Below are 223,878 nucleotides of genomic sequence, written 5' to 3' on the forward strand. Positions count from 1 at the left end.
GTGAGCGTAAGCCGTACGCGGCGCGTGATGGTGAGCGTAAGCCGTACGCGGCGCGTGATGGTGAGCGTAAGCCGTACGCGGCGCGTGATGGTGAGCGTAAGCCGTACGTGAAGCGTGATGGTGAGCGTAAGCCGTACGTGAAGCGTGATGGTGAGCGTAAGCCGTACGCGGCGCGTGATGGTGAGCGTAAGCCGTACGCGGCGCGCGATGGTGAGCGTAAGCCGTACGTGAAGCGTGATGGCGACCGGACGTCGCGTGTTCCGGCTCGCACCTCGCGTCCGCCGCAGGGTTCGGACCGTCGCAGCGGCCCCGCGGCACCGCAGCTGCCCGATGATGTCACACCCCAGGACCTGCCGGCGTCCGCGCGTAATGAGCTCAAGACGCTGTCGAAGGAGAACGCCGAACAGGTCGCCCGTCATCTGGCCATGGCGGCGCGCCTCATCGACGATGACCCCGAGCGCGCACACGTGCACGCCCTCGCCGCATCCCGTAGCGCCGGCCGTATCGCCATCGTGCGGGAGACTGTGGCGATCACCGCGTACGCGCTGGGCGACTTCGCTCTCGCCGTGCGCGAACTGCGCACATATCGCCGCATCTCCGGCCGTGACGACCAGATCGCTCTTCTCGTCGACAGTGAGCGCGGGGTCGGCCGGCCCGATCGCGCCCTCGAGGTGGGGCGCGCGGTGGATCGCTCCACGTTGACGACGGACGTCCGGGTCGAGCTGGCGATCGCCATGTCCGGCGCCCGGCTCGATCTCGGCGAGACCGAACGCGCACTCAGCGAATTGGACATTCCGGAGCTGGATCCCGATCGGGCCTTCTCGTGGAGTCCGGGTCTGTTCGCCGCCCGCGCCGCGGTGCTCGAAGAGCTCGGGCGCCTCGACGAGGCCCAGCAGTGGCAGCGACGCGCCGAGGTTGCTGCTGAAGCCCTCGGTGCTGTCGACGCTGATCTCGAGGTGATCGAGGTCGACGAGATCGACGAGATCGAGGAAGCCGCCTCTCCGGTGGAGGAGGCGACCGACTGATGGCGCTGTTCTCGAAGCGCACGGCGCCGACTCCGCTCGACGGTGTCGATGTGGTGCTCGCAGACCTCGACGGGGTCGTCTACGCCGGTCCGGGCGCTCTCCCGTATGCCGTCGACAGTCTGAATGCCGCCGCCGCCTCGCGACGTCTGGGGTACATCACCAACAACGCGTCGCGCCGCGATGCCGTCGTGGCGGAGCACCTCCGCGATCTCGGACTGACATCGACACGTGCCGAAGACGTGGTGACCAGTCCGCAGGCGGCGATGCGGTTGCTACGTGGGCGGGTAGCTCCGGGTTCGACGATCCTCGTCGTCGGGGGAGACGGACTCGTGTTCGAGATCGAGAAGGCGGGCTATGTCGTGACCCGCAGCGCCGACGACGCGCCCGCTGCCGTCGTCCAGGGGTTCGCACCCCAGGTGGGGTGGGAGCAGCTCGCCGAGGCTGCATACGCCCTGGCCACACCGGAGGATTCCGGTGGCATCCCATGGATCGCGACGAACACGGATTGGACGATCCCCCAGGCACGCGGGATCGCGCCGGGCAACGGCACGCTCGTTTCCGCCGTGCACACGGCCGTCGGTCGGCTTGCCGTCGTCGCCGGCAAGCCCGAGCGTCCGATCTTCGATGAGGCGGTCGACCGCTTCGGTGCGCACAAGGCGCTCTTCATCGGCGACCGGCTCGACACCGACATCGCCGGCGCTCAGGCAGCCGGTCTCGCCTCGGTGCTGGTACTGACCGGGATCGACCGGCCGAAACACGTGCTCGCCGCTCCGCCGACGTCGCGGCCCACGTTCATCCTCGGAGACCTGCGTGAGCTGCACGAGGAGTATCCCGAGACCGTCGTGCGGGGAGATGTCACCTCGGTGCGAGATGCGGCCGTGCGCGTCGACAATGCCGACATCCACATCGTGTCGGAGGGATCGCGCCCGATCGATCTCGTTCGTGCCGGCGCCGCAGCAATCTGGTCCACCGGACGCGCCATCTACGGTTTCCGCGTGCCCGAGCGTCTCTACGCCGATCCCTTCCACCGCCCGTGAGGTCGCATCGGCACTGACCGTCCTGAGGTTGTCAACCCCTCCGCACCACGAGGGTCTGCAACGTAGCCTCATCGTACGTTTCGTTCGAGGAGGATGCATGTCCGGAGTGAAGTTCTGGCTCACCGCGGCGATCGCCGGTGGCGTCGGCTATGTGCTGGGCGCCCGCGCGGGTCGTGCACGGTACCGCGAGATCAGTGCAGCGGCGAAGCACTTGTGGGATGACCCGTCGTTGAAGAAGGCCCGCGCGCGTTCCCGGAAGCTCGTGGACAAGGCGGCCAAGCGAGCAGCGAAGAAGCTGGGCGTCTGAGGCGCGTTCGGCGGTCACTGCCACCCGAAGGTGTTGAACCACTCTGCGCGCGCTGCGGACTCGGTGACGTCGTCGGCGCCGCGGAATCGGTCGTGGACAGCGATGCGGCCATCGACGAGAGGCACGAAAGCATCGCACTCGAGGCATCGCGCCCGCCCGTCGGGAAATCCGGCAGCGGAGGAAGTGTCTGAGAGGCGAGGCGCGCTGACAGCCTGAACGCCTGACCCCGGGCACCGTGGGGCGTCGGCCTCGTTATCGGCACATCTGCGACGTGCCGACGCGGTTGTGCAGCCCCGCATGTCCGGACGGTCGCGTACACAGGGCGCTCCCGCGTCGACTGCGGCACCACCGTGCGGTCGGATAGGTCACTGCTTCAGCTTAGGTATCCTGGCCCGACTCGTGGTCGCCTCCGGTCAGTCCACGAGTGGGCCGCCGTGCTTCCAGTAGCCGAGGAACGAGACCCTCTTCGGCGTGATAACGCCGACCGAGGTGAGATGGCGACGGATCCGGGCCACGGCACCGGTCTCGCCGGCGATCCACACATACGATGTGGCGTCGTCGCGAAGCGGTGCGGACGCGGCATCCGCCCAGCCCCGTACGAGCCGTTCAAGCGCAGAGCCGGGCGAGACGTCGGGCGCGACCGCGGTGGTGAGCGTTGCGAGACCCCCCTCGCCGAGGTCGTCCGCGTCGGCGAGTTCGGCGAGGACCTCGATGCGCGTCGCGTTGCGGTGCGTCTGGACGATGTTCCTCATCGCCGGGATCGCGGACGCATCGCCGACGAGCAGAAGCCGCGTCGGCGGTGTGGGCGGAGTGAAGTGGATGCCGTAGCCCGTGTATCCGGCGCGCGCATCGGGCCCCGTCACCATCAACTCGTCGCCGGGCGCGCAGGTCATCGCCCAGTGGGAGGCCGGTCCCGCAGGTTCGTGCAGGAACACATCGACATCGATCTCGGCCTCATCGGGACGGATGGCGGCTGGTGTGTAGGTCCGCAGCGGATTGCGCTGGGAGGCGGGAAGCGACTTCCAACGCGTGTACCACTCGCGCGGGTGCGGCGTCGGGACCTTCCGCAACCCGACGTCAACGATGCCGACTTCCGGCAGGGGGAGGACGAGCTTGATGCGCTGATCGAGTCCCCACGGCGCGAAGTGGCGGAGCATCGGACCGGCCAGAGTGACGCGCTGGAAGTTCGGGGTCACGCGTCGCACGGCGGCGACGGTCACCGGAAACGCACTGTACTCCCACGGCCGCACGTCGCCCGATGCCAGAGCGGGCACGCTGGTCACCGTCCTCCCGCCGCGGCGTGTCGAGCGCCGAGTGGCACGACGAGCGGTCCGCGCGTGACGGGATCGGCGATCACCACGTTGGGCAGGTCGAAGACCTCCTCCACCCGTTCGGCCGTGATGACCTCGGCCGGGGGGCCTTCCGCGGCGATCCGTCCGTCTCTCATCGCAATGATGTAGTCCGCGTAGCGCGCCGCGTGGTTCAGGTCGTGCAGTACCGCGACGATCGTGCGACCGCGACGGTTGAGCGCTGCGAACAGCTCCATCAGCTCGACCTGGTGCGCGACGTCCAGGAACGTGGTGGGTTCATCGAGCAGCAAGAGCTCGGTCTGCTGCGCGAGGACCATCGCGACCCACACGCGCTGGCGTTGGCCGCCCGAGAGCTCGTCGACACGACGGCCCGACAGTGCGCTGATCCCGGTTTCGGCCATCGCCTCACGCACCGCCGCTTCGTCGGCATCCGTCCACTGACGCCAAAGTCCGAGATGGGGATAGCGACCGCGCGCCACGAGGTCGGCGACGGTGATTCCCTCGGGGGCCGACGCGCTTTGGGGCAGCAGACCGAGGCGTCGAGCGACCTCTTTCGGTGAGCGGCGTGAGATGTCGGCACCGTCGAGCACGATGGTCCCGGCCGAAGGGCGCAGCAGTCGAGCCAGCCCTCGAAGAAGCGTCGACTTGCCGCAGGCATTGGGTCCGATGATGACCGTGAACGATCCATCGGGGATGTGCGTCGTCAACTGGGTGATGATCGACCCCTCGTCGTAGCCGAGCGACACCGCGTCAGCCGCGAGGCGGGCATGGCCGCGAGGTCGATCATGGGGGGCGAGGTCGGGGACGGGCTCAGACACGGCGGCGGATCTCCTGGATGAGGGTGAGGACGAGATAGAGACCGCCGACGGACACGGTCACGACCCCGGCCGGCAGCGCCACCGGCAGAAGGTGTTGGGCGATGATGTCGGCGGCGAGCAGCAGCGCCGCGCCCACGAGCGCGGACAGCGGCAGGGAGAGGTAGGGCGTCCGACCCAGCCGACGCGCGATCTGGGGCGCCGCGAGGGCGATGAAGGCGATCGGACCGACCACCGCTGTGGCGATCGAGACCAGCAGCACCCCGATGAACAGCGCGCCGCTGCGGATCATCGACGGGCGCGTGCCGGTCGCGATCGCCAGATCGTCGCCGAGGTCCAGCTGGCGCAGGCCCGGAGCGAGGGGGGCGAGCACGATCAGCAGAGGGATGCCGCAGAGTGCTGCACCGGCCACCGCCGCCCCTGTCACGCCGTTGAGCGAGCCCGTTCCCCATGCGGAGGCGAACATGGCGGTCTCGAGCTCGATCTGCAGCAGCATCCAGGTGTTCGCTGACGCGAGCATGGCGGCGACGCCGATGCCGATCACGATGATGCGAAAGCCGTCGCTGCGAACGCGACCCGCCAGCAGCACGATGATGGCCGCCGTCAGCAGGCCGCCGACGACGGCTCCCGCCGCCAGGACGGTCCATGACGTGGAGATGAACAGCATCGCCCCCAGCATCCCCGTGAACGCCCCGTTCGAGAGCCCCAGGATGTCGGGGCTGGCGAGGGGGTTGCGGGTGACGGTCTGGAACAGCGCTCCCGCGATCGCGAGGTACGCCCCGAGAACGATCGCGGCCAGCGTGCGGGGCAGCCGCCACTCGAAGACGACGGTGCGATCCAGGGGAAGGCCGCCGCCCGCGATGACCTCGACGACCGCTGTCGGAGACAGCGGGTACGAGCCGAGCCCGAGTGCGATGACAGCCGCTGTCAGGGTCGCCGCTGCCAGTGCCGCGCCCGTCAGGGCGCTTCGAAGACGGACGTGCACCATGTGCGGGTGCCGCCCGATCGAGATGCGGCGATATCCCCGGTCGGACGTCGTCGCCGGACGTGTTCGTGTCGCCGGCACGCTCATGCTGCGGTCGCCCTGCGACGACGGGCGAGAGCGATCAGCACGGGTGCACCGACGAACGCCGTCACCACTCCGACGGGGATCTCGGCGGGGGCGATGAGCACACGTCCGAGCACATCCGACAGCAGGACGAGGATGGGGGCGAGGATCATCGAGGCGAGCAGGATACGTCTCTGATCGATGCCGAACATCCACCGCGCCACGTGCGGAACCATGAGCCCGACGAACGAGACCGGTCCGGCGATGGCGGTCGCCGTTCCCGCCAGGATGGTGACCGCGGCGACGACACCGAAACGGATGCCGACGAGCGAGGCGCCTTGCGCACGCGCGACGTCATCGCCGAGAGCGAGGGCATTCAGCCCCCGAGCAAGAAAGAGCGCGCCGACCACGGTGACAGCGACGAAGGGGAGGAGGGGGAGCAGCACGTCGAAGCCGCGACCCAGCAGCGAGCCGGCGTGCCACGCTCTCATGCGATCGAACGCGTCGGGATCGCTCAGCGTCATCCCCGTCGTCGCGCCCGCGAAGACCGCTCCCAGCGCGACACCGGCGAGCGTGAGACGCAGGGGATCCGCGGGGCCCCGACCGGATGATCCGATGATGGTGACGCCGATGGTCACCACCAGAGCGCCGGCGAACGACAACCAGATCAGCGAGGTGATGTCTCGCAGCCCGAAGACGGCGATGCCGATCGCGATCGCGAACGCGGCGCCGGCGTTGACGCCGAGGATGCCGGGGTCGGCGAGGGGATTGCGTGTGAAGCCCTGAATCAGAGCTCCTGCCGTGCCGAGGGCGGCGCCGACGATCAGCCCTGCGGCCGTGCGTGGCACCCGCAACTCTGCGACGATGTACCGGACATCCGGCGAGCCGCCGCCGGCGAGGACATCGAGCACCGTGCCCGCGTTCAGCGGACGGGAGCCGATCATCAACGACAGTGCCACCGACACGGCCAGCAGGATGGGGAGCGCGACCAGCGCGAACGCGTGAACCGTCGCGCGTGGCAGGCGGGGCGAGGCAGGGGGGATCGCCGGTGTGCGAGGCCCCCGTGGCACGACGACGGTCACCGTGTCGACAGGAAACGCTCGACATCGTCGAGCACGCGCATACCGCCCTTGGGGCCGACGCCCGACACCCAATAGCTCGTGTCGACGAGGGTGACGGAACCGAACGCGTCGGCGTTCTGAGTGATGGCCGCCGGGATCAGGCTCCGGTCGTCGACATCGGCGGCGGTGACGAAGAGGTAGTCGGCGGCGGCGTTGCGGATGTTCTCCGGAGAGATGTCCGCCTGCAGGCCGTCCTTCCAGTTCTGGGCGGGAATCGTGAACCCCACGCACTCGAGGGCGCTGCCGGCGAAGGATGTCGGGCCGTACAGACTCAGGGTCGTCTCGTCGCGCGGTCGGATCATGTTCGCGGTCTTGCCGTCCAGGGCGAACTCGTCCTTGATGGAAGAGCATCGCTGGGTGAATTCGGCCAACAGCACGGTGGTCTGGGCCGTCTTTCCGAGCGCCTCGCCCACGAGCATCGCGTTCTGCTGCCAGGGGTCGGACTGGGTGGTCATGAACACCGTCGGCGCAATGGAACTCAACTGGTCGTACAGCTTCGAGTGGCGCGACTCTGTTCCGAGGATCAGGTCGGGTCGTAGTGCCGCGATCGCCTCGAGGTCGGGCTCGGGTACCGTCCCCACCGGAGCGACGCCATCGACGCCGAGGTAGGCGGGGACGCCGGCCACGTTGCTCGCGACGGCGGCGCCGACGGGCGTCACGCCGAGCGCTACCGCGGTGTCCAATTCGACGGGTTCCAGCACCACGACGCGCTGCGGGTCGTCGGGTACCTCGGTGATTCCGCGGGCGTGCGCGACGGCATGGGTGCCGCCCGTCGTCGCCGCCGGTGCAGCATCCGCTGCCGACGAACATCCGCCGAAGGCGATGATGGCGGTCACCATGACGGCGAGGGCGGGCAGGGATCGTCGAGCGGGGGAGCGCATGGGGCTTCGCTTTCGTCGGACCGCACCTTCAGGGTGGGTGCGGATGAGGTATGGCTTACCTAACTATGCTCATGTCCGCGGGGTGCGTGCAAACTCGCCGCCTAGGATGGGGGATCGTGAGTGAGAACCAGCGACAGATCTTGGATGCCGACGTCCGCGACATCAGCTACCTCGACGAAGGCACCGGGCCCGCCATCGTTCTGCTGCCCGAAGCCGGACTGGACTTCGCCTACTTCGGCGCTCTGGCGAGCATCCTCGTCGAAGAGGACTTCCGGGTGGTGCGCATCGCCGCGCGACGCTCCGACGCGCAGACGCTGCACGAGCTCGCCCAGGACGTGGTCGACGTCCTGGAGCACCTGGGCATCTCGGAGGCATGGATCGGCGGGCACGGATTCGGCGGCGCTGTCGCGCGGACCGTCGCGATCGACCATCACGAACGAGTGAGCGGCGTGCTGCTGCTGGGTGTCACGCGTGACGCTCCGTACGGTGAGGATTTCGACGCGGAGGTGCGTGCCGTCTTCGGTGACTCGTTCTCGCCGCAGGCCGATGTGCGCCGGGTGCAGGCGGACGCGCTCGCGGCGACGGCTGCCGAGGCGTGGCAGCCCGTCGCGGACGCCACTCCCGTCCTCATCGTCCAGGGGACCGCGGATCGCGTCACGCCGGTCGAAGCCGGAGAGGCACTACGTGAGACCGCGCCGGGGCTGGTCAGCGTGAAGGCGGTCGATGGCGCCGGCCACTTCTTCCCACTGACCCACCCAGGCGAGACGTCGTGGTTCATCGAGGACTACCTCGACTGGGACTGAAAAGCGTCCCTTTCAGGCCGTCTGGCCGTCGTGCGTGCCTTCGCCGATCTCCTCGACGAGCTTCGCGGTGAAGGCGGGCAGATCGTCGGGCGTGCGGCTGGAGACGAACCCCTCATCGACGACGACGTCCTCGTCGACCCACGACGCGCCCGCGTTGGTCAGGTCAGTGCGAAGGCTCGGGAAACTCGTCATCGTACGACCCTCGACCACCCCGGCTTCGACCAGCAGCCAGCCTGCGTGGCAGATCGCGCCGACGGGCTTGCCCTGCGCGAAGAAGTCGCGAGCCAGCCGCACCGCGGCCTCGTCGAGGCGGAGGTTGTCGGCATTGACGACGCCCCCGGGCAGGACCAGGGCGTCGAAGTCGGCGGCGTCGGCCTGCGCCGTCGTCCTGTCGACAGGCTGGCGGTGACCATTCTTGCCCTCGATGTCTCCAGGGGCGGGCGAGATCATGACGGCCGTGGCTCCGGCATCCGTCACCGCCTGCCAGGGGGCGGTCAGTTCGCTGTCCTCGAAGCCGTTCGTCGCGATGAATGCCACCGTCTTGCCGGCGAGTTCGTCTGTCTGCGTGGGAGTGCTCATGTCATCGACGCTACGGATGCCACCTCGGCCGCGCCCGGGGGTTGACACCGACGTAAGATCGACGCATGACCACTTCGAATCAGCCTGAGGTCTCCGTCGACGCTGACGCTTCGAGCGCGAAGGGCGTCACGACGCTTCTGCCGCTCGTGGACGCGAGCGTCGACGCCTCCGCGTCGTGCTGCGGTGGCGGGGCCTGCAGCATCGGCTGACGGACGGGCCTCCGCCCTCGGCGCCTGCGCCGGTCGGCGTGAGTTTCCTCAGTGCGCGGAGACACCCTCCGGTGCATCATCCGGCTTGCGGATGAGGACGGCGCTGATCAGCAGGGGCGTCCCGATGATCGCCGCGAGCAGGAAGGCCGCTCGGGCACCCGCTGCCCCGGCCGGCGCGTCGGCCGCTCCGCTCTGCGCCGCCGCCGCAGCCACAGACGACATCACAGAGATCAGCAGGGCGATCCCGGCCGCACCGGCGACCTGCTGGATGGTCGAGACCATCGCGCTGCCGTAGGAGTAGAACCGCGGCTCCAGCGAGCCCAAGGATGCCGTGAACAAGGGCGTGAACGACATCGCCAGTCCGATCGACAACAGCGTCTGCGTGACGACGAGGATCCACACGGGGGTCGATTCGGTGAGGAGCGTGAAGCTCCACAGGATCGTCAGCACGACGATGGTGCCCGGAAGCAGAAGCACGCGGGTGCCCCAGCGATCGTAGATGCGCCCGATGACGGGTCCGAGAAGACCCATCGCCAGTGCGCCCGGCAGGACGACGAGACCGGACGCACTCGCCGACAGCCCCAGTGTGTTCTGCAGGTACAGCGGGAGAGCGGTCAGCGTCCCGAAGAATGCCAGCGACATCACCGCGAAATGCGCGACCGAAAGGGAGAAGTTGCCCGAGCGGAAGATCCGCAGATCCAGGAGCGCCTCATCGCGCTTCTGGAGGATCAGCTGACGCCAGGCGAACAGGCCGAGGGCGACGAGGCCGACGCCCAGCGCGATGACGAGAGTCGTCGTCGCCGTCTCGGCGGCGGCGAGATCCGAGCCATGCCCGCCGATCTGGCTGAGCCCGAAGACGACACCGCCGAACCCGACGGCGGACAGCGCCACGGAAAGGATGTCGATCGGCGTGTGGGTGCTCTCACCCAGGTTGTGGATCCAGCGCACGCCCACGACCAGGGCCACCAGTGCGATGGGAAGGACGATCGCGAAGATCCACCGCCAGGTGAGATTGTCGAGGACGATACCCGCCATGGTGGGTCCGATGGCGGGAGCGAGTGAGATCACGACGCTGACACGGCCCATCATCCGTCCCCGCAGGTGCGCAGGAACGACGGTCATGAGTGTCGTCATGAGCAGCGGCATCATGATGGCCGTCCCCGACGCCTGGACGACACGAGCGATGACGAGCACCTCGAAACCCGGAGCGACCAGCGCGATGAGGGTACCCGCCGAGAACAGACTCATCGCCGTCGCGAACATCGCTCGCGTGGTGAAGCGGCGCAGCAGGAAGCCGGTGATGGGGATGACGACCGCCATCGTCAGCATGAACGCCGTCGTGAGCCACTGCGCAGCCACCGCGGTGATGCCGAGGTCGACGATCAGGTGCGGGATCGCGACGCCCATCGTCGTCTCGTTAAGGATCGCCACGAACGCGGCGGCCAGCAGCAGCCAGATGACGCGATTCTCCTTGGCTCCGACCTGAGCGGGTGCGGCCGGCGCGGTGGTCGTGTCGGGAGAAGTCATCGGGCTCCTGGGTGTCGTCGGGACGCTTTCCCGGCGGGCGGGGCAACTCTTCACTGTAACGGGAGGGTCGGACACGGCATTCCCGGTCGCGGTGGGAGCATCGAGGCATGAGTTCTCGCCGTCATCCGTCGCGGGTGGCCGTCCGCGGCCCCCTCTCCCTCGCCGTCGGAGTCGTGGTCGCGGTCGTCGTCTCGATCGCCGCCGGGATCTCGGTCGGTCTTCTCGCCGGCTGGGCCGTCGTGGCAGCGATCAATGTGGTGTGGCTGCTGAGCGTGGTGTGGCCGATGAATGCCGATCAGACGCGCTCGCACACGACGAGCGTCGACCCGGGGCGCCCCGTCGCACGGTTGATCGCACTCGCCGGCAGCGTCGCGAGCCTGGGCGGGGTGGTGGCGGTGCTGGTCGGGGGCGGCGGCGGCGGGCACGCCCGCGCCTTCCTCGTCGCAGGGGTCGCGATCGCGGCGGTGGTCAGCTCATGGGCGCTCATCCAGGTGGACTACATGCTGCGTTACGCCCGCGTCTACTACGCGCGCGTGGCCGCAGGGAAGGCGGGAGGGATCGACTTCAATCAGGACGATGCGCCGATGTACTCCGACTTCGGCTACTTCTCCGTCGGTTTGGGGATGACCTACCAGGTGTCCGACACGGACGTGTCCGCGAACGAGATCCGGCGGATCATCGTCGCGCAGACGCTGCTGGCCTATCTGTTCGGCGCGGTCATTCTGGCGTCGGTGATCAATCTCGTCGCTGGTCTCGGCTGAGCCGCCCCCGTCCGACGCGGGGTTAGAGTGACCCGGTGAGCATGGGGATGGGCGGTATGGGCCCGGGCGGGCGTCCGGCGGCCTTTCGCGGTGTCGACGAGGGGGCCCAACGACGACGGAATGCCGAGGCCCCGGTCATCCCGAACCTCGGCGCTCGGGTCGTCGCCCTGTTCCGCCCCTACCGCGTGCGCATCCTGGTGACGGCGGTGATGGTCGTCGTCGGCGCGGCGATCGGCGTCGTGCCGCCCCTCATCGTGCAGCGGATCTTCGACGACGCGCTCTTTCCCACCGACGGCGCGCCGCCGGATCTCGCGCTTCTGCTGCGCTTGGTGCTCACGATGATCGGACTGTTCCTGTTCTCCGCCGTGCTCGGCGTCACGCAGACCTGGCTCACCTCGACGGTCGGGAATCGTGTCACGGGAGACCTGCGGGTTCGCCTGTTCGATCACCTGCAGGCGATGGAGCTGGGCTTTTTCACCCGCACGAAGACCGGGGTCATCCAGTCGCGACTGCAGAACGACGTCGGCGGCGTCTCGGACGTCCTGACCAATACGGTCACCAGCATCCTCGGAAACACGGTCACGGTGATCTCGGCGCTCGTCGCCATGATCCTCATCGACTGGCGGCTGACCGTCATCGCCGTCATCATGATGCCCGCGCTCGTGCTGGTGCAGAGGCGCGTGGGCCAGGTGCGGGCGCGCATCGCGGGTCAGACGCAGGAGTCGCTCAGCGAGTTGACCAGCATCACCCAGGAGACGCTGTCGGTGAGCGGCATCCTCCTGTCCAAGGCTTTCAACCGCCAGCGAGCGGAGTCGGAGCGCTACCGCGCCGAGAACCTCAACCAGGTGCGTCTCCAGGTGCGACGAGCCATGAGCGGCCAGGGCTTCTTCGCTGTCGTGCAGGTCATCATGGCGTCGGTGCCGGCGGTCATCTATCTGGTGTCGGGCTATCTCATCGCGGGCGGAACCGGCGCGATCACAGCCGGTACGGTCGTGGCGTTCACCACGGTGCAGGCGCGCCTGCTCCAGCCGCTGATGGGGCTGATGCGCGTCGCGCTGGATCTGCAGACCTCGCGGGCCCTGTTCGCGCGCATCTTCGAGTACCTGGACTTGACGCCGGCGATCGTCGACGCTCCCGGCGCGATCGAGGTGGGGCGCGCTCCCGGGCCGATCGGACGGGTCGAGTTCCGCGATGTCGTATTCCGCTACCCGGATGCCGCGGGTGACGCCCGCCCGACGCTCGACGGGGTCTCGTTCGTCGCCGAGCCCGGCCAGCACATCGCCTTCGTGGGGCCGTCCGGCGCGGGCAAGACCACCATCGTCTACCTGGCTCCCCGCCTCTACGAGGCGTCCGAGGGTGCGGTCGTCTTCGCCGGCCGGGACGTGCGCGGGCTCACTCAGGAATCGATCGTGGAGAACGTCGGGATCGTTTCCCAGGAGACGTACTTGTTCCACGCCACCATCGCCGACAACCTCCGCTATGCGAAGCCGGATGCCAGCGACGAGGAGCTCGTGGCGGCGTGCACGGCGGCGAACATCCACCACGCGATCGCGAACTTCGAGCACGGCTATGACACGGTCGTCGGCGAACGCGGCTATCGGCTCTCGGGCGGCGAGAAGCAGCGCATCGCGATCGCCCGCGTTCTGCTGAAGGACCCGCCGGTGCTGCTGCTGGACGAGGCCACGTCGGCTCTGGACACCGTGTCGGAACGGGTCGTGCAGGAAGCGCTGGACAATGTGGCGCGGGGGCGCACGACCATCTCCATCGCACACCGGCTGTCCACCGTCGTCGGTGCCGATGTCATCCATGTCGTCGAAGCGGGGCGCATCGTGGAGTCGGGAACCCATGCCGAACTCCTCGCCCAGGGCGGGCTCTATGCGGAGCTGGCCCTCGAGCAGATGGCGGCTGCGACGATCGAGGGCCTGGAGGCGCAGGCGCGGGAACAGGCCTGAAACAGCTCAGGCCGGTTTGTTCCCGTCTTCGGACCCGATCGCGTCCGTGGGGTACGGGATCGGCTCGTTCTCGGCGATCACCTTCGGCTTCGGGTTGACGAGATCCTCCGTGGAGAGGGCGGCGAGCTCGTCGATCTCGGCACGGATCTCGGCGAGATCGGGACCCGTGGGGCGATCGGGGAGGTGAGCGGCGTCGGAAGCGGTCATCCGCTCAGGATATCTCCGGCCCGTCTCACCACAGTTCTGCCGCGCTGCGCAACCGTGCCGCGGCGTGGTCGAGTTCGATGGACTCGGCATCCGCGCGATCATGGAGCACGCGGATGAACGCGCCGAGCGTGCGGCGGTACGCGTCGTCGGGACTGTCCTGCGCGATGCGGACGAGCGGAGGGACATCCATCTCCAGAATGAGACGGATGCGGGCACGGACGGCGGCGCGCTGGCCGGCGCCGTCGAGCACGGCGATGCCTCCGCTGAGGGCGTCGAGATAGTCCACGAGCACGGGGAGCAGATTCTTGTTCTGCGTGATCGATGAGCCATCGGCACGCTCGCGCCAGTGGACGACGACGTCGGGGATGACGTCGATGGCGCGCGCGGCCGTGTAGAGGCGTTGCGCGACCAGCTGATCTTCGTAGAGCTTGCCCTCGGGAAAGCGCAGGCCTGTCCGCCGCCACAGCTCCACCCGGCTGAGCTTCGACCACGCCACGATGTTGCCGGAAACCTGGGGATGCGCCGCCAGCGTTGTCGCGAGACGTGGCGGATCGGTGGCCGCGCGAACCCACGGCTGCACGGGACCGGGACGGTAGACGCCCGCCTCGTCGGCGCGCAGCCGGACATACGCGCCCACGACGACATCGCTGCCCGATCGTGTCAGCGTGTCGACGAAGCGCTCCAGTGCGCGCGGGGTGAGCACATCGTCGGCATCCAGGAATCCGACGAACGGTGTCTCGACGAGATCCAGTCCGGTGTTGCGGGCGGCTGACAGTCCACGCGCGACGGGATGGGTGACCACGTGGAAGCGATCGTCGGATGCCGCTGCCTCCGCGAAGACCTCTGCGGTCGCGTCGAGGGAACCGTCGTCGACCAAGATGGCGCGCCATCTCGTGAGCGTCTGGGCGCGGAGGGAGTCGACGGCCTCGTGCGCGTAAGCGGCGACATCGCGTCCGGGGACGATGACGGTCACGACGGGTGTGCTCACGGCCCCGATCGTACCGCCGCCACCGATGCGGCGACCGCGTCCGCGGCCACATCGAGTATCGCTGTGGCCCGCTCTTCGTCGCCGACACCGAAGTCATGGCTCAGACTGAAGCGCACCGCGGTCTGGGCGAGTTCGGGACAGACGCCCAGCGCGAGCAGCACATGAGAGGGCTCATCGCTGCCGGCGGCGCACGCGGAGCCGCTGGAGGAGATCACCCCTCGGCGCTCGAGCTCCAGCAGTACCGACTCGCCGCTGGTTCCCGCGAAGGTGAAACTGGCCACGGAGGGCAGTCGCCGCGTGGCGTGGCCCGTGAGCCGGGACGACGCAACGAGGCCGAGCACGCGGGCGATGAACCGATCGCGCAACGCGCCGACGCGAGCCGCTGCGGCCACGCGCTCGCGCTCCGCGATCTCCAGTGCTGTCGCGATCGCGACGGCGCCGGCGACGTTCTCGGTGCCGCTGCGTCGCTCCCGCTCCTGGCCGCCGCCGTGCAGCAGCGGCTCCAGAGGCACGCGGCCTCGGAGCGCAAGCACACCGATGCCCGGGGGAGCACCGATCTTGTGTCCGGCGACCGAGATCGCATCGGCGCCCGTGCCGGCGAGCGGCAGCCAGCCCGCAGCCTGTACCGCATCGACGTGCAGCGCCACACCGGCTGCGCGCGTCACCGTCGCGATCGCGTCGAGATCCTGGACCGTGCCGATCTCGTTGTTCGCATAGCCGATCGACACGAGCGCGGTCTCGGGCCGAAGCGCCGCGGCGACGTCGGCGGCCGCGACGAGACCCGTCGCATCGACCGGCAGGTGGGTGATGCGTGCGCCGTGCACACGCTCGAGGTATTCGCAGGAGGCGAGGACCGCCTCATGCTCGATAGGTGTCGTGATCACGTGCACGGGCGCGTCTCGTCCTGTGCCGCGATGCAACGCCGTGCCGATCGTGATCCCCTTCACCGCCAGGTTGTCGGCCTCGGTGCCGCCCGAGGTGAAGACGATGTCGGCGGGGCGCATGCCGAAGACGGCGGCGACGCGCCGCCGCGCATCGGAGAGCACGGATGCCGCGGCTTCGCCGACCGTGTGGTGGCTGGACGGGTTGCCGAAACGATCGCCGAGGAAGGGCAGCATCGCCTCCCGCACTTCCGGACGCACCGGCGTGGTGGCAGCGTGATCGAGATAGAACACGGCTCCTCCGGTCAGGCTCCGACGTCGGCGCCCGACACGCGCGCGTCCAGGCCGAGGTCGAGCGCGCGTGCGGAGTGCGTCAGGGCGCCCACCGAGATCACATCGACACCGGTGGCGGCGATGTCGGCCACGGTGCGCAGACTCACTCCGCCCGACGCCTCGACGGTGGCGCGTCCGGCGACGAGCGCGACGCCCGCGCGGAGGTCGTCGAGGGTGAAGTTGTCGAGCATGATCGTGCCGACACGCGCGGTGCCGTCGCCGGCGGCGAGGACGGGTTCGATCTGCTCCAGTCGATCGACCTCCACCTCGACATGCGTCGTGTGGGGGAGCGCCGCCAGCGCACGGCGCAGCGCGCCCGTCAGATCACCGCCGTCGGCGGTCAGCACCGCGAGATGGTTGTCCTTGGCCATCACCGCGTCCGACAGCGAATAGCGGTGGTTGTGGCCGCCGCCGCTGCGGACGGCGTGACGTTCCAGTGCCCGCAATCCCGGAGTGGTCTTGCGCGTGTCCGCGATGCGCGCGCCGCTGCCTGCGACCGCGTCGACGTAGCGGGCGGTGAGCGTGGCGATGCCGCTCATGCGCTGCACGAGGTTGAGGCCCACCCGTTCAGCCGTCAGCACGCCTCGTGCCGGCCCGCTGACGGTCGCGAGCACATCACCCGCTCCGAAAGCGGCGCCATCGGAAACGGCCAGATCGACGGTGATGTCCGCGTCGGTGAGGGTGAACGCTGCCGCGAACACGTCGCCGCCGCTGAAGACACCGGGCTCGCGCGCGACCAGGTCGGCCGTGGCGGCGGCATCCGCCGGGATCAGATACTCGCTGGTGACGTCGCCCCACGGCGCGTCCTCCTCGAGGGCGGCGATGACCACGCGCTCGATCTGGCGTGGAGTCAGCATGCCGACGCCTGGAGCTCGGGGAGAGCCGGGACGGACGGTGAGCCCGTGTGCATGTCGTCGCGGCGCGCGTGCGCTCCCACCGACGCTGTCCGCGCGAGCGCGGCATCCACCAGGCAGGCCGCGACGAGCAGCAGGTTGGCGTCCTCGAAATCGGCCTCCCGGTGCGGCGGGTGCTGCGCGGCCCGCCAGTCGTCGATCACGGATGCGGCGTGGCGGAGCCCCGCCGCATCGCGCACGAGTCCGGCGTGCTCCCACATCAGCATCTGCAGCGCCGTTCGGTGCCACGGCGTCGCATCGGCCGCGTTCGGATCGCCGACGACGGCCGTCGTCGCACGGGAACCGCCGACGACCGGCCAGGTTGCGGAGTCGGTGTCGCCCACGATCGCGTCACCGGCACGGGCGCCGAACACGGCGCCCTCCAGCAGCGAGTTGGAGGCGAGTCGGTTCGCGCCGTGCACGCCGGTGCGGGCGACTTCGCCCACCGCATACAGTCGCGGGACGCTCGTGCGTCCGTACAGGTCGGTGGCCACGCCGCCCATGAGGTAGTGAGCGGCCGGCGTCACCGGAATCGCCTCCTGCGACCAGTCCAGCCCGCGTTCGCGCACGGCGGCGTCGATCGTCGGGAAGCGGCGTCGCAGGAAGGCAGCCGCCTTCTTGCGCGCCGAGCCCGTACCGGCGGCTGCGAGGCCCAGGCCGGTCGCGTCGAGAAGCACCGGCTCGCCGCCCTGCTCGTCCATCACCGCGGCGATCGCGCGGGCGACCACATCGCGGGGCGCGAGCTCGGCGTCGGGGTGGATGTCGAGCATGAAGCGCCGCCCCTCCTGGTCGCGCAAGACCGCACCTTCGCCGCGGACGGCCTCCGAGACGAGGAAGGGCTCGGCGCCGTCGACCGACAGGACGGTGGGGTGAAACTGCACGAACTCCAGGTCGCACACATTCGCGCCGGCGCGTACGGCCGCGGCGATGCCGTCGCCGGTGGCGACGGCGGGGTTGGTGGTGTGCGCGTAGAGCTGACCGATTCCGCCGGTCGCCAGCACGACGGCATCCGCCGGAATCTGTTCGCGCCGCGCATCGCCGATGAGGAGATCGACGCCGGCCGCGCGCCCGTCGCCGTCGAGGATGAGATCGACGAGGAACGCGTGCTCGATGACACGGGCCCCGCTCGTGCGCACGCGCGCGACGAGCGCCTTCTCGATCACACTCCCGGTCGCGTCACCCCCGGCGTGCAGCACCCGCGGGTAGGAGTGTGCCGCCTCGAGCCCCTTGACGAGAGCGCCGTCACTGCCGCGGTCGAAGGCGACGCCGAGCGCGATGAGCTCGCGGATGCGCTCGGGCCCCTCGGCCACCAGGACGCGGACGGCGGCGGGGTCGCTGAGCCCCGCGCCCGCGACGAGCGTGTCGTGTTCGTGTGCGGCGACGCTGTCGTCGTCGAACATGACGCCGGCGATACCGCCTTGGGCGTACCGCGTGTTGGCGTGTTCGAGCACGTCTTTCGTGACGAGCGTCACGCGGCATCCGGAGGCGGCGGCGTGCAGCGCCGCAGTGAGGCCCGCGATCCCCGAGCCGACCACGACGACGTCAGGTGCGTCCGCGCTCACGGCTTCGCCGCCAGCATCCGCTCGAGGGCGACGCGCGCCGGGTCCGCGACGTCGGCGGCGACCGTGATGCGGTTGACGACCTCGCCGGCGACGAGGCGCTCGAGCACCCAGGCCAGGTAGCCGGGGTGGATGCGGTACATCGTGGAGCACGGGCACACCACGGGGTCGAGGCAGAAGATCTCGTGCTGGGGGAACTGCGCCGCGAGTCGCTGCACGAGGTTGATCTCGGTGCCGATCGCGAAGGTCGTCGGCTCGGTGGCGGCGGCGATGGCCTTACGGATGTAGTCGGTGGAGCCGGCCTCGTCGGCGGCGTCGACGACGGCCATCGGGCACTCGGGGTGCACGATGACGCGCACGCCCGGGTGATCGGCGCGGGCCTTCTCGATCTGGTCGACGGTGAAACGGCGGTGCACCGAGCAGAACCCGTGCCAGAGGATGACGCGCGCGTCGGCGAGCGCGCTCTCGCTGGATCCGCCGAGCGGCTTGCGGGGATTCCACATCGGCATCTGCGTCAGAGGCACCCCCATCGCCTTCGCGGTGTTGCGTCCGAGGTGCTGATCGGGGAAGAACAGGACGCGACGCCCCCGTGCGAACGCCCATTCGAGCACGGTGCGCGCGTTCGAGGACGTGCAGACGATGCCGCCGTGTCGGCCCACGAACCCCTTGATCGCCGCCGAGGAGTTCATGTACGTGACCGGGATCACCGGGACGAGGCCGTCGGCGTCGGGGGCCGTCAGATCGCCGTAGATGTCTTCGAGCTGCTCCCAGCACTCCTCCACGTCGTCGATGGAGGCCATATCGGCCATCGAACAGCCGGCGGCGAGGTTGGGAAGGATCACGGCCTGCTCCGGGCGGGAGAGGAGATCGGCGGTCTCGGCCATGAAGTGCACGCCGCAGAACACGATGGCCTCGGCATCGGGGTGCTCCAGCGCCGCGTTCGCGAGCTGGAACGAGTCTCCGACGTAGTCGGCGTGCGTGACCACCTCCTCGCGCTGATAGAAGTGGCCGAGCACGACGACGCGCTCGCCGAGGGCAGCCTTGGCCGCGCGGATGCGTGCGTGCAGCTCGTCCTCGGATGCCGCGCGGTACTCCGCGGGAAGTTCGCCCTGACGCGGCGCGCCGGTGGGGATGACGTCGCCCATCGACGAGCCGGGGCCGTATCCAGGCCGCGCATCGAAGTCCCACGGTCCTGCCGCGAGATCGGTGTTGCAGGTCTCGGCCGTCGAGGCACCCGAGACGATGGCCTGGATGCCGTGGTCGACGCTGGGGTCGATCTCGTCGCCGGGACGGGGCTGGAGGGTGAGGAAGGTGGCGCTCATATCGTGACCTCTTCGGGAAGGGCGGATGGTGCGGACGCGGCGCCGCCGTCGCGGTCCGGGTCGGGTGGCAGGGGCCCGCGGTCGGCGAGCTCCACATCGTGGTTGTAGCGATACAGACGTGCGGGTCGGTGGCTGCCGGTGCGAAACGCGTCGGTGGGGATCAGCGTCGCCGAGTTCTCCACCTGACGGCGGAAGTTGGCGGGGTCCAGATCGCGTTCGAGGATCGCCTCGTACACCTCGCGCAGATCCGACAAGGTGAACAGCTCCGGCAGCAGCCCGTGCGCGATCCGGCTGTAGCCGACCTTGTTGCGCAGCCGCCACAGCGCGTAGTCGACGATGTGGTTGTGGTCGAACGCGAGGGCCGGCAGGTGCGCCGCGTCGAACCACCTCACGTTGTGGGCGTCCTCGGGCAGCTGTGCGCCTTCGCGCAGCAGTGCCCAGTAGACGATGGACACGACGCGCCCGGGCGCGCGGCCGACGTCGCCGAACGCGTAGAGCTGTTCGAGGTAGCTCGGAGCCAGTCCGGTCGTCTCGGCGAGGGTCCGCGACGCGGCTGCCTCCAGGTTTTCCGCGGCATCGAGCCAGCCACCCGGAAGCGCCCAGAGACCGTCGTGCGGGTCGCGCGTGCGACGCACCAGCGGCAGGACGACGGCGAGCCGTCCCGACTCGTCGCGGCGCAGGCTGAAGATGACCGTCGAGACGGCGACGCGAATCGTATCGGTCGGGGAACTTGTTCTTGTCATGATGACCATAACCTCGTCGTCGATCTTAGAGTCATCCGGACTCGAAGGGCAAACCGGCAGCGCCGCCGAAAATCCCGTCGACGCTCGACCGGCAGCATTCGTGCAGGAATCGCGGAGCCGCAGCGGCTACGGTGAGCGCGGAGGTCCCCGTGCTGATCGTCGACATCATCGCCGTCGTGGCGCTGCTTCTCGCCCTCGCGTCGGGTCTGGCGCGCGGCTTCTTCGCCAGCCTCGGCAGCGTCATCGGGATGATCGGCGGCGCGGCCGCCGCTCTCTGGCTGCTGCCTCTGGTGACCCCGTGGCTGTCCACCGTCGTCCCCTCCGGAGGTTGGCGCACCGCTGCGCTCGCCGCCGCCGCGATCGGGCTCGTCGTCGTCGGAACCGCGGCCGGCGCCGCCATCGGAATGGCCATTCGTCGCGGCGTCGACCGCGCGCGACTGCGCGGACTCGAGCGTTTCCTCGGTGGCGTGCTCACCACCGTGGCCGCCGCGTTGGCTCTCGTGCTCGTCTCCTCGGGGCTCGCGACCGCGGGCATCCCTTACGTGTCGTCGGCGGTCGCCTCCTCGCGCGTCGTCGGTGCGCTGCAGGCGATCACACCCCCGCCGGTCCAGGACGCGCTGGCCCAGGCGCGTGGTGCGCTGCTCTCGGACGGCCTGCCGCGGCTGGAGGCGGCGATCGGCGCGATCGTCACCCCCACCGATCCGCCGATCAGCCTCGACGACCCCGCGCTGCAGAACGCTGCGGCATCCGTGGCCCGGGTGAGCGGCACCGCCTACGCGTGCGGGGTCTCGATGACGGGATCGGGCTTCGTGGCCGCGCCGGGACTGGTCGTGACGAATGCCCACGTCGTTGCGGGAGTGGACACGCCCGTCGTGGAACTGCCCGGTGGTCGTGCGGGAGAGGGGCGCATCGTCCTCTTCGATCCGGTGAACGACCTCGCCGTGCTCTCGATCGGCGGCCTGCCGGCGACCCCGCTCACCATCGCCGACCCCGCTGCCGCCGGAACGCAGGCCGCCGTGCAGGGATACCCGCACGGCGGCCCGTTCACCAACGTGTCGGCGGGGATTCTGTCCGTGTCGTCGGTGCCCGTGCCCGACATCTACGACTCGTCGGTGAATCCGCGGGAGATCTACGCCTTGCAGGCCGACGTCCAGCCGGGAAACTCCGGCGGCCCGCTGCTGGATGCTGCCGGCGACGTCGTCGGCGTGGTCTTCGCCCGCGGCGCGGACGGCGAAGGGCGTGGCTACGCGACCACGACCACCGTGCTGCGCCCGGAGCTGGATCGGGTCACGGCCGACTCGCCGACCGTCGCATCGGGACGCTGCACGCGCTAGCCGCTGATGTGCGTCGAGCCAGGCGCTATGCTGACAGGGCAACTGAAGACAGGCCGCATGACGTGTGCGGGAGAGCCCCGGCATCCAGCGTTTCTCGAGGATCCGGGCACCGAAGGAGCAAGCCTCCCCGCCAATCTCTCAGGTCCGCGTACCGCTCGCGTCCGGCCGCTCTGGAAAGCGATCCCGCAGTGGGGGATCCGCCGACGGTGAAAGCCGGTTCCGCGCAAGCGGGCCCGGCGAAACTCTCAGGCCGATGACAGAGGGGGAGTTCCCGGCTGCCGGTCCCGGCATCCGCCCGCCCGATGTCCCGGGGAGAACTCATGTCAGACCTCCGCACCACCGCACTCGCCGATCGCCATGCTGCGCTCGGCGCCGCCTTCACCGACTTCGGTGGCTGGAACATGCCCGTGCGCTACACGTCCGATCTCGCCGAGCACCACGCGGTGCGAACGGCTGCCGGACTGTTCGACATCTCGCACATGGCGGAGTTCCTCGTGACGGGTTCGGGGGCCGCGGCCTTCCTCGACTACGCGCTCGCCGGGCGGATCTCGACCATGAAGGTCGGCAAAGCGAAGTACTCGCTTCTGCTCGACGAGAACGGCGGCGTGATCGAGGACGTCATCGTCTACCGCACGGGCGACGACCGGTTCCTCGTCATCTCGAACGCCGGCAACCGCGCGCTCGTCGCGGAGGCGTTCGCGGCGCGGGTCGATCGGGCGGCGCAGATCGTGCGATCCGGCCGGGAGGTGCCGGCGGACGGCGTGTTCGGGTTCGTCGTCGGCACCGAGCCCGCTGTCGTCGAGGACATCTCCGATCAGACCGCGCTGATCGCGGTGCAGGGTCCACGTGCTCGCGAGATCGTGGAAGCGACCGCCGGCATCGCCGACGTGGAGCCCGCGCTCGCCGACCTCGGCTACTACGCCTGGTCGCAGGCGCGCTTCCAGGACCAGCCGCTGTTCATCTCCCGCACCGGATACACCGGTGAGGACGGCTTCGAGCTGATGCTGTCGAACGCGCTCGCCCCCGCGCTCTGGGACTCGCTGGTCGAGGCGGGGGGGCCGTTCGGACTCGTCCCCGCGGGGCTCGCCGCGCGCGACACTCTCCGTCTCGAAGCGGGCATGCCGCTGCACGGCCATGAGCTGTCGACCACGATCCTGCCCGCCCAGGCGGGGCTCGGGCGCGTCGTCGCCGCTGACAAGGACGAGTTCGTCGGCAAGGCCGCCGTCGCGGTGGACGCGACCGACCGGCCCGTGCTGGTCGGTCTCGTCGCCGAGGGCCGTCGCGCCGGCCGCGCCGGCTACGCCGTGGTGGATGCCGACGGCAACGTGGTGGGTGAGATCACGAGCGGGGCGCTGAGCCCGACGCTCGGACACCCCATCGCGATGGCCTTCGTGCCCCCGAGTTTCGCCGACCCGGGCACCTCGCTCTTCATCGACGTGCGGGGCACTCTGATCCCCGCGACCGTGACCGCTCTGCCTTTCTACCGGAGGACCGCATGACCGACCTGACCACCCTCAAGTACACCGAAGAACACGAGTGGGTCGCCCTCGAGGGCGATGTCGCGACGGTCGGCATCACCGACTACGCCGCGGACAAGCTCGGCGACGTCGTCTACGTCGACCTGCCCGCGGTGGGCTCCACCGTCACCGCGAACACGGTGTGCGGCGAAATCGAGTCCACGAAGTCCGTCGGTGAGCTCTACGCGCCGCTGTCCGGCGAGATCGTCGCCGTCAACGACGCCGTCGTGGACGACCCGTCCCTCGTCAACAGCGGGTCATTCGAGGGCGGATGGCTCGTGAAGATCCAGGTCGATCCCGCCGATGTCGACGCCCTGCTCGATCGAGCTGCCTACGTCGCACTCACGGGCGGCGAGGAGTGAACGCGGCGCCCTTCCGCGATCGGCACATCGGCACGGACGCCGCCGCCCAGGCGGAGATGCTGCACGTGCTCGGCTACGAGAGTGTGAACGCCCTCGTCGAGCGGGCGGTCCCGGCATCCATCCATGCCGCACCCGTCGCCGACAGCGCGATCCCTTTCGCTGCCACCGAGGCCGAGGCGCTCGCAGAACTGCGCGAGCTCGCCTCGCAGAACCGGCCCGCGCGCGCCATGATCGGCCTGGGATACTACGACACGCTGACGCCGTCGGTGATCGCGCGGAACGTCTTCGAGAACCCCTCCTGGTACACGGCCTACACCCCGTACCAGCCGGAGATCTCTCAAGGACGGCTCGAGGCCCTCATCAACTTCCAGACGATGGTCACCGATCTCACCGGCCTCGCGACCGCGAACGCCTCGATGCTCGACGAGGCGACCGCTGTCGTCGAGGGGATGCTCGTGGCGCGCCGCGCCTCGAAGGCGACCAGCAACGTGTTCCTCGTGGACGCCGATGCCCTGCCGCAGACCAAAGCGCTGCTTGCCCACCGTGCGGCGGCGCTCGGTATCGAGATCATCGAAGCCGATCTCGCCGCCGAGGGGGTGCCCGCCGGCGCGACGGGTGCGTTCGGAGCCCTTGTTCAGTATCCCGGAGCATCCGGTCGCGTGTGGGATCCGTCCGCCGTCATCGGCGCCGTGCAGGAGCAGGGCGGCCTCGTCGTGGCCGCGGCCGACCTGTTGGCGCTGACGCTGCTGCGCTCGCCGGGCTCTCTCGGCGCCGACATCGCCGTGGGCACCACGCAACGTTTCGGCGTGCCGATGGGCTTCGGCGGTCCGCACGCCGGATACATGGCCGTCAGGTCCGGTCTCGAGCGCCAGCTGCCGGGACGGCTGGTCGGCGTTTCGGTGGATGCCGAGGGGCGCCCGGCGTACCGCCTGTCGCTGCAGACCAGAGAGCAGCACATCCGTCGCGAGAAGGCGACCTCGAACATCTGCACCGCGCAGGTGCTCCTCGCCGTCATGGCGTCGATGTACGCCGTCTATCACGGTCCGCACGGTCTGCGTCGCATCGCCGATGAGGTCGCGGGTAAGGCGCACCTGCTGCGTGACTGGCTGGTCGAAGCCGGCAACGAGATGCTTCACGACGACTTCTTCGACACCATCGTCGTGTCGGTGCCCGGCCGCGCCGGTGAGATCGTGGACGCGGCGCGGGAGCGCGGGTTCCAGCTGTGGTTCCGCGACAGTGACAGCGTCGGCATCTCCGTCGACGAGGCGACGACGGTCAGCGAACTGCATGTGCTCGCCCAGGTCTTCGGTGGCCGCGCGCAGCGGGCCTTCGGGTGGACCGGGGGAGGCGGCGCCCCATCGCTGCCGGAGTCGCTGCGGCGCGCGGACGAGTTCCTGACGCACCCCGTCTTCCACGCTCACCACTCGGAGACGGCGATGATGCGCTATCTCAAGCAGTTGGCCGACCGGGACTACGCTCTCGATCGCGGCATGATCCCGCTCGGATCCTGCACGATGAAGCTGAACGCGGCGACCGAGATGGCGGCGGTGTCGTGGCCCGAGTTCTCCCGCGTTCACCCGTTCGCACCGATCGAGGATGTCGCGGGCTACCTGGTGCTCATCGAGCAGCTCGAGTCGTGGCTGGCGGAGATCACCGGGTACGACGCCGTCTCCTTGCAGCCCAACGCCGGCTCACAGGGCGAGCTGGCGGGGCTGCTCGCGATCCGCGGCTACCACCACTCCCGCGGCGATGAGCAGCGTGACGTCTGCCTCATCCCCTCCTCTGCCCACGGCACCAACGCGACATCCGCCGTCCTCGCCGGCATGCGGGTCGTCGTCGTCGCGTGCGACGAAGCCGGCAACGTCGACCTCGGCGACCTGCGCGCCAAGATCGCCTCACACGCAGAGGCGCTGGCCGCTCTGATGATCACGTACCCCTCGACGCACGGCGTCTACGAACAGGACGTCGTGGACATCACCGCCGCGGTGCACGATGCCGGCGGGCAGGTCTACGTGGACGGCGCCAACATGAATGCGCTCGTCGGATTCGCCCGGTTCGGCGACCTCGGCGGCGACGTCTCGCACCTGAACCTGCACAAGACCTTCGCCATCCCGCACGGCGGCGGCGGACCGGGCGTCGGCCCCGTCGCCGCGAAGGCGCACCTCGCGCCGTTCCTTCCCTCGCACCCGCTGGCCCAGCGCGCCGAGCACGCGGGCGGGTTCGTCTTCGACGGCGGACCGATCTCGGCCGCGCCCTACGGCTCGGCATCCATTCTGCCGATCTCGTGGGCGTACATCCGCATGATGGGTGCGGAGGGGCTGCGGGAGGCGACCGGGGCGGCCGTGCTCGCGGCGAACTACATCGCCGTGCGCCTTCGAGAGCACTACCCGGTGCTGTACGCGGGGGAGGACGGTCTCGTCGCGCACGAGTGCATCCTCGACCTGCGACCCCTGAAAGAAGCGACCGGCGTGAGTGTGGACGACGTCGCGAAGCGCCTGATCGACTACGGCTTCCATGCGCCGACGATGTCGTTCCCGGTGGCGGGGACGCTGATGGTTGAGCCGACCGAGTCGGAGGACCTCGGCGAGATCGAGCGATTCATCGAGGCCATGATCGCGATCCGGGCCGAGGCGGATGCCGTGGCGTCGGGTGCCTGGCCCGCCGATGACAATCCACTGGTGAACGCGCCGCACACCGCCGAGGCGGTGATCGCGGGGGAGTGGACGCATCCGTATCCGCGCGAACTCGCCGTCTACCCCGTGCACAGCCTGGTGCGCACGAAGTACTGGCCCCCGGTCCGTCGGATCGACAACGCCTACGGCGACCGCAACCTCGTCTGCGCCTGCCCGCCCGTGGAGGCCTTCGCCTAGCCCCGAGCGGCCCGCGCGGTCTCGCGGTCCGTGTGGTCCGCGAGACACGCGTTCCGCACCGAGACACCGATGCACACCCGGTGTCTCGGTGCGCGGGCGGTGTCTCGCGGACGCAGCGGACGGAGCGGACGGAGCGGCCGGAGCGGCCGGAGCGGCCGGAGCGGGTGCGGTCACGGCAGGCCGCGGAGGGCGCGGTCGAGCGAACCCAGCAGCCCGAGATCGGGCTGTCGAACGAGAGGCAGCCCCGCCGACAACAGGATCGCGCGGAGTTGGCTCGGGGCAATCACGTCGGCCCACGTCCAGTGATGGACCGTGTGGACTCCGCGTCGCATCAGCCGCGCGTCCCGAGCACGCCGTTCGCGGAGTGCGACACGAGCGTCGCCCAAGGCGCCGCTGTACTTGAGGTCTCCGTCGGCCTCTCCCGCCACGAGATGGCCGTTGCGCAGCCATGCGAAGTCGACGCGGTCGTCCTCTCCCGGCTCCGGACCTCGCACCCATCGCTGCATCTCCGGAACAGGAAAACCGAGCGCCTCGATAACCGTCGCGCTCACGGACTCCAGCGGTGACTCGGCAACCGCCGACGCGCGGTCGAACACGTCGCGTGCGCGACGGCGGCCTCGCGAGGACGGGTGGGTCTCGCTCATCGCCCGCATGCGGCCGGTGGTGAGGTGCGGATCGGCCCGGAGTGCGGCATCGGCCGTCGCGCGGCCGACAGCGGGATGCCGTAGTCGTGCGGCATCCACCGCGACTTCGGCACCTGTCGCGACGAGCACACCGCTCACCTCGTCGAACTGCGGCGGGCGTTCGGCGGCATGCAGCCGGATCTCCCCGACGGCATGCGTCGCTCGCGAGCCGAGGGCGACGGCATGGACGTGCGGCGGTTCGCCGAAGACGGGGAGCCCGCGGAGCGCGGCCGCGGACTCTCGTACGAAGACGACGTCGGGGTAGCAGCGGGCAGCCGCATGGACGCGAACGAGGTAGCGGTCCCATGGCGGCAGGTCCCACCACAGCCGCGCTGGCGCGTAGACCCCGCGCATCACGCGAACGAGCTCCCCGCGCCGCACCGCGCGATCGACGTGCGGCTCGCCGCCTCGCGTGATCAACGGCGCCGGGCACTCTCGGACATCTGGCGTAGCGATCGCGGTTGGCATGTCGCCATTGCACCCGGCGATGAGTCGCCGCCTCCGCTGCTCACCGCTTTCCGTGGGAGCCGCCACCGTCTCTCGATGTGGGGAGGAACCCCCGCTCGCTCCGCGAGACACGGTCCGTGCACCGAAACACCGGTGTGCGGCGCGTGTCTCGGTGCGCCACGCGTGTCTCGCGGACCGGGCGGTGGTCGGTGCGGGCCGGGCGGTGGCCGGCGCGGGAGCGTAGGGGGGGTCAGGCGAAGACGCCGGGCCACCAGGCGGCGGCGAGTGGATAGCCGACGAAGGCGATGACGTCGATGAGGGTGTGCGCGATCACCAGGGGCATCACGCGGCCCCAGCGCTGATAGACCCACCCGAACACGATTCCCATCGCGATGTTGCCGGCGATCGGTCCCCACCCTTGGTAGGCGTGGTACGCGCCGCGCAGCGCCGCTGTGGACAGGATGATCGTCCACGTTCCCCATCCGAGCCGCCGCAGACGATCGAACAGGTAGCCGATGAAGATGACCTCTTCGGTGAGGCCGGCCCGCACGGCTGCCAGCAGGAGCAACGGAATCGTCCACCATGACGAGTCGAGTGGTGCGGCGTCGACCTGCACGGTGATCCCCAGCGCGCGACCGGCGACGTAGAGGCCGAGACCCGGGATGCCGATGACGGCGACGAGCAGCACGCCCGCACCCAGATCCCGCCCGAGAACCCGGAAATCCAAGCCGATGCGACGGAACGCCGAGATCCCGGGCTCCCACAGCAGGTAGATCGCCAGTGCGATGGGGGCGAACGCGAAGAACTGGGCCAGGAACTGGTTGAGGACATCCCAGAACTGGGCGGCGTTCGCGCCCGGGTTCAGCGAGGTCGACTGGTCTCCCAAGGCCTGGTCGCGCGTCAGCGCCTGCACGAGCGCGAGCACCGAGGACAGCGCCGAGCGCCCGACCGACAGAGCGAGCACAATGCTGATCTCCCACCACAACCGGGCGCGCGTGCCCCTCAGTCTTGGCAGTTCGGCGGCCTCGGAATCGATCACCTTGTCAGATTGCCATATCGGCCCTGAACTGAGTTAAGGGTCTGTAACGTTTTCCCTAACGGTTTTGATCAACGCTGATCAGAACTTATGGTTTCGGTATCCGCGCCGTGGGTGTTTCACCCGCCTGCGCATCCATCCCTTACCCAGGAGGAAAATTGAAGAAGTCACGCTGGGGAGCACTTGCCGCGGTCACCGCGGCCGGCGCCCTCGCCCTGACGGGCTGCACGGCCAGCGGCGGCGGCAACGCCACCAACGCTGCGCCGACCGGTGGCACCGTCACGATGGCCATCGTGAACGACCTGACGTCGCTGAACAGCAACACGCCGCAGGGCAACCTGGACACCAACGGTCAGTACGTCTACCTGACCACGGGCGGGTTCTTCTACCCGGACAACAGCTTCAACCTCGTCAAGGACGAGTCGTTCGGCACGTACGAGAAGACCTCGGACGACCCGCTGACCGTGAAGTACACGCTCAAGAAGGACCTGAAGTGGTCCGACGGCGAGCCGATCACGGCCGACGACATGGTGCTCGCGTGGGCGATCGCCTCGGGCCACTACGATGACGCGACCACCGACGCGGACGGCAACGTCACGGGTGGCACGCAGTACTTCCAGATCGCGGGTTCGACGGCGGGCATCAACTCGACCGACTTCCCCGAGGTGGGCGACGACAACACGTCGATCACGCTGAAGTACTCCGAGCCCTACGTGGACTGGGAGATCTTCAACCCCATCGCGCAGCCCGCGCACGTCGTGGCCAAGAAGGCCGGCCTCTCCTCGGCCGCTGACCTGACGAAGCTCCTCCAGGGTCTGCCCAAGGGCGACCCGAAGGCTCCCGTCGCCGCGAACGACACCCTGAAGAAGGCTGCGGACTTCGTCAACACGGGCTACGACATCACGTCGTTCCCGACCGACAAGGACCTCCTGGTCACCTCGGGCCCGTGGGTGCTCTCGGCCTGGACGCCGGGTCAGTCGCTCACGTTCGAGCACAACCCCAACTACAAGGGCAACCTCGCGCCGAAGATCGACAAGCTCGTCATGCGTGTCATCGGCGACGCCGCCGCGCAGGTCACGGCTCTGCAGAACGGCGAGGTCGACCTCGTCTACCCGCAGGCATCCGCCGACACCAAGAAGTCGCTCGAGGCCGTCTCGGGTGCTCAGGTCATGACCGGTGACCAGGTCTCCTACGACCACCTCGACCTGAACTTCGGCTCCGAGGTGTTCAAGGACCCGACCGTCCGCGAGGCCTTCCTCCTGACGGTTCCGCGTCAGCAGATCCTCGACGCGATCGTGACGCCGGTCAACCCCGACGCCAAGGTCCTCGACTCGCAGATCTGGCTGCCCAGCCAGTCGGAGTACGCGACCACGGTCGCTCAGAACGGCTCGGACAAGTACGACCCGTCCAAGCTCGACGACAACATCGCGAAGGCCAAGGAGCTCCTCGCCGGCAAGACGCCGACCGTGAAGATCCTCTACAACACGAAGAACCCGAACCGCGTGGACGAGTTCCAGGCGATCCAGTCCTCCGCGGCCAAGGCCGGCTTCCAGGTCGTCGACGGTGGCGACCCCAAGTGGTCGACCCTGCTGTCGGCGGGCAACTACGACGCGTCGCTGTTCGGCTGGATCTCCCCGGGTATCGGCACGGCGCAGATCCCGCAGCTGTTCTCGACCGACGGTGGTGGAAACTACAACAAGTTCACCGCTGCCAACGACGACGCGATCGCGTCGCAGACCACGGTTGACAAGGACAAGCTGACGCAGCTCCTCCTGAACATCGACAAGACGGCGTTCACCGAGGGCTACGGCCTGCCCCTCTTCCAGGCGCCCGGCATCTACGGCGTCTCCAGCAAGCTGGACGGCGTCAAGTACATGGGCAACCAGACCGGTCCGATCTGGAACAACTGGGAGTGGTCCGTCAAGCAGAGCACCAACACCAAGTAGTACCCACGCCAGGGTGGCGTCTACGGTAGATCCCGAAGGCGCCACCCTGGCCCCTGTCTGTCAACCGATGGGCAAGGCGATCGCAACCCGATGCCGCCCGCCCGTCGCACGTCGAAGTGAGTGACCTTTGGTCGGTTTCATTCTCCGTAGGGTCGGTGTGTCGATCCTCATCCTCCTCGCGGCATCCTTCGTGATGTTCAATCTGGTCGCTCTGTCGACGGATCCGCTCGAGGACCTCCGTTCTTCCAACAACCCGAACAAGCAGCAGCTGATCGAAGCGCGAATTCAGCTCGCCAACCTGGACGTCGCGCCTCCGCTTCGCTGGGCGATGTGGGTCGGCGGCGCGGCCAAGTGCCTCATCCCCTTCGCGAACGCCTGCGACCTGGGCACCACCTTCCAGGGCGCCCCCGTCACCGACGTCCTGCCGATCGCGATGGTGTCCACCATCCAGATGGTCACGGCGGCCCTGCTGCTGGCCATCCTCTTCGGCATCTCGACCGGAATCCTCTCTGCGCTGCGTGAGAACAGCGGCTTCGACGTGTCGTTCACCGTCCTCAGCCTGTTCCTCTACTCCCTGCCGTCCTTCCTGGCCGCCGCGCTTCTCAAGAACTTCGTCGCCATCGGCTTCAACGACTTCCTGCAAGACCCCGTCATCCCCATCGTCGTCGCGGTGATCGTCGGGATCGTGGTGGCCTTGATCGTGCAGGCGGTCGTCGGCGGTGACACCCGCCGTCGCCTCACGTCCGGGGGCACGAGCTTCGTGCTCACCACGGGCCTGCTCATCTACATGAGCGTCACCGGCTGGTTCCTCACGCCCGGGTTCGGCCCGGTCGGCGTCATCGTGCTGAGCGCAGGTGCCGCCCTCGGTGTGACCGTGCTGATCGCCGGCATCCACCAGCGCCGCGCGTTGCTGACGGCCGGCATCGTCGCCGTCGCCGGAATCATCAGCTACTTCGCGTTGCAGGGTCTGTTCGACGTGTCCACGTTCGCCACCATCGGCATCCTCTTCGTCGTGGCGCTGGCGGTCGGCTTCGCGGCCGGCTTCTTCGTCGGCGGAGATGACCGCGCCCAGAACATGCGCATCGGTGTTCTGGTCGCCGTGATCATCAGCGTCATCATCCTCATCGACCGCTTCATGCAGTCCTTCCCCGGCTACATGGAGGACATGAACGGACGCCCGATCGCCACCGTCGGCTCCTCGACGCCGGGATACGCTCCCGACAACATGTGGCGCGTCGGTCTGGACGTCTTCTTCCACCTGCTGCTTCCGACGATCTCGCTGCTGACGATCTCGTTCGCGGGGTACACGCGTTATGCCCGCGCCGGCATGATCGAGGTGCTCAGCCAGGACTACGTGCGCACCGCTCGCGCCAAGGGCATGCCCGAGCGGGTGGTCGTCGTCCGCCACGCATTCCGCAACGTGCTGATCCCGATCACGACGCTCGTGGCGACCGACCTCGGCGGGCTGCTCGGTGGAGCCATCATCACGGAGTTCATCTTCGCGATCCCCGGTATGGGTGCGCTCTTCCAGCGCTCGCTGGGTCCCGGTGACCTGTACCCGGTGATGGGCTACTTCATCGTCATCGCCTTCATGGCCATTCTGTTCAACTTCCTTGCCGATCTCGCGTACGCGGCACTCGACCCGAGAGTGAGGGTGCGCTGATGTCCAGCACCATCTCAGAAACCCCCGGCGACGTCGAAGAGCGCTCGATCAGTCAGAGCCGGATCATCTGGCGCCGTTTCCTCTCCCAGAAGGTCGGCCTCATCGCCGCCATCGTCCTCCTGGCAGTCGTGGCCTTCGCCACGAGCGCCGTCGGGCTCGGCCCGATTCCCGGCTGGTGGAAGTACAACTGGTACGACCTGTCGAACAGCGTCAACGGCGGAGAGCCGACTCTGAGCCTGTTCCCGTTCTCGCTCGGCGACCACCCCTTCGGTCAGGACCGCATCGGGCGCGACTATTTCGCGATGACCATGCGCGGCATCCAGAACTCGTTCGTGGCCATGGTGCTGATCACGGGCATCGCGCTGATCGTGGGTGTCACGGTGGGCGCGATCGCGGGCTACTTCCGCGGCTGGGTCGACGCGGTGCTCATGCGCCTGACCGACGTCTTCATCGTGATCCCCGCCATCGTGATCGCCGCCGTCGTCGGTAACTGGGCCGGCGCGGTCGGCGTATGGGTCTTGGGCTCCATGCTCGGGTTCTTCAGCTGGATGGTGATCGCGCGTCTCGTCCGCGGTGAGTTCCTCTCGCTGCGCGAACGGGAGTTCGTCGAGGCTGCCCGCGTGGCCGGCGCCTCCGATGCCCGCATCATCTTCCGGCACATCCTTCCGAACGCGACCGGTGTGATCATCGTGTCGGGATCGCTCCTGGCAGCCGGTGCCATCCTGCTCGAGGCGGCGATCTCGCTTCTCGGCTACGGCATCCGCTCTCCTGACGTCTCGCTGGGTCTGCTCATCGGTGTCAACCAGTCGGCCTTCACCGTGCGGCCGTGGCTGTTCTGGTGGCCGGCGCTGTTCATCGTCACGCTGGCACTGTCGGCGAACATCTTCGGCGATGCCCTCCGCGAGGCCTTCGACCCGCGCAGCCGTCGGTTCTCCCGTCGTCGCACGAAGGAGCGCGCCGGCGGTGTCGAGCCCGATGTCGCCGCTCCGACGAGCCTGATGGATGCCGCGGCGCAGAACCCGCGCACCGGCACGCCTACCCTGCAGGATCCGGAGTAAGACCGGATGCCGTCAGAGGTTCAGCAGCGCCGGAACGGTCGCCGCGGCCAGCAGCAGGCTCAGCGCGAGGGCGGTGACGTGCACGTGCACGCGGGCGCGGTCGCTTCCCGCGCGGCCCAGAGGGATGGCCTCGCTCTCCACGAGCCGATGCCATGCTCCCCGGATGATATACGCGGCGTCACCGGAATCGGTTCCGAGGGCGTCGGACTTGCGCAGGACGCCGCCCCTCTGGTCGGGTCCGAGGCTGTCACGGCCTCCGCGCGGCATGGTGAGTGCGCCGGCCGCGGGCGCCGCGGACGATCGATATCGACGCGAGGGCGTCACCACGGTCAGCGCGAAGCGGGTGTCGATGTCGACGACCATCGTCCACGGGACGGTCGTGGTCGCGTAGGGGTTCACGAGCGTGATGGACTGCTCGTCCCAGACGATGCGCGGACGCCAGAACAGCTCGCCCACCAGCAGCGCGATCAGCGCCAGCGGCACCAGAGCCCACAGCTGCTGCGTCGACCGGGTCGCGCCGAGCAGAACCACCAGCGCCGCACCGGCGGTCACAGCCACCCATGCGCCGATCGCGATCACGGTGTTCGTGGTCGATCGGTACAGGCGCTCGTCATCTGTCATTACCCCATCGTCGCATTCCGGACCACGAGTCCGTTCGCACGCACAACAGAAGGAAACCGCCGATGAGAACCTCCCGCGGCATGCTGCCCACGACCGAGGCGCACCAGCCGGACAGCGGTCCGGTGCTCGAGGTCACCGACCTCAACGTCGACTTCGGCGTCGACGGGTACTGGGTGCCCGCCGCACGTCACGTCTCCTACTCGATCGCCGCCGGCGAAGTGCTCGCCATCGTGGGTGAGTCCGGGTCGGGAAAGAGCGTCTCGTCGATGTCGCTTCTGGGCCTGCTGCCGAAGAACTCCCGCGTGAGCGGCAGTGCGAAGCTGGCTGGCCGCGAGCTCATCGGCATGAAGCCTCGGGAGATGCAGGAGATCCGCGGCAACCAGATCTCGATGATCTTCCAGGAGCCCATGACGGCGCTGAACCCGGTCCTGACGGTCGGGTTCCAGATCGTGGAGACGTTGCGCCAGCACTTCGGCGTGTCTCCGGCGGAGGCCAAGGCGCGGGCCGTCGAGCTTCTGACGCTGGTCGAGCTTCCCGACCCGCAGAAAGCCTTCGACTCGTACCCGCACCAGCTGTCCGGCGGCCAGCGTCAGCGCGCGATGATCGCGCAGTCGCTGTCGTGCGACCCGCTGCTGCTGGTCGCGGACGAGCCGACGACCGCGCTGGATGTGACCGTTCAGGCGGAGATCCTCGAGCTCATGCGAAAGCTCCAGGACCGTCTCGGCTCGGCCATCCTGCTGATTACGCACGACATGGGCGTCGTCGCCGACATGGCCGACCGCATCGTCGTGATGCGTCAGGGCGACATCGTCGAGACCGGCACGGTCGCGAGCGTCTTCGCCGACCCGCAGCATCCGTATACGAAGGCGCTGCTGTCGGCGGTGCCGCGCATCACCACCGAGGATCTGCAGGCTCCCGATGCTGCCACCCCGTCCACTCCCGTGGTGGTGTCGTTCGACGACGTCGCGATCGAGTATCCGAAGCGCGGTCGGGTGCCGGCTTTCCGTGCGGCCGACCACATCGACCTGAAGATCTACCAGGGCGAGGTGCTGGGCCTGGTCGGCGAGTCCGGCTCGGGCAAGACGACGATCGGTCGCGCCACGATCGGTCTGCTGCCCATCCACTCCGGACGCCTGACCGTGGCCGGAATGGATATCTCGAAAGCGAACCGCGAGCAGCTGCACGCCCTCCACCACGAGGTGGGCATCGTCTTCCAGGATCCGTCGAGCTCGCTGAACCCTCGGATGACCATCGGCGACTCGATCGCCGAGCCGATCAAGCTGTCCGAGAAGATCAAGGGCGCGCCCCTCGACAAGCGCGTGCGAGCGCTGTTGGACTCCGTGCGACTGCCGCGCGATTATGCATCTCGTTACCCGCACGAGCTCTCCGGTGGGCAGAAGCAGCGCGTGGGCATCGCCCGCGCCCTCGCTCTCAACCCGAAGGTCCTGGTTGCCGATGAGCCCACGAGCGCACTCGACGTCTCCGTGCAGGCCACGGTTCTGGAGCTGTTGAAGGATCTGCAGCGCGAGCGCGGGTTCGCCTGCCTGTTCATCAGCCACGACCTCGCCGTCATCGATGAGCTGGCCGACCGGATCGCGGTCATGCGCCACGGCGCTCTCGTCGAGGTCGGCACCCGCGACCAGATCATGCGTCGCCCGCAGCAGGCCTACACCAAGCGTCTTCTGGCAGCCGTGCCGGTGCCCGACCCCGACATCCAGCGTGAGCGCCGTGACAAGCGTCTGGCCGATCTCGCTGCCGGTGTGGACGCCGATGAGACACCGGGGGATGCCGCCGCGCACGCCTGATCGAGCGGCGCGGGGCGCGGCGGAGGACGCCGCGGCATCCGGCTTGTAGAATGGGAGGCGCTCTGCTCGGAGCGTCTCCCTTTCTCGTTAGGTCATTTCATGGCGCACGCCCTCCGTCCGGATCTCCGTAACGTCGCGATCGTCGCGCACGTCGACCACGGCAAGACCACGCTCGTGGACGCGATGCTCCGTCAGACCGGTTCCTTCGGTGAGCATGCGCACGTCGAAGAGCGCGCCATGGACTCGAACGACCTGGAGCGTGAGAAGGGCATCACGATCCTCGCCAAGAACACGGCGATCACCTACAACGGCATCCACACCGAGGTTCCGGTGACGATCAACGTCATCGACACCCCCGGGCACGCCGACTTCGGCGGCGAGGTCGAGCGCGGCCTCTCGATGGTCGACGGTGTCGTGCTGCTGGTCGACGCGTCGGAGGGTCCGTTGCCGCAGACCCGCTTCGTGTTGCGCAAGGCGCTGGAGGCGAAGCTGCCCGTGATCCTGCTGGTCAACAAGACCGACCGTCCCGACGCCCGGATCGCGGAGGTCGAGGAGGAGGCCCACGACCTGCTGCTGGGTCTGGCCGGCGACCTCGTCGACGACGTGCCCGACCTCGACGTCGATGCTCTCCTGGACGTGCCGGTCGTCTACGCGTCCGGTCGCGCCGGCGCCGCGTCTCGCAACCGGCCCGCCAACGGCGAGCTGCCCGACAACGAGGACCTCGAGCCCCTGTTCGAGGCCATCCTCGAGCACGTCCCCGCTCCCGCCTACGACGACGAGGCGCCGCTGCAGGCCTGGGTCACCAACCTCGATTCCTCGCCGTTCCTCGGCCGTCTGGCCCTGCTCCGTGTCTTCAACGGCACGCTGAAGAAGGGGCAGACCGTCGCCTGGGTGCGTCACGACGGCTCGCACACCAACGCGCGCATCACCGAGCTGCTCAAGACCCGTGCTCTCGAGCGCTACCCGGCCGAATCTGCCGGCCCCGGTGACATCGTCGCCATCGCCGGCATCGAGGACATCACGATCGGCGAGACGATCGCCGACCCCGAAGACGTGCGGCCGCTGCCCGCGATCACGGTCGATGACCCGGCCATCTCGATGACGATCGGCACCAACACCTCGCCCCTCATGGGCAAGGTGAAGGGTCACAAGCTCACGGCGCGCATGGTCAAGGACCGTCTCGATCGGGAGCTGATCGGCAACGTCTCGCTGAAGGTCGTCGACATCGGACGCCCCGACGCCTGGGAGGTGCAGGGTCGCGGTGAGCTCGCCCTGGCGATCCTCGTCGAGAACATGCGCCGTGAAGGCTTCGAGCTGACCGTCGGCAAGCCGCAGGTCGTCACCAAGCGCGGCGAGGACGGCAAGGTCAAGGAGCCGTTCGAGCACCTCACGATCGACGCCCCCGAAGAGCACCTCGGTGCCATCACGCAGCTGATGGCCGCTCGCAAGGGCCGCATGGACACCATGACCAACCACGGCACCGGCTGGGTGCGCATGGAGTTCGTCGTCCCCTCGCGCGGTCTGATCGGCTTCCGCAGCGAGTTCCTGACCATCACCCGCGGCACCGGCATCGCGAACGCGATCTCGCACGGCTACGACGACTGGGCGGGGCAGATCACCACCCGCCAGAACGGGTCGATCGTCGCCGACCGTCAGGGTGTCGTGACACCGTTCGCCATGATCGCGCTGCAGGAGCGCATGAGCTTCTTCGTACAGCCGACCGAAGAGGTCTACGAGGGCATGGTCATCGGCGAGAACTCGCGCGCCGACGACATGGACGTCAACATCACGAAGGAGAAGAAGCTGACGAACATGCGCTCGTCGACGTCCGACTCCTTCGAGTCGATGACGCCGCCGCGCGTGCTCACGCTGGAGGAGTCGCTCGAGTTCGCGCGCGACGACGAATGCGTCGAGGTGACCCCCGAGAAGGTGCGCATCCGCAAGGTCGTGCTCGACGCGACCGAGCGCGGCCGCGCCGCCTCGCGCGCGAAGCGTCAGGACGGCTGAGCGCCGCGGGAAGTCTCATGCCCGCAGAATCTTCTCGAGCGGGCGACCTCGCGCGACCTCGTCGACGAGTTTGTCCAGGTAGCGGATCTTCTGCATCAACGGATCTGCGATCTGCTCCACTCGCACACCGCAGATCACACCCGTGATCTGCGCGGCGCCGGGATGCAGACGCGCACCCGCGAAGAAGTCACGGAAGTTCGTCTGCGCGGCGAGGTGATCCGCGAGTTCCTGGGCGCTGTATCCCGTCAGCCATCGTGTGACGGCCTCGACGTGGTCCGCTGAGCGGCCCTTACGCTGCACCTTCTGGACGTAGAGCGGGTAGACGCGGGCGACGGGCATGTCGAAGATCCGCTCCATGACGGGCACCCTACTCGCCCGGAGGCGTTCGCGGGCAGACGAACTGTCAGGATGGTGGGCATGGATGCCGCAGCTGAGGCCCGAGAGGCCGTGCGTCGCGCGCGGCGCGAGGCCGTCGGCGTCGCCGTCGCGACGAGCGCATACGGTGTCTCGTTCGGCGCTCTGGCTGTGGCGTCCGGCCTCGACGTCTGGCAGACGTGCGTGCTGAGCCTGCTCATGTTCACGGGGGGATCGCAGTTCGCGTTCGTCGGTGTCATCGGCGCGGGAGGCATCGCCGCCGCGCCCGCGGCGATCGCCTCCGCCGCGTTGCTCGGCGTCCGCAACGTCGCCTACGGGCTGCGCATGGCTCCGGTGGTCGGGCGCGGCTGGCGCCGTCTCGTGGCGCCCCACGTCACGATCGACGAGTCGACGGCGGTGGCGCTGGCCCACAGCGATCCTGCGGCGCGGCGTGCGGGCTTCTGGATCACGGGCGTCGGCATCTACGTCGGATGGAACCTCTCGACGCTGGGTGGTGCGCTGCTCGGCGACGTCCTCGGCGATCCTCGTGTCTACGGGCTGGACGCGGCCGCGGCTGCGGCCTTCCTTGCGCTGCTGTGGCCGCGTCTGCGTCGCCGTCAGGCGATTGCCGTCGGCGTCGCCGCCGCGGTCGTCGCCACGGTTCTCACGCCCGTCCTCATGCCCGGCGTACCCGTGCTGGTCGCCGCCGTGGTCGCCCTCGCCGTCGGGTGGACCAACGTGTTCGCGGGCCGCGCATCATGACGATGTGGACGGCCGTGCTGGCGGCGTCGCTCGCGTGCCTGGCGCTGAAAGCCCTCGGGTACGCGATTCCCGCGCGATGGTTCGGCTCGGCTCGCGCGGAACGCTCGATCGACCTGCTGACGGTCGCGCTGCTGGCCGCACTGGTCGCCGTGCAGACGCTGGGCGCCGGCCCGCAGATCGTCGCCGACGCGCGCGTGCCGGCGATCTTCGTCGCCGCGGGGCTGCTGACGCTCCGCGCCCCCTTCCTCGTCGTCGTGGTGGCGGCAGCGGTCGTTGCGGCCGCGCTCCGGGCGCTGGGATGGGCGACGTAGAATCACGGCGTGAGAATCGCACGGATCGGGAGCTGGGCCGTCGCCGCGGTGATCGGCCTCCTCTATGGAGCTGCCGGGACCATCGGTCAGTCCGCACAGTGGGGGGTTATCCCACTGGGGCTGATCGTGGCCGTCGCCGGCACCGGTGCCCTGCTGCTCGCGGTACGACTGCTGACCGGCGACCGCTGGGCGGGGTTGGCGACCGGTCTCGGTGTCATGCTGACGACGTTGGTGCTCTCGGGGCGGGGCCCGGGCGGGTCGGTCGTCGTGCCCGCTCCCGCCGATGGTGAGATCTCCACGGGAGTGATCTGGACGCTGGCCGTTCCGGTGATGGTGGCCATCGTCGTGGCCTGGCCGCGCCTGGCGCCTCGGGCGTCGGCCTCCGGAGCGTCGTCGCTCGACGATGACCCGGCGAGCACGAACTAGACTCGACACGTGACATATGTGATCGCGTTGCCCTGCGTGGATGTGAAGGACCGTGCTTGCATCGATGAATGCCCCGTCGACTGCATCTACGAGGGCGAGCGCTCGCTCTACATCCACCCTGACGAGTGCGTGGACTGCGGCGCGTGTGAGCCGGTCTGCCCCGTGGAGGCGATCTACTACGAGGACGACCTGCCGGCCGAATGGCAGGACTACTACACCGCCAACGTCGAGTTCTTCGAGGACATCGGCTCGCCCGGCGGTGCCGCCAAGGTCGGTGTGATCGCCAAGGATCACCCCGTGATTTCCGCGCTTCCTCCGCAGTCGCACTGATGGCCGTCCGCGATCTCGACGACTATCCCTGGGATGCCGTCGCTCCCTTCGCTGCGCGAGCGCGGTCGCACCCGGGGGGCATCGTGGATCTGTCCATCGGGTCTCCCGTCGATCCGACGCCGGATGTCGTCGCCGAGGCGCTGCGTGCCGCGACGGATGCTCACGCCTATCCGCAGACGGTCGGCACCGCGGCGCTGCGCGGCGCCATCACCGCGTGGTACGACCGCCGCCGCGGGGTTCCCGGTCTGAGCGTCGACGAGGTCCTGCCGACGGTCGGTTCGAAGGAACTCGTCGCCCTCCTCCCGTTGCTGCTCGACCTGTCCGCCGGAGACATCGTCGTGCACCCGCGGGCCGCCTATCCCACCTACGAGGTGGGGGCCAAGCTGGTGGGTGCGACCCCGTTCGCCGCCGACGATCCCGCGCAGTGGCCGGTGGGCACGCGCCTGGTCTGGCTGAACACTCCGGGAAACCCCGACGGGCGGGTGCTCGACGTCCACGAACTCCGTGCCGCCGTCGCGCGTGCACGGGAGCTCGGCGCCGTGATCGTCAGCGATGAGTGCTACGCGGAACTCGGCTGGGAGGGGCCCTGGGCCCACGCGCCGATCCCCAGCATCCTCGATCCGCGCGTCGTCGGAGACGACCGGCGCGACGTGCTTTCGGTGTACTCGCTCAGCAAGCAGTCGAACCTCGCGGGGTACCGTGCCGCGTTCCTCGCCGGTGACGGCGATCTGGTGTCGCGCCTGCTGACGACGCGCAAGCACCTCGGTCTCATGCTTCCCGGTCCTGTGCAGAGTGCCATGACGGCGGCGCTGGCAGACGATGCACACGTGGCTGCGCAGCGCGAGCGCTATCGCGCCCGGCGTGAGGTTCTCCGGCCGGCACTCGTGGAAGCGGGATTTCGCATCGACAACTCCGAGGGCGGCCTCTACCTCTGGGCCACCGAAGGCGTCGATGCCTGGAAGACCATGGACCGCCTGGCCGATCTCGGCATCCTGGCCGGGCCGGGACACTTCTATGGGCAGCACTTCCCCGAGCACGTCCGCTTCTCCTTGACGGCGACCGATGAGCGGATCGCTGCAGCAGCGGAGCGCCTGGTGACCGTCTCGTAGGTTTCCTCCTACGAATTGCCCGTTCCTTTGCGCGCGATCTGCGTTGGACCGCGCGCCCAGTAGGCTGTAAAAGACCCCACCCACCGCAAGGAGGCTTCGTGAGCGACGCGGGACACCCCCAGAAGGCCACCGTCACCGTCGGTGACCGCACCGCCGAACTGCCGATTCTCTCCGGCACCGCCGGCGCACCCAGTGTCGACTTCTCGACCTTCACGAAACAGACGGGTTACACGAGCCTGGACTACGGCTTCGTGAACACCGCGGCGACCAAGTCGGCGATCACTTTCATCGACGGCGATCAGGGCATCCTGCGCTATCGCGGTTACCCGATCGAGCAGCTCGCGAAGAACAGCACCTACCTCGAGGTGGCGTGGCTGCTGCTGTACGGCGAGCTTCCCACAGCCGATGAACTGGGGGAGTGGGACGACAAGATCCGGCACCACACGCTGCTGCACGAGGACCTCAAACGCTTCTTCTCGTCGCTTCCGCACACTGCTCACCCGATGTCGGTACTCTCGGCCGCGACGGCGGCGCTGTCCACGTACTACGAGGGTCAGTCCGACCCCAACAATCCGGAGCACGTCGAGCTCAACACCATTCGACTGCTGGCGAAGCTCCCGGTCATCGCGGCGTATGCCCACAAGAAGAGCATCGGGCAGGCGTTCCTCTACCCGGACAACTCGCTGAGCTTCGTCGACAACTTCCTACGGCTGAACTTCGGCAACCTCGCCGAGACGTACCAGGTGAACCCGGTGACGTCGCGCGCACTCGAGCGTCTGCTGATCCTGCATGAGGACCATGAGCAGAACGCGTCGACCTCGACGGTGCGCTTGGTCGGATCGACCGGCGCGAACCAGTTCTCCTCGATCTCCGCCGGCATCAACGCCCTCTACGGGCCGTTGCACGGCGGGGCGAACGAAGCCGTGCTCGACATGCTCGCGCGCATCCAGGACTCCGGGGAGAGTGTGCAGCGCTTCGTCGAGCGGGTGAAGAACAAGGAGGACGGGGTCAAGCTCATGGGCTTCGGCCACCGCGTCTATAAGAACTACGATCCGCGCGCGAAGCTCGTCAAGGAGTCGGCGGACGAGATTCTCGCCGAGCTGGGCGTCCACGATCCGCTGCTGGATCTCGCGCAGGAACTGGAGCAGGTCGCCCTCGAGGACGACTACTTCAAGGAGCGTCGCCTCTACCCCAACGTCGACTTCTACACCGGCGTGATCTACAAGGCCATGGGCTTTCCCACGCGGATGTTCACGCCACTGTTCGCGATCGGTCGCCTGCCCGGCTGGCTGGCGCACTGGCGCGAGATGCAGTACGACCCGCAGACGAAGATCGGACGTCCTCAGCAGCTGTACGTAGGCGCCGGCGAGCGCACCTACCCCGGGTCCGTCTGACCGGCGCAGCACCCGGCATCCCGTGCGAGGCGTGGCGGGCCGATCCGCTAGGGTCGAGCCATGTCGCGTCTGCTCGTTCGTCGTCCGTCTCCGCGCCTCGCCGACGGCGAGGTGACCCACATCGGGAGGACCTCGGTCGATCCCGATCTCGCCCAACGTCAGTGGGAGGCCTACGTCGACGTCTTCCGCACCCGCGGGTGGGAGATCATTCAGATCGATGCGGCCGATGAACAACCCGACGGCGTGTTCGTCGAGGACGCCGTCGTCGTGTTCGGAGATCTTGCGGTCCTCTGCCGCGCGGGAGCCGAGTCACGTCGGGGGGAGGCTCCGACGGTGCGGGAGGCCGTGGCCGCCACCGGCCTCGAGGTGGCCGAGATCGTCGCCCCCGGCACCCTCGACGGGGGCGACGTTCTGAAGATCGGCTCGACCGTGTATGTCGGTGCCTCATCGCGCACGAACGCCGACGGTATCGCTCAACTGACCGCACTGCTTGCTCCGCGCGGATGGCAGGTCGTCGCGGTCCCCGTCGAACGCGTCCTACACCTGAAGAGCGGTGTGACGGCGTTGCCCGACGGGACCGTCGTCGGTTTCGAGCCCCTGGTCGACGACCCGGCCGCGTTCCCGACGTTCGAGAGCGTGCCCGAGGAGCACGGTACGGCGGTCGTCGTCCTTGGCCCCGACGAGGTGCTGATGTCCTCCGACGCCCCCGAGACCGCCGCCCGCTACGAGGCGCGTGGGCTCCGCGTCGTCGCGACCCCGATCACCGAGTTCGAGAAGCTCGAGGGCTGCGTCACCTGTCTGTCGGTGCGCATCCGCGACTGAGTTCTCCGACCGGCGTCCGGCTCGTGCCGCAGCGGACGCGGACCAACGCAACGGATGCGGATCGCGGGGGGCGCGGCATCCGATTCTGTTGCTGATCTCCGCTTCTGCGGCCGTGATCAGTCCGCGAGCGTCGCCGCGTAGTCGGGGACGTAGTTCTGCAGCTCCCGCGGCGGGCGTTCGTAACCACCGGATGCCGGGCGGGCTGGGATCGCGATCGGCGCGCGCTCGACCTCTTCATAGGGAATCTGCGAGAGCAGATGGTGGATCATGTTGATGCGTCCGCGGCGCTTGTCCTCGTTGTCGACCTCGAACCAGGGCGATTCCGGAATATCGGTGTGCACGAACATGGTGTCCTTCGCGCGTGAGTAGTCCTCCCACTTGGTGATCGAGAGGACGTCGTTGGGGGAGAGCTTCCAGCGTCGCATCGGGTCGTCGTTGCGAGAGCGGAACCGCTTCTCCTGTTCGACGTCCGACACACTGAACCAGTACTTCTTCAGCAGGATGCCGTCTTCCACCAGCATGCGTTCGAAGATGGGCACCTGATGCAGAAACCGGTGGTATTCGGCGTTCGTGCAGTAACCCATCACATGCTCGACACCGGCGCGGTTGTACCAGGACCGGTCCATCAGCACGATCTCGCCCGCCGCGGGAAGGTGGGCGATGTAGCGCTGGAAGTACCACTCGCTCTTCTCGCGCTCGGTCGGAGTGGGAAGGGCGACGACGCGTGTGACGCGAGGATTCAGGTACTGCGAGACGCGACTGATCGTCGAGCCCTTTCCGGCTGCGTCTCGCCCTTCGAAGATGACCACGATGCGTGATCCGGTGCTCTGCACCCACGCCTGCATGTCGACCAACTGCGCCTGCAGCCGCTTCAACTCGCGTTCGTACGTCTTCTTCGGCATCCGGTCGCTCATGACCAGATGCTATCCGTCCTCGCCTCCCGGGTCGTTCAGGCGTGCAGCGCCTCGTTCAGCGTCACCCCGACACCTTCGCGACGGACCGCTTCGACGGCTCCCGTGAGCGAGTTCCGACGGAAGAGCAGACTGTTCTGACCCGAAAGCTGAGCGCCCTTGACAACCGGGCGCGATCCATCGTGCAGAGGGGGCTCGTTCGGAAGCACGATCTTGGATCCGGCGGTGACGTAGAGGCCGGCCTCGACGATGCAGTCGTCGCCGAGGGAGATGCCGATGCCGGCGTTCGCGCCGAGGAGCGTGCGGGCTCCGATTGACACGCGATGCGTGCCGCCGCCGGACAGCGTGCCCATGATCGACGCGCCGCCGCCGATGTCGGAGCCGTCGCCGACGACGACGCCCTGAGACACACGACCTTCCACCATCGAGGAGCCCAGCGTGCCGGCGTTGAAGTTCACGAAGCCCTCGTGCATGACCGTCGTGCCGGGGGAGAGGTAGGCGCCCAAGCGCACGCGCGAGGCGTCGGCGATGCGCACTCCCGGAGGGGTGACGAAGTCGAGCAGGCGCGGGAACTTGTCGAGGCTGTGCACCTGGATGCCGGCGCGCTGCAGGGCCGGGCGCAGGCGTTCCGCGTCGTCGGGGTGCATGGCGCCCGCCGTCGTCCACGCGACGATGGGAAGGTGGGCGAAGATGCCGTCGAGGTTGAGCTCGTTGGGGCGGACGATGCGGTGCGACAGTGCGTGCAGGCGGAGGTAGGCGTCGGGGGTGGACTCCGGGGCGGCGTCGAGGTCGATCGTGACCGTGACGATGTCGACGTTCACCGCGCGACGTGCGTCGTGGCCCGCATACTCGGCCCAAGCCGGCGTGGCGGCCGTGTCGGCGTCGTCGGGGGCGCCGGTGTGCACCACCGGAAACCAGCTGTCCAGGATCGTGCCGTTCTCGCTCGTCGTCGCGAGGCCGATGCCCCATACCGTCCGCTGTTCGCTCATGCCCTCCAGGCTATCGAAGGCGGACCCCTCGATAGACTCGCCCCATGCCCGTGCTCGACCTCACCGCATCCTCCGTCGACCTGACCCGAGCACTCTGTGACGTCCCGAGCGTGTCGGGCGACGAGACGACACTCGCCGACGCGATCTTCGCGGCGATCTCGCCGTTGGAGCACCTCGACGTCTACCGCGACGGCGACACGATCGTCGCGCGCACCCACCTCGGGCGCGCGCAGCGCGTGGCGATCGCGGGTCACATCGACACGGTGCCGATCAACGCCAACCTGCCGACCCGCGACATCGAGATCGACGGCGAAGCCTTCCTCTGGGGTCGGGGGACCGTGGACATGAAAGGGGGCACGGCGGTGCAGCTGAAGCTGGCCGCCGAGCTGGTCGAACCTCGAGTCGACATTACATGGCTCTGGTACGACAACGAGGAGGTCGCGTCGGATCTGAACGGCCTCACGCGTCTCGCGCGGTCGCGCCCCGATCTGTTCGCCGCCGACTTCGCGATTCTCGGAGAGCCGTCCAACGGTCAGGTGGAGGGCGGGTGCAACGGCACCCTGCGCGCCGTCGCCCGCACGCGAGGGGTCCGTGCCCACAGCGCCCGCTCGTGGATGGGGGAGAACGCCATCCACGCAGCGGCGCCGATCCTTGCGCGCCTGGCCGAGTATCGACCCCGCGAGATCGACGTCGACGGCCTCGTGTATCGCGAAGGGCTGAACGCGGTGCGCATCTCGGGCGGCGTCGCGGGCAACGTCATCCCCGACCTCTGCGAGGTGGAGGTCAACTTCCGTTTCGCTCCCAGCCGCAGCGTTGCCGACGCCGAAGCCCACGTGCGCCGTGTGCTGGACGGATTCGATGTCGAGGTGGTGGATGCCGCAGCCGGCGCCCGGCCGGGACTGGACGCACCGCTCGCACAGGAGTTCCTCGCCGCGGTGGGTGCCGAGGCCCGCCCGAAATATGGCTGGACGGACGTTGCGCGTTTCTCGGCGCTGGGCGTGCCCGCTGTCAACTACGGACCCGGCGACCCGCTCCTGGCCCACCATGACGAAGAGCGGGTGCCGCTCGTCCAGATCGAGGACGTCGAGCGGAGCCTGAGGGCATGGCTGAACGGGCGCTGACCGCCGCCGCGCCGCTGCGAGGGACAGGTCCGCTCGGGCGGCTGCTCGTCCTGCGCCCCGCCGTCGCGGTCGCCGTCGTCTACCTCGCGGCCCGCGTGGTCACCACCGGCTTCCTGCTCGTCGCGGCCGAGCTGTCCGGCCCGACCTCGCGCTTCGGCGCGGATGCGACGATCGGAACCCTGTCGATGGGATGGGATGCCCAGTGGTACTGGGTCGTCGGCAGCGCCGGCTACCCCACGCACCTTCCCGTCGACGCGACCGGCGCGGTGACGCAGAACGCGTGGGCGTTCATGCCCGTCTATCCGGCGTTGACGCGGGTCTTGTCGGTGGTGTTCGCGGGCAACTACCCTCTCGCCGCTGTGGTCCTCGCCATCGTCGCCGGATACGGAGCGTGCCTCGCGTTCTTCCATCTCCTCCGAGAGAAGCTCGAGGCGGATGCGGCGCTGTGGGCGGTCGCGCTGCTGGCGGCATCGCCCCTCGCGGCGCTGTTCCAGATGGGCTACGCCGAGTCGCTGTTCCTGCTCTGGCTGTTCCTCGCCCTGCGGCTTCTGCTGCGGCGCCGGTTCGTGTGGCTGTACCCGTTGATCGTCGTCATGGGATACACGAGACCCGGCGTGCTGGCGTTCGGGCTCCTGCTCGGTGCCTACGGCGTCATGCGATGGGTGCGCCGGCGCGACGACCCGCTGCCGCCGGCGCAGGTGATGCACATCGTGGCGCTCGGCGTTCTCGCCGTGGCGGTCGGCTTCTCATGGCAGGTGATCGCGGGCATCGTCACGGGGGATCCCGCCGCCTACATGGAGACCGAGCTGTCGTGGCGGCGCGGGTGGATCGGCGAGGGCGGCTTCGTGCCGTTCGACGGGTTCGTGCAGGGGGCGGCGCTGTGGTTCCGCCTGTGGGGCCTCCCCGAGATCGCGGCATACGTCGCCCTCGCGGTGGCCGTGCTGGCCGTCGTGGCCGTGATCGCGTTCGAGCCGCACGTGCGGCGACTCGGCCCCGAAATGCGACTCTGGTCCGCGAGTTACGTGCTGTATCTGCTGGTCGTGTTCTTTCCGCAGTCGAGCATCTTCCGCCTCCTTCTGCCTCTCGCGCCGCTCTACGGGGCCATCGCCGCCCCGCGGCACGCTCTCTGGCGGTGGGGGATGCTCGTCGTCGGGCTCATCGGCCAGTGGTGGTGGATCTACCAGATGCTGGCGTTGGGCAACTCGTACACCCAGATTCCCTGAAGACGACCCTCCGGCACGCCGCGTGCGGCCGGTGTCTCGGCATACCGATAAACTTGACAGGTAGTCCGACGACGAAAAGGAGCCCGCGATGGCAGCCATGAAGCCGCGAACCGGTGACGGACCGATGGAGGCCGTGAAGGAGGGGCGCCTCATCATCGTGCGTGTTCCCCTCGAGGGCGGCGGACGACTCGTCGTCTCTGTCAATGACGAAGAGGCCAAGGAACTTCACGGCGTGCTCGGCGACGTGGTCGGCGCAGCCTGACGATCTCGCACGTGAAAGGGTCGGTCCTCGGACCGGCCCTTTTCCGTACCCTGCGGTGCGCCGCCGACAGCCCTCAGCCAGCGTTCAGCGCAGATCCGGGGCGACGGTGGTCAGCTGCAGAAGCCCTTCGCCCACGATGGAGAGCGCACCGAGAACCGCGGGCGAGGCCTGTGTCTCCTGGATCAGCGTGCGAAACGCGGTCGTCACGGGATCGCGGCGCACCGGGTCTGCGATCGCGCCCCCGGACAGCACCCGCGGAATGAGGACGGTGCCGCCCGCGCGGACCAGCCGCAGGCCGTGCTCGACGTGGTCGATGACGCTCTCGGGATCGGCATCCACGAGCACGATGTCGTAGGACGCCTCGTTCATCCGGGGCAGCACGTCGCTGGCGCGGCCGGTGATGAAGCGGGCGCGAGCCGGCGGTACCTTCGCGTCGGCGAATGCCGTTCGTGCCGCCGCCAGATGCTCGGGCTCCTTGTCGATGGTCGTGAGTGTCGCGCGGGGCGCACCGTGCAGCAGCCACAGGCCCGACACCCCCGCACCCGTGCCGATCTCGACGACGTTCAGCGCCGCGGTCGCTGCGGCGATCACGGCGATCTGGGCGCCCACCGCCGGGCTGATCGGATCCGCACCCAGCTCGAGCGCGTGCGCACGGGCGCGCTCGATCGCTTCGGGTTCGACGGTGACGTCGTCGACGTACCTGCGGATCGCGTCCTGATCGGCCATGTGGTTCCTCCAGTCCCCAGCGTACGGGGCGCTCGGCGTCGTTTCCGGCAGGCGCACGGGTAACCTGGAGGCATGTTCTTCGGCCTCGACTGGGACAAGCTCGTCCTGCTCCTGATCGTGGCCGCCCTCCTGGTCGGACCCGAGCGGCTGCCGCAGTATGCGGAGACCCTCGCGAGGTTCACCGTGCGCGCGCGTGAGTGGCTCAGCGGAGCCAAGACGCGCGTGAAGGAGGAACTCGGCGACGACTTCGACGACGTGGAGTGGCGCCGTCTCGACCCGCGTCAGTACGACCCGCGGCGCATCATCCGCGACGCCCTCCTCGACGACGCGCCCGTTCCCACGGTCCGTGCCGCGGCCGTCGGCACGGCGATCGCGGCCACCGCGCCCGCGCCGCCGCTGTCGACGTTCGATCCGAACGGTGAGGTCCCGTTCGACGACGAAGCGACCTGAGCGGCCGACGTCAGCGCGGCGTGACCGGCAGCGACCTGCGGGCCAGCCCGCGGGGCGTCGTCGCGATCCGCTCCGCCAGCGCGGCGATCGCGCGTGCGGCCGCATCATCGGGTCGCGAGACGACCACGGGGGCTCCCTCGTCGCCGCCGCGCCGCAGATCGACACTGAGCGGAACCGAGGCGAGGAGCGGAACGACGTGGTCTGGCGTCGACAGCGACGCGGCCACGGCCTCGCCCCCGCCGGCTCCGAACAGATCGAGGGTGCTGCCGTCGGGAAGGGTCATCGCCCCCATGTTCTCGACGACGCCGATCACCCGCTGGCCGGTCTGCGCTGCCACCAGTCCGCTGCGGACGGCGACGTCGGATGCCGCGGTCTGCGGCGTCGTGACGACGAGCACGTCGGCGTGCGGCAGCAGTTGCCCGACCGAGATCGCCACGTCGCCCGTCCCCGGAGGCATGTCGATCAGGAGCACGTCGAGGTCGCCGAAGAACACATCGGTCAAGAACTGCTGCACCGTGCGGTGGAGCATCGGCCCGCGCCAGGCGACGGCCGCCGAAACGGGCTGGTCGCGTGGGAGGAACATGCCGATCGAGATCGCCTTCACGCCGAAGGCGACGGGAGGGAGCATGAGGTCGTCGATGCGGGTCGGTGCGGGCGGTCGGCCCTCGGCATCCACGAGGCCGAGCAGTCCCGGGATCGAGAAGCCGTGCACGTCGGCGTCGATCAACCCGACCGCGAGCCCGCGCTGCGCCAGGGCGACGGCGAGGTTCGCGGTGATGCTGGACTTGCCGACGCCACCCTTGCCGCTCGTGACCGCGATGACGCGCGTGAGGGCGTCGGGCCCGAAGGGCATGGTCCGCGTGGCACGATCTCCGCGCAGCCGCGTGGTGAGCGCCTGGCGCTGTGCCGAGGACATCACTCCGACGACGACCTCGACATCGGAGATGTCGGAGGCGGTGGATGCCGCCGCGCGCACATCCCGCTCGATGCGGTCGGCGGCGGGGCAGCCCACGATCGTCAGCGCGATCTCGACGCGCGCGCGGGTGCCGGTGACCGCCACGTCGCGGATCATGTCGAGTTCGGCGAGGGGACGGCGAAGCTCGGGATCGACGACGGCGCCGACGGCTCGCCGCACGTCATCCGCTCGCGCGTCGTCGCCGGTGGCCTGCTCAGAACCGCTGGGAGCAGACGTCACGGCTGGTCGGACCTCTCGCCGCGGCGATCCAGGTCGCGGGAATCCTCCAACGACTCGAGCAGAGCCTTCAGCTCCTGGCGCAGCACGTCGCGGGTGACGACGTGCTCGGAGACGTCCGTCATCGCCATGCGGAGGGCGACGACCTCGCGGGCGAGATACTCGGTGTCGGCGAGGTTGCGCTCTGCGCGCTGACGATCCTGCTCGATCTGCACGCGGTCGCGGTCGTCCTGCCGGTTCTGGGCGAGAAGGATCAGCGGCGCGGCGTACGAAGCCTGCAGCGAGAGGATCAGGGTCAGCAGCGTGAAGTTGTTCTCCGCCGCGTCGAACTGCATCTCGCGCGGCATTGCGGTGTTCCACCAGAGCCACACCGCAACGAACACGGTCATGCCGATGAGGAAGCCGGAGGTCCCCATCGCGCGGGCGAAGGCTTCGGAGAAGCGGCCGAACCGGTCGCGAGAGGGCTGCGGGCTGCGGCTGAGCATGCCCGCGCGGCCGCGCGGCGCATCCAGCGAGAAGGTGCGGCGATCCTTCGCCATCAGGGCCTCCTCGGAAGCATCGCGGTCGTCGCGGGGGCGGTCAGTGCGTCGTCGTCGCCGTCGTGCGAACGCCAGTCCTCGGGCAGCAGGTAGTCCAGCACGTCATCGACACTGACCGCGCCGACGAGCCGGTGTGCGGCATCCACGACGGGGAGGGAAACGAGGTTGTAGCTCGCGAGCAGGCGCGCCACTTCGGCGGCGGATGCGGTGACGGGCACCGGATCGAGCGTGTCGTCGATGATCGCGCCGAGCCGCTCGTGCGGCGGGTACCGCAGCATCCGCTGGAAGTGCACCGTGCCCAGCAGTCGCCCTGTCGGGGTCTCATACGGCGGAAGGGTCACGAACACCGCCGCGGCGAGGGCCGGGTGCAGCTCGTGGCGGCGGATCAGGGCGAGAGCCTCCGCGACCGTCGCGTCGGCCGACAGGACGATCGGTTCGCTCGTCATGAGACCGCCGGCCGTGTCGGGGCCGTACTTGAGGAGGGCGCGGACGTCCTCCGCTTCCTCCGGCTCCATGAGCTCGAGGAGCTCCTCTCGCTGCTCCTCCGGCAGCTGCGCCAGCACGTCGGCGGCGTCGTCCGGCTCCATCTGGTCGAGGATGTCGGCGGCGCGCTCGTCGCCGAGAGCCTCGAGGATGTGCACCTGGTCGTCTTCGGGCATCTCCTCCAGCGCGTCGGCGAGACGGTCGTCGGAGAGCTCCTCGGCGACCTCGAGGAGGCGCTCGTCGGGCAGATCTAGCAGGGTGTTGGCGAGGTCGGCGGGCTTGAGCTCGGAAAAGGTCGCCACGAGCTGTTCGGCCGACTGCGCCTCGCCCGGTACGGCCTGTTCGCGCACATCGCCCCAGCTCGCGAACGTGGTCGGTCCCTTTGCGAAGGGGGACGCGCTGGTCTTGGGCTTGCGGAGGAAGAGCTGGCCGATGTCCCACTCGCCGAGACGGTTGCGCTCGATCGCGGCGTCCTCGATCACCGCGTGTCCGGATCCGTCGGTGAAGTACACCCGACGACCGAGCAGCTCGCTCATGACGCGCACCTCGCCACCGCGCTGCTGGAAGCGTCGGACATTGATGAGGCCCGTCGTGATGACCTGCCCGGACTGGATCGAGGTGACGCGCCCGATCGACAGGAAGACGTGGCGACGCCCCGGAATCTCGACGACGAGGCCCACCACACGCGGCGGGTCGTCTTTTCGATAGATGACGACGACGTCACGGACTTTGCCGAGCCGGTCGCCCGCGGGGTCGAAGACGGTGCAGCCCACCAGGCGTGCCACGAAAACCCTCTGCGTACTCACTCGACCAGCGTAGTCCGCGCCTGCTGTCGCCCGGGGCAGACGTCCGTCGCGCCGCGGCGGATGCACAGCGTGCTCATGCGAAGATGGATGCGTGAGCATGTTGGGCGGAATACCCCAGGAACACGGCGAGAAGATCGCCGACTTCGCGACGTATCCGGCGGCGCAGAAGGCGGTGTCTCAGCTCGTGGAGGCGGACATCCCGGCCCGGGACATCGCGATCGTCGGACACGGCCTGCGCTCCGTCGAGACCGTCACCGGGCGTCTCGGATACGCGGCGGCCGCGCGCTCAGGAGCCGTGAACGGCATCCTGCTCGGCCTCCTCTTCTCGGCCATCTTCGTGCTCGGCACGCCGAATGCGGCGATCCAGCTGTTCATCGGCGTCATGCTGGTCGGCATCGCGCTCGGCATGCTCATGAGCATCATCACGTACTCGATCGTCCGCCGCCGCCGCGACTACACGTCGATCACCCAGGTGCTGGCCGACCGGTACGAGGTGACCGTTCTCCCGCGCAGCATCCACCGTGCCCGGGAAGTCGTCGGCAGAACGGTCACGCCTGCCGCCGCCCATCGCGCGCCCTCGGCGCCGGTGTCCGCACCCGCTCCGGACACGAGCGCACCCCCGCAGTACGGAGAGCGCGTCGATCCGCCACAGTACGGTGAACGTCTGGCGCCGCCCGTGGAAGTGCCGACCCAACCCAGCGCCCCGCCGGCCGGAGACGCCGGTGTCCGCGACGGCGGAGAACAGGGACCGACAACGCCGGAGCGGTGATGGAGGTCGCTCTGCCGACGGGGTCCGTCGTCGTCTCGACCGCTCTTCATCAGGCGGTCGACCCGTGGGCGGTGATGGCGCTCGCGCACGGTGCCGGGGCCGGGATGGATCATCCTTTCCTGCTCGGCCTGGGCGAGGGGTGCGCGCGTCAGGGCGTCAGCGTGGTGCGTTTCGCCTTTCCGTACGCGCAGGCGGGACGCAAGATGCCGGGACCTGCGTCGCACGCGATCGCCGCCTGGGCTGCCGTCGAGGCGGTAGCGCGCCAGACGGCGCCCGGCGTGCCGTTCGTGGCGGCGGGCAAGTCCTACGGGGGACGCATGGCGTCGATGGCGGCCGCGGAGGGGGCGATCACGCCCGCGGCGCTGGTGTACCTCGGCTATCCGCTGCATCCGCCCGGCGCTCCGGAGAAGCTGCGTGCCGCGCACCTTCCGCAGATCGCGGTGCCGCAGCTGTTCGTCGAGGGGACGAACGATCCGTTCATCCATCCCCGTGAGCAGTACGATCAGGCGCTCAGCGGATGCCGAGACGCCACCACGGTCTGGATCGACGGCGCCACCCACTCCTTCGAGATCAAGGGGCGCCGCCGGCCCGCCGATCGGATCGGCGGCGAGCTCAGCGACCACGTCGTCCCGTGGCTGCGCCGGCGGCTGTGAGCGCTGTCAGCGTGTGGCGGTGTGCCCCGCGACCCACGCCTCGACCTCGTCGGCGGTGCGGGGGATGCCCGCAGACAGGTTCACGGGACCGTCGGCGGTCATGAGGATGTCGTCCTCGATGCGCACGCCGATGCCGCGGAACTCCTCCGGCACCGTCAGATCGTCGATCTGGAAGTAGAGCCCGGGCTCGATGGTGAAGACCATTCCCGCCTCCAGGATGCCGTCGTAGTACATCTCACGCCGTGCCTGGGCGCAGTCGTGCACGTCGAGCCCCAGGTGGTGGCTCGTCCCGTGGACCATGTAGCGGCGATGCTGTCCGCCGTTGTCGGCGTCGAGCGCCTCGTCGGCGGTCACGGGGAGCAGCCCCCACTCGGCCACGCGTTCGGCGATGACGCGCATGGCGGCTTCATGGATCGTGCGGAACTTCACGCCGGGCCGGGCCGCCGCGAAGGCGGCGTCGGCGGCCTCGCGGACCGTCTCGTAGATCATGCGCTGGACGGGCGAGAAGGTGCCGCTGACCGGAATCGTGCGGGTGATGTCCGCGGTGTAGAGGCTGTCGACTTCCGCACCGGCGTCGATGAGGATGAGGTCGCCCGGAAGGACGGCGCCGTCGTTGCGGGTCCAGTGCAGATAGCAGGCGTGCGGACCGGATGCCGCGATCGTGTCATACCCCTCGCCGTTTCCCTCGATGCGGGCGCGATGGTGGAAGATGCCCTCGACCGCACGTTCTCCGCGGGGCGTCTCGATGATCCGCGGCAGATCGGCGACGATGTCGTCGAAGCCGCGAGCGGTGACCTCGACGGCGAGGCGCAGCTGCGCGATCTCGTAGTCGTCCTTGACGAGGCGCAGCTCGGAGACGACACGCGTCAGTTCCGGGTCCTCATCGAGAACCAGGTCGCCGTCTTCCGCCGCGAAGTCCTCGATCGGGGCCGTGGTGAGTCCGAGCTCGCCGGCGACGCCCGCCAGGGCGGGGCGCGGACCGATCCAGAACTCCCCGATGGTCGCGTCGCTGTAGAACTCGGCGGTGGTCCGGTCGGCGCGCTCGCGCAGGTAGAGCGTCACGTCGTGGCCGGCGCCGCCCTCACGCGGGTCGAACACGAGGACCGAATCCGGCACGCTGTCGCTCGCCCAGCCGGTGAGGTGCGCGAAAGCCGAGTGGGCGCGGAACGGGTAGTCGGTGTCGTTCGAGCGCTGCTTGTACGTTCCCGCCGGCAGCACGAGACGCTGCCCGGGGAAGGCGGCGGACACGGCAGCGCGGCGCGCCGCCGTGTAGGGCACCTGCGGCCGTGGCGAGGGGGTGAGCTCGGGCCGTTCGGCCCAGCCGGCCGAGATGGTGTCGAGGAAGCCGCGCGGGAACGGCTGCTTGCGGTTCGCGTTCTCAACGGGGGTGACGTCGGTGTCGGTCGTGGCGATCGTGTCGCTCTCGCTCGTGCTCATGGCACCAGTCTCGCACCTCCTTCTGTGCGACGGAGGGCGGGCGTGAGTCGTTGCTCTTACCGTGCGGCCTCGTACTGCACGACGAGCGGACGGTGGTCGCTGCCGCTCCCGTCGAGCGAGCCGAGAACGACCGATCCCGTCGGCGTCCAGTTCGCCGTCGCCATGATGTGATCGATCGGGGTGCCGATCAGCGGCGGCAGCGACGTGGACCACGTGCCCACCGCACCCGATCCGGTGCGGGCCGCGGCATCCGTGCATCGGCCCAGGTCGCCGCCGTCGACGCCCAGACGAGCCATGTTGTCGACGGTGGCGTTGAAGTCCCCGGCCATGATCACGTCGTCGCTCGCGCACTGATTCGCGATCCACGTCAGATCGCTGCGCCAATCGTCCATGCGGTCCTGACGGGGCGCGACTGCGTGGACGGCGACGATCGTGGGGCCGCTTCCGTCCACGGGCATCGCGACGACGCTGGGGACGGCGGAGGTGTTGCTCGCTCCGTCGGAGGTGGACGCCACGACGGCGTAGTCGCCGAGGGCGGGGGAGATGAGCAGGGTCGTGGAGTTCGCGGCCCAGTCCGGGTATCCGGGACGCTCACCGTAGTTCTCGTGATGGGCCCACATCGGCGCACCCATCTCGCGCATGGCGATCGCCACGGCTTCGCCGGTCTCGATCGTCGTCTCGGGCAGAGCGACGACGTCGGCTTTCATCGCCACGGCGGTGCGGGCGATGAGATCGGCGTCGGTGGCCGCACCGGCGGTGTTCCAGGTCATGACGCGGATGCTCGAGTCCGTCGCCGGCGGAAGGCTGCCGGTTCCCACACCGCGCGCGAGCAGGATGCCGCCGTTCGCGAGTGCTCCGAGCAGGGCGATGACCGCGATCGCGCCCGCGAACGCTCGCAGCGGGCGGGCGAGGGCGAGAAGCAGACCGAGCACGAAAAGGGCCCCGAGCACCAGGACGACGACAGGGCGCAGGGACACGATCTGGGCGAACGGGAACGTCTGCTCGAGGCGGAAGAACTGTGGCCACGTGACGACCGCCGTGGCGATCGCGGCGGCCACCGTCACGAGGATTCCGAGCAGGCGCAGCACGTGTGGGACTCTACGGCAGTGCTCCTGGGAGTTCCCGGACCGTGAGCGGTGGACGCCGGTCCTGTGCGCGCCGGCGGTACGCTCGGGGCATGGTTGTCTCGTCGGCTGCGGAGTGGATGCCGCGGTTCCGCGGGCCCAGCGACCTGCACCTGCACTCCGACCATTCCGACGGCACCGAGCCTCCCGCGCGGGTGATGGCCGCCGCTCACGCCGTGGGTCTGCACACCGCGGCGTTGACCGACCACGACACCACATCCGGCTGGTCAGAGGCGGCAGAGGCGGCGGCGTCGCTCGGGATGACGTTGATTCCGGGGATGGAGCTGTCTGCCCGTCACGAGTGGCGCAGCGTCCATGTGCTCGCCTACCTGTTCGACCCGGAGCATGCGGTGCTGCGCGCACTCACCGACCGGATACGCCACTCGCGTCTGACTCGTGCGCAAACGATGGCCGAGCGCATCGGCCGGGATTACGACCTCACCTGGGACGACATTCTCGCCCAGACGACCGTCGGGGCGACCGTGGGGCGGCCGCACCTGGCCGACGCGCTCATCGCACGCGGCTACGTCCGCGATCGGGGTGAGGCGTTCGCCGGCATCCTTCACCCCGGCAGCGACTACTACGTCGACCTGTACGCGCCCGATCCGGTGACCGCGGTGGCGGCGGTGGTGGATGCCGGAGGTGTGCCGATCATCGCTCATCCGGCGGGCAGAGGGGGCTTGCTGCCCGAAGGTCTCCTGGGGCGCATGCTCGATGCCGGGCTCGCGGGCTTCGAACTCGGCCATCGGGAGAACCGGGAGCCGGCACTGGGGGCGCTGCAGACGCTCGTGGCCGAGCGGGACCTCATCGTCACCGGATCCAGCGACTATCACGGACTGGGAAAGCCCAACCAACCGGGAGAGTTCACGACCGCCGACGAGATGGTGCAGCGCATCATCGGGAGGGCGACGGGCAGTTCGCCCGTTTTCGCCTGATCTCGCGATGCAGCAACCCACACCGCTCGAGCGGCGCATCGATGCGGCCGCTCACCGCGTGCTTCGGGGCGCGCCCGACCGCGGCGCGCGCGCGACAGCCGTGGAGTTGGCCGTCTTCGTGGTCAAGCAGGCGTGGGCCTGCGTGTTCGGCTTCTCGTTGCTGGCGGTGATCGTCGCGGCCCGATTGTGGTGGCCCGACGATGCTGCGCTGGCGCGCAACGACGCGTTGACGATCGCGGCCGTACTGATCCAGATCGCGATGCTCGCGGGGCGGCTCGAAACCGGCCGTGAACTGTGGGTGATCGTGCTCTTCCACGTCGCCGGCACGGTGATGGAACTGTTCAAGACGGATGCCGGATCGTGGACCTACGCGGCCGACGGCGTGCTGCGAATCGGCGGCGTACCGCTGTTCAGCGGATTCATGTACGCCGCCGTCGGCTCGTACATGGTGCGCGTCTACCGGCTGTTCGATCTCGCGTTCGTCCGCTACCCGCCGCGGTGGATCACGACGATCGTGGCGGCATCGATCTACGTGAACTTCTTCGCGCATCACTTCGTCTGGGATCTGCGCTGGGTGCTCCTTGTCGCTGTCGCGCTGCTCTGGGCTCGGACGGTCATGCACGCGCGCGCCTGGCGTCGCACATTGAGGCTGCCGCTCCTGGCGGCCTACGCCGGCGTGGCGCTGTTCATCTACCTCGCAGAGAACATCGGCACGTGGGCGGGTGCGTGGGCGTACCCCGACCAGCTGGATGGATGGCATCCCGTCTCGATCACGAAACTGGTGTCGTGGTTCCTGCTGATGATCGTGTCGGTCGTCATGGTGACCTGGGTCTACCCGCCGCAGGCGCCGGCGACCGAGCCTGCGGGGCGGTGAACGGCCTCGGCGCGGTGCCCGAGGCGATGCGATCAGCGCGTAAGGTCAGGCTCCCGCGACAGGGGGAGCGGCGGGTGCGCCGCCGCCCGAGCCGCGGCGACGACGGCGGCGACGCGCGGGCGCGGCGTTGCCGTCGCGGTGCTCCTTGCCGGCGCCGTCGTGGGTTCCTGCGCCCTCGGCGGCAGCGGCAGCATCGCCGGTGTGCGCCGTCTCGGCATCCGCGCCCGTCGACGATCCTTCGGCGAACGTCGAGCCGATCGTCGACGACCCGGAGCGGCGACGGCGGCGACGGCGGGTGCCGGTCTCAGCGGCTCCCTCGGCCGCGGCATCGGCTGCGCGCTCGGGAGCCGGGCGCTGCGTGCGCACCGCCTCCGTCTTGGGCGCCTTCGCGATGCGGCCCTTGGTCCCCGCCGGGATGTCCAGGTCGGTGTACAGGTGCGGGCTCGACGAGTACGTCTCGACCGGCTCCGGCTGCCCGAACTCGAGCGCCCGGTTGATCAGGGCCCACTTGTGCAGGTCGTCCCAGTCGACGAAGGTGATGGCGATACCCGTCTTGCCGGCGCGGCCGGTGCGTCCCGCGCGGTGCAGGTAGGTCTTCTCGTCGTCCGGGATCGTGTGGTTGATGACGTGGGTCACGTCGTCGACATCGATACCGCGGGCGGCGACGTCGGTGGCGATCAGCACGTCCTTCTTGCCGGCCTTGAACGCGGCCATCGACCGCTCACGCGCCTCCTGGCTCATGTCGCCGTGCACGGCACCCGCATTGAACCCTCGGTCGTTCAGCTCGTCCACCAGCTTCTGAGCGGCGCGCTTGGTGCGGGTGAAGACCACCGTCTTACCCCGGCCCTCCGCCTGCAGGATGCGGGCGATCACCTCGTCCTTGTCGAGCGAGTGGGCGCGGTAGACGAGGTGCTTGATGTTGGCCTGCGTCAGTCCCTCATCGGGGTCGGTCGCCCTGATGTGGATCGGGTTGCTCATGAAGCGGCGCGCGAGGGCCACGATGGGGCCGGGCATCGTCGCCGAGAAGAGCTGGGTGTGGCGCACCGGCGCGACCTTCTGGAAGATCTTCTCGATGTCGGCGAGGAAGCCCAGGTCGAGCATCTTGTCGGCCTCGTCGAGCACGACTTCGATCGCACCGCTCAGATCGAGCAGGCGCTGGTTGTTGAGATCGATCAGGCGACCCGGTGTGCCGACGACGATCTGCGCACCGGCTTTCAGCTGGTCGATCTGGCCTTCGTACGCCTTGCCGCCGTAGATGGCGACCACGCTCGTGGAGCGGTTCTGGGTGAGCATGTCCATGTCTTCGTAGACCTGGACGGCCAGCTCGCGGGTCGGAACGACGATGAGCGCCTTCACACCCGGCGCCGGGTCGAGGCCGAGACGCTGGACGACGGGGATGCCGAAGCCGAAGGTCTTGCCCGTTCCGGTCTTGGCCTGGCCGATGATGTCCTGGCCCGGCAGCCCCAGCGGAATCGTCTGCTCCTGAATGGGGAAGGCGTCCACGATGCCCTTGGAGGCGAGGGCCTCGACGATGTCGGGATCGATTCCGAGTTCAGCGAATGTCGTCACAATACGTGCCTGTCTGGCGGTGAGAAGCCGCCGGTGAGGAAGTCCACGCCTTCTACTCATCCGCAGGCGCGGGGGTCTCGATCCATCGCCGAGACCTGACCAGCCTACCGGAGGGTGTCGTGACGACCTCGGAAGCGGCGGGTCGCATCTAGGCTGGGGGCGTGGTGACCTGGCCCTGGCAGCGCGACCGCACCGTCGCACGGACGCTGCGCGTGCGCTCTCGCGGCGACTTCGGCGACGTCCGGCGCGTCGACTTCGAAGAGCTCGCACCCGACATCGACACGTTCCTCGGTCAGGCCGCGTACCTGCAGCTCGGATACTTCGAGACGCTCAGCGAGCTGATCGCACCGACCCCCGAGCTGACGCAGAAGGAATCGATCTCGGTGGCTGCCGGAGCGGCCCTGCACAAGCACCGCGCGATCCTCGCCCTCATCCGTGAACGCGGCGACGATCCCCTCGATCTCATGCTTCCCTTCCGTGAGCCGCTCGACGCATTTCGCCGGTCGACGCACGGTGCCCGCTCCCTCGAGACGATGCTCTCGGTGCACATCACGGCGGGCATGCTGGACGACTTCTATCTGGCGCTGTCCTCCAGCTACGGCGTGACGGGCCGGCGGGTCGCGGAGATCCTGCGCGGCGACGACGACCGGCAAGCCCTCGTCGACATCATCGCGGGCGCGATCGCCGCCGATGAGCAGTGGAAATCGCTGCTCGCTCTGTGGGGACGTCGCCTCGTGGGCGACACCCTGCTCATCGCCCGCGCCGCGCTTCGTCCTCAGACCTTGGATGCCGCGGAGGAGCGCAAGGTCGAGCCGGTGTTCACCGACCTTCTCGGTGCGCACTCGCGTCGCATGTCTGCGATGGGGCTCGACGCCTGACAGAGGGGCCGCGCCGTCGGCCCGGCGAGCTCAGGAGATCTTCAGCCGCAACCGCTCGCGCGCGTCGTGGTTCGCGCGCACTCGCGTGAGGATGGCGAGGACCGCGGGTACGACGACCGCGGGGACGGCGATCGAAAGGATCCACAGCCACGGGTCCAGCGTCGTCAGACCGGCCCAGGTGAGGGCCATCCAGACCACTCCGCCCAGGACGGCACCGAGCACGGGGGCGACGGCGCTGCCACGCGAGGGGCGTCCGGGCATGAGGTAGTGCAGGACGCCGCCGTAGGCGCCGCCGAAGATGAACGCGAGCAGGATGTCCACGGTGGGATGCCGGTGCTCAGGCGACGAAGCCGACGCGCCGGGACTCTTCCGTGCCGACCTCGATGAAGGTGATGCCGGCCGTGGGAACGATGTAGGTGTTGCCCTTGACGTCGGTGAAGGTGACGAAGGACTCCGAGGCCTCGAGGGCCTTCTGGATCGTGCTTGTCACGGCATCCGCCGACTGGGCCGACTCGAAGCTGAGCTCCCGAGCGGTGTTCGCGATGCCGATGCGGATCTCCACGGTGATTGCCTCACTTCTGTTCATGACCCGCCGCCGTCGGCGGCCGGAGCGGACCGGTACCCCGGCCGCACCTCGACTCTACGACACCGGATCGGGCGCGGGATCGCGCGCAGGGCAGTGCGCCGCTCGCTGTGCGCGAACGCTCGTGTCGGTGTGTCCGGCTAGCGTGAGAGGCATGGATCGTGTGACGTGGGATGCCGCTCAGCGTGCCGTCATCGACCTTCCCGCCGACGCGTCCGGCGTCGTGGTGGGCGCCCCGGGATCGGGTAAGACCGCGACCGCGATCGCGCGGGTCGGCGCACTCGTCCGGCCGCCCGCGGGCCACACCCGCGGCGCGTTGCTGCCGGACGAGGTGCTCGTGCTGACTCCGTCTCGGACCTCCGCGACCGCGCTGCGTGATCGCCTCGCTCTCGCCGTGGACGTCGCCACGCCCGGCGCATTGGCGCGCTCGATCGTCGCGTTCGCCTATCAGATCATCCGCGCCGACGCCGTCCATCGCGGCGACCCGGCGCCCCAGTTGCTGACCGGCCCGGACGAGGATCAGGTCATCGCCGACCTCCTGGCCGGGGATTGCGAGGATGAGGCCGAGGGCTTCACCCGGTGGCCGTCCTCGCTGCCGGCCGCGGTGCGCTCCACACGGGCGTTCCGCGCGGAGCTGCGGGCTCTGCTCGCCGAGTGCGCCCAGCTCGGGATCTCGCCGGACGGTCTGTCGGACCTCGCGGCGCAGCACGGCGTCGCCGAGTGGGCGGCGGCGGCGTCCTTTTCCCGGGAGTACCTGTATGCGCGCGACCGCATGCGCGGCGCCCACCGCGACGCCGCGGGTCTCGTGCGCGAGGCACTGGGCCTGGTCCGCACGCTCCCGGCCGGAGCGCCAGGACTTGCCGCGCTGGAGCGGCTGCGGGCGATCGTGGTGGACGACGCCCAGGAGCTGACTCTCGGCGGGGTGGAGCTCCTGGAGGCGTGCCGCTCTCGGGGTGTCGCCGTGCTGGCGTTCGGCGATCCGGATGTCGGCTCGGGGAGCTTCCGCGGCGCCAGCCCGGAGAACTTCTCCCGCCTCGCAGCCGCCGGGCCGGTGCACGTGCTGGAGCGGATGCACCGCGGCACCGACGCCCATCGACGCCTGATCGCCGCCGTCACGGCCCGCATCGGAGCTGCCGGCCTCGTCGCGCACCGCCTGCGCCCTCCCACCGCCTCCGACGCGCCGACGGTCGACGACGAGAGTGTCCGTGCCGTCACCGCCCGTTCCGCGTCGGAAGAGCATGACGTGATCGCACGTCTGCTCCGAGAGCGCCACGTCCACGACGCGGTGCCGTGGTCCTCGTGCGCCGTCATCGCGCACGACAGTCGACAGGTTGCGACTCTCGAAGCCGAACTCGCCGCTCGCGAGGTGCCCACGCGCACCCGCGGGCAGCGACCGCTGGCTGAGGCCCGCGCGGTGGCGGATCTGCTGCGCATCGCACTGCTGGCGGAGCTCGATCCCGCCGGCTGGAGCCTCGAGGACGCCGTCGATGCCCTTCGCGCCGGCGGGATGGATCCGGTCGAGATCCGCCGGCTGCGTACCGCCCTGCGGCTGTCGGCGCTCGCTGCGGAGCCGCCGGCGGAGGCTGCCTCCGACGAGCGGGTCGTCTCCAGCGCCGAGCTGCTGGTCTCCGCGCTCGGTCATCCCGTCGCGTTCGCCCTGCTCGACACCCGAGAGGGTCGCCGCGCCGAGCGGATCGCGCGGACCCTGGCGGATGTCCGCGCTCACTGGGATCTCGTCCACGCGGGCGGGGCCCAGGCGCCCACCGCCCACGAGATCCTGTGGAGTGCGTGGGACGGCCTGGGTGCCGAGCGGTCATGGGTCGCCGCAGCCGAGGGGTCGGGGCCGCTCGCCGCACAGGCCGGCAGAGAGCTCGACGCGCTGGTGGCACTCTTCCAGGCCGCCAAACGTCACGGCGAGAGAGCGGACGGCACCTCACCCGGGGCGTTTCTGCGCGGCATCCTCGATTCGGACGTCGCCGAAGATCGGCTGGTCGACGATTCCCGGGCGGATGCCGTCGACATCCTCACCCCCGCCGGCGCCCTCGGAGCCGAGTACGACACCGTCGTCGTCGCCGGGGTCCAGGAAGGCGTCTGGCCGAACCTGCGGGCGCGAGGAAGTCTGCTGCAGACCTGGCGGCTGGCGCCGCTCGCCCTCGGGGGTTCCGAAACCGCCGACACGCTGGATCGACGACGCGGGGTGCTCCACGACGAGTTGCGTCTGTTCGCGCGCGCGTGCTCCCGCGCCCGCCGACGCCTCATCGTGACCGCCGTCGACGACGACGACACGGGGCCGAGTCCGCTCTTCGAGATGCTCCCGCAGGCGCAGCCCGCCGCACGCTCGGCGGCGCATCCGCTGACCCTGCGTGGGCTGGTTGCCCAGCACAGACGTGCGCTCACGGAGCGTCGAGCAGACCCCTCCACGCGACGCGCCGCCGCCGAGCAGCTGCGGCTGCTCGCTGCGGCGGGCGTTCCGGGCGCCGCGCCCGACGAGTGGTATGGCATCGCCCCCGTGACTTCCACAGCGCCGTTGCGCGATCTCACGCGCGAGGACGTGCGCGTATCGCCGTCGCGGCTCCAGACGGTGGAGGAGTGCGAGCTCAACTGGCTGCTCGCCGACCTGGGGGCGGATGACGGGGGAGCCGTCGCGGGCCTCGGCACGCTGGTGCACGCGGCGATGGAGCGCGCAACGGGCTCCGACGAGGACGCGCTGTGGGCGGTCGTGGACGCGCGGTGGAGTGAACTGGAGTTCGAGTCCGCCTGGCGCGAGCGCTCGGAGCGCGTGCGGGCGCGCGAACTCGTGCGACGACTGTCGCTCTATCTGCGGCGGTTCGAACTCGCGGGCGGAACCGTCATCGGCGCGGAACCGCATTTCGAGGTCCCGGTCGCCCTCGATCCGGCCGGCGGTCACGGTGCCATCGTCAGCGGCTACATCGATCGCGTGGAGCGCACGGCCTCCGGGGAGGTGGTGATCGTCGATCTCAAGACCGGAAAGCGTGAGCCGCAGACCGACGCGAAGGTCATCGACAATCCGCAGCTCGCCGCCTACCAGCTGGCGCTCGATGCGGGCGCCATCCCCGAGGCTGCCGGCCTCACGCCCGGCGGGGCGAAGCTGCTCGTGCTGCGCCCGTCCGCGGCCACGAAGGATTATGTGGAACCCCGCCAGCCGCCGCTGGACGACGTCGCTCGCGACGCCTTCCTCGCCCGAGTGCGGGAGGCGGCGACCGTCATGAGCGGCGCGGAGTTCTCGGCGCCGTATGAGGAGCACTGTCGCGATGATCACTCCTACGGCCTGTGCCGCATCCACACGATCAACGCGGTGAGCGCGTCATGAGCGCCGTCTCTCCGACCGCGCTCGCGGCCGCCCTCGGCCAGTTCCCTCCCACGGACGAACAAGCCCGGGTGATCGCGGCGCCCCTCGCGCCCGCGCTCGTCGTCGCCGGCGCCGGCAGCGGCAAGACCGAGACGATGGCGGGACGCGTGGTGTGGCTCGTGGCGAACGGCCTCGTTCCGCGTGACGCGGTGCTGGGTCTGACGTTCACCCGCAAGGCCGCCGGCGAACTCGCCGAGCGCGTGCACCGCCGACTGCAGCGGCTTGCGGAGTTCGAACGCCGCGGACTCGTTCCCCATCTCGAGGCCCTGCACGCGCGGGGGCAGCTGGGGATCCTCGGCGAGCTCGAGCGCAGCGGTGCACCGTCGTCGTCGCGGTACGCCGTGCTCGATGAACTCGTCGTCGCCACCGGCGCCGTCGCGGTCCCCGATGAGGTGTCGGCCGACGCGCTGCTGGAGCGGCCGACCGTCTCCACGTACAACAGCTTCGCCGACAGCATTGTCCGCGAGCACGCCGTCAGACTCGGCCGCGACGCCGAAGCCGCCGTTCTCAGCGAGTCGGCGGCCTGGCTGCTGATGCGACGTGTCGTGCTCGAGTCGGACGATCCGCGGCTGGAGGTACGCGAAGAGGCGCTGCGTTCGATCATCGATGCCGCCCTGCGCATCGCCCGTGACGCTGCTGACAACCGCGTCGACCTCGAGCAGCTCGCGCGCTTTCCCGCGCGCTTCTCGGACGTTCTGGAACGGCCATCGACGTCGGCGCGCGTCACGGTGTACGCCGACATCGCGAAAGCGCAGGTGGCCGTCGGCGCACTGGACGTCCTCGCGGATCTTGCACGGGAGTACGCCCGGCGAAAGCTCCGTCGAGGGGTGATCGATTTCTCCGACCAGGTCGCGGGCGCCTGCGAGATCGTCGAAGCGCATCCGACCGTCGGAGAGGAGTTGCGCGATCGCTATCGCGTGGTGCTGCTGGACGAGTACCAGGACACCTCCGTCGTGCAGACCCAGCTGCTCGCCTCCGCCTTTCGCGATGCGGCCGTCATGGCCGTCGGAGACCCTCACCAGTCCATCTACGGCTGGCGGGGGGCGAGCGCCGGCAACCTCGGCGACTTCGCGACGGCATTCAGCAGCACCGGTCGGGCCGAGACCTTCGCGTTGATGACGAGCTGGCGCAACAGCGTCGACGTGTTGCGCGCGGCTGACGCCGTGCTTGCGCCTCTTGCCGAGAGCGTCCCGGTCGTCGTCGAAGGCCTGCGACCTCGTCCGGGAGCGGGCTCGGGCGAGGTGGAGATCCACATCGACACCGACACCGATGCGGAGGCCGACGCCGTGGCGGACTGGTTCGCGCGTGTACGGCACGAGCGCGCCCGAGCGGGCGCCGCGACGACAGGAGCCGTGCTCTTTCGCAGCAAGAAGCACATGGTGCATTTCGCGGACGCCCTGGGCCGGCGCGGCATCCCGCACCGCATCCTCGGCCTCGGCGGGCTGCTGTCCACTCCGGAGGTCGTCGACGTGGTCGCGACGCTCCGCGTGATCAGCGACCCGCGCGCGGGTTCGTCGCTGATCAGGTTGCTCGCCGGCCCGCGCTGGGGGATCGGCGTGGCTGATCTGCGGGCATTGAGTGAGCTGTCCCGCAGGATCAGCCGTCACGACGCCGCGCTTCGGCCCTTGGAGCCCGACGTCGTGGCGCGGATGCGTTCGTCGGCGGGGGATGACCAGGGCTCGCTCATCGACGCCCTCGACTTCTTTTTGCGCCACGGCGTCGACCACGGTTGGCTGTCCGACTTCACGGCCGCGGCGCGGGAACGCCTGCGCGAGGCGGCCGCCGTCTTCGCCGGCCTGCGTCGGCAGGCGACGCTGCCGATCCCGGAGCTCGTGCGCATGATCGAACTCGAGCTCCGCCTGGACATCGAGCTCGCCGCGAATGAGGCGCGCGGTCCGGCACGCGTCGCCGGCGATCAGCTGCGCGCTTTCGTCGATGAACTGCACGGCTTTCTGGCGACGGATGACCGTGGTTCGCTGCCGAGCCTTCTCGCCTGGCTCGACCACGCCGAGCGCCTCGATGAGTTCGCACCCCGCACGGAGCCGCCCGAGGACGATGTCGTGCAGCTGCTCACGATCCACGGGTCCAAAGGCCTCGAATGGGACGCCGTGGCGGTCGTCCGCCTGGTCGAGGACGAGCTGCCCTCGCGGCCGAAGGACACGCGTGGGTGGCTCGGGTTCGGCGTTCTCCCGTACGAGTTCCGCGGCGACGCGGATTGGCTGCCCGACTTCCGGTGGGATGCCGACCGGTCCCCGACGCAGCAGGATCTCGTCGGCGCCCTGAACGACTTCGTCGCGGCCGGGCGCGCGCGCCAGCGTGATGAGGAGCGTCGGCTGGCGTACGTCGCCGTCACTCGTGCACGCGACCACCTGCTTCTGAGCGCTTCGCACTGGTCGGGCACCACGTCGCCGCGTCGCCCGAGCGCTTTCCTGGAGGAGATGGCCGCGGCCCTGGGCCGGACGCTCGACCCGGACGTCGACCCGGGCGAGAACCCTTTCGAGGGTCGCCGCCGCCTCCTGACGTGGCCGCTCGATCCCCTCGGAGCGCGGCGCGGCACCGTCGCCGCCGCCGCCGACGGCGTGCGGCGGGCGGCGGACGCCGAGCCCACCGCCGAACTCGCCCTCCTGCTCGCCGAGCGGGCGGAGCGGCAGCGCTCGGCGCGACCGGCGGCGCCCGTGCGCATCCCGGCATCCCGTTTCAAGGACTTTCTCGGCGACGCGCCGGCGCTGCGCCGTGCGCTGCCCGAGCGTCCGTATCGCCAGTCGCGCCTGGGCACCGCGTTTCATTCGTGGGTGGAGCAGCGTTCCGGCATCGTGGGGGCCGGCGTCTCACTCGAGGACGCGCTGTGGGACGACGATGACGCGAACCCCGCTGCCGACGTTCCGTCCGCCTCGACACCCGCCGACCTCGCGCAGCTGCAGGAGCGCTTTCTGGCGTCGGAGTGGGCGTCGTTACGGCCGTTGGAGGTCGAGACGGAGATCGACGTCACGATCGACGACGCTCTCGGCGACGGCCGGGCGCACGTCGTGATCTGCAAGCTCGACGCCGTCTACCGGCGCGGCGATCGCATCGAGATCGTCGACTGGAAGACGGGCCGTGCGCCGCGCACCGCCGCCGAGAGGGAAGAGCGGATGATCCAGCTGCGCCTGTACCGCGAGGCGTACCACGCCCGGCACGGCATACCGCGAGAGCAGATCGACGTGGTGCTCTTCTACGTCGCCGAGGGGCTCATCCTCCGGGACTGATGGTCGCGGTGGCGCGCGCGGCCGGCGTCAGGCCGTTCCCGTCCACCGCCGCAGCGCGTTGCGGGCGGCGGTATCGCGGTCGATGTCGTCGGCCGAGGGCTCACCGGGGGTGTCGTCTGCCACGGCATCGCCTCGACCGTCCTCGGGCGCGGAGCCGTCGTGCACGGGAATGTCGGACGTGTGCACCGGAACGCGCGTGGCTGACGCGTGTGCCGGCTGCGCCCACTCGGACATCTCGATCGCGACGGTGTCGAGGCGGCTGGTCTCGACCATGCCGGTCGCATTCTCGTCGGCGAGGAAGGTGGCGAGGGTCTCGGGGTCGAAGCTGTCGGTCTGCATCGAGGTGTCCGCGGCCTCGCCCGCTCCGGCAGGCACCCGCTGGGTCGCTGCGAGTGCCTGATCGAGCGTGACATCATCACGTGCTCGCACGGGCTCGTCGCGAACGTTGGCGTCGAGCGATTCGAGCAGTGCCACGGCGTCGCGGACGACGTCCTGCTGACCGGCCTCGTGGCCGTGCACCAGCCATATCGCGAACTCCAGCTCCGCGTGCAGCCGAGCCCGCTCGGCGAGAAGGGCATCGGGCGCGCGGTGCGAACGACGCGCGTACTCGTCGAGCACGTCGGCCTGAGCGGCCGGGGCCGAGGCCGTCCAGCGCACATCGATGGCCGGGTCCCCGACGCCGAGCGCACCCCAGGTCAGAAGGCCGGTGACGGCGGGGATGCCGTCGGCATCGTCTTCGAAGACGAAGGATGCCGGGTCCACCCCACCCAGAACGACGGTCGTCTCGAAGCGCCACAGCGGATCGGAGCCGATGGCGGTGCTCCAGCGTCGGAGCAGACCGAAGGGCAGCAGGCCCGTCGACTCCGCCCGATCGAGGAGGCGCTCGGCCTCGTCGCGCACCTGCGCAGACGTCAGCATCGGCAATCCCGCGTCGCGGATCACCGTCACCGGGAGGTCGTGAACCGCCGCGATCGCGGCGGCGAGAGCGGTGGCGACCCCCCGGCCCGCGGGCACGTGGGCGGCATCGACCCGGTAGCCGGGCAGCAGGGTCTGGACGAGGGCGCTGCGGCCATCGACCGTCGTCTGACCGAGCACATCCGGGGCGCCGAACGGCAGCACTCCACGCACCCCCGCGGTCAGCGACGTCAACGCCCGCGCCTCGGAGCGCAGATCCTGCTCGGCCTGGTCGTTGACGGGTACGCGCACCACGACTCGTCGGCCGTCGTCGAGCGTGGCGATCGCGCTGTCGTAGCGGCCGGAGACGCCCTCGGTCAGCGGCGCCACACCGACCACCGCGACGCGGGGAAGGGCCGACGTGACCGACGCGGCTAGAGTGAGTGGTGAGCGTGCCATGCCCCCAGGGTAGGTGTGCCGCGCCCCGTCCCCGTGTGCGCCACGCCCGTCGAGGAAGGTCCCGGATGTCGCCATCGGCTGAGCCGCCCGTTCCCGTTCGTCCGCCCGCTCTTGCGCGCGGCGGCATCGACCGCTGCGCCGAGGAGCGCGACGCACCGGACCTGCTTGCGCGTCTTCGCGCCGAGAGGTCGACGCGGGTGGTCGCCGTGCACGGCGATCGCGCCCCGCTCGACGGCGACGGGACGCTGCGCACCGTGCCGGTCGAGAGCATTCGTGACGGGGTGTCGTGGGCATTCCTCGGACGCGACGGCGCAGGCGCCGCGGTGCTGCTCGCGGCATCCGGCGCCGACCATGACGTTCCCCTGAGCGCGCATCCCGCCGACGGGTGGGCAGCGCTGCGGGCGGTCGGCGGAGAGATGTCGGCCACGGACGCCGGACTCCTCGTCGAGGCGGTCGCTCTGGGGCGATGGCTGGTGGAAGCGCCCTTCTGCTCCCACTGCGGTGCGCGCACCGAGGAACGTGCAGCGGGCTGGGCGCGCCACTGCCCGGTCTGCGGGCGCGAGCATTTTCCCCGCACCGACCCCGCCGTCATCGTCGCCGTGATCTCTCCGGACGGCTCGTCGTTGCTGCTCGGCAAGAACGCGCTGTGGGCGGATCGCAACCTCTACTCGACGTTCGCCGGCTTCGTCGAGGCGGGGGAGTCGCTGGAGTCGGCGATCGTGCGCGAGGTGCAGGAGGAGGCCGGCGTGATCGTCGAGGCGCTGCACTACCGGGGGTCGCAGTCGTGGCCCTACCCGCGCTCGCTGATGCTCGGATTCCATGCGACGGCGGTCAGCATGTCGGCGGCCTGCGCCGACGGCGAGGAGATCGTCGACGTCCGGTGGTTCTCGCGCGGGGAGATCCGTGGAGCGCTGCGCGGCGAGGGCGACGTGCTCCTTCCGGGCACGACATCCATCGCGCACCGGCTGATCGCCGACTGGGCGGGAGATCCCGCGTGAGCGGACGCGCACTGGAGGGCCTGGACGACGAGCAGCGGGTCGCGGCGGCGACGCTGCGCGGACCCGTGTGCGTGCTTGCGGGCGCCGGCACGGGAAAGACGCGGGTGATCACGCACCGCATCGCCCACGGCGTCGACACGGGGGCTTATTCGCCGTCGAGAGTCATGGCGGTGACCTTCACAGCGAAGGCAGCGGGGGAGATGCGCGGGCGGCTCCGCGCGCTCGGTGTCGAAGGGGTCGCCGCACGCACGTTCCATGCGACCGCGCTGGCGCAACTGAACTTCTTCTGGCCGCAGCTCGCCCGCGACACCGCACCCTCGATCATCGACAACAAGGTACGCGTGCTCGGGCAGGCCGCCGACAGCCTGGGCCTCCGCCTGGACGGCACCACCCTGCGCGACGTCGCCAGCCGCATCGAATGGCGCAAGGTCGCGATGCGCACGATCGATCAGGATGCCGCAGCGCACCCCGAGGGGCTTGGTGCCGCCCTGGATGCACCGGCGCTCACAGACCTGCAGCGCCGATACGAGAAGCTGAAGGACGAACGCCGTCAGCTGGACTTCGAGGATGTCCTGCTCGCGTGCGCCGGGATGCTGGAATCGGAGCCGCGCGTCGCGGCGGCCGTGCATGAGCAGTACCGCCACCTGACGGTCGACGAGTTCCAAGACGTCTCGCCTGTGCAGCACCGCCTCCTGGAGCTCTGGCTCGGAGACCGACGAGACCTCTGCGTCGTCGGCGACGCGAGCCAGACCATCTACTCGTTCGCCGGCGCCGACCCGCGCTACCTGCTCGAGTTCCCCGACCGCTACGAGGATGCCACCGTCGTGCGGCTGGAACGCAACTACCGCTCCGACCCGGCGATTCTCGGTGTCGCGAATGCGCTCATGCGCGGACGCCCCGGAGCCCTGGTCCTGCGTTCGGACCGATCGACGGGCCCCGTCCCGTCGGTCACCGCGTACGACGACGATCAAGCGGAAGCCGACGGCGTGGCTGCGGCGGTGGCGGCCCAGCTCGCGTCGGGCATCGAGCCGAACGAGATCGCCGTGCTGTATCGAGCCAACGCGCAATCAGCGCCCGTGCTCTCGGCCCTCGCCTCGCGCGGCATCGCTGCGACCGTCCTCGGCGGCAAGCGATTCTTCGACCTGCCCGAAGTCCGCCAGGCGGTTTCGCTCCTGCGCGGCGCCTCTGTCGCACCGACCGCGGACGGTCTGGTGCGGGCGGTGCGGGACGTGCTGCGGTCGGTCGGCTTGACCGACGACCCGCCTCCGGCCGGTGGGGCACTTCGCGACGCGTGGGAGGCGCGAGCCGCCGTGCTGCGTCTGGCCGAGCAGGCACCGGAAGACACCACCCTGCGGGCGTTCACCGACGAGCTCATCCTTCGTGGGCGCAGTCAGCACGAGCCCACTCTGCGGACGGTGACGCTCGCTACGCTCCACGCGGCGAAAGGCCTGGAGTGGGATCACGTCCACCTCCTCGGGCTCGCGGAGGGACTGCTGCCGATCTCTTACGCCACGGGCTTCGACGAGATCGACGAGGAACGAAGACTCGCCTACGTGGGGGTCACGCGGGCTGCGCGTACCCTTTCGATGAGCTGGTCGGAACGGTCGGGATCGCGCCCGCGTCAGCGTTCTCGCTTCCTTCAGGAGATCGGCACAGGCACCGTGCGTGCGGGCGATGCGCATGCCACGTCCGCCGGACGCGCGCGGCGCTGAGCCCCACCGAGAGGCTCGACGGCGGCTCATCGGGGCGTGACCCAGAGGAATCGAGGGCGTCGCGCAGAAGCCTGCCGGTGAGGATGCCGGCTTCGATCAGCAGGCCGGGATCCGTGCGTACCGGATCGCGACCGAGCAGCTGCGCAGCAAGGAGCGGCCACTGCGGGTCTTCGGCGGTGCGACGCGCGTGCTCGCACGCGGTGCACGCCGTCACGCCGGGGACGACGACGGGTCCGACGTGCACGCGGTCGCCGGCGAGTTCGATCGGGATATGGGTGACGTCGGCACGCATGAGCCGCGCGGCACGGCGCGGCTCGATGAGCCGGTCGGCGACGACGATCACCGGCACCCCCTGCTGCGGCGCGTCCACGGCCCAGGTGTCGACCGACACGCGCGCCAGGCCCGCGGCATCCCACCCCGCCATCAGCGCTTCACGCTCGATGCTCGTCAGCGATTCGGGCACCTCCACCCTGACCGCGCGCGGCGTCGGTGACTCACGGGTGAGCGCTTGCTCGATTCGTCCCGCGAACTCTGCGGCTTCCGCCGCGGTGGCGCCGAAGCTGCGTGCCAGAGGGACCAGCCCCGCGTCGGCGACGCCGTCGGCGAGGGCATCGAGGAGGCGCTCCTGCCACGGGAGCACGCCGTCGACGCGGATCGCCGGATCCGTGCCGAGTTGGAGGCTGGAAGGCGTGCGCCACAGCGGCGGGGACGAAGCGGCCAAGCGGAGCATGCCCCGATTCTGAGGCCCGACGCGCCCGCCTGCCGCGACTGTCCACAGACGCGGCACGGGACCCCGGAGAGATTCCGGCGGGGGAGGAGGCGCCGGCTCACACCGGCCGGGGATCCTCCGGACCGTCGTCATCGGTGGTGCGCGCCTCGGGTGCGCCTCCGCCCTGCTCCGCCTCTCCAGCCGCCTCCTCGGCCGCTTCGGCCAGCAGCGCGTCCAGCGCCTCGTCGAGAGCATCCCGTTCGGGGTCCTCGCCGCGTTCGTGGGCGACCAGACGTGCGACGAGCGCCTGCGGGTCGTCGATGTCACTCGCTCCCGGCATGAGGTCGGGGTAGTCCCAGAGGCGATCGCGCGCCTCGATGCCCACGGCATCCGTGACGGCCCGCCACATCGCCGCCGCTTCGCGCAGTCGTCGGGGGCGCAGTTCCAAGCCGACGAGGGAGGCCATCGCCTGTTCGGCGGGACCGCCCACCGCTCGGCGGCGACGCACCGCCTCGGCGATCTTCGCCGAGGCGGGAAGACGCGAGGTCGCATCGGCGGTCACGACCTCCACCCAGCCTTCGATGGTCGCCAGGAGGTTCTCGAGCCGGCCCAGCGCGGCCTCCTGCGCGGGCGTGCGTTGGGGAAGCAGCGCTCCGGACTCGAGAGCCGAGCGCAGTTCCTCCGGCGAGGACGGGTCGAAGCGTGATGCGAGGTCTTCGAGGGCCGTGGTGTCGACGTGGATGCCGCGGGCGAACTCGGTCACCTGGGTGATCACGTGCAGCCGCAGCCACCGGGCGTGGCGGAACAGGCGAGCGTGCGCCAGTTCGCGGGTGCCCAGATACAGGGCGAGCTGGTCATCGGTCACATCGAGATCGCGGGCGAAGTCGGCGAAGTTCTGCGGCAGGATCGCCGCGATGCCGTCGGGCATGACGGGAATGCCGACGTCACCGCCGGAAACCACCTCCTGCGACAGACGTCCGATGACGCCGCCGAGCTGAGCGGCGAACAGAGAGCCGCCCACGCGCCGCATGAACGTGCCCGCTCCGGCGACCAGCTGTCGCATCTCTTCCGGGGTCTGCTCGTCGATCGCGGCGGTGAGTGCCCCCGCGATCGAATCGGCGACGGGCTCGGCCAGCTCCTGCCAGACCGGAAGTGTCGCCTCGACCCACTGTCCGCGGGTCATGGCCTGCGCCGGGGCCGCGAGGTCGGAGATCGTCGTGGCTTCGCTCAGCCAGAGGGTCGCGAGGCTGAAAGCCTGGTCGAAGTCCTGACGATCGCCCGACGTGATGCCGAGCCCGTCCTTGTTCGCCAGGTGCAGCGCTTGTGTCTTCGCGGCGCTCCAGTCGATGCCGTCGTCGCTGCCGGTGGCGAAAGCGTGCTGCATCTGCGCCATCATCTGCTGCAGCATGGCGGGATCCACGCCCATGCGGGAGAGGCTCTCGAGCTGTTCGGGGTCGAGGCCTGCACCACCACCGCCGAGCAGGTTCCGCAGCAGTTCTTGGAATTCGTCCTCGGGGCGGTCGGGAGTCTCGTCAGCCATATCAGGCGCCTTTCAGCAGGCGGATATCGTCGCGTTCTACGCTAATGGCTGGACTTCCCCGCACGGCCGCCTCGGCCCGCCACGGAGGATGTCCCGTGTACGCCGATCGCGAACGATCGGCCGGGAGGATCTGCTGTGGCACTGTTCGACGAGGGCACGACGGTCGTGCCCGCTCGCCGCCGTCCGGTGTCTCGCCCCCTGCGCGTGGGCGTGTGGGCTCTTGCGGTCGCCTTGGTGGCGCTGCTCGCCCTCACGCTGCTGCCCACCAACTACGTCATTCAGCGTCCGGGGCCGGTCTTCAACACGCTGGGGTCGGCCCCCGACTCGTCGGGCGCCGACGTGCCGCTGATCACCGTGAAGGGCGCCCCGACCTACCCGACCTCCGGTGCACTGGACCTGCTGACGGTGCAGGTCGTCGGCAATCGCGAACGGACGCCGTCGTGGTTCGAGCTCGCTCTCGCCTGGTTCGACCCGGCGAAGGCGGTGCTCCCGTTGGACGACGTGTTCCCGCAGGGTCAGACGACCGAGCAACGCAACCAGGAGAGCGCGGTGATGATGGTCGACTCGCAGAAGGAGGCGACGGCTGCCGCTCTCACGCAGCTCGGCTACGACGTCAAGCCGATGGTCGAGGTCTACGCGCTCACCGACGACTCGGCGGCGCAGGGCATCCTCCAGAAGGGCGACATCATCCGCAGCGCGAACGGTCAGGCGATCACCGAGACCGATCAGCTGCGCACCATCATCAACGCCGGCGCGGGCGCTCCCGTTCGGCTCACGATCGACCGCTCCGGGGCCAGCGAGAACGTCGAGGTGACCCCGAAGCAGGCCACCGTGGACGGCAAGAGCACGTGGCTCGTGGGAATCTCGACCATGCACGACTACGACTTCCCGGTCGACGTCACCCTGCAGCTGAACAACGTCGGCGGGCCCAGCGCCGGCATGATGTTCGCCCTGGGCATCATCGACACGCTCAGCGACGGGAACCTCAACGGCGGCGAGCAGGTCGCCGGAACCGGCACGATCGATGCCGCCGGCACCGTCGGGCCCATCGGTGGGATCCGCCAGAAGATGTACGGGGCGGTGGGTGCCGGAGCGACCTACTTCCTCGCCCCCAAGGACAACTGCGACGAGGTGGTCGGACACGTCCCATCCGGTCTCCGGGTGTTCTCCGTCGCGACCCTGAAGGACTCGTTGCAGGTGCTGTCGACGATCCGCGACAAGGGTGACCTCGACGCGCTTCCGACCTGCCGCTGACCTCACGGCATCCTGGAAGGTTGCTCGGCATCCCTCCAGAATCACCCCACCTAGGATGGTGGTGTGACCACGACCTCAGCGCCGAACCAGGCCACGCCGAACCCCGTCCGTCGCGCGATCGCCATCACGCTCGCGGTCATCGCGGTCGTCGTCGTCGGCTTCTTCATCTTCGCGAGCCTCTACGCCGACTGGCTTTGGTACGACCAACTCGGGTTCTCGAGCGTGCTGTGGACGCAGTGGACGGCGCGCGTGATCATGTTCGTCGTCGGCTTCCTGGCGATGGCCGTGCCCGTGTTCATCGCGATCCAGCTCGCCTACCGACTGCGTCCGGTCTATGCCCGGCTGACGTCTCAGCTCGATCACTACCAGGAGGTCGTGGAGCCGCTTCGTCGGTTGGCGATGTGGGGGATCCCGGTGTTCTTCGGGTTCTTCGCGGGCTTCGCCGCCTCGGCGCAGTGGGAGACGGTCTGGCTGTGGTTCAATCGCGTCGATACCGGCGACCTGGACCCGCAGTTCCAGATGGACACCGGCTTCTACATGTTCTCGCTGCCGTTCTTCAGTTCGGTCCTCGGGTTCGCCTCGGCTGTGCTGCTCGTCTCGCTGCTGCTGTCGGCGCTCGTGGCGTATCTGTACGGGTCGGTGCGCATCGGGCAGCGCGAGCTGCGCATCTCGAAGGCCGCGCGCATCCAGCTCGCCGTCCTCGCCGGCCTCTACCTGCTCGTGCAGGGCGTGAGCATCTGGCTCGACCGCTACAAGACGCTGACGCAGCAGAGCGATCGCATCACCGGCGCCAGCTACGTCGACGACCACGCGGTCATCCCCGGCCTCACGATCATCGCCATCGCGGCCGCGATCGTCGCCGTTCTCTTCTTCGTGACGGCGATCATCGGCCGGTGGCGGTTCCCGCTGATCGGTGTGGGCCTTCTCGTCGTTTCGGCGCTGGTCGTCGGCGTCGCGTATCCGTGGGTCGTGACCAACCTGCAGGTGCGTCCCAACCAGGAGACCCTGGAGAGCCCGTACTACCAGCGCAACATCGACGCCACGAAGAAGGCGTACGGCATCGACGGCCTGACCAAGAGCGACTTCCAGGCGGTCACGAACGTCGCCCCCGGCCAGCTGCGCTCCGACGCCCAGACGACGGCGTCGATCCGCATCATGGACCCCGCCATCATCTCGCCCACGGTGCGCCAGATCGAGCAGTACCGCGCGTACTACCAGTTCACCAACCCGCTCGACGTCGATCGCTATCAGATCGACGGCAAGTCGCAGGACACCGTCGTCTCGGTGCGCGAGTTGAACATGGCCCAGCTCGGACAGGCCGCCTCCTGGTACAACTCGACGCTCGTCTACACCCACGGTTACGGCATGGTCGCGGCCAAGGGCAACGAGCGCACGGCCGACGGCAACCCCGTCTTCATCGAGCGCGGCATCCCGACCACGGGCGCGCTCACCACGAGCGAGAAGTACGAGCCGCGCATCTACTTCGGCGAGAACTCGCCGCCGTACTCGATCGTGGGTGCCCCGGAGGGGACACCCGACATCGAGCTGGACTACCCGCGGGGCACCGGTGACGCCGCCCAGACGAAGACGACGTTCCAGGGCAACGGCGGGCCGAACGTGGGCAACCCGTTCAACCGCCTGATCTACTCGTTGAAGTTCCAGTCGACCGACATCCTGCTCTCCGACGGCATCAACGCGGACTCGCAGATCCTCTACGATCGCGATCCGATCGACCGCGTGAACAAGGTCGCGCCGTACCTGGAGCTCGACAACGACCCGTACCCGTCGGTCGTCGACGGACGCATCGTCTGGATCGTCGACGGCTACACGCTGAGTGCCAACTACCCGTACTCGTCTATCGTGAGCCTTCGCGATGCGATCAGCGATACGACGAACACCACGCCGCGGGTGGCCCTCGACGACGTCAACTACATTCGCAACTCCGTCAAGGCCACCGTCGATGCGTATGACGGCAAGGTGACCCTGTACGCGTGGGACGACACCGATCCGCTGCTGAAGGCGTGGCAGAAGATCTACCCCTCGACGGTCAAGCCGCTGTCGGACATGAGCGCCGACCTCATGAGCCACGTGCGCTACCCGACGGACCTGTTCAAGGTGCAGCGCGCGATGCTGGGCACCTACCACGTCGACGACGCGGGCTCGTTCTACCAGCGCGACAACGCCTGGAAGACCCCGAACGATCCCACGCAGAAGAACCCGGTGCTCCAGCCGCCGTACTACCTGACGATGAAGATGCCGGGGCAGGATGCCGCGAGCTACTCCATGTTCACGACGTTCATCCCGGGCGGTGACGACACGCGCAACGTGTTGATGGGATACCTGTCGGTGGACTCGGATGCCGGAGCCACGGCGGGTGTCAAGGACCCGAACTACGGCAAGCTGCGCATGCTGGAGATCAACGCCGAGACACCCGTCCCCGGACCCGGACAGGTGCAGAACACGTTCGATGCCGATCCCAGCGTGTCGGCGTTCATCAACATCCTGAAACAGGGGCAGTCGGAGGTCATCAACGGCAACCTCCTCACGCTGCCGGTCGGTGGAGGACTGCTGTACGTCCAGCCGGTGTTCGTGCAGTCCTCCGGGTCGACGAAGCTCCCGACCCTGCAGAAGGTGCTGGTCGCCTTCGGCAACCAGGTGGCCTTCGAGAGCACGCTTCAGGATGCGCTCGACAAGCTGTTCGGCGGCGACTCGGGCGCGAGTGCCGGCGACGGCGACGTCACCCCGTCCGCGACACCGAGCCCGGCTCCGACCGACGGCTCGAGCTCCGGCTCGGGTGCGACCGGCGGCGGCACCGGGACGAGCGTCGAGTTCCAGGCGGCGCTCAAGGACGCCCAGCAGGCGATGATGGACCGGCAGAGCGCCCTGACGCAGGGCGATTGGGCCAAGTACGGCGAAGCCGACGCGCGGCTGACGGCGGCGCTGCAGAAGCTCATCCAGCTGGAGGGTCAGGGCTGAGACCCGGACGCGCATGATCCACGGCCCGGAGGCGGTGACGCCTCCGGGCCGTGTGCATGGGCGCGAGGATGCGCGCGGAGGGGTCAGCGGCTGAGCGCGTACCAGATGAGAAGCAGCGTGACCGCGAATCCGGTGAACTGGTTGAGCCACAGGAAGCGATCCCACCCGCGGGTGGCACGCTCGGCATCCTGGTCCGCGACGTTGCGGTACGGCCAGACGGTGACGATGTAGGGCAGCGCGAGGAGAGCCGCGAGCGGTCCCGGCCACGCGGTGCCGAACATCGCGACGCCGGCCGTCGCATACCCGGCGATGGCGAGGCGGACGGTGGTGCGGGCACCGAAGACCGTCGCGATGGACGAGATGTCGGCCTCTCGATCCGCCACGACGTCCTGCACGGCCCCGAAAGCGTGCGAGGCGATGCCCCAGAGGGCGAAGGCGACGATCACGGCGCTCAGCTGCCACGTCCACGTCGCGCCGGCCAGCACCAACCCGTACACGGCGGGGGAGAAGAAGTGGATGCTGCTGGTCACCGAGTCCGCGACGGGACGTTCTTTCAGACGAAGCGGCGGCGCGGAGTAGAAGACGACGAAGAAGAGGCTGATCGCGAGCACCAGCCAGGAGATGGGTGTGCCGACCAGCACGAGGTAGACGACGAACGGCAGGCACGACAGAGTGGCCGCCCAGAGCGTGATGGCGTGCAGGCGACGCTCGAGCACGGCGCCGTGGGCGCCACCCTTGCGGGGGTTGCGCAGATCGGACTCGTAGTCGAAGACATCGTTGATCCCGTACATCGCCAGGTTGTAGGGGATCAGGAAGAAGACGGTGCCGACGATGAGGGTCGCATCGATCCTTCCGGTCGTGAGGACGGTGGCCGCCGCGAAGGGGTAGGCCGTGTTGATCCAGCTGACGGGTCGAGACGAGAGGAGGAGCTGGCGGGCGGTGGCGGTCGCGGTCATCGTGCGGAATCCGTCTCGGTGTCGGTGGGGGAGGAGGGGTCGCGTCGAGGCGGGCGGAGGAGCTCGGCGACCGCGGGGACGGCGAAGGCGGCCACGATCGGATAGGACAGATCCTCGATGGGAGCCAGGCCCACACGGATGCCGCTGATGAGCGCGTCGGGATAGGTGAACAGGCCGGCGGCGATCATCGCGTTGTCGAAGATCACGGTGAGCACGACCAGAACCACAGCGGTGATCACGCTCGCCGTCAGTCGCATGCCGAGCCCTGGACGGCGAGCCGTCGCGGCGAAGGCGATCGCCCCGACGAGGGCGAACGGCGCGACGATCAGGGGATACGTCACGGCATCCTCCGCACTCGCCGTGCCCGTGCCGTCAGCGCGCGGATCGCTGCAGCATGCACCACGAGCGCCAGATAGCACAGGAAGGCGAGGAAGACGGGCTCTTCGACCGGAAGGTGCGGGGCCAGATCGATCCCCAGGAGATAGGGGCTCTCACCCTTGACGAACACGCCGGTGGCGATGCCGACGGCATCCCAGAGCAGGAAGAACGCCGTCGCGACGAGGACCGTGGCGATCGCGCGCCCGCGGCGGCGCTCGGCCGTTCGGGATGCCGGCCACAGGACGAGGCGAAAGCGTGCATCCAGCGCGATGATCCCGCCCAGCGACACCAGGAGGACGAGCAGATAGGCGCCGGGCATGTCAGTCGTCGCCGGCGCCGCGGCGGATGCTCCGTCCTGCTCCCACGCCGCTCGGCTCCGGGAGGCGGGCCGCTCCGTCGTCTCCACGAAGTCTCTTGACGACCAGCTCGGCCGAGATCAGGCACATCGGAAGGCCGATGCCGGGCAGCACGGAGGTGCCGGCATAGAGGAGCCCGTCGACCTTTCGTGACGCGTTCCGAGGTCGGAAGACGGCACTCTGGCCGAGCGTGTGCGCGAGTCCGAGGGCGCCGCCCCGCCACGCTCCCAGATCGGCTTCGAAGTCGGCCGGTGCGATGGTGCGCCGCACCCGGATGCGTGCGGCGAGGTCCGGGATGCCGGTCCATGCCGCGATCTGCGCGATGACGCGATCTGCGGCTGCCTCGATCAACGGCGCGCCTGCCCCGTCGACGCCGCCGTGCCCGAGTGACGGATCGGCGGGCATCGGAACGAGCACGAAGAGGTTCTCGCTGCCCGCCGGGGCGACCGATGGGTCCGTCGCCGAGGGGCGGCACACGTACAGGGAGGCAGGATCGGGAATCCGCGTGTCGCGGCCGAACACATCGCCGAAGTTCTTCTGCCAGTCCCGGGCGAACAGCAGGGTGTGGTGGGCCAGCTGCGGAAGCTCGCCCTCGACGCCGAGCAGCAGCAGAAGGGCGCCGGGTCCGGGGTTGCGCCGTCGCCACCACCGTTCCGGGTAGGTCTGCAGCGACTCCGGCAGCATCGTCGTCTCCGTCGCGTGCAGGTCTGCGGACGACACGACGATGTCGGCTTCGTGCACCGTGCCGTCGGCCAACCGGATGCCGATCGCGCGCGCATCGTGGGTGAGGATCTCCGCCACGGGCGACGCCGTGTGCACGGTGGCGCCCTGGGCCTCGGCCACGCGGGAGACGGCCGCGATCACCTCGGTGAAGCCGCCCTGTGGGTAGAGGACGCCCTCGTCCAGGTCGAGGTGGCTCATGAGGTGGTACAGGCTCGGCGCATCGTAGGGGGATGATCCGAGGAAGACCGCGGGGTAGCCCAGGATCTGGCGCAGGACGGGATCGGCGAAGCGCCGCGCGACGTGGTCGTTGAGCGATCGCGTGAGCAGGGGAGCGAGGCGAGGCAGCTGACCGGCCACGGCCGGGGCCCGCAGACCCTTCGTGGAGGCGTAGGTGTCGTAGAGGAACCGCGACACGGCGAGGTCGTACGCATCGTGGGCCGAATCGAGGTACTCGTCGAGACGTGCTCCGGCGCCCGGCTCGCGGCTCTCGAAGAGCTCCCGCGCCTGCGCGCGACCGGACACCACGTCGATCGGATCGCTGGGTGCGGCGCCGTTTGGCTCGGGATAGACGCGATAGGCGGGGGTCAACGGCACGAGATCGAGCTGCTCGGCCGCTGTGGTGCCGCACAGGCGGAAGAAGTGATCGAAGACCTCGGGCATGAGATACCAGCTCGGTCCCGTATCGAAGCGGAAGCCGTCGCGCTCCCACGAGCCCGCTCGACCGCCCAGCTCGGGGGAGGCCTCGTGGAGGTCGACTCTCCAGCCGTCGCGCGCGAGCAGGGCGGCGGTGGCGAGCCCTGAGATGCCTCCGCCGATGACGAGGGCCGTGCGGCTCATGCGGTGCTCCGTTTCGGGGGGCGGCCGGCGAGGGCACGGGCCGCGATGGTTGCTTTGACGGGGGTGGGCACGGAGACCCGCGCGGTCTCGTCGTCATCGCGCAGGCGGCGGGAGAGCTCCGCGAACAGGCCGTGTGCGGTGGTCACAGCGCGCCGGCAGTCGGCGGGCAGGTCGGCGATCGCCCGCGCGGCGGCATCCAAGTCGGCGTCGATGCGGTCGAGGACGGCGATGCGGTCTCGGTGTCCGTCCTGGAGGCCGAGGTAGTCGCGACCGAGGCGGTTCTCGTCGTCCGCGCGGTCGCGGAGGAAGTTCACGTCCTGGAAAGCGGCACCGAGGCGGCGGGCGCCGTCGACGAGAGCCGGATCGGCGATCAGCGGCGTGCTGCGACCGGCGTTGACGAAGATCTGCAGGCACATCAGACCGACGACCTCCGCCGACCCGTAGACGTAGGCGTCGTGCGATGCGTCGTCGTGCTGCGTGCGTGTGAGGTCGGTTCGCATGGAGGCGAAGAACGGCCGGATGAGATCATGACCGATCCCGCACTCGCGTGCCGCCAACGCGAACGCGTGGACGATGAGGTTGGTGCTGAAGCCCCGAGCCACCGCAGCGAGCGTCTCGGCCTCCAGCTCGTCCAGCAGCAGACGCTGGGTGGATGAGGGCAGACCCGTCGCCTCGGCGGCGCCGTCGACGACCTCGTCCGCCACTCGGACGAGCGCGTAGACGCTGCGCACATGCGTGCGCACGCGCGGACCGAGAAGGCGGCACGCCAGGGCGAAGGACGTCGAATAGGCCGTGATCACGGTCGCTGCCGCGTCTTGTGCGCAGCGGTCGTACGACGATCCGCCGCTCACGGGATGCGCTCCTCGATCGTGTTCGCGACCTCGGCCAGCAGTGCGACGACGGCAGGGGGCAGGGACGGCGATGCGGCGCGGGAACGTGCGCGGCGGAGGCGATCGTGAATGAGAGCGACCAGGTCGTCGCGGGCGCCGCTGGCTTCGAGTTCCCGCTGCGCGCGGCGCACGGCGATCGGGCCCGTGTGCGCGACGGCGAGGGCCGAGCTCACCCGCGGCCAGGCGGCGGTGTCGCGCGCGAGCGCGATCAGGGGAGTGCGCTTGGCCTCGCGAAGATCGGCGCCGGGGTCGCGGCCGGCTTGACGACGTGAGCCGAACGTTCCGATGAGGTCGTCGACCAGCTGGAAGGTGAGCCCGAGGTCGGCGGCGGCGAGGGAGAGCTGCGCCCGGGCGGCATCCGATGCCCCGGCCAGGACCGCTCCGGCCAGCAGCGGCGCTTCGAAGGAATAGGCGGCCGTCTTGTCGTGGGCGGCGCCCAGCAGCGCATCGGTCTCGGGATAGTCCGCACGCGCGGCGTGCTCGACATCGGCGAGTTCGCCGGATGCCGAGACGAGGATCGCGTCGTCCATGATCTGCAGAAGCGCGGCGCGTGCCGGTGCGTCGATGGCGACGGAGGCGACCAGCCGCGTGGCCTCGAACAGGAGGAGATCGCCGGCGAGCACGGCCGCGGCGTCGCCGACCGTTGCCGCCTGGTCCGCCGACGCTCCGAAGGAGTGGGCGCGCGTGCGGAATCGACCCGCGACGTTGGGAATGCCGCGTCGCTCCAGATCGCGATCGATGAGGTCGTCGTGCACGACGAAGGCGGTGTGCAGCAGTTCGAGGGCGGCGGCGACGTCCCAGACGGCCGCACCCGCCGTGTGGAGCGCGTCGGTCGATCCGCCGAATGCGCGATAGGCCGCGACGACCAGTGCCGGCCTCAGGCGTTTCCCGTCGGCGGCTGCCGCGGTCGTCGCGGCTGCAAGCGCACGGGCGCCATCGCCGAGGGGCGCGGCCCGCCGTTCGAGCCGCTCGAGGGCGCCATCGATCGCCGCGTCGATCCTTTGCCGCGCGTCGTCGTCGAGCAGCGTGATCACGAGGCTCTCCGAACGGTCGCTTCCTCGAAGACGCCGAGCTGTTCGGCCTGAAGCACCAGCCATGGGCTGAAGGCCCAGGGGGTCGCTCTCAACGAGACGGCCAGATCGGCCGGATCGACCCAGCGGGCCTCGGCGACCTCGAGGGGATTCAGCCGCGGCTCGTCGTCGACGATGGCGGTGTAGACCGGGCAGATCTCGTGCTCGACGATGCCGCTCGCGTCGACGGCGCGATAGCGGAAGAGCGGCAGCGCGAGCTGCACGTCGCGCAGTGTGAGACCGAGTTCTTGTTCCGCCCGGCGATGGACGGCGTCGATCACCGCCTCCGCGGGCCGGGGGTGGCCGCAGAACGAGTTGCTCCACACTCCCGGCCAGGTCTTCTTGTCGAGCGCTCGCCGGGTGACGAGGGTTTCGCCGCGCGAGTTGTACACGTGGCAGGAAAATGCCAGATGAAGGGCGGTATCGGTGCCGTGGACGCTCGCCTTCGGCGCCGTCCCGATCTCGTCCCCGTCGTCATCGAGCAGGACCACGTATTCTGTCGGGGACACGATCTTCTCCTTATTGCTAGTTTAGCTAGCGATTTTAAGGGATACTACCTTTCGAGTGAGGGGGGTGTCCAGCGTGACAGACCGGTGGATCCCAACGACGGAGCGCGACCAGCTCGTGCGCGAGGCGCTCGTCGCCGTGCGCTCCTTCAGCGATTCTATGGACCGCATGCACGGCGTGCTCCGCAGCGACATGGATATGAACGGCTCGGATTTGGCGGCCCTGCGCATGCTGATCGTCCGCGAGCAGCGAGGTGAGTGGGTGTCTCCGCACGAGATCGCACGACACCTCGCCATCTCCACCGCCTCGACGACGAAGCTTCTCGATCGCCTCGCCGAGCGGGGACACATCGAACGCCGTCCTCACCCGGCCGATCGGCGCGCCCGCATCGTCGTGCTCACCGACCGCGCCCGGAGCGAGTTCTATCGCCATCTCGGCGCGCGCATGGCGAAGATGCGCGATGTCATGGATGCCTACAGCGATGACGAGCTGCGTGCGATCGCCCGTTTCCTCGATGACATGGACGAGGCGATGGTCGACTGAATTCCGCCGCAGACGTAGAAACGAAGAAGGCGTCCCGATCGGGACGCCTTCTTCGTTGACCGGATGACACATCCGACCGATTGGTTGCGGGGACAGGATTTGAACCTGCGACCTCTGGGTTATGAGCCCAGCGAGCTACCGAGCTGCTCCACCCCGCGGCACAAGGAATAGCCTAACACGGGTTTTGCCCACCGGTGCACACCCGCCCGACGAGCCGGCGGTCGTTGCTCCGGGCACGGTGGTTCGGGAGGATGGGACGACCGCGTCACGCACACGCCCATCGCGACGGGATCGATATCGGGGCGCCCCAGTGATCACTCCCGAGAGGACACAACCGATGAGAACGGATGCCGTCGGCATCGCCGTCGCACAGTTCGCGCCCACGGCGGACAAGGCCGACAATCTGCGCGTCATCGACGAGCTGGCCGGTGTGGCCGCGGATCGCGGGGCCGAGGTCGTGCTCTTCCCCGAATACTCGAGCTACTTCGTCGACCCGTTCGATGCGACGCTCGCCGCCAACGCGGAGCACCTGGACGGGGCATTCGTCGCGGGACTGACGGCGATCGCTTCGCGTCGCGGTGTCGTGGTTGTCGCGGGGATGGTCGAACACGGTGCGACCCCGCGCGTGCGCAACACCGTTGTCGCCGTGGACGCGACCGGACTTCAGGCGGTGTCACGCAAGCTTCATCTCTACGACGCGTTCGGGCAGCGAGAGTCCGACTGGGTCGAGCCGGCGCCTGTCAACGCTCCGGAAACCTTCGAGGTGGGAGGGCTGACCATGGCGCTGATGACCTGCTACGACCTTCGCTTTCCGGAGGTGGGGCGCGTGCTCGCCGACGCGGGCGCTCACGTGATCCTGGTAGCGGCGGAGTGGGTCAGAGGGCCGCTCAAGGAACAGCACTGGCGAACGCTTCTGCATGCGCGTGCCATCGAGAACACCCTCTACGTGGCAGGCGCCGATCATCCGCCCCCGCTCGGCGTCGGCGCCTCGATCGTCGTCGATCCTCAGGGCGTGGAGATCGCCGGGGTGGGAACCGCGACCGACGTGGCCGTCGGTTTTGCGTATGCCGGGGCCATCGACCGTGTCCGACGCGTCAACCCGGCGCTGCAGTTGCGGCGGTTCAGGGTCGAGCCGCGCTGATCAGCGCCAGTCGGCGGCTTGCCTCGGCGATGACGTCCGTCCGTTTGCAGGCAGCGAAGCGCACCAGCGTGGCATAGTCGGAGCGGTGTTCGGGAGCGACGAATGCCGTGAGCGGAATTGCCACGACACCGGCGCGTGCCGGCAGTTCGCGGCAGAAGTGTGCCGCGTCAGTTCCGGGTTCCATCAGTGCCGCGGCATCCGCCACCGTGAAGTAGGAGCCGGCCGGCGTCGACACCGTGAACCCCGCGGCACGCAGTCCCTCGGCGAGTCGGTCGCGTTTCCGCCCCAGTGTGGCCGCGATCTCGGTGAAGACGGCGTCGGGAAGTCCGAGACCGACGGCGACGGCGTCCTGGAACGGCGTCGTCCTGACGTAGGTGAGGAACTGCTTGACCGCCAGGACGGCGTCGATCAGGTCGGCGGGACCGGTGATCCACCCGATCTTCCATCCCGTGGTGGAGAACGTCTTGCCCGCTGAGGAGATCGACAGGGTGCGCTCTGCGGCTGCGGGATCTGCCGCGATCGGAACATGGGCGCCGTCGAAGACGAGGTGTTCGTAGACCTCGTCCGTGACGATGAGAGCGTCGTGATGCTCTGCCAGCCGGACGATCTCGGCGCGCACGTCCGCGGAGAAGACGGCGCCGGTCGGATTGTGTGGATCGTTCACCAGAATGATCCGCGTGCGGTCGGTCACGGCGGCCGCAAGGAGGTCGAGGTCGGGCTGGAAGTCGGGCCATCGCAGCGGCACGGTGACCAGTCGCGCGCCGGTCAGCGCCACGATGGCCGCGTATGCGTCGTAGTACGGCTCGAAGACGACGACCTCGTCCGCAGGGGAATCGATCAGCGCCAGCAATGTGGCGGCCAGCGCCTCGGTCGCTCCCGCGGTCGTCACGACCTCGCGGTCGGGATCAACGGTGAGCCCGTAGAAGCGCGCCTGATGCGCGGCGATCGCTTGGAGCAGGGCCGGGACGCCGCGACCAGGCGCGTACTGATTGCGTCCGTTCGCGATGGCCGCGCGGGCCGCCTCCAGAACCACGGCGGGGCCGTCCTCGTCGGGGAAACCCTGGCCGAGGTTGATCGCCCCCGATTGTGCGGCCAGCGCACTCATCTCCGCGAAGATCGTCGGGGCGGCGACTCCCGATGCGGACAGTAGTCCCGCGCCCTGTGCCGTGCGGCGCCACGTGCCCGGAATCTCTCGCATCGCGCTCAGGCTACATGCATAGGCTGGGCGAGGGGCGGGCATAAGCAACACACAGAATCGCGCGACATCCTGGTCAGGTCTTGGGAAGAAGGAAGCACACATGAGCGAGAACACCCCCACCAACAGCGAACCGCAGGATGGCGCCGCGCAGGGCATCGATGCCGCGCAGCAGCGTGAGACCGCGCCGGAGCGTCCGCCGCTGCCCGAGCAGTCGGCCACGCACGCGGCTCAGAATTCGCCGGCAGGCGCCGCGACCTCCGCGCCCGCCGGTACGCCGGAGCCGGGCACCGGCTACGCCGCGCAGGCGCCGTACACGGCCCCGACCCCGCCGACGGCTCACACGCCGAGCCCGCAGGCGCCCCACGCGTCCTACCCGGCCCCGTCGTACGGCAGCCCGGCCTTCGGTACCTCGGCGTTCGGCACTCAGGCCACGGCCGTCTACCCGGCTGCGACGACCGCAACGGAGCACGCGCCGTCGGCGAAGCTCGGTGCGGGCAAGATCGTCGGCATCATGGTCGCGGCGGCGCTCGTCGGCGGTGCGGCCGGAATCGGGGTAGCCGCGGCGGGGGCGTCGTTCTTCCCGCAGTCGCAGACCGTGGTCAGCGGAGCACCCTCGACGGTGACGGTGAACAACACGGCCTCGGTCAATCAGACGACGGCGATCGCCGCGAAGGTCGTCCCGAGCGTGGTCACGATCTCGGCGACCGCGGGCTCGTCGGGCGGCACCGGGTCCGGGGTGGTTCTCACCTCCGACGGCTACGTCGTGACGAACACACATGTCGTGACGCTCGACGGTCAGACCGCCGACGCGAAGCTGTCGGTCACCGCATCGGACGGCAAGGTGTACGCGGCGACCATCGTCGGCACCGATCCGACCTACGACCTCGCGGTGATCAAGCTCACTGATGCATCGGGGCTGACTCCGATCGAGTTCGGCGACTCGTCCAAGCTCAACGTCGGCGACGCGACGGTCGCCGTCGGAGCTCCGTTGGGCCTGTCGAACACGGTGACCACGGGGATCGTCAGCGCTCTCAACCGCTCGATCCAGATCGCCTCGTCGGCCGCGCCGAAGGGTGACTCGCAGGATCAGACCCCCCAGCAGGGCGACGGCAACGGCTCGCCGTTCCAGTTCGACTTCGGCCAGGGGCAACAGCAGTCGACCGCGCAGAGCTCCATCTCCATCGCCGTGATCCAGACGGATGCCGCGATCAACCCCGGCAACTCCGGTGGTGCGCTCGTCGACGGCGAGGGCAAGCTGATCGGCATCAACGTCGCCATCGCCTCTGCTGGCGGCTCGAGCTCCAGCGGTCAGTCCGGATCGATCGGTGTGGGCTTCTCGATCGAGTCCGACATCGTCAAGCGCATCACCGACGATCTGATCAAGAACGGCACCGCCACGCATGGTCTGCTGGGTGCAGGTGTCCGTGACGCCGCCACCCAGGAGGGCGCCACGACCGCCGGAGCCTACATCGCGGACGTGACTTCGGGCGGTGCCGCCGCTGCGGCGGGTCTGAAGAAGGGCGACGTCGTGACGTCGTTCAACGGAGTGCCGATCACCAATGCCACCGACCTGACGGCACAGGTGCGGGCGCTCGCTGCGGGATCGAAGGCGACGATCGTCTACGACCGCGGAGGAAAGACGAGTTCCGCCGAGGTCACGCTCGGCCAGCTCCAGCAGTAGGGTCGCTCCCCGCCCGCGGCAGCCGGGCGCCACCGAAGGCCACCGTGCGAGTTCCTCTCACGGTGGCCTTCGTCGTCGCGCGAGAGGGGAGCGGAGTCAGTCTGCGAGCAGACGCTCGATCGCCGAGAGCGGGATCGCGAGCCAGGCGGGCCGATGCCTGGCCTCGTAGATGGCCTCGTAGACCGCTTTGTCGAGTTCGAGCGCGTTGAGCAGGATCTGGGCGGTCGCGCCTCCGGTGTCGGAGTATCCGTCGAGAAAGGCGGTACGTGCCGAGCGGGCCCAGGCGTCGGCGGCCTCGTCGACAGCGGCGTCGTGCTGCTGGGGCGCGCGCTGCAGTCGCAGCGATCCCGCGACGTAGTCGAACGAGCGCAGCATGCCGGCGATGTCGCGCAAGGCGAGATCCGGTGCGCGTCGCTCGGCGATCGGTCGCATCGGTTCCCCCTCGAAGTCGAGCAGCATCCAGCCCCGCGTCGGCGAATGCAGAACCTGGCCGAGGTGGTAGTCGCCATGCACTCGCTGCAGGGCGGGCCAGGAGGAGGCCTCGGCGGCGGCGTAGATCCGGTCGATTGCCGCCGCGTGGGCGGCGAGCGCAGGCACTTCCACCGCCGCGATGGCACGTCGTCGCCGCCACGCCGCGCTGATGGCGCGCCGGGCGACGTCGTCGGCGCGCGGGGTGGGGAACAGGCGGGCGAGATCTCGATGGACCGCGGCGGTGACCTGACCGAGGGAGGCGGCTTCGGCGGTGAAGTCGGTGTTGACGGCCGCCGCGGCCAGCGCCACCCGCCAGGCATCATCGACGTCGGGCAGGAACTCCTGCGCGAATGCCAGCGATCCCCGCTCTGAACCGCCGCCCGGCGCCATCGACCAGCGGCCGTCGAGGTGGCCCACGACGGGGGGAACGTGGCGGCTGCCGGCGGCTGCGAGGGCGGACTGGAGTTCGATGTCCGGGTTGATGCCCGGATGCAGGCGGCGGAACACCTTGCAGATCGTCGGCGCGGCGTCGCGTGGACGGTAGATGATCGAGGTGTTCGACTGCTCGCCGACCAGCACCTGCGACGGACCGTCCAGATCGCTGCGACCCAGTTCGGCGAGCAACGCCGAGGCGAAGGCGTGATCGTGCGGTCCGTCGATCAACGCACGACCCTCGTGGACCGCGATCGTCCACGGCTCCGTGACATCGGCGGGACGGGTCACGAGCGGAACCTGATAGACGATGGCGTCCTCGTCGTCGCCGTCGGCGACGATCAGGACCTGAACGGCCGCATCCGGGTCGCCGGTCGTCAGCTCGCGTTCGTCGAGAATCCGCAGGCGGGGTGAGCGTCCGGTCGGCGAGTACCACCGCTGCTGCGGCATCCACACAGCCAGGTGCCCCAGCGTCGTCTGCATGCGTCGAGGCTAGTCAGGGGGTCACGGGCTGTCGAGGTCGCCGGTCTGATCGTTGCCGTCGCGGTCGGCCTCGGTCGAGGACGATGACGTCGTGAGAAAGGTCTCGAGCGGAACCGAGATCGCGACGCCAGCAGCGCCGAACACACCGAGATCGTCGATCGGCGGCGGCAGCACTTCTGCCGGCTGCGGCTGTTCCCGCGGGTCTGCGGGCAGCCCGCCCCACTCGGACGGATCCTCGGGCCGACTCTGGAAGATACCCATGCGCCCATTGTGCGCGATGCGGCTGCGACGAGCGCTCGCCGCGCGGGATCACCCGGGTTCGCGGTCCCCGTCATCCGGTGTGAGGGGCCGACCGGACTTGCGCGCGCCGCGGCGCGGAACGAGACCGGCGACGGCCGTCACGGCCGATCGCCCGCGGTCGCCGATGGTGCTGCCGGTGCGCCGGACGAAGCCGAACGCGGTGCTCTCGAGACGTGTCGCGCCCGGCCGTGGCTCGAGCTCGGCGGGGTACTGCAGCGGCGCTCCTCCGAAAGCGCGCCGGGATCCGACCACGACGCGTCGCCCGAGCAGGTGATTGCCGGTGCCGCCCACGGCGGCACCGATACCGAAGGGGAGAGCCTTGCCGATGACGGATGCGCCGCCCTTGGCGGCGAACTGGCGGATGAAGGCCGACTTCAGCCTGTCCACGAGAGGACCCACGGCGGCGCGAGGCAGCGACTTCGTGATCAGTTCGCCCCAATACGTGGGGCGGGGCGTCCCCGTCCCGGCGAGCTGTCGACCGAGCTGCGCGACGAGATCGACACCCTCCTTGCCGAGCATGAGCGTCAGCACAAGGGCGCGCGCCCGGTCGGGGTTCTCGACACGGATGCCATGCAGCTCCGCCAACGACTGCGCGAACAGCGCGGTCGCTTCGAGGAAGCCCACCGTCTCGACACCGGACAGGGCCAGGGTCATGCCGGTGCCGATGCCGGGGACCACCGCGGTGGCTCCCACGGCCGCGCCGCCGGTGGTCACGGCCGCCAGGTAGCGGCGTTCGAGCATCCGCACGATGTCGCTGGTCGCTGCCTCGGGGTGGCGCAGGCGGATGCTGCGCAGGTGCGCGATGACGGCGGGGCGCTGCACCTGAAGAACCCGGTCCAGGGCACGGATGGTCCGAGGGTGCTCGGAGGACCCTTCCGGCGGCAGGCCTCCGGCCCACGGCGCGTCATCGGGGAGCGAATGGATGCGGGGGATCTGGACCATGTCGGCACGATCCTATGGACGGCCCCTGGAGAGCGGCTGAGCGTTGACGCGCGGGTGTGGACGATCGGGGCGATCGTCGGACCGGCTTGCTAGGTTTGACGGGTGAGCGCCCCCCATCCGACCCCCGCGGAAGACGACGGCGTGCACGATCTGCCGCCGCTGCCGTCGGTGCCCGCTGCCGAGGCGGCAGCTCAGCTCGATCGCCGCGAGGACGAACCGGCGGCGGCGCCCGCGGTGCCCCGACCGCGTCGTCCCGCGGCACAGCGCGGCGCCCCGCGCGTACCGCGGCCACGCAAGCCCAAGGCCACGCTCCCGCCGCCCCCCGACGTGCCGCCGGAGGTGGCTGCCGCACGATTCGAGGCGGCCCCGCCGCCACCGCCGTCGTCCATCGACGCGGGAGCCGAGATCTCGGAGAGTCCCGACCTCGAACCGGCGCTGCCGGAGGCCACCGCTGAGGGTGAGCGAGAGCCTGAGGTCGAGGTCGAGGTCGAGGTCGAGGTCGAGCCGGAGGCCGTGATCGAGGTCGAGCCCGAGGTCGTGATCGAGGTTGAGCCCGAGGCAGAGGCCGAGCCCGTGATCGAGCCCGATCAGACCGTTGCGGACGACGCCCAGGTCGCGCCCAAGGGTGCCCTCGAGGTCGAATCCGTCGCGGACGACGTTCCCGACCCGGACGCGGCGGCATCCGCGCTCGCGGAGATGCTGGCGGCGACGGGACCCGCCTCGACGGCCGATACCGATGAGTCCGTCGACGACGCCGGCGCGAACGTGCAGATCGAAGCGGTGCGTCTGAGCGGGGTCACGAAGACATTCGGCGCGACCGTCGCGGTCGACGCGATCGATCTGCGAATCCCGGCCGGCACTTTCTACGGGATCGTGGGCCCCAACGGTGCGGGCAAGACGACGACGCTCTCGATGATCGCGGGTCTGCTCCGCCCCGACAGCGGTGAGATCCGCATCGCGGGTGTCGACCTGGCATCCGCGCCTCGTCAGGCGAAACAGAAGATGGGCATCCTGCCCGACCGCCTGCGCACTTTCGACCGGCTGACCGGCAGGCAGCTGCTGCACTACTACGGAGTACTGCGCGGACTGCGCTCGGCCGTCGTGGAGAGTCGTACGGCGGAACTCGCGCGGGCGTTCGATCTCACCGACGCCCTGTCGCGGCCCGTGTCGGATTACTCGGCCGGTATGACGAAGAAGATCATGCTCGCCGGAGCCATGATCCATTCACCCCGCGTGCTCGTCCTGGATGAGCCGTTCGAGTCGGTCGACCCGGTCTCGTCGGCGGTCGTCCTCGACATCCTGTCCGCCTACGTCGCGCACGGCGGCACGGTCGTGCTGTCCAGTCACGGAATGGAGCTCGTCGAGCGTGTCTGCTCCGGACTCGCGGTGATCGTCGGGGGTCGTGTGCTCGCCGAGGGGACCGTCGACGAGGTGAGGGGAGAACTCACTCTCGAGCAGCGCTTCATCGAGCTGTCCGGCGGCATCAGCGACGCGGAGGGGCTCGAGTGGTTGCACACGTTCTCCGACTGAGGCTCGACCTCCTCGTCGGCGCCCTGCGCGCGGACCGACGCCAGATCGCGCGCACACTCGTGGGTGTCGCCGTGGTCGCGCTCGTCGTGGGCGCCGTGTGTGTCGCCGCATGGCGGCTGCGCTCGTCATCGGAGGACGCGGCATTCGCGGTGACGATGGTCGCGGCATCCGCTCTCACCCTCGGATTCTTCGTCACGGCCCTGGTGGGGGGCGTGGACGATCAGCTCGACCCGCGGCGATTCTCCGTCGTCGGAGCGTCGCCTCGCGCGACGGCCGGAGCGACGCTGCTGGCGAGCATGATCAGCGTGCCGGCGATCGCCCTGATTGTCGTCGCGGTGGCGTTGAGCGCGCTGTGGGCTGATCGTGGCGCTGCGGCGTGGGTGTGCATCGTCTCCGCCGTCCTCGGCGTGCTCACGTGCCTGCTGCTCGCGAAGATCGGCCTGGCCCTCGCGGGCATGGTGCGCGATCATCGCTCCAGAGAGCTGACGGGGGTGTTCCTCATCGCCCTGATCGTGGTCGTCGTTCCTGTCGTGGTCTTCCTCGCATCCCTGCAGTGGACCGACGGCGTACCGTCCGCTCTGGTCGCGGCCGTCGACCTTCTGGCGCTCACTCCTCTGGGCGCGCCATGGGCGCTGCCCGAACGCGCACTCAGCGGTGGCGCAGCGGGCCCGGCCGTCGTCGCGGCGCTGTCGGTCGCGGTGCTCGCGGCACTGTGGTTCTGGCTCGTCGACCGGTTGATGACGACCACCGAGCGCCCGGGGGTCGCGCGTCAGAAGCGCGGGCTGGGGTGGTTCGATCTGACGGGCGGCACAGCGGCCGGTGGCATTGCGGCACGCAGCATCGTCTATTGGTTCCGTGATCCGCGTTATCTGGTCAACATCATCATCGTGCCGATCGCGGCGGCCCTGACGATCATCCCGCTCGTGCTGGTCGGCGTGCCGATCGAGCTCGCGGTGCTGCTTCCGGCCCCACTGATCGCGCTCTTCTTGGGCTGGTTGCCGCACAACGACCTCGCCTACGACTCGACGGCTCTCTGGATGCACATCGCGGGCGCTGTGCGCGGCGCGGCGGATCGGGCCGGACGTCTCGTGCCGATCACGGTCGTCGGCGCGGTCCTGCTGGCGGTGGCCGTGCCGGTGACGATCTCCCTGCACGGACGTTGGGCGATGCTCCCGGCGATGGCGGGCGTATGCGCCAGCCTGTTCCTGGGCGGGCTGGGGTTGTCCTCCCTCACCTCTGTCATCGCTCCCTACGCCGTCTCCCGACCCGGCGACAGCCCGTTCCAGCAGCCGCAGCGCACCGGCGGTGGACTCTCGCAGGCGGTGGTGATGTTCGGGGCGATGCTCCTGAGCCTTCCGACGCTGTGGTGCGCCTGGCTTGCGTTGACGGCGGACGAGAGCTGGGCGTGGATCGCGCTGTGGGCAGGTGCGGGGTCGGGCGCGGTGGTGCTGCTGATCGGGATCTTCGCCGGCGGAGCCGTGTTCGATCGCACCGGCGAGCGTCTCATGGAGTTCGCCGAGTCGACGTGACCCTGGGGACGAACCCGTCCACGGGTGCCTCGCCGCCGATAGAATCGGTCACCATGAGCCCCCTCGACAGTCCCGATGCACCCGGTGACGGCGGCGTCGCCACCCTTGATCGTGAGCTCGAAGAGCTTCTGCGCGAGGAGAACATCGAGCCCGGCGACCACGAGCGGTTCTCGCACTACGTCAAGAAGGACAAGATCCTCGAGTCCGCCCTCACGGGCAAACCGGTGCGTGCGCTGTGCGGCAAGAAGTGGACTCCCGGCCGTGACCCGGAGAAGTTCCCGGTGTGCCCCACGTGCAAGGAGATCTACGAGTCGCTCATGAGCTGAGCGGTCCCGCTCACGCGTCGATGTAGACGGTGGGCAGCGCCGGGTCGGACCTGCTCAGGGCGAGCCCCGTCACAGGGAGTTCCTCGCGAACGATCCCGTGATGCTCCCGCGCGCGCGCAACACCGCCCGCCCCCTCGAAGGCGGGGTCGGGCTCGCCCGCCTCGACCAGCGAGACCTGCAGGGCGCGGGCGTCGGGATGGTCCGCCGCCGTCTGGATCTCGTCGAATCCGTCGGAGACGGCGATGAGCTCGCTGGTTGCCGTGCCCCGGGAGAGGGTGCGGAACGCGGCCTTGCGACCGCCCTTGGACCCCTTGTCGGTGGAGGTCTTGGCCACCGCGACCCAACCACCCGCGGCATCCTGCCGAGCGACGAGTTTGTAGACCATCCCTGCCGTCGGCGCGCCGGAACCGGTCACCACGGATGTCCCGACGCCGTACGCATCGACAGGGGATGCCGCGAGCGCTGCGAGGGCGAACTCGTCGAGGTCGCTCGTCACGGTGATGCGCGTTCCGGTCGCGCCGAGCTCGTCCAGCTGCGCGCGCACCTCCGCGGCGACGGTGGGCAGGTCGCCGGAGTCGATGCGCACCCCGCCGAGGCCGGTGCCGGCGACGCGAATCGCGGTCTCGACGCCGCGGCGGATGTCGTAGGTGTCGATGAGCAGCGTCGTGTCGGTGCCGTGTGCCGCGATCTGGCTGCGGAAGGCGTCCTCTTCGCTGTCGTGCAGCAGAGTCCACGCGTGGGCGGCGGTTCCCATCGTCGGGATGCCCCACTCCCGCCCTGCCTGCAGGTTGCTCGTCGCACCGAACCCGGCGATGTAGGCGGCGCGCGCGGCCGCGACGGCGGAACGCTCTCCGGCGCGGCGGGAGCCCATCTCGGCGAGGGGACGGTCCCCGGCGGCGATGCTCATACGTGCGGCGGCGTTGGCCACCGCGGAGTCGTGGTTGAGGATGCTGAGGGCCAGCGTCTCGAGCACGACCGCTTCGGCGAAGGAGCCCTCGACGGTGAGTACCGGCGATCCCGGAAAGTACAGCTCGCCTTCGCGGTAGCCGCGGATGCTCCCGGTGAAACGGTAGTTCTCGAGGTAGCGCAGGGTCTCGGCTCCGACGACGCGGTTGTCGCGGAGGTAGCGCAGCTCGTCGTCGCCGAAGCGGAACGCCCGCAGCTCCTGCAACAGCCGTCCGGTGCCGGCGACGACGCCGAAGCGGCGCGCTCCCGGGAGGCGCCGTCCGAACAGCTCGAACACGCAGCGGCGGGCCGCTGTCCCGTCCCGCAGGGCCGCATCGATCATGGTCAGCTCGTAGCGATCGGTGAGGAGGGCGGACGACGGGGCCTCGGCGCGGGTCATGCCGTCACTCTAGCGATGGCGCTGGTGACGTCGCCGTCAGCGCAGCGGCGGGTAGGGTGGAGAACCGTGAATGACGCACCGATCGGGATCTTCGACTCCGGTGTGGGTGGACTCACGGTGGCGCGCGCGGTCTCGCAGTTGCTGCCGCGCGAGTCGGTGCTGTACATCGGCGACACCGCGCATTCGCCCTACGGCCCCAAGCCGATCGCGGATGTCCGCCGCTACAGCCTCGAGGTGCTCGACACCCTCGTGGATCAGGGCGTGAAGATGCTGGTGATCGCCTGCAACACGGCATCCGCGGCGGTGCTGCGCGACGCGCGGGAGCGCTACGACGTGCCTGTCGTCGAAGTGATCGGGCCGGCCGTTCGCACAGCGATCTCCACCACGCGCAACCGCCGTGTGGGCGTCATCGGCACGGTCGGCACGATCGGCTCGGGCGTCTACCAGGACATGCTCGGCGTCAACGAGGATCTGTCGGTGTTCACGCAGGCGTGCCCGCGGTTCGTCGAGTTCGTCGAGGCGGGTGTGACCGGGTCGGCGGAAGTGCTCACCGTCGCCGAGGAGTACCTCGCGCCGCTGCGCCATGCCGGTGTGGACACCCTCGTGCTGGGCTGCACGCACTACCCGTTCCTGGAGGGTGCGATCAGCTATGTCATGGGCTCGGACGTCTCGCTCGTCTCGAGCGACTCCGAGACGGCCAAGGACGTCTACCGCCAACTCGTCTCACGTGATCTTCTGGCGGGGCCGGATGCCGTCGCCACCCATGTCTACGAAGCGACCGGCGACTCCGCCGACGACTTCCTCCGTCTCGCCGATCGGCTGATGGGCCGTGGCGTGTCCAGCGTGCGCCTGGTGCAGACCGGCGCCATCGACCTCCCGCACCCCTGGAAGGGGACCCCATGACCGTTTCCACCACCCGGGCCGACGGCCGCACTCCCGACCAGCTGCGCCCCGTCACGATCGAACGCGGCTGGTCCGCGCACGCTGAAGGCTCGGCGCTGATCTCCTTCGGCGGCACGAAGGTGCTGTGCACGGCATCCTTCACCGGCGGCGTGCCGCGCTGGCTCACCGGCAAGGGCAAGGGGTGGGTGACCGCGGAGTACGCGATGCTGCCGCGTGCGACGAACTCACGCAACGACCGGGAAGCCGTCAAGGGCAAGATCGGCGGACGCACCCACGAGATCTCCCGCTTGATCGGGCGCGCGCTGCGCGCCGTCGTCGACACCAAGGCGCTGGGCGAGAACACGATCGTCATCGACTGCGACGTGCTGCAGGCCGATGGCGGCACCCGCACCGCCGCCATCACGGGCGCCTACGTCGCCCTCGCCGACGCGATCGAGTGGGGGCGTGCCAAGGGGCTGGTCGGCAAGAACGCCAAGGTGCTGCTCGACTCGGTCGCGGCGGTGTCGGTGGGCATCATCGACGGCGAGCCGATGCTCGACCTCGCCTACGTCGAAGACGTGCGCGCCGAGACGGACATGAACGTCGTGGTCACCGGGCGCGGCCTGTTCGTCGAGGTGCAGGGGACGGCGGAAGGTGCGCCCTTCGACAAGCGCGAACTCGATGCTCTGCTCGAACTGGGCGTGGCGGGTTGCGCCGACCTGCGCGACGCGCAGATCGAGGTGCTCGCGTCGTGACCGGTGTTGCGAGCTCCTCCGCGGCGGGCGACGGCGTCCGCCGCATCGTGCTGGCGACCCACAATCCGCACAAGGTGGAGGAGTTCGGCGCGATCGTCGCGCGCGTGCGCCCCGACCTCGAGGTGATCGGTTATGACGGCCCCGAGCCCGTCGAGGACGGCGTGACCTTCGCGGCGAACGCCCTCATCAAGGCGCGCGCCGCCGCGGCGCACACCGGGTTGCCGGCGCTCGCGGACGACTCCGGCGTGTGCGTGGACGTGCTCGGCGGTGCCCCCGGTGTGTTCTCCGCGTACTGGGCCGGGCACCGCAAGGACGCGCGGGCCAACCTGGAGCTGTTGCTCGATCAGCTCTCCGACATCGCCGACCCGCATCGCACCGCTCAGTTCGTCTCGACCATCGCTCTGGTCGTTCCGGGGCCAGGCGGTGTCGTCCGTGAGGAGACGGTGGAAGGCGTCTGGCCGGGAAGACTCGCGACCGCGCCGTCGGGTACGGGCGGGTTCGGCTACGACCCGATCTTCCTGCCCGACGACCAGGGCGGGCGATCGGCCGCTGATCTGTCGCCGGCGGAGAAGAACGCCGCATCGCACCGGGCTCGCGCCTTCGTCGCGCTGGCTCCGCTGCTGAGCACGCTGGAGCGATAACCGCTTTCATTCCCGACTAGGCGAAAGCTGCCGCGTGAAGGCTGAGCGCGGCCTAGCCTCGTTCCTATGCACGATCACGCACCGACCGGCATCCGTGGCGCGAGCAATCGCCGCCTGCTCACGATCTCGCTCTGTCTCACCGCAACCGTCATGCTGGTGCAGGTCGTCGGCGCCCTCCTGACCGGGTCGCTCGCGTTGCTGGCCGACGCGGCGCACATGTTCACGGACTCGTCCGCACTCGTGGTCGCACTGATCGCCTCGACCGTGGCCGCGCGTCCTGCGAACGACCGCAACACCTACGGCTACCAGCGCGCGGAGGTGTTCGGCGCGCTGGTCAACGCGGTGATCCTGATCGCGCTGATGGTGTGGATCGCCGTCGAGGCGGTGCAGCGACTGCTCGCTCCGTCGGAGGTCGAGGTGGCCGGAGCGCTGATGCTGCTCGTCGCCGCCGTCGGCCTCGTCGCCAACGCCGTGTCGATGTACCTTCTCAGCGCCGCGCAGCGCCGCAGCATCAACGTGCGCGGCGCGTACATCGAGGTGCTCGGAGATCTCATCGGCTCGGCGCTGGTGATCGTCGCCGCCGTCGTCATCTGGACGACGGGATGGATGCCGGCCGACGCGCTGGCGTCGCTGCTCATTGCGGTGATGATCCTGCCACGCGCGATCGGACTGCTGCGCGAGGTGTTCTCGGTGCTGGGCGAGCGCGCGCCGCGGGGGACCGAGGTCGCGGAGATCCGCGATCACATCCTCGGCGAGGACGGCGTCGTCGACGTGCACGACGTGCACGTGTGGCAGCTCACCCGCGGCGCTCCGGTCTTCACCGCGCACGTCGTCGTCAGCGACGATCTGCTTGCCGGGGGATCGGCGGGAACAGGCGCGCTGCTGTCCCGTCTGCAGGGGTGCCTGTCCCGACACTTCGACGTGGAGCACTCGACCTTCCAGTTCGAGCCCGCCGGTCATCGGGAGCACGAGGCGCACGTCTGACACGCGCAACGGCTGCCAGCGACGCATCGCGTCGACGATGTGTCACGATGCAGAGCATGGATGCCGCCACACGCGAGGAGTTCGCGACGCTGCGCCGACGCGCGTACGGGCCGGATGCCGACATCGACGACGACCCGACGGCGCTCGCGCGGCTTCGCGAACTCGAGCAGCGTCAGGACCGCGGTTTCGCCGCCGAGCAGTCGGCACGGATGGCGGAGGCCGAGCGCCTGTTCGGACCGCCGGTGCCGCGACCGGAGAGCGCCGCGCCGGAGACGGCTGCGCCCGCCGGGGACGCGGCCGCTGTCGGCGTCGCTGAGCCGCACGGGGCGGGGCAGCACTATCGCTCGTCGCCGACCCCTCCGCCGATCGGCCGTGCGCTGCTCATCGGGTGGGCTGCATCGATCGTGGTCGTCGCGATCGTCGTGGGAGCGCTCGTGTTCGCACTGGCGTCCCTGCGACCGGTGTCGGCGGTCACCGGTGCCCGTCAGGTCGCGAGCCTGGACCAGCCGACGGCGGACGTGCCGATGGTGCTGCCGTGGGCGCGCAACGGCGACCGGGGCACCACCTACAGCTTCGCTGGTCTGCTCATCGTCGTGTCCTCCGGCGAGAACAGCGGTTTCGAGGGGGAGTGCGTCACCGTGCTCCAAGACGTGCCGGACGTCGCGGGCTCCCAGACCGGCAACAGCGCGTGCAGCGCGAGCCCCTTTCACCCGGCGGTGTCCATCCACGTCGACCGCGGCAGCTCGGAAGAACTGACGGCAGCCTTCCCCGTCGGCACGGTGCTTCAGTTTGAGTGGGACGGCTCGGCCGTCGCTGTCTTCGCCGCGGACCCGCCTGCGCCGACCAGTGCGCCGGCGTGAGCGCTACTGGTCGCGGCGAACGTCCATCGGCTGCTTGTCGGTGCGGAGCCCTCGCCACCGGGCGTGACGGAGTGTGCCGTTCGGAGTGAACTCCGCGAACTCGACCTCGCCGACCAGCTCCGGGCGTAGCCAGAGGGCGTCCGCGGCGTCGGCCGCAGGGACACCCACGAAGGGGTTGGCGTCGGTGCGCAGCGGCTGCAGCCGGCTCTCCAGGCGGGCGAGCTCGCGGTCGGCGAACCCCGATCCCACGCGCCCGACGTATCGCAGGCCCTCGGCATCCGGAATGCCGAGCAGCAGCGACCCGATGCCGCCGCGTCGTTCGCCCTTTCCGGGGCGGATGCCGCCGATCACGACCTCCTGCGTCGCCGTCAGCTTGACCTTGAGCCATTGTTCGGAGCGGATGCCGCGTCGATATGGCGACTGCGGATCCTTCACGACGACACCTTCCAACCGCAGGTCGGCGGCAGCCGTCAACGCGTCGGCGATGTCATCGGTGACGGGCGGCACCACGAGCGGCGATGCGGCGTCTGCCGTCACCGACTCGAGCAGTTCTCGTCTTTCGCGGAGGGGTCGCTCTGCGATGTCGTCGTCGCCGATGCGCAGCAGGTCGAAGACGAAGTAGTGCACGGGTGTGGCGGTGGCTTCGCGGGCGATGTCGCGGGCGCCGGTGAGATGCATCCGCGACTGCAGTCGCGTGAAGCTCGGGTGCCCGGCGGCATCGAGCGCGACGATCTCGCCGTCGAACACGGCGGGCAGCGCGCCGAGCCCGAGGTCTGCGGCGGCGAGCTCGGGATAGCGCTCCGTGATGTCGACGCCGCTGCGTGCACGCAGCCGCATCCGCTCGCCATCCCATGTTGCGACGGCCCGGATGCCGTCCCACTTGAACTCGACCCACGGGAGGCCGCCCCAGCGTCGGGCCGCGGAGGTGGCCAGCGCGGGTGTCGACGACACGGCGAGCATCGGCGCCGCGCTGTCGCTAGACGAGCGAGACGTCATGCGGTGACCGGCGCGGGCAGCGGCCACGGCGCCCGTCGCCGCATCCTTCCCCGCCGGCTTCGTGCGGTGCAGCAGCCACTGCGACTTCTCGCCGGCGCCCGACGTGCGGATCAGGGCGAGGCGCACGCGTCCGAGTGGTCCGCCGGGACGGCCGGTGAGGGTCGCGATGACCTCGTCATCCCGCCACTTCTCCACGGTGAAGGTGCCGGAATCCCACACGGTCATGGCACCCGCCCCGTACTCGCCTGCGGGAATCTCGCCGGCGAACGTCAGGTACTCGATCGGGTGCGGTTCGGTCATCACCGCCAGGTGGTTGCGGTCGGGAGAATCGGGGATGCCGCGAGGCACCGCCCAGCTCACGAGCACCCCGTCGCGCTCGAGCCTGAGGTCCCAATGCAGCCGCGACGCGTGGTGCTCCTGAATCACGAACCGCCATGTTTGCACCGAGCCGCCATGATTCGGCGCGTCAGAACGTGGCGGCTCGGCGCAAGAATGGCGGCTCGGCGGGAAGGGCTCGGGCGTGGCGGAGGGGGTGCGCTTGGCCACGTACGCGGCGAGCGGATCGGGGGCGGCGGGGGTGAGGGGGGCGAGCAGGTCGCCGTCGGCGGCGGCGCGGGTGAGCACCTCGTCGAACAGCAGGTGCCGCAGGTCGGGGTCGTCGAGCTCCGCCCAGGTGCGCGGAGCCGCGACGGTCGGTCGGGCGCGCCCGCGGAGCGAATACGGGGCGACGGTAGTCTTCGCCCCGTTGTTCTGCGACCAGTCGACGAACACCTTGCCGGGACGGGCGGCCTTGCTCATCGCGCTCACGACGAGATCGGGATCATCCGCTTCCAGCGCGCGTGCCAGTTCGCGGGCGAACGCCGAGATCTCGTCGCTGGATCGAGTCGTGTCCAGCGAGGCATACAGGTGAATACCCTTGGATCCGCTCGTCACCGGCAACGGCTCCATGCCCATGTCCGACAGGATGCCGCGGGCCCGTCGTGCCACCTCCGCACACTCGGCGAGCCCGACGCCGGGGCCCGGGTCGAGGTCGAGCACGAGGCGGTCGGGGTATCCGCGCCCGCCGTGGTCGAAGCGCCACTGCGGCGTGTGGAGTTCGAGGCTCGCGACCTGCGCGAGGTAGACGAGTCCGGCGACGTCGGCGACCAGCGGGTAGTCCTTCGCTCCGCCGGAATGGTCGATCGGGTGTCGCGGCATCCAATCGGGCGCGCCGGCTTCGAGGTCTTTCGCGAAGAAGGGCGCCTCGCCGGTGCCTTCCGGCCAGCGCAGCCTCGTGACCGGCCTGCCGGCAAGGTGCGGCAGCATCACGGGAGCGATGCGCGAGTAGTAGTCGATCACCTCGGCCTTCGTGGTGCCCGTGTCGGGATAGAGCACTTTGTCGAGGTTGCTCAGACGCAGGCGACGCCCACCGACGTCGACCACCTGCGCTGACTGTGCCATGGCGCCAGGCTAGCGTCCAGCCCCTGGCGTCGGCCGCCGCGAGCCGGTTGGATGGCCCCATGAGAGCGATCTGGAAGGGCGCGTTGACGTTCGGCCTCGTCAACGTCCCGGTGAAGGTGTACTCGGCGATCGAGGACCACGACGTGCCGCTGCACCAGGTGCACGCGGCCGACGGCGGGCGCATCCGGTATCAGCGCATCTGCGAGCTCGACGGCGAGGTCGTGCCTTACGCCGACATCGACAAGGCATACGACGACGGCGAGCGCACCGTGGTGCTCACGGCGGAGGACCTCGCCGCACTGCCGTCAGAGCGCAGCCGCGAGATCGAGGTGGTCGAGTTCGTCCCCAGCGACCAGATCGATCTGCTGACGCTCGACCGGCCGTACTATCTCGAGCCCGACTCGTCGTCGCCCAAGGCCTATGTGCTGCTGCGCAAGACCCTGGAACGCACCGATCGGACGGCCGTCGTGCGTTTCTCACTGCGGCAGAAGACGAGACTGGCCGCCCTGCGCGTGCGCGGCGATGTGCTCGTCCTCCAGACGCTGCTGTGGGCCGACGAAGTACGCGAGGCGACCTTTGCCGCTCTCGACGAGCCGGTGAAGATCTCCGACAAGGAACTGGAGCTGTCGGCATCCCTCGTGGAGAGCTTCTCGGCCGACTTCGATCCCGACCAGTTCGTCGACGAGTACCAGCAGGAGCTGCGCACCCTCATCGACGCCAAGCTGGAGAAGGGCGATGCGCTCGACACGTCCGAGACCTTCGGTGAGAAGGGCGAGAAGGATGCCGGCGGTGAGGTCATCGATCTGATGGCGGCTCTCAAGGCCAGCGTGGAGCGCAGCCGCGCGGCGCGGGCGGAGAAAGAGAAGGTGGCCTCGCCCAAGAAGGGCAAGGCCACCAAAGCGTCCTGAGTCAGACGGCGGGCGCGTCGTCCTCGAGCGGCTCGACGGTCTCGGGGGTGAGCCCGGCCGCCTTCTCCTTCTTCACGCTGCGGCGCTCGGAGAAGTAGTGCCAGATCGTGACGAGGGCCGTGCCGCCGACGGCGGCGAGCAGGATGAGGTCGATGTAGTTCTCGACGAACGTGGCCACCGGCGGGATGAACCCGATGAGGTAACCGAACATCGTGAGACCGAAGCCCCAGAGGACCGCGCCGATCAGGTTGTAGAGCGAGTATTTGCGCCACGGCATGTGGCCGACGCCCGCCGCGACGGGCGCGAAGGTGCGCACGATCGGAACGAAGCGGGCCAGGATGACCGTGAGGCCGCCGTAGCGCTCGAAGAACGCGTTGGTGCGCTCGACGTTCTTGCGGCTGAACAAGCCGGATTCCTTGCGCTCGAAGACGGCGGGTCCGCCCTTGTGCCCGATGAAATACCCGACCTCGCCGCCGATGAACGCGGAGAGTCCGATCAGCAGCGCCACCCACCAGACGCTGATGCCGAAGATCCCGTGCGGCGTCGTCGCGGTGGCGTGCGACAGCAGGCCGGAGATGACGAGCAGGGTGTCGCCCGGAAGAAGGAACCCGATGAGCAGACCGGTCTCGGCGAAGACGATGAAGCACACCACCAGCAGAGCCCACGGGCCCGCGTTCTGGATGATGGCTGCGGGGTCGAGCCAGGGGATGAGGGCGAGAGCGTGCACAGGCTTCCCGTCGGTAGATCGGCGGTGGAGGGGCCCGCTCCGAGAGGTGAGCGGTCGCGGTCAGTCTACCGGGGCGGTTCCCGAGTGATTGCGGTGAATCGGCTGATCAATCCAGGCGCGGGTCGTTGAGCGGTCCCGGCTAGATTGCTAGCATGCTGTCATGCCCCTCGACCCCATAGCCGGTCGCGCCGACAAGGCGCAGTTCAACGTCTATCTGCCGCGTGCGCTCATCACGCAGGTCAAACACCGGGCAATCGATGAAGGGCTGAGCCTCAGCAGCTTCGTCGAGCGGGTGCTACAGGCCTCTCTCGACACTCCATCCTCGACCCGTCAGAAGGAGGATCTCTCATGATCGTCACTCGTCCCGTGCAGTACACGTCCGACGTTGCCGGATACCGGCGCCTGTTCGCGGCGCTGGGGCTGGTCGCTCTCGTGGAGGAGGCGGACTGGTCGGTCTACGCAGCGGGAGACGGGCGCGTCGCGCTGCACCGCGTGGAGCCGGGTGACCCGCTGGACGGCCTCGCCGCGTTGGGTTTCGAGTCCGACGACCTGGATGCCGCGGCCAACGCCTTCGGTGATGCGGCCCGGCGCTTCGTCGCGGACAACGGCGCATCGGGCGTCGCGATCGCCGGCGAGCTCGAGCTCGTGGTGCTCGAGCTTGCCCCGGGGGAGCGGCACGGAACGCAGGGCTTGCGCGCGCTCGGCCTGTGGGTGAGTGCGCATGTGGATGCCGCGGCATCCGTGCTGGAGCGTCTGGGACTGCGCGCCGAGGTGCGCAGCGACAGCGGCCGGTGGGTGCAGCTCGTGGCGGATGCCGGGCTTGCGGCCGTGCACGACGGCGATGTACCTGCGGCGCAGGTGTCGTTCGAGTACGAGGGTGATGTGGACGAGCTGGCCGCGCGGGTGCGCGCGGAGGGAGTGGACGCGCACGTCGTGGACGAGTCGTATGGGCGGACGCTTCTGATCCCGCGACCGGACGGCGGCGAGCCGATCTGGATCAATGAACGCCAGAGCGACCTTTACGGCTACACCGCGCTCTGATCGGGCGTCGGTGCGCCCCTCCGTCCATGCTTCTGTGCGGAAGGTGGGACTTGAACCCACACGCCCGAAGGCACAGGAACCTAAATCCTGCGTGTCTGCCGATTTCACCACTCCCGCGCAGGAGTCAGTCTATCCGGCGGCGTCGGCCGTCTCGGGGGCGTGGGTGTCGGTGAGGGCCGCAACGCGGGGGCGACCGCCGACGATCCAGTAGCCGAGTCCGACGACGATGCCGCCGCCGACGAGGTTGCCGAGCCCCACCCAGAGCATGTTGTTCGCGAACAGGGCCCAGGTGAAGTGGGGGTCGCCACTGAACAGGCCGATGCCGTAGGTGGTCATGTTCGCGACGACGTGCTCGAAGCCGGAACTGATGAAGGCGAGGATCGCGGCGAAGATCAGCAGGATCTTGGCGACGTCGGAGCGCACGCGCGCGCACATCCAGATCGCGAGGCACACGAGCACGTTGCAGAGGATGCCGCGGACGAACAGCTGCAGCGGACCCTCCTCGGCCTTGGCGGCGAGCATGTCGGCGATCATCTTGCCGGCGGGTGCGTTGGAATGCAGGACACCGGACGCGACGATGAGGGCGGCGAAGACGAGGGCGCCGACGAGGTTGGCGACGAAGGTGGCCGCCATGGTGCCGATCGCGCGCCACCACCCGACTGCGCCCATCAGGGCGCCCTGGGGGAGGATCATCATCGCGCTGGTGAGAAGGTCGGCGCCGGCGAAGACGACGAGGGTCAGGGCGACGCCGAACACGAGGCCGGCGACAAGTTTTGCGAGGCCGTCGCCCGCGGCGATGAGTGGTCCGGCGGTGGCGACCATCAGCACGACGCCGATGCCGATGTAGGCGCCGGCGAGCATGCCGGACACGGCGAAGCGGCCGGGTGAGCGCAGTCCCTCGGCCTTGTGGACCGCGGCATCCGCCTGCACCTGCAGGGTCTCGGGAATCGTGAGCACGACGGCAGTCTACGAAGAGTGGTCGGACCACAATGGGCGGTTGGGCTGTGGAAAATCGAGCACTGAGATGTGAACGGGTAGGTTCGCAACGGAGCATGCAGCGCCTCTCGCGCCGACAGCAGTGCACCTTCCTCGTGTGTCGACCAGCCAGCCCAGGGAGATGAGTATCGATGATGATGCAGGACAAGCATGAGGGCCGGCCTGGCTGGTTCGCCACCATCGCGCGGCCCGGCCCGCACCTCTTCGCCACAGCCCTCACGTTCGGAATGATCGTGATGGGCGTGGGGCTGAGCATCGCGGTTCCGGATGCCGCTCCCGCCGTCACCGTCGGCATCGCTATGCCTGCGTTGGCGTGGTGGTCCTGGATGATGCGCGCTTCCCGGTCGAGCTAGGGCGTGTTGCTAAAGGCCTCGATTGGATCGATAGCTTGGCTGTATGCCTCGTGATTCGGTGACGGTGGCGGCGGACCTTGATGCGTCCGTCGAGGTTGTCTGGCGACTCCTGACGGCTGGACGAGGTGCATGGTGGCCTGAGATGCGCTTCGAGGCGGCCGTTGGCTCGCCGCTCGTCGAGACCTGGGTCGAGGAAGGCCGTCAGGTATGCGCGACGGGGAGCGTCACGCGCTGTGACGAGCCGCATGTGCTCGGATTCAGTTGGACCGAACAGGGCTGGGAGCACCCTCTCGACGTCGTGATCGAGCTGGTAGCGCACGGGCAGGCAACCTCGGTCACCCTCACCGAGTCAGGATTCTGCCGTGCTCGAACTCCGCACTCGTTGCCTGCGGAACACGAAGAGGGGTGGCGATACCACTTGGCGCGATTGAAGCGGATGAGCGAGGGTGAAGCAGTCGACTTCGATGCTTAGAGAACGCCGGTGGTGAGCCAGTGGAGTGTCGCGGCGAGGCAGAGGCCGGCGTGGTAGTCGCGGGCGGTCTTGTCTGAGCGCATCGCGATCCCGCGCCACTGCTTGAGCTCGTTGAAGCACCGCTCAACGACGTTGCTGCCGCGGCAGAGAGCTGTCGCCGGACAGGCGTCGGGCTGTGGATATCTCTCACCGGCGGTGCGCCGACGATGCCACGATGCCGAGGTGAGCCCCTCCACGTACACGCCCGACGCGCCGCTCGTGTCGGCGGGGGCCTCGGCGAGTGTTGTGCAGGCGATCGCGGAACGTGTGCGCGACCGGCTTCGTGAGGAACAGGCCGATCCGCTCCGCCACCCCGATCGCGCCCACCAGGCGGCCGTGGCGGAGGTGCGCCGTCACAACGACTTCGCCCTCGCTCGGGGTCTCGAGTTCGTCGACGACGAGGCCGCCGCCGTCCGCGACGTGCTCGCCCGGGTGACGGGCTACGGCCCGTTGCAGGCGCTGCTGGACGACCCCGAGGTCGAGGAGATCTGGATCAACGGTCCTGGCGCGGTCTTCGCGGCGCGCGCGGGGCGCAGCGAACGCGTTCTGATGAGCATCAGCGATGAAGCGGTACGCGATCTCGTCGAGAAGATGCTGCACGCCACCGGGCGGCGAGTCGATCTCAGCCAACCGTTCGTGGACGCGTCGCTTCCGGACGGAAGCCGACTTCACGTCGTCATCCCCGACATCACGCGCTCACACCTCGCCGTCAACATCCGCAAGTTCCTGCCTGCGCGGCGGACGCTGGACGACCTCGTCGGTGCCGGGGCGCTGCCCGCGCAGGTCGCCGACATGCTGCGCGACGCCATGGTGGAGGGGCGAAACGTCGTGGTGTCCGGAGCCACGCACGCGGGCAAGACGACGATGCTGGCGGCCCTCATCGGCGCCTGCCGACCAGAGCAGAGGATCATCACGGTCGAGGAGACCTTCGAACTCGCCGTCACCGCCCCCGACGTCGTCGCTCTGCAGGGGCGCCAGCCGAGTCTGGAGGGGACGGGCGCGGTGAGTCTGCGTCGCCTCGTGAAGGAGGCGCTGCGCATGCGGCCCGATCGCCTGATCGTCGGGGAGGTCCGTGACGCGGAGGCGCTCGATCTCCTCCTCGCCCTGCACACCGGCGTTCCCGGCGCGGCGACGATCCATGCCAACAGCGCCGACGATGCGCTGTCGCGGCTCGCCACTCTGCCGTTGCTGGCCGGACGGAACATCGACGCCGCCTTCGTCCAGCCTGCGATTGCGACCGGCGTCCACCTTGTCGTGCACTGCCGTCGCGGGCCGAGCGGCGAACGGTTCATCGAGGAAGTGATCGAGACGACCGGACGCACTCATGAGGGCGTCATCGACACCCGCGTGGTCTACCGACGGGGCCGCTCATGACGGTCGTCTGGGGTGCGGCGCTTGCGGCCGGCATTCTTCTCGTCCTGTCACCCTGGCTGTGGCCGGTGCGCGAGCGGGACGAGGCACCGCGCCGAGACGGACGTGTGTCGCGGATGCTCGATGAGGCCGGCTTCGCACACGCCTCCACCATGCGTCCGGTGTTGATCGCCGTCGTCCTCTGCGCACTGTTCTGCGCCATCAGCTGGCTGGTGACCGGACTCGGCGCGGTGGCGGTGGTCGCGGCGCTGGCTGGGGCGGCAGCGCCGTTCGCCTGGCTCCGCGGGCGTGCGCGGCGGCTTCGGAGGTCGCGCCGCGCGTTGTGGTCCGACGTGTGCGACCTCTTGATCTCTTCCGCCCGTGCGGGTGTGTCGCTTCCGGATGCCGTGGCGGCTCTCGCGACGAGTGGTCCGCCTCCGCTGCGAGCTGCGTTCGAGCGCTTCCGCTTCGACATGGCGGCGTCTGGGCACTTCGACTCCAGCGCGCTGCGTCTCAAGGCAGCCCTCGCCGATCCGGTGGCCGACCGCATCATCGAGACTCTCCGGATGGCGCGACAGGTCGGCGGAACCGAGCTGACCGCCGTGCTCCGCGCGCTCTCGGCATCCGTGCGTGCCGACGCCACCCTTCGCGCCGAGGTGGAGGCGAGACAGTCCTGGGTGCGCGGAGCGGCGATCGTCGGGGTCGTGGCGCCGTGGATCGTTCTCGGCCTGCTGGCACTTCGCCCCGAGGGTGCCAGCGCCTACGCGAGCCCTGCCGGCGTCGCGGTGATTCTCGTCGGCGCGGTCGTCTCCGTCGGCGCGTACCGACTCACGATTCGCATCGGCCGCTTGCCGGAACCGCGGCGGTGGTTCGCATGAGCGTTCTGAGCCTCGCTGCATCCGCCGTCGTCCTCGGTGTCGCGCTCGGCACGGGATTGCTGTTGGTCGTCGGACGACTCCCGCGGTGGGCGGCGCCCTCGCTCTCGCGTCGCGTCGCGCCGTATCTGCGCGACATCGCCGATCCGCTCGGCATCACTCCGCTCCCGCCCGCGGCGGTGACGTCGTCGTGGCGGCTTCTGCGAGACCGCATGGCCTCCTCCTGGGTGGCACTCGGAGGAGGAGGAAGTGTCGCGCGTCGCCTGCGTCAGGCGGGGTGGCGTCGGGATGTCGTGGCCTTTCGTGCCAGGCAGCTCGGATGGGCTGTGGGTGGGCTCGGAGCAGGTGGACTTCTCGTCGTCGCACTGACCCTTCTCGGGCGTGGCGGGCCGACGCTCGCCGTGCTGCCTCCGCTGTTCGCCGCGGCCGGAGTTCTCGGCTGCGACTACCGCCTGACGAGAGCGGCGCGCCAGCGGATCGCGCGCGTCGAGGAGGAGCTTCCGACCGTGCTGGAGTTCCTTTCGCTGTGCCTGGCTGCCGGGGAAGGTTTGCGTGACGCGCTGCGTCGCGTGGGCGAGGTCGGCTCCGGCGTTCTGACCGGTGAACTCCGTGCGGCAGTGCTGGCGAGCGGCACCGGCTCGAGCCTGCCGGATGCGCTGCTCTCGGTGTCGAAGAGCCTCGACGTTCCGGCACTCGCGCGAGCAATTGAGCATCTGGTGGCGGCGATGGACCGTGGAGCGCCCCTCGCGCACGTTCTGCAAGAGCAGGCCGTCGATGCGCGAGAGGACGCTAAGCGGGGGCTGTTGGAACTGGCGGGGCGCAAGGAGATCTTGATGCTTCTGCCGCTCGTGTTCTTGATCCTGCCGCTTTCGGTTCTCTTCGCGATCTTCCCCGGCATCGTCATGCTGCGGCTCGGCGTCGGTTGATGTCGGCGGAACTCGTCGGACATCCTCGACCACAGATCCGACGGATGTCGTGCAGCGCCGCCGAAAGTCATAGGCGGTGCCGGAGCGGCCTCTGCGGCACCTATCGGCCCGTGCAACATTCCGGAGGGGATATACGCGGTCAGCGGCGAGGACTACGCCGTGCAGAACTGCCGATCGACGACGGCACGGCTGCAGCTGATCATCATCGATCACGGTGCCGTTCACGCACCGCGACGCGTGCACGTCCGTAGCTCCGGGCGGCACGCTCAGCATTCTGAACGGCGTTCCCACCCTGACGGCGCGGTGGAGCTGGACGTACTGCTGAGCCGTATCGGCCGTCGCCGCGAGGAGCGATGGGTCATTCCTCGTTCCCACTGCTGTGGATAACTCCCGCGCGAGAGGACTCATCCGAGCACACTCGACGCATGGACAGTTCACAGCGATCCGCTCTCCGCGAGTTCGTCGACGACGAAACGGGTGACGTTCCGGGCTGGGTGCTCGTCACATTGATGACCGCCGGACTCGTCGTCGCGATCTGGACTCTCGCCGGCCCCGCGTTGGCTGCGCTGTTCGAGCAGGCGCTGAGCCGCGTCTCCGGTCTCTGATCCCGGGAGCCGGCGTGGAGAGCCTCCGCCACGATCAGCGCGGCTCGAGCACCGTTGAGTTCGTGCTCGTCGGAACGCTTCTGACTCTCTTGACCCTCGGTGTGCTGCAGCTGGCGCTCGCCGTGTACATCCGCAACGTCGTCCACGATGCGGCGGTGGAGGGCGCCTACTTCGGCGCGCTCGCCGACACGGATGCCGACGCTGGCGCCGCCCGCACGGCCCAACTGATCGCGACGGCGGTGGGTGAGGGCATCGGCGCGCGGGTGAGCGCGTCGGACACCGACACGGCGCGCGGACCCGAGGTGGAGGTCCGCGTGGTGGCGACGCTCCCGCTGGTGGGACTGCTCGGAGTGCCCTCCGGGATGGAGGTGAGCGCCCGTGCCCCGCGTGAGAGTTTCGACTGACCCACCGCGGGCGATTCAGGGTGTGACGCTCAGAGACGACAGCGGCTCGGCATCCCTGGAGTTCATCACCGTCGGGCTCATCCTGCTCGTGCCCCTCGTCTACCTCATCGTCGCGCTCGGCAGCATCCAATCCCAGGCGCTGGGGGCCGAAACAGCTGCGCGGCAGCTCGCTCGCACGATCGCCTCGTCGTCCGACCTCGCGACGGCCGACGCCCGCACCCAGCGCGTCGTCGATGCCATCGTCGCCGAATACGGCATCGACCGCTCGACCCTCGACATTCACGTGCAGTGCGACACGTCCGGTCCGTGCCCCGCGGCCGGCGCGATGCTCTCGGTCACCGTGACGGCAGAGGTGCCGTTGCCGCTCGTCCCGCCGGTGCTCGGTCTCGACCAGGCGGCGCGCGTGCCGGTCACCGCGACCGGGGTGCAGAAGGTCTCCCGTTATTGGGTCGAGCTGTGAGGGCGTTCGCGTCGCGACGTCACGATGACGAAGACGGCAGCGTGCTGATCCTGGCACTCGGCTACTTCGTCATCGCGGTCGTGCTGGTACTCGTCTGTGTCGACGCGACGAGTCTCTACCTCACGCAGAAGCGCCTGGATGCTGCCGCCGACGCGGCCGCGCTCGCCGGGGCGGACGGCTTCACTCTCACGGTCGACGCTTCGGGCCCGGCCGCACGGTTGACGGATGCCGGTGTCTACGATCAGGCCGAGGAGCTGCTCGCGGCCACCCAGACGGCCGAGCTGGTCGCGGCATCCACCCCCGACGGCGTCTCGGCACGCGTCACGGTCGCGACGACCTGGCGCCCGCCCGTGCTGACGCTGTTCGTCCCGGACGGCTGGCCGCTGGAGTCCACCGCGACCAGCCGTACCGCGTTGCGATGAGAGCTACTCTGCCCCTGCGCGCCGTGGCCATGCCCGCCACCCGGACGGCAGACTCCGCAGAATGGGCTCCGCCGCCGCACGGCGTTCCGCAGGCACGGGGACCGCGTTCGAGAAGCCTCCCGACGAGCCGGTCGGGTATCGCACCTGATACCACGCCGCCGCTTCTGCGTCGCGCCGCCCGACGCTTTCGCTGTAGTTGCCGCTGACGACGGCGAAGACATGCTCCTCGAGCTCGTCGGCCTCGCGCTGCCACGGGGTGTCGCACGCGTCGCACCCGCACAGCGGGAAGGGGAAGTCGTGCAGCAGGCCCGCGTGCAGGAGCAGACCCGGGAAAGCCGTGAACACGAACGTCAGCCCAGCGCAGTCCGGCTCGCGCGGGCGCACCCTGACGGCCCGCGGCACCTCCCAGCTCGGTGGCGCGAGAAGGTCGGCGACGACATGTGGGCCGTCGTCGATCTCCACGTCGTACGTGAGCCGCAGGTGATCGATGAGCGCCGCCGCGACCGTGTGCAGTGGCGCGTAGCGTTCCGGATGCACGGTGACCGAGTACGCCTCGGTCGGCGGAGAGCCCTCCCACCGGTTTCCGTAATCGATGACCTCTCCGTCGGCATCGACGAACACCTGGGGTGCGATCGACGGGCGGGTGTACCGGCTCATCCCGTCATCCTGCCGCAGCCGTGATCGGCGCGCACTCACCGCGTGCGCGGCACGAACCTCGGCACCCAGCGGATGAACCCGGCCGCCCCCGCGAGGCCGATCACGCCGATGACGCCGGTGGCGACCGAGAGGGAGACGACCGCGGCGACGGCTGAGACGAGCAGGGGAGCGATCGCGCCCCCGGCATCCGTCAGCGTCCGCCACGACCCGAGGAAGGCCGCCGGGTCGTCCTGCGGCGCGACGTCGGCGCCGAGCGTGAGCAGGATGCCGCTGGAAAGACCATTGCCCACGCCCAGAACCGCCGCGAACAGGGCGAACCACATCGCCGCCTGCGAGAGGTCGTGCGTGAACGCGAGCGCGAGGAAACCCGACCCCATCAGCACCATCGCGGGAAGCGCGGCCCAGAGGCGGCCGAAGCGGTCCATCACCTGGCCGCTCGCGTAGAAAAGGGCGAAGTCGATCGCGCCGGAGATGCCGACGACGAGCGCGATCGTCTGCGCGTCGAGCCCGATCGACACGCCCCACAGCGGAAGTACAACCTGACGCGCCGACCGCACCGCCGAGAGGGATGCCGCCGCGAGCCCCAACCGCGACAGCACCCCGCGGAAGCGCCACATCGTGCGGAAGACACCCACCCGGTCGGGGACGGGGATCGACCCGGTGACAGGCTCACCGGTGTCTTCGGCGAGCCTCGAGTCGCCGGACGAGCGCGTGACGCGGGGGACCGGCACGGCATCCTCCGGGTCGGGACCGAACACGAGCAGTGCGATCGTGGCGAGCAGGCACGCGCCGAAGAACCAGACCGTCGAGTGCTCATCGCCGAAGATCGCGATGAGGGCGGCGGCGAGGAAGGGCCCGACGAACATGCCGAGGCGGAACGTGCCGCCCAGCAGCGACAGCGCCCGCGCCCGGTAAGCGATCGGCACCCGCGTCGTCATGAACGAGTGCCGTGCCAGACCGAACGCGGCCGCGCAGAATCCGATGAGGAACACCGCGGCCGCCAGCACCGGCAGGCTCGGTGCGAACAGCATCCCGGCGACGCCGCCGAGTGCGAGGACCCCGCCGACGATCATCGTCATCCGCTCGCCGATGCGGCTCACGGCCCAGCCCGCCGGGATGTTGCCGCAGAGCTGTCCGACGACGAGTGCCGAGGCGACGAGTGCTGCGGTCGGAACGTCGGCGCCCAGCTGCGCCGCGATCACCGGGAAGAGCGGAACGACGGCCCCCTCGCCGAGAGCGAAGAGCACGGTCGGACCGTAGATCATGGGTGCCAGGCGCCAGAGCATCGGTCCCATGCCGGGCGCGGACGCGGGATCTGGCATGCGGGAGCTCACCCGATCCACGTTAGTCTGGAGTGTCATGCTTGATTTCGATCCTTCCGCCGACATCCAGGCCCTGCGTTCCACCTTCTCCGACATCCAGGCGGTGGTCGACGTCGAGGGGCTGCGTGCGGAGATCGCGCGCCTGTCCGACGAAGCCGGTGCCCCCGACCTCTGGGACGACGTCGAGAAGGCGCAGAAGGTCACGAGCGCACTCAGCCATCGTCAGGCCGACCTCAAGCGCGTCACCGACGTCGAGCAGCGCCTCGACGACCTCGATGTGCTCGTCGAGCTGGCGCACGAGATGGACGACGAAGACACCGCGGCCGAGGCGCGCCGCGAGATCGCCGCCCTGCAGGACGTCATCGGCCAGCTCGAGGTGCAGACGCTGCTGGACGGCGAGTACGACGACCGCCCCGCGGTCGTCACGATCCGCTCCGGCGCGGGCGGCGACGACGCCACCGACTTCGCCGAGATGCTCCTGCGCATGTACCTGCGTTGGGCGGAACGTCACAAGTACTCCGTGAAGGTCATGGACACCTCCTACGCGGAGGGAGCGGGCATCAAGTCCGCCACGTTCGAGGTCGACGCCCCCTACGCGTACGGCACCCTGTCGGTCGAGGCCGGCACGCACCGACTGGCGCGCATCAGCCCGTTCGGCGGCGCGGACAAGCGCCAGACGTCGTTCGCCGCGGTCGAGGTCATCCCCGCGCTCGAAGAGGCCGTCGAGGTCGAGGTTCCCGAAAGTGACATCCGCGTCGACGTGTTCCGCTCGTCGGGCCCGGGCGGTCAGTCGGTCAACACGACCGACTCCGCGGTGCGCATCACCCACCTGCCGACAGGCCTCGTCGTCTCGATGCAGAACGAGAAGAGCCAGATCCAGAACCGCGCTGCGGCCATGCGCGTGCTCCAGACGCGTCTGCTGCTGCTCAAGCGCGAAGAGGAGGCCGCGAAGAAGAAGGAGCTCGCCGGTACCATCACGGCCAGCTGGGGCGACCAGATGCGTTCCTACTTCCTCTACGGACAGCAGCTCGTCAAGGATCTCCGCACCGGCTACGAGGTCGGCAACCCCGCCGTCGTCTTCGATGGCGACCTCGACGGCCTCATCGCCGCCGGCATCCGGTGGCGCAAGCGCAAGGACGACGACGACTGATCAGTCGCGGCCCAGCCATCCCGTGATGGCGTCGCGGAACGCGGTGGGCTGTTCGACCCAGGGGTAGTGCCCGCAGGCGGCGAGCCAGACGAGGTCGGCTCCGAGTGCTGCGGCGTCGTCGGCAACCGGTCGAACGCCGGTGAGCAGGTCGGCGTCGCCGGCGACGATCGTCGTGGGTGGAAGAGACGCCGAGCGGATGCGCTCGGCCGCATCGGCCGGAATGTCGTGGAACCACGCGCATGCCGCCGGAACTGCTCGACGACGTCGGCGTCGGTGGTCGCGGTGTCCTCGCCCAGCGCGACGATTGCGGAAACCACGTCGGGCTCGGTGCGGGCGGCGCCGATGGCCGCGGCGTCGGATGGCGATCCGCACAGCCAGGTCGCCGGCGGAGTGATCAGCGCCGGGGACGCGATGCGGTCCGGGTATCGCCGCGCGGTCGCGCTCTCGCCGATGCCGGCGATCGAGCATGCGCACCCGGCCACGCTATCGGGAGTGCAGTCGACACGCGGCGAGTGTCGCACCCGGCATCCGCAGAGGGGCGACGTAGGCTCATCGAGTCATGATCCGGTTCGAGCACGTCACCAAGAAGTACCGAGGGACCAGCAAGCCGGCGCTGAGCGACGTCGACTTCGAGGTGCAGCGCGGGGAGTTCGTCTTCCTCGTGGGCGCCTCCGGCTCGGGAAAGTCCTCCTGTCTGCGCCTGATCCTGCGGGAGGACGGTCCCAGCGAGGGGCGCGTCGTCGTGCTCGGTCGCGACCTCAAGACCCTCTCGACACGCAAGGTTCCGTACTTCCGTCGGCACATCGGGTCGGTCTTCCAGGACTTCCGTCTGCTGCCCAACAAGACGGTGTTCCAGAACGTCGCCTTCACGCTGCAGGTCATCGGCGCATCCCGCGCCTTCATCCAGCAGGCCGTGCCCGAAGCGCTCGCTCTCGTCGGCTTGGACGGAAAGCAGAAGCGCCTGCCGCACGAGCTGTCGGGTGGCGAGCAGCAGCGCGTCGCGATCGCGCGGGCGATCGTCAACCGGCCGCAGATCCTGCTCGCCGACGAGCCCACCGGAAACCTCGACCCGGCGACCTCCATCGACATCATGCAGCTGCTCGCCCGCATCAACGCCGGTGGCACGACGGTGGTCATGGCCACCCACGAGGCCGGCTTCGTCGATCAGATGAAGCGCCGCGTCATCGAGCTGCGCGGCGGTGTGATGGTGCGCGACGACCGCCACGGCGGCTACGGCGACACGTCATCGCTGCCCTCGCTGCAACCGCAGATGGAACGCGGCGCGGCAGCAACGGCCGCACTGACCGCGGTGCTCGAACTGCAGCGCGAGATCGCGGAAGCTCCCGTCGAGCCCGTCCCCGCCCCGCCGACCGCTTCGACGGCGCCGGATGCCGCGGCATCCCCGCCCCTCACACGCCCGGCCGCTCCCGCGCCTGCAGCCACGACGCCTGCCGACCGGGCGGCGGACGCGTCGCCGAGACCGGCCATGCAGCGCCCCGCGCCGCTGCCGGCGACGACGGAGCCGGTGCCGCTCACGCGTCCGATCACCATCGCCGCCCCCGAGGTCGACCTCGGCGAGCTGGGCGTGGGTGACATCGACCTCGGCAAACTCGGGGTCGCCGACCGCCGCGGCCGCGAAGCCGACGAGAACGACGAAGTGGGACCCACCTCATGAGGATGCAGCTGATTCTCGGCGAGGCGCTCACCGGGCTGCGTCGCAACGCGTCGATGGTGATCTCCGTCGTGCTCGTGACGTTCGTCTCGCTGACGTTCGTCGGTGCCGCGATGCTGATGCAGATGCAGATCGGCAAGATGCGCGACTACTGGTCCGAGCGTGCGCAGGTCTCGGTGATCATGTGCCGCGAGGATTCCACGGCCACGACGTGTGCCGACGGCGCCGCGACGCAGGAGCAGATCGATCAGGTCTCGCAGCGGCTGTCGAGCTCCGCGCTGGGCGGAGTCGTTCGGGATGTGCGGTTCGAGTCGTCCGATGAGGCGTACCAGAACCTGCTGAAGCTCTACGGCGACGAGTACAAGGACTATGTGACGCCAGCGCAGCTCGGTGACACCTACTTCGTCGGGCTCATCGATCCCGAGAAGGCCGACGTCATCACTGAGGCGTTCAACGGGATGGCCGGTGTGGAGGAGGTGAAGAACCAGCTGCAGTATCTCGAGCCGCTGTTCTCCGCCCTCACGATCGCCACCTACATCGCCGTCGGAATCGCCGCGCTGATGCTGATCGCGGCCGTGCTCTTGATCGCGACCACCATCCGGCTGTCCGCGTACGCGCGACGGCGGGAGGTGGGCATCATGCGACTGGTCGGCGCCTCGAACCGCTTCATCCAGACGCCGTTCGTGCTCGAAGGCGTCTTCGCGGCGTTCATCGGATCGCTCATGGCGGGCGCCGCGATCGTCGTGGGTGTGCACTTCGGCGTGGGGGAGTACCTGAAGGGCCGCGTGAGCTTCATCACCGATTGGATCGACATGGGTGATGCCGCCATCGTCATCCCGGTCATCATCGTCATCGGCCTGGTGCTAGCGGCGTTGTCGGCGAGCTTCGCGATCCGCCGGTGGCTGCGGGCGTGAGATAGACTGACGGGCTGCCGTGTCCGCGGCATCCCGTCGTTCGTCGGCGGAACAACGCCATCCACCACAGAGGATCAACCATGCCCAGGGAACGCGGGGAGAAGGTCGTCGCGACCAACCGTCGCGCGCACCACGACTACACCATCGAGAAGACGTACGAAGCGGGCCTCGTGCTCACGGGTACCGAGGTGAAGTCTTTGCGTCAGGGCCGGGCCAACCTGTCGGACGGATACGCCTACATCGACGGGGGCCAGGCCTACCTCGATGCCGTGCACATCCCGGAGTACTCGCAGGGGCACTGGACCAATCACGCCTCCAAGCGCACACGCAAGCTGCTGCTGCACAAGGACGAGATCGTCAAGCTGTCGCACGCCGTCAGCGCCGGCGGGTACACGTTGGTTCCGTTGAAGCTCTACTTCTCCGACGGGCGAGCGAAGGTCGAGATCGCGATCGCCAAGGGCAAGCGCGAGTACGAGAAGCGGCAGACGATCCGCGAGCGCGAAGACAAGCGCGAGGCCGAGCGGGCGATGCGCAGCCGCAACCTCCGCGGCGAGTAGAACGCACGATCTCCGCAGAATGTGACGAACTCCGCAGCCGACAGCGTGACGGGATGCGGAGGAGGGGTGATTCTGCGGACTCGAAGGGATGCCGTGCGCCGCAGGCGGCGCGAACTGACGAGACCTAGCGTGCGATGAAGCGGGCCTCGACTCCTGCCGACACGACGATCTCGTCGGGCCGGAACTCGACGGCGGCGGCCCGATCGAACTCGGCCATGCCGGCGGCCTTCGCCATCACCCGCGGCGCGGGACCGGGGGAGGATGCCGCGCCCAGCAGCCCCAGGTCGGCGATCTCGACCGGGACGACCTCGCGTCGTCCGATCGCCGCGGCATAGGCCGAGGCCCGCTCGACCGCGACGGCGACGGCGTCCGTGGCGACGTCGCGCTCGACACGCGCGCGCGTCTCGGGCGTGAGCTGCCACTCCACAGCTCCCACCTGTAGCCCGTCGGTTCCGGCGATCTCATTGACCCAGTCCGACAGAGCAACCGTGTCGGTGAAGGTCGCGGTCAGCTCCACCGACGCGTGATGGACGAGGTCCAGCTGGCGGCCCTCGTTGTTCCACGGCCGGTCGGCCCACACCGACATGCGTTGACTCGACCAGTCCGAGATCGTGCCCGCCGTTGCGAGCGTGGCGAGGTGGCTGCGGACCGGCTCCGAGAGGCCGGCGACCCGCGAGACGACGGCGGCGCGCTCGGGTCCGTCGGCGGATGCCGTCACGTGCGCAACGGCGCGCTCGGGCAGCACTCGGGTGTGGCTCTCGCCGCGGACGGTGATCGTGACCTCGCTCATGGGGTAAACTGTAATGCTCGGGTGCCGACGGCAACCGAGAGACAACTCCACAGCGTGACAGTGGCTCATTCGCCGCACGGCACGTCGCCGTGACGCACACGGGGCTGATCGGTTTCGACAGCGTCTGTGAATCTGCGAGAAGCGGGCCGAGGATGCAGGGTTATCTCGTTAACGATCTCTGCGAACCTATAAGTGCCGAATCCAAGCGCACTGACTTCGCCCTCGCTGCCTAAGCGAGCCCGATAGTCCGTCAGACCGTGTGTGACCCCGCCACGGACCCTGGCGTCATCTAGGGGTCTTGCTGCGTGACGGCGCCTGGACGTCACGCGGGACTCTTCCCAGGCTGGGCTCGTCGACTTAGGTGTCTGTGACAAAGGTCGGAGCCGAGCAGAACGTCTTCACAGACTGCGCCCGGAGAAGACGCAGTATCCCAGCGTTGGACGGGGGTTCGATTCCCCCCAGCTCCACGACGCCACTGTCACCGGCGAAGGCCCCGGCATCCGATCATGGATGCCGGGGCCTTCGCCGTCTGCGGGTGTCAGTCCGCCGTGCGCTTCGTGCGACGGCGCGCGAGCAGGATGCCTCCGGCCAGCACCAGTGCCGCGCCGATGCCGCCGACGAGCAGCGCGGCGGTGTCGTCGCCACCGGTCTCCGGCAGTGTCGCCCTGGTCGTCGCGGCCGCCGCGGCCGCGACGGGCGTCGAGGTGCCGCTCGCCGCCGCGGGCAGGGCCGCGTTCACGACGTAACGCTCGACGGTGGTGCCGTCCTGAGCGGTGACCGTGACCGTGACGGTGCGGCCCGAGACGCTGACGGCCGCTGCGGCATTCGGGTTCGTGGTGGTCACCGTCACGTCCCCGGCAGCGATCGCAGTCTGCGGGTCGGTGATGGTCGTGCCGGCCGTGCTGGTCGCGGCATCCAGGGGGACGGAGACGCCGTCGACGGTGATCGACGAGGCGGACGCGTCGTTCGAGACGAGCAGGTTCGTGCGCAGCGCGGCGACGTCCTGCTCGGTGAGGCCGATGGTCTTGCGCAGGTACGCGTCGACACCGCCGTACTTCGAGGTCACATCTGCCTCGAACGTCCCCTGTAGTAGTTGGGGGGTCGCCCAGGTCACGCCCAGCTGCGTGTTCGACAGCAGGTAGTCGTGCAGGATGTCGGACGCGCTCACGCCGAGGATGTTGTACAGGAGGTCCATCACGGTCCCGGTGCGGTCCATGCCGTGCGAGCAGTGGATGAGGACGGTGCCGGTCGTGTCCTGGGCGATGAGGCGGAGGATCTGCGCGTAGGCCGTGATCATGGGGCCGCGATCATTCGGGCCGTTGTAGCCCTTGTCGACCAGGTCGTGGTACATCACGGTGTCGTCGGGGTAGTTGCCGTCGGCGCCGAACATGGAGATGTTCACCGACTTTGCGCCGGGGACCGGCACGTCGGGCTTCGCAGCGATCTGCGTGGCCGTGCGCAGGTCGATGACGAGGTTCACATGGTACTTCGTCGCCAGGGTCGTGGCGCCGTCGCTGGTGATCTTGTCGAGCGACTCGGTGCGCAGTACGCGCGGCGCGTTGACCACCTGGCCGCCCAGCCCGGTGAACGATCCGAGTTCGCGGCCGTTGACGAGGCCGGGGACGTCGGTGATGGCGTGGTCCTTCGCCGTCAGCGGGGGCTGGCTGGCGGCGTCGGCGGCGCTGGCGCTGGTGGCGCCGAAGCCGATGGAGCAGACGACGGCGGCGGCGACGAGGGTGGTTGCGCCGAGTCGGTCGATGAATCCGCGTCGGGTGCGGTGCGAGATCACGATTTTCCTTACAGTCGAGAGGGAGATGTCATCCGCCTTCGCCCGCACCGATCAGGTAGCGGGGAAGGGGCGGCGATCACCCAGACTGCGGGCCGTGCGCGGCGCGCACGGCAACGGGGCGTGAATCGCGACTGACGTCGGCTGATGGATCTCGTGAGCGTCGGTTGTGGACGCGCTGAGAGGGGTGCTCCCGAGGAGCGGTCGGCGCGTCAGCCGGCGGTGACCGGCATGAGCAGCAAGTTCTGCTTCGTGTCCGATACAGCGACCCAGCCGTCGCCGAACTGGTACGTCATGCCGTATCCCTTGTCATCCACGGTGATCACGCGCGACGGGTCCTGCGTGATGTAGAAGCCCGAATCGGCCGGCTCGCGGCGCCAGCCCTCCTTCTCGAGCTGTGCGGCCACCGTCTCGGCGTCGGCGGTGCTGATGGGTGCCCAGCCGAACTCGATGAGGTTGCCCGATGCGACCGAGTAGTTCGCCCAGGTGCAGATCAGTCCACCGTCGATCGGTTCGCTCGGCGGCTGGGTTTCGAACGTGAAGGGCGTCTGCTTGGCTGTCCATCCCTTGCTCTTGAACTCGGCGAGGGTGTCGGAGACGATCATGCTGTCGCAGGTCACGGCGCCGCCCGTCGTCGGCGAGGCGTCCGGCGTCGGCCCGGGCAGCGCCTCGGTCGGCGTGGGTGATACGGCGTTGCCGGTAGGGGTCGGATCGGCCGAGGGTGCGGCTGACGTGCAACCGCTCAGCAGAAGAGCCGTTGCGAGGGCGACGGTGGACAGCGCGAGGGGTGCGAAGCGTGCACGTGTCATCGGCGGGGGTCCGATCGGTCAGGAGATGGCGGGCGAAGCGCCGAGGAGGGAGAGGAAGTCGCGATGAAGACGTCCGTTGGTCGCGAGCGACGAGCGCGACGACAGCGAGTCGGCTCCGTCGATGTCGGTGAACCTGCCGCCGGCTTCGTGGACGATCGGCACGAGGGCGGCGATGTCGTACTCCTTGACGCCGAACTCCGCCACGAACTCGAGTCGCCCCTCAGCGAGGAGCATGTACGGCCAGGTGTCGCCGTAGCCGCGGTCGCGCCAGACTGCGCGGCTGAGGCGCAGCAGATCGTCGGCGCGGCCGACGTCGTCCCATTGCGCGAGCGACTGGAAGCTCACGCTGGCCTCGGCGATCGCGTCGACGTTCGACACACCGAGGCGACGCGCGCCGCCGTCCGGAGTGTTGGTCCAGGCGCCGTGACCGGATGCCGCCCACCAGCGCCGCCCGAGGGCCGGCTGGCTGGCCACCCCGACGCGGGGTACGCCGTCGATGGCGAGGGCGATGAGGGTCGTCCACATCGGGATGCCCTTGAGGTAGTTGGCCGTGCCGTCGATCGGATCGATGATCCACTGCCGGGCCGCGTCACCCGACGTGCCGTACTCCTCGCCCAGGATGCCGTCGCCGGCGCGTTCGGCGGACAACAGCTCCCGCAGCACACGCTCGGTGGCGAGATCGGCCTCCGTGACGTGGGAGGCATCGGCCTTCACCTGGACGTCGAGATCGGCGGCATCGAAGCGTGCCATCGTCACGGCATCCGCCGCATCGGCGAGGCGCAGCGCGAGCCGGAGATCGTCGGTCAGGTCGCCGTCGAAGGGCGCGCTCCAGGCGGACGCGGGGGCGGGGGAGGTCACACCCTCAAGGATAGGGGTCGCGCGGGGCCTCGATTCGCGGTGTGACGTTCGGGATGGTAACGTTGTCCCTCGGTTCGCCAGTGATCTTCTCGAGAGATTCGGCGGCCAACGGAACGCACCTCTAGCTCAATCGGCAGAGCAACTGACTCTTAATCAGTGGGTTCTGGGTTCGAGTCCCAGGGGGTGCACCACCAAGCGAAGGCCCGGACCGTGAGTGATCACGGTCCGGGCCTTCTTCGTTGCTGCCGGCCTCGCCGCACGCAGCTCGGAGGACGGCCTACGCCGCGTCGCCCACGAGTACCGCGGCGGCCTCCTCCGCGGCATCCGCATCGTGTGCGTCGATGCGCGCGAGCGCCCGTCGCCCGATCAGGATCGTCGCGGCCGACACCAATACGGAGATACCGGCGAACACGAACGGTACGGAGGCGTTGAACGCGTGCCACAGAGCGGCGGCGATCGGGGGAGCGGCCGCCCCGCCGAGGAAGCGGACGGCGGAGTACGCCGACGATGCCACCGATCGAGGCAGGTCGGTCGCCTCCATCACCGACTCCGTGAGGATCGTGTTCATGAGCCCCAGCAGCAGACCGCCGACGATGATGCAGATCACCAGTCCCGCGGCGGATCCCACCACGACCGCGGCCGCGAAGAGGTCGATCGCGAGCAGGGGAAGCACGATGAGCATCGCCGTACTGCGCGACAGTCGGCGCAGCAGGATCGGGGCGATCCACACGCTCGTGATCGCGAGGGCCACGCCCCAGCCGAAGAAGGTCAGGCCGATGCCCATCGCACCGAAGCCGAGCGGAAACGGCGAGAAGGCCAACAGGACGAAGAAGCCGATGTTGTAGAAGAGGGCCGCGATCGCGAGCACCGCCAACGCGGGCTGGCGAAGCGCCTGGAAGGGGGCGGACAGCTTCACCGGCGTCCGCTTCTCCTCGCCGCCACGCAGCAGAACGAGCACCGCCACGAAGGCGATCGCCATCAGCGCCACGACGCCGAAGAACGGCCCGCGCCAGCTGAGCTCGCCCAGGATGCCGCCCAGCAGCGGGCCGATCGCGATGCCCAGTCCGAGGGCCGCCTCGTAGAGGATGATCGCCGCCGCGCTGCCGCCGGATGCTGCACCCACGATCGTGGCCAGTGCGGTGGAGATGAACAGGGCATTGCCGAGGCCCCACCCGGCGCGGAAGCCGATGACCGCATCGACGCTTCCCGACACGGCGCACAGCAGTGCGAACACGACGATGAGGCCGAGGCCGATGAGGAGGGTCGCCTTCGTGCCGATGCGGGAGGAGATCCAGCTCGTGACGAGCATCGCGAGTCCGGTGACGACGAGATAGCTCGTGAAGAGCAGCTCGGTCTCCACGGGGCTCGCCTGCAGCGACTCCGCGATGGCGGGCAGGATCGGATCGACCAGGCCGATTCCCATGAAGGCGATGACGCACGCGAAGGCGACCGCCCAGACCTGCGCCGGCTGGCGCCAGATGCTGACCTTGTGGGACGTGGAGGCGTTGTTCATCGAGCCATCTCCGCGACGCGAGTGCGCGCGTTGACGATGTCTGCGGCGCGGCGGATGGTGCGCCACTCATCCTCGTCCAGGTCGGCGAAGCGCGGCGCGAGCGCGGAGCTCAGAACGCCCAGCCACTCCTCGAGGGCCGTCATCCCAGCATCCGTCGCCGAGACGAGGGTCGCGCGCGAGTCGTCGGGATCGACGGTTCGCTCGAGGAGCCCGGCGTCGGCCATCTGTGCGACCAGCCGTGTCATACCGGGCTGCGTGACGCGCGAAAGCGTCGCCAGGTCGCCGATGCGCAGCGGGCCGTGGTCGCGCAGGAGCACGAGCGTGCGCCATTGGGCGGAGGGGGCTTCGGTGCGGGTGTCCAGCGCGGCCACCCGTGTCAGGGCGTGCGCGCCGAGCAGCAGTCGCAGAATGTCGTCGGAATGATGCATACCAAGAGTATATACCGGCAGTATGTAAAAGGGGTTATGGGATCGTGACCGTCCCGTCGGGGGTGAGGTTTGACAACGCGCCGTCGCCTGAAGATGATTGCAGTACCTGAATCAGTTCTCAGGTATTCCTTCCAATGGTGAAAGGTACGCACATGCGGGTTACGAAGAAGTTGCTCCACGCGAGTTTTGTGGCCGTCGTCGCGACGACGGCTCTCGCACTGTCGGCGTGCGCGCCGCAGGACGCGACGACCGGTGGAGCGGCGACCGCCGGTGGCGGGCCCGCGGACGTCACTGTCGGGGTGGTGACGAGCGAGACGGGCCCGCTCGCCAGCTACGGCAAGCAGTATCTCGACGGCTTCAAAGCAGGTCTCGACTACGCCACTGACGGCTCCAATGAGGTGAACGGCACCAAGATCACCGTCGACTACCGCGACGACGCGGGCGACCCCGACACGGCCGTCGGCGTGGCGAAGGAGCTCATCGGACAAGGGGTGAACATCCTGGCCGGCAGCGCCTCTTCGGGTGTCGCCGCCGCGGTCGCCGAGCAGGCGGGGCAGAACAAGGTCCTCTTCATCTCGGGACCGGCCGCTGCGGATGCACTCACCGGTGTCAACCCCTACACGTTCCGCAGCGGTCGTCAGTCCGCGCAGGACGTCGCCACGGCGGGCACCTTCCTCGGAGACCTCCAGGGCAAGACCGTCACGGTGTTCGCCCAGAACAACGCCTTCGGCAAGGGCAACGAGGCCGCCGTGACGGCGATCCTCGGGGCGAAGGGAGCCACGGTGAACAGCGTGCTGGTCGCCGAGGACGTCACCGAGTTCACGCCGTTCGCCCAGCAGGTGCTGGCGGCCAAGCCTGACCTCGTCTTCGTCGCCTGGGCAGGTGCCACATCGGGCGCCATGTGGCAGTCCATGAGCCAGCAGGGCGTGTTGGACGCCGTGCCGGTGGTCACGGGGCTCGGCGACTCGGCGACGTTCGGGGCGTATGGAGCCGCTTCCGAGAAGATCAAGTTCCTGAACTACTACTTCCCCGGGGCGCCGGACAACGAGGTGAACACCAAGATGATCGACGCCGTCACCAAGGCGGGTGGAACGCCCGACCTCTTCACTCCCGACGGCTTCAACGCGGCGCTGATGGTCGTGCAGGCCGTCAAGGCAGGAAAGGGCGACGTCGAGGCCATGGCCAAGAGCCTCGAGAACTACACTTTCCAGGGCCCGAAGGGCTCGCTCACCGTACGCGCCGGCGACCACGCCCTGATCCAGGACATGTATCAGGTCAAGCTCGTCGCGAACGGCGGCAGCTTCACGCCCGAGCTCGTCGACACCGTGCCGGCAGACCAGGTCGCCCCGGCGAAGAAGTAGTCGGCGAGACGGCATCCGAAAGCGAGGCGAAGCCGCATGAGCACCCCCGTCCCGTCCGCACTCCTGATCGACGGCCTCGGCCTGCAGATCGGCGGAGCGACCATCCTGAAAGACGTCGACCTGGATGTCGCGCCCGGCAGCATCGTCGGCGTGATCGGGCCGAACGGCGCCGGCAAGACCACGCTGTTCAATGTGATCTCCGGCGTCGCACGGCCGACCGCAGGTCGCATCGTGATGGACGGTGTCGACATCACCCGCGCGTCGATCGCACAGCGAGCGCGGACGGGGCTGGGGCGCACCTTTCAGACCTCCAGCCTCTTTCCGCGACTCAGCGTCCTCGAGAACGTGCGTCTTGCCGCCCAGGTCGGTCTCGGTGGCAGCTTCTCTCTGCTGCGCTTTCCCCGCAGGACGGATGCCGCGACCGAGCTCGCCCTGGATCAGCTCGTCAAGGTCGGGCTGACCCACAAACTCGACACGGCGGCCGGCGACATCTCCCACGGCGACAAGCGCAAGCTGGAGATCGCCGTGCTGCTCGCCACCGAGGCGAAGATCGTGCTGCTCGACGAGCCGATGGCGGGGGTCGCCTCCGGCGACGTCGCGGGACTCGTGGACACGATCCGCGAGATGCAGGAAGCGACCGGGTGCACGGTGTTGATGGTCGAACACCACATCGACGTGCTCATGGGCTTCGTCCAGAAGGTCGCCGTCATGTACTCCGGGTCGATCATCGCCTTCGACTCGCCCGCGCAGATCATGGAGAACCCTCTCGTGCAGAGCGCCTACCTCGGCCGAGGTCTGCATCCGGCGGGAGAGTCGGCCGCATGAGCGCACCGATCCTCACCGTGACGCACCTGTCGGCATCCATCGCGGGTCAGCAGGTCGTCGAAGACGTCTCGTTCGAGGTGCCGGCAACGGGCATCACGGCCGTCCTCGGCCGTAACGGGGTCGGCAAGACCTCGACCATGCGCGGGGTCCTCGGTCTCATCTCTCGTCGGGGTCGGGTCGTGCTCGCGGGTGAGCGGATCGACGCCCTTCCCACCCATCGCATCGTCCAGCGCGGCGTCGGCTATGTCCCCGAAGACCGCGAGGTGTTCGCCGGCCTGACCGTCGCCGAGAATCTGGCCCTCGCGGAGCGCGACCGAAAGCCGCGCCGTGATTTCGTCGCCGAGCTCTTTCCCGACCTCATGGCCCGGCGATCACAGCTCGCCGGCACGCTCTCCGGCGGACAGCAGCAGATGGTGTCGGTTGCGCGAGCGCTGCTCAATGAGAACCGCATCCTCTTGGTCGACGAGCCCACCAAGGGACTCGCTCCGAAGATCGTCGACGACGTCGCGCGAGCCCTGCAGGAGGCTGCCAAGATCGTGCCCATCCTGCTCGTAGAACAGAATCTCGACGTCGTACGGACCCTGGCCGACGATGCGATCGTGATCGCCGGAGGACGCGTGGTCCACACCGGCAGCGCGCGCCAGATCCTCGACGATGACGCGCTGACCACGCGACTGCTGGGCGTCAGCGCGGAGGTGCACTCATGAGCAGCATCGTCCTCATCCTTCTCACCGGTGTCGGCCTCGGAGCACTTTACTTCCTCGTCGCATCGGGGCTGAGCCTGATCTACGGGCTCATGCACGTGCTCAACTTCGCGCACGGCGCCTTCCTCACCCTCAGTGCATTCATCGGGTGGCAGGTGGCGCAGGCGCTGGGAACGGCATCGTGGGGATCGTTCCTCGTCTCGATCCTCGTCGGCGCCATCGTCGGTGCGGTGTTCGCGACGCTCACCGAGCTGGTGCTCATCCGACCGCTCTACGAACGCCACATCGAGCAGGTTCTCGTGACCGTCGGACTCTCCTTCGCGGCCGTCGCCCTGTTCGAGGGCATCTGGGGAACGGATGCCGTCAACATCGCCGGTCCCGCCTGGCTGAAGGAGACCACGGACGTCCTCGGAGCGCGCATCCCCAACACCTATTGGGTGCTGATGATCGCCGCTGCGCTCGTGCTCGTCGCACTCGTGCTGTTCTTGAAGAAGACGCGGTACGGAATGATCATCCGCGCCGGTGTCGAGAACCGCGCCATGGTGACCGCGCTCGGCATCGACGTGCGCCGCAGCTTCACACTCGTGTTCGCGATCGGCGGTGCGGCGGCCGGCATCGGCGGGGTGCTCGCCATGCACTACACGACGTTCGTGTCGGCTCACCTCGGCGCGACGCTGCTCATCTTCGCCTTCATCGTGACCGTCATCGGCGGCCTCGGCTCGCTCACGGGGGCCGCGATCGCGTCGGTGCTCGTCGCGGTGCTGCAGCAGTTCGCCAACGTCTACCTCAGCGGCACGGGCGACTTCATCGTGGTCGTGCTGCTGGCCGTCGTGCTCCTGGTGCGACCCACCGGGCTCATGGGGAGGAAAGCATGACCGTCACTACCGGAGTTCCCACCCTCGTGCCGGGCCGCACCGGGGCCTTCATCCCCTTCGTCGTCGGTGCCGTCCTCGTCGTCGTCATGGCCGTGTTGCCGCTGCTGAACATCTCGATCCCCGGCATCCTGCCGGGGGCGACGTACACACCGGGCTCGCTCGCTCTGCTTTCGCTCTGCATGGTCTTCGCCGCGCTCGCCCTCTCGTACAACCTGCTGCTGGGCACCTCCGGGATGCTGTCCTTCGGCCACGCTTTGTACTTCGGTGTCGGCGCGTACGGACTCGGGCTCGCGCTGAAGTTCTTCGGGGTGCCGCTGTGGCCCGGTGCTCTCATCGCTCTCGTCGGTGGGCTCGTCATCCCCGCATTCACGGGCGCCATTTCGATGCGCGTCTCCGGCATCCCCTTCGCGATGGTGACGCTGGCATTCGCGCAGGCCGGGTCGGTGCTGGTGCGTCGCAATCAGGACATCACCGGTGGTGAGGAGGGACTGCGGCTGCCCGTCGACCAGGTGCCCTCGTGGCTGGTGGGTGTGTCGAACACCCGCAATCTGTACTGGCTGACTCTCGTCGTGCTGGTGGTGGTGTACCTGGTGGTGCTCTGGGTGGACCGCTCGCGGCTCGGACATCTCGCACAAGCGGCACGCGAGAACGAACTGCGCGTCCAGGTGCTGGGGTTGCGGCCGTACACCGCGAAGCTTCTCGTCTTCGTCCTCGCCGCTCTCTGCGCCTCGCTCGCCGGCATCGCCTACATGCTGCTGCAATCGGGAACCCAGCCCAGCACCGTCGGCGCCGATCTCACGATCACCGTGCTCGTGATGGTGGTTCTCGGTGGCGTCGGGTTCCGGTGGGGTGCCATCGTGGGTGGTGTGCTCTACACGATCCTCGATCAGCGGTTGACGGTTCTCGCACGCTCGCCGTGGATCCAGGATCTCCCCGACGCGCTGCGCATCCCGCTGTCGGAGCCGCTGTTCCTGCTCGGGGTGCTGTTCATCCTGGTGGTCATGTTCCTGCCGGGCGGCATCGCGGGCACGATCGACACCGCGGTCCGCCGACGTCGTGGTGAGCGCACCCGTTCGCAGTTGCGTCAGATCGACGATGCGGACGAGACCACGGGCGGCGCGCGGGGCGTGGATGCCGAGGTGCGGGCATGAGGTCACGGGTGGAGGGGCTCGCGTGAGGGGCGAGTCGGACGGAGCGCACACGATCGGTCGCTGGCTGCGTGACCGGGCCGTCTCTGCCGCCGGCCGGACGGCGATCGACGACCGCGGTGTCCGGATCGGCTACGGCGACCTGGAGGCCCGCGCACACGAGCTCGCGCTGTCGCTGCGGCGTGCGGGATACGGACCCGGAGATCGTCTGGCGACCATCACCGGCAACTCGATCGATCACGTCGTGGTGTTCTTCGCATGCGCGAAGGCGGGAGTGGCGATGGTTCCCCTGTCGTGGCGCCTGTCATCGCGCGAACTCGCCGAGATGCTGCGCCATGCGGAACCGGCACTCGTGGCCATCGAGGACGAGTATCTCGCCATCGCCACCGATGCCTTCGCACGTCTGTCCTCATCGCCACCGATCACCCTGCTGGGCACCACCGGCATCGAATCGGCGGTGCCGGCCCGAGCGGGCGCCGGACGATCATCGGCGCCAGCCACGGCCGGCCGCGCTGTGCGCGACGACGACCCTCTCCTCGTCATCTACACCTCCGGCAGCGAGGCGGCGCCCAAAGGCGTCGTGCTCACGCATGCGAACTGCTTCTGGAACAACCTCGCTCTCGCCGGAGTGGCCCAGCTCACCGCCGATGACGTCGTGCTCGCCGTGCTGCCGCAGTTCCACGTCGCCGCGTGGAACTGTCAGCCGCTCCTCGCCTGGTGGGTCGGCGCCACCGTCGTCCTGGAGCGTTCCTTCCAGCCTCGACGGGCGCTGCAGCTGATCCGAGAACGCGGCGTGACGGCGATGATGGGAGTTCCCACGCAGTACCGGATGCTGGCCGATGATCCCGATTTCACGGCGCGTGGTGTCGGGAGCGTTCGGCAGGCCCTGGTGGGCGGTGCGACGATCCCGCCGACTCTGGCCCAGCGGTGGGCGGATGCCGGGGTACCGCTGAGCCAGGGGTACGGCTTGACCGAGGCGGCGCCGAACGTGCTGTGCCTGCCGGCATCCGAAGCGCGTGAGAACCCCGGAGCGGTGGGGCGCCCGTATCCGCACGTCGACGTACGGATCGTCGATCCCGAGAGCGAGCTCGTTCTCGACGGGGAGGCGACAGGTGAGTTGTGGGTGCGGGGACCGAGCGTGTTCGCGGGATACCTCCACGACGAGGAGGCGACCTCCCGAGTCCGATCGGGGGCGTGGTTGCGCACCGGTGACATCGTGCACCGCGACGCCGAAGGCATCTTCCGCATCGTCGACAGGATGAAGGACATCTTCATCTCCGGCGGCGAGAACGTCGCGCCCGCGGAGGTCGAGCGCGCGCTCCTGCTGCATCCCGGCGTCGCCGATGCGGCCGTGGTCGGTGTTCCCGATGATGTGTGGGGCGAGCGCGGTGTCGCTTTCATCGTGAGAGAAGACGGCGCCGCGCTGGGTGCCGACGAGGTGCTCGCCCACGCGCGGTCGGAGCTCGCGGGTTTCAAGGTCCCCGTGCGCGTCGTCTTCGTCGATGACCTGCCACGGTCCACGATCGAGAAACTGGCTCGTGCGCGATTGCGCGCGTGGGCCGCCGACCTGGTGAGAGGAAGTGCTCATGAGCACAGTTGAGCAGTTCGAGCCCGAAGCGGCTTTCTCCGCAGCCGGCAAACCCTTGACCAAGCGCGGCGAAGCCACACGTCGCAAACTCCTCGAGGCCGCAGAGGAGGTCTTCGCCGACCTCGGCTATCACGAGGCGTCGATCGTGAAGATCACCGAGCGCGCGGGAGTCGGACTGGGGACGTTCTATCTCTACTTCGACAGCAAGCAGCAGATCTTCGAGGAGCTCGTCGTCGACCTCAACCGTCGCGTGCGTCACGCGATGGCGCAGGCGATGGCCGACACCGACAACCGCATCGACGCGGAGCGTGCCGGCTTCGAAGGCTTCTTCCGGTTCACGGCGGCCCATCCCGCCCTGTACCGCGTGGTGCGTGAGGCCGAGTTCGTCTCTCCCGAGATGCTGCGTCTGCACTACACCCGCATCGTGGAGGGCTACGAAGCCGGTCTGCGCGCCGCCCAGGCGTCGGGCGATGTCGACACCGCCCTGGATCCCGAGGTCACGGCGTGGGCCCTCATGGGGGCCGGGGAACTCATCGGCATGCGCTTCCTGCTGTGGGAGCGCGATGAGGAAGGCCGTCCGCCGGCCGCGATCGGCGACGAGATCATCGACGGCATGATGCGCTTCATCCGCAACGCGCTCGCGGTGCGCACCGAGAAGGGATCAAGGCATGAGTGAACAGGAACTCTCGGGTCGTCGCGCGGTGATCACTGGCGGTGCCAGTGGTATCGGGCTTGCCTGCGCGGAAGAGTTCGCGCGCCGTGGCGCACACGTCGTGATCGCGGACTTCAACGGTGAAGCCGCCCAGCGCGCTGCCGACCGCGTGGGGGGAGAGGCCTGGGTCGTGGACCTGTCCGACACGGTCGCGCTCGACGAGCTGTCGCTGCACGCCGACATCCTCCTCAACAACGCGGGCGTGCAGACGGTCGCGCCCCTGGAGACGTTCTCGCCGGAGCGGTTCCGTTTCATGCAGCGACTCATGGTCGAATCGCCCTTCCTCCTCATCCGCGCCGTTCTGCCCGGGATGTACGAGCGGGGCTGGGGGCGGATCATCAACATCTCCAGCGCCCACGGTCTGCGCGCGAGCGCCTACAAGTCGGCGTACGTGACGGCGAAGCACGCGCTGGAAGGGCTGTCGAAGGTCACGGCGCTGGAGGGCGGCGCTCATGGGGTGACCAGCAACTGCATCAACCCGGCCTACGTGCGCACGCCACTGGTCGAGAAGCAGATCGCCGACCAGGCGCGCGTCCACGGCATCGGCGAGGACGAGGTGGTCGAGAAGGTCATGCTCACCGAGTCGGTGATCAAACGCCTGATCGAGCCGCACGAGGTCGCCTCACTGGCCGCGTGGCTCGCCGGCGACGACGCCGGCATGGTCACGGGCGCCAGCTACACGATGGACGGCGGGTGGACGGCACGATGAGCACCCGTACCGCGCGCGCCGTCGACGTGGACGTTCCCGGGGGGCGGCTGAGGGTGGGGGTGTGGGATGCCGAGTCTGGTGCCCCCACGATCCTCGCCGTCCACGGAGTGACGTCGTCGCACCTCGCGTGGGAGCTGCTGGCCGCGGCGCTGCCGGGAGTGCGGATCGTCGCGCCCGACCTGCGCGGACGCGGACGGAGCAACCGGCTGACGGGACCCGCCGGCATGGCTGTTCACGCCGATGACCTCGCCCTCGTCTGTCGCGCACTCGAGGTCGTGCCCGATCTGGTGGTCGCGCACTCGATGGGCGCGTTCGTCTCGGTGGTCTTCGCAGATCGGCATCCGGAGCTCGCTCGACGACTCCTCCTCGTCGACGGAGGCCTCCCGCTGGCCGCGCCAGAGGGGCTCTCGCCGGACGAGCTCGTCGCTGCCATCCTGGGCCCGACGGCCGAGCGGCTGTCGAAGAGGTTCGCCACCGTCGACGCGTACCTCTCGTTCTGGCGAGGACACCCCGCATTCGCTGACGACTGGTCGAGCGAGCTGGAACACTACCTGGCCTACGATCTCGAGCCCGAGCCGGACGGTTCGTATCGACCGGCGACGAGCTATGCGACGACGCTCGAGGACACCGTCGACATGAACACGCGCTCGACGGTTGCGGATGCGCTCGGCGCTCTCACGACGCCCTCGACACTGGTGACGGTGCCGCGCGGCCTACAGGACGAGACCCCCGGACTCTATCCACCGGCGCACCTGGCGGCGCAACTGCGGGCGTACCCTTCGGTGGCGCACGTCGCGTGGCCCGAGTTCAATCACTACACGGTGGTGCTCTCGCGCGCCGGAGCAGACAGGTTGGCGGCGCTCGTGGAGGAGCAGCTCGGGGCTTCCGTTCCGCGGCTTCCGGCCGCCTAGCTTCTGTTGCGCTCAGCGGGCACCCGCGGCCACGCGGGTCGTCAGTTGGTGTGCGTGGGCGAGCAGTGTCCGGCCGAGCTCCGGGATGCGCTCCGGCGTGAAGCGGAACTCCACGCCCGTCAGGCTCAGTGCCCATTGCGGATGGCCGGAGCGCGTGAACACGGCGGCTCCCAGACCGAAGCTGCCTTCGACGATGAGGCCCGGATTGAGGGCGTAGCCGCGCGCCTGCGTCTCGCGCAGCCGCGCCCGCAGACGTGGTTCGGCGTGCGGGGCGCCGTGGCGCTCGCTGAGGTCGGGATGGCGATCGAAGTAGGCGTCCACATCGTGAGGAGGAAGAAAGGCCAGGATGGCCAGCCCGGCCGAGGCGACGCCGAGGGGGAAGCGCACGCCCTCCGACAGCACGAACGAGCGGATGGGGAAGGCGCCGTCCTCGCGGATGAGACAGACCGTCTCGTCGCCGCGGCGCACGGACAGGAACGCGCTCTCCTCCGTGCGGACCGCCAGCGACCGCACGATGTCGCGCGCGATCGCCGTGATGTCGTACCGGGATGCCGCGACCGTTCCCATGAGATAGAGCTCGGGCCCGGGCACCCAGGCCCCCGACTTCTCGTCCTGATCGACGAGACCTTCGTGACGCAGCGCGGACAGCAAACGGTGCACCGTGGGTCGGGTGAGATCCGCCCGGCGCGCGATCTCGGCGACCGACACGCCGTCTGCGCCCGCGGACGTCACCAATCGCAACAGAGCTGCTGCGCGGGCGACGGACTGGGCGCCGGGCACGGTGCGTCGCGAGGTGTCCATGATGTGGACAGTAGGCGACGCGGCATCCACATGGCAAGCCGCGAGGTGCGGACCGCGCCGACGGGGCGGAGGATGGGAGGGCACACGCGATGACAAAGGAGTGATTCGTGATCGACAAGACCTATCCGTCCGCGGCCGCAGCCGTGGCCGACATCCCGGACGGCGCGTCGCTCGCCGTCGGCGGGTTCGGCCTGTCCGGCAACCCCATCGCACTCATCCAGGCACTGCTCGCTCAGGGCACGAGCGAACTGTCGGTGGTGTCCAACAACTGCGGTGTCGACGACTGGGGGCTCGGTGTACTGCTGAATGCCAAGCGCATCCGCAAGATGACCTCGTCGTACGTCGGCGAGAACAAGGAGTTCGAGCGCCAGTTCCTCTCCGGCGAGCTCGAGCTCGAGCTCACCCCGCAGGGGACTCTCGCGGAGAAGCTGCGTGCCGGCGGCGCCGGGATCGCGGCGTTCTATACGCAGACGGGGGTCGGTACGCAGGTGGCCGAAGGGGGACTGCCTCGCGCCTACGACGGCGCGGGGGGTGTGGCTGTCGCGTCGCCGCAGAAAGACGTCCGCGCCTTCGAGGTGACGGGTGAGAAGCGCGACTACGTGCTCGAAGAGGCGATCGTGACCGACTTCGCGCTCGTCCACGCCGCCCAGGGCGACACGCACGGCAATCTCGTCTTCCACCGCGCGGCACGCAACTTCAATCCGCTCGCCGCGATGGCGGGCCGCGTCTGCATCGCGCAAGTCGAAGAGCTCGTCGCGCCGGGCGACCTCGACCCGGACAGCATCCACCTGCCGGGCATCTACGTGCATCGCATCGTCGAGGTGGGCAGCGACATCGAGAAGCGGATCGAACGGCGCACCGTCACCGTGTCGGACGCGGCCGCACGGACATTTCCCGAAGGAGCCTGACATGGCATTGACCCGCAACGAGATGGCCGCCCGCGCGGCCGCCGAACTCACGGACGGCTCGTACGTGAACCTCGGTATCGGCCTGCCGACCCTGGTGCCGAACTTCGTGCCCGACGGCGTCACCGTCGTGCTGCAGTCCGAGAACGGCATCCTGGGCGTCGGCCCGTACCCCACCGAGGAGCAGGTCGATCCCGACCTGATCAACGCGGGCAAGGAGACCGTGACCGTGCTTCCGGGCGCCTCGTTCTTCGACTCCGCGCTGAGCTTCGGAATGATCCGCGGTGGCAAGATCGACGCCGCGATCCTCGGAGCGATGCAGGTCTCGGCGTCGGGCGACCTTGCGAACTGGATGATCCCGGGAAAGATGGTGAAGGGTCCCGGCGGCGCCATGGACCTGGTGCACGGTGCCGCCCGTGTGATCGTGCTGATGGAACACGTCGCCCGTGACGGCTCGGCCAAGATCGTCCATCAGTGCACGTTGCCGCTGACCGGGCGCGGAGTGGTGGACCGCATCATCACCGACCTGGCCGTCATCGACGTCACCGACCGAGGACTCGTTCTCGTCGAGACCGCTCCGGGCGTCAGCGTCGACGAGGTCCTCGCCGCCTCGGAACCCCCTCTGATCATCGCCGAGAAGCTCAAGGAGATCGCATGAGCACCGCCGACATCGTCATCGTCGCTGCCGCCCGCACCCCGCAGGGGCGACTCAAAGGCCAGCTGGCCGCTTTCACCGCCCCGCAGCTGGGTGGCCTCGCGATCGCGGGGGCACTGGCGGCGGGCGCGATCCCCGCGGATGCCGTCGACGCGGTCATCATGGGGCAGGTGCTGCCCGCGGGATCGGGACAGAACCCCGCGCGCCAGGCCGCGCTGGCCGGCGGGCTCGGATGGGACGTCCCGGCATCCGGTGTCAACAAGGTGTGCCTGTCGGGGCTCACGGCCATCATCGACGCGAAGCGGATGATCGCGTCGGGCGATGCGACCGTGGTCGTGGCCGGCGGTATGGAGTCGATGACGCGCGCCCCGCACCTGCTCATGGGCTCGCGCGACGGATGGAGCTACGGCTCGGTGGAGGTGCTGGACCACATGGCCTACGACGGCCTCACCGACGCCTACGACCGCGAGAGCATGGGCGCATCGACGGAGCGCCTCAACCCGCGATACGAGGTGACGCGTGAGCAGCAGGACCATGTCGCTGCCCTCTCGCACCAGCGCGCGGCAGCGGCACGGGATGCCGGCGTCTTCGACGCGGAGATCGTGCCCGTGGAGGTCCCGCAGCGCCGCGGAGCGGCGGTCACCGTGACGAGCGACGAGGGCATCCGTGCGGACACGACCGAACTGACCCTGGCGGGGCTTCGCCCCGCGTTCTCCGCCGACGGCTCCATCACCGCCGGCAACGCCTCGCAGATCTCCGACGGTGCTGCTGCCGTCGTCCTGACGACGCGCGCGCACGCAGATGAGAACGGGTGGCCGGTGCTGGCCGTCGTCGGAGCCGCGGGTCAGGTCGCGGGTCCGGACAACTCCCTGCACGCGCAGCCGGCGCGAGCGATCGCTCAGGCTCTGCAGCGGCAGCACCTTGCGGCATCCGATCTCGATCTCGTCGAGATCAACGAAGCGTTCGGGGCTGTCGTCGCCCACTCGCAGCGCGAGCTGGGAATCGGCGAGGACGTCGTGAATGTGCACGGGGGAGGCATCGCCCTGGGTCATCCGATCGGAGCGTCCGGCGCACGTCTGGTCGTGCACGCCGTGCACGAGCTCGTACGCCGCGGTTCGGGAACGGCGGCCGTCGGCCTCTGTGGCGGCGGCGGTCAAGGGGAGGCACTGATCCTGACGCGCTGAGCCGCCCCGGTCGGGTAGCGGGCTGCAGGTCAGCCCGCGCGCAGACCGAGCGCGGGCAGGAGCACGTCGTCGACGAGGGAGATGACGAAGTCGCGGTCGACGGGTCTGCCGAGCATGAGAGTGCGGTAGGCGGTCATCGACGGGATCACCTGCGAGAGCAGCGCGAGGTCGACGTCGCGGGCGACCTCGCCGCGATCGATGGCGCGTTGGATCAGCACACGCAGCGCGGCCGCCCTCGGCTCGACGATGGCGGCGCGCGCGGCATCCGCGAACTCGGGGGACTCCGACATCAGCGAGACCATTCCCGCCATGATGCGCAGTTTCCGCTCCCCGTCCTTCATGACGGGAGCCTTGATGTTCGCGACCAGGTCACCGCGCAGCGATCCCGTGTCCGGAAGATCGGCGTGGGAAGAGCTCTTCATGCAGGCGACGGCGTCGATGACCAGCTCCGCCTTGGAGGGCCACCGTCGGTAGAGCGTGGCCTTGCCCGCACGCGCACGTGCGGCGACCATATCGACGGTCATGCGCTCGTATCCCTTCTCGGCGAGGATGTCGAGAGCAGCGGCGAGGATCTCGGGGTCGCGGGAGTGATCGCGCTTGCGACCCAGCTTGGGGGTGGGATCGACGTCCTCATCGGCGAGGGTGGTATCCGTCATGGGAAACAGTCTAGTTCAGGAACCGGCATGTTCAGGAACTGGTTGGTTTCGGAACTCGCGAGTGTCGTATAAAATCTCCCGCATGACCTCACCCTCACCCGAAGCCGCTGCGGCGGCGCCCTCCGGCCGGCGCTGGCTGACACTCGGTGTCGTCGCGCTGGCACAGCTGATGGTCGTCCTGGACGCGACCGTCGTGAACATCGCGCTGCCGGCGGCGCAGGCCGATCTGCAGTTCTCGGTCGGCGACCGGCAGTGGATCATCACCGCGTACTCGTTGGCCTTCGGCTCACTCCTGCTGCTCGGCGGCCGTCTGTCGGATCTCATCGGACGCAAGCGCGCCTTCATCATCGGACTCGTCGGGTTCGCGCTCGCATCGGCGCTCGGCGGGATGGCGGGGTCCTTCGGGCTGCTCGTCGTCGCTCGCGCACTGCAGGGCGCGTTCGGTGCACTGCTGGCTCCCACCGCACTCGCCGTGCTGACGACGACCTTCACCGCCCCCAAGGAGCGGGGTCGTGCCTTCGGCGTCTTCGGCGCGATCGCGGGCGCCGGCGGCGCCATCGGCCTCCTGCTCGGCGGCATCCTGACCGAGGACCTCAGCTGGCGCTGGAACCTCTACATCAACGACGTCATCGCGGTCGTCGCCGTCATCGGGGCGATCTTCTTCGTGCACACGGTCGCCCGCACCGGTCCCCGTCCGAAGCTCGACGTGCCGGGCACGATCCTCGTCTCCGCAGCCCTGTTCTCTCTCGTGTTCGGCTTCTCACGAGCCGAGACCGACGGCTGGGGCGCGCCCATCACCTGGGGGACGCTCACTGCCGCGGGCGTTCTGCTCATCGCCTTCGTGCTGTGGCAGCAGCGCGCCGAACATCCTCTGCTGCCGCTGCGGATCGTCCGCGATCGCAACCGGGCGTCGGCGTACAGCTCGATCCTCATCGCCGGTGCGGGGATGTTCGGGATCTTCCTGTTCGTCACCTACTACCTGCAGACCACGCTGGGGTACTCGCCGATCCAGACCGGTCTGTCGTTCCTGCCGATGATCGCCATGCTCGTGCTCAGCGCGCAGCTGTCGACCAACATCTTCCTGCCGCGCTTCGGCCCGAAGGTCATGGTGCCGATCGGTATGACACTCGCGGCCGTCGGCATGGTGCTGCTGACGCGGCTCGACGCGTCCAGCCAGTACCTCGTCGACCTCCTGCCTGCGCTGATGCTGCTCGGGCTCGGCATGGGATCGATCATGCCCCCGTCGATCCAGACCGCGACGCTCGGTGTCGATCGCGAATTCGCCGGTGTCGCGTCGGCGATGGTCAACACCTCGCAGCAGGTCGGCGGCTCGATCGGCACGGCATTGCTGAACACCCTCGCAGCGACGGCGGCCGCCGACTTCGTCGCGGCGCACGCTCCGGCCACGCCGCAGGTTCTGGCCGATGCCGCTCTGCACAGCTACGCGACGGCGTACTGGTGGGGGGCCGGGGCATTCGCACTCGGCGCGGTGGTGGCCGCCCTCGGATTCCGGCGCAAAGCGTCCGTTCGTCGGGCCGCGGATGTCGCGACCACCTCGGTCGACACCACGGGCGAGCCCGTGCTCGCCCACTGAGCGAGGTCCTCGCCGCGCGACCGCATCAGCCGGTCGGGCGGCGAGGCCGTGCGCGGTAGCCTCGGTGCATGGTGACGATCACTGCGCTGAGCGCGACCGACCGCGAGGAATGGGCTGACCTGTGGTCCGGCTACCTGACGTTCTACGAAAGCGATCTCGCCGAAGAGGTGACCGACGACGTCTACCGTCGTCTCGTCGCCGGGGTCGAGCTGCACGGGGCCATTGCGCGCGATGACGAGGGCCGCGCGGTCGGCATCGTCCACTGGCTGTTCCACCCGTCCACGTGGGCGAGCGGTCCGTACTGCTACCTCGAGGATCTCTTCGTGTCACCGGACGCGCGCGGCGGCGGTATCGGCGGCGCACTCATCGCTCACGTGCGCGCGCAGGCCGGCGCCGCCGGCGCGGTCAAGGTCTACTGGCTGACGCAGAAGGACAATGCGACAGCGCGCGCTCTCTACGACCGGGTCGCAACCGACACCGGCTTCGTGCATTACGAGATCGGGCTCTGAACGCGCGTCTCAGCTCTCGATGCTCACCGTTGCAGGCGCTTCGCCAGCAGCTTCTCCTCGCTCCCGCGCACGGGGGAGTCGGTGGAGATGATCCGTCCGCGGGAGGCGCGATAGGTGTCCACGATCGTGCCGATCGACAGGGCCAGAGTGATTCCCCAGCTCAGCCACGCGAGCGCCTGACGCCACGTGAACGGCACGTCGCCACGGAGGCCGCGCAGCAGCGCGACGCCGCTGGTCATGGCGGAGATGATCCCGGTCCCGAACAGGTACTTGCGCATGCGACCACGTTAGCCTGGAAGAACGCCTGCCGAGAGGAGCCGCGTGAGCGACCCGAAGTCCGAGGCCGACATGATCGTCGTGTCCAACCGCCTGCCCGTCGACCATGATCCGAGCGTCGAGGGTGGGTGGCGTCGTTCGCCGGGCGGCTTGGTCGCCGCTCTCGAACCGGTGCTGCAGCGCACCGGCGGGGCGTGGGTGGGCTGGCCCGGCACCGCCGACCTCGAGATCGATCCCTTCGAGCTGGAGGGGATGTCGCTCGTGCCCGTGGCATTGTCCGCCGAGGACGTGGCGCTGTATTACGAGGGGTTCTCCAACGACACGATCTGGCCGCTCTACCACGACGTGATCTCGCCGCCGGCCTACCACCGTGAGTGGTGGGAAGCCTACGTCCGCGTCAACCGCCGTTTCGCCGAGGCGGTGGCGTCGACTGCCGCGGACGGCGCGGTCGTCTGGGTGCAGGACTATCAACTGCAGTTGGTGCCGCGGATGCTGCGCGAGCTGCGGCCCGATCTGGTGATCGGCTACTTCCACCACATTCCGTTCCCGGCATACGGCATCTACGCTCAGCTTCCCTGGCGCAAGCAGGTGCTGGAGGGACTTCTGGGGGCCGATGTCATCGGGTTCCAGCGGGTGCAGGATGCCGGCAACTTCGCCACGGCCGTGCGCCGCCAGCTGGGGTTCGAGACGAAGGCGGGTGCGATCCGGGTCCCCGAGCCCGACGGCGCGGTTCGCACCGCCGTCGCCAAGGCATACCCCATCTCGATCGACGCCGACCTGTACGACGAGCTGGCTCGCCGCCCGGAGGTGCAGGCCCGGGCCGCCGAGATTCGGGAGAGCCTCGGCAACCCGAAGACGATCCTCTTCGGCGTCGACCGTCTCGATTACACCAAAGGCATCGGTCACCGCCTGAAGGCGTATGGAGAGCTTCTCGAGGACCACCGCCTCGATGTCGAGGACGTCACGCTCGTGCAGGTGGCGAGCCCGAGCAGGGAGCGCGTCGCGGCCTACATGCAGCTGCGTGACGAGATCGAGCTCACGGTCGGCCGCATCAACGGCGACCACGACACCGTCGGGCACACGGCCATCCGCTACCTGCATCACTCGTATCCTCGGGAGGAGATGGTCGCGCTGTACCTCGCGGCGGACGTGATGCTCGTGACCGCCCTTCGCGACGGGATGAACCTGGTGGCGAAGGAGTATGTCGCCAGCCGCGTCGACGGACGCGGCGTGCTCGTACTCAGCGAGTTCACCGGCGCCGCCGACGAGATGTCGCAGGCGGTGAAAGTCAATCCGCACGACATCGAGGGACTGAAGGACGCCATCATGACGGCGATCGAGATGTCACCCTCCGAACAGGGGCGCCGCATGCGCGCCCTCCGCCGCCGCGTGCGCGACCACGACGTCGCCGACTGGTCGCGGCGTTTCCTCAGCGATCTCGATGCGGTGAGGGCGACGTCGTGAGCGTCGACGACACTCTGGCACGCCTGGCGGTCACGGATCGTCTTCTGGTGGCCCTGGATTTCGATGGCACCCTGGCGCCGTTGATCGACGAGCCGATGGCGGCACGCATGAGTGCCCCCGCACGGGCCGCCGTCGACGCGCTCGCTCGCGTTCCCGCGACGACCGTCGCCCTCGTGTCCGGGCGCACGCTGCGCGATCTGCGGATCATCGCCGAGCACGACGATGACTCGCCTCTGCTGCTGGCGGGTTCGCACGGCGCGGAGCAATGGCCGCCGTCCGGCTCCGACGACGCGTCGACGGTCGACGTTGCGCTCCTGGCGCTGCGCGACCGGCTGCGCGCTCGAGCCGAGGCGATCGCGGCCGGCGTCCCGGGCGCCTGGATCGAGCCGAAGGAGTTCGGGTTCGCGCTGCACACGCGTCTCGCGACGGATTCTGCGGGCGCACGCTCGGCGCACGATGGTATCGCTCGCCTCATGGAGGCCGAGGCGCCCACGTGGCGCCGTCGCGACGGGCACGACATCCTCGAGTACGCCTTCCGGGCGGAGGGCAAAGACGGCGCGGTGGCGCGCCTGCGGGCGCAGACGGAAGCGACCGCGGTCCTGTTCGCGGGCGACGACGTCACCGATGAGGACGCCCTGCGCAGTCTCGAGCCGGGCGACGTCGGCGTGCGCGTCGGGCCGGGGGAGACGGCGGCGCGTGTCCGTGTGGCCGGCATCCCCGAACTGGCGTCGTTGTTGACGCGTCTCGCGCACGATCGAGACACCCTGCGGGAATAGACTTCGAGGATGCCGGACAGCGATCCCACCATCGACATCAAGCCGCGCAGTCGTGTCGTCACGGACGGCATCGAGGCGACGACCTCCCGCGGCATGCTGCGTGCCGTCGGCATGGGCGATGAGGACTGGGACAAGCCCCAGATCGGCATCGCCTCCAGCTGGAACGAGATCACGCCGTGCAATCTGAGCCTGGACCGGCTCGCGCAGGGCGCCAAGGAGGGCGTCCACGCCGGCGGCGGGTACCCGCTGCAGTTCGGCACCATCTCCGTGTCCGACGGCATCTCCATGGGTCACGAGGGGATGCATTTCTCGCTGGTGTCCCGTGAGGTCATCGCCGACTCCGTGGAGACCGTGGTCATGGCCGAGCGGCTCGACGGCACCGTCCTGCTCGCCGGCTGCGACAAGTCGATCCCCGGCATGCTCATGGCCTCGGCGCGTCTCGATCTCTCCAGTGTGTTCCTCTACGCGGGTTCCATCGCGCCCGGCTGGGTGAAGCTCTCGGACGGCACGGAGAAGGACGTCACGATCATCGACTCCTTCGAGGCGGTGGGCGCGTGCCTCGCGGGGAAGATGAGCGAAGCGGACCTCAAGCGCATCGAGTGCGCGATCGCGCCCGGCGAGGGCGCGTGCGGCGGCATGTACACCGCGAACACGATGGCCTCCGTCGCCGAGGCGCTGGGGTTGAGCCTTCCCGGATCCGCCGCACCGCCGTCGGCGGACCGTCGCCGCGACTACTACGCCCACCGCTCCGGCGAAGCGGTCGTGAACCTGCTGCGTCAGGGCATCACGACGCGCGACATCCTCACCAAAGAGGCGTTCGAGAACGCCATCGCACTGGCCATGGCCCTCGGCGGCTCGACCAACGTCGTGCTGCACCTGCTCGCCATCGCCCGCGAAGCCGAGGTGGAGCTCAGCCTGCACGACTTCAACCGCATCGGCGACAAGGTCCCGCATGTGGCGGACATGAAGCCGTTCGGGAAGTTCGTCATGAACGACGTCGACCGCCACGGCGGCATTCCCGTCATCATGAAAGCGATGCTCGACGAGGGGCTGCTGCACGGCGACGCCCTCACGGTCACCGGCAAGACCCTCGCGGAGAACCTCGCCGAGCTCGATCCCGACCCGATCGACGGCACCGTCATCCACACCTTTGACGACCCCATTCATGCCACGGGCGGCATCACGATCCTCCACGGCTCGCTGGCCCCGGAAGGGGCGGTCGTGAAGACCGCGGGCTTCGACGCGTCGGTGTTCGAGGGCCCTGCACGGGTGTTCGAGCGGGAGCGCGCCGCGATGGACGCCCTGGAGGCGGGCGAGATCGCCGCCGGCAGCGTCATCGTCATCCGCTACGAGGGCCCGAAGGGCGGCCCCGGCATGCGCGAGATGCTCGCCATCACGGCGGCGATCAAGGGCGCAGGGCTCGGAAAAGATGTACTACTCTTGACGGACGGCAGATTCTCAGGCGGCACAACCGGCCTGTGCATCGGCCACATAGCACCCGAAGCGGTGGACGCAGGTCCTATCGCCTTCGTGCGCGATGGTGATCTGATACGGGTCGATATCGCGGCTCGCACTCTCGACCTACTCGTCGACGACGCAGAGCTGAACTCCCGCCGTGACGGCTGGGAGCCGCTTCCCCCGCGCTACACCCGTGGCGTTCTGGCCAAGTACTCGAAACTCGTGCGCTCCGCAGCGGAGGGCGCGACGACCGGCTGAGGCCGTGACACCAGGGCGGGAAGCCGCCCTCACACGCATCTGACACCCGAGGTACCACTATGTCTCTCGACACCGCGGCCGTGCCGCGACCACCTGCCCGCGGAGCTGCCGCTCCTGTGATGACCGGCGCCCAGGCCGTCGTCCGATCCCTGGACATGCTCGGGGTCACGGACGTCTTCGGTCTGCCCGGCGGCGCCATCATGCCCGTGTACGACCCCCTGATGGACGATGAGGCGGTGCGCCACATCCTCGTCCGTCACGAGCAGGGCGCCGGCCACGCGGCGGAGGGATATGCCGCTGCATCCGGACGCACGGGCGTGGCGATCGCGACGTCCGGTCCGGGCGCGACCAACCTCGTCACCGCCATCGCCGACGCCTACATGGATTCGGTCCCGCTGGTCTGCATCACCGGCCAGGTGTTCAGCCACCTCATGGGCACCGACGCCTTTCAGGAGGCGGACATCGTCGGCATCACCATGCCGATCACGAAGCACTCGTTCCTGGTCAAGACCGCCGAGGAGATTCCCGCCGCGATCGCGGCGGCGTTCGAGATCGCCTCGACGGGCCGGCCCGGACCCGTCCTCGTCGACATCACGAAGGATGCGCAGCAGGCCTCGGCACCGTTCGTGTGGCCCCCGAAGATCGAGCTGCCCGGATATCGCCCCGTGACGAAGGCCCACGGCAAGCAGATCCAGGCGGCGGCGCAGCTGATCGCGCATGCGAAGAAGCCCGTGCTGTACGTCGGCGGCGGCGTCATCCGCGCCCGTGCCGCGGCGGAGCTGCGCGTGTTCGCCGAAGCGACCGGCGCCCCCGTCGTCACGACTCTGATGGCGCGCGGAGCGTTCCCCGACTCTCACCCGCAGAACCTCGGCATGCCCGGGATGCACGGCACGGTGCCCGCGGTGCTCGCCCTGCAGGAGTCCGATCTGATCGTCGCCCTGGGCGCGCGCTTCGACGACCGCGTCACCGGAAAGGCCGACGAGTTCGCGCCGAACGCGCAGGTCGTCCACGTCGACATCGACCCGGCGGAGATCTCGAAGATCCGCACGGCCGACGTGCCGATCGTGGGGGATCTGAAGGAGGTGCTCGTCGACCTGGATGCCGCCTTCCAGAGCGCCCGCGCCGATCACACGCCCGACATTGCGGAGTGGTGGTCGTACCTGGATGGTCTGGTCACCGAGTTCCCGCTGGGCTACGCCGAGCCGGAGGACGGCCTCCTTGCTCCGCAGTACGTCATCAAGCGCATCGGCGAGCTCACCGGGCCCGAGGCCGTCTACGCCGCCGGCGTCGGACAGCATCAGATGTGGGCGGCGCAGTTCATCGGCTACGAGCGCCCCAACGCGTGGCTCAACTCCGGCGGTGCCGGAACGATGGGCTACTCGGTACCGGCCGCGATGGGCGCCAAGGTCGCCGAGCCCGACCGCGTCGTGTGGGCGATCGACGGCGACGGCTGCTTCCAGATGACGAATCAGGAACTGGCCACGTGCGTGCTGAACGACATCCCGATCAAGGTCGCGATCATCAACAACTCGAGCCTCGGCATGGTGCGCCAGTGGCAGACGCTGTTCTTCTCGGGACGTCACTCCAACACCGATCTCAACACGGGTCACGGGACGGTGCGCGTGCCCGATTTCGTGAAGCTCGCGGAGGCCTATGGCTGCCTCGGCATCCGTGTGGAGAAGCTCGAAGAGGTGGATGCCGCCATCACGCTGGCACTCGAGACGAACGATCGACCGGTCGTGATCGACTTCGTCGTGTCGGCCGACGCGATGGTGTGGCCGATGGTCCCGCAGGGCGTCAGCAACAGCTTCGTCCAGTACGCCCGCGATCATGCGCCCAGCTTCGACGGGGAGGACTGAGATGAGCCGTCATGTCCTGAGTCTTCTGGTCGAGAACAAGCCGGGTCTGCTGACCCGGGTGGCCGGCCTGTTCGCCCGCCGCGGCTTCAACATCGAGTCGCTCGCGGTGGGCGTCACCGAGGTGCCCGGCCTGTCGCGCATCACGGTCGTCGTCGACGTCGAGGAGCTCCCGCTGGAGCAGGTGACCAAGCAGCTGAACAAGCTGATCAACGTCATCAAGATCGTCGAACTGGAGCCGGCGGCGTCCGTACAGCGCGAACATATGCTGATCAAGGTGCGCGCCGACAACCAGACGCGCTCCAACGTGATCGAGGTCGTGAACCTCTTCCGTGCGTCCGTGGTCGACTATGCGACGGACGCCCTCGTCGTCGAGGTCACGGGTGATCGCGGCAAGATCGACGCCATCCTTCGCGCCCTCGAGCCGTTCGGCATCAAGGAGCTCGCCCAGTCGGGCCTGTTGGCCATCGGCCGCGGCGGCAAGTCCATCACCGAACGCGTCCTGCGCGGCTGATTCCCTCACGGGCGCCTCGACTCGCTGCGCCCGCTCAATGACCGGAAAGAAATCAAGGAGAAACACACACCATGGCTGAGATCTTCTACGACTCCGACGCCGACCTGTCCGTCATCCAGAACAAGAAGGTCGCGATCGTCGGCTACGGCTCGCAGGGTCACGCGCACGCGCAGAACCTCCGCGACTCGGGCGTCGAGGTCTTCATCGCGCTCAAGGACGGCTCGAAGTCGATCGCGAAGGCCCAGGAGGACGGCTTCGAGGTGAAGAACGTCGCCGATGCCACCGCATGGGCCGACCTGATCATGATCCTCGCGCCCGACCAGCACCAGCGCGGCATCTACAGCGAGAGCATCCTGCCGAACCTGTCGGCCGGCAAGACCCTGGCCTTCGCCCACGGCTTCAACATCCGCTTCGGCTACATCGACGCCCCCGAGGGTGTCGACGTGATCCTCGTCGCCCCGAAGGCGCCGGGGCACACCGTGCGTCGCGAGTTCGTCGCCGGCCGCGGCATCCCGGACATCATCGCCGTCGAGCGCGACGCGTCTGGCCACGCCTGGGAGACCGCGCTGTCGTACGCGAAGGCGATCGGCGGCACGCGCGCCGGCGTCATCAAGACCACGTTCACCGAAGAGACCGAGACCGACCTGTTCGGTGAGCAGGCCGTGCTCTGCGGTGGCGTGTCCCAGCTCGTCCAGTACGGCTTCGAGACGCTGACCGAGGCCGGCTACCAGCCGCAGATCGCGTACTTCGAGGTGCTGCACGAGCTCAAGCTCATCGTCGACCTCATGTGGGAGGGCGGAATCGCCAAGCAGCGCTGGTCGGTTTCCGACACCGCCGAGTACGGCGACTACGTCTCGGGCCCGCGTGTCATCGACCCGCGCGTCAAGGAGAACATGCAGGGCGTTCTGGCCGACATCCAGTCCGGCGCTTTCGCCGAGCGCTTCATCGGTGACCAGGACGCCGGTGCGCCCGAGTTCCAGGAGCTGCGTGCGAAGGCCGCCGCCCACCCGATCGAGGCCGTGGGCAAGGACCTGCGCGCCCTGTTCGCGTGGAAGCAGCAGGACGCCGACTACACCGAGGGCTCCGCCGCGCGCTGACCTCGTCCAGACCTCGGCACACCCGCCGAGAAGGCTTGCGAAAGCCACACCGGCCCGGCCCCCACACAAGGGGGCCGGGCCTTTCGCTTGCTAGCGTGACAGGATGACCGTCGCGTTGGAGATCGCCGTTCAGGATGTCGCGGGCGCCCGCGCCGCCATCGACGCAGGAGCGGACCGGCTCGAGCTCTGCCAGGCGCTGGCTGTCGGTGGGCTCACGCCGTCGATCGCGCTGGTGGAGATGACGGTCGCCGCTGTCGGCGGGGAACGCGTGAACGTCCTCGTGCGTCCCCGCGCGGGAGGATTCGTCTACGACGACGACGAGATCGCCCTCGTCGCCGCCGACATCCACGCGGTGAGGGCCGCCGGGGCGGCGGGTGTCGTCGTCGGCGCGTTGACTCGCGACGGGCACCTCGACGCGGCGGCGCTGCGCAGGTGGAGAGACGCCGCCGGCGACGGCACGCTCGTCTTCCACCGGGCGATCGACGCGGCAGATTCGCCGCTCGCCATTCTCGATGGGCTCGCCGCGGCCGGTGTCGACCGTGTGCTGAGCTCGGGCGGGGCCGCGCGATCGGTTGACGGCACGGAGGTGCTGCGACGTCTGGTCTCGGCGGGCACCGGTGTCGAGATCATGGCCGGCGGCGGCATCCGCGTGGGCGACATCGCGCGTATCGCGGACGCGGGCGTCGACGCCGTGCATCTGTCCGCCCGGGCCGTCACCGGTCTCGACGTCCCGTCCGGGCCCGGGGGAGGAGCGGGCGGCCACGACGCCACCGACCCGCTCGTGGTGGCGGCAGCTGCGGCCGCGGTGCGCAGTACGCTTTCGGAGTGAGCACGCCACGTGATGACGACGCCCTGACCTGGGACGGCGACGACGATCCCACTCTCGACGTGGGACACCGTCCCACCGTCGAGTCGACGCCCGAGCCGGCGCCCGAGCCGGAACCGGCCGTGCTTCCCGACGGATTCACCGCCGTCGGCAAGGGCAGCGCCACCGTCGGCCACATCGACGCGGACGGCACCGTCACGATGCCCGATGAGCCGACGCAGATGTCGAACGCGATGCTCGTGACGCTCGGCATCCTGGCCGGTGCCTACCTGCTCTTCACGATCGGCTGGATCATCGGCGGCCTGCGCCTGCAGGGCACGGCGGAGTTCCTGGTGAGCCCGGTGGGATACGCGGCGGCCCTGTGGCTGGCCGTCGCAGCGGCGCCGGTCTGGTTCCTCACGGTGTTCGTCCTGACGCGCGCCGCGAAGGCGTGGGTACGCGTGCTGCTGTTGGTCGGCGGGCTCGCGCTGCTCGTGCCGTGGCCGTTCATCCTCGTCGGGGCGGTGGGACGATGACCACGAGTGCTCCCACCCCGCCGCGGACGCGTGTGCTGCCCACCTGGCTGATCGTCGCCATCTCGGTCGTGTTCGGCCTGTTCTACGCCTATTTCGTGTGGAACGCCGTCGGCTTCCTCTCGCAGGCGGCCTCCGGCGCGCAGCCGCTGAACGCCTACGGCTGGTTCGTGCTGCTGCTGTCGGTTCTGTTCCCGCTGATCGCGTTCGGCGTCGCCTTCGCCGTCGGCTGGCGGCGGACGTGGTGGGAGTTCGCGCTCGTCCTCATCGCCGGTCTCTGCGTCGTCGCGGTGTTCTGGCTGAACATCCTGACGTACACGGTCGGACCGTCCGGCTCCTCGATGCTCGGCTGAGGGATCGCTTTTCCCCGGTCGTCACACGGTCGGGGGCGGTGCGGTGCGACCGGTAGGCTGGCATCCTTCCACCCGCTCCGATCCTGCGCAAAGGTCCTGCCGCTGTGTCCAAGCCTGTCGTCCTCATCGCCGAAGAACTCTCACCCGCCACGATCGACGCCCTGGGGCCGGACTTCGATGTCCGTCAGGTCGACGGCACCGACCGTCCCGCGCTCCTGTCGGCGCTGGCCGACGCCCACGCCATCCTGATCCGGTCGGCGACGAAGGTGGATGCCGAGGCGATCGCCGCGGCTCCCGTGCTCAAGGTCGTCGCGCGCGCCGGCGTCGGACTGGACAACGTCGACATCAAGGCCGCCACGGCGGCCGGCGTCATGGTCGTCAACGCGCCGACCTCCAACATCATCTCGGCGGCCGAGTTGACGATCGGGCACATCCTCAGCCTTGCCCGGCACATCCCGGCCGCACATGCCTCGCTCGCCGCCGGTGCGTGGAAGCGCAGCTCCTTCACGGGCACGGAACTCTTCGAGAAGACGGTCGGCATCATCGGCCTCGGCCGCATCGGCGCCCTCATCGCCGCGCGTCTGCAGGCATTCGGCGTGAGTGTCGTGGCGTACGACCCGTACGTCACGCCGACGCGCGCACAGCAGCTCGGTGTGACGCTGCTGAGCTTGGACGACCTGCTCGCGCAGAGCGACTTCGTCACGATCCACATGCCGAAGACGCCCGAGACGACGGGCATGATCGGCGCGGCGCAGTTCGCGCTGATGAAGCCGACCGCGTACGTGGTGAATGTCGCGCGTGGCGGGCTCATCGACGAGGAGGCGCTGCACACAGCGCTGACCACGGGCGAGATCGCCGGCGCCGGCCTCGACGTGTTCACGAGCGAGCCGCCGAAGGCCGACGGCACCGCGTTCCCGCTGCTGTCGCTGCCGAACGTCGTCGTCACCCCGCATCTGGGTGCCTCGACCGATGAAGCGCAGGAGAAGGCCGGCATCTCGGTGGCCCGTTCGGTCAAGCTCGCCCTCGAAGGCGACCTCGTGCCCGACGCCGTCAACGTCGCCGGCGGCGTCATCGACCCGTTCGTGCGTCCCGGCATCGCCCTCGTCGAGCAGCTCGGACAGGTCTTCTCGGGCCTTGCGACCAGCGCCCTCACGAGCCTCGACATCGAGGTGCGCGGCGAGCTCGCTGCGTACGACGTGAGCGTGTACCGCCTCGCGGCGCTGAAGGGCATCTTCACGAAGATCGTCAGCGAGAACGTGTCGTACGTGAATGCGCCGCTGTTCGCCGAGCAGCGCGGCATCGAGACGCGCCTGATCGTCGAGGCGGACAGCCCGCTGTACCGCAACATCACGATCCTGCGCGGCACCCTTTCGGACGGCACCGTGCTCGAGGTGGCCGGAACGCTTGCCGGCACGCGGATGGTCCCGAAGATCGTCGGCATCAACGGCTACGAGATCGAGGTGCCGATCGACAAGCACCACATCCTCATGCGCTATGCGGACCGCCCGGGCATCGTCGCGATCTACGGGCAGAAGCTCGGTGAGGCGGGGATCAACATCGCCGGTCTGTTCGTCGCTCAGCCCGACGCCTCGGGTCGCGCTCTCTCGGTGCTCACGGTCGATCAGCCCGTGCCGGACGCGATCCTCGACGACACCCGCGAGGCCATCGGCGCCGACCTCTTCCGTCAGCTGGAGATCGTCGAAGCCTGATCCCGCGCCCGCGGGGCGCCGGGGCGCCACGGCATCCCGTCGTCGAGCCGCCATGACCTCTCCGAGCCGCTATGGTTTGGCGCGCGGCACCATAGCGGCTCGGTGAGAACGTGGCGGCTCGGCAGGATGCGTGCGGGGTCAGCGGACCGCGCGCTCCACGAGAGCGACCAGCGCGTCCAGCGCGTCGCCGCGGGGGACCGGCCCCGGGATCGATCCGCCCGACAGCGCGTTGTTGAAGTACAGGCCGTCGCCCACGAGCATCACGAGATCGAGGGCGGCGCCGTCGGGAGCGTACGGACGCAGGGCGTCCGCCCACTTCTCCCTGACCTCGCGCAGTGCTTCCGCGGCTTGGCCGTTGCCGCCCTGAGCCAGGCGGGAGGTGGCGAGGATGACGCGGTCGATCGGGTCGTTCGACATGACCGATGAATGCAGATAGTGGGCGATGGGGCCGCCCGGGTAGGTCGACATCGCCGCGACGTCCTCGTCGACGAGGGTCTGGAGGCGTTCGATGAGACCTGCCTCGAGCATCTCCTTCGAGGCGAAGTGGTAGAGCAGGCCGCCTTTGGAGACACCCGCGGCCCGCGCCGTCGCATCGATCGTCGCCGCTCGCTCGCCCTCGTCGACGAGGATCGCCTCGAAGGCGTCGAGCACCTTCTCGCGGGCCAGGGGAGGGCGACTCATGGTCTCGATCGTATCCAGCGAGCGGCATCCATGTCTGTTACTATACCGGCTGGACGGTTTACAAATGATGACACTGACTGAAGAGATCACCCTGGCCGAGTCGAACGGGAAGCGCGTGGGATGGCGCGGCTGGCTCGCACTGATCGTGCTGATGCTGCCGGTTCTGCTCGTCTCTGTGGACAACACGGTGCTGAGCTTCGCCCTGCCCGACATCGCCCTGAGCCTGAACCCCTCCAGCGCCCAGCAGCTGTGGATCATCGACGCCTATCCGCTGGTGCTCGCGGGGCTCCTGGTGACGATGGGCACGGTCGGCGACCGCTTCGGGCGTCGACGGATGCTGCTGATCGGCGCGACCGGCTTTGCCGCGGTGTCGGTGCTGGCCGCCTTCGCGCCCAGCGCCGCCTGGCTCATCGCCGCACGTGCCGGTATGGGCGTGTTCGGCGCGATGCTGATGCCGTCGACCCTGTCGCTGCTGCGCAGCATCTTCACCGACCGCGACCAGCGCCGCATGGCGATCGCGGTATGGGCGTCGATGTTCTCCGCGGGGGCGGCCCTGGGGCCGATCGTCGGCGGGATCCTGCTCGAGCACTTCGCGTGGGGCTCGGTCTTCCTCATGTCGGTGCCGGTTCTCGTGCCGCTGCTGATCCTGGCGCCGCTGCTGGTGCCCGAGAGCCGTGATCCGCGCCCTGGACGCATCGACCCGATCAGCATCGCTCTGTCGATGTTGACGATGGTGCCGATCGTCTACGCGATCAAGGAGGTCGCGGTGCACGGCTTCGGCGTGCTCCCGGTGGTGCTGACGATCGCCGGGCTCGGCTTCGGTGTCGTGTTCGTTCGCCGTCAGCTCGCTTCCGCGCAGCCGATGCTCGACATGCGGCTGTTCGCCCGTGGCACCTTCAGCGGCGCGCTGCTGGTGAACCTGCTCAGCGTCGTCTCTCTCGTGGGCTTCCTGTACTTCGTCGCGCAGCATCTGCAGCTCATCGTCGGTCTGTCGCCGATGGAGGCGGGATTCGCGCTCGTTCCCGGCATGGCGGCGATGATCGTCGCCGGACTGCTCGTCGTGCCGATCGCCCGCCGCGTCTCGGCGCGCGTGATCGTTCCGATCGCACTGTCGTTCTCGGTCATCGCCTACCTGCTCGTTCCCGGCGCGGTCGGAGACGGCGCCCTGGCGCTGCTGATCGCCGCCTTCGTGCTGCTGGGCATCGGCATCGGTGCCGCCGAGACGGTGTCGAACGAGCTCATTCTCGCCAGTGCGCCGCCGGCGAAGGCCGGCGCGGCCAGCGCCGTGTCGGAGACGGCCTACGAGCTGGGCGCCGTCTTGGGCACGGCGGTGCTCGGCGGCATCCTGACAGCCGCGTATCGCACGGGCATCGTGCTCCCTGCGGGTGTCGAGGGTGCCACGGCGGATGCCGCGCGCGAGACCCTGGCGGGCGCGATGACCGTCGCGGGCGCCCTGGACGGTGCCACGGCCGATGCGCTGCGCACGGCGGCGGCTCACGCTTTCGACGCGGGTGTCGGCATCACCGCGGTGATCGGAGCCGTGCTCGTCGCCATCGCAGCGGTCATCGCGGCCACTACGCTGAAGGGGTCGCGCAGCGCCCACGTCGAGCACTGATCCGTCCTCACGGACGTCCGCACCGACGGCGCCGCGCATGCCCGAGTACGAGCTGTGTCGAGGAGTTCCATGTCGCGTGTGATCAAGCTGGCCGTCATCCCCGGTGACGGCATCGGTCCGGAGGTCGTCGCAGAGGCGGAGAAGGTGCTCGACGCCGTGACCGCGGCATCCGAGGTCACCTTCGACAAGACGCGCTTCTCCCTCGGGGCGGCGCGCTACCTCGAGACGGGAGACACGCTCACGGACCATGATCTGGCCGCCATCGCCGCACACGACGCGATCCTGCTCGGTGCCGTCGGGGGCGTACCGGGCGATCCGCGTCTGAAGGACGCGAACATCGAGCGTGGGCTGCTGTTGAAGCTGCGGTTCTCGCTGGATCACTACGTCAATCTGCGTCCTTCGAAGCTGTATGCGGGAGCGCCGGGGCCGCTTGCCGATCCCGGTGAGATCGACTTCGTCGTGGTCCGGGAGGGCACGGAGGGACCCTACGTCGGTAACGGCGGTTCCATCCGCACCGGGACACCGCACGAGGTGGCCAACGAGACGTCGGTCAACACGGCCTTCGGCATCGAGCGCGTCGTCCGGTACGCGTTCGCTCATGCCGAGCGCCGCCGCAAGAAGGTGACCCTCGTGCACAAGACGAACGTCCTGGTGCACGCCGGCGGGATGTGGAAGCGGATCGTGGATGCCGTGGCATCGGAGCACCCCGAGGTGACCGTAGACTATGTGCACATCGACGCGGCCACCATCTATCTGGTCACGAACCCGGGCCGCTTCGACGTGATCGTCACCGACAACCTCTTCGGCGACATCCTCACCGACTTGGCCGGCGCCGTCACCGGAGGCATCGGCCTCGCCGCTTCGGGAAACATCAACCCCGACGGCGCGTTCCCCTCGATGTTCGAGCCCGTGCACGGCTCGGCGCCGGACATCGCGGGACAGCAGAAGGCCGACCCCACGGCCGCGATCCTCTCCGTCGCCCTCATGCTCGATCATCTCGGGCTCGCCGACGAAGCCGCGCGCGTCACCCGCGCCGTCGAGGAGGACATCGCCCACAGGGGCTCCGCACCCCGCGCCACCGCTCAGGTCGGCGACGCCATCGCCGCCGCGGTGCAGGCGTAGCCTGGAACCGCCGCACGTACGCCGACCGCTCACACCCTCAGGACACGACATGAGCCTCATCTACGAACCCGACGCCGGACTCGCCCCTCTGGAGTTCGCGGTCACCCGCAACCTCGCTGCGAAGTCCGCTGCGGAGCGCGAGCAGCTGCTCGCCGATCCTGCCTTCGGAACGACCTTCACGGACCACATGGTCGACATCTGCTGGTCGGTGCGCGGCGGGTGGCACCGTCCCCGCGTGCAGCCCTACGGCCCGCTGTCGCTCGACCCCGCTGCCGCCGTGCTGCATTACGGGCAGGAGATCTTCGAGGGCATCAAGGCCTACCGGCATGCCGACGGTTCCGTGTGGACCTTCCGTCCCGATCAGAACGGTCGTCGCCTGCAGCGCAGCGCACGACGCCTGGCGCTTCCCGAGCTGCCGGTGGAGTACTTCATCGAGTCCTTGAAGGCGCTCATCGCCGTCGACGGCGCCTGGGTGCCCTCCGGCGCCGACCAGAGCCTCTACCTGCGCCCGTTCATGTTCGCCAAGGAGGCGTTCTTGGGTGTGCGTCCGGCGAACAAGGTCGGTTACTACGTGATCGCCTCACCGGTCGGCGCGTACTTCAAGGGCGGCGCCAAGCCGGTGTCGATCTGGCTCAGCGAGGACTATGCGCGCGCGGGCAAGGGCGGCACGGGCGCGGCGAAGACGGGCGGCAACTACGCCGCCAGCCTGCTGCCGCAGGCGGAGGCGTACGAGCAGGGCTGCGACCAGGTCGTCTTCCTCGACCAGGATCGCAACGTGGAAGAGCTGGGCGGGATGAACGTCGTGTTCGTCTACAAGGACGGCACGATCGTGACGCCGCAGTCGGACTCGATCCTCGAAGGCATCACACGCGACTCGATCCTGCAGCTCGCTGCCGACCGCGGCCACAAGATCGAGGGCCGCGCGGTCTCGATCGACGAGTGGCGTTCGGGTGTCGCCTCCGGCGAGATCGTCGAGGTGTTCGCATGTGGCACCGCCGCCGTCGTCGCTCCGATCGGTGTGCTGAAGGGGCGCGACTTCGTCGACGAGCAGCCCCTCGGCCCGCTCGCCCAGTCGCTGCGCGACGAGCTCACCGACATCCAGTACGGGCGTCGCGACGACACGCACGGCTGGCTCGTGCGTCTCGACGAGCCGGTGACCGATGCGGAGCCGGCCGCGTGAGGATCGTCCGTTTCAGCCACAACGAGGCGATCCGCTTCGGCATCGTCGACGAGACCGAGCTGGTCGTCTTGGCGGGTGATCCGTTGTTCGCGGGTTTCGAGACGACGGGGGAGCGGGTTCCGCTCGGTGAGGTCGCGCTGCTCGCTCCTGTCATCCCGCGCTCGAAGATCGTCTGCGTCGGCAAGAACTACCGCGACCACGCCGCCGAGATGGGCGGCGAGGCTCCGGCCGCGCCGCTGCTGTTCCTGAAGCCGAACACCGCGGTGATCGGACCGGGAGATGCGATCGTGCGGCCTTCGCAGTCCGAGCGCACCGATTTCGAGGGCGAGCTCGCGATCGTGATCGGCCGTGTGGCCAAGAATGTCCCGGCATCCGCTGCGCTCGATTACGTGTTCGGGTACACGATCGGCAACGACGTGACCGCGCGTGATCTGCAGAAGTCGGATGGGCAGTGGGCGCGCGCCAAGGGGTTCGACACGTTCTGCCCGCTCGGTCCGGCGATCGAGACGGAGTTCGACCTCGAGGGCGGCGCGCGCATCGTGACGCGGGTGGACGGCGACGTGCGCCAGGATGGCCCGATCTCCGACATGGTGCACTCGGTGCCGGAGATCATCGCCTACGCCTCGGCCGCGTTCACGCTGCTGCCGGGGGATGTGATCCTCACCGGTACGCCGGCTGGCATCGGGCCATTCGACGCGGGCCAGACCATCGAGATCGAGATCACGGGCCTGGGCACGCTGCGCAACACCGCGCGAAACGCGTGAGCGCCCTGGCGCCGGCGATGGACCCCGTCGCCGTCGCGCGTATCCAGCGGCGCACCGTCACCGTCCTCGCCGCCGGACAGGTGCTGGGCGGCATCGCCTTCGGCGCAACGGTCTCGCTCGGCGCGCTGCTCGCGGCCGATCTGTCGGGCCAGGAGGCGCTGTCGGGGCTGGCGACGGCATCCGTGACGCTCGGAGCATCGTTGTGCGCCATCCCGCTCGCGCGGATGGCGGCACGGCGCGGGCGACGGGTGGCGCTGACGCTCGGCAACCTCTTCGCGCTGATCGGCATCGGGATCGTCATCACGGCGGCCGCCGTGCGCAGCTTCCCGCTGCTGATCGTGGGCGTGGTGCTCATCGGTGCCGGCAACGCGGGCAATCTGCAGTCGCGCTTCGCCGCGACCGACCTCGCTCCGGCCCCGCGGCGCGGACGCGACCTCGGCACCGTCGTCTGGGCGACGACCGTCGGGGGTGTGGTGGGCCCGCTGCTTCTGACACCGGGAGAGGTCGTCGGCGCCGCGCTGCGGATGCCACCGCTCACGGGCTCGTACGCGTTCTCGATCGTGGCGCAGCTGATCGCTTTTGCGCTCTACGTGGCGGCGCTGCGACCCGACCCGCTCCTGCTCGCACAGCGCCTGGCGCGCAGCGGCGAGGCGCAGCGTGAGCGCATCGACGATGTCGACCGGCCGGTCGCCGCGCGTTATGCGGTCTTCGCGGTGGCCGGGTCGCACGTGGTGATGGCGTCGGTGATGGCGATGACGCCGATCCATCTGGCGCACCTGGCACCCGAGCACGTCACGCTCGTGGTCGGAACCACGATCGCGCTGCACGTGTTCGGCATGTATGGCTTGTCGCCGGTGTTCGGGGTGCTGGCCGACCGATGGGGACGCATCGCGACGATCCTCCTGGGTCAGGCGCTCCTGGCGGTGTCGCTGATCGTGGCGGCGACCATGCCCGATTCGCAATGGGCGGTGCTGGTCGCGCTGTTCCTGCTGGGAGCGGGGTGGAGCGCTGCGACCGTGTCGGGCGCAGCTCTGCTCACCGAGAGCTCTCCGACGAGCCTGCGGCCGCGACGGCAGGGGCTCAGCGACACGATCATGACCTTCAGCGCCGCTGTCGGCGCCGTGCTCGCGGGCGTCGTCCTCAGTCAGATCGGCTATGGCGGACTCGCGCTGGTCGCACTCGCGCTCGTCGTCGCGGTCACGGTGCTCTCGCCCTACGCGCGTCGCGGGTGAGGAGCGCCGCGAGGAGGTGTCAGCCGCGGAGGGCTGCGACGGCCCGGTCCACGTCGGTCTCGTCGTTGAACACGTGGAAGGCGACGCGCGCGCGCCCGTTGCGGCCGGATGCCGTGATGCCGGCGGCCTGCAGACGCGCGAGGTCGTCTCCGCCCGGGTCGACCCAGGTGACGATCGCCGTCGGGATGTCCGGTTGCTCCAGCTCCAGCGCCCGACGAAGGCGGGACGCGAGACCCGTGGCGTGAGCGTGGACGGCCGCGATGTCGGCCTGCGCGAATGTCCGCAGCGCGGGCTCGGCGCCGACGAATGCCTGCCAGGCGGGGGAGACGTCGAAGCGTCGCGCGCAGGCGGCGAGATCCGCGTCACCGCCGTAGCACGACGTCCAGGGATCGTCGCCGGCATACCACCCGGCCTGTACGGGCGCGAGCGTGCGCGCGTAGTCCGCGCTCACCGACATGAAGGCGACGCCGCGCGGGCAGCACAGCCACTTGTAGGCGTGACAGAGCAGCGCATCGAATCGCCCGGCGTCGACCGGCATCCAGCCCACGGCCTGCGTGGCATCGCATACCGTGCGTGCACCGACCGCGGCTGCCGCGGTGCTGATGGCGTCGACGTCGGCGACGTGACCGCACGCGGACTGCACCAGGGAGAACGCGACGAGCGTCGTACTGGACGTGACCGCGTCGGCCAGGCGCGACAGCGGAGCGGTGCGGACGCGGATGCCGCGACCGGCGTGCACGAAGGGCAGGACGAGCGAGGAGAACTCGTGTTCCGGTACCAGGACCGTCGAACCCGCGGGGAGCGCCGCCGCGAGAAGTGCCACCTGAACCGACGTCTGGGAGCCGATCGCGACGCGCTCGGGGGCGACACCCACGAGCGACGCGAAGTGTGCTCGCGACTGCTCCACCGCGCGACTGTAGCTCGCGATGTCGGGGCGTCCGGCGAGGTCCGCGGCGACCGCGTGCCGCGTCGCGTCCATCGGCAGCCCCACCGTGCACGCGGCCAGGTAGCCGTCGGCGGAGCCGAACTCGGCGCGCACCGAGGCGAGGGGGTCGTGGACAGCGGTGATCATGGTTTCAGCTTCGCGCGTCGCGACGTATGCGTCTACGGCAGGTATTGCATGAGAAACATGCCATGCGATGATGTGTACGTGAAGGAGATCGCCCCGGAACTGGACGTCCAGAGCCTGCGTACCGTGCGCGCGATCGCCGACACCGGCTCGATCACAGCGGCCGCCGCCGCTCTGGGATACAGTCAGCCCGCCATCAGCCAGCAGCTGCGGCGTGTGGAGAACCGGCTGGGGGTTGCGCTGATCGAGCGCGTCGGTCGCGGCGTGCGGCTGACGGAGGCCGGCCGCGTGCTCGCCCGTCATGCGCCGGCCGTGACGCACGCCTTCGACGCCGCCGCCGAAGAACTGGCACAGCTGAGGGGGCTGCGCACCGGTGTCGTCCGCCTTGTCGCCTTCCCCTCGGCGTCGCCCGTGCTCGTTCCCCGTCTGCTGGCGTCCCTCTCGGCATCCCACCCCGGACTCACGCTCACCTATGTGGAGGCGGAGCCACCGGAGGCGGTGGAAGCGATTCGCGAAGACCGCGCCGACATCGCGCTGACGTTCAGCTACCCGGGCGACCGCGACGACCCGCACGGATCGAGCGCCCGGGGGCTCACCGTACGCAGCGCGGGTCGCGACGACCTGCTGCTCGTGTTGCCCGGAGGTCATGCGGGTGTGGCGGACGTCGCGGCACTCGCCGACGCGACGTGGATCGCCGGTTGCCCACGCTGTCGCGGCCATCTGCTGGAGCTCTGCGGTCGCGCGGGGTTCGAACCGCGCATCGGGTTCGAGACCGACAATGCCGTCGCGGTCGAAGGACTCGTGGCGCAGGGGTTGGGCGTGGCGACGTTGCCGCGGATGGCGGTCGAGTCGTTCCCGCTGCTGCCCGGCGTGCAGACCGCTCCGCTGCCGCCGGCCGAGTCGCGCGGACTCCACGTCGTCACGGCACGCGACGCCGAGCGGGTCCCGTCGGTGAGCACCGTGCTCGAGGTGCTCGGGCGGGAACTCGCTGCGGTGCAATCCGCATCATCCTGACCCGCGGCGTGATCGCCGGACCGCGCCGCGCGCTCGTCGTCGCGACGCGGGGCTGACGATTCGCTGCGCCCGCCCGCCGCCTAGACTGGAGGCGATGTCTGCCGCGATCCATCCCCGTACCACCACCGCCTCCGGAGCCGACGTCCGCGTACGGTTCTGCCCGTCGCCGACCGGCCTTCCGCACGTCGGCATGGTGCGCACGGCGCTCTACAACTGGGCGTACGCGCGACACACCGGCGGCAAGCTCATCTTCCGCGTCGAAGACACCGACGCCGCTCGCGACAGCGAGGAGAGCTACCGTCAGCTCGTCGACGCGCTCACCTGGCTGAAGATCGACTGGGACGAGGGCGTCGAGAAGGGCGGCCCGCACGAGCCGTACCGCCAGTCGCAGCGCCGCGACATCTACGCGGGCGTCCTCGAGACCCTGATCGCCTCGGGTGCCGTCTACGAGTCGTACTCGACGGCGGAGGAGATCGATGCGCGCAACGAGGCCGCAGGGCGAGCGAAGCAGCTGGGCTACGACAACTTCGACCGTGACCTCACCGAAGACCAGAAGGCCGCTTTCCGCGCCGAGGGCCGCGAGCCCGCGTGGCGCCTGCGCGTGCCCGATGAGGACCTGACGTACGTCGACCTCATCCGCGGCGAGGTGACGTTCCCTGCCGGCTCCTTCCCCGACTTCGTCGTCGTGCGCGCCGGTGGCCAGGCGCTTTACACCTTCACCAATCCGGTGGACGACGCGCTCATGGGCATCACCCACGTGATCCGCGGCGAGGACCTCATGCCCTCGACGGCGCGTCAGCTCGCCCTCTACGGTGCGCTCATCGAGGCCGGTGTGACCGACTTCATGCCCCGATTCGGTCATATGCCGCTCGTCCTCGGCGAGACCGGCAACAAGAAGCTCTCCAAGCGCGACCCGCAGGCCGACCTGTTCCTGCATCGTGAGCGGGGCTTCATCCACGAGGGGCTGCTGAACTACCTCGCGCTGCTCGGCTGGTCGATCGCCGCCGATCGCGACGTCTTCTCGCTCGAGGAGTTCATCGCGGCGTTCGACATCGTCGACGTGAACCCCAATCCCGCCCGTTTCGACCAGAAGAAGGCCGAGTCGATCAACGGTGACCACATCCGAATGCTCGCCGCCGAGGACTTTGCCGCCCGGCTCGTTCCGTATCTGCATGCCGCGGGTCTGATCGAGAATCCGCCCACCGCCGTGCAGCAGGCGACACTGGATGCCGCCGCGCCTCTCGTGCAGGAGCGCATGCAGCTGCTCGGTGAGGCGCCCGGGCTGCTGGGCTTCCTGTTCCGCGACGATGTCGTGTACGAAGACGATGCGCTGAAGGGTCTGCCCGCCAATGCGGGAGAGGTACTCGTGGCATCCGTGGGAGCACTCGAGCTGGTACCCGAGCACGGATTCACCGCTGCGGCGGTGCAGGATGCGCTGTCGGCGGCGCTGATCGACGGTCTGGGGCTGAAGCCGCGAGTCGCCTACGGCCCACTCCGGGTTGCCGTCAGCGGACGACGCGTATCGCCGCCGCTGTTCGAATCGATGGAGCTGCTCGGCAAGTCCGCATCGGTGCGCCGCCTCGGCGCACTCGTTCAGCACCTCGGCTGAGACAACTGTCGCAGCCCATCAGGCGCCGCAGGAGTAGAGGCCTGACATCGGGGCGTCCATGACTTCGGTGCAGTTCGCCACGACCCACGTGCGTATCTGACCGGCCGCGGTGCTCGCGGTGTCGGTGCCGCCGAGCCCGCCCGATGGGCCTCCGCCACCGCCAAAGCCCCCGTTGCCGGCGATCACGTACCGCAGCTTCCCGTCGGCGACGAGCGTCTGGAATGCCGCGAGCGTCGGTGCCGGATCACGCTCGTCGAAGCCGCCGATGGGCAGGAACGACCCGCCGTCCGAGGCCAGGATGAGCGAGGCTGCGCTCTGCGCCCCGAAGGTCGCGGCGAGGTACGCGGTGCCCTGTTGGTGCTCCGTCAGCCAGGCCACGGTAGCGGCGGCGCCTGTGCCCGCCTCGCCGGACGAAGCGGCGAAACCGCCGGAGTTGCGAGTGCCCGTGCCCTGCCCGCTGGAACGTTCGCGTGCTCCGTCGGTTGAGGCTCCGGTCTGTCCGCCGGACCGCGAGAACCCGTCCCCGCGGTGCCCCGCCCCGAGCGGCCCCGAGGCACCGCTCCCGGATCCGGAGGCCCCCGAACCGGGTCCGACGAGGCCTGTTGCTCCCGGCGCGCCGCCGCGGGTACCGGGTCCGAACCCTCCGAAGCCGCCGACACCGCCGATGCCGGACACACTGGCGACGCCGGCCGCGGTCGGGTTGGTCGAGTTGGGCGACCACATCGTCACGACGGCCCAGCTCGCCGGCGTCAGCAGCATGGCGATCGCAGCGACGACGGCAGTGAGCAGCCGCGGGTGTGCCCGACGGTGGTCCACCACGACGGCTGCCACCGCGGCGACGGCGACGAGAACCTGTGCCACCGCGATCGGCAGTGAGAATGCGGCTCCGCGGTCGGAGGCGACACTCAGGCTGATGATCAGCGCCGTCGTGGCCGCGACAGCCGGGAGTGCGATCTGCGCCCACAGGATGCGGCGTCGCCGCGCCCAGGCGAACGCGGCGCCGGTCAGCAGCGCCATCGGGATGGCCATCGAGGCGGTGTAGAACTGGTGCATTCCGGCCACGAGCGAGAACATTCCGGCGAACGTGACGAACCACACGGCCCCGAACAGCAGCAACGGCAGGCGGAAACGAAGGACCGCGAGGATCACGATGGCGAGGATTGCGGTCGGGATCAACCACCCGATCTGATCGGCCAGCGAACCGTTCAGCAGCCGCACGGCAGAGGGCGTTCCCGAGAACGGCGGAGTGAATGAGCGGTAGGCCGCGCTGTCGGCGGTCGTGGAGCCGAACCTGCCGAGTCCGTTGTAGCCGAACACCATCTCCCACGGATTGTTCGTCAACGTGCTGCCGATATAGGGGCGGTCGGATGCCGGAACGAGCGAGACCGCGATGATCCAGCCCAGCGACAGCACGAGGCTGAGCGCTGCGGACACGGCGACGTGCCAGACCCGGCGCCACCACGGCTGTCGGGTGCAGAGATAGGCGACGGCGAGTGCAGGCCAGACCGCCCACGCCTCGAGCATGTAGGTCTGGAAGCCGGCGGCGATGAACACGCCCGCAAGTACCAGCCATCCGAAGCTGGCCCGGCGCAACGCGTGCGTCGCTGCCCACGCCGTCAAGGCGAGGGCGAGCACGAAGAACGTCTCTGGCTGGTTGGAGCGCGCGACCGCGACCAGGATGGGCGTCGTGGCGACGACCGCCCCGGCGACGAGGCCCGAGGTGATGCCCGCCCATCGCCGTGCGGTGATCGCGGTCACCACGGCCGCGACCGCCGCGGCCAGAGCGTTCGGAATGATGACCGCGGCGGGGGAGAAGCCGAAGATGCGTACGGTGAGGGCGGGGATCCAGAACGAACCGGGGATCTTGTCCAGGGTGATCGTTCCGGCCGGGTCGAACGAGCCGAAGAAGAAGTTCGGCCAGCTGCGGCTCATCGACAGCGCGATCGACGCGTAGTAGTCGGACATCGAACCCCCGACGCCCCAGGCTGTGAGGATCGCGGCCGCGACTGCCATGACGAGGAGGGACCAGTGCCACGGCGTGCCCATCCGCCGCCGGGTCGTCGCGGCGGTGTGGACGGGCGAGAAGGCGGCGGCGGGGGAGGCGGGGAGCGCGGTCACAACGGTCACCGTAGGACCGCTTCACCAGCGGCGTCGTTGTGCGGCCTATGAAATCGCCCGGATCGCGCCCGTCAGTCCGACGCCCACGTCGCCCAGATGACGTTCTGGCCGTCGATCTGTTGGGGACCGGCCCCCACCGCGTACCGGGCTGAGCTGGCGTCCTCACCGTCGAGCCACCAGATGTAGGCGCCGTAGCCGGAACTCTGCTGGTACCCCGCGGCCGTCAGCGTGGCGCCGATCTGCGCGATGGCGGCGTCCGCGTCGCCGACGAAGATCGCTCCCTTGCGCTTTGTTCCGCCGTAGTCGTCCTCGACGTAGCAGGCCGGCGAGGCGCCGGGCTTTCCCGCTTCCGGAAAGACGAACCGGGTGGGGTCGGCGGGAGAGGGATTCAGGTAGCCGTTGGCGTCCATGAACGAGATCATCGCGTCGGTGCAGCCGAACAGCTGACCGCCGCCGACGGCCGCCGGTGTGCCGGCCTCGGCGGTGGGACCGGCGTCGTTCTCGGTGACGGACGGCGTCGATGCGGGCGAGGCCGCGCAACCGGCGAGCACGAGGACGGCGATGGCCGTCGCGGGCAGGAGCAACGGGGATTTCACACGGCTCAGTGTCCGGCCTGCCCGGCGTCGGGGCAATGCGTGGTCCGGCTGGTTTGGACTCGGTCCGCGCGTGGGCTAAGCTAGACCCTCGGTACGACTTCGGTCGTCACCCCCTGGGGTATGGTGTAATTGGCAACACGGCTGATTCTGGTTCAGTTGTTCTTGGTTCGAGTCCAGGTACCCCAGCAAGACAGATAGCCCCGGAGATCCGCGTCACAGCGGTAACCGGGGCTCTTGCTTTTTCGGTCGGAGCGCGCTCGGCGTCCGTGTTATCGTGCGATAACACCCGTGCCCGAGAGGAAACCTGCATGGCGACCGGCCGACGTCCGCCCGCGCGCAACGAGGAACTCCTCGACGCGTCGGTGCGGGCATTCGCGCCGCGCGGCTACTTCGGTACGTCGACCGCCGATGTCGCGAAGGCGATGGGTGTCTCGCAGCCCTACGTCATCCGCACCTTCGGGTCGAAACGAGAGCTCTTCCTGCGCACGCACGCACACGCCGCGGCGGCCATCCTCACGGCGTTCCGATCCGCATCGCGTGGTCGCGTCGCCGGCGACGGATTCGACGCCGAGCGCGTCGGCGCCGCGTATCGAGATCTCGTGCGCGCCCGTCCTGAAGCCGTCCTGGTGTGGGCTCACGCCTTCTCTGCGGCGACGGCGGAGCCCGCCATCGGCGACGAGTCCCGCCGGATGTTCCAGGAGGTCTATCGCGCGCTGCGCGAGCTGGGTGCCTCCGACATGCAGATGTGGGCGTTCATGGCCCGCGGCATGCTCATCAACACGCTCCTGCTCATGCAGGCCCCCCGTTTCGCCGCCGACTACGACTTCGCCCCCCTCATCGATCTGGTCTTCAGCTCGGCATCCGCTCCCGTCCCCTCCGATGCCCAGCGCATCCGACACGAACAGGAAACGTCACGTGAGTGATCTCGTCCCCTTCACCGACAACTTCAACGATCTGTCGAACGCCGACGGCTATCAGTTCGAGTTCCGTTGCGAGCGCTGCGGAAACGGCTACCGCTCGGCCTTCCGTCGCGACCCGCGTGCGGCCGGTCAGAAGCTGGCCCGGGGACTGGGCAACCTCTTCGGCGGATCGCTGTACGAGATCAGCTCCATGGCCGATCGCCTCCTGGACCGCGGCACGAACTCGCCCGCGAAAGACGAGGCGCTGCGCGCCGCAACGGCAGAGATCGCCCCGAGGTTTCATCAGTGCCGGGCGTGCAGCGACTGGGTGTGCGGTGACGTGTGCTGGAACGACGCCGTCGGACAGTGTGTACGGTGCTCCCCGATCGCGACGGAGGAACTGGCCCAGCTGCAGGCCGAGGCGCGCCGCCGGCAGATGCAGGAGCGACTCGAGACGGTCGACCTCCTGGGCGGAATGGATCTGAAGACGCAGGCGCAGCCGCGCTGCGCAGCGTGCGGTGCGCAGTCCCACGGAGGCAAGTTCTGCGGCGAGTGCGGGTCACCGCTCGCCGTCGTCGCGGCGTGCCGCGGCTGCGGTACCGACAACCCCGCCGGTGCCAAGTTCTGCGCGGAATGCGGCACGTCTCTGGCGGGCTGACCCCTCGCGCGCGGCAGTGACGCTCTCTATGCTCTGGGCATGACTGAACCCACGCAGAGCCAGCTCGAAGCCTCCGACAAGGTCGACAAGCGCACGATCGGCGGCGAGATCCGGTACTACCTCAAAGACATCAAGGCGCATTGGCCGGCCGTCGTCGAGCAACACCCGGATGCCGCGGGCCACGAGGCCTGGTGGACGGCGGACGGCACGTTCCACGCGACGCACGAGCAGCTGCGCCGCGACGCGATGATCGGCGGGATCGTCTGAATCGACCTCGTCCCCGCAGCGTGCGCCGATAGGCTCGAGGCATGGCTCCCGCACGCTCCGCCCTCCCACATCGCGCACTCGGCCGCACCGGCCGTGAGGTCTCGGTCATCGGTGTGGGTACGTGGCAGTTGGGCGCGGACTGGGGCGATGTCTCGGAGGAGGACGCGGCCGCCGTGCTCGCGGCATCCGTCGACGCCGGCGTCACCCTCTTCGACACCGCTGACGTCTACGGAGACGGTCGTTCAGAGCAGATCATCGGCCGCTTCCTCGCCGCACGGCCCGGGCACGGCGTCGTCGTCGCGACGAAGATGGGACGACGCGACGAGCAGCCTGCCGAGAACTACACGGCGGAGAACTTCAGGACGTGGATCGACCGCTCTCGCCGCAACCTCGGCGTCGACACCCTCGACCTCGTTCAGCTGCATTGCCCGCCGACCGCCGTGCTCGAGGACCAGCGCACCTTCGATGCTCTCGACCGCCTCGTCGACGCGGGCGCGATCGCTGCGTACGGCGCCTCGGTCGAGACGGTCGACCAGGGGCTGTCCGTCCTCCGCCGCCCCGGATTGACGAATGTGCAGATCATCATCAATCCGTTCCGGCTGAAGCCACTGGATGAGTTCTTGCCCGCCGCGGTCGACGCAGGCGTGGCCGTCTTCGCCCGCGTACCGCTGGCAAGCGGGCTGCTGTCGGGCCGCTACACCACTGCCACGACCTTCTCCGCCGCCGATCACCGTTCGTACAATCGCGAGGGTCAGGCGTTCGATCGGGGAGAGACGTTCTCGGGCGTCGACTTCGAGACCGGGGTGGCAGCAGCAGCGGAGCTCGCGGGCGCGCTGCCCGAGGGCGTGAGTCTGCCCGCTGCCTCGCTCGCGTGGATCGTGGCGCAGCCCGGCGTCACGGCCGTGATCCCCGGCGCGCGGACGCCGTCGCAGGCCGCAGCGAACGCCGCCGCAGCCTCGTCTTTGGACGCACCCGAGGCGTACGCCGCGTTCGACGCGGCGGTGCACGATGTCTACGACCGTCGTCTGCGCCACGCCATCCACGCCCAGTGGTGAAATCCGCTCATAGGCTTCGCTCAGCCGTCGCCGAGCCGATGCCGAAGCTCCGCGCCTAGCGTCGGCCCGTGCCGATGACACCCGCCCTCTCGCGGTGGTGGCGAGAGCCCTGGTGGGCGCGCGTCACGCTTGCCGCGATTCTCTTGGCTTTCGCCGTGCTCACGACATGGAACCTGGCGCGCGGGGGTGACTTCTCGTTCTACGAGGCGTCGGCGCGGTCGATGTCGCAGTCGTGGCAGGCGCTGCTGTTCGGCGCGTTCGATCCGGCTGCCACCGTCACTCTCGACAAGCTGAGCGGTTTCGCCGTGCCGCAGGCGCTGAGCGTGCGACTGTTCGGGATGTCGACGTCGGCGCTGGCGCTTCCGCAAGTGATCGAGGGGCTCGTCACGATCTTCGTCTGCGCGGTGATCGGTCTGCGCTGGCGCGGTCGCGTCGTCGGGTTGATCGCTGCGGGAGCCGCGGCATCCACGCCGATCTTCGTGTCGATGTTCGGCCATCCCATGGAAGACGGCCTGCTGACGATGTCGCTGGCCGTTGCGCTGCTCTGGTGGCAGCGTGCGGCGCTGACGAGCCGCCTCTGGCCGCTGGTGTGGGCCGGCGTGTTCATCGGCATCGGCTTCCAGGCCAAGATGATGCAGGCATGGTTCATCGTGCCCGCGTTGGTGATCGGTACGGCCATCGTCGGCGAGGGGCGATGGCTCCGCCGTCTCGCCCGCGTCAGCGTGCTTCTCGCGAGCACGGTGGTGACGTCGCTGTCGTGGATGATCGCCATGGAATTGGTTCCGGCGGGGTCGCGACCCTTCGTGGACGGCTCCACCGACGACGACGTCTTCGCCATGGTGTTCGGATACAACGGCATCGATCGGCTGTTTCCCAACGCCATCGCCGGCGCTGTGCGGAGCGGATCGGGTACCGGCGCTGCCGGCGCCGCAGCGTCGGCGACGAAGCTCATCGATCCCGCGTATGTCGGTGAGATCGGCTGGCTCTACCCTGCGGCGATGTTCGGCATCGTTCTGGGTGTCGCTGTCGCGGTACGCGCCTGGCGGCGACGGGGAGCCACCGCTCCTCCCTCCGTCAGATGGGGCGCGGGGCCGGCGACATTCGTGGTGCTCGTCGTGTGGCTCGCGACCGGCGCCGCGATCCTCTCCGCGGCGCGCATGCCTCACACGGCATATCTGTCGGCGATCGGCATCCAGCTCGCCCTCCTGGCCGCGCTCGGAATCAGCGAGGCGGTTCGGCTCCGCGCCGACGCCAGCGGGTGGGCGCGCGCGGCGCTGCCCATTCTGGTCACGCTGCAGCTTGCGTGGTTCATCGCGCTGTCCGCGCTGTCACGGATGCCGCGATCTCTGACGCTCGCCATGATGATCGTGGCTGGCGTGACGTGCGCACTGGTGGTCGCCGCGGCGCTGTCGCCGAGCGTGCGCCGACGTCTCGGTCGCGGCATCGTGGTGGCCTCGGCGGTCGCCGTTCTGGCGGGACCCGCGATCTTTTCTGCGCAAGTCGTCGATGCCTCACGCGACGGGAGCGGGGGAGACGCCTACGTGGGGGTGAAGCCGTCGGCCACGACGGGGTCGGCGTCTCAGGCGTTCGTGCCGTCACCGCCGCAGCTCTGGGGAGGCTCCCCGGGAATCACGCCCCCGTTGGTCGAACTGGTCACGGCGGCGCGGGCTGCCGGCGGCGGTGTGGACGGCGCCCCGCTGTTCCTGACGGACTCTTGGAGCATCGCCGCTCCCGTCATCGACGCGACCGGGACCGAAGTACTCACCGACGGTGGATACTCCGGTCAAGCCGTGGTGTTCACGGCGGCAGAGGTCCGCGCGCGTATCGCGTCCGGCGTGCACCTGATCGTCGTGAAGGATCACGCCCCGAAGACCGATCCGGTGGCGGTCGCCGTGCACGCGGCGTCGTGTCACGCGCTGCGCTCCTGGCCGTCGACGGCGGGCGGCGGGCAGGGGAAGACCTCGACGTCGAAGGAGAGCGTGCTCGGATTCACCCTCTACGCGTGCTCGTGAGGCGGCGACGGGGTCAGCAGAACGGCGAGGCGCTTCTTGGCGCGGTTCTCCCGCACGATCCACGCGACGTCGGGATCGTCGAGCGCGAGGGCGTGGAACGCGGCCAACCCCGGGGCGGGGTCGGAGGCGACCGCGACACTCCAGCCGTACCCGAGCGTCTGGCGCAGGGTACGAACGTCCGGATCACGTCGCCTGTCGGCGGACAGCGAGCGGAGGCTCTCGGTGGCTGTCGCGCAGACGGCGACGGCCCGAGCGGCCTCGCGCGGCGACGTCAACAGCCGTGGCTCGCAGATCGCCGCGACGGCGGCGCGCTGAACGAGCGGATGGGCGTCGCGCGCCCACATCGTGGCCACCTCGGCCATCGCGTTCGGCTCCACCTCGCCCCACAGCTGAAGTCCGATGGCGACGCCTTCACGAACACGCCACCGTCCGTCGCACGCCAGGTCGCGTGCACGTGCCTGCTCCTGGGGATCCGCGGCGCGGCGGGCGATTGCCGCGGCGGCGCACATCGTTGCGAACTCGCTTCCGGATCGCAGCAGGGCATCGATCTCCCGAGCCCCCGCGATCGCGGCCGCAGCCGCGACGAGGCGGAGGTTGGCGCGGGGACCGGGGAGCCCGGATGCCGCCTCGACCACCGGCGCCCACTCCTCGGCATCGAGCTTCCGCAGTCGTGCCGGCCAGTCGACAGGCGCTTCCATGACGCGAGCGTAGCGCCGCGCCGGCGGCTGCGAGCCCCCGTGAGCCGTGTCAATGGTGACGATCGCGCCGTCAGCGGGCGGAGGCTGCCGGAGCGATCACGGTGAGGGCGCGGGGGAGCACACGAGCACGGAGGCGATCGACCTCTTCGCCGAGCTCGCCGTCGCGGGCGATGCGATACGGGCCACCCAGCAGCTCGAGGTCGAACTCGGCATCCGAGAACTCCTGGTAGCGACGGTTGCGGGAGATCCGTCCGGTGAACAGATCGACGAAGATCCGCGCGCGGGAGCCGAGACGCGAGACGCCGAGCACGCGGAGATCCAGTCGCGCATCGTCGAGCGTGGCCCGGTGCACCGGAGCGAACCCCCGCGGCTCGTACCTTCCGTTGCCCAGGAAGAGAAGACTGAAGCGGGCGTCGACTGTTTCACCGTCGAGGTCACGTACCCGGACCCGGACGGCCCGAGCGGCCCCCAGTGTCGTGACGGCGGCGACGACCGCGGCCAGCGGCTTGCCGATGCGGTGTTCGTAGCGTTCACGGATCGTCACGAAATCGGTGTACGCGCCGACGCTGGCCGTGTTCACGAAAATCTTGCCGTTCACCTCCCCGAGGTCGACTTTCGCGACCGTGCCCGCCCGGATCGCCGCGATCGCCGTCGACAGCGGGTACATGCCGAGGTCTTTGGCGAAGTGATTGAACGTGCCTGCCGGCAGCACGGCGAGCGGGATGCCGCGTTCGCGGGCGGCGTCCGCGGCTTGTTGCACCGTGCCGTCCCCGCCGGCGACGGCGAGGACCTCGCAGTCGGCTGCCGTCGCGCGGATGACTTCTGCATAGTCGTCGCCGGCGCCGAGCTCGACGACCCGCAGGCGGGGGAGGGCGCGGCGCACGGCGGGAAGTATGCGCCCCGCACGCCCGGAACCCGAGCGCGGGTTGATCACCAGCGCGATCCCGGCACCGTCCGGGCGCGGAGTGCCGGCGTGCACAGCGAGCGCGTCCTGCAGGGGGTTGACGCGCTCGACCGGCACGGCGCGAGTGGTCAGCCAGGCGATCGCCTCGCCGAGGGCGAAGCCTGCCGCCACATCCGACGGGTAGTGAGCTCCGGTGGCGACACGGGAAAACCCGACCAGCCCCGCGAGCGCACGCAAGGGAACGGTCAACGCGGGCATCTCGGCAGACGCGGCCGCGGCGAAGGCCATGGCGCTGGCCGAGTGACCGCTGGGAAACGAGGTGGAGTCGGGAATGCGCCGGGCCAGCCGCCTCGTCGGCACCTGCGTGATGGACGGTCGAGGGCGGCGGTGCAGGCGCTTGGAGACCTGGTTCGCGAGAAGACTCGTCACCCCGATGGCCGCCAGTCCCCGCGCCGCGGCGCGCCGGCCGCGCCCACGAGCGAGGAGAGTGAGCAGACCTGCGACGGCCATCCACAGCACCGAGCGGTCGGCGGCACGTGTGAGCGCCGGCATCGTCGTGTCCAGGAGCGGGCTGCGCGTGCGCGCCACCGCCGCGAAGGTCGCGACGTCGAGGGCGTCGACCTGTCGCCGGACGTCGCGCCAGCGGCGTGCCGTGCCCCGCGCAGTGCGGGAGCGGCGAGGCGTCGTCGATCGGCGAGGCATGAGGGCTCCGATCACTTCATCGCATTGCCGATGTAGGAGTACTTGACGAACACCTCCGAGGCCCATCCGGCCTCGTCGAGCACGCCCTGCACCGCGGTGAGCATGTACTTCGAGTCCCACCCCATGTAGAGGTAGCGACCCTCGCCCAGCTCGTCCCACTGGCCGTTCCACGCCATTGCCGGATAGACGGGACCGCCCCGTCGCGCGCTGAAATCGATGACGCTCTGGCGCGAGTCGGCCCACAGCCGTTTGAAGATGCGGTTGAAGAGGTAGCGGATGTCCGGCACCTCCCAGTGCTCGCCGCGGAACTCGACGTAGTCGAACTCGCGTTGCCATCCCCGCGGCCAACCGCGCCGCTTCACGGCGTCGAGGATGGGCGTGAGATTGTCGTCGTCGATGCTGACGACGGCGGGGCGGCGCCATACCTGCAGGAACAGCTCGGTCAACGCCTGCGTGCGGGCGGCGATGGCAGCCGTACTCCACGAGCCGGTCTCGGCGATCGCCCGGGTGATGTCGACGGCGCTCTCGTCGTACACCGCGCGTTTCTGCGGGAACGAGGCGTCGAACGCCCGCTCGAAGAGCGAATCCTCCAGCAGTGTGAGGTTGCCGAGCGTGGGCGCCAGCGCACGGAAGCTGTTCTGCTCGTCGTCGGAGAGGTCGGCCCAGCGGCGGATGCCGTCGGGCGTCCAGTCGTCGGAAGGCGCGGCAGGGGCGATGTGCTCGAGGCCGATGCCGGGAACGTCGATGTCGCCCGCCAGTCGCTTCAGCACATAGGCGGGGTACGGCAGCGCCGTGTACTTCAGGCCCACCCGGGTGCGTTCGTCCGACGGCGTGATGCGGGCGATCGCGTGCACCAGGGCGTCGCGGGACAGCGTGGCGGCCCGACACAGGCGCGCGACCAGGCGGTCGGTGGTCACACCGACGACGGTGCGACGGAGCAGAAGCGACTGCACGTGCTCCAGCGAGACGAGCAGGTCGGCGGCGCTGAGGTCTCCCTCGCCGTGCTCGTGGAGCAGACGCAGCGCCAGGGGGTACATCCCCCGGCCGAAGGTATTGAGGTAGGTCAGCTGACGTGCGATGACGGGATCGTCGGCCCGGGACGGGTCGAGGAGGATCCGGTAGATGCCCGCATACCGGCGCCACTGTCCGGCGCGCTCCCGCAGCGTCGCGAGGTCCAAGCGGGGGAACTGGGCACGGAACGTGTCGTAGACGCCCCGCTCGCCGGCGACGGTGACCTCCCGCCCGGTGAGCATGACCAGGTAGTGTCGCCAGAAATCGCCGATCTGCTCGCCGGTGTCGTGCTCGATCGGCATCCAGTACTCGTCTTCGATCTCACCTTGCTCGGCGTGCGAGAGCCCCATCAGGACGTAGTTGTGGATGAGTTCGTGATCGCGCAGCGGCTCGCCGGTCGAGTTGAGACTCTCGAAGGTCTGCTGGGCGTTCGCGTCGGCGCCCAGCGTGATCGAGACGTGCTCGAGGCGCTGCAGACCGCGCCAGATGTCAGCAGCCTCGTCGGGTCGGATCTGGCTGCGGAAGAACGCGTAGTTGTCGTCGAACCGGGACTCGCGCATCTGCTCACCCGCCTCTCGGCGACCGAGCACGACGCTCTCGAAGACATCGGCCCACGCGCGGTGCGGACGCAGCTTGGTGCGGGTCGGATCCTCGCTGCGCACGAGGACGCGCTCGAGCTCGGCGGCGAGGTCGGGGTCGTCGTCTCGCAGCGTGTGATGCAGGGCGGCCACGAGGAGCATCAGAGTGGTGATGCGCTGCTGTCCGTCGATGAGCACCAGATGCGCGTCGTCGTCAGAGGTGCTCGACGCCGTCGACAGGATCGAACCGATGAAGTGCGTCTGTCCGGCGCCGGCATCCGCAACGGCGCGCACGTCCGCCAGCAGCTGCTCGCACCCGCCGATATCCCATCGATACTGGCGTTGGTAGACCGGGACCACGATGGTCGTCTCGGATGCCGAGAGCCAGCCGATCGTCGACACAGCGGTGGCCGAGACGTGTGTCGCTGCGACCGAGGAGGCGAGTTGCGTAGGGCTGTTCATGCTGTTCGTGTCGCCTCCGCGCTCGCTCTCGATGACCGCCGTCGAGTCTAATCGCGTTCACATCGCCGCTCTGTAGGCTTGCCTCAGTCGGGCCTGTAAAAACTTCGCTTGTCCGGCAGAAAGGTTGAATCCGTCATGGGTTACATCAAGAGCGCGGCTCTCGAGGAGACCGGATACGTCGTCCTCGACCGCTACAACAAAGAGATCGATCCCAAGGAGTGGCTCGACGTCGAATACGTCGACTGGAAGTCCTCGGGCGACACCCGTTTCGCACCGTTGGCCTCCGCCAAGGGCGAGATCGAGTGCAACGGCTTCTGGAACCACAAGCCGCCGCGCACCGACAAGGACGGGGTCTGGATCGACTCGCAGACAGCGATCGCGCCGACGCTGACCGCGCGTGCGCAGGAGCCGGGAGCGAACGTCGGTCGTTGCCGCATCATCGAGCTGCAGCCGAACACCTATGCGGACTGCCTCTACAACCTGCACCAGGACGACAACAACCGCCTGAACCCCGATGGCACGGGCTGGGTGGTGCGTGGCTTCTTCAACCTCACGGATGACACCACGAGCTACTTCGTCCTGCGTGAGAATCGTACCGATCCGAGCGAAGAGACGCGTATCGCGCTGCCCGCCGGCGCGCAGCTCATCGTCGACACGCAGCGACTGTGGCACGCCGCCGCCCACTACGGCACGGAGCCCCGGTACTGCCTCATCACCTCGTGGGAGTCGGGCCCCGAACTGGACGCGTACATCGCCAAGTACAACGGCGTGAACAAGGTGGACAGCTACCCCGTCGACCAGGAGACCCTCGACGCCGGCCAGATCGAGCAGGAGCGTCGCATCGCCGCACGCGCGGCCGCTCTGGCCGCCCGTGGTCAGCAGGAAGTCACGGTGATGAGCGAGGCCTGAGCCTCCGCATCCCTCCGCGCACCGCGCGCAGAAGGGCCCCGGTCTTCGGATCGGGGCCCTTCTGCGCGTGATGTGGTTTTTCCCGGCAGGGGTGTTGATGCATCTGTGTTTGTGTTGTAACGTGTGGCTATTCAAGGAGGAACCGTGTACGCAACGGAGCGACAGCAGCTCATCGAGCAGCTGATCACCACTGAGGGTCGGGTCGTCGTCGTCGATCTGGCTCGCCGCTTCGGCGTGACGACCGAGACGGTGCGCCGCGATCTCGATCAGCTCGAGTCGTCGGGTCTCGTGCGCCGCGTGCACGGGGGAGCCGTCGCCCGCACCCGCGTCAGTACCGCGGAGACATCTTTCGTCGAGCGCACGCAGCGACGCACCGACGCGAAGCTCGCGATCGCCGCACGCGCCCTGGATGCCATCGGCACCCAGGGCGACGGTTCGGTCTACATCGATGCCGGCACCACCACGGCCGCTCTGGCGGGTCTGCTGGCTCAGCGCAGCACGAGTTCGCACCCGCTCGAGGTGGTCACGCACTCCATGACGGTCGCACACCTCCTCGCGGGCGCGTCGGCGCTGAACCTCACCGCGATCGGCGGTCGTGTCCGCGGATTGACGGCCGCCGCGGTGGGCGCGCAGACGGTCGACGCGATCACGCGCCTTCGTCCCGACCTCGCCTTCATCGGAACGAACGGACTGTCGGCGTCCTTCGGACTCAGCACGCCCGACCCGGACGAGGCCGCCGTCAAGCGCGCCGTCATCGCATCGGCGCGTCGCATCGTGGTGCTCGCAGACGCGGAGAAGTTCGACGGCGAGCTCCTCGTCTCGTTCGGTCGCCTCGCCGATCTCGACATCCTCGTCACCGACGCCGAGCCCCCTGCCGACCTCGTCGCCGCCCTCGGCGACGCCGATGTGGAGGTGTGGATCGCATGATCGTCACCCTGACCGCCAATCCGTCTCTCGATCGCACCGTGACGCTGGCCGACGCCCTCCGCGCGGGCGAAGTGCAGTCTGCGGTCTCGGTCCGCGAGGATGCCGGGGGCAAGGGCATCAATGTCACCCGTGTGCTGGCCGGCTCCGGCGTCACCACGCGCGCCGTCCTCCCGTTGGACGCCGACGACCCGTTCGCGGCTGTTCTGCGCTCCGCGCACGTGCCGGTGCTCGCCGTGCCGTTGCCGGGGGTGGCCCGCGCCAACCTGACGCTCACCGACCGCGAGGGTGTCACGACCAAGATCAACCTTCCGGGGGTGACGCGCACCGCCGAAGACGCGGCGACGCTCATCGACGCGACCGTGCGCGCATCTGCCGGCGCCGACTGGCTCGTGCTGGCCGGATCGCTTCCCCCCGGCCTTGCCGAGGACTTCTACGTCGAGGTGATCGGCGCCGTCCGCGCGGCCGGAGCGTCTGCTCCCCGCGTCGCGGTCGACACGTCGGGAGCCGCGTTGCGCGCCGTCGTGGAGCGCGGGCTGCCCGACCTCATCAAACCCAACGACGAGGAGCTGGTGGAGCTGGCCGGCGTCGCTCTCGATGCAGATCTTCCCCTGCCCGAGGCCGTCCTCGCCGTCGCACGCGAGCTCGTCCCTGCCCGCGTCGGTGCCGCCTTCGTCACGCTCGGCGGCGACGGCGCCGTGCTCGTCGACGCCGACGGAGCTTGGTTCGGCACCCCTCCGCCCACGCGCGTGCGCAGCACCGTGGGTGCGGGCGACAGCTCGTTGGCCGGCTTCCTGCTCGCCGACGTCGCCGGGGCTGCTCCCGACGAGCGGGTGCGCAGCGGCATCCGCTACGGATCGGCGGCGGCCGCGCTGCCGGGCACACAGGCCCCCACCCCGACCGATCTCCTCCCCGGCGACGTGCCGGTGCGGAGCCTCGCTCTCTGAAAACCCACCCTGAACCCAAACGACCACTGGAGGTCACCGTGTCAGAGATCATCACGCCGGCGCTCGTCAGCCTTGACGAGTCGCTCGGCACCGACAAGCGGGCCGTCATCGACGCCCTCGCCGCCCGCGTTGCGGCTGCGGGACGGGCGTCCGATGCCGCAGCCCTCGCCGCCGACGCCTGGAAGCGCGAGCTGACGGACGAGACCGGCCTCCCGGGCGGCATCGCGATCCCGCACGCGAAGAGCGCAGCGGTGCGCGAGGCGACGCTCGCGTTCGCGCGTCTGAAGCCCGGTATCGACTTCGGCGCCGACGACGGCCCGGCCGACCTCGTCTTCCTCATCGCGGCTCCCGACACCGCGGCCGAGGAGCACCTGGCGGTGCTGTCGCAACTGGCCCGCAGCTTCATGCGCGAGGACTTTACCGCCGGGCTGCGCTCCGCGGCGACCCCTGAAGCGGTGGTCGACCTCGTGACGGCAGCCGTGTCGGGCACCGGTGCTCCCGCCGCGGCGACGCCGGCTCCGGCGGCTGCGGCCGACAGCGCTCACCTGATCGACGGCCGGCCGGCGCGTATCGTCGCCGTCACCGCCTGTGCCACCGGCATTGCACACACGTTCATGGCCGCCGACGCGCTCACCGCGCAGGGCGGCAAGGACGGGGTCGATCTGATCGTCGAGCCGCAGGGCTCCAGCGGCTACAAGGCTCTCGACCCGAAGATCATCGAAGCGGCCGATGCCGTCATCTTCGCCGTCGACGTCGACGTGCGCGAGCCCCAGCGCTTCGCGGGCAAGCCCGTCGTGCGCGCCAGCGTCAAGCGCGGCATCGAGGCGCCGGCGCAGCTGGTGGCCGAGGCGATCGCCGCCGCCAAGAACCCGAACGCGACGCGCGTCAGCGGGTCGGCAGCCGCCGCATCCACCTCGACGTCCGGTGCGGGGGAGTCGTACGGCGCGAGCATCAAGCGTGCCCTGCTCACCGGTGTCAGCTACATGATCCCGTTCGTCGCGGGCGGCGGTCTGCTCATCGCACTCGGCTTCCTGCTCGGCGGCTATACGATCGCGTTCGACGCCGACAAGATCCTCGGTGCGTCGACGCTGTGGAACCTCGGCGACACATCGCTGATCGTCTACCTCGGCGCGGTGCTGTTCAAGATCGGTGCGCTCTCATTCGGCTTCCTCGTGCCGGCACTGGCCGGCTACATCGCGTACGGCATGGCCGACCGCCCCGGTATCGCACCCGGTTTCGTGGCGGGTGCCGTCGCGGGCTTCATGGGCGCCGGCTTCCTCGGCGGTATCGTCGGCGGTCTGCTCGCCGGTGTCGCCGCACGTTGGCTGAACGGTCTGGACGTGCCGCGCTGGCTGCGTGGCCTGATGCCCGTCGTGATCATCCCGCTGCTGGGTTCGATCTTCGCCTCCGGGCTCATGCTGCTGGTCCTCGGTGGACCGATCGCGTGGCTGACCAAGGCGCTCAACGACTGGCTGTCCGGCCTCACCGGAGCCGGTGTGATCATCCTCGGCATCATCCTCGGCCTCATGATGTGCTTCGACCTCGGCGGCCCCGTGAACAAGGTGGCCTACGCGTTCGCGACGGGCAACCTGGCCGCGGGCATCGCCGGTGACGAGCGCTACCTGCAGATCATGGCCGCCGTCATGGCCGCCGGCATGGTGCCGCCGCTCGCGATGGCCCTCGCCTCGACCGTCATCGATCGCAAGCTCTTCACCGAGCCGGAGCGAGAGAACGGCAAGGCGGCGTGGCTGCTCGGCGCGGCGTTCATCTCCGAGGGTGCGATCCCGTTCGCTGCGGCGGACATCTTCCGGGTCATCCCGTCGATGATGCTCGGCGGCGCGGTCACCGGTGCCCTCTCGATGGCCTTCGCCGTCACGAGCAAGGCACCCCACGGCGGCGTCTTCGTCTTCTTCGCGATCGACAACTTCTGGCTGTGGCTCGTCGCCATCGCGGCCGGTACCGTCGTCGCCGCGTTCTCGGTCGTCGCCCTCAAGCGCTTCGCGCGCCGCGGGTCGGCCGTCGACGAGGGTATCTCCGGCGCTGCCGCGGTTTCTCCCGAAGCCGTCAGCGCCTAGGCTCGAAGACAGAAGAATACGACCGATCCAAGGAGGATCCCATGGCAGAACGCCAGGCCACCGTCGCCAGCAGCTCGGGACTGCACGCGCGCCCCGCGAAGCTCTTCGTGCAGGCGGTTCAGCAGACCGGCGTCCCCGTGACGATCGCGGTCGAGGGCGGTCCTGACCTCAACGCCGGCAGCATCCTCACGCTGATGGGTCTCGGCGCCACACAGGGCACCGTCGTCACGCTCAAGGCTGAGGGCGAGGGCGCGGATGCCGCGCTCGACACGCTCGTCGCGTTCCTCGAGACCGACCACGACGCCGAGGCCTGATCGGCCCACACGAACGGATGCCGCGCCCGCTGGAGTGACCAGCGGGCGCGGCATCCGGCGTTCACGGTGGGTCAGAGATCGATGGCATCGCCCGGATCGAGTGGTCTGAACCGTCCGCCGCCCTGCTCCGTCGCCCACTGCAGCCTTCCGCGATGCATGTCCAGCCCGATGGGCGAGAGCGTCATGTCGTGCGTCGCGAAGGCGTGCTCCGGACGGACGGCGAGGACGAAGTCGATCGCCTCTCCGATCTTCAGCCAGGGAGCGCCCACGGGGGCCGCCAGCAGCCGTACGTCGACGCCGTCGGGCGCCGAGAACGAATCGCCGGGATAGTAGAACTCGTCGTCGACCAGGACGCCGACATTGTCGATGACCGGAATCGACTCATGGATGACGGCATGCCGCCCGCCGAAGAAGCGCAGCGAGAACGGACCGACGCTCACGCTGTCGCCGGGCGCGACGACGGTGATGTCGAAGTCCGCCGCCGCATCGGCGACGCCTTGGGGGCCGTAGATCGGCACGTCGGGGGAGTGCTCGCGGATTGCGCCCAGGTGCTCCGGGGTCCAGTGGTCCTGGTGCTGATGGGTGAGAACCACGCCCACGGTGCCGGCGAGATCCTGCAGCGGGAGCGTGAAGCTTCCCGGGTCGATGATCAACTGACTGCCGTCGCGCTCGAGGCGCAGGCAGGCGTGTTCGTGTTTGGTGACGCGCATGCCGTCAGTCAACGCCTCTCGAGCGACGCGGGCAAGCCCGCGGTGCGTCCTGGTCTCGATTTGGCGAGGCGTTGATCGTCATGGCATAATCGAACGGTTGCTTACGCAGCGAAAAAGTACGGCCCCATCGTATAGCGGCCTAGTACGCCGCCCTCTCACGGCGGTAACGCGGGTTCGAATCCCGCTGGGGTCACCACGACAGAAGCCCGGTCCAGACGGACCGGGCTTCTGTGCGTCACCGCCGTCGTCGTGGAACCGATCACCCCTCCGCGGAAGCGTTCCGTCGGCTGTGACGGCGTCGACGCGCTCGCACGACGAGCACCACGACGGCCGTGACGACGAGCCCCACGCCGAGCCACGGGAGCAGGAACCCGACCGCGACGACCAGGGCGTTGAGCGTGGCGATGAGTCCGTTCCACCCGGCCGCGACGCCATCGCCGAAGCCGGCCGGGTCGGCGGTCACGGCGGGGGACGGCTCCACGAGCGAGACCGTGAGCGTCGACATCGCGACCTGCGACTCGGTCCAGGTCAACTGCTGACGCAGGGAGTCGAGCTCCGATTGGCGTTCGGAGAGGGCGGACTCAGCGGCGATGAGATCGGCCGTCGAGCTCGACTGCTTCATGAGGTCGGTCAGGCGCGCGACCGAGGTCTCCAGCGCGCCGACACGAGCTCGAAGATCGAGGGTCTCGGTCGTCACGTCCCGCCGGTCGGTCTGCGATGCGGTGACGGTGCCGAGTGTGGACAGTCCTGTCACGACCTGTGACAGCGCATCGGCGGGAACCCGAACGGTGATCCACGCGGTCGCCGGAGCGGGCATCATCTTGCCCGTGTCGGACAGCGGAACGGCCGGTTGCCCGGGCGAGGTCCCCGTGCTCTGAGATTCGACGTATCCGCCGGCGTCAGCTGCCGCCGTCGCGATCGCCTGGGCCGCGGATGCCGCGTCCTGCACGTCCACGGTGGCGGACGCGCTCACGGCGATCTGCCGTTCTGCGGTGGCTATCGCGACGGCACCATCGGAGGCTGCTCCGCCGCCGGAGGGGTCTGCGCCGCTCATCCCCTCGGTGCGGGTATCCGGAGCGGTGGCGATCGCGCTGCCGGCGTCCAGAGAGACGGATGTCACAGACGACGCGCCCGAGGAACCGGAGAGTGCGTGCAGCGCGGACGGTGCGATGATCGCGGCGACCGCGACCAGCGCCGCTGCGGCGGTACCGCCCATCCAGAGACGTCCGCGGCGCACGGCGCGCACTCGGTCTCTCTCCGCCTTCTGCCACTGCGCGCTGCGTTCCTCGGCGATCTGGGCGAACAGCCGCTGCTCGATGACGTCCACGCGGTCGTCGGCGAGCTCGGGCAGTGCGTTGTCTTCCGTGGTCATGACCCCTCCGAGGTGATGGTGGTGCGCAGCGAGCTGCGGATGCGGGAGAGGCGATTTCGGACCGCACCGTGACTGATGCCGAGTCGGTCGGCGGCCTCGCGATAGCCGTAGCCCTCGGCTGCGCACAGGCGGAAGATCTCCTGATCCACGTGGCCGAGTGCCGACAGCTCCGCCGCGATCCGATCGGCGAGGTCGGCGTCGATCACCGCGCGCTCGACATCGACCGCCGCAGGAAGGGTCTCGTCGACTCCTGCCGTCAGATGCTCGCGGTCGCGCTTCTGACGCCGGACGCGGTTCGCGGCCTGAAAGCGGCAGATGGTGACGAGCCACGGGAGAAGGGATTCGCTCTCCAGCTGCAGCGCGCCGATCTTGCGCCACGCCACAAGGAAGGTCTCCTGTGTGACGTCCTCCGCATCCGCCGCCGTGCCCACCAGTGCGTGCGCCACGGCGTAGACGGCGCGCACGTAGGAGCGATAGAGCGTACGGAAGGCGAGGTCGCTGCCCGCGGCCGCGGCCGCGACCAGCTCCGCGTCGGTGCGCAGGCCGGAGTGGTCGGTCATGGTGTCCTCATCGTCTCTCACTGGGTGAGTGTCCGCGAGCGGCGAATCGTCTCAGAGAACTCGGCGTCATCGAAGCCGGTATTGTTGTCGCAGCGAGAGGGAGTATCCCGTTCTCGCGCGTCCGTCACCACGGGCCCGACGTCGGGTTCCCGGGCGCGCGCCGCAGCACCGCTGACGGGGGAGAGACTTTCGACGTTTCGTCATCCCCTCGAAAGGCCTGCATGGACCTCCCCGTCTGGTTCGAGATCGGTTCGCTGATCGTTCTGGTGCTGATCCTCGTCGCCGATCTCGCCCTCATCGCACAGCGGCCGCACATTCCGACGCCGAAGGAGTCGAGCCTCTGGGTCGTCTTCTACGTCACTCTCGCGCTGATCTTCGCGGGACTGATGTGGCTGTTCGCCGGCGGGGAGTACGCCGGCCAGTTCGTCGCCGGCTGGCTCACCGAGTACAGCCTGTCGATCGACAACCTCTTCGTCTTCGTGCTCATCATGAGCCAGTTCTCCGTGCCGCGGCGCTACCAGCAGAAGGTGCTGATGGTGGGCATCATCATCGCGCTGGTCCTCCGCGGACTGTTCATCCTGGCCGGGGCCGCCATCATCGAGCAGTTCAGCTGGGTGTTCTACATCTTCGGCGCCTTCCTCATCTACACCGCGTGGAAGCAGGCGTTCCCGGGCGGCGACCACGACGAGGAGATCAAGAAGGAGTCCGTCGTCGTGCGGCTGCTGCGTCGGACGATCGACATCAGCGACGACTACGACGGCCCGAAGGTGCGCACCGTCGTCGACGGCAAGCGCATGTTCACCCCGATGATCATCGTGTTCGTCGCGATCGGCATGACCGACCTGCTGTTCGCGCTCGACTCGATCCCCGCGATCTTCGGCATCACGCAGAGCCCCTTCATCGTCTTCACGGCGAACATCTTCGCGCTGATGGGCCTGCGCCAGCTCTACTTCCTGCTCGGCGACCTTCTCGACCGTCTGAAGTACCTGCACTACGGCATCGCCTTCATCCTCGCCTTCATCGGTGTCAAGCTCATCGCGCACGCGATGCACGAGAACGAACTGCCGTTCATCAACGGCGGCGAGAACATCGCGTGGGCGCCCGACATCTCGACGTGGATGTCGCTCGGCGTCATCGTCGTCTCGATGGTCGTCGCCACGGGGGCGAGTCTCATCGCGGCGCGGAGGGAAGGGCGCGACGTCACGCTCGACGAGCGGTGACGATCCGGCGCCGATCGCCGCGGTGGTAGTCTGAGCCGGTGCGGATCGCTCGCCTTCTCCTTAGCCGCCGCGACGAGACCTCGTTCTGAGCCCTCTCTCGTCGCGGAGTCCGTCGCGGGCTTGATCCCCTTATCTGGAGAACGAGACAGCATGAGCACAACGATTCCCGACCGCCCGCGGACCCTCGCCGAGAAGGTCTGGGACGACCACCTCGTGGTGAAGGGCGAAGACGGCCAGCCCGACCTGATCTACATCGACCTGCACCTCGTGCACGAAGTGACCAGCCCGCAGGCGTTCGACGGCCTCCGCGCCGAGGGGCGTCCGGTGCGCCGGCTCGACCTGACGATCGCGACCGAGGACCACAACACTCCCACGCTCGAGATCGACAAGCCGATCGCCGATCTCACCAGCCGCACGCAGATCGAGACCCTGCGCCGAAACGCCGAGGAGTTCGGCGTACGGCTGCACTCCCTCGGCGACAAGGAGCAGGGCATCGTGCACGTCGTCGGCCCCCAACTGGGTCTGACCATGCCGGGGATCACGGTCGTCTGCGGCGACAGTCACACCTCGACGCACGGTGCTTTCGGCGCCATGGCCTTCGGTATCGGCACCAGCGAGGTCGAGCACGTGCTCGCCACGCAGACCCTCCCGCTGAAACCGTTCAAGACGATGGCGATCACCGTCGAGGGCGATCTCAAGCCGGGTGTCACGGCCAAGGACATCATCCTCGCCATCATCGCGAAGATCGGCGCCAACGGCGGCCAGGGCTACGTGCTCGAGTTCCGTGGCAGCGCCATCCGGTCGCTGTCGATGGAGGGCCGAATGACGATGTGCAACATGTCGATCGAGGCGGGAGCCCGCGCCGGCATGATCGCCCCCGACGAGACCACGTTCGCGTACGTCAAGGACAAGCCCCACGCACCGCAGGGTCAGGACTGGGACGACGCCGTCGCCTACTGGCGCACGCTTCCGAGCGACGAGGGTGCGGTCTACGACGCCGAGGTCTTCCTCGACGCGAACGAGCTCGAGCCCTTCGTCACGTGGGGCACCAACCCGGGCCAGGGCGTCTCGCTGAGCGACGTCGTGCCCGATCCGGCATCCTTCGCGGACGCCAACGAGCGTGCCGCCGCCGAGCGGGCTCTCGAGTACATGGACCTGCAGGCCGGAACGCCGCTGAAGGACGTGACGGTGGATGCCGTCTTCATGGGCTCGTGCACGAACAGCCGGATCGAAGACCTGCGCGCCTTCGCCTCGGTCATCGAAGGCCGCCAGAAGGCAGACAACGTCCGTGTGATGGTCGTCCCCGGCTCGGCGCGAGTGCGTCTGGAGGCCGAAGCGGAGGGACTCGACAAGGTCTTCACCGCCTTCGGCGCGGAATGGCGTTTCGCTGGCTGCTCGATGTGCCTCGGGATGAACCCCGATCAGTTGGCCCCGGGGGAGCGGTGCGCATCGACGAGCAACCGCAACTTCGAGGGACGCCAGGGCAAGGGAGGACGCACTCATCTGGTGTCGCCCCTGGTCGCCGCCGCGACGGCGGTGCTGGGCCGGCTGGCCAGCCCGTCCGATCTGCCCGCCGTCGAGAAGGTCGAGGCCTGACATGGAGAAGTTCACGACGCACACGGGTATCGCGGCCGCGTTGACGCGCTCGGCGGTCGACACCGACCAGATCATCCCCGCCGTCTATCTCAAGCGGGTCACCAAGACCGGCTTCGAAGACGCCCTGTTCGCCAACTGGCGACAGGACCCCGATTTCGTCCTCAACCAGCCGGCTTTCGCGCGTGCCTCGGTGCTCGTGGCGGGACCCGACTTCGGCACCGGTTCGAGTCGTGAACACGCCGTCTGGGCGCTGCGCGACTACGGCTTCCAGGTGGTGCTGAGCCCGAAGTTCGCCGACATCTTCCGTGGCAACGCGGGCAAGCAAGGCCTGGTCACGGGGGTGATCTCCGAGACCGACGTGGAGGCCATCTGGGCCCGGATCGCCGCAGAGCCGGGCATCGAGATGACGGTCGACCTGGTCGAGCGCACCGCCACGATCGGCGGGCTCCGGGTCTCGTTCGACATCGACGACTACACTAGGTGGAGGCTCCTCGAAGGTCTGGACGACATCGGACTGACCCTGCGCAATGAGGACAAGATCGCGCAGTTCGAGGCGCGCCGCGAGGCGTGGCGCCCGCGGACGCTCCCCGTTCGCTAGGCCGGATGGCGCCCCGAACCGGGGCGAACATCTGTCTTTCGCATCCCCGTCCTCGACACACACTGTGAGGTCCGATCCATGAACACCCTTCTGAGCGCTTCGGCGTCCACACCCGCCGGAGGCGAGGTTTCGGTCCTCGAGATCCGCGGCGGACGACCCCTGAGGGGGCGCGTCGAGGTCAAGGGCGCGAAGAACCTCGCAACGAAGGCGATGGTGGCGGCGCTGCTCGGTGAGACCGAGAGCGTGCTGCGCGATGTCCCCGACATCAGCGACGTGAAGGTCGTCCGCTCTCTGCTCGAGGTGCACGGCGTCACTGTCACCGATGACGGAGAAGGCGTGCTGCGGCTGGACCCGCGCGGTGCGGTCTCCGCGCACATGGAAGAGATCGACGCACACGCCGGTGCGTCCCGCATTCCGATCCTCTTCTGCGGCCCGCTGCTGCACCTGCTCGGCCAGGCCTTCATCCCGGACCTCGGCGGATGCCGCATCGGAGACCGTCCGATCGACTTCCACCTGGATGCGCTGCGTGCCTTCGGCGCCACGGTCGACAAGCTGCCCAGCGGCATCCGGCTGTCTGCTCCGAACGGGCTCACGGGCGCGAACATCGCCCTGCCGTACCCCAGCGTGGGCGCCACCGAGCAGGTCCTGCTGACCGCGGTGCGTGCGAAGGGCACGACCGAACTGCGCAATGCCGCGATCGAGCCCGAGATCATGGACCTGATCGCGGTGCTGCAGAAGATGGGCGCGATCATCTCGTACGAGCCCAACCGCGTCATCTTCATCGAGGGTGTCGACACCCTCCGCGGCTACGACCATCGGAGCATCTTCGACCGCAACGAGGCCGCATCGTGGGCGTGCGCGGCGCTGGCCACCGACGGCGACATCTTCGTCGGCGGTGCCAAGCAGCAAGAGATGCTCACGTTCCTCAACGTCTTCCGCAAGGTCGGCGGTGACTTCGACATCCATGAGGACGGCATCCGCTTCCGTCGTGGGGGAGCGTTGAAGCCCGTCGTCGTCGAGACCGACGTGCACCCCGGGTTCATGACCGACTGGCAGCAGCCTCTCATCGTCGCCCTCACACAGGCCGAAGGCGTTTCCACGGTGCACGAGACCGTCTACGAGAACCGGCTCGGCTTCACGCAGGCTTTGAACAAGATGGGAGCCGACATCGTCGTGCATCCCCAGGGCATCGCCAGTCCCGATCGCCGCGTGGCGCGCCGCGCGCTGGAGCAGGCTGCGGTGATCACCGGCCCGACGCCGCTGCACGGCGCCGATGTGGTCGTTCCGGACCTCCGCGGCGGCTACAGCTATGTGATCGCGGCGTTGGCGGCGCAGGGGCGTTCGCGCGTGGCGGGCGTCGACATCATTCGTCGCGGATACGAGAAGTTCCTCGAGAAGCTCACGATCCTCGGCGCCGACTTCGACGTCGTCGGATGACGGGCACGGCGCGCCCGGCGCCGCGGCGCCGGGCCTCTCCGGAGAAGACGCGTCCGTCGGTCTTCTGGCCGCTCGCGGCGATCATCGTCCCGGCAGTCGGCTGGTTCGCGAAGATCGAGATCAGCGGTGCGGAGCACCTTCCGGCGGAAGGCCCCTACGTGCTGGCCCCGAATCACTACAGCGAGTTCGATCCGCTGATCATCGCGGTGGGCACGTGGCGTATGGGCCGCGCACCGCGGTTCATGGCGAAGGAGAGCCTGTTCCGCGTTCCCGTGCTCGGGGCGGCCTTGCGCGCGACCGGCATGGTCCCCGTCGCCCGGGCCTCGTCGTCGGCCGCGGCGAAGCAGACCCTTCAGCAGTCGGAGGATCTGGTGACCCATGGCCGCGGCGTCATCGTCTACCCGGAGGGCTCGCTCACGCGTGACCCCGACATGTGGCCCATGCGCGGCAAGACCGGCGCGGTGCGCCTCGCGCTGGCCGCCGGTGAGCCGATTCCCGTCATCCCGGCGGCGACCTGGGGCGTGCAGCAGATCCTCCCGCGGTACGGCAAGCTCCGCTTCTGGCCGCCGCGCCGTCGCGTTCGCCTTGCCCTCGGCCCGGCGACCGACCTCTCGGCCTTCACCGGCCCCGGCGCGACGGGGTCTGCGAACCTCGTCGCCGCCACCGACGCCGTGATGGCGGACATCGCTGCGCTGTTGGGCACCTTGCGTGATGAACAGCCGCCGAGCGAACGGTGGAACCCGTCTGCGCACGGGCAGAACGAGACGGGCCGCCTTGACGCGTAGGGGCGAGTCGGCGTTGCCGCGGGTCGCGGTGATCGGCTCGGGCAGCTGGGGAACCACGTTCGGCAAGGTGCTCGCCGATGGCGGTGCTCACGTGGTGATGTGGGCTCGCCGCGCGGAGCTCGCCCAGGAGATCCAGGAAGGGCACCGCAACAGCGAGTACCTGCCCGGCATCAACCTGCCGCGCACGATGTCGGCGACCACGCACCTCTCGGAGGCGCTGGAGGGTGCGTCGCAGGTCTACCTCGCGATCTCGAGCCAGGCCCTCCGGCAGAATCTGAAGGCGGTGCGCCCTCTGGTGCGCGACACCGACGCCCCGATCGTGTCATTGATGAAGGGCGTCGAAAAGCGCAGCGGACTGCGGATGAGCGAGGTGATCGCCGAAGAGCTGCACTGCGACGCGGGCCGCATCGCGGTCGCGTCCGGGCCGAACCTCGCCCTGGAGATCGCCCGCGAGCAGCCGACGGCGGCGGTCATCTCCTCCACCAGTCGCGAGACCGCCGAAGCCGTCGCACGTCGCGCTCGCAACGGCTACTTCCGCACGTTCGTGAACACGGACGTCATCGGCACGGAGTTCGGCGGCGTGCTGAAGAACCTCATCGCCGTCGCCATCGGGATCGTCGACGGTGTCGGGTACGGCGAGAACACGAAGGCGTCGATCATCACACGCGGTCTCGTGGAGATGACCGACTTCGCCGTGGCCCAAGGAGCACAGCCCGAGACGTTGCAGGGGCTCGCCGGTCTCGGCGACCTCATCGCGACCTGTCAGTCCCCCTTGAGCCGCAACAACACCGCCGGGCGACTCCTCGGCCAGGGCTACAGCTTCCAGGACGTCGTCAAGCAGATGAACCAGACCGCCGAAGGGCTCGCCTCGGTGGCGCCGGTGCTGCAGCTGGCGCGCGCGTCCGGCGTGCAGATGCCCATCGTGGAACAGGTCAAGATGGTTCTGGACGGCACCATGAATCCCCGCGACATCGCGCCGCATCTCACCACCGACGACGACAAGCCCACGGGCGAGAGGACCCAGAATGGACAAAGCGGTAGTGGCGGTGCTCTTCGGAGGGCGCTCCAGCGAGCACGCGATCAGTTCCGCGACGGCGGGCGGCGTGCTTCAGGCGATCGACCGTGACCGCTTCGAGGTCATTCCGGTAGGTATCACGCGCGAGGGGGCGTTCGTCCTCGAAGACGACGATCCCGACAAGTTCGCGCTCGATCCCGAGCGCCTGCCCGAAGTCGTCGACAACGGCACCCGCATCCTGTGGCCGGACTCCATCCGCTCCCGCGAGCTGCGCGTTCAGGATGCCGACGGCATTCGATCCCTCGGCGACGTCGACGTCGTCTTCCCGATCCTGCACGGCCGCTTCGGCGAGGACGGCACGATCCAGGGCTTCCTCGAGCTGCTCGATCTGCCCTACGTCGGCGCTGGGCTGCTGATGTCGGCGATCGGCATGGACAAGCACACCACCAAGAGCGTTCTGAAGGCTGCCGGCGTTCCCGTCGTTCCCTGGGTCACCGTCACCGAGGCGGCGCTGGCGCGTGACAGCGACCTGTGGCACCGGCGCATCCGCGCGCTCGGGCTGCCGGCGTTCGTCAAGCCGGCCCGCGCCGGGTCGAGCGTCGGCGTGTCGAAGGTGTCCGAGTGGAGCGAGCTGGATGCCGCGCTGGCGACCGCCTTCGCGGAAGACGGCACGGTGCTGGTCGAGCAGGCGGTCGTCGGCCGCGAGGTCGAATGCGGCGTGCTTGCCGGTCGAGACGGCGACGCCCCGCGTGTCAGCGTCGCCGGTGAGATCGTGATCACGGGACGGGACTTCTACGACTTCGAGGCGAAGTACCTCGATGCCGCCGGCATCGAGCTCGTCTGCCCCGCCCAGCTGCAGAGTGGTGAGCTCGCCGAGATGCAGCGCGTCGCTGCCCGTGCGTTCGAGGCGCTGGGCGGCGAGGGTCTGGCTCGAGTCGACTTCTTCTTCACCGGAACCGAGTTCTTCGTCAACGAGGTGAACACGATGCCGGGGTTCACGCCCATCTCGATGTTTCCGAAGTGCTGGATCGCGACGGGAATGAGCTACCGCGACCTCATCAGCGAGCTGATCGATCTCGCGCGCGTGCGCTGACGACCGGCACGGGTCGTCTCAGGAGGACGGGCGGGCGGTGCAGCTGCGGCCGTCCGTGGGCAGCTGCTGTACGGCGGAGGACAGTGCGCTGAGCACGTCGCGTCCGCTGACGACGTCGTAGTCGAGGTACACCTGCACCGCGGGGGTACGGCCGAACGTGGTGAACCGGTACTTCGGCGCCTCGGAATCATCCATCAGCCAGTCGATGCCGTCGACGGTCTGGCAGACGAGCGTCGACGGTCCAGGCGCGTCGAGCCCGCACGTCAGCAGGACGCTGGCGGGGCTGCCCCACGCACCCGTGGCCTGGGCGTCGGTCCATCGGCGCGGCTGGCCGTCGACGGTGGCCGGCAGACGAGACGTCACCGCCGCACATGCCGGGTCGTTGGCTCCCTTCGCCGGCGTCATCGAGACGGTGGAGCTGCAGCCGGCGGTACCGAGGGCGATGCCGAGCGCCACTGCCACGCTCAGAGGGGCGACGATCAGGCGCGAGCGGGACATCACTCCAGGCTACCGTGGAGCGGTGAGCACACCGATCGCCCCGACCGTCCGCGACCTGGGGGAGCGGCAGCTCTTGTCGCGCATCTTCGCCGTCCTCGACGGCTCGTCGCGCGCGCTCGTCGGGCCCGGCGACGATGCCGCGGTGCTGGCGGCTCCGGACGGCCGCGTCGTGCTCTCGACCGACACGCTCGTGCACGGCCCCGATTTCCGGCTCGCGTGGTCGAGCGGGGAGGACCTGGGCTGGAAGGCCGCCGCGGTCAACCTCTCCGACATCGCCGCGATGGGCGCCCGCCCGACCGCGCTGGTGGTGGCTCTCACGCTTCCCGATGACACGCCGGTCGCGTTCGTCGAGTCTCTCGCGCGCGGACTGCGGGCGGCGTGCGACGCACTCGCGCCGGGATGCGCGGTGGAGGGTGGGGATCTCGCGGCATCCGACACGCTGACGATCGCGGTCACGGTGCTCGGAGCGCTGGATGGCGTCGAGCCGGTGCGGCGGTGCGGGGCGCGGCCCGGTGACGTCGTCGCGGTGACGGGGCACCTGGGGGCGGCCGGGCGCGGTCTGGCCCTGCTGTTCGATCGCTTCCGCGATGCCGAGGGCCGCCCCCTCGCCGTCGATCCGTCGGTCCTCACCGACCGTGAGCGCGCCGATCTCGCTGCCCAGCTGCGTCCGCGCCCGCCGCTCGCGCTCGGTCCTCTGGCCGCGCGCTCGGGCGCGACCGCGATGATGGACGTGTCCGACGGACTTCTGCTGGATGCGACGCGTATGGCGGAAGCGTCCGGCGTGCGGATCGATCTGAGCCCGGAGCTGGACGAGATGGCGCTTCGCGGCGGGGAGGATCACGAGCTGCTCGCCACGTTCCCGTCCGGAGCCGCCCTGCCGGAGGGCTTCCGGCGCATCGGCACCGTGATCGCCGACGCGACGCCACACGTCACCGTCGGAGGTGCGGCGTCAGCCGGCGTCGGCGGGTGGGATCCGCACCGGGACTGGGACGCGGCCCGCGGCTGATGCGGCCGAGGCGCCGCGCACCGCGGCGACGGCGCGGTCGATCGCCGTCGTCTCAGGCCCGCGGGCGTACCCACCACAGCGTCGTGTCGCCGTAGCTCTTGTCACGCTCGTACTGCAGCGCGTCGGGCAGCGTGGGGGCGCCGGAGCGGGTCGCGCGCTCGACGACCACGAGCGCGTCGGGCCCCAGTCGCGGCGCGAGCAGTTCCAGCACGCGAGCGAGTTCGGTGTCGGCGAGGTCGTACGGCGGATCGATGAAGACGAGATCGAACGTGCGGGCGGCGGCCCGCAGGTACGCCTCGACGGAGCTGCGGTGCACCCGGATCGGCGTGCCCGGGAGCACTTTCGCAACGGTGTGAGCGTTGCGGTCGGCGACGGCCGCGGCGCGCGGCGCCTTCTCGACGAGATCGACGGATGCCGCGCCCCGGCTGGCTGCCTCGAGCCCCAGGGCGCCCGAACCCGCGAAAAGATCCAGCACGGCGGCTCCGTCGACGACGTCGGCCGCGTCGAGAGCGCCGAAGAGCGATTCACGCACGCGGTCGCTGGTCGGGCGCGTACCGGCATCCGGGACACCGAGCGTGAGCGAACCGGCGGCTCCGGAGATGATGCGCGTCACGTGTTCACCCTAACCGTGGTCTGACGGACCCGCCGCGCCCGTCTCGTCGCGGAGCCGGGGCTCGGTGCGGCGCTCCGGCCGAAAGCCCGCCTTGTCGGCGTAGAAGGCACGGATGGCGTCCATGTCGCGGGCCACGTCACCCGTGAGAGCCAGGGTCGGCCCGAGCCCGGTCGTCATCGTCGTACGGTCGACGTAGCCGAGCGTCAGCGGCATGCCGGTCTCGCGGGCGATGCGGTAGAAGCCGTTCTTCCAGAACGCGTTGCCCCCGCGGGTGCCGTCGGGAGTGACCACGAGGCCGAAGACCTCCCCGGCGCGAATGCGGGCGACGATGTCCTCGACCACGCGGCCTGCGTCGGCACGGTCGACGGGGATGCCGCCGAGAGCGTTCATGACGGGTCGTCGCCAGCCGCGGAAGAGCGTGTCCTTGCCGAGCCAGTGGATGCGCATCCCCAGACGCCACGAGATGGCGAGCATGAACACGAAGTCCCAGTTGGACGTGTGCGGCGCGCCGATGAGTACGGTGGGGCGCTCCGGAGCGGGGGTCGTCGCCAGCCGCCACCGGCTGCACGACCAGAATACGCGGGCAACGGTGCGGCGGATCACGAGCCGACTCTACGGGTGTCTCCTGGACGATCCGTGCATGTCCGATCGCCCGGGGACGGCTACGGCGTCGGTGGGCCTCAATAGACTCGGAGCATGCCCGCGATCACGCTCGACACCGGTCTTGTCGATGCGCTGGGAGCTGCGACCGCGAAGCTGTTCGATCGGGCATTCGGCATGAGCACGGTGGCCGATCTCCTGACGCACTACCCGCGGCGATACGCCCGACGCGGCGAGCTCACGCCGATCGACTCGCTGCCGCTGGGCGAGCAGGTCACGATCGTCGCCGAAGTGCGCTCGGTGTCGTCACGACAGATGCGTCAACGGCGCGGTTCTCTTCTCGAGGTCGTGATCAGCGACGGCGCGGGAGCACTGACGCTCACGTTCTTCAACCAGGCGTGGCGCGCCAACGATCTCCAGGTGGGCCGTCAGGGGATGTTCTCGGGGAAGGTCGGCCAGTTCCAGGGGCACCAGCAGCTGGCTCATCCCGACTACACGCTCTTCGACGATGCCGACGCGGCGAGGTTGAACGCCCAGGCGCAGCAGCACACCCCGATTCCCATCTACCCGGCGACCAGCACGGTGGCGACATGGCAGGTGCAGAAGGCCGTCGCCACGGTGCTGGCTGCGTTGGCGCCGGTCTCCGACCCGCTGCCCGACTCCCTGCGCGCCGATGAGGGTCTGCTCGATGCGACCACGGCTCTGCGGCGGATCCACGGGCCCGAGAGCTTCGAGCAGATCGACGACGCGCGTCGCACGCTGCGCATGCACGAGGCGTTCATCCTGCAGACCGCGCTGCTCCAGCAGCGGCAGACCGTGCGGGCGATGGCCGCGACCTCGCGTCCGGCCGGCGCACTGTTGGACGACTTCGATTCGCGCCTGCCGTTCACCCGGACCCCCGACCAGGAGGCCGTCGGTGCGCAGATCGCCGCCGATCTGGAAGGTCCGTGGCCGATGAACCGTCTTGTTCAGGGAGAGGTCGGTTCGGGAAAGACGCTCGTGGCGCTGCGCGCCATGCTGCAGGTCGCGCAGTCCGGTGGGCAGTCTGCGCTGATCGCCCCCACCGAGGTGCTCGCGGCGCAGCACGTGCGCTCGATCGCGCGGATGCTGGGACCGCAGCTCGCTCCGGATCTGATGCCTACTCTGCTGACCGGGCAGCTGCCCGCCGCCGAACGACGCAAAGCGGCGTTGCGGGTGGCGTCAGGACAGGCGCGGATCGTCGTGGGAACGCATGCCCTGCTGAGCGCGTCGACGACGTTCGCCGACCTGGGGCTCGTCGTCGTCGACGAGCAGCACCGTTTCGGCGTCGAGCAGCGCGAGACGCTGCGAGCGAAAGGGACGGCGCCGCACGTGCTGGTGCTCACCGCGACACCCATTCCTCGCACGGTCGCGATGACCGTATTCGGAGACCTGGACGTCTCCACCATCCGCACCCTTCCGAGCGGGAGAGCGGGCATCGCGACGCACGTCGCACCGCTCGCGGAAAAGCCCGGCTGGTTCGGACGCGTGTGGGAGCGCGCCGCCGAGGAGGTGGCCGCCGGACACCAGGTCTTCGTCGTCTGTGCCGCCATCGACGCCGAAGCCGTCGGTACCACGGCGAAGGATGCCGCGGAGGACGTTCCCGTCGATGTGGGCGCGCCCGAGGGCGAACAGCCGCGCACACGATGGGGTGTCGTCCAGGTCGCACAGATGCTCGACGGCATCTCCCTCTTCGACGGCCTGCGCGTCGAGATTCTTCACGGGAAGATGTCGGGGGAGCAGAAGGATGCCGTCATGCAGGCGTTCGCGGCCGGCCAGATCGACGTCCTCGTGGCGACCACGGTGGTGGAAGTCGGCGTCGACGTGCCCAATGCCTCGACGATGATCATCATGGAGGCCGATCGGTTCGGCGTCTCGCAGCTGCACCAGCTTCGCGGGCGGGTGGGTCGCGGTGCGGTCGCCGGCTTGTGTCTTCTCGTCACGGAGGCGCCGGAAGGGACGCCGGCCCGGTCTCGCGTGGAGGCGGTCGCGTCCACGACGGACGGCTTCCTGCTCGCCGAGATCGACCTCGAACTGCGCGGAGAGGGCGACGTGCTCGGAGATGCCCAGTCGGGGGCGCGCACCTCTCTGCGGCTTCTTCGCGTCGTCCAGGATGCCGATCTGATCGCGCGAGCCCGTGCGGCGGCGGCAGACGTGCTCTCCCGCGACCCGATGCTCGAAGACCACCCCGGCCTCGTCGCAGCGATCGAGCGGCGCATCGGGCAACAGGAACGGGCGGCCCTGTCCAAGAGCTGATGGGGCTCGAAAGTGACGCCGCTAGGCTGGCGGCATGAACAACCGCATCGCGGTGGTCCCCGGTTCGTTCGATCCGCCGACCCTCGGACATCTCGACGTCATCCGCCGCGCCGCGGCCCTGTACGACGAGCTGCACGTGCTCGTCGTACACAACCCGGGCAAAGAGGCCATGCTGCCGATCGCACAGCGGCTGAGTCTGCTCGAGCAGTCGATCGGGGAGGAAGGCGTCGAAGGCAATGTCGTCGTCGCCTCCTGGAGCGTCGGGCTTCTGGTCGACTATGCCCAGGACGTCGACGCCGGCGTGCTCGTCAAGGGCATCCGGTCCCAGATCGACGTCGCCTACGAGACGCCGATGGCGATCGTCAACCGGCACCTGGCCGAGATCGAGACGGTGTTCCTGCTGCCCGACCCTGCGCACGCACTGGTGTCGAGTTCTCTCGTGCGACAAGTGGCCGCTTTGGGCGGCGATGTCTCGCCGTTCGTGCCGGGGCCGGTCGCCCGCTTCCTCGATACAGGGGGACGGGCGGGCTGACCGCCGTCGATGCCCGCGGGGCGGCTAGCATTGCGTGGTGGTCAGAAAGCATGTGAGCGGTCCGTTCGTGTTCCCGGTGCGCGATATCTCGCATCGTGCGGGGGAGATGCGCGAGTTCGACATCGAGGTCCCCGCGCCGGCGAAATGGGGCGAGGGACTCGTCTCCGTTGCCGAGGGTGAGCCCATCGAGCTGGCCGTTCGTCTCGAGTCGGTCCACGAGGGCATTCTGGTGACCGCCGAGATCGACACCGAGTACTCCGGGGTCTGCGGTCGATGCCTCACCGACATCGCCCGGCCTGTCGAAGTCGAGTTTCAAGAGCTCTTCGGGTATCCTGGGACGGAAGCGATCGACTTCGAGGTTCAAGACGACCACGTGGATCTTGAAACTCCGGTCAGGGATGCGATCGTCCTCTCGCTTCCGTTCCAGCCGGTGTGCCAGCCGGACTGCCCGGGGCTCGACCCCATCACGGGTGAGAGGCTGGCCGCAGGAACCGTGCCGGAGATCCCGATCGACGAGCGCTGGGCCGCGCTGAAGGCCCTCACCCCAGACCCTGACGACGAGGCCTCGAGCCGCGTCGCCACCGATACAGAGAAGAGCTAGCCATGGCAGGTAACCCCCCGAAGCGGAAGGTCTCCCGCTCCAACACTCGTTCGCGTCGCGCACAGTGGAAGGCCGAGGCGCCCACGCTCGTCAAGACCGTCGAGAACGGCAAGGTCGTCTACAGCCGTCCCCACCAGGCGAAGGTCGTGACCGACTCGCAGGGTACCGAGCTGTTCCTCGAGTACAAGGGCCGCAAGGTCGCAGACATCTGATCGCGGCGGCCATCTGATGGCGGATGCCGTGATCGAGCACCGTGTGCTCTCCGACAAGCTCGGGGTCGATATCGACCCCGAGCTTCTGTCGGTTGCGCTGACGCACCGCTCGTTCGCCTACGAGAACGGCGGGATCCCGCACAACGAGAGACTGGAGTTCCTCGGGGACTCGATCCTCGGTCAAGCGGTGACGGTGCACCTGTTCTTGACGCACCCTGAACTGGAGGAGGGTGCCCTGGCCAAGCGCCGGGCGAGCGTGGTCTCCACCGTCGCTCTCGCCGAGGTCGCCCGCGGTATCGACCTGGGCGCGCACCTGCGGCTCGGACGCGGTGAGGATCAGACCGGTGGGCGCGACAAGGACTCGATCCTTGCCGACACGATGGAAGCGGTCATCGGCGCCACATTCCTCTCCTCCGGGCCGGAAGCGGCCACGGCACTCGTGCTGCGCCTCGTCGAGCCGCTGATGGCGGACCCCGACCGCTACGGCGCCGCGATGGATCCGAAGACAAGCCTCCAGGAGCTCGCAGCGCGGCTCACCCTCGCGCCGCCGTCGTACGTGATCACCGCCGAAGGCCCCGATCACAATCGCGTGTTCACCGCGACGGTGAGCGTCGGCGAGGCGTCTGCGGCGGGCGTCGGGTCCAGCAAGAAGCAGGCGGAGATGGCGGCGGCGCTGACGCTCTGGCGCCTTCTCAGCGATCGTGCCTGAGCTTCCCGAAGTCGAAGTCGTCCGCGCTGGACTCGCCCCGGCGCTTGCCGGCGCCCGCATCATCGGGGTCGATGCGCGGGACCCGCGAGCGCTGACGCGCCACGACGGCGACGCCGTCTCGTTCGAACGCGAGCTGGTGGGTCGACGGGTGACGAGTGTGGCGCGGCGCGGGAAGTTCCTGTGGATGCCGTTGGCTCCGGCATCCGCTACGGCCCGTCGTGCGATCATCGCCCACCTCGGGATGAGCGGTCAGATGCTGCTGCGTGCTCCGGGCGCGCCTGCGGAGCGTCACGAACGCGTGCGCATCGATATCGATCACCCTGAGCACGGAGAGCTCGCCGTGGTTTTCTCCGACCAGCGGACCTTCGGATCCCTCGCGATCGACGAACTGGTGCCCACCGCCGACGGCCATGCCGGCGGGTGGGGGAGCGCCGAGGCGCTCGTCCCCTCGCAAGTCGCCCACATCGGGCGAGACCCGCTCGATGACGCCTTCGATGACGCCGCCGTCCGGGATCGCGTGCGGGCGAAGCGTTCCGCGATCAAACGCGTGCTTCTCGATCAGACCGTGCTCAGCGGCGTCGGGAACATCTACGCGGATGAGGCGCTGTGGGCTGCGCGGATCCACCCCGAGTCGCCCGCCGCTGCCCTCAACGAGCGCGACGTGACCCGCCTGTTCGCCGAGGTGCGGGCCGTGCTGCTGAAGGCCTTGGCCGAAGGCGGAACCAGCTTCGACGCGCAGTATGTGAATGTCAACGGCCAGGCCGGCTACTTCGCTCATTCGCTCAACGTCTACGGCAGGGACGGCTTGCCCTGCCCGCGATGCGGACGTCCCATCGTGCGCGCATCGTTCATGAACCGGTCCAGCCACTACTGTCCACGCTGCCAGCGCCTCAGCTGAGACGCTTCTGCCACTCGCCGGCACAGGACACCGGCGTGAACCCGATGGCCTCGTTGATCACGAGCATTGGTTCATTCTCCTCGGCGTTGTAGGTCTCGACGTGCGTCACCTGCGGAAAGAACTCGCGCAGGCGCGCGAGGGTCGCGCACTTGACCCACGTGCCCAGCCGGCGACCGCGATGTTCCGCGCGTACGAGCGTGTCGTTCTGGTGCGCGATCGTCGGATCGGCCGGTGAGACGTTCAGCTCGTTCAGCGCGACGAGCACTCCTGACGGCTCATGCCGCACCGCCCCGATCAGGCGCCGCACACCGCCGACGGCGTCGTGTGCCTCAATGCGCGCGATGCGCTCGGCATCCCACTCGCCGTCTTCGACGTCGACGTTGCCCGAGGGGGCGTCGGTGGCCATTCGCGACTTCAGGTCGGCCAGCGCGGGCGCAAGAGCTGCGGGCGTGGGCGAGAGCCAGAACAGGTAGCGATAGTCGTCGCCGGCGTGGGTGCGCGCACGCGCGCAGAGCGCATCCGTGTGAAGGGCAGTGGACCTGAGGTCGAGGGTGCTCTGACGATAGACCTGCTCCAACCGGAACCCCCGTCTCCGCGCGAACATCGCCGTCGCATCGCGGGGCACGGATCCGAATCCGGTCGATGCCCGCAGGCCCGCACCGCCGGAATGCCTGTGTTCGGTCCAGGACTGCAGCACCGAGCGGCCCAACTCGGCTGCGATGGCCTCGGCCTCGCGCAGCAGACGCGTGCCGATGCCCTGACGGCGGTGTTCTGCGTGCACACGTACCATCACGCCCGCGGTCCGAGACTGCGCATCGGGGAGATGATCGACGCTCGCCGTACCGAGGATGAGGCCGTTGCGCTCCGCGAGACGTCCGATCACCGGGCGATCCGACTGATCCTGCCACGCGGCCAGAACCTGAGGGAGCGTCAGGTCATAGGCGCTCGAGCCATGCACGTGAGCAGCGTGCGCATTGCGCAATTGCCGCACCGCCTCGAGGTCCACGATTTCCGGTGCATCAATCGAGTGCGGTACCCGGATGGAGCGGACGGTGACATCGATCACGTCAGCACCTTCTTCCATGCCCCGTTGTAGGCGACGGGCACGAAGCCGATTCTCTCGTTGATGTCGAGCATCGGCCGGTTCTCCTCCGCGTTGTAGGTGATGACCTTCGGCGACTGCGGGGCGACATCGCGGCGCCACGTCTGCAGGCCCCCGCACTTGACGAGCTGTCCGAGCCGATGGCCTCGGTGCTCGCGAAGCACCAGGGTGTCCTCCTGGTGACTCGGACCGGTCGCATCGGTGCCGAGGACGAGCTCGTTGAATGCCACCAGGTGACCGCTGTCGATATGCTGGGCCGCGGTGACGAGTTTGGTGCGGCCCGACTGGACGTACTTGGCGTCGTGGCGAGCGACCCGCTCGGCATCCCAGTTCTCCTCGTCGAAGTCGAGATCGGCGCTCGGTGCGTCCGTCGACATGCGGGATTTCATCCAGGCGTACGCCTCGACATGCGCCGCCGGCGTCACGCCCTGCCATTGGACGACGCGGTATCCGCCCGATGCCGTCACAGCCTCGGTGAGAAGGCGGTCGATGTTCGTGTCGACGCCCGCGAGGATCAGCTCGCTCTGACGCTCGATCTGTTCCAGGGTGTAGCCGTGGCGCAGGTAGAAGCGCGCCGCATGGTCGCGCGGAATCGTTCCGTAGCCGGTGGGTGCACTCAACCGCTCGCCGTCGGCATCCGGATGCTGCGCCCACGACTGCAGGATCGTGCGATCGTGTTCGCGTGCGGTCTGCTCGATCAGGGCGTAGCCGGCGGATCCGATGCCGCGACCGTGGTACGAGCGGAGCAGTTCGACAAGCCAGAAGGCGGTGCGAGATCCGTCTTCCAGCGGCAGATCGACGCCGACGCGACCGACGAACTCGTCGTCGACGATCACCGCCCACGCACGACGGATCTCGTTCGGATCCGGCTGGTAATGCGGCAGCAGTTCTTCCGGCGTCATCGCGTCGTCGTCGTTGCCGGCGATCTCGCGATAGACGAGGTTGCGTACGCGGGTGAACTCGCGGAAGTCGGCGGCGTCGCCGGCATCCATGGAGGCAGGGATCGTGAGGGGGCGGAACTGGAGTCCGGGAATCGCGGTGGTCATGAGATGTCCTTGAGATGGGGCCGGGGCGTCGCGGTCGGACGCCCCGGCCCGGGGCGGATCAGAGGTACGGAAGGATCTGTCGGCGACGCTGCCATTCGAGCTCGCGCTGCTCGCGCTCGCGCTCGGCGAGACGGATGCGGCGGCGTTCGGGGTCGTTGGCGTGCAGGACCGACGCGATGAAGGTATGCATCGTGGTGCTTTCGGTGGGTGCGCGCGGATGCGCGGCGGGCAGAGTGAGAGGCCGGGCTGCGGCGGGGGCACACGCAACGAGAAGACGTGGGTGCCGGAAGGCTGTGTGTGAGAGCGAACTCGCACCTCGACGAGGCGAGGGCGGAGTTCTCCTCTGATCGCGTCAGCAGGCGCCGCGGAAGGCGTCGAAGGAGACGGCCCCCGCGGGCTCACGGAACCAGAAGGAACGCATCGCGGATGCGATGCGGCCGGTGGCGTTCATACGAATCATGTCGGGGACCTCCTTTCTCGACTTCAGACGCGATCTGTGACGATAGCGGGTGTTCTCGACGCGCGTCAAGCGAGGATCCGCGTGTCGTTCCGCTAGCGTGGGTGGACGATCACCCAGGAGGACCCGCGGATGCACCTGAAGAGCCTGACGCTCAAAGGCTTCAAGTCGTTCGCGCAACCGACCACTTTCGCGCTCGAGCCCGGCGTCACCTGCATCGTCGGTCCGAACGGTTCCGGCAAGTCGAACGTGGTCGACGCTCTCGCCTGGGTCATGGGCGAGCAGGGCGCGAAGACCCTTCGCGGCGGGAAGATGGAAGACGTCATCTTCGCGGGCACCTCTACGCGCGGTCCGCTCGGCCGCGCCGAGGTGCAGTTGACGATCGACAACAGCGACGGGGCGCTGCCGATCGAGTACAGCGAGGTCACGATCAGCCGCACGCTGTTCCGCAACGGAACCAGTGAGTACGCGATCAACGGCGCGAGCTGCCGCCTGCTCGATGTGCAGGAGCTGTTGAGCGACTCCGGGCTCGGGCGCGAGATGCACGTGATCGTGGGCCAGGGCCGTCTGGACAGCGTGCTGCAAGCGAGCCCCGAGGACCGTCGCGGCTTCGTGGAGGAGGCCGCCGGCATCCTGAAGCATCGTCGACGCAAGGAGAAGACTCTTCGCAAGCTCGAAGCGATGGAGGCGAATCTCACGCGACTCAGCGACCTTGCCGGAGAGCTGCGTCGACAGCTGAAGCCGCTCGGCAAGCAGGCGGAGATCGCTCGCGAGGCGGCGACGATCGCGGCAGTGGTGCGTGACGCCAAGGCCCGCCTGTTCGCTGATGAACTGGTCGGTCTGCGTGCGCAGCTCGCCGACCACGCCCGCACCGAGCAGGAGCGCAGCGCCGAGCGCCTCGTGCTGCAGGATCAGTCGGAGCAGCTGAAGCTGCGCATCGATGCGCTGGAGGCGCAGCAGCGCTCGGAAGCCGTGGATGCGGCGCGGGCCGTCGCCTTCGGTTTGGAACGCGTGCAGGAGCGACTGCGCGGTCTCTTCTCGCTCGCGGGCCAGCGTCTCGCTCTGCTCGAAGACGACGGCACGCTCGGGATCGAGGTCGCCACGGTCAGCCAGGCCGCGATCGACGAGGCACGGGCGGAGATCGATGAGATCTCGGCCGGACTCGGAGGCGCCCAGGATGCCGCGGAGGCGGCCGCGCGCGACGTGATGCGGGCCCGTGCCGAACTCGACGCGCTCGACTCCGACATCGCCGCCCAGAGCGCGCTCGTGTCCGCGCACGACATGCGCATCACGAAACTTCGCGGAGCCGCAGATGCCGCAGCATCCCGCCTGGAGGCCGTGCGCGCGGGCGTCGAACGCCAGCAGCGTGCGCTCGACGCGGCCCTGGCGCGGCGCGCAGAAGCGGAAGAGGCACTCGCAGGGGTCGATCCCGAACTGGTCACCGAGGGATCCTCTGCCGAGCACGCTGCCGCTTACGAGCGTGCGCAGCGCGACGCCACCGCCGCCGAGAACGAGGTCGGGGCGATCCGTGAGCGGCTTCACGCCGCCGAACGCGAACGCGAATCGCTGACGGCGCAGACCGCGGCGCTCGGACGGGCGCTGGATGTCCGCAACGCCGCGGCCGAGATGATCGCGGTCGGAGGCGCGGGCATCCGCGGCCTGGTCGGCGACGCGGTCAAGGTGCGCTCGGGATACGAAGCGGCGATCGCAGCCGCGCTGGGTGCGCTCGCGGAGGGGCTGCTCGTCGACGACATCGACGCGGGTATCGCCGCCGCTCGCGCTGCGCGCGACGCCGACCTCGGCCGGCTCGACATCACGATCGCCGACGTGGAAGCGGGTGCGCCGGCAGCGGCGATCCCCGAGGGAGCGATCGCCGCTGCGGAGGTTGTGACTGCACCGGCCGGCATCCTCGGCATCCTCGCCCGTGTCCTGATCGTCGACGACCTCGATTCCGCGCACGCCGTTCGCCGCAGGATCATCGACGTTCCGGATGCCGCGACGACGATCGTCACGCGCGCGGGCGAGCGGTTGACGTCGTACACGATCCACGCCGGCTCCGGGGCCGGACGCTCGCGGCTGGAGCTGGCGGCGGAGCGAGATGCCGCCGCCGAACGCCTCGCGGAGATCACAGTCGTCGCAGACTCGCTCCGCGAGGCTCTCTCGGACGCCCAGACGACCTGGAACGACGCACGGGCGCGGACGAAGGATGCGCTTCAGAGCCTGCGCGAACACGATGCCGCCCTGGCGGCGCACACCGAGCAGGTCAACCGCGCCACCGTGCGTCATGAGGCAGCCGTCGCAGAGTGCGAGCGGTTGGAGGCCGGGCTCGCTCAGGCGTCGTCCGCGGTCGCGGATGCCGAGAGAGCAGCACGCGTCGCCAACGACGCCTTCGAGGGTGCCCAGCAGGCTCCCCGTCCCATCCTGGACGCCTCCGCGCGTGACGGTCTGCTCGACGCTCTGGAGAGTGCGCGCGACCGCGAGATGCGCGCACGTCTGGATGTCGAGACGCTGCGCGAGCGCGTGCGCGCCGGAGAGGGACGTGTCGATCAGCTCGTGCGCCAGCGCGAACGCGAGCGCGCGGCGGCGGCGGAGGCCGCCCGCCGCGCCGTGATCCGTCGTGCACAGCGTGCGCTGGCGGCCGAGGTCGCAGATGCGCTGCCGCCGGTACTGGACTCGGTCGATCGTTCGGTCACCCAGGCACGCGTGGAGCTTCAGCTCGCCGAGCAGGCACGCACCGCGCTGACCGCCGAACTGACCTCACTGCGCGCCGAGGAGGCGACCGTGCGCGAGCGGCTCGGGCGACTCACCGAAAGCGTCCACGGACTCGAGTTGCAGATGCACGAGAAACGCCTGCACGTCACGAGTCTGCTGGACCGCGTCCGATCCGAGTTGAGCCTCGACGAACATATTCTGGTTGCGGAATACGGCCCCGATGTTCCTCTGCCCCCGGACGAAGGCGAAGAGGGCGTGGCGTACGACCGGGCGGCGCAGCGCAAGAGACTGCAGGATGCCGAGCGCAAGCTCGGCCAGCTCGGGCGCGTCAATCCGCTCGCGCTCGAGGAGTACGCCGCGCTCGAGCAGCGGCACGCGTTCCTCACCGAGCAGCTCGCCGATCTCGTCCAGACGCGCTCCGACCTGCAGACGATCATCGCGGAGCTCGACGAACGCATGCAGGCCATCTTCCTCGCGGCCTTCGAAGACACTCGCGTCGCTTTCGGCGAGGTGTTCCCGATTCTGTTCCCGGGCGGCTCCGGCAGCATCTCCCTGACCGACCCGGACAATCCTCTGACGACGGGGATCGAGGTCTCGGTGCGTCCCGTCGGCAAGAAGATCGAGCGTCTGTCGCTGCTGTCCGGCGGAGAGCGCTCTCTCGCCGCCGTCGCGCTGCTGACCGCGATCTTCATGGCGCGACCGAGCCCCTTCTACATCCTCGACGAGGTTGAAGCCGCCCTCGACGACGCCAATCTCGGCAGACTGCTCGGCGTGTTCGAGAAGCTCCGCGCGTCCAGCCAGCTGATCGTGATCACCCATCAGAAGCGCACGATGGAGATCGCGGACGCGCTCTACGGGGTCTCGATGCGGCAGGACGGCGTCTCCGCGGTGGTCGGTCAGCGCGTCCGCGAACGCGCCGACGCGTGATCCCCAGAACGCGGGCGTACGTCGCGGCGAGAGGGGTGGAGCGCGCCGACCCGTAGGCTGAAGTCATGGCGGAGAACTCCTGGTCGCTCGGCCGCGCCCTGCGCGGCATGTTTGTGAAGCCGACGATCGACGACAACACGTGGGAGGACCTCGAGACGGCACTTCTCACCGCCGACTTCGGTCCCGACATCACCGAGCGGATCGTCGACGAGCTCCGTGAGAAGGTCGAGCGGTTCCGCACGACCGATCCGCGCGATCTCCAGCGGATGCTCAAAGAGACCCTGGAAGAGCGTTTCGCGAAATTCGACACCACCCTCCGGCTCACCGAGCGTCCCGCTGTCGTCCTCGTCGTCGGGGTGAACGGCGTCGGCAAGACGACCACGATCGGCAAGTTCGCGAAGTTCCTCCAGCGCTATGGTCGTTCCGTCGTCGTCGGCGCCGCCGACACCTTCCGTGCGGCGGCCGTCGATCAGCTGGCCACGTGGGCAGAGCGGGGGGGAGCGGCGATCGTCCGCCCCCAGCACGAGGGCCAGGACCCGGCATCGGTCGCCTTCCAGACCATCGACTACGCCAAGCAGAACGGCGTCGAGATCGTCCTCGTCGACACTGCCGGACGCCTCCACACGAAGGGTGGGCTCATGGACGAGCTCACGAAGATCCGCCGCGTCATCGAGAAGCAGGCGCCCATCAGCGAGGTGCTGCTCGTTCTCGATGCGACCACGGGGCAGAACGGTGTCATGCAGGCCGAGGCCTTCCTCCAGCACGCCGGCGTCACCGGTCTCGTGATCACGAAGCTCGACGGTTCGGCCAAGGGCGGCTTCGTTCTCGCCGTTCAGGAACGCACCGGCATCCCCGTCAAGCTCCTCGGCCAGGGTGAAGGCGTCGGTGACCTGACCGGCTTCACGCCGCACGTGTTCGCCTCGGCGCTCGTGGACTGATCGCGCAGCGGGGTCGCGCACGGACGCCGAGGATGGTTGCATAGGGTCATGGCGATCGAGCACGACTACTTCGGGCTGTTGGAGTCCGGGCCGGACGGATCCATCTTCTGGTCCGAGGTCGTCGACTTCGCCGACCAGCGGGTCACCGTCGATCTGACCGCACCCGATCAGGACGACGTCTCCGCCGCCGCACTCGATGTCGCGGCCGCCATGATCAATGCGCTGGAGCAGATCGACCTGCAGGCCCGCAACGCGATGGTGGCCGAGCTCGACGACCGTACCAGCGAGGTCACCGAGTACCTCCTTCAGCAGCAGGAGGCGCTGGGAGAAGATCTGGAAGACGTCCTCGTCGACATCTCCGGCGACACGCACATCGACATCATCCGGTCGCTGCAGCTCGTGAGCATGACGATCCTCGCCGACGAGCACGGTGGAACGGATCCCTTCGCCGTCCTCGAGTACGCCCTCGACCCCGACGCCACCGATGAAGTGCTGCTGGTGAATCTGACCAGCGACGGCGACGTGCAGTCGGTCACCAGCGCCGACTGACCGTCGTCCGCGGTGCCGCGCGCCTCACACCGCTTGCGCGAAGCCGAGCTCGGTGTCGGCGAGGTGCGACAGGTGTGCCGGGATTTCCCGTCCCTTGGCGACCATCGACTGGGCCCACAGCCGCCCCGCCCGGTAGGACGATCGAACCAGGGGACCGGCCAGAACGCCGAGAAAGCCGATCCGCTCTGCCTCCTGCTTGAACGCCACGAACTCGTCCGGCTTCACCCACCTCGCAACCGGAAGGTGCCGAGGCGAGGGCCGCAGGTACTGAGTGATCGTGATGATGTCGGTGCCGGCCTCGTGCAGGTCCTGGAGGGCCTGGATGACCTCCTCCGGCTCCTCGCCCATGCCGAGGATGAGGTTCGACTTCGTGATCAGCCCTGCGGCCCGCGCCTGCGTGAGCACGTCGAGCGAGCGCTCGTACCGGAAGGCGGGCCGAATGCGCTTGAAGATACGGGGAACGGTCTCGACGTTGTGCGCGAAGACCTCGGGACGAGCCGCGAACACCTCATCGAGGAGACGAGGCTCCCCGTTGAAGTCCGTGGCAAGCAGTTCGACGCCGGTTCCCGGATTGACGGCATGGATCTGCCGGATGGTCTCGGCATTGAGCCAGGCGCCGCCATCCGGGAGGTCGTCGCGCGCGACGCACGTGACGGTGGCGTAGCGCAGCTGCATCCGACGCACGCTGTCGGCGACGCGTCGCGGCTCGTCCGTGTCGTAGTCGGCCGGCTTGCCGGTATCGATCTGGCAGAAGTCGCAGCGCCGCGTGCACTGCGACCCACCGATCAGGAAGGTGGCCTCCCGATCCTCCCAGCACTCGTAGATGTTGGGACATCCCGCTTCCTGGCAGACCGTGTGCAGCCCCTCGCCCTTCACGAGCGACTGCAGCGCCTGGTACTCCGGACCCATCTTCGCCTTCGTGCGAATCCACTCGGGCTTTCGCTCGATCGGCGTCTGCGCATTGCGCACCTCGAGGCGCAGGAGCTTCCGGCCCTCGGGGACGTTCGCGGGGCCGGCTTCGCCGCCGGTCGGGGTGATGCCGCAGGCGCTCACGCGGCCACCTCCGCGGGCGCGGCGAACGAAGCGCGGAAAGCGTCGGCGACCGCAGCGTGCACGTCGGCGGGAGAGACGTCGCGACCCAGTACCTCGCTGATGGTCGTCACCCCGGCATCCGAGATGCCGCACGGCACGATCTGGGAGAAGGGACGAAGCGAGTTGTCGCAGTTGAGGGCGAAGCCGTGCATCGTGACGCCGCGCTGGACGCGGACGCCGATCGCTGCGATCTTGTCCTCGGAGAGCGGGCGGCGCACCCAGACGCCGGAGCGTCCCTCGACGCGGTAGCCGTCGACGCCCAGCGTGTCCAGCACGTCGATGAGGATCTGCTCGAGCCGGCGCACGTGGGCGACGACGTCCACGGGTTCGGTGAGTCGAACGATCGGGTAGCCGACGAGCTGGCCGGGTCCGTGCCACGTGATCTTGCCGCCGCGGTCCACATCGACGACCGGCGTACCGTCGGTGGGCCGTTCGTTTCGCGCTGTGCGCGCACCCGCGGTGAAGACGGCCTCATGCTCCAGGAGCAGCAGCGTGTCGGGGCGCTGCCCGGCGACGACGTCGGCGTGGATGTCGCGCTGCAGCGCCCACCCGTCGGTGTACGCAATGAAGTCGGGCGCGAGGCCGACGGTCTGCACGTCGAGCATGGTGGGCTCCTTCGCGAATGGAGGGCAGTGTTTGTGGACCGCGTCCAACAATACGCCTCGCTACAGTGGACAGATGTCCTCGGGTCGCCCGCGCGCCACCTCGCGCTCCACGATCGCGGAGGCGGCGACAGAGCTCTTTCTCGAACGGGGATTCGCGGAGACGACGATCGCCGCCATCACGCAGCGCGCGGGCGTGAGCCGGTCGAGCTTCTTCAACTACTTCTCGTCGAAGTCCGCCGTCCTGTGGGCGGCGCTCGACGACGGCATCCGCCGTGCGGTCGACGCGTTGCGCGCCGGCGCAGCTCCGACGGCTGCCCTGCGGGCGGCGGTGTGCGACATCGAAGCCGACAGCCTCGCACTGGCCATCATCCACGGCGCGGTGATGGGGCTGTCCGATGAGCTCGCCGACGAGCGGGCGATCCGTACGGGGGTCCTCAGTCGCGCCGTGTCCGACAACCTGGTCGCCGCGGGCGCGTCGCGCCTCGAGGCCGACGTGCACGCCGCCGCCCTGTCGGCCGCCGTGTTCGCCGCCGTCTGGGCATGGGCGGCATCCGAGGCTCCGCGCCCGGCGCTGGGCGGATTGGTCGAGCGCGCACTGGCGGCCGCCGGCGCGTCGCAGTGACCGGGGCCACCGGCTCCGCCTCAGCAGCGCAGAGCCGGCGAGGGGCTTCCCGTAGAATCAGGGGATCATGGCGACTTTCGGCACCCTCAGCGATCGGCTGACAGAGACCTTCCGCAACCTCCGCACGAAGGGCAAGCTCAGCCCCGCAGACGTCGACGGCACCGTCCGAGAGATCCGGCGCGCCCTGCTCGATGCGGACGTGGCACTGGTGGTCGTCAAGGAGTTCACGGCGAAGGTTCGCGAGCGTGCTCTCGGCGACGAGGTCAATCGCGCCCTCAACCCTGCCCAGCAGGTCGTGCAGATCGTCAACGAAGAGCTCGTCGCGATTCTGGGTGGTCAGCAGCGTCGTCTGCAGTTCGCGAAGAACCCGCCCACCGTGATCATGCTGGCCGGCCTCCAGGGATCCGGCAAGACCACCTTCGCCGGCAAGCTCGCCCGACAGCTCGAGAAAGACGGGCACACGCCGCTGCTCGTGGCCGCCGACCTCCAGCGTCCGAACGCCGTCAACCAGCTGCAGGTCGTTGCCGAGCGCGCCGGCGCCGCCATCTACGCACCCGAACCGGGCAACGGCGTCGGCGACCCGGTTCGCGTCGCGCGTGACGGCGTCGAGACGGCGCGCCGCCAGCAGCACGATGTCGTGATCATCGACACCGCGGGACGGCTCGGTGTGGATGCCGAGCTCATGAAGCAGGCGGCCGACATCCGCACGGCGACGGATCCCGACGAGGTGCTCTTCGTCATCGACGCGATGATCGGTCAGGATGCCGTGAACACGGCGAAGGCCTTCCAAGACGGTGTCGACTTCACCGGTGTGGTGCTGAGCAAGCTCGACGGCGATGCGCGCGGTGGTGCCGCCCTGTCCGTGGCCTCGGTGACCGGCCGCCCCATCATCTTCGCCTCCACGGGCGAGAACCTCGAGGACCTCGAGGCGTTCCATCCTGACCGCATGGCCAGTCGCATCCTCGATCTCGGCGACATCCTGACGCTCATCGAACAGGCGCAGCAGGCCTTCGACGAGGAGGAGGCTCGCAAGGTCGCGGAGAAGCTCGCGACCGAGCAGTTCACCCTCGAAGACTTCCTCGAGCAGCTTCAGCAGATGAAGAAGATGGGCTCGATGAAGAAGATGCTGGGCATGCTTCCCGGCATGGGACAGATGAAGCAGCAGCTCGAGAACTTCGATGACCGCGAGATCGATCGCACCGAAGCGATCATCCGGTCCATGACACCGGGGGAGCGCCGCAACCCCAAGGTCCTGAACGGCTCGCGGCGACTTCGCATCGCCCGTGGATCCGGGATGACCGTCACCGATGTCAACCAGCTGGTGCAGCGTTTCGAACAGGCAGCGAAGATGATGAAGACCGTCGCGCGCGGCGGTGTGCCCAACATCCCCGGCATGGGTCCGATGGGAGGTAAGCCCGGCGCATCCACGAAGCGCGGGAAGCAGAAGTCCCGCGCCGGCTCACGATCGGGCAACCCCGCCAAGCGCGCCGCGGAGAACGCCGGACTGGCCGCTGCCGCCAGCGCCCCGACCGGCTCGGGTTTCGGACTCGGCACCCCCGCGGCGCCGCCGAGCGAGGCCGACCTCGCGGAGATTCAGAAGCTGTTCGGCAAGAGCTGAGCGCTCACAGGACGACGCCCGCATCGTCCAACGCGGCCTCCACGGCGTCGCTGAGCACGATCTGCCCGTCGCTGTTGGGATGCTCCCCGTCCCACTGCAGCAGCTCCGGGCGGCCTCGCAGAGGCTGGCCGAGGGAGACGAAGACGCCGTCGTCATCCGACACGGCGCGCTGGAGGGCGTCACTGGACCAGCCGATGGCGTCGGGCTCGTCCCAATCCAGATGCCAGAGCGTGGCGATCCCGATCAGCTGCACGTCGGGCAGCGCGGCCCGCAGCTGGTCGACCGCCGCCCGCGTCGACGCGTCGATCTCGTCCTGCGATGCGCCGCTGTCGTTGTCGGAGGACTGGATGATCACGATCGCGGGACGCAGAGCGATCGCTTGCTGCACGAGACCGGCGTAGTCATCGCCGCAGTCACCGGTGATCGTGAAGCCCGCGCCACTGCAACCGAGGTTCACGATGTCCGCGCCGGTGTCGGCGGCGACCAGAGACGGCCACGCCTGATCGGGGTCGAGACCGAGACCGGCCATGATCGAGTCCCCGATCGTGACGACGACGCCGCTCGGTGCGGGTGCGGGGACACGCGCGGCGTCGACGGCCGCCGCCGGCACCGAATCCGCGGGCGACGCGGCAACGGGTCGATCCGGTGTCGACACGCCGCATCCCGCCATCGTGAGCACCGCGATGCCGACCACGGCAGCGCTCGTCGCGGTCGTCGGGGCGAACCTGCGGACGGACACGACGTCACTCTACGTCGGGCAGGATGTGAAAGCCCTTTGTCGCAGATCTGGTCTCGTCGGGAACACGTCAGCGCACCGGCGCGGGCGCTCGCCCCATCGTCAGGGAAGGCGGGAGGCCAGGTGGTCGTGCAGCGTCGGGCCCGCCCGGAACTCGCGGATCAGATGGTGCACAACGGCGCGAAGGTCTCCGTCGGCGGCATCAGCGACCAGCAGCTGACGCGCCGAACTGCCGCCTTCGTCGAGGATCGTTGCGACTCCGGCGAGCTCGCGCGCGCAGTGCAGGTCGACCGCGACGTCGGCCAAGGCATCGATCGTCTCGCGCAGATGCTCCGAGACGGGACGCTGCGTGCCGTCGCGGTCGACGATGACCCGCGCCTGGGTGCCGTATCGCGCCGCCCGCCACTTGTTCTCCCGGACGAACCACGGCTGCAGCGTCGGCAGTTCGCGTCCGGCGTCCAGCTCACGCGAGAAGCGCTCCACGAGAACCTGGACCAGTGCGGCCACCGCTGCCAACTCCGGGAGCGTCGACATGCCGTCGCACGCCCGCACCTCGATCGTGCCCCATTTCGGCGCCGGACGAATGTCCCACCGCACTTCGGTGGCGTCTTCCATGACGCCCGTGCGCACCATGTCATCGAGGTACGCCTCGTACTGCGACCACGCGGTCAGCGGCCACGGCAGCCCGGCGGTGGGAAGTTGTTGGAAGACCAACGCGCGATTGGAGGCGTACCCGGTGCGCTCGCCCGCCCAGAACGGACTCGACGCCGACAGCGCTTGCAGATGCGGCAGGTAGGCCGTGAGGGCACCGATGATCGGGAACACCTTGTTCACGTCCTCCACGCCGACGTGGACGTGGATGCCCCAGATCATCATGTTCCGCCCCCACCACTGGGTGCGCTCGATGAGCTTGTGATACCTGGTCTTGTCGGTGACGCCCTGCTCGTACCACTGCGCGAACGGATGACTGCCGGCGCACAGGAGGGCGATGCCGCGGGGGTCGGTCGCGGTGCGGATCTCGGCGATGGCGTCGGCGATGTCGTCGATGACCGCGGCCACGGTGTCGCCGACGCCGCTCGTGACCTCGATGGTGTTGGTCAGCAGCTCGCCCGTGATCGTGTGGCGCTCGAGGGCCGCTCCGCCACCCACCGCAGCCAGGACCTCCGGCGCGCGGGGGACGAGGTCGCCGGTGCGCTCGTCGGCGAGCATCAGCTCCCATTCGACTCCGACGGAGGAACGGCGGGATGTCGCGAAGGGCACCGTCATGGGCACAGTCTGACACGCCTGCGGCGATGGTTCGCGGCATCCGTCCCGATCTGGCAAAATAGGACGCTGGACCGTTCGCTCGACCCTCTATCCGGCGCTCGCGTCCACCCTAGAGCCTCCGCCGGGTGTGCACCCCACAGCCCGAGCGTCGTTCATCACCTCACAACACCATTCAGGAGAATTGTGGCTGTCAAGATTCGTCTCAAGCGCCTCGGCAAGATCCGTGCGCCCTACTACCGCATCGTCGTCGCCGACTCGCGCACCAAGCGCGACGGTCGCGTGATCGAGGAGATCGGCAAGTACCACCCGACCGAGGAGCCCTCGTTCATCGAGGTCGACTCGGAGCGCGCGCAGTACTGGCTCTCGGTCGGCGCGCAGCCCACCGAGCAGGTCGCCGCGCTGCTCAAGCTCACCGGCGACTGGGGCCGCTTCAAGGGTGACGCCGACGCCGTGTCCACCGTGAAGACGGCAGCGACCAAGGAGGAGTTCCAGGTCGACACCGCCAAGAAGTCGGTCATCAAGCCCAAGGCGGAGAAGAAGGCCGAAGAGCCCGCCGCCGAGGCAGCCGAGGTCGAGGCTCCGGCCGAGGCCGAGTCGACCGACGCAGAGTAAGACCGTTGCTCTCCGCCGCGCTCGAGCACCTCGTCAAGGGGATCGTCGATCACCCTGACGAGGTCACCGTCCGTTCGTCCTCGTCGCCGCGTGGCGACGTCCTGGAGGTGCGTGTGCACCCCGATGATCGGGGACGGGTGATCGGGCGCGGCGGACGCACGGCCAAGGCCCTGCGGACGCTCGTGTCCGCCCTCGCCGACGGCACGCGCGTGCGCGTCGATGTCGCGGACGACTGAGATGGCTGCCGCAGGACCCGCGCGAACGCAGCTGCGCGTCGGGCGTCTCGTCAAGGCCCATGGACTGAAGGGCGCCTTCAAGCTCGAGCTCTACACCGACGATCCGGATGGCCGTTTCGTGCCCGGCGCCGTCTTCACGCTGCAGGTGCCGGAGTCCTCACCCTGGCATGGCAAGACGGTCACGGTTCGGGAGTTCCGATGGATGAACTCCCACCCGGTCGTCTTCTTCGAAGATGTCGAGGACCGCACGGCCGCCGAGAGCATGGTGCGCGCGATCCTGTGGGTCGATCAGGACGAGAACCCCTCCCAGGAGGAGGACGCCTGGTACGACCACCAGCTCGTGGGTCTCACTGTGCTTCGTGACGGGGCCGATGTCGGACGTGTCGTCCGTGTCGACCACCTGCCCGCGCAGGACCTTCTCGTCGTGCGCACGCACGACACGGATGCCGAGATCCTCGTGCCCTTCGTCTCCGCCATCGTGCCGGAGGTCGACGTCGCCGCCGGCACCGTCACCGTCACACCACCGGCCGGCCTCTTCGAGGAGCTGCCCGGCGAGGACGATCGCGAACCGGCGACGTCCGGCGAGGACGACGACGAGGCGGATGCCGCGGCGGCCGATCCCGAGGTCTGACGTGCGGATCGACGTCGTCACGATCTTTCCCGCGTTCTTCGACGTCCTGGAAGTCTCTCTTCTCGGACGGGCCCGCGGAGCGGGCATCCTCGACGTCCGCGTCCACGATCTGCGGGACTACACCCAGGATCGCCACCGCACGGTCGACGACACGCCGTACGGCGGCGGCGCAGGCATGGTGATGAAGCCCGAGCCCTGGGGCCAGGCATTGGACGCCATCGCGGCCGACGCTGCCGGGCCGCTCCGCTTCGTCTTCCCTTCGCCCGCCGGCGCCGTCTTCACGCAGGGGACGGCACGGAACTGGGCAACCGGCGGAGAGCATCTCGTCTTCGGATGCGGCCGCTACGAAGGCATCGACGAGCGCGTGTTCTCCTACGCGGCGACGTTGGGACAGGTCAGTCTGACCAGCATCGGCGACTATGTCCTCAACGGCGGCGAGGTGGCCGCGATGGCGATGATCGAGGCCGTGGGCCGTTTGATTCCCGGCGTCGTCGGCAATCCCGAGAGCCTCGTCGAAGAGTCTCACGAAGACGGCCTGCTCGAGTACCCCTCCTTCACGAAGCCCGCGGCGTGGCGGGGCTACGACGTACCCGACGTGCTGCTGTCGGGTCATCACGGCCGCGTCTCGCAGTGGCGTCGAGAGCAGCAGCTCGAGCGCACACGGGAGCGACGGCCCGATCTTCTCCCGTAATAGTCGGCGCGCCGGGCAGGAACTCGGCGCCGGCGCCTCAGTCGACGCCGAGGAACGAGCGATCGGTGAGGATGACGGGACCGTCGTCGGTGATCGCGACGGTGTGCTCGGCGTGAGCGCCGCGTGAACCGTCGGCGCTGCGCAGCGTCCAGCCGTCCGGGTCGGTGACGAGCTTGTCCGTCGTCTGCAGGAACCAGGGTTCGAGAGCCAGCACGAGACCGGCGCGCAGGGGGTAGCCGCGCCCGGGCTTGCCGTCGTTCGGGACGTGCGGGTCGCCATGCATCGTGCGTCCGACACCGTGACCGCCGAAGTCGGTGTTGATCGTGTACCCGTCGGCGTGCGCGACCTCGGCGATGGCGTGCGAGATATCGCCGATCCGCCCTGCCGTCGTTGCGACGCTGATCGCCGCATCCAAGGCGCGCTGCGTCGTGTCGATGAGAGCGAGGTCTTCGTCGCGCGGCGTCCCGACGATGAAGGAGACCGCCGAGTCGGCGACCCAGCCGTCGACGGCGACGGCGAAGTCCAGGGTCACGAGGTCGCCGTCCTGGAGGGCGTAGTCATGCGGCAGACCGTGCAGGACGGCGTCGTTGACTGACGTGCAGATGACCTTCCCGAACGGACTCGCGCCGAACGAGGGGTGGTAGTCGATGTAGCACGATTCAGCGCCTGCCCGCCGGATCAGGTCGTGCGCACGGCGATCGATGGTCAGCAGATTGGTGCCCACCTTCGTCTCGTCCCGCAGCGTCGCCAGAGTCTCTGCGACGAATCGCCCCGCGGGACGCATCGCCTCGAGCTCGGCGGGAGTGCGCAGTTCGATCATCGTGATCCTTTCGTCAGGATCCATTCTGTCTGACCGGCGTAGCATCGAAGGTATGTGGCTGCGTCAGACGTTCTTCCGGTGGCTGATTCCGGCGGCGTTCGTGCTGCCGTTGTGGCTCGTCGTCGGCTGGATCGTCTTCGGCGCAAGTCCCTGGGCGCTGCTGTGGGTTCTGCTGTCGGCGCCGATCGTCTTCGTCTGGCAGCTGGTGCTCGCTCTGCTCGTGCGCGCCCGCGGAACCGTCCGCGCCGAACGTGCCGTCTCGTGGACGGATGCCGGCCTCATCGGAGCTTGGCATGTGCTCGTCGTCGCGCTGGGCGTCTTCGACGGTCGGTGGTGGTGGCCCGCGCTGGCCGTGACCATCGTCCTCGGTGTCGTCGCACTGTCGTCGGCGCTGCGGCAGCTGTGGCGCGAGACGGGGCCGCGCGTCTCGATCCTGCGCACTGCCAGCGGGGTCGGCTACGTGCCGCCCGCGCGCCCTGAGCACACGGGCGGGTCGAATCCCGAGGAGATCATCGTCATCCGCGAGAACACGCCGCCCGGATCGTGAGACGCCGGTTTTGATGCGCTCGTCATCCATGGCAGAATGGCTGTTTGTGCCCTGAACAGGCTCTGCCTCAGGGGAGTACGGCGCCGGCAACGGATGCCTCGGGCACACGATACCTTTCCCAATCCCCATCTCGCGATCGACCTGTGGCGGTCGCAGGAAGTGACGATCATGCAGATTCTCGACGCCGTCGATGCGGCTTCGCTGCGCAGCGACATCCCCGTCTTCGCCCCCGGCGACACCGTCAAGGTGCACGTCAACATCACCGAGGGCAACCGTTCCCGTATCCAGGTCTTCCAGGGCGTCGTCATCGGCCGCTCGGGAGACGGCGTTCGCGAGACCTTCACGGTCCGCAAGATCAGCTTCCAGGTGGGTGTGGAGCGCACGTTCCCGGTGCACAGCCCGACGATCGACCACATCGAGGTCGTCACCCGTGGCGACGTCCGCCGCGCGAAGCTCTACTACCTGCGGAACCTCCGCGGCAAGAAGGCCAAGATCAAGGAGAAGCGCGACCGCTGACGCGCTCTCGCCTCGGATGCCCCGGACCCTGCGGTCCGGGGCATCTGTCGTCCGCACGCCACGGCGCATCCCGTCGGATGCGCGCTGCGCACAGCCGGCATGTGCGACCCTTGAGAGACGGCACAGACGGGTGCCGGGACCGAAGAAAGACAGGCATGAGCTCGGACAACACAACGGCCCCGGATACGGTGCTTCCCTCCCGTCAGCGCCGACGCCGCGGCGTCTGGCTGCTTCTGCGCGACGTGCTGGTGATCGTGGTGATCGCGGTGGTCGTCTCGTTCGTCATCAAGACCTTCCTGGTGCGCTCCTTCTACATTCCTTCGGGCTCGATGGAACAGACGCTGCTCATCAAGGACAGGATCCTCGTCGACGAGCTCACGCCGCATTTCGGGGGGTACCAGCGCGGTGACGTCGTCGTCTTCCGCGATCCCGGCGGATGGCTGCCGCCGGCGCCGGCGACCCCCGCCCAGCCGCCCCTGGCCCAGGCCGCCGATTGGCTGCTCTCACTCGTCGGCATCACAGCCTCGGACAGCGATGAGCACCTCATCAAGCGGATCATCGGCGTGGGCGGCGATCACGTCGTCTGCTGCAACGCGATCGGTCAGGTCACGGTCAACGGGACACCGATCGATGAGACCCCCTACCTGAATCTGTCTCCCGGCCAGAGCGCGCCGCGGCCGGTACCGTTCGATGTCGTCGTACCGCAGAACTCGCTCTGGGTGATGGGCGACAACCGCGACCACTCCCGCGACTCGCGCTACAACATGGATCAGCCCAACAAGGGGTTCGTGCCGTTGGGCAACGTCGTCGGGCGCGCTTTTCTCATCACCTGGCCGTTCGACCGCTTCGGCACCATCGACGGGCACCATGCCGTCTTCGCGGGGGTGCCGGCCCCCGGCGCCGGATGAGTGTCATCACGCCGCGGCTGACCGTCGAGCGGCGCCTGCTGCGTGAACATCCGATCGTCATCGCATGCGATGAGGTGGGGCGGGGCGCCCTTGCGGGTCCTGTCGCGGTCGGCGCGGCGGCGATCGGAGCTGCGGGTGTCCGGCGGCGGATCCCGGAGGGGCTGCGGGACTCGAAGCTCGTCGCCGCGCATCATCGGCACGCCGTCGCCGCGCGAGCGGCCGCCTGGGTCGACGCGTCTGCGGTCGGCTGGGCGAGTTCCGCAGAGATCGACGAGGTCGGGATCATGCGTGCGCTCGGGCTCGCGGCGTTGCGCGCCCTCGCGGATCTGCGCGCGCAGGGGTGCGTTCCCGACGAGGCGATCGTCATTCTCGACGGCAACCACGACTACATCACCGCGGCGGGCGGCACGAATCTGCGCGTCCAGCCGATCGTCAAGGCCGACCGCGACTGTGCGTCGGCCGCGGCCGCCTCGGTCGTGGCGAAGGTTGCGCGCGACGACCTGATGATGCGCCTGCACGACGAGCACCCCGTGTATCTGTGGGAGCGCAACAAGGGCTACGCCAGCCTCGAGCACCGCAGCGCGATCCGTTCGCACGGTCTCAGCCCCCACCATCGGGCGTCCTGGGCGATCGCCGACGCTCCCACGTTGTTCTGAGCGGATGCCGCGGCATCCGCTCCGCTGCTCCGCCCGCATAGGATGGGATCACCATGGACGACGAGGGCTTTGACGACTACGACCGCGAACTCGAGCTGGCGCTGTACAAGGAGTATCGCGATGTCGTCTCGCAGTTCGCGTACGTGATCGAGACCGAGCGACGCTTCTATCTCGCGAACGACGTGAATGTCGTGCGCCGCGACACCGAGCACGACTTCTACTTCGAGATCTCGATGACCGACGTCTGGGTGTGGGACATCTATCGCGCGGATCGTTTCGTGAAGTCGGTGCGCGTGCTCACCTTCAAGGACGTCAATGTCGAGGAGATGCAGCGCCGGGACTTCCAGCTTCCCGACGAGCTCGCTCTCGACTCCTGACCCGCGCGTCCCTCAGATCGCCTCCTCCTCCCCACTCCTGCCTTGTGCGGGAATGTCCACCGAACGCCTGAGATCCCGAGGTGCGCGGCGGACGGGCCGGCACGCTTGTTCCCATGGCAGCCAAGGATGAACGCGGACGGTCGGGCGAAGCGCGAGCGGCGCAGTACCTGAGCGATGCCGGGTACACGATCCTCGCGCGCAACTGGCGTTGCGCTGTCGGAGAGATCGACATCGTTGCTCTGCGCGACGACGAGGTGGTCATCGTCGAGGTGAAGTCCCGACGCTCCGACTCGTACGGCCATCCGTTCGAAGCCGTCGATGCGCGAAAGCGCGCGCGACTGTGGCGTCTGGCGACCACGTGGGCAGCCGTGCACCCCGCCGCCCGCGGTCGTCGCCTGCGCGTGGACGTCATCGGCGTCACCGGCCGCGACGCGACGACTGCGCGTATCGAGCATCTCGAGGATGTCCGATGACGGTGGGCAGGACCTGGGGGGTCGTGTTGACGGGGCTCCGCGGTGATCTGGTCGAGGTCGAGGCCGACCTGTCCAGCCAGACACCGGCATTCGTGATCATCGGGCTCGCCGACAAGGCGATCGCCGAGGCGCATCAGCGGGTGCACAACGCCTGCGCCAACAGTGAGCTGCCGCTGCCGCGGCGAAAGCTCACCGTCAACCTGTCGCCGGCCAACCTTCCCAAGCAGGGCTCCGCGCTCGACGTGGCGATCGCGGTTGCTGCACTCGCCACTGAGCACGATCTCGATCGCGCCTCGCTCGCACAGACGGCCCACATCGGCGAACTCGGACTCGACGGTCGACTGCGGCCCGTCGCCGGGGTACTGCCGGCGGTCGCGGCCGCTGCCCGGGTGGGCATCCGCAGGGCCGTGGTGCCGTTCGCCAACCGAGAGGAGGCTGCGCTCGTGGAGGGCGTCGAGGTGCTGGGCGCCGTCTGCCTCCGCGATGTGGCACGCTGGCACGGCCTCGATGTCGACGAGGTGTCGCTCGAACCCGTTCCGCACCCGGGGGTGGGAAGCGCGCCGTCTTCCGCCGCCGTCCCCGATCTGTCCGACGTGATCGGGCAGGCCGACGCGGTCGACGCGCTGACAGTCGCGGCAGCGGGTGGGCACCACGTTCTCATGAGCGGTCCGCCCGGTGCGGGCAAGACGATGCTCGCGCGGCGGCTGCCCGGTATTCTGCCCGGTCTCGATGACGACGATGCCGTGCAGGCGGCGTCGTTGCGCTCGCTGGCGGGGGAGCGGGTCGACACGCTGAGTCGGACGCCTCCTTTCGAGGCGCCCCATCACAGCGCCAGCGCGACGGCGCTGATCGGAGGTGGAAGTCGCACCGTGCGGCCGGGCGCCATCGCCCGCGCGAGCGGGGGAGTCCTCTTCCTCGACGAGGCTGGCGAGTTCGCCCCGCACGCGCTGGACGCGCTGCGTCAGCCTCTGGAGTCGGGACTGATCGAGATCCACCGTGCCGGCTTTCGTGCAGTCTTTCCGGCACGTTTTCAACTGGTGCTCGCGACGAACCCGTGCCCGTGCGGCAACTACGGCGTACCGGCCGCCGAATGCACGTGTCCGTCTCTGGCGATCCGGCGCTACCTCGGAAAGCTGTCGGGTCCGCTCCGTGACCGCATCGACATCGAACTCGGGCTGCGGCGGGTCTCGAGCGCGCAGAGCGCGACGTCGACCGCAGTCACCTCGTCGGCGCAGGTCCGGGAGCAGGTCGGTAGCGCTCGTGAGCGCGCCCGCCACCGTCTGCGCTCGACCCCCTGGCGCACGAACGCACAAGTCTCCGGTCCCTGGCTGCGCAACGGCCCCCTGGCCGCGGATCCCGACATCCGCCGGCCCCTGGATGCCGCGCTGCACCGCGGCGCGCTGACCTTACGAGGCTACGACCGCGTATTGCGCGTGGCGTGGTCGGTCGCAGATCTCGCCGGTCACGATCGGCTGCGCGCCGCTGATATCGGGCGCGCGCTCTACCTCAAGAAGGGTGTGGAGGCATGAGCATCAGGCCCGAAGCCGACGCCGCTCGTGCGGCTCTTGCCGGCCTCGTCGGCGACGGACTGTCCGACGAGAAGATTTGCGCCGCGTCGGCAGCGGCGATCTGGTCGACGCTGGTCGAGCCGGGCGACGGCACGGCGGGTGCGCTGATCGCGCAATACGGTGCGGTCGAAGCGCTGCAGCGTGTCGAGGTCGACAGCACGTCGGCACTCGCCCGCGGCGCGGGGCTCACCGAGCAAGACGTCAGCGCGGCGCGAGCCCGTTGGCTGCCCCGACGCGGTGACGTCGACCGCGCCTTGGCAGCCGCACGTCGAGCGGGAGCTCGACTCCTCATGCCGGGCGAGGACGTCTGGCCGCGCGCGCTCGACGACCTCGGAGTGCATGCACCCGTGTGCCTGTGGGCGCGCGGTGACGCCGACGCGCTCTCGGGCCCCGCCGCTCTCGCGCTCGTCGGCGCCCGCGCCGCAACGGCATACGGCACGCAGGTCGTGACAGAGCTCGCCGCGGAGGCGGCGACAGCCGGAGTGGTCGTCGTCTCCGGCGCGGCCTACGGCATCGACGCTGCGGCGCACCGGGGGGCACTGCGAGCCGACGGCACGACAGTCGCTGTCCTGGCTGGCGGCGTCGACCGCCCCTACCCTTCGGGTCACGACGAGCTGATCTCGGCGATCGTGCGGACGGGAGTCGTTCTGGCCGAGGTCCCGTGCGGCACGGCCCCGACCAAGTGGCGCTTCCTCGCGCGCAACAGGATGATCGCGGCGCTGGCGGGCGCGACGATCGTCGTCGAAGCTGCCCACCGCAGCGGTGCGCTGAACACCGCCCACCACGCCGCTGCACTCGGACGCGCCCTCGGCGCCGTTCCGGGGCCCGTCACCAGCGCCGCATCGGCCGGCTGTCATCGGCTTCTGCGCGACGCGGACGCCGTGTGCATCACCTCCGCCGCTGATGCCTGGGAGCTGCTCGGAATCCTGGGCGGCCCCGGCGGCGAACCCGGTGCTGACCATGGGGAGCGCATCGACGAGCGCACCAGAGTGCTCGACGCGCTGAGCGGACGCCGCGCACGGGCGACCGCGGAGATCGCACGCCTTTCGGGGCTCTCCGCAGCAGAAACCAGCAGCATCCTCGGGCTGCTCGACCTGGATGGACGTGTCGAGCGCCTCCCGGACGGGTGGCGACGGCGGTCGGGGCCTGGAGCCGTGCGACTGTGGTGATGCCTTCCCCGTGGGAACCTCGTGTCGGCGAAGGGCGTCGTCGTCGGTGCGCCGTCTCCCATGCTGTCGTCGTGCGCGAGATGCTGTTGCGGTGAGACTCTCCGACGCCGCCGACGCGTATGCGCGCGAGCTCTCGGACGTGCGCCGACTGTCCCCGGCCACCGTGCGCGCGTACAGCGCGGACCTGCGCGATCTCCTCGCGGTGATCGGTGACCGCGAGCTGGCCGATGTCGATCTCGAACATCTGCGGGAGTGGCTGTGGGTGGCAACGCGTCGCGGCGATGCGCGGTCGACGCTGGCGCGGCGAACGGCGGCCGTCCGCGGATTCTTCGCGTGGGCTCGGCAGACGGAGCGCATCGGCGCCGATCCGTCGCTGCGTCTGGTGGCGCCGCGACGCGGGCGGCCGTTGCCGAAGGTGGCGACGGCACCGGCGATGGCCGCCGTTCTCCGGGACGCCGAGGTGCGCGCTGACGGCGGCGATGCCCTTGCGCTGCGGGATGCGGCGCTCGTCGAACTGCTCTACGCCTCCGCTCTTCGCGTGTCCGAGCTCTGCGGAGCGGATGTCGACGACATCGACCGCGACCGCCGCACGGTCCGCGTCGTCGGGAAGGGCAGAAAGGAGCGTGTGGTGCCGTACGGTTCTCCCGCCGCCCACGCACTCGACGCCTATCTGGCGCGCGGACGACCCGCGCTGGCGGCCCGCGGTTCCGGCACGCCGGCGCTGTTCGTCGGAGCTCGCGGCGCGCGACTCGGTGCCCGCTCCGCCTATGACGTGGTCGCACGCGTCGTTGCTCCCGCGGTCGGACAAAGCGTGGGGCCCCACACGCTGCGCCACTCGGCCGCCACGCATCTGCTCGACGGGGGAGCCGACCTCCGCACGGTGCAGGAGATGCTCGGACACGCCAGTCTCGGGACGACCCAGATCTACACGCACGTGTCGGCGGAGCGACTGGCCGCGGCGTACCGCCTCGCTCATCCACGCGCGTAGACGGAGCACTACCCTGCTCTCATGAAGATTCGCGTGCTCGCCGTCGCTGCCGCCGTCATCGCCGCGTCTCTTCTCGCCGGCTGTGCAGGCGAGGGCGCGCCCCGACGCACCGTCGTCCCGACCCCGGACGCCACCTCCGCCTCCACCCCCGACGCCACCTCCACCCCGACGCAGCCGGCGTCGGACCCGGACACCGGGGCACCGACCAGTGCCGTCTCGACCACCCCGGTCGCGTGCACGAACGGACTCGCCACCGTCGCTGGCGCCGCGGGACGGTACGCGCTGTCCGGAGACTGCGCGGCGGTGACGATCGCCGGCAACGACCTCTCCCTGCAGGTCGACGGATCGATCGGAACGATGACGCTCCAGGGAGACCGCAGTCATGTCACCGGTGGGGCCGACGTGTCGACCATGGTCGTCGAAGGTCAGGACAATTCCCTCGCCATCGCGAAGGTCGACGACCTCACGATCCGCGGGCAGCGCAACAGCATCACCAGCACCACGGATCTGCCGCGCCTGCAGATCGCGGGAAGCGGCAATACGGTCGCCGCCGCCGGTGTGGGCAGCGCCGAGGTCAGCGGAACCGGCAACACCTATCCCGGGTCCTGACCGACCTCGCAGCACGGTAGCAGCACCGCTCGCGGCAGCCCGCCCAGCAACCGGAGCGGATTGAGATAGACGTCGTCGCGGCGGGCTCCCAGATGCAGGTCACCGGGCGTCGTGTGACCACCCAGCCCCACGGTGCCCACCCACTCGCCGCGTTGCACCCGCGCTCCCACCGGCACGCCGGCGTGCACGGGCTCCATCGTCGATACCAGTCCATTGCCGTGGTCGATCGTGATCAGCGGGCGATCGACCACCACCCCGGCGAAGGCGACGATCCCGTCGTCGGGTGCCCGCACGTCCGCGCCCACGTCGCTGGACAGATCGATGCCTCGGTGTCCGGGTCCGTAGGCATGGGCGGGCGCACGGTAGGCCACCGTGATGAGCGGCGGCGAGACCGGCCACCCCCACCGACCGCGCATGTCGTCGGAGGCATCCGCCACGACCAATGCGCCCTGCCCTCCGCTGCCGGCGGCAGCGGAGGCACCGCAGACGAGGCCGAGGCTCACCGCCAGCACCGCGATACTCGCCGCGCCGACGCGCCTGGCCACATCACCCCGTCGGTGCCCGTTCATCCCTTCAGCCTCCGCGCCGACGCCGACGGACCTCGACAGCCACCGACATCTGTGGACGGGCGAGGTGCGCCGCACGTCGGGGGAGGAGGCCCCGCGGCTGATACACTGACTGAGCACCCCGCTGGTCGGGGTGACTCCGCGTGCCCACAGCGGCGCCGTCCTCGGACGGATGCCGCGGCATCCACACCCTGAGGTCTCCCCGCGACAGCGGTGAGCGGGTGTGCGCCGGGCGCCAGGCGCACGGGACCATCCGGTCCTCGCGATCAACCCAACGAAAAGGAGAACGGCCATGGCCGTCGTCACCATTCGCCAGCTGCTCGACAGCGGCGTGCACTTCGGACACCAGACCCGCCGGTGGAACCCGAAGGTGAAGCGCTTCATTCTCACGGAGCGCTCCGGCATCCACATCATCGACCTGCAGCAGTCGCTGTCGTACATCGACAAGGCGTACGAGTACGTGCGCGAGACGGTCGCCCACGGGGGCACCGTGCTGTTCGTCGGCACCAAGAAGCAGGCTCAGGAAGTCATCGCCGAGCAGGCGACGCGCGTGGGCCAGCCCTACGTCAACCAGCGCTGGCTCGGCGGCCTTCTGACGAACTTCTCGACCGTCAGCAAGCGCCTCGCCCGCATGAAGGAGCTCGAGGAGCTCGACTTCGACAACCCGGCCGACAGCGGCTTCACCAAGAAGGAGCTCCTGCTCAAGAAGCGTGAGCTGGACAAGCTGCACAAGTCACTGGGCGGTATCCGCAACCTGCAGAAGACGCCCTCCGCGATCTGGGTCGTCGACGCCAAGCGCGAGCACCTCGCCATCGACGAGGCAAAGAAGCTCGGCATCCCCGTGATCGGCATCCTCGACACGAACGCCGACCCGGACGAGTTCCAGTTCCCGATCCCGGGCAACGACGACGCGATCCGCTCGGTGGGCCTGCTCACGCGCATCATCGCCGACGCCGCCGCCGAGGGTCTCATCCAGCGTCACCAGCCGACCGACGAGTCCGCCGACGCCGAGCCCCTCGCCGATTGGGAGCGCGAGCTGCTCGAGACTCCCGTCGTCACGGACGTCGCCGAGGTCGAGACCATCGCCACCGAGTCGGCCGCCGACGCCGCGGGCGCCGAGGCCAAGGCCGAGGGCGACGCCGCAGCGACCGCTGCCGAGTAAGACCACGTCGCCGGTGCGAAGCCCATCCTGAGGGACGGCTTCGCACCGGCATCCCACGAGAACTCACGACACGCAAGGAGCCACCACCCATGGCAAACTTCACCATCGCCGACATCAAGGCCCTGCGCGAGCAGCTCGGCACGGGCATGGTCGACACCAAGAAGGCGCTCGAGGAAGCCGACGGCGACCTCGAGAAGGCCGTCGAGATCCTGCGCCTGAAGGGCGCGAAGGGCAACGCGAAGCGCGCTGACCGCTCGACGAGCGAAGGCCTGGTCACCGCTGTCGAGAAGGACGGCAAGGTCACCATCCTCGAGCTGAACACCGAGACCGACTTCGTCGCCAAGAACGAGCGCTTCATCGCGCTGGCCGACAAGGTCCTGGCTGCGGCCGCGGCCGTGGGCGCCGACTCGGTCGAGGCGGCTCTGGCCGCGGATGCCGAGGGCAAGACCGTCGCCGACCTCATCTCCGACGAGGCAGCGATCATCGGCGAGAAGGTCGAGCTGCGTCGCGTGCGCACGATCGCGGGTGACAAGTTCGAGATCTACCTGCACAAGACGAGCAAGGACCTGCCGCCGCAGGTGGGTGTCGTGCTCGCCTACACGGGGGACGACGCCGAGACCGCGCGCTCGATCGCTCAGCACATCTCGTTCGCCAACCCGACGTACCTCTCGCGTGAGGACGTCCCCGCCGAAGAGGTGGAGAAGGAGCGCGAGATCGTCACGGAGATCTCCCGCAACGAAGGCAAGCCGGAGGCCGCGCTGCCGAAGATCGTCGAGGGTCGCGTGAACGCCTTCTTCAAGCAGGTTGCTCTGCTCGATCAGGACTACGCGAAGGACAACAAGCTGTCCGTCGCCAAGGTCGCCGGTGACGCCGGAATCACGATCACCGACTTCGCCCGCTTCAAGGTCGGCGCGTAAGTCGCCTCAAGGGGTCCGCATTCACCGAATGCGGACCCCTTTTCCATGCCCCGCCTTCGATAGTCTGCATCTCGACGAGAGGAACCCCCCTGTGACCGATGAGAACACCGGACGCCGTCGCGTCCTCCTGAAGCTGTCCGGAGAGGCCTTCGGAGGAGGTCAGCTCGGGGTCAACCCCGACGTCGTCGGTCAGATCGCGCGCGAGATCGCCGCGGCGGTCGATCGGGTGGAGATCGCCATCGTCGTGGGCGGCGGCAACTTCTTCCGCGGTGCAGAGCTGAGCCAGCGCGGCATGGACCGTGGACGTGCCGACTACATGGGCATGCTCGGCACGGTAATGAACGCCTTGGCGCTGCAGGACTTCCTCGAGCAGGCGGGAGCTGCGACACGCGTTCAGTCCGCGATCTCGATGACCCAGGTCGCCGAGCCCTACATTCCTCGGCGGGCGGAACGCCACATGGAGAAGGGCCGGGTCGTGATCTTCGGTGCCGGCGCCGGTCTTCCCTACTTCTCGACCGACACGGTCGCCGCCCAGCGCGCACTGGAGATCGGGGCGGACGAGGTGCTCGTCGCCAAGAACGGCGTCGACGGCGTCTACACGGCCGACCCCAAGACCAATCCCGATGCCGAGCGGATCGACACCATCACCTATCGCGACGCCCTCCAGCGCGGGCTCAAGGTGGTCGACTCGACGGCCTTCAGCCTCTGCATGG

Annotated in this window: 223 protein-coding genes, 5 tRNA genes, 1 other RNA gene and 2 riboswitches (1 of these 231 running past the window's edge); of the genes, 146 read left to right on the top strand and 83 right to left on the bottom strand. The window is 69.2% G+C overall.

The genetic code is table 11. From position 1 onward, the window contains the following. Positions 1 to 227: 227 nt before the first annotated feature. The 3 genes from ACT53O_RS05190 (at position 228) to ACT53O_RS05200 (ending at position 2,369) form a co-directional block, all read left to right on the top strand. Entirely contained in the window at positions 228 to 1,025 is a 798-nt protein-coding gene (locus tag ACT53O_RS05190) for a hypothetical protein (RefSeq protein WP_476151535.1), read from the top strand. Further along, positions 1,025 to 2,062: an HAD-IIA family hydrolase gene (locus ACT53O_RS05195; RefSeq protein WP_347417186.1), complete on the top strand. Its 1,038-nt coding sequence runs from the start codon at positions 1,025 to 1,027 to the stop codon at positions 2,060 to 2,062. The genes ACT53O_RS05190 and ACT53O_RS05195 overlap by 1 nt, the downstream gene beginning before the upstream one ends. A 97-nt stretch (positions 2,063 to 2,159) precedes the next feature. Continuing rightward, on the top strand, positions 2,160 to 2,369 hold the full coding sequence (locus ACT53O_RS05200; RefSeq protein ID WP_051039639.1) for a hypothetical protein: 210 nt from the start codon (positions 2,160 to 2,162) through the stop codon (positions 2,367 to 2,369). A gap of 413 nt (positions 2,370 to 2,782) precedes the next feature. Here the strand turns inward: ACT53O_RS05200 and ACT53O_RS05205 are convergent, their stop codons facing one another. The 5 genes from ACT53O_RS05205 to ACT53O_RS05225 form a co-directional block, all read right to left on the bottom strand. Further along, positions 2,783 to 3,643 (bottom strand): siderophore-interacting protein, encoded by an 861-nt coding sequence (locus tag ACT53O_RS05205; RefSeq protein ID WP_244295615.1) that lies wholly within the window; start codon positions 3,641 to 3,643, stop codon positions 2,783 to 2,785. Between the two features lie 5 nt (positions 3,644 to 3,648). After that, positions 3,649 to 4,497 carry an ABC transporter ATP-binding protein gene (locus ACT53O_RS05210; RefSeq protein WP_476151536.1) on the bottom strand — a complete coding sequence of 283 codons (849 nt, stop codon included), beginning with the start codon at positions 4,495 to 4,497 and terminating at the stop codon, positions 3,649 to 3,651. Beyond that, the gene (locus tag ACT53O_RS05215) at positions 4,490 to 5,482 is read right to left on the bottom strand and encodes a FecCD family ABC transporter permease (RefSeq protein ID WP_476151537.1); all 993 of its coding nucleotides are present in this window, start codon (positions 5,480 to 5,482) and stop codon (positions 4,490 to 4,492) included. Before ACT53O_RS05215 ends, ACT53O_RS05210 begins: the two co-directional genes overlap by 8 nt. Positions 5,483 to 5,562: 80 nt before the next feature. Further along, entirely contained in the window at positions 5,563 to 6,624 is a 1,062-nt protein-coding gene (locus tag ACT53O_RS05220) for a FecCD family ABC transporter permease (protein ID WP_476151538.1), read from the bottom strand. Continuing rightward, positions 6,621 to 7,544, bottom strand: coding sequence for an ABC transporter substrate-binding protein (locus ACT53O_RS05225; RefSeq protein ID WP_476151539.1), 924 nt, complete (start codon positions 7,542 to 7,544; stop codon positions 6,621 to 6,623). The genes ACT53O_RS05220 and ACT53O_RS05225 overlap by 4 nt, the downstream gene beginning before the upstream one ends. Positions 7,545 to 7,660: 116 nt before the next feature. Here ACT53O_RS05225 and ACT53O_RS05230 point away from each other — a divergent pair, with 116 nt between their 5' ends. After that, positions 7,661 to 8,347, top strand: coding sequence for an alpha/beta fold hydrolase (locus tag ACT53O_RS05230; RefSeq protein ID WP_112931260.1), 687 nt, complete (start codon positions 7,661 to 7,663; stop codon positions 8,345 to 8,347). A 12-nt stretch (positions 8,348 to 8,359) separates the two neighbouring features. On the opposite strand, the gene ACT53O_RS05235 is transcribed toward ACT53O_RS05230, so the two are convergent. Next, on the bottom strand, positions 8,360 to 8,926 hold the full coding sequence (locus ACT53O_RS05235; RefSeq protein WP_005053760.1) for a type 1 glutamine amidotransferase domain-containing protein: 567 nt from the start codon (positions 8,924 to 8,926) through the stop codon (positions 8,360 to 8,362). Between the two features lie 65 nt (positions 8,927 to 8,991). Here ACT53O_RS05235 and ACT53O_RS05240 point away from each other — a divergent pair, with 65 nt between their 5' ends. After that, complete coding sequence (locus ACT53O_RS05240; RefSeq protein WP_155947569.1) at positions 8,992 to 9,135, top strand: hypothetical protein; 144 nt, start codon at positions 8,992 to 8,994, stop codon at positions 9,133 to 9,135. Between the two features lie 48 nt (positions 9,136 to 9,183). Here ACT53O_RS05240 and ACT53O_RS05245 read toward each other — a convergent pair whose 3' ends face one another. Continuing rightward, a complete protein-coding gene (locus ACT53O_RS05245; protein WP_135949029.1) occupies positions 9,184 to 10,662 on the bottom strand; it encodes an MDR family MFS transporter in 1,479 nt (492 codons plus the stop codon). Positions 10,663 to 10,769: 107 nt separating this feature from the next. On the opposite strand from ACT53O_RS05245, the gene ACT53O_RS05250 reads away from it, so the two are divergent. Then, positions 10,770 to 11,423: a DUF1345 domain-containing protein gene (locus tag ACT53O_RS05250; protein WP_039415849.1), complete on the top strand. Its 654-nt coding sequence runs from the start codon at positions 10,770 to 10,772 to the stop codon at positions 11,421 to 11,423. A gap of 47 nt (positions 11,424 to 11,470) precedes the next feature. Next, complete coding sequence (locus ACT53O_RS05255) at positions 11,471 to 13,375, top strand: ABC transporter ATP-binding protein (RefSeq protein ID WP_112931262.1); 1,905 nt, start codon at positions 11,471 to 11,473, stop codon at positions 13,373 to 13,375. A 6-nt stretch (positions 13,376 to 13,381) separates the two neighbouring features. Here the strand turns inward: ACT53O_RS05255 and ACT53O_RS05260 are convergent, their stop codons facing one another. From ACT53O_RS05260 to ACT53O_RS05290, 7 genes are read right to left on the bottom strand one after another with little or no spacing between them, the layout of a single operon-like run. After that, a complete protein-coding gene (locus tag ACT53O_RS05260) occupies positions 13,382 to 13,582 on the bottom strand; it encodes a hypothetical protein (RefSeq protein WP_036316184.1) in 201 nt (66 codons plus the stop codon). Positions 13,583 to 13,607: 25 nt separating this feature from the next. After that, positions 13,608 to 14,570: a glycosyltransferase family 2 protein gene (locus ACT53O_RS05265; RefSeq protein WP_135949030.1), complete on the bottom strand. Its 963-nt coding sequence runs from the start codon at positions 14,568 to 14,570 to the stop codon at positions 13,608 to 13,610. Continuing rightward, complete coding sequence (locus ACT53O_RS05270; protein WP_135949031.1) at positions 14,567 to 15,745, bottom strand: cysteine desulfurase family protein; 1,179 nt, start codon at positions 15,743 to 15,745, stop codon at positions 14,567 to 14,569. The genes ACT53O_RS05265 and ACT53O_RS05270 overlap by 4 nt, the downstream gene beginning before the upstream one ends. Before the next feature lie 11 nt (positions 15,746 to 15,756). Next, entirely contained in the window at positions 15,757 to 16,641 is an 885-nt protein-coding gene (gene nadC / locus ACT53O_RS05275; RefSeq protein WP_039415840.1) for a carboxylating nicotinate-nucleotide diphosphorylase, read from the bottom strand. Beyond that, positions 16,635 to 18,239: an L-aspartate oxidase gene (nadB, locus tag ACT53O_RS05280; RefSeq protein WP_476151540.1), complete on the bottom strand. Its 1,605-nt coding sequence runs from the start codon at positions 18,237 to 18,239 to the stop codon at positions 16,635 to 16,637. Before nadB ends, nadC begins: the two co-directional genes overlap by 7 nt. Next, positions 18,236 to 19,558: a quinolinate synthase NadA gene (gene nadA, locus ACT53O_RS05285; protein WP_112931266.1), complete on the bottom strand. Its 1,323-nt coding sequence runs from the start codon at positions 19,556 to 19,558 to the stop codon at positions 18,236 to 18,238. Before nadA ends, nadB begins: the two co-directional genes overlap by 4 nt. Continuing rightward, a complete protein-coding gene (locus ACT53O_RS05290) occupies positions 19,555 to 20,301 on the bottom strand; it encodes an NUDIX hydrolase (RefSeq protein ID WP_112932857.1) in 747 nt (248 codons plus the stop codon). Before ACT53O_RS05290 ends, nadA begins: the two co-directional genes overlap by 4 nt. A 149-nt stretch (positions 20,302 to 20,450) precedes the next feature. On the opposite strand from ACT53O_RS05290, the gene ACT53O_RS05295 reads away from it, so the two are divergent. The 4 genes from ACT53O_RS05295 (at position 20,451) to gcvP (ending at position 26,384) form a co-directional block, all read left to right on the top strand. Further along, positions 20,451 to 21,635, top strand: coding sequence for a MarP family serine protease (locus ACT53O_RS05295; RefSeq protein ID WP_135949194.1), 1,185 nt, complete (start codon positions 20,451 to 20,453; stop codon positions 21,633 to 21,635). Between the two features lie 57 nt (positions 21,636 to 21,692). Next, positions 21,693 to 21,799: riboswitch (glycine riboswitch) on the top strand. A 1-nt stretch (position 21,800) separates the two neighbouring features. Next, a riboswitch (glycine riboswitch) is annotated at positions 21,801 to 21,902 on the top strand. A gap of 53 nt (positions 21,903 to 21,955) precedes the next feature. Continuing rightward, positions 21,956 to 23,134 carry an aminomethyl transferase family protein gene (locus ACT53O_RS05300; RefSeq protein WP_476151541.1) on the top strand — a complete coding sequence of 393 codons (1,179 nt, stop codon included), beginning with the start codon at positions 21,956 to 21,958 and terminating at the stop codon, positions 23,132 to 23,134. Next, a complete protein-coding gene (gene gcvH, locus ACT53O_RS05305; RefSeq protein ID WP_039415831.1) occupies positions 23,131 to 23,514 on the top strand; it encodes a glycine cleavage system protein GcvH in 384 nt (127 codons plus the stop codon). The genes ACT53O_RS05300 and gcvH overlap by 4 nt, the downstream gene beginning before the upstream one ends. Further along, entirely contained in the window at positions 23,511 to 26,384 is a 2,874-nt protein-coding gene (gene gcvP, locus ACT53O_RS05310; protein ID WP_476151542.1) for an aminomethyl-transferring glycine dehydrogenase, read from the top strand. The genes gcvH and gcvP overlap by 4 nt, the downstream gene beginning before the upstream one ends. A gap of 170 nt (positions 26,385 to 26,554) precedes the next feature. Here gcvP and ACT53O_RS05315 read toward each other — a convergent pair whose 3' ends face one another. Continuing rightward, positions 26,555 to 27,535 (bottom strand): hypothetical protein, encoded by a 981-nt coding sequence (locus tag ACT53O_RS05315; RefSeq protein WP_476151543.1) that lies wholly within the window; start codon positions 27,533 to 27,535, stop codon positions 26,555 to 26,557. A gap of 229 nt (positions 27,536 to 27,764) precedes the next feature. Further along, positions 27,765 to 28,553 carry a CPBP family intramembrane glutamic endopeptidase gene (locus tag ACT53O_RS05320; RefSeq protein ID WP_135949036.1) on the bottom strand — a complete coding sequence of 263 codons (789 nt, stop codon included), beginning with the start codon at positions 28,551 to 28,553 and terminating at the stop codon, positions 27,765 to 27,767. 155 nt (positions 28,554 to 28,708) lie between these two features. Between ACT53O_RS05320 and ACT53O_RS05325 the strand changes: the two genes are divergently transcribed. From ACT53O_RS05325 to ACT53O_RS05335, 3 genes are all read left to right on the top strand, one after another. Next, on the top strand, positions 28,709 to 30,496 hold the full coding sequence (locus ACT53O_RS05325) for an ABC transporter family substrate-binding protein (RefSeq protein ID WP_112931272.1): 1,788 nt from the start codon (positions 28,709 to 28,711) through the stop codon (positions 30,494 to 30,496). A gap of 157 nt (positions 30,497 to 30,653) precedes the next feature. Then, positions 30,654 to 32,159, top strand: coding sequence for an ABC transporter permease (locus ACT53O_RS05330; RefSeq protein ID WP_052241305.1), 1,506 nt, complete (start codon positions 30,654 to 30,656; stop codon positions 32,157 to 32,159). Beyond that, positions 32,159 to 33,217, top strand: coding sequence for an ABC transporter permease (locus ACT53O_RS05335; protein WP_476151544.1), 1,059 nt, complete (start codon positions 32,159 to 32,161; stop codon positions 33,215 to 33,217). The genes ACT53O_RS05330 and ACT53O_RS05335 overlap by 1 nt, the downstream gene beginning before the upstream one ends. A 12-nt stretch (positions 33,218 to 33,229) precedes the next feature. On the opposite strand, the gene ACT53O_RS05340 is transcribed toward ACT53O_RS05335, so the two are convergent. After that, the gene (locus tag ACT53O_RS05340; protein ID WP_476151545.1) at positions 33,230 to 33,838 is read right to left on the bottom strand and encodes a hypothetical protein; all 609 of its coding nucleotides are present in this window, start codon (positions 33,836 to 33,838) and stop codon (positions 33,230 to 33,232) included. Between the two features lie 62 nt (positions 33,839 to 33,900). On the opposite strand from ACT53O_RS05340, the gene ACT53O_RS05345 reads away from it, so the two are divergent. Both ACT53O_RS05345 and typA read left to right on the top strand, forming a co-directional pair. Continuing rightward, positions 33,901 to 35,643, top strand: a complete 1,743-nt coding sequence (locus ACT53O_RS05345) for an ABC transporter ATP-binding protein (protein WP_039415815.1) — start codon at positions 33,901 to 33,903, stop codon at positions 35,641 to 35,643. A 99-nt stretch (positions 35,644 to 35,742) separates the two neighbouring features. Beyond that, on the top strand, positions 35,743 to 37,650 hold the full coding sequence (gene typA / locus ACT53O_RS05350) for a translational GTPase TypA (RefSeq protein WP_036284930.1): 1,908 nt from the start codon (positions 35,743 to 35,745) through the stop codon (positions 37,648 to 37,650). 15 nt (positions 37,651 to 37,665) lie between these two features. On the opposite strand, the gene ACT53O_RS05355 is transcribed toward typA, so the two are convergent. Next, positions 37,666 to 38,007, bottom strand: coding sequence for a DUF2200 domain-containing protein (locus tag ACT53O_RS05355; protein WP_433718362.1), 342 nt, complete (start codon positions 38,005 to 38,007; stop codon positions 37,666 to 37,668). A gap of 60 nt (positions 38,008 to 38,067) precedes the next feature. Between ACT53O_RS05355 and ACT53O_RS05360 the strand changes: the two genes are divergently transcribed. From ACT53O_RS05360 to ddaH, 7 genes are all read left to right on the top strand, one after another. Beyond that, a complete protein-coding gene (locus ACT53O_RS05360; protein WP_476151546.1) occupies positions 38,068 to 38,766 on the top strand; it encodes an AzlC family ABC transporter permease in 699 nt (232 codons plus the stop codon). Then, positions 38,763 to 39,077 carry an AzlD domain-containing protein gene (locus ACT53O_RS05365; protein ID WP_036314955.1) on the top strand — a complete coding sequence of 105 codons (315 nt, stop codon included), beginning with the start codon at positions 38,763 to 38,765 and terminating at the stop codon, positions 39,075 to 39,077. Before ACT53O_RS05360 ends, ACT53O_RS05365 begins: the two co-directional genes overlap by 4 nt. 9 nt (positions 39,078 to 39,086) lie before the next feature. Further along, positions 39,087 to 39,503: a histidinol dehydrogenase gene (locus ACT53O_RS05370; RefSeq protein ID WP_112931275.1), complete on the top strand. Its 417-nt coding sequence runs from the start codon at positions 39,087 to 39,089 to the stop codon at positions 39,501 to 39,503. A gap of 9 nt (positions 39,504 to 39,512) precedes the next feature. Then, positions 39,513 to 39,833 (top strand): ferredoxin, encoded by a 321-nt coding sequence (gene fdxA / locus ACT53O_RS05375; protein ID WP_036314968.1) that lies wholly within the window; start codon positions 39,513 to 39,515, stop codon positions 39,831 to 39,833. Continuing rightward, positions 39,833 to 40,942: a succinyldiaminopimelate transaminase gene (gene dapC, locus ACT53O_RS05380; RefSeq protein WP_476151547.1), complete on the top strand. Its 1,110-nt coding sequence runs from the start codon at positions 39,833 to 39,835 to the stop codon at positions 40,940 to 40,942. Before fdxA ends, dapC begins: the two co-directional genes overlap by 1 nt. 98 nt (positions 40,943 to 41,040) lie before the next feature. Then, on the top strand, positions 41,041 to 42,336 hold the full coding sequence (locus ACT53O_RS05385) for a citrate synthase (RefSeq protein WP_039415799.1): 1,296 nt from the start codon (positions 41,041 to 41,043) through the stop codon (positions 42,334 to 42,336). 60 nt (positions 42,337 to 42,396) lie between these two features. Continuing rightward, on the top strand, positions 42,397 to 43,158 hold the full coding sequence (ddaH, locus tag ACT53O_RS05390) for a dimethylargininase (protein WP_036317434.1): 762 nt from the start codon (positions 42,397 to 42,399) through the stop codon (positions 43,156 to 43,158). Between the two features lie 116 nt (positions 43,159 to 43,274). On the opposite strand, the gene ppk2 is transcribed toward ddaH, so the two are convergent. Continuing rightward, positions 43,275 to 44,060: a polyphosphate kinase 2 gene (gene ppk2 / locus ACT53O_RS05395; RefSeq protein WP_036317436.1), complete on the bottom strand. Its 786-nt coding sequence runs from the start codon at positions 44,058 to 44,060 to the stop codon at positions 43,275 to 43,277. A 47-nt stretch (positions 44,061 to 44,107) separates the two neighbouring features. Further along, complete coding sequence (gene dapD, locus ACT53O_RS05400; protein WP_135949038.1) at positions 44,108 to 45,058, bottom strand: 2,3,4,5-tetrahydropyridine-2,6-dicarboxylate N-succinyltransferase; 951 nt, start codon at positions 45,056 to 45,058, stop codon at positions 44,108 to 44,110. A gap of 44 nt (positions 45,059 to 45,102) precedes the next feature. Between dapD and dapE the strand changes: the two genes are divergently transcribed. The 3 genes from dapE to ACT53O_RS05415 all read left to right on the top strand — a co-directional run bounded on the left by dapE (position 45,103) and on the right by ACT53O_RS05415 (position 47,664). Further along, complete coding sequence (gene dapE, locus ACT53O_RS05405; protein ID WP_135949039.1) at positions 45,103 to 46,179, top strand: succinyl-diaminopimelate desuccinylase; 1,077 nt, start codon at positions 45,103 to 45,105, stop codon at positions 46,177 to 46,179. Then, entirely contained in the window at positions 46,161 to 47,402 is a 1,242-nt protein-coding gene (locus ACT53O_RS05410; protein WP_476151548.1) for a hypothetical protein, read from the top strand. Before dapE ends, ACT53O_RS05410 begins: the two co-directional genes overlap by 19 nt. 88 nt (positions 47,403 to 47,490) lie before the next feature. Further along, positions 47,491 to 47,664 (top strand): DUF3117 domain-containing protein, encoded by a 174-nt coding sequence (locus ACT53O_RS05415; RefSeq protein ID WP_005053677.1) that lies wholly within the window; start codon positions 47,491 to 47,493, stop codon positions 47,662 to 47,664. Between the two features lie 84 nt (positions 47,665 to 47,748). Here the strand turns inward: ACT53O_RS05415 and ACT53O_RS05420 are convergent, their stop codons facing one another. Further along, on the bottom strand, positions 47,749 to 48,390 hold the full coding sequence (locus ACT53O_RS05420) for an O-methyltransferase (RefSeq protein WP_036315025.1): 642 nt from the start codon (positions 48,388 to 48,390) through the stop codon (positions 47,749 to 47,751). Between the two features lie 72 nt (positions 48,391 to 48,462). Between ACT53O_RS05420 and ACT53O_RS05425 the strand changes: the two genes are divergently transcribed. After that, positions 48,463 to 48,840 carry a twin-arginine translocase TatA/TatE family subunit gene (locus ACT53O_RS05425; protein ID WP_112931281.1) on the top strand — a complete coding sequence of 126 codons (378 nt, stop codon included), beginning with the start codon at positions 48,463 to 48,465 and terminating at the stop codon, positions 48,838 to 48,840. A gap of 10 nt (positions 48,841 to 48,850) precedes the next feature. Here the strand turns inward: ACT53O_RS05425 and ACT53O_RS05430 are convergent, their stop codons facing one another. From ACT53O_RS05430 to ACT53O_RS05440, 3 genes are read right to left on the bottom strand one after another with little or no spacing between them, the layout of a single operon-like run. Further along, on the bottom strand, positions 48,851 to 50,035 hold the full coding sequence (locus ACT53O_RS05430; protein ID WP_112931282.1) for an Mrp/NBP35 family ATP-binding protein: 1,185 nt from the start codon (positions 50,033 to 50,035) through the stop codon (positions 48,851 to 48,853). Then, a complete protein-coding gene (locus tag ACT53O_RS05435; RefSeq protein WP_036315034.1) occupies positions 50,032 to 50,571 on the bottom strand; it encodes a DUF1003 domain-containing protein in 540 nt (179 codons plus the stop codon). Before ACT53O_RS05435 ends, ACT53O_RS05430 begins: the two co-directional genes overlap by 4 nt. Beyond that, positions 50,571 to 51,860, bottom strand: coding sequence for a magnesium transporter MgtE N-terminal domain-containing protein (locus ACT53O_RS05440; RefSeq protein WP_039415784.1), 1,290 nt, complete (start codon positions 51,858 to 51,860; stop codon positions 50,571 to 50,573). The genes ACT53O_RS05435 and ACT53O_RS05440 overlap by 1 nt, the downstream gene beginning before the upstream one ends. A gap of 97 nt (positions 51,861 to 51,957) precedes the next feature. Here ACT53O_RS05440 and ACT53O_RS05445 point away from each other — a divergent pair, with 97 nt between their 5' ends. Beyond that, positions 51,958 to 52,629, top strand: a complete 672-nt coding sequence (locus tag ACT53O_RS05445; RefSeq protein ID WP_036315050.1) for a YflT domain-containing protein — start codon at positions 51,958 to 51,960, stop codon at positions 52,627 to 52,629. Further along, positions 52,629 to 53,282, top strand: coding sequence for an alpha/beta hydrolase family protein (locus tag ACT53O_RS05450; RefSeq protein ID WP_294944726.1), 654 nt, complete (start codon positions 52,629 to 52,631; stop codon positions 53,280 to 53,282). The genes ACT53O_RS05445 and ACT53O_RS05450 overlap by 1 nt, the downstream gene beginning before the upstream one ends. A gap of 6 nt (positions 53,283 to 53,288) precedes the next feature. On the opposite strand, the gene ACT53O_RS05455 is transcribed toward ACT53O_RS05450, so the two are convergent. Together ACT53O_RS05455 and ACT53O_RS05460 are read right to left on the bottom strand one after the other, a co-directional pair. Next, positions 53,289 to 54,719 carry an aminopeptidase P family protein gene (locus ACT53O_RS05455; RefSeq protein WP_476151549.1) on the bottom strand — a complete coding sequence of 477 codons (1,431 nt, stop codon included), beginning with the start codon at positions 54,717 to 54,719 and terminating at the stop codon, positions 53,289 to 53,291. Between the two features lie 56 nt (positions 54,720 to 54,775). Then, the gene (locus tag ACT53O_RS05460; protein WP_347417203.1) at positions 54,776 to 55,807 is read right to left on the bottom strand and encodes an endonuclease/exonuclease/phosphatase family protein; all 1,032 of its coding nucleotides are present in this window, start codon (positions 55,805 to 55,807) and stop codon (positions 54,776 to 54,778) included. Between the two features lie 89 nt (positions 55,808 to 55,896). On the opposite strand from ACT53O_RS05460, the gene ACT53O_RS05465 reads away from it, so the two are divergent. Beyond that, positions 55,897 to 56,778, top strand: coding sequence for a PHP domain-containing protein (locus ACT53O_RS05465; protein WP_135949045.1), 882 nt, complete (start codon positions 55,897 to 55,899; stop codon positions 56,776 to 56,778). 7 nt (positions 56,779 to 56,785) lie between these two features. Then, a complete protein-coding gene (locus ACT53O_RS05470) occupies positions 56,786 to 57,652 on the top strand; it encodes a DUF817 domain-containing protein (protein WP_036315061.1) in 867 nt (288 codons plus the stop codon). 45 nt (positions 57,653 to 57,697) lie between these two features. Here ACT53O_RS05470 and ACT53O_RS05475 read toward each other — a convergent pair whose 3' ends face one another. Further along, positions 57,698 to 59,221: a DEAD/DEAH box helicase gene (locus ACT53O_RS05475; protein ID WP_036315063.1), complete on the bottom strand. Its 1,524-nt coding sequence runs from the start codon at positions 59,219 to 59,221 to the stop codon at positions 57,698 to 57,700. Positions 59,222 to 59,382: 161 nt separating this feature from the next. Here ACT53O_RS05475 and ACT53O_RS05480 point away from each other — a divergent pair, with 161 nt between their 5' ends. Continuing rightward, the gene (locus ACT53O_RS05480; RefSeq protein ID WP_036315065.1) at positions 59,383 to 60,099 is read left to right on the top strand and encodes a ferritin-like fold-containing protein; all 717 of its coding nucleotides are present in this window, start codon (positions 59,383 to 59,385) and stop codon (positions 60,097 to 60,099) included. Positions 60,100 to 60,129: 30 nt separating this feature from the next. Here the strand turns inward: ACT53O_RS05480 and ACT53O_RS05485 are convergent, their stop codons facing one another. Continuing rightward, complete coding sequence (locus tag ACT53O_RS05485) at positions 60,130 to 60,420, bottom strand: hypothetical protein (RefSeq protein ID WP_036315068.1); 291 nt, start codon at positions 60,418 to 60,420, stop codon at positions 60,130 to 60,132. 16 nt (positions 60,421 to 60,436) lie between these two features. Next, entirely contained in the window at positions 60,437 to 60,661 is a 225-nt protein-coding gene (locus ACT53O_RS05490) for a DUF3107 domain-containing protein (protein WP_036315071.1), read from the bottom strand. A 175-nt stretch (positions 60,662 to 60,836) separates the two neighbouring features. Here ACT53O_RS05490 and ACT53O_RS05495 point away from each other — a divergent pair, with 175 nt between their 5' ends. Together ACT53O_RS05495 and ACT53O_RS05500 are read left to right on the top strand one after the other, a co-directional pair. Next, on the top strand, positions 60,837 to 64,013 hold the full coding sequence (locus tag ACT53O_RS05495; RefSeq protein ID WP_476151550.1) for a PD-(D/E)XK nuclease family protein: 3,177 nt from the start codon (positions 60,837 to 60,839) through the stop codon (positions 64,011 to 64,013). Next, on the top strand, positions 64,010 to 67,297 hold the full coding sequence (locus ACT53O_RS05500) for an ATP-dependent DNA helicase (RefSeq protein WP_476151551.1): 3,288 nt from the start codon (positions 64,010 to 64,012) through the stop codon (positions 67,295 to 67,297). The genes ACT53O_RS05495 and ACT53O_RS05500 overlap by 4 nt, the downstream gene beginning before the upstream one ends. A gap of 27 nt (positions 67,298 to 67,324) precedes the next feature. Here the strand turns inward: ACT53O_RS05500 and ACT53O_RS05505 are convergent, their stop codons facing one another. Continuing rightward, positions 67,325 to 68,650 (bottom strand): phosphotransferase, encoded by a 1,326-nt coding sequence (locus ACT53O_RS05505; RefSeq protein WP_476151552.1) that lies wholly within the window; start codon positions 68,648 to 68,650, stop codon positions 67,325 to 67,327. Positions 68,651 to 68,715: 65 nt separating this feature from the next. Between ACT53O_RS05505 and nudC the strand changes: the two genes are divergently transcribed. Next, entirely contained in the window at positions 68,716 to 69,648 is a 933-nt protein-coding gene (gene nudC / locus ACT53O_RS05510) for an NAD(+) diphosphatase (RefSeq protein ID WP_036315091.1), read from the top strand. Further along, positions 69,645 to 71,360, top strand: coding sequence for an ATP-dependent helicase (locus ACT53O_RS05515; protein WP_036315094.1), 1,716 nt, complete (start codon positions 69,645 to 69,647; stop codon positions 71,358 to 71,360). The genes nudC and ACT53O_RS05515 overlap by 4 nt, the downstream gene beginning before the upstream one ends. An 827-nt stretch (positions 71,361 to 72,187) precedes the next feature. On the opposite strand, the gene ACT53O_RS05520 is transcribed toward ACT53O_RS05515, so the two are convergent. Further along, a complete protein-coding gene (locus tag ACT53O_RS05520; RefSeq protein WP_112931295.1) occupies positions 72,188 to 73,609 on the bottom strand; it encodes a zinc-dependent metalloprotease in 1,422 nt (473 codons plus the stop codon). A 135-nt stretch (positions 73,610 to 73,744) separates the two neighbouring features. On the opposite strand from ACT53O_RS05520, the gene ACT53O_RS05525 reads away from it, so the two are divergent. Next, a complete protein-coding gene (locus ACT53O_RS05525) occupies positions 73,745 to 74,863 on the top strand; it encodes a YlbL family protein (RefSeq protein ID WP_039415751.1) in 1,119 nt (372 codons plus the stop codon). Between the two features lie 63 nt (positions 74,864 to 74,926). After that, entirely contained in the window at positions 74,927 to 77,839 is a 2,913-nt protein-coding gene (locus ACT53O_RS05530) for a UPF0182 family membrane protein (RefSeq protein WP_135949052.1), read from the top strand. Between the two features lie 83 nt (positions 77,840 to 77,922). Here ACT53O_RS05530 and ACT53O_RS05535 read toward each other — a convergent pair whose 3' ends face one another. Genes ACT53O_RS05535 through idi form a run of 7 tightly spaced genes read right to left on the bottom strand, consistent with a single transcriptional unit; the run spans position 77,923 to position 83,558 of the window. Then, the gene (locus ACT53O_RS05535; protein ID WP_476151553.1) at positions 77,923 to 78,795 is read right to left on the bottom strand and encodes a prenyltransferase; all 873 of its coding nucleotides are present in this window, start codon (positions 78,793 to 78,795) and stop codon (positions 77,923 to 77,925) included. Then, positions 78,792 to 79,136, bottom strand: coding sequence for a lycopene cyclase domain-containing protein (locus ACT53O_RS05540; protein WP_112931297.1), 345 nt, complete (start codon positions 79,134 to 79,136; stop codon positions 78,792 to 78,794). Before ACT53O_RS05540 ends, ACT53O_RS05535 begins: the two co-directional genes overlap by 4 nt. Next, entirely contained in the window at positions 79,133 to 79,492 is a 360-nt protein-coding gene (locus ACT53O_RS05545; RefSeq protein ID WP_476151554.1) for a lycopene cyclase domain-containing protein, read from the bottom strand. Before ACT53O_RS05545 ends, ACT53O_RS05540 begins: the two co-directional genes overlap by 4 nt. A gap of 1 nt (position 79,493) precedes the next feature. Further along, the gene (crtI, locus tag ACT53O_RS05550; RefSeq protein ID WP_476151555.1) at positions 79,494 to 81,089 is read right to left on the bottom strand and encodes a phytoene desaturase family protein; all 1,596 of its coding nucleotides are present in this window, start codon (positions 81,087 to 81,089) and stop codon (positions 79,494 to 79,496) included. Continuing rightward, positions 81,086 to 81,940, bottom strand: coding sequence for a phytoene/squalene synthase family protein (locus tag ACT53O_RS05555; protein WP_039415737.1), 855 nt, complete (start codon positions 81,938 to 81,940; stop codon positions 81,086 to 81,088). Before ACT53O_RS05555 ends, crtI begins: the two co-directional genes overlap by 4 nt. Next, positions 81,937 to 83,013 carry a polyprenyl synthetase family protein gene (locus ACT53O_RS05560; RefSeq protein WP_112931300.1) on the bottom strand — a complete coding sequence of 359 codons (1,077 nt, stop codon included), beginning with the start codon at positions 83,011 to 83,013 and terminating at the stop codon, positions 81,937 to 81,939. Before ACT53O_RS05560 ends, ACT53O_RS05555 begins: the two co-directional genes overlap by 4 nt. Next, the gene (gene idi / locus ACT53O_RS05565; RefSeq protein ID WP_112931301.1) at positions 83,010 to 83,558 is read right to left on the bottom strand and encodes an isopentenyl-diphosphate Delta-isomerase; all 549 of its coding nucleotides are present in this window, start codon (positions 83,556 to 83,558) and stop codon (positions 83,010 to 83,012) included. Before idi ends, ACT53O_RS05560 begins: the two co-directional genes overlap by 4 nt. Before the next feature lie 73 nt (positions 83,559 to 83,631). Between idi and ACT53O_RS05570 the strand changes: the two genes are divergently transcribed. Beyond that, positions 83,632 to 84,099, top strand: a complete 468-nt coding sequence (locus ACT53O_RS05570) for a MarR family winged helix-turn-helix transcriptional regulator (RefSeq protein ID WP_036318202.1) — start codon at positions 83,632 to 83,634, stop codon at positions 84,097 to 84,099. An 81-nt stretch (positions 84,100 to 84,180) separates the two neighbouring features. Here the strand turns inward: ACT53O_RS05570 and ACT53O_RS05575 are convergent. After that, positions 84,181 to 84,257: transfer RNA gene (locus tag ACT53O_RS05575), tRNA-Met, on the bottom strand. 179 nt (positions 84,258 to 84,436) lie between these two features. Between ACT53O_RS05575 and ACT53O_RS05580 the strand changes: the two genes are divergently transcribed. Continuing rightward, entirely contained in the window at positions 84,437 to 85,240 is an 804-nt protein-coding gene (locus ACT53O_RS05580) for a carbon-nitrogen hydrolase family protein (protein WP_112931302.1), read from the top strand. On the opposite strand, the gene ACT53O_RS05585 is transcribed toward ACT53O_RS05580, so the two are convergent. Continuing rightward, complete coding sequence (locus ACT53O_RS05585) at positions 85,221 to 86,438, bottom strand: aminotransferase class I/II-fold pyridoxal phosphate-dependent enzyme (protein WP_476151556.1); 1,218 nt, start codon at positions 86,436 to 86,438, stop codon at positions 85,221 to 85,223. The genes ACT53O_RS05580 and ACT53O_RS05585 overlap by 20 nt on opposite strands. A gap of 100 nt (positions 86,439 to 86,538) precedes the next feature. Here ACT53O_RS05585 and ACT53O_RS05590 point away from each other — a divergent pair, with 100 nt between their 5' ends. Further along, positions 86,539 to 88,119, top strand: a complete 1,581-nt coding sequence (locus ACT53O_RS05590) for a S1C family serine protease (protein ID WP_476151557.1) — start codon at positions 86,539 to 86,541, stop codon at positions 88,117 to 88,119. Positions 88,120 to 88,215: 96 nt separating this feature from the next. On the opposite strand, the gene ACT53O_RS05595 is transcribed toward ACT53O_RS05590, so the two are convergent. From ACT53O_RS05595 to ACT53O_RS05605, 3 genes are read right to left on the bottom strand one after another with little or no spacing between them, the layout of a single operon-like run. After that, positions 88,216 to 89,505, bottom strand: a complete 1,290-nt coding sequence (locus ACT53O_RS05595; RefSeq protein WP_476151558.1) for a maltokinase N-terminal cap-like domain-containing protein — start codon at positions 89,503 to 89,505, stop codon at positions 88,216 to 88,218. Between the two features lie 21 nt (positions 89,506 to 89,526). Then, positions 89,527 to 89,766 carry a hypothetical protein gene (locus ACT53O_RS05600; protein ID WP_051039532.1) on the bottom strand — a complete coding sequence of 80 codons (240 nt, stop codon included), beginning with the start codon at positions 89,764 to 89,766 and terminating at the stop codon, positions 89,527 to 89,529. Positions 89,767 to 89,814: 48 nt separating this feature from the next. After that, positions 89,815 to 90,747 (bottom strand): hypothetical protein, encoded by a 933-nt coding sequence (locus ACT53O_RS05605; protein WP_294982040.1) that lies wholly within the window; start codon positions 90,745 to 90,747, stop codon positions 89,815 to 89,817. Positions 90,748 to 90,849: 102 nt separating this feature from the next. Between ACT53O_RS05605 and ACT53O_RS05610 the strand changes: the two genes are divergently transcribed. Genes ACT53O_RS05610 through ACT53O_RS05620 form a run of 3 tightly spaced genes read left to right on the top strand, consistent with a single transcriptional unit; the run spans position 90,850 to position 94,132 of the window. Next, positions 90,850 to 92,277 carry an ABC transporter ATP-binding protein gene (locus tag ACT53O_RS05610; protein WP_476151559.1) on the top strand — a complete coding sequence of 476 codons (1,428 nt, stop codon included), beginning with the start codon at positions 90,850 to 90,852 and terminating at the stop codon, positions 92,275 to 92,277. Further along, complete coding sequence (locus ACT53O_RS05615) at positions 92,253 to 93,806, top strand: hypothetical protein (protein WP_476151560.1); 1,554 nt, start codon at positions 92,253 to 92,255, stop codon at positions 93,804 to 93,806. The genes ACT53O_RS05610 and ACT53O_RS05615 overlap by 25 nt, the downstream gene beginning before the upstream one ends. 53 nt (positions 93,807 to 93,859) lie before the next feature. After that, positions 93,860 to 94,132 carry a DUF3039 domain-containing protein gene (locus ACT53O_RS05620; RefSeq protein ID WP_005055043.1) on the top strand — a complete coding sequence of 91 codons (273 nt, stop codon included), beginning with the start codon at positions 93,860 to 93,862 and terminating at the stop codon, positions 94,130 to 94,132. A gap of 10 nt (positions 94,133 to 94,142) precedes the next feature. Here ACT53O_RS05620 and ACT53O_RS05625 read toward each other — a convergent pair whose 3' ends face one another. Beyond that, the gene (locus ACT53O_RS05625) at positions 94,143 to 95,477 is read right to left on the bottom strand and encodes a nicotinate phosphoribosyltransferase (RefSeq protein ID WP_294944765.1); all 1,335 of its coding nucleotides are present in this window, start codon (positions 95,475 to 95,477) and stop codon (positions 94,143 to 94,145) included. 66 nt (positions 95,478 to 95,543) lie between these two features. Between ACT53O_RS05625 and murI the strand changes: the two genes are divergently transcribed. The 5 genes from murI (at position 95,544) to ACT53O_RS05650 (ending at position 99,599) form a co-directional block, all read left to right on the top strand. After that, on the top strand, positions 95,544 to 96,380 hold the full coding sequence (murI, locus tag ACT53O_RS05630) for a glutamate racemase (RefSeq protein ID WP_039415710.1): 837 nt from the start codon (positions 95,544 to 95,546) through the stop codon (positions 96,378 to 96,380). Continuing rightward, entirely contained in the window at positions 96,377 to 97,114 is a 738-nt protein-coding gene (gene rph / locus ACT53O_RS05635; protein ID WP_476151561.1) for a ribonuclease PH, read from the top strand. The genes murI and rph overlap by 4 nt, the downstream gene beginning before the upstream one ends. Further along, a complete protein-coding gene (rdgB, locus tag ACT53O_RS05640) occupies positions 97,111 to 97,755 on the top strand; it encodes an RdgB/HAM1 family non-canonical purine NTP pyrophosphatase (RefSeq protein WP_476151562.1) in 645 nt (214 codons plus the stop codon). Before rph ends, rdgB begins: the two co-directional genes overlap by 4 nt. 66 nt (positions 97,756 to 97,821) lie before the next feature. Next, entirely contained in the window at positions 97,822 to 98,739 is a 918-nt protein-coding gene (locus ACT53O_RS05645) for a cation diffusion facilitator family transporter (RefSeq protein ID WP_294979811.1), read from the top strand. 56 nt (positions 98,740 to 98,795) lie between these two features. Continuing rightward, positions 98,796 to 99,599, top strand: a complete 804-nt coding sequence (locus ACT53O_RS05650; protein WP_476151563.1) for a spermidine/putrescine ABC transporter permease — start codon at positions 98,796 to 98,798, stop codon at positions 99,597 to 99,599. A gap of 3 nt (positions 99,600 to 99,602) precedes the next feature. Here ACT53O_RS05650 and ACT53O_RS05655 read toward each other — a convergent pair whose 3' ends face one another. After that, the gene (locus tag ACT53O_RS05655; protein WP_476151564.1) at positions 99,603 to 102,035 is read right to left on the bottom strand and encodes an ATP-dependent DNA ligase; all 2,433 of its coding nucleotides are present in this window, start codon (positions 102,033 to 102,035) and stop codon (positions 99,603 to 99,605) included. Between the two features lie 59 nt (positions 102,036 to 102,094). Here ACT53O_RS05655 and ku point away from each other — a divergent pair, with 59 nt between their 5' ends. Then, on the top strand, positions 102,095 to 102,943 hold the full coding sequence (ku, locus tag ACT53O_RS05660; protein ID WP_347417219.1) for a non-homologous end joining protein Ku: 849 nt from the start codon (positions 102,095 to 102,097) through the stop codon (positions 102,941 to 102,943). Between the two features lies 1 nt (position 102,944). Here ku and ACT53O_RS05665 read toward each other — a convergent pair whose 3' ends face one another. Beyond that, positions 102,945 to 103,670: a DedA family protein gene (locus tag ACT53O_RS05665; protein WP_121191179.1), complete on the bottom strand. Its 726-nt coding sequence runs from the start codon at positions 103,668 to 103,670 to the stop codon at positions 102,945 to 102,947. A 160-nt stretch (positions 103,671 to 103,830) separates the two neighbouring features. Here ACT53O_RS05665 and ACT53O_RS05670 point away from each other — a divergent pair, with 160 nt between their 5' ends. Together ACT53O_RS05670 and ACT53O_RS05675 are read left to right on the top strand one after the other, a co-directional pair. After that, positions 103,831 to 104,022: an Arc family DNA-binding protein gene (locus ACT53O_RS05670; RefSeq protein ID WP_005055065.1), complete on the top strand. Its 192-nt coding sequence runs from the start codon at positions 103,831 to 103,833 to the stop codon at positions 104,020 to 104,022. Beyond that, complete coding sequence (locus tag ACT53O_RS05675) at positions 104,019 to 104,711, top strand: hypothetical protein (protein WP_135949071.1); 693 nt, start codon at positions 104,019 to 104,021, stop codon at positions 104,709 to 104,711. Before ACT53O_RS05670 ends, ACT53O_RS05675 begins: the two co-directional genes overlap by 4 nt. A 35-nt stretch (positions 104,712 to 104,746) precedes the next feature. Here the strand turns inward: ACT53O_RS05675 and ACT53O_RS05680 are convergent. Both ACT53O_RS05680 and ACT53O_RS05685 read right to left on the bottom strand, forming a co-directional pair. Beyond that, positions 104,747 to 104,828: transfer RNA gene (locus tag ACT53O_RS05680), tRNA-Leu, on the bottom strand. Positions 104,829 to 104,840: 12 nt separating this feature from the next. Then, positions 104,841 to 105,668: a formate/nitrite transporter family protein gene (locus ACT53O_RS05685; RefSeq protein ID WP_135949072.1), complete on the bottom strand. Its 828-nt coding sequence runs from the start codon at positions 105,666 to 105,668 to the stop codon at positions 104,841 to 104,843. A gap of 170 nt (positions 105,669 to 105,838) precedes the next feature. On the opposite strand from ACT53O_RS05685, the gene ACT53O_RS05690 reads away from it, so the two are divergent. Beyond that, positions 105,839 to 106,060 carry a hypothetical protein gene (locus ACT53O_RS05690; protein ID WP_061683635.1) on the top strand — a complete coding sequence of 74 codons (222 nt, stop codon included), beginning with the start codon at positions 105,839 to 105,841 and terminating at the stop codon, positions 106,058 to 106,060. Positions 106,061 to 106,103: 43 nt separating this feature from the next. Continuing rightward, positions 106,104 to 106,532 carry an SRPBCC family protein gene (locus tag ACT53O_RS05695; RefSeq protein WP_244295625.1) on the top strand — a complete coding sequence of 143 codons (429 nt, stop codon included), beginning with the start codon at positions 106,104 to 106,106 and terminating at the stop codon, positions 106,530 to 106,532. Here ACT53O_RS05695 and ACT53O_RS05700 read toward each other — a convergent pair. Then, positions 106,529 to 106,768 carry a transposase gene (locus tag ACT53O_RS05700; protein ID WP_167487139.1) on the bottom strand — a complete coding sequence of 80 codons (240 nt, stop codon included), beginning with the start codon at positions 106,766 to 106,768 and terminating at the stop codon, positions 106,529 to 106,531. The genes ACT53O_RS05695 and ACT53O_RS05700 overlap by 4 nt on opposite strands. Between ACT53O_RS05700 and ACT53O_RS05705 the strand changes: the two genes are divergently transcribed. The 7 genes from ACT53O_RS05705 (at position 106,755) to ACT53O_RS05735 (ending at position 111,613) form a co-directional block, all read left to right on the top strand. Beyond that, entirely contained in the window at positions 106,755 to 107,945 is a 1,191-nt protein-coding gene (locus ACT53O_RS05705; RefSeq protein WP_135949074.1) for a TadA family conjugal transfer-associated ATPase, read from the top strand. The two genes, ACT53O_RS05700 and ACT53O_RS05705, sit on opposite strands and share 14 nt — an antisense overlap. Next, positions 107,942 to 108,799, top strand: a complete 858-nt coding sequence (locus ACT53O_RS05710) for a type II secretion system F family protein (protein ID WP_112931319.1) — start codon at positions 107,942 to 107,944, stop codon at positions 108,797 to 108,799. The genes ACT53O_RS05705 and ACT53O_RS05710 overlap by 4 nt, the downstream gene beginning before the upstream one ends. Further along, entirely contained in the window at positions 108,796 to 109,722 is a 927-nt protein-coding gene (locus tag ACT53O_RS05715; protein WP_294944782.1) for a type II secretion system F family protein, read from the top strand. Before ACT53O_RS05710 ends, ACT53O_RS05715 begins: the two co-directional genes overlap by 4 nt. 425 nt (positions 109,723 to 110,147) lie before the next feature. Next, the gene (locus ACT53O_RS05720; RefSeq protein ID WP_039415682.1) at positions 110,148 to 110,327 is read left to right on the top strand and encodes a hypothetical protein; all 180 of its coding nucleotides are present in this window, start codon (positions 110,148 to 110,150) and stop codon (positions 110,325 to 110,327) included. Positions 110,328 to 110,341: 14 nt separating this feature from the next. Continuing rightward, the gene (locus ACT53O_RS05725; RefSeq protein ID WP_476151565.1) at positions 110,342 to 110,731 is read left to right on the top strand and encodes a TadE/TadG family type IV pilus assembly protein; all 390 of its coding nucleotides are present in this window, start codon (positions 110,342 to 110,344) and stop codon (positions 110,729 to 110,731) included. A 22-nt stretch (positions 110,732 to 110,753) separates the two neighbouring features. After that, the gene (locus ACT53O_RS05730; RefSeq protein ID WP_476151566.1) at positions 110,754 to 111,191 is read left to right on the top strand and encodes a TadE family protein; all 438 of its coding nucleotides are present in this window, start codon (positions 110,754 to 110,756) and stop codon (positions 111,189 to 111,191) included. After that, positions 111,188 to 111,613 carry a pilus assembly protein TadG-related protein gene (locus ACT53O_RS05735; RefSeq protein ID WP_112931323.1) on the top strand — a complete coding sequence of 142 codons (426 nt, stop codon included), beginning with the start codon at positions 111,188 to 111,190 and terminating at the stop codon, positions 111,611 to 111,613. Before ACT53O_RS05730 ends, ACT53O_RS05735 begins: the two co-directional genes overlap by 4 nt. Before the next feature lie 3 nt (positions 111,614 to 111,616). Here ACT53O_RS05735 and ACT53O_RS05740 read toward each other — a convergent pair whose 3' ends face one another. Beyond that, positions 111,617 to 112,270: a DUF6226 family protein gene (locus ACT53O_RS05740; protein WP_476151567.1), complete on the bottom strand. Its 654-nt coding sequence runs from the start codon at positions 112,268 to 112,270 to the stop codon at positions 111,617 to 111,619. A gap of 35 nt (positions 112,271 to 112,305) precedes the next feature. After that, the gene (locus tag ACT53O_RS05745; protein ID WP_112932861.1) at positions 112,306 to 113,556 is read right to left on the bottom strand and encodes an MFS transporter; all 1,251 of its coding nucleotides are present in this window, start codon (positions 113,554 to 113,556) and stop codon (positions 112,306 to 112,308) included. Between the two features lie 73 nt (positions 113,557 to 113,629). Between ACT53O_RS05745 and prfB the strand changes: the two genes are divergently transcribed. Next, positions 113,630 to 114,742: a peptide chain release factor 2 gene (prfB, locus tag ACT53O_RS05750; RefSeq protein WP_036288717.1), complete on the top strand. Its 1,113-nt coding sequence runs from the start codon at positions 113,630 to 113,632 to the stop codon at positions 114,740 to 114,742. Here the strand turns inward: prfB and ACT53O_RS05755 are convergent, their stop codons facing one another. Next, positions 114,743 to 115,216: an alpha/beta fold hydrolase gene (locus ACT53O_RS05755; protein WP_476151568.1), complete on the bottom strand. Its 474-nt coding sequence runs from the start codon at positions 115,214 to 115,216 to the stop codon at positions 114,743 to 114,745. A gap of 85 nt (positions 115,217 to 115,301) precedes the next feature. Between ACT53O_RS05755 and ftsE the strand changes: the two genes are divergently transcribed. The 3 genes from ftsE to smpB all read left to right on the top strand — a co-directional run bounded on the left by ftsE (position 115,302) and on the right by smpB (position 117,885). After that, on the top strand, positions 115,302 to 116,417 hold the full coding sequence (ftsE, locus tag ACT53O_RS05760; protein ID WP_294979785.1) for a cell division ATP-binding protein FtsE: 1,116 nt from the start codon (positions 115,302 to 115,304) through the stop codon (positions 116,415 to 116,417). Beyond that, a complete protein-coding gene (gene ftsX / locus ACT53O_RS05765) occupies positions 116,414 to 117,328 on the top strand; it encodes a permease-like cell division protein FtsX (protein WP_476151569.1) in 915 nt (304 codons plus the stop codon). Before ftsE ends, ftsX begins: the two co-directional genes overlap by 4 nt. A gap of 80 nt (positions 117,329 to 117,408) precedes the next feature. Next, complete coding sequence (gene smpB, locus ACT53O_RS05770; protein ID WP_039415660.1) at positions 117,409 to 117,885, top strand: SsrA-binding protein SmpB; 477 nt, start codon at positions 117,409 to 117,411, stop codon at positions 117,883 to 117,885. Positions 117,886 to 118,009: 124 nt separating this feature from the next. On the opposite strand, the gene ACT53O_RS05775 is transcribed toward smpB, so the two are convergent. After that, positions 118,010 to 118,675: an SIMPL domain-containing protein gene (locus ACT53O_RS05775; protein WP_476151570.1), complete on the bottom strand. Its 666-nt coding sequence runs from the start codon at positions 118,673 to 118,675 to the stop codon at positions 118,010 to 118,012. A gap of 100 nt (positions 118,676 to 118,775) precedes the next feature. Here ACT53O_RS05775 and ssrA point away from each other — a divergent pair. After that, positions 118,776 to 119,145: a transfer-messenger RNA gene (gene ssrA, locus ACT53O_RS05780) on the top strand. Between the two features lie 68 nt (positions 119,146 to 119,213). Here ssrA and ACT53O_RS05785 read toward each other — a convergent pair. The 3 genes from ACT53O_RS05785 to ACT53O_RS05795 form a co-directional block, all read right to left on the bottom strand. Beyond that, positions 119,214 to 120,464, bottom strand: coding sequence for a tyrosine-protein phosphatase (locus ACT53O_RS05785; protein WP_476151571.1), 1,251 nt, complete (start codon positions 120,462 to 120,464; stop codon positions 119,214 to 119,216). 209 nt (positions 120,465 to 120,673) lie between these two features. Next, the gene (locus ACT53O_RS05790) at positions 120,674 to 121,270 is read right to left on the bottom strand and encodes a nitrate ABC transporter substrate-binding protein (RefSeq protein WP_476151572.1); all 597 of its coding nucleotides are present in this window, start codon (positions 121,268 to 121,270) and stop codon (positions 120,674 to 120,676) included. An 18-nt stretch (positions 121,271 to 121,288) separates the two neighbouring features. Next, positions 121,289 to 122,128, bottom strand: coding sequence for an inositol monophosphatase family protein (locus ACT53O_RS05795; protein ID WP_476151573.1), 840 nt, complete (start codon positions 122,126 to 122,128; stop codon positions 121,289 to 121,291). A gap of 115 nt (positions 122,129 to 122,243) precedes the next feature. Here ACT53O_RS05795 and ACT53O_RS05800 point away from each other — a divergent pair. After that, positions 122,244 to 122,319: transfer RNA gene (locus tag ACT53O_RS05800), tRNA-Lys, on the top strand. An 86-nt stretch (positions 122,320 to 122,405) separates the two neighbouring features. On the opposite strand, the gene ACT53O_RS05805 is transcribed toward ACT53O_RS05800, so the two are convergent. Both ACT53O_RS05805 and ACT53O_RS05810 read right to left on the bottom strand, forming a co-directional pair. Then, positions 122,406 to 123,641, bottom strand: coding sequence for an MFS transporter (locus tag ACT53O_RS05805; protein ID WP_036318182.1), 1,236 nt, complete (start codon positions 123,639 to 123,641; stop codon positions 122,406 to 122,408). After that, complete coding sequence (locus tag ACT53O_RS05810) at positions 123,638 to 124,069, bottom strand: MarR family winged helix-turn-helix transcriptional regulator (protein ID WP_476151574.1); 432 nt, start codon at positions 124,067 to 124,069, stop codon at positions 123,638 to 123,640. Before ACT53O_RS05810 ends, ACT53O_RS05805 begins: the two co-directional genes overlap by 4 nt. Positions 124,070 to 124,221: 152 nt before the next feature. On the opposite strand from ACT53O_RS05810, the gene ACT53O_RS05815 reads away from it, so the two are divergent. From ACT53O_RS05815 to ACT53O_RS05855, 9 genes are read left to right on the top strand one after another with little or no spacing between them, the layout of a single operon-like run. Then, positions 124,222 to 125,430 carry a substrate-binding domain-containing protein gene (locus tag ACT53O_RS05815; RefSeq protein ID WP_476151575.1) on the top strand — a complete coding sequence of 403 codons (1,209 nt, stop codon included), beginning with the start codon at positions 124,222 to 124,224 and terminating at the stop codon, positions 125,428 to 125,430. Between the two features lie 36 nt (positions 125,431 to 125,466). Further along, positions 125,467 to 126,255 carry an ABC transporter ATP-binding protein gene (locus ACT53O_RS05820; RefSeq protein ID WP_036318846.1) on the top strand — a complete coding sequence of 263 codons (789 nt, stop codon included), beginning with the start codon at positions 125,467 to 125,469 and terminating at the stop codon, positions 126,253 to 126,255. Then, entirely contained in the window at positions 126,252 to 126,962 is a 711-nt protein-coding gene (locus tag ACT53O_RS05825) for an ABC transporter ATP-binding protein (protein ID WP_036318848.1), read from the top strand. The genes ACT53O_RS05820 and ACT53O_RS05825 overlap by 4 nt, the downstream gene beginning before the upstream one ends. Then, a complete protein-coding gene (locus ACT53O_RS05830) occupies positions 126,959 to 127,834 on the top strand; it encodes a branched-chain amino acid ABC transporter permease (protein ID WP_135949090.1) in 876 nt (291 codons plus the stop codon). Before ACT53O_RS05825 ends, ACT53O_RS05830 begins: the two co-directional genes overlap by 4 nt. Beyond that, positions 127,831 to 128,985 (top strand): branched-chain amino acid ABC transporter permease, encoded by a 1,155-nt coding sequence (locus ACT53O_RS05835; protein ID WP_476151576.1) that lies wholly within the window; start codon positions 127,831 to 127,833, stop codon positions 128,983 to 128,985. The genes ACT53O_RS05830 and ACT53O_RS05835 overlap by 4 nt, the downstream gene beginning before the upstream one ends. Positions 128,986 to 129,007: 22 nt before the next feature. After that, complete coding sequence (locus tag ACT53O_RS05840; RefSeq protein ID WP_295817034.1) at positions 129,008 to 130,582, top strand: class I adenylate-forming enzyme family protein; 1,575 nt, start codon at positions 129,008 to 129,010, stop codon at positions 130,580 to 130,582. After that, positions 130,569 to 131,246 carry a TetR/AcrR family transcriptional regulator gene (locus ACT53O_RS05845; RefSeq protein WP_112931338.1) on the top strand — a complete coding sequence of 226 codons (678 nt, stop codon included), beginning with the start codon at positions 130,569 to 130,571 and terminating at the stop codon, positions 131,244 to 131,246. Before ACT53O_RS05840 ends, ACT53O_RS05845 begins: the two co-directional genes overlap by 14 nt. Beyond that, positions 131,239 to 131,991: a 3-hydroxybutyrate dehydrogenase gene (locus ACT53O_RS05850; protein WP_135949093.1), complete on the top strand. Its 753-nt coding sequence runs from the start codon at positions 131,239 to 131,241 to the stop codon at positions 131,989 to 131,991. Before ACT53O_RS05845 ends, ACT53O_RS05850 begins: the two co-directional genes overlap by 8 nt. Further along, entirely contained in the window at positions 131,988 to 132,902 is a 915-nt protein-coding gene (locus ACT53O_RS05855) for an alpha/beta fold hydrolase (RefSeq protein ID WP_347417247.1), read from the top strand. Before ACT53O_RS05850 ends, ACT53O_RS05855 begins: the two co-directional genes overlap by 4 nt. A 12-nt stretch (positions 132,903 to 132,914) precedes the next feature. Here ACT53O_RS05855 and ACT53O_RS05860 read toward each other — a convergent pair whose 3' ends face one another. Continuing rightward, complete coding sequence (locus ACT53O_RS05860) at positions 132,915 to 133,703, bottom strand: IclR family transcriptional regulator (protein WP_135949095.1); 789 nt, start codon at positions 133,701 to 133,703, stop codon at positions 132,915 to 132,917. Between the two features lie 107 nt (positions 133,704 to 133,810). Here ACT53O_RS05860 and ACT53O_RS05865 point away from each other — a divergent pair, with 107 nt between their 5' ends. Genes ACT53O_RS05865 through ACT53O_RS05875 form a run of 3 tightly spaced genes read left to right on the top strand, consistent with a single transcriptional unit; the run spans position 133,811 to position 136,447 of the window. Then, positions 133,811 to 134,611, top strand: a complete 801-nt coding sequence (locus tag ACT53O_RS05865) for a CoA transferase subunit A (RefSeq protein ID WP_294980071.1) — start codon at positions 133,811 to 133,813, stop codon at positions 134,609 to 134,611. Position 134,612: 1 nt separating this feature from the next. Then, a complete protein-coding gene (locus ACT53O_RS05870; RefSeq protein WP_476151577.1) occupies positions 134,613 to 135,266 on the top strand; it encodes a CoA transferase subunit B in 654 nt (217 codons plus the stop codon). Next, positions 135,263 to 136,447, top strand: coding sequence for an acetyl-CoA C-acyltransferase (locus tag ACT53O_RS05875; RefSeq protein WP_294980066.1), 1,185 nt, complete (start codon positions 135,263 to 135,265; stop codon positions 136,445 to 136,447). Before ACT53O_RS05870 ends, ACT53O_RS05875 begins: the two co-directional genes overlap by 4 nt. A gap of 29 nt (positions 136,448 to 136,476) precedes the next feature. On the opposite strand, the gene ACT53O_RS05880 is transcribed toward ACT53O_RS05875, so the two are convergent. Then, positions 136,477 to 137,103 (bottom strand): TetR/AcrR family transcriptional regulator, encoded by a 627-nt coding sequence (locus tag ACT53O_RS05880; RefSeq protein ID WP_036321944.1) that lies wholly within the window; start codon positions 137,101 to 137,103, stop codon positions 136,477 to 136,479. 82 nt (positions 137,104 to 137,185) lie between these two features. Here ACT53O_RS05880 and ACT53O_RS05885 point away from each other — a divergent pair, with 82 nt between their 5' ends. Next, positions 137,186 to 138,697: an MFS transporter gene (locus tag ACT53O_RS05885; protein ID WP_476151578.1), complete on the top strand. Its 1,512-nt coding sequence runs from the start codon at positions 137,186 to 137,188 to the stop codon at positions 138,695 to 138,697. A 68-nt stretch (positions 138,698 to 138,765) separates the two neighbouring features. Further along, positions 138,766 to 139,206: a GNAT family N-acetyltransferase gene (locus ACT53O_RS05890; RefSeq protein WP_294980060.1), complete on the top strand. Its 441-nt coding sequence runs from the start codon at positions 138,766 to 138,768 to the stop codon at positions 139,204 to 139,206. A gap of 23 nt (positions 139,207 to 139,229) precedes the next feature. On the opposite strand, the gene ACT53O_RS05895 is transcribed toward ACT53O_RS05890, so the two are convergent. Continuing rightward, complete coding sequence (locus ACT53O_RS05895; RefSeq protein WP_135949099.1) at positions 139,230 to 139,484, bottom strand: hypothetical protein; 255 nt, start codon at positions 139,482 to 139,484, stop codon at positions 139,230 to 139,232. A 70-nt stretch (positions 139,485 to 139,554) separates the two neighbouring features. On the opposite strand from ACT53O_RS05895, the gene otsA reads away from it, so the two are divergent. The 10 genes from otsA to serA all read left to right on the top strand — a co-directional run bounded on the left by otsA (position 139,555) and on the right by serA (position 150,305). Further along, a complete protein-coding gene (gene otsA, locus ACT53O_RS05900; RefSeq protein ID WP_112932864.1) occupies positions 139,555 to 140,946 on the top strand; it encodes an alpha,alpha-trehalose-phosphate synthase (UDP-forming) in 1,392 nt (463 codons plus the stop codon). Beyond that, positions 140,943 to 141,722: a trehalose-phosphatase gene (gene otsB / locus ACT53O_RS05905; protein WP_476151579.1), complete on the top strand. Its 780-nt coding sequence runs from the start codon at positions 140,943 to 140,945 to the stop codon at positions 141,720 to 141,722. The genes otsA and otsB overlap by 4 nt, the downstream gene beginning before the upstream one ends. Positions 141,723 to 141,731: 9 nt before the next feature. Beyond that, entirely contained in the window at positions 141,732 to 143,438 is a 1,707-nt protein-coding gene (ilvD, locus tag ACT53O_RS05910) for a dihydroxy-acid dehydratase (RefSeq protein WP_112931348.1), read from the top strand. A 59-nt stretch (positions 143,439 to 143,497) separates the two neighbouring features. Next, a complete protein-coding gene (locus ACT53O_RS05915; protein WP_476151580.1) occupies positions 143,498 to 145,297 on the top strand; it encodes an acetolactate synthase large subunit in 1,800 nt (599 codons plus the stop codon). A gap of 1 nt (position 145,298) precedes the next feature. Continuing rightward, entirely contained in the window at positions 145,299 to 145,808 is a 510-nt protein-coding gene (gene ilvN / locus ACT53O_RS05920) for an acetolactate synthase small subunit (RefSeq protein WP_036290481.1), read from the top strand. A gap of 71 nt (positions 145,809 to 145,879) precedes the next feature. After that, the gene (ilvC, locus tag ACT53O_RS05925) at positions 145,880 to 146,905 is read left to right on the top strand and encodes a ketol-acid reductoisomerase (RefSeq protein WP_476151581.1); all 1,026 of its coding nucleotides are present in this window, start codon (positions 145,880 to 145,882) and stop codon (positions 146,903 to 146,905) included. 103 nt (positions 146,906 to 147,008) lie between these two features. Continuing rightward, the gene (locus ACT53O_RS05930; protein ID WP_294944083.1) at positions 147,009 to 147,734 is read left to right on the top strand and encodes a copper homeostasis protein CutC; all 726 of its coding nucleotides are present in this window, start codon (positions 147,009 to 147,011) and stop codon (positions 147,732 to 147,734) included. Continuing rightward, a complete protein-coding gene (locus ACT53O_RS05935) occupies positions 147,731 to 148,246 on the top strand; it encodes a DNA polymerase III subunit gamma/tau (RefSeq protein ID WP_112931352.1) in 516 nt (171 codons plus the stop codon). The genes ACT53O_RS05930 and ACT53O_RS05935 overlap by 4 nt, the downstream gene beginning before the upstream one ends. Next, the gene (locus ACT53O_RS05940) at positions 148,243 to 148,596 is read left to right on the top strand and encodes a bacitracin resistance protein (RefSeq protein ID WP_294944086.1); all 354 of its coding nucleotides are present in this window, start codon (positions 148,243 to 148,245) and stop codon (positions 148,594 to 148,596) included. Before ACT53O_RS05935 ends, ACT53O_RS05940 begins: the two co-directional genes overlap by 4 nt. A 104-nt stretch (positions 148,597 to 148,700) precedes the next feature. Continuing rightward, a complete protein-coding gene (gene serA / locus ACT53O_RS05945; protein WP_036318364.1) occupies positions 148,701 to 150,305 on the top strand; it encodes a phosphoglycerate dehydrogenase in 1,605 nt (534 codons plus the stop codon). A 138-nt stretch (positions 150,306 to 150,443) separates the two neighbouring features. On the opposite strand, the gene ACT53O_RS05950 is transcribed toward serA, so the two are convergent. Continuing rightward, on the bottom strand, positions 150,444 to 150,986 hold the full coding sequence (locus ACT53O_RS05950) for a TetR/AcrR family transcriptional regulator (protein ID WP_347417252.1): 543 nt from the start codon (positions 150,984 to 150,986) through the stop codon (positions 150,444 to 150,446). A 64-nt stretch (positions 150,987 to 151,050) separates the two neighbouring features. Here ACT53O_RS05950 and ACT53O_RS05955 point away from each other — a divergent pair, with 64 nt between their 5' ends. The 5 genes from ACT53O_RS05955 to ACT53O_RS05975 all read left to right on the top strand — a co-directional run bounded on the left by ACT53O_RS05955 (position 151,051) and on the right by ACT53O_RS05975 (position 156,899). Next, on the top strand, positions 151,051 to 152,601 hold the full coding sequence (locus ACT53O_RS05955) for an MFS transporter (protein WP_476151582.1): 1,551 nt from the start codon (positions 151,051 to 151,053) through the stop codon (positions 152,599 to 152,601). Positions 152,602 to 152,670: 69 nt separating this feature from the next. Beyond that, a complete protein-coding gene (locus ACT53O_RS05960; protein WP_036318361.1) occupies positions 152,671 to 153,723 on the top strand; it encodes a 3-isopropylmalate dehydrogenase in 1,053 nt (350 codons plus the stop codon). A 49-nt stretch (positions 153,724 to 153,772) separates the two neighbouring features. Further along, a complete protein-coding gene (locus tag ACT53O_RS05965) occupies positions 153,773 to 154,903 on the top strand; it encodes a branched-chain amino acid aminotransferase (protein ID WP_036318360.1) in 1,131 nt (376 codons plus the stop codon). After that, positions 154,900 to 155,667 (top strand): fumarylacetoacetate hydrolase family protein, encoded by a 768-nt coding sequence (locus ACT53O_RS05970; protein ID WP_039415594.1) that lies wholly within the window; start codon positions 154,900 to 154,902, stop codon positions 155,665 to 155,667. The genes ACT53O_RS05965 and ACT53O_RS05970 overlap by 4 nt, the downstream gene beginning before the upstream one ends. A 17-nt stretch (positions 155,668 to 155,684) precedes the next feature. Next, positions 155,685 to 156,899 carry an MFS transporter gene (locus tag ACT53O_RS05975; RefSeq protein ID WP_295817212.1) on the top strand — a complete coding sequence of 405 codons (1,215 nt, stop codon included), beginning with the start codon at positions 155,685 to 155,687 and terminating at the stop codon, positions 156,897 to 156,899. A gap of 19 nt (positions 156,900 to 156,918) precedes the next feature. Here ACT53O_RS05975 and ACT53O_RS05980 read toward each other — a convergent pair whose 3' ends face one another. Then, positions 156,919 to 157,971 carry an aminotransferase class V-fold PLP-dependent enzyme gene (locus ACT53O_RS05980; protein WP_476151583.1) on the bottom strand — a complete coding sequence of 351 codons (1,053 nt, stop codon included), beginning with the start codon at positions 157,969 to 157,971 and terminating at the stop codon, positions 156,919 to 156,921. Between the two features lie 48 nt (positions 157,972 to 158,019). Here ACT53O_RS05980 and ACT53O_RS05985 point away from each other — a divergent pair, with 48 nt between their 5' ends. Together ACT53O_RS05985 and gltX are read left to right on the top strand one after the other, a co-directional pair. Further along, entirely contained in the window at positions 158,020 to 158,982 is a 963-nt protein-coding gene (locus tag ACT53O_RS05985; protein ID WP_476151584.1) for a LysR family transcriptional regulator, read from the top strand. Positions 158,983 to 159,076: 94 nt separating this feature from the next. Continuing rightward, positions 159,077 to 160,591, top strand: a complete 1,515-nt coding sequence (gltX, locus tag ACT53O_RS05990; protein ID WP_112931361.1) for a glutamate--tRNA ligase — start codon at positions 159,077 to 159,079, stop codon at positions 160,589 to 160,591. A gap of 18 nt (positions 160,592 to 160,609) precedes the next feature. Here gltX and ACT53O_RS05995 read toward each other — a convergent pair whose 3' ends face one another. Further along, positions 160,610 to 162,709, bottom strand: a complete 2,100-nt coding sequence (locus ACT53O_RS05995) for an ArnT family glycosyltransferase (protein WP_476151585.1) — start codon at positions 162,707 to 162,709, stop codon at positions 160,610 to 160,612. A gap of 71 nt (positions 162,710 to 162,780) precedes the next feature. Next, positions 162,781 to 163,305 carry a hypothetical protein gene (locus tag ACT53O_RS06000; protein ID WP_347417257.1) on the bottom strand — a complete coding sequence of 175 codons (525 nt, stop codon included), beginning with the start codon at positions 163,303 to 163,305 and terminating at the stop codon, positions 162,781 to 162,783. A 114-nt stretch (positions 163,306 to 163,419) separates the two neighbouring features. Here ACT53O_RS06000 and ACT53O_RS06005 point away from each other — a divergent pair. The 6 genes from ACT53O_RS06005 (at position 163,420) to ACT53O_RS06030 (ending at position 168,196) form a co-directional block, all read left to right on the top strand. After that, positions 163,420 to 163,491 (top strand) — tRNA-Gln (locus ACT53O_RS06005). A 122-nt stretch (positions 163,492 to 163,613) separates the two neighbouring features. Next, positions 163,614 to 164,228 carry a TetR/AcrR family transcriptional regulator gene (locus tag ACT53O_RS06010; protein WP_476151586.1) on the top strand — a complete coding sequence of 205 codons (615 nt, stop codon included), beginning with the start codon at positions 163,614 to 163,616 and terminating at the stop codon, positions 164,226 to 164,228. Further along, a complete protein-coding gene (locus tag ACT53O_RS06015) occupies positions 164,221 to 164,862 on the top strand; it encodes a zinc ribbon domain-containing protein (protein ID WP_039415578.1) in 642 nt (213 codons plus the stop codon). The genes ACT53O_RS06010 and ACT53O_RS06015 overlap by 8 nt, the downstream gene beginning before the upstream one ends. Positions 164,863 to 164,901: 39 nt before the next feature. Further along, positions 164,902 to 165,129, top strand: coding sequence for a hypothetical protein (locus ACT53O_RS06020; protein ID WP_036318229.1), 228 nt, complete (start codon positions 164,902 to 164,904; stop codon positions 165,127 to 165,129). Positions 165,130 to 165,170: 41 nt separating this feature from the next. After that, complete coding sequence (locus tag ACT53O_RS06025; protein WP_476151587.1) at positions 165,171 to 166,184, top strand: aldo/keto reductase; 1,014 nt, start codon at positions 165,171 to 165,173, stop codon at positions 166,182 to 166,184. Between the two features lie 74 nt (positions 166,185 to 166,258). After that, the gene (locus tag ACT53O_RS06030) at positions 166,259 to 168,196 is read left to right on the top strand and encodes an ArnT family glycosyltransferase (protein ID WP_476151961.1); all 1,938 of its coding nucleotides are present in this window, start codon (positions 166,259 to 166,261) and stop codon (positions 168,194 to 168,196) included. Here the strand turns inward: ACT53O_RS06030 and ACT53O_RS06035 are convergent. The 3 genes from ACT53O_RS06035 to ACT53O_RS06045 form a co-directional block, all read right to left on the bottom strand. Further along, positions 168,181 to 168,894 carry a HEAT repeat domain-containing protein gene (locus tag ACT53O_RS06035; protein WP_347417260.1) on the bottom strand — a complete coding sequence of 238 codons (714 nt, stop codon included), beginning with the start codon at positions 168,892 to 168,894 and terminating at the stop codon, positions 168,181 to 168,183. The two genes, ACT53O_RS06030 and ACT53O_RS06035, sit on opposite strands and share 16 nt — an antisense overlap. Positions 168,895 to 168,964: 70 nt before the next feature. Then, on the bottom strand, positions 168,965 to 170,500 hold the full coding sequence (locus tag ACT53O_RS06040; RefSeq protein ID WP_039415869.1) for a bifunctional phosphatase PAP2/diacylglycerol kinase family protein: 1,536 nt from the start codon (positions 170,498 to 170,500) through the stop codon (positions 168,965 to 168,967). A gap of 11 nt (positions 170,501 to 170,511) precedes the next feature. Next, the gene (locus tag ACT53O_RS06045) at positions 170,512 to 172,551 is read right to left on the bottom strand and encodes a DUF262 domain-containing protein (protein ID WP_476151588.1); all 2,040 of its coding nucleotides are present in this window, start codon (positions 172,549 to 172,551) and stop codon (positions 170,512 to 170,514) included. Between the two features lie 135 nt (positions 172,552 to 172,686). On the opposite strand from ACT53O_RS06045, the gene ACT53O_RS06050 reads away from it, so the two are divergent. The 5 genes from ACT53O_RS06050 (at position 172,687) to ACT53O_RS06070 (ending at position 177,720) form a co-directional block, all read left to right on the top strand. Next, positions 172,687 to 173,460, top strand: coding sequence for a hypothetical protein (locus ACT53O_RS06050; protein WP_039415559.1), 774 nt, complete (start codon positions 172,687 to 172,689; stop codon positions 173,458 to 173,460). Between the two features lie 144 nt (positions 173,461 to 173,604). Continuing rightward, positions 173,605 to 174,387: a DeoR/GlpR family DNA-binding transcription regulator gene (locus ACT53O_RS06055; RefSeq protein WP_036318225.1), complete on the top strand. Its 783-nt coding sequence runs from the start codon at positions 173,605 to 173,607 to the stop codon at positions 174,385 to 174,387. Continuing rightward, positions 174,384 to 175,331 (top strand): 1-phosphofructokinase family hexose kinase, encoded by a 948-nt coding sequence (locus ACT53O_RS06060; RefSeq protein ID WP_112931371.1) that lies wholly within the window; start codon positions 174,384 to 174,386, stop codon positions 175,329 to 175,331. Before ACT53O_RS06055 ends, ACT53O_RS06060 begins: the two co-directional genes overlap by 4 nt. Positions 175,332 to 175,369: 38 nt before the next feature. Next, the gene (locus tag ACT53O_RS06065) at positions 175,370 to 177,406 is read left to right on the top strand and encodes a PTS fructose transporter subunit IIABC (protein ID WP_112931372.1); all 2,037 of its coding nucleotides are present in this window, start codon (positions 175,370 to 175,372) and stop codon (positions 177,404 to 177,406) included. A gap of 41 nt (positions 177,407 to 177,447) precedes the next feature. After that, on the top strand, positions 177,448 to 177,720 hold the full coding sequence (locus ACT53O_RS06070; RefSeq protein WP_036318222.1) for an HPr family phosphocarrier protein: 273 nt from the start codon (positions 177,448 to 177,450) through the stop codon (positions 177,718 to 177,720). A gap of 71 nt (positions 177,721 to 177,791) precedes the next feature. Here the strand turns inward: ACT53O_RS06070 and ACT53O_RS06075 are convergent, their stop codons facing one another. Then, positions 177,792 to 178,430, bottom strand: a complete 639-nt coding sequence (locus ACT53O_RS06075; protein ID WP_112931373.1) for an MBL fold metallo-hydrolase — start codon at positions 178,428 to 178,430, stop codon at positions 177,792 to 177,794. A gap of 120 nt (positions 178,431 to 178,550) precedes the next feature. On the opposite strand from ACT53O_RS06075, the gene ACT53O_RS06080 reads away from it, so the two are divergent. Further along, positions 178,551 to 178,626 (top strand) — tRNA-Glu (locus ACT53O_RS06080). A 63-nt stretch (positions 178,627 to 178,689) separates the two neighbouring features. Here ACT53O_RS06080 and ACT53O_RS06085 read toward each other — a convergent pair. Both ACT53O_RS06085 and ACT53O_RS06090 read right to left on the bottom strand, forming a co-directional pair. Then, positions 178,690 to 179,802: a DUF4349 domain-containing protein gene (locus ACT53O_RS06085; RefSeq protein WP_476151589.1), complete on the bottom strand. Its 1,113-nt coding sequence runs from the start codon at positions 179,800 to 179,802 to the stop codon at positions 178,690 to 178,692. Next, positions 179,799 to 180,362 (bottom strand): RNA polymerase sigma factor, encoded by a 564-nt coding sequence (locus ACT53O_RS06090; protein ID WP_347417261.1) that lies wholly within the window; start codon positions 180,360 to 180,362, stop codon positions 179,799 to 179,801. Before ACT53O_RS06090 ends, ACT53O_RS06085 begins: the two co-directional genes overlap by 4 nt. A gap of 221 nt (positions 180,363 to 180,583) precedes the next feature. Here ACT53O_RS06090 and ACT53O_RS06095 point away from each other — a divergent pair, with 221 nt between their 5' ends. The 7 genes from ACT53O_RS06095 to ACT53O_RS06125 all read left to right on the top strand — a co-directional run bounded on the left by ACT53O_RS06095 (position 180,584) and on the right by ACT53O_RS06125 (position 188,106). Then, positions 180,584 to 181,582: a TerC family protein gene (locus ACT53O_RS06095; protein WP_294944121.1), complete on the top strand. Its 999-nt coding sequence runs from the start codon at positions 180,584 to 180,586 to the stop codon at positions 181,580 to 181,582. Between the two features lie 150 nt (positions 181,583 to 181,732). Then, complete coding sequence (leuC, locus tag ACT53O_RS06100; protein WP_039415531.1) at positions 181,733 to 183,178, top strand: 3-isopropylmalate dehydratase large subunit; 1,446 nt, start codon at positions 181,733 to 181,735, stop codon at positions 183,176 to 183,178. Position 183,179: 1 nt separating this feature from the next. Then, positions 183,180 to 183,776 (top strand): 3-isopropylmalate dehydratase small subunit, encoded by a 597-nt coding sequence (gene leuD, locus ACT53O_RS06105; protein WP_039415529.1) that lies wholly within the window; start codon positions 183,180 to 183,182, stop codon positions 183,774 to 183,776. 78 nt (positions 183,777 to 183,854) lie between these two features. After that, a complete protein-coding gene (gene murA, locus ACT53O_RS06110) occupies positions 183,855 to 185,213 on the top strand; it encodes a UDP-N-acetylglucosamine 1-carboxyvinyltransferase (protein WP_036318214.1) in 1,359 nt (452 codons plus the stop codon). Then, positions 185,210 to 185,998: a lysophospholipid acyltransferase family protein gene (locus ACT53O_RS06115; protein ID WP_036318213.1), complete on the top strand. Its 789-nt coding sequence runs from the start codon at positions 185,210 to 185,212 to the stop codon at positions 185,996 to 185,998. Before murA ends, ACT53O_RS06115 begins: the two co-directional genes overlap by 4 nt. Continuing rightward, positions 185,988 to 187,124: an NAD(P)H-dependent glycerol-3-phosphate dehydrogenase gene (locus ACT53O_RS06120; RefSeq protein WP_036318212.1), complete on the top strand. Its 1,137-nt coding sequence runs from the start codon at positions 185,988 to 185,990 to the stop codon at positions 187,122 to 187,124. The genes ACT53O_RS06115 and ACT53O_RS06120 overlap by 11 nt, the downstream gene beginning before the upstream one ends. Next, a complete protein-coding gene (locus tag ACT53O_RS06125) occupies positions 187,024 to 188,106 on the top strand; it encodes a D-alanine--D-alanine ligase family protein (RefSeq protein WP_476151590.1) in 1,083 nt (360 codons plus the stop codon). Before ACT53O_RS06120 ends, ACT53O_RS06125 begins: the two co-directional genes overlap by 101 nt. Positions 188,107 to 188,124: 18 nt before the next feature. On the opposite strand, the gene ACT53O_RS06130 is transcribed toward ACT53O_RS06125, so the two are convergent. Further along, positions 188,125 to 188,604 (bottom strand): DUF3515 family protein, encoded by a 480-nt coding sequence (locus ACT53O_RS06130; RefSeq protein WP_239498581.1) that lies wholly within the window; start codon positions 188,602 to 188,604, stop codon positions 188,125 to 188,127. Between the two features lie 22 nt (positions 188,605 to 188,626). Here ACT53O_RS06130 and thiL point away from each other — a divergent pair, with 22 nt between their 5' ends. Then, entirely contained in the window at positions 188,627 to 189,610 is a 984-nt protein-coding gene (thiL, locus tag ACT53O_RS06135) for a thiamine-phosphate kinase (RefSeq protein WP_476151591.1), read from the top strand. A 52-nt stretch (positions 189,611 to 189,662) separates the two neighbouring features. On the opposite strand, the gene rsmD is transcribed toward thiL, so the two are convergent. Continuing rightward, positions 189,663 to 190,223 carry a 16S rRNA (guanine(966)-N(2))-methyltransferase RsmD gene (gene rsmD, locus ACT53O_RS06140; protein ID WP_112931383.1) on the bottom strand — a complete coding sequence of 187 codons (561 nt, stop codon included), beginning with the start codon at positions 190,221 to 190,223 and terminating at the stop codon, positions 189,663 to 189,665. Positions 190,224 to 190,232: 9 nt separating this feature from the next. After that, complete coding sequence (locus tag ACT53O_RS06145; protein ID WP_112931384.1) at positions 190,233 to 190,826, bottom strand: 1-acyl-sn-glycerol-3-phosphate acyltransferase; 594 nt, start codon at positions 190,824 to 190,826, stop codon at positions 190,233 to 190,235. 93 nt (positions 190,827 to 190,919) lie between these two features. Between ACT53O_RS06145 and ACT53O_RS06150 the strand changes: the two genes are divergently transcribed. From ACT53O_RS06150 to mutM, 6 genes are read left to right on the top strand one after another with little or no spacing between them, the layout of a single operon-like run. After that, positions 190,920 to 193,097: an ATP-dependent DNA helicase RecG gene (locus tag ACT53O_RS06150; RefSeq protein WP_476151592.1), complete on the top strand. Its 2,178-nt coding sequence runs from the start codon at positions 190,920 to 190,922 to the stop codon at positions 193,095 to 193,097. A 34-nt stretch (positions 193,098 to 193,131) separates the two neighbouring features. Continuing rightward, positions 193,132 to 193,629, top strand: coding sequence for a pantetheine-phosphate adenylyltransferase (gene coaD / locus ACT53O_RS06155; RefSeq protein ID WP_036285302.1), 498 nt, complete (start codon positions 193,132 to 193,134; stop codon positions 193,627 to 193,629). A gap of 52 nt (positions 193,630 to 193,681) precedes the next feature. Next, positions 193,682 to 194,230, top strand: coding sequence for a YceD family protein (locus ACT53O_RS06160; RefSeq protein WP_036316584.1), 549 nt, complete (start codon positions 193,682 to 193,684; stop codon positions 194,228 to 194,230). A gap of 2 nt (positions 194,231 to 194,232) precedes the next feature. Next, the gene (gene rpmF, locus ACT53O_RS06165; protein WP_005050211.1) at positions 194,233 to 194,442 is read left to right on the top strand and encodes a 50S ribosomal protein L32; all 210 of its coding nucleotides are present in this window, start codon (positions 194,233 to 194,235) and stop codon (positions 194,440 to 194,442) included. Positions 194,443 to 194,458: 16 nt separating this feature from the next. After that, on the top strand, positions 194,459 to 195,151 hold the full coding sequence (gene rnc, locus ACT53O_RS06170) for a ribonuclease III (RefSeq protein ID WP_112931386.1): 693 nt from the start codon (positions 194,459 to 194,461) through the stop codon (positions 195,149 to 195,151). Then, positions 195,144 to 196,049: a bifunctional DNA-formamidopyrimidine glycosylase/DNA-(apurinic or apyrimidinic site) lyase gene (gene mutM, locus ACT53O_RS06175; RefSeq protein WP_476151593.1), complete on the top strand. Its 906-nt coding sequence runs from the start codon at positions 195,144 to 195,146 to the stop codon at positions 196,047 to 196,049. The genes rnc and mutM overlap by 8 nt, the downstream gene beginning before the upstream one ends. Here the strand turns inward: mutM and ACT53O_RS06180 are convergent. From ACT53O_RS06180 to ACT53O_RS06190, 3 genes are all read right to left on the bottom strand, one after another. After that, complete coding sequence (locus ACT53O_RS06180; protein WP_476151594.1) at positions 196,042 to 197,007, bottom strand: N-acetyltransferase family protein; 966 nt, start codon at positions 197,005 to 197,007, stop codon at positions 196,042 to 196,044. The genes mutM and ACT53O_RS06180 overlap by 8 nt on opposite strands. A 104-nt stretch (positions 197,008 to 197,111) precedes the next feature. Beyond that, positions 197,112 to 198,197 (bottom strand): GNAT family N-acetyltransferase, encoded by a 1,086-nt coding sequence (locus ACT53O_RS06185; RefSeq protein WP_476151595.1) that lies wholly within the window; start codon positions 198,195 to 198,197, stop codon positions 197,112 to 197,114. Between the two features lie 58 nt (positions 198,198 to 198,255). After that, positions 198,256 to 198,387 (bottom strand): hypothetical protein, encoded by a 132-nt coding sequence (locus tag ACT53O_RS06190; RefSeq protein ID WP_255266054.1) that lies wholly within the window; start codon positions 198,385 to 198,387, stop codon positions 198,256 to 198,258. Between the two features lie 399 nt (positions 198,388 to 198,786). Between ACT53O_RS06190 and smc the strand changes: the two genes are divergently transcribed. From smc to ACT53O_RS06205, 3 genes are all read left to right on the top strand, one after another. Continuing rightward, the gene (gene smc, locus ACT53O_RS06195; protein ID WP_039416898.1) at positions 198,787 to 202,293 is read left to right on the top strand and encodes a chromosome segregation protein SMC; all 3,507 of its coding nucleotides are present in this window, start codon (positions 198,787 to 198,789) and stop codon (positions 202,291 to 202,293) included. 65 nt (positions 202,294 to 202,358) lie between these two features. Beyond that, the gene (ftsY, locus tag ACT53O_RS06200; protein ID WP_036320575.1) at positions 202,359 to 203,231 is read left to right on the top strand and encodes a signal recognition particle-docking protein FtsY; all 873 of its coding nucleotides are present in this window, start codon (positions 202,359 to 202,361) and stop codon (positions 203,229 to 203,231) included. 48 nt (positions 203,232 to 203,279) lie between these two features. Then, the gene (locus ACT53O_RS06205) at positions 203,280 to 203,780 is read left to right on the top strand and encodes a DUF2004 domain-containing protein (protein ID WP_036320573.1); all 501 of its coding nucleotides are present in this window, start codon (positions 203,280 to 203,282) and stop codon (positions 203,778 to 203,780) included. A gap of 24 nt (positions 203,781 to 203,804) precedes the next feature. Here ACT53O_RS06205 and lipA read toward each other — a convergent pair whose 3' ends face one another. Further along, complete coding sequence (gene lipA, locus ACT53O_RS06210; RefSeq protein ID WP_292681508.1) at positions 203,805 to 204,818, bottom strand: lipoyl synthase; 1,014 nt, start codon at positions 204,816 to 204,818, stop codon at positions 203,805 to 203,807. An 11-nt stretch (positions 204,819 to 204,829) separates the two neighbouring features. Next, entirely contained in the window at positions 204,830 to 205,477 is a 648-nt protein-coding gene (gene lipB / locus ACT53O_RS06215; protein WP_295774616.1) for a lipoyl(octanoyl) transferase LipB, read from the bottom strand. Between the two features lie 73 nt (positions 205,478 to 205,550). On the opposite strand from lipB, the gene ACT53O_RS06220 reads away from it, so the two are divergent. After that, the gene (locus tag ACT53O_RS06220; protein ID WP_476151596.1) at positions 205,551 to 206,099 is read left to right on the top strand and encodes a TetR/AcrR family transcriptional regulator; all 549 of its coding nucleotides are present in this window, start codon (positions 205,551 to 205,553) and stop codon (positions 206,097 to 206,099) included. 67 nt (positions 206,100 to 206,166) lie between these two features. Next, positions 206,167 to 207,717, top strand: coding sequence for a signal recognition particle protein (gene ffh, locus ACT53O_RS06225; RefSeq protein WP_294944149.1), 1,551 nt, complete (start codon positions 206,167 to 206,169; stop codon positions 207,715 to 207,717). 4 nt (positions 207,718 to 207,721) lie between these two features. On the opposite strand, the gene ACT53O_RS06230 is transcribed toward ffh, so the two are convergent. After that, complete coding sequence (locus ACT53O_RS06230; RefSeq protein ID WP_476151597.1) at positions 207,722 to 208,456, bottom strand: SGNH/GDSL hydrolase family protein; 735 nt, start codon at positions 208,454 to 208,456, stop codon at positions 207,722 to 207,724. Positions 208,457 to 208,555: 99 nt separating this feature from the next. Further along, positions 208,556 to 209,719 (bottom strand): glutamate--cysteine ligase, encoded by a 1,164-nt coding sequence (locus ACT53O_RS06235; protein ID WP_476151598.1) that lies wholly within the window; start codon positions 209,717 to 209,719, stop codon positions 208,556 to 208,558. A gap of 183 nt (positions 209,720 to 209,902) precedes the next feature. Here ACT53O_RS06235 and rpsP point away from each other — a divergent pair, with 183 nt between their 5' ends. The 4 genes from rpsP to trmD are packed head-to-tail and all read left to right on the top strand — an operon-like array spanning position 209,903 to position 211,889. Further along, positions 209,903 to 210,331, top strand: a complete 429-nt coding sequence (rpsP, locus tag ACT53O_RS06240; protein ID WP_036317112.1) for a 30S ribosomal protein S16 — start codon at positions 209,903 to 209,905, stop codon at positions 210,329 to 210,331. Positions 210,332 to 210,336: 5 nt separating this feature from the next. Then, positions 210,337 to 210,567: an RNA-binding protein gene (locus ACT53O_RS06245; RefSeq protein ID WP_036317111.1), complete on the top strand. Its 231-nt coding sequence runs from the start codon at positions 210,337 to 210,339 to the stop codon at positions 210,565 to 210,567. A gap of 1 nt (position 210,568) precedes the next feature. Beyond that, positions 210,569 to 211,198, top strand: a complete 630-nt coding sequence (gene rimM, locus ACT53O_RS06250) for a ribosome maturation factor RimM (RefSeq protein ID WP_476151599.1) — start codon at positions 210,569 to 210,571, stop codon at positions 211,196 to 211,198. A 1-nt stretch (position 211,199) separates the two neighbouring features. Further along, the gene (gene trmD / locus ACT53O_RS06255) at positions 211,200 to 211,889 is read left to right on the top strand and encodes a tRNA (guanosine(37)-N1)-methyltransferase TrmD (protein ID WP_112931396.1); all 690 of its coding nucleotides are present in this window, start codon (positions 211,200 to 211,202) and stop codon (positions 211,887 to 211,889) included. A 37-nt stretch (positions 211,890 to 211,926) separates the two neighbouring features. Here trmD and map read toward each other — a convergent pair whose 3' ends face one another. Beyond that, positions 211,927 to 212,709: a type I methionyl aminopeptidase gene (gene map / locus ACT53O_RS06260; protein ID WP_036317104.1), complete on the bottom strand. Its 783-nt coding sequence runs from the start codon at positions 212,707 to 212,709 to the stop codon at positions 211,927 to 211,929. A 52-nt stretch (positions 212,710 to 212,761) separates the two neighbouring features. Here map and ACT53O_RS06265 point away from each other — a divergent pair, with 52 nt between their 5' ends. The 10 genes from ACT53O_RS06265 to ACT53O_RS06310 all read left to right on the top strand — a co-directional run bounded on the left by ACT53O_RS06265 (position 212,762) and on the right by ACT53O_RS06310 (position 220,520). Further along, positions 212,762 to 213,256 (top strand): hypothetical protein, encoded by a 495-nt coding sequence (locus ACT53O_RS06265; RefSeq protein ID WP_039416884.1) that lies wholly within the window; start codon positions 212,762 to 212,764, stop codon positions 213,254 to 213,256. A 168-nt stretch (positions 213,257 to 213,424) separates the two neighbouring features. Then, on the top strand, positions 213,425 to 213,772 hold the full coding sequence (rplS, locus tag ACT53O_RS06270) for a 50S ribosomal protein L19 (RefSeq protein WP_036317132.1): 348 nt from the start codon (positions 213,425 to 213,427) through the stop codon (positions 213,770 to 213,772). A gap of 155 nt (positions 213,773 to 213,927) precedes the next feature. Then, positions 213,928 to 214,680 (top strand): signal peptidase I, encoded by a 753-nt coding sequence (gene lepB / locus ACT53O_RS06275; protein ID WP_135949136.1) that lies wholly within the window; start codon positions 213,928 to 213,930, stop codon positions 214,678 to 214,680. Then, positions 214,677 to 215,336, top strand: a complete 660-nt coding sequence (locus ACT53O_RS06280; RefSeq protein WP_036316629.1) for a ribonuclease HII — start codon at positions 214,677 to 214,679, stop codon at positions 215,334 to 215,336. Before lepB ends, ACT53O_RS06280 begins: the two co-directional genes overlap by 4 nt. Positions 215,337 to 215,389: 53 nt before the next feature. Beyond that, the gene (locus tag ACT53O_RS06285) at positions 215,390 to 215,713 is read left to right on the top strand and encodes a DUF2469 family protein (RefSeq protein WP_005050243.1); all 324 of its coding nucleotides are present in this window, start codon (positions 215,390 to 215,392) and stop codon (positions 215,711 to 215,713) included. A gap of 113 nt (positions 215,714 to 215,826) precedes the next feature. Further along, positions 215,827 to 216,186, top strand: a complete 360-nt coding sequence (locus ACT53O_RS06290) for a YraN family protein (protein WP_378793480.1) — start codon at positions 215,827 to 215,829, stop codon at positions 216,184 to 216,186. After that, positions 216,183 to 217,715 (top strand): YifB family Mg chelatase-like AAA ATPase, encoded by a 1,533-nt coding sequence (locus ACT53O_RS06295; RefSeq protein ID WP_135949138.1) that lies wholly within the window; start codon positions 216,183 to 216,185, stop codon positions 217,713 to 217,715. Before ACT53O_RS06290 ends, ACT53O_RS06295 begins: the two co-directional genes overlap by 4 nt. Next, entirely contained in the window at positions 217,712 to 218,923 is a 1,212-nt protein-coding gene (gene dprA / locus ACT53O_RS06300) for a DNA-processing protein DprA (protein ID WP_476151600.1), read from the top strand. The genes ACT53O_RS06295 and dprA overlap by 4 nt, the downstream gene beginning before the upstream one ends. Positions 218,924 to 219,014: 91 nt before the next feature. Continuing rightward, positions 219,015 to 219,911: a tyrosine-type recombinase/integrase gene (locus tag ACT53O_RS06305; protein ID WP_036316638.1), complete on the top strand. Its 897-nt coding sequence runs from the start codon at positions 219,015 to 219,017 to the stop codon at positions 219,909 to 219,911. Positions 219,912 to 219,932: 21 nt separating this feature from the next. After that, positions 219,933 to 220,520: a hypothetical protein gene (locus ACT53O_RS06310; RefSeq protein ID WP_294944174.1), complete on the top strand. Its 588-nt coding sequence runs from the start codon at positions 219,933 to 219,935 to the stop codon at positions 220,518 to 220,520. Here the strand turns inward: ACT53O_RS06310 and ACT53O_RS06315 are convergent. After that, on the bottom strand, positions 220,505 to 221,089 hold the full coding sequence (locus tag ACT53O_RS06315; RefSeq protein WP_244295648.1) for a murein hydrolase activator EnvC family protein: 585 nt from the start codon (positions 221,087 to 221,089) through the stop codon (positions 220,505 to 220,507). The genes ACT53O_RS06310 and ACT53O_RS06315 overlap by 16 nt on opposite strands. Before the next feature lie 289 nt (positions 221,090 to 221,378). On the opposite strand from ACT53O_RS06315, the gene rpsB reads away from it, so the two are divergent. The 3 genes from rpsB to pyrH form a co-directional block, all read left to right on the top strand. After that, positions 221,379 to 222,248 carry a 30S ribosomal protein S2 gene (gene rpsB / locus ACT53O_RS06320; protein WP_036316642.1) on the top strand — a complete coding sequence of 290 codons (870 nt, stop codon included), beginning with the start codon at positions 221,379 to 221,381 and terminating at the stop codon, positions 222,246 to 222,248. Positions 222,249 to 222,337: 89 nt separating this feature from the next. Further along, positions 222,338 to 223,165, top strand: coding sequence for a translation elongation factor Ts (tsf, locus tag ACT53O_RS06325; protein WP_036316645.1), 828 nt, complete (start codon positions 222,338 to 222,340; stop codon positions 223,163 to 223,165). Positions 223,166 to 223,256: 91 nt separating this feature from the next. Beyond that, positions 223,257 to 223,878, top strand: the 5' portion of a protein-coding gene (gene pyrH, locus ACT53O_RS06330; protein WP_036316647.1) for a UMP kinase. 98 nt of this gene lie beyond the right edge of the window; only the first 622 of its 720 coding nucleotides appear in the window; its start codon is at positions 223,257 to 223,259; the stop codon falls past the right edge of the window.

This window comes from Microbacterium sp. DMC48 (assembly GCF_056313825.1).

Excerpts from the sequence above, each read along its gene's own strand:
- ACT53O_RS05195 (WP_347417186.1), top strand. The coding sequence starts at position 1,025 with ATGGCGCTGTTCTCGAAGCGCACGGCGCCGACTCCGCTCGACGGTGTC.
- ACT53O_RS05200 (WP_051039639.1), top strand. The coding sequence starts at position 2,160 with ATGTCCGGAGTGAAGTTCTGGCTCACCGCGGCGATCGCCGGTGGCGTC.
- ACT53O_RS05215 (WP_476151537.1), bottom strand. The coding sequence starts at position 5,482 with ATGGTGCACGTCCGTCTTCGAAGCGCCCTGACGGGCGCGGCACTGGCA.
- ACT53O_RS05225 (WP_476151539.1), bottom strand. The coding sequence starts at position 7,544 with ATGCGCTCCCCCGCTCGACGATCCCTGCCCGCCCTCGCCGTCATGGTG.
- ACT53O_RS05235 (WP_005053760.1), bottom strand. The coding sequence starts at position 8,926 with ATGAGCACTCCCACGCAGACAGACGAACTCGCCGGCAAGACGGTGGCA.
- ACT53O_RS05240 (WP_155947569.1), top strand. The coding sequence starts at position 8,992 with ATGACCACTTCGAATCAGCCTGAGGTCTCCGTCGACGCTGACGCTTCG.
- ACT53O_RS05245 (WP_135949029.1), bottom strand. The coding sequence starts at position 10,662 with ATGACTTCTCCCGACACGACCACCGCGCCGGCCGCACCCGCTCAGGTC.
- ACT53O_RS05250 (WP_039415849.1), top strand. The coding sequence starts at position 10,770 with ATGAGTTCTCGCCGTCATCCGTCGCGGGTGGCCGTCCGCGGCCCCCTC.
- ACT53O_RS05255 (WP_112931262.1), top strand. The coding sequence starts at position 11,471 with ATGGGCGGTATGGGCCCGGGCGGGCGTCCGGCGGCCTTTCGCGGTGTC.
- ACT53O_RS05260 (WP_036316184.1), bottom strand. The coding sequence starts at position 13,582 with ATGACCGCTTCCGACGCCGCTCACCTCCCCGATCGCCCCACGGGTCCC.
- nadC (WP_039415840.1), bottom strand. The coding sequence starts at position 16,641 with ATGCTGACTCCACGCCAGATCGAGCGCGTGGTCATCGCCGCCCTCGAG.
- nadA (WP_112931266.1), bottom strand. The coding sequence starts at position 19,558 with ATGAGCGCCACCTTCCTCACCCTCCAGCCCCGTCCCGGCGACGAGATC.
- ACT53O_RS05290 (WP_112932857.1), bottom strand. The coding sequence starts at position 20,301 with ATGACAAGAACAAGTTCCCCGACCGATACGATTCGCGTCGCCGTCTCG.
- ACT53O_RS05300 (WP_476151541.1), top strand. The coding sequence starts at position 21,956 with ATGTCAGACCTCCGCACCACCGCACTCGCCGATCGCCATGCTGCGCTC.
- gcvH (WP_039415831.1), top strand. The coding sequence starts at position 23,131 with ATGACCGACCTGACCACCCTCAAGTACACCGAAGAACACGAGTGGGTC.
- ACT53O_RS05315 (WP_476151543.1), bottom strand. The coding sequence starts at position 27,535 with ATGCCAACCGCGATCGCTACGCCAGATGTCCGAGAGTGCCCGGCGCCG.
- ACT53O_RS05335 (WP_476151544.1), top strand. The coding sequence starts at position 32,159 with ATGTCCAGCACCATCTCAGAAACCCCCGGCGACGTCGAAGAGCGCTCG.
- ACT53O_RS05340 (WP_476151545.1), bottom strand. The coding sequence starts at position 33,838 with ATGACAGATGACGAGCGCCTGTACCGATCGACCACGAACACCGTGATC.
- ACT53O_RS05345 (WP_039415815.1), top strand. The coding sequence starts at position 33,901 with ATGAGAACCTCCCGCGGCATGCTGCCCACGACCGAGGCGCACCAGCCG.
- typA (WP_036284930.1), top strand. The coding sequence starts at position 35,743 with ATGGCGCACGCCCTCCGTCCGGATCTCCGTAACGTCGCGATCGTCGCG.
- ACT53O_RS05355 (WP_433718362.1), bottom strand. The coding sequence starts at position 38,007 with ATGGAGCGGATCTTCGACATGCCCGTCGCCCGCGTCTACCCGCTCTAC.
- ACT53O_RS05360 (WP_476151546.1), top strand. The coding sequence starts at position 38,068 with ATGGATGCCGCAGCTGAGGCCCGAGAGGCCGTGCGTCGCGCGCGGCGC.
- ACT53O_RS05365 (WP_036314955.1), top strand. The coding sequence starts at position 38,763 with ATGACGATGTGGACGGCCGTGCTGGCGGCGTCGCTCGCGTGCCTGGCG.
- dapC (WP_476151547.1), top strand. The coding sequence starts at position 39,833 with ATGGCCGTCCGCGATCTCGACGACTATCCCTGGGATGCCGTCGCTCCC.
- ddaH (WP_036317434.1), top strand. The coding sequence starts at position 42,397 with ATGTCGCGTCTGCTCGTTCGTCGTCCGTCTCCGCGCCTCGCCGACGGC.
- ppk2 (WP_036317436.1), bottom strand. The coding sequence starts at position 44,060 with ATGCCGAAGAAGACGTACGAACGCGAGTTGAAGCGGCTGCAGGCGCAG.
- dapD (WP_135949038.1), bottom strand. The coding sequence starts at position 45,058 with ATGAGCGAACAGCGGACGGTATGGGGCATCGGCCTCGCGACGACGAGC.
- dapE (WP_135949039.1), top strand. The coding sequence starts at position 45,103 with ATGCCCGTGCTCGACCTCACCGCATCCTCCGTCGACCTGACCCGAGCA.
- ACT53O_RS05410 (WP_476151548.1), top strand. The coding sequence starts at position 46,161 with ATGGCTGAACGGGCGCTGACCGCCGCCGCGCCGCTGCGAGGGACAGGT.
- ACT53O_RS05415 (WP_005053677.1), top strand. The coding sequence starts at position 47,491 with ATGGCAGCCATGAAGCCGCGAACCGGTGACGGACCGATGGAGGCCGTG.
- ACT53O_RS05420 (WP_036315025.1), bottom strand. The coding sequence starts at position 48,390 with ATGGCCGATCAGGACGCGATCCGCAGGTACGTCGACGACGTCACCGTC.
- ACT53O_RS05425 (WP_112931281.1), top strand. The coding sequence starts at position 48,463 with ATGTTCTTCGGCCTCGACTGGGACAAGCTCGTCCTGCTCCTGATCGTG.
- ACT53O_RS05435 (WP_036315034.1), bottom strand. The coding sequence starts at position 50,571 with ATGGCGAAGGATCGCCGCACCTTCTCGCTGGATGCGCCGCGCGGCCGC.
- ACT53O_RS05445 (WP_036315050.1), top strand. The coding sequence starts at position 51,958 with ATGTTGGGCGGAATACCCCAGGAACACGGCGAGAAGATCGCCGACTTC.
- ACT53O_RS05450 (WP_294944726.1), top strand. The coding sequence starts at position 52,629 with ATGGAGGTCGCTCTGCCGACGGGGTCCGTCGTCGTCTCGACCGCTCTT.
- ACT53O_RS05455 (WP_476151549.1), bottom strand. The coding sequence starts at position 54,719 with ATGAGCACGAGCGAGAGCGACACGATCGCCACGACCGACACCGACGTC.
- ACT53O_RS05465 (WP_135949045.1), top strand. The coding sequence starts at position 55,897 with ATGGTTGTCTCGTCGGCTGCGGAGTGGATGCCGCGGTTCCGCGGGCCC.
- ACT53O_RS05470 (WP_036315061.1), top strand. The coding sequence starts at position 56,786 with ATGCAGCAACCCACACCGCTCGAGCGGCGCATCGATGCGGCCGCTCAC.
- ACT53O_RS05495 (WP_476151550.1), top strand. The coding sequence starts at position 60,837 with ATGGATCGTGTGACGTGGGATGCCGCTCAGCGTGCCGTCATCGACCTT.
- ACT53O_RS05500 (WP_476151551.1), top strand. The coding sequence starts at position 64,010 with ATGAGCGCCGTCTCTCCGACCGCGCTCGCGGCCGCCCTCGGCCAGTTC.
- ACT53O_RS05505 (WP_476151552.1), bottom strand. The coding sequence starts at position 68,650 with ATGGCACGCTCACCACTCACTCTAGCCGCGTCGGTCACGTCGGCCCTT.
- nudC (WP_036315091.1), top strand. The coding sequence starts at position 68,716 with ATGTCGCCATCGGCTGAGCCGCCCGTTCCCGTTCGTCCGCCCGCTCTT.
- ACT53O_RS05520 (WP_112931295.1), bottom strand. The coding sequence starts at position 73,609 with ATGGCTGACGAGACTCCCGACCGCCCCGAGGACGAATTCCAAGAACTG.
- ACT53O_RS05535 (WP_476151553.1), bottom strand. The coding sequence starts at position 78,795 with ATGACCGCGACCGCCACCGCCCGCCAGCTCCTCCTCTCGTCTCGACCC.
- ACT53O_RS05545 (WP_476151554.1), bottom strand. The coding sequence starts at position 79,492 with ATGCCCGGCGCCTATCTGCTCGTCCTCCTGGTGTCGCTGGGCGGGATC.
- crtI (WP_476151555.1), bottom strand. The coding sequence starts at position 81,089 with ATGAGCCGCACGGCCCTCGTCATCGGCGGAGGCATCTCAGGGCTCGCC.
- ACT53O_RS05580 (WP_112931302.1), top strand. The coding sequence starts at position 84,437 with ATGAGAACGGATGCCGTCGGCATCGCCGTCGCACAGTTCGCGCCCACG.
- ACT53O_RS05585 (WP_476151556.1), bottom strand. The coding sequence starts at position 86,438 with ATGCGAGAGATTCCGGGCACGTGGCGCCGCACGGCACAGGGCGCGGGA.
- ACT53O_RS05590 (WP_476151557.1), top strand. The coding sequence starts at position 86,539 with ATGAGCGAGAACACCCCCACCAACAGCGAACCGCAGGATGGCGCCGCG.
- ACT53O_RS05595 (WP_476151558.1), bottom strand. The coding sequence starts at position 89,505 with ATGCAGACGACGCTGGGGCACCTGGCTGTGTGGATGCCGCAGCAGCGG.
- ACT53O_RS05600 (WP_051039532.1), bottom strand. The coding sequence starts at position 89,766 with ATGGGTATCTTCCAGAGTCGGCCCGAGGATCCGTCCGAGTGGGGCGGG.
- ACT53O_RS05605 (WP_294982040.1), bottom strand. The coding sequence starts at position 90,747 with ATGGTCCAGATCCCCCGCATCCATTCGCTCCCCGATGACGCGCCGTGG.
- ACT53O_RS05620 (WP_005055043.1), top strand. The coding sequence starts at position 93,860 with ATGAGCCCCCTCGACAGTCCCGATGCACCCGGTGACGGCGGCGTCGCC.
- ACT53O_RS05625 (WP_294944765.1), bottom strand. The coding sequence starts at position 95,477 with ATGACCCGCGCCGAGGCCCCGTCGTCCGCCCTCCTCACCGATCGCTAC.
- rph (WP_476151561.1), top strand. The coding sequence starts at position 96,377 with ATGACCGTTTCCACCACCCGGGCCGACGGCCGCACTCCCGACCAGCTG.
- ACT53O_RS05645 (WP_294979811.1), top strand. The coding sequence starts at position 97,822 with ATGCACGATCACGCACCGACCGGCATCCGTGGCGCGAGCAATCGCCGC.
- ACT53O_RS05650 (WP_476151563.1), top strand. The coding sequence starts at position 98,796 with ATGGATGCCGCCACACGCGAGGAGTTCGCGACGCTGCGCCGACGCGCG.
- ACT53O_RS05655 (WP_476151564.1), bottom strand. The coding sequence starts at position 102,035 with ATGGCACAGTCAGCGCAGGTGGTCGACGTCGGTGGGCGTCGCCTGCGT.
- ku (WP_347417219.1), top strand. The coding sequence starts at position 102,095 with ATGAGAGCGATCTGGAAGGGCGCGTTGACGTTCGGCCTCGTCAACGTC.
- ACT53O_RS05670 (WP_005055065.1), top strand. The coding sequence starts at position 103,831 with ATGCCCCTCGACCCCATAGCCGGTCGCGCCGACAAGGCGCAGTTCAAC.
- ACT53O_RS05675 (WP_135949071.1), top strand. The coding sequence starts at position 104,019 with ATGATCGTCACTCGTCCCGTGCAGTACACGTCCGACGTTGCCGGATAC.
- ACT53O_RS05690 (WP_061683635.1), top strand. The coding sequence starts at position 105,839 with ATGATGATGCAGGACAAGCATGAGGGCCGGCCTGGCTGGTTCGCCACC.
- ACT53O_RS05695 (WP_244295625.1), top strand. The coding sequence starts at position 106,104 with ATGCCTCGTGATTCGGTGACGGTGGCGGCGGACCTTGATGCGTCCGTC.
- ACT53O_RS05710 (WP_112931319.1), top strand. The coding sequence starts at position 107,942 with ATGACGGTCGTCTGGGGTGCGGCGCTTGCGGCCGGCATTCTTCTCGTC.
- ACT53O_RS05715 (WP_294944782.1), top strand. The coding sequence starts at position 108,796 with ATGAGCGTTCTGAGCCTCGCTGCATCCGCCGTCGTCCTCGGTGTCGCG.
- ACT53O_RS05720 (WP_039415682.1), top strand. The coding sequence starts at position 110,148 with ATGGACAGTTCACAGCGATCCGCTCTCCGCGAGTTCGTCGACGACGAA.
- ACT53O_RS05740 (WP_476151567.1), bottom strand. The coding sequence starts at position 112,270 with ATGAGCCGGTACACCCGCCCGTCGATCGCACCCCAGGTGTTCGTCGAT.
- ACT53O_RS05745 (WP_112932861.1), bottom strand. The coding sequence starts at position 113,556 with ATGCTCTGGCGCCTGGCACCCATGATCTACGGTCCGACCGTGCTCTTC.
- prfB (WP_036288717.1), top strand. The coding sequence starts at position 113,630 with ATGCTTGATTTCGATCCTTCCGCCGACATCCAGGCCCTGCGTTCCACC.
- ftsE (WP_294979785.1), top strand. The coding sequence starts at position 115,302 with ATGATCCGGTTCGAGCACGTCACCAAGAAGTACCGAGGGACCAGCAAG.
- ftsX (WP_476151569.1), top strand. The coding sequence starts at position 116,414 with ATGAGGATGCAGCTGATTCTCGGCGAGGCGCTCACCGGGCTGCGTCGC.
- smpB (WP_039415660.1), top strand. The coding sequence starts at position 117,409 with ATGCCCAGGGAACGCGGGGAGAAGGTCGTCGCGACCAACCGTCGCGCG.
- ACT53O_RS05775 (WP_476151570.1), bottom strand. The coding sequence starts at position 118,675 with ATGAGCGAGGTCACGATCACCGTCCGCGGCGAGAGCCACACCCGAGTG.
- ACT53O_RS05790 (WP_476151572.1), bottom strand. The coding sequence starts at position 121,270 with ATGACACGTGCACGCTTCGCACCCCTCGCGCTGTCCACCGTCGCCCTC.
- ACT53O_RS05805 (WP_036318182.1), bottom strand. The coding sequence starts at position 123,641 with ATGAACAACGCCTCCACGTCCCACAAGGTCAGCATCTGGCGCCAGCCG.
- ACT53O_RS05810 (WP_476151574.1), bottom strand. The coding sequence starts at position 124,069 with ATGCATCATTCCGACGACATTCTGCGACTGCTGCTCGGCGCGCACGCC.
- ACT53O_RS05815 (WP_476151575.1), top strand. The coding sequence starts at position 124,222 with ATGCGGGTTACGAAGAAGTTGCTCCACGCGAGTTTTGTGGCCGTCGTC.
- ACT53O_RS05820 (WP_036318846.1), top strand. The coding sequence starts at position 125,467 with ATGAGCACCCCCGTCCCGTCCGCACTCCTGATCGACGGCCTCGGCCTG.
- ACT53O_RS05825 (WP_036318848.1), top strand. The coding sequence starts at position 126,252 with ATGAGCGCACCGATCCTCACCGTGACGCACCTGTCGGCATCCATCGCG.
- ACT53O_RS05830 (WP_135949090.1), top strand. The coding sequence starts at position 126,959 with ATGAGCAGCATCGTCCTCATCCTTCTCACCGGTGTCGGCCTCGGAGCA.
- ACT53O_RS05835 (WP_476151576.1), top strand. The coding sequence starts at position 127,831 with ATGACCGTCACTACCGGAGTTCCCACCCTCGTGCCGGGCCGCACCGGG.
- ACT53O_RS05845 (WP_112931338.1), top strand. The coding sequence starts at position 130,569 with ATGAGCACAGTTGAGCAGTTCGAGCCCGAAGCGGCTTTCTCCGCAGCC.
- ACT53O_RS05850 (WP_135949093.1), top strand. The coding sequence starts at position 131,239 with ATGAGTGAACAGGAACTCTCGGGTCGTCGCGCGGTGATCACTGGCGGT.
- ACT53O_RS05855 (WP_347417247.1), top strand. The coding sequence starts at position 131,988 with ATGAGCACCCGTACCGCGCGCGCCGTCGACGTGGACGTTCCCGGGGGG.
- ACT53O_RS05860 (WP_135949095.1), bottom strand. The coding sequence starts at position 133,703 with ATGGACACCTCGCGACGCACCGTGCCCGGCGCCCAGTCCGTCGCCCGC.
- ACT53O_RS05870 (WP_476151577.1), top strand. The coding sequence starts at position 134,613 with ATGGCATTGACCCGCAACGAGATGGCCGCCCGCGCGGCCGCCGAACTC.
- ACT53O_RS05875 (WP_294980066.1), top strand. The coding sequence starts at position 135,263 with ATGAGCACCGCCGACATCGTCATCGTCGCTGCCGCCCGCACCCCGCAG.
- ACT53O_RS05880 (WP_036321944.1), bottom strand. The coding sequence starts at position 137,103 with ATGACGGATACCACCCTCGCCGATGAGGACGTCGATCCCACCCCCAAG.
- ACT53O_RS05885 (WP_476151578.1), top strand. The coding sequence starts at position 137,186 with ATGACCTCACCCTCACCCGAAGCCGCTGCGGCGGCGCCCTCCGGCCGG.
- ACT53O_RS05890 (WP_294980060.1), top strand. The coding sequence starts at position 138,766 with ATGGTGACGATCACTGCGCTGAGCGCGACCGACCGCGAGGAATGGGCT.
- ACT53O_RS05895 (WP_135949099.1), bottom strand. The coding sequence starts at position 139,484 with ATGCGCAAGTACCTGTTCGGGACCGGGATCATCTCCGCCATGACCAGC.
- otsA (WP_112932864.1), top strand. The coding sequence starts at position 139,555 with ATGATCGTCGTGTCCAACCGCCTGCCCGTCGACCATGATCCGAGCGTC.
- ilvD (WP_112931348.1), top strand. The coding sequence starts at position 141,732 with ATGCCGGACAGCGATCCCACCATCGACATCAAGCCGCGCAGTCGTGTC.
- ACT53O_RS05915 (WP_476151580.1), top strand. The coding sequence starts at position 143,498 with ATGTCTCTCGACACCGCGGCCGTGCCGCGACCACCTGCCCGCGGAGCT.
- ilvN (WP_036290481.1), top strand. The coding sequence starts at position 145,299 with ATGAGCCGTCATGTCCTGAGTCTTCTGGTCGAGAACAAGCCGGGTCTG.
- ilvC (WP_476151581.1), top strand. The coding sequence starts at position 145,880 with ATGGCTGAGATCTTCTACGACTCCGACGCCGACCTGTCCGTCATCCAG.
- ACT53O_RS05930 (WP_294944083.1), top strand. The coding sequence starts at position 147,009 with ATGACCGTCGCGTTGGAGATCGCCGTTCAGGATGTCGCGGGCGCCCGC.
- ACT53O_RS05940 (WP_294944086.1), top strand. The coding sequence starts at position 148,243 with ATGACCACGAGTGCTCCCACCCCGCCGCGGACGCGTGTGCTGCCCACC.
- ACT53O_RS05950 (WP_347417252.1), bottom strand. The coding sequence starts at position 150,986 with ATGAGTCGCCCTCCCCTGGCCCGCGAGAAGGTGCTCGACGCCTTCGAG.
- ACT53O_RS05955 (WP_476151582.1), top strand. The coding sequence starts at position 151,051 with ATGATGACACTGACTGAAGAGATCACCCTGGCCGAGTCGAACGGGAAG.
- ACT53O_RS05960 (WP_036318361.1), top strand. The coding sequence starts at position 152,671 with ATGTCGCGTGTGATCAAGCTGGCCGTCATCCCCGGTGACGGCATCGGT.
- ACT53O_RS05965 (WP_036318360.1), top strand. The coding sequence starts at position 153,773 with ATGAGCCTCATCTACGAACCCGACGCCGGACTCGCCCCTCTGGAGTTC.
- ACT53O_RS05975 (WP_295817212.1), top strand. The coding sequence starts at position 155,685 with ATGGACCCCGTCGCCGTCGCGCGTATCCAGCGGCGCACCGTCACCGTC.
- ACT53O_RS05980 (WP_476151583.1), bottom strand. The coding sequence starts at position 157,971 with ATGATCACCGCTGTCCACGACCCCCTCGCCTCGGTGCGCGCCGAGTTC.
- ACT53O_RS05985 (WP_476151584.1), top strand. The coding sequence starts at position 158,020 with ATGAGAAACATGCCATGCGATGATGTGTACGTGAAGGAGATCGCCCCG.
- gltX (WP_112931361.1), top strand. The coding sequence starts at position 159,077 with ATGTCTGCCGCGATCCATCCCCGTACCACCACCGCCTCCGGAGCCGAC.
- ACT53O_RS06010 (WP_476151586.1), top strand. The coding sequence starts at position 163,614 with ATGGCGACCGGCCGACGTCCGCCCGCGCGCAACGAGGAACTCCTCGAC.
- ACT53O_RS06020 (WP_036318229.1), top strand. The coding sequence starts at position 164,902 with ATGACTGAACCCACGCAGAGCCAGCTCGAAGCCTCCGACAAGGTCGAC.
- ACT53O_RS06025 (WP_476151587.1), top strand. The coding sequence starts at position 165,171 with ATGGCTCCCGCACGCTCCGCCCTCCCACATCGCGCACTCGGCCGCACC.
- ACT53O_RS06030 (WP_476151961.1), top strand. The coding sequence starts at position 166,259 with ATGACACCCGCCCTCTCGCGGTGGTGGCGAGAGCCCTGGTGGGCGCGC.
- ACT53O_RS06035 (WP_347417260.1), bottom strand. The coding sequence starts at position 168,894 with ATGGAAGCGCCTGTCGACTGGCCGGCACGACTGCGGAAGCTCGATGCC.
- ACT53O_RS06040 (WP_039415869.1), bottom strand. The coding sequence starts at position 170,500 with ATGCCTCGCCGATCGACGACGCCTCGCCGCTCCCGCACTGCGCGGGGC.
- ACT53O_RS06045 (WP_476151588.1), bottom strand. The coding sequence starts at position 172,551 with ATGAACAGCCCTACGCAACTCGCCTCCTCGGTCGCAGCGACACACGTC.
- ACT53O_RS06050 (WP_039415559.1), top strand. The coding sequence starts at position 172,687 with ATGGGTTACATCAAGAGCGCGGCTCTCGAGGAGACCGGATACGTCGTC.
- ACT53O_RS06060 (WP_112931371.1), top strand. The coding sequence starts at position 174,384 with ATGATCGTCACCCTGACCGCCAATCCGTCTCTCGATCGCACCGTGACG.
- ACT53O_RS06070 (WP_036318222.1), top strand. The coding sequence starts at position 177,448 with ATGGCAGAACGCCAGGCCACCGTCGCCAGCAGCTCGGGACTGCACGCG.
- ACT53O_RS06075 (WP_112931373.1), bottom strand. The coding sequence starts at position 178,430 with ATGCGCGTCACCAAACACGAACACGCCTGCCTGCGCCTCGAGCGCGAC.
- ACT53O_RS06085 (WP_476151589.1), bottom strand. The coding sequence starts at position 179,802 with ATGACCACGGAAGACAACGCACTGCCCGAGCTCGCCGACGACCGCGTG.
- ACT53O_RS06090 (WP_347417261.1), bottom strand. The coding sequence starts at position 180,362 with ATGACCGACCACTCCGGCCTGCGCACCGACGCGGAGCTGGTCGCGGCC.
- ACT53O_RS06095 (WP_294944121.1), top strand. The coding sequence starts at position 180,584 with ATGGACCTCCCCGTCTGGTTCGAGATCGGTTCGCTGATCGTTCTGGTG.
- leuC (WP_039415531.1), top strand. The coding sequence starts at position 181,733 with ATGAGCACAACGATTCCCGACCGCCCGCGGACCCTCGCCGAGAAGGTC.
- leuD (WP_039415529.1), top strand. The coding sequence starts at position 183,180 with ATGGAGAAGTTCACGACGCACACGGGTATCGCGGCCGCGTTGACGCGC.
- murA (WP_036318214.1), top strand. The coding sequence starts at position 183,855 with ATGAACACCCTTCTGAGCGCTTCGGCGTCCACACCCGCCGGAGGCGAG.
- ACT53O_RS06115 (WP_036318213.1), top strand. The coding sequence starts at position 185,210 with ATGACGGGCACGGCGCGCCCGGCGCCGCGGCGCCGGGCCTCTCCGGAG.
- ACT53O_RS06125 (WP_476151590.1), top strand. The coding sequence starts at position 187,024 with ATGGACAAAGCGGTAGTGGCGGTGCTCTTCGGAGGGCGCTCCAGCGAG.
- ACT53O_RS06130 (WP_239498581.1), bottom strand. The coding sequence starts at position 188,604 with ATGTCCCGCTCGCGCCTGATCGTCGCCCCTCTGAGCGTGGCAGTGGCG.
- ACT53O_RS06150 (WP_476151592.1), top strand. The coding sequence starts at position 190,920 with ATGCCCGCGATCACGCTCGACACCGGTCTTGTCGATGCGCTGGGAGCT.
- coaD (WP_036285302.1), top strand. The coding sequence starts at position 193,132 with ATGAACAACCGCATCGCGGTGGTCCCCGGTTCGTTCGATCCGCCGACC.
- rpmF (WP_005050211.1), top strand. The coding sequence starts at position 194,233 with ATGGCAGGTAACCCCCCGAAGCGGAAGGTCTCCCGCTCCAACACTCGT.
- rnc (WP_112931386.1), top strand. The coding sequence starts at position 194,459 with ATGGCGGATGCCGTGATCGAGCACCGTGTGCTCTCCGACAAGCTCGGG.
- ACT53O_RS06185 (WP_476151595.1), bottom strand. The coding sequence starts at position 198,197 with ATGACCACCGCGATTCCCGGACTCCAGTTCCGCCCCCTCACGATCCCT.
- ACT53O_RS06190 (WP_255266054.1), bottom strand. The coding sequence starts at position 198,387 with ATGCATACCTTCATCGCGTCGGTCCTGCACGCCAACGACCCCGAACGC.
- smc (WP_039416898.1), top strand. The coding sequence starts at position 198,787 with ATGCACCTGAAGAGCCTGACGCTCAAAGGCTTCAAGTCGTTCGCGCAA.
- ftsY (WP_036320575.1), top strand. The coding sequence starts at position 202,359 with ATGGCGGAGAACTCCTGGTCGCTCGGCCGCGCCCTGCGCGGCATGTTT.
- ACT53O_RS06205 (WP_036320573.1), top strand. The coding sequence starts at position 203,280 with ATGGCGATCGAGCACGACTACTTCGGGCTGTTGGAGTCCGGGCCGGAC.
- lipB (WP_295774616.1), bottom strand. The coding sequence starts at position 205,477 with ATGCTCGACGTGCAGACCGTCGGCCTCGCGCCCGACTTCATTGCGTAC.
- ACT53O_RS06220 (WP_476151596.1), top strand. The coding sequence starts at position 205,551 with ATGTCCTCGGGTCGCCCGCGCGCCACCTCGCGCTCCACGATCGCGGAG.
- ffh (WP_294944149.1), top strand. The coding sequence starts at position 206,167 with ATGGCGACTTTCGGCACCCTCAGCGATCGGCTGACAGAGACCTTCCGC.
- ACT53O_RS06235 (WP_476151598.1), bottom strand. The coding sequence starts at position 209,719 with ATGACGGTGCCCTTCGCGACATCCCGCCGTTCCTCCGTCGGAGTCGAA.
- rimM (WP_476151599.1), top strand. The coding sequence starts at position 210,569 with ATGGCTGCCGCAGGACCCGCGCGAACGCAGCTGCGCGTCGGGCGTCTC.
- map (WP_036317104.1), bottom strand. The coding sequence starts at position 212,709 with ATGATCGAACTGCGCACTCCCGCCGAGCTCGAGGCGATGCGTCCCGCG.
- ACT53O_RS06265 (WP_039416884.1), top strand. The coding sequence starts at position 212,762 with ATGTGGCTGCGTCAGACGTTCTTCCGGTGGCTGATTCCGGCGGCGTTC.
- rplS (WP_036317132.1), top strand. The coding sequence starts at position 213,425 with ATGCAGATTCTCGACGCCGTCGATGCGGCTTCGCTGCGCAGCGACATC.
- lepB (WP_135949136.1), top strand. The coding sequence starts at position 213,928 with ATGAGCTCGGACAACACAACGGCCCCGGATACGGTGCTTCCCTCCCGT.
- ACT53O_RS06280 (WP_036316629.1), top strand. The coding sequence starts at position 214,677 with ATGAGTGTCATCACGCCGCGGCTGACCGTCGAGCGGCGCCTGCTGCGT.
- ACT53O_RS06285 (WP_005050243.1), top strand. The coding sequence starts at position 215,390 with ATGGACGACGAGGGCTTTGACGACTACGACCGCGAACTCGAGCTGGCG.
- ACT53O_RS06290 (WP_378793480.1), top strand. The coding sequence starts at position 215,827 with ATGGCAGCCAAGGATGAACGCGGACGGTCGGGCGAAGCGCGAGCGGCG.
- ACT53O_RS06295 (WP_135949138.1), top strand. The coding sequence starts at position 216,183 with ATGACGGTGGGCAGGACCTGGGGGGTCGTGTTGACGGGGCTCCGCGGT.
- dprA (WP_476151600.1), top strand. The coding sequence starts at position 217,712 with ATGAGCATCAGGCCCGAAGCCGACGCCGCTCGTGCGGCTCTTGCCGGC.
- ACT53O_RS06310 (WP_294944174.1), top strand. The coding sequence starts at position 219,933 with ATGAAGATTCGCGTGCTCGCCGTCGCTGCCGCCGTCATCGCCGCGTCT.
- ACT53O_RS06315 (WP_244295648.1), bottom strand. The coding sequence starts at position 221,089 with ATGAACGGGCACCGACGGGGTGATGTGGCCAGGCGCGTCGGCGCGGCG.
- rpsB (WP_036316642.1), top strand. The coding sequence starts at position 221,379 with ATGGCCGTCGTCACCATTCGCCAGCTGCTCGACAGCGGCGTGCACTTC.
- tsf (WP_036316645.1), top strand. The coding sequence starts at position 222,338 with ATGGCAAACTTCACCATCGCCGACATCAAGGCCCTGCGCGAGCAGCTC.